This is a genomic window from Candidatus Villigracilis saccharophilus (assembly GCF_016711665.1).
The window spans coordinates 1-188755 of sequence record NZ_JADJSO010000079.1 but is presented as its reverse complement, the minus strand read 5'-3'; the positions used below and the strand labels follow the sequence as shown (position 1 = coordinate 188755).

General features: G+C 49.2%; 179 protein-coding genes, 2 tRNA genes and 2 pseudogenes. 72 read left to right on the top strand and 111 right to left on the bottom strand.

The window, feature by feature from the left end; translation table 11 throughout:
* Window positions 1-164: 164 nt before the first annotated feature.
* The 5 genes from IPL17_RS24880 to IPL17_RS24860 form a co-directional block, all read right to left on the bottom strand.
* Complete coding sequence (locus IPL17_RS24880) at window positions 165-860, bottom strand: ABC transporter substrate-binding protein (protein WP_345309785.1); 696 nt, start codon at window positions 858-860, stop codon at window positions 165-167.
* Window positions 861-947: 87 nt separating this feature from the next.
* Entirely contained in the window at window positions 948-1844 is an 897-nt protein-coding gene (locus IPL17_RS24875; RefSeq protein WP_345309784.1) for an ABC transporter permease, read from the bottom strand.
* The gene (locus IPL17_RS24870; protein ID WP_345309783.1) at window positions 1837-2811 is read right to left on the bottom strand and encodes an ABC transporter permease; all 975 of its coding nucleotides are present in this window, start codon (window positions 2809-2811) and stop codon (window positions 1837-1839) included. The genes IPL17_RS24875 and IPL17_RS24870 overlap by 8 nt, the downstream gene beginning before the upstream one ends.
* 17 nt (window positions 2812-2828) lie before the next feature.
* Complete coding sequence (locus IPL17_RS24865) at window positions 2829-4418, bottom strand: amidohydrolase (RefSeq protein ID WP_345309782.1); 1590 nt, start codon at window positions 4416-4418, stop codon at window positions 2829-2831.
* Between the two features lie 237 nt (window positions 4419-4655).
* Window positions 4656-4904: a DUF2917 domain-containing protein gene (locus IPL17_RS24860; protein WP_345309781.1), complete on the bottom strand. Its 249-nt coding sequence runs from the start codon at window positions 4902-4904 to the stop codon at window positions 4656-4658.
* Window positions 4905-5054: 150 nt separating this feature from the next.
* Here IPL17_RS24860 and IPL17_RS24855 point away from each other — a divergent pair, with 150 nt between their 5' ends.
* From IPL17_RS24855 to IPL17_RS24830, 6 genes are all read left to right on the top strand, one after another.
* On the top strand, window positions 5055-6515 hold the full coding sequence (locus IPL17_RS24855) for a PLP-dependent aminotransferase family protein (protein ID WP_345309780.1): 1461 nt from the start codon (window positions 5055-5057) through the stop codon (window positions 6513-6515).
* A gap of 54 nt (window positions 6516-6569) precedes the next feature.
* A complete protein-coding gene (gene mnmA / locus IPL17_RS24850; RefSeq protein WP_345309779.1) occupies window positions 6570-7634 on the top strand; it encodes a tRNA 2-thiouridine(34) synthase MnmA in 1065 nt (354 codons plus the stop codon).
* Window positions 7635-7715: 81 nt separating this feature from the next.
* Window positions 7716-9626, top strand: coding sequence for a prolyl oligopeptidase family serine peptidase (locus IPL17_RS24845; RefSeq protein WP_345309778.1), 1911 nt, complete (start codon window positions 7716-7718; stop codon window positions 9624-9626).
* Between the two features lie 3 nt (window positions 9627-9629).
* Window positions 9630-9896 carry a hypothetical protein gene (locus tag IPL17_RS24840; protein WP_345309777.1) on the top strand — a complete coding sequence of 89 codons (267 nt, stop codon included), beginning with the start codon at window positions 9630-9632 and terminating at the stop codon, window positions 9894-9896.
* A 103-nt stretch (window positions 9897-9999) separates the two neighbouring features.
* Window positions 10000-10635: a DedA family protein gene (locus IPL17_RS24835; protein ID WP_345309776.1), complete on the top strand. Its 636-nt coding sequence runs from the start codon at window positions 10000-10002 to the stop codon at window positions 10633-10635.
* Window positions 10636-10671: 36 nt separating this feature from the next.
* Window positions 10672-11037 carry a VanZ family protein gene (locus IPL17_RS24830; protein ID WP_345309775.1) on the top strand — a complete coding sequence of 122 codons (366 nt, stop codon included), beginning with the start codon at window positions 10672-10674 and terminating at the stop codon, window positions 11035-11037.
* Window positions 11038-11078: 41 nt separating this feature from the next.
* On the opposite strand, the gene IPL17_RS24825 is transcribed toward IPL17_RS24830, so the two are convergent.
* The 10 genes and pseudogenes from IPL17_RS24825 to IPL17_RS24780 form a co-directional block, all read right to left on the bottom strand.
* Window positions 11079-13658, bottom strand: a complete 2580-nt coding sequence (locus tag IPL17_RS24825; protein ID WP_345309774.1) for a penicillin acylase family protein — start codon at window positions 13656-13658, stop codon at window positions 11079-11081.
* Window positions 13659-13786: 128 nt separating this feature from the next.
* Window positions 13787-16291 (bottom strand): hypothetical protein, encoded by a 2505-nt coding sequence (locus tag IPL17_RS24820; protein ID WP_345309773.1) that lies wholly within the window; start codon window positions 16289-16291, stop codon window positions 13787-13789.
* Window positions 16292-16334: 43 nt separating this feature from the next.
* Window positions 16335-17234 (bottom strand): twin-arginine translocase subunit TatC, encoded by a 900-nt coding sequence (gene tatC, locus IPL17_RS24815; protein ID WP_345309772.1) that lies wholly within the window; start codon window positions 17232-17234, stop codon window positions 16335-16337.
* Window positions 17227-17664 (bottom strand): hypothetical protein, encoded by a 438-nt coding sequence (locus tag IPL17_RS24810; RefSeq protein ID WP_345309771.1) that lies wholly within the window; start codon window positions 17662-17664, stop codon window positions 17227-17229. Before IPL17_RS24810 ends, tatC begins: the two co-directional genes overlap by 8 nt.
* Window positions 17665-17667: 3 nt before the next feature.
* Entirely contained in the window at window positions 17668-18129 is a 462-nt protein-coding gene (nusB, locus tag IPL17_RS24805) for a transcription antitermination factor NusB (protein ID WP_345309770.1), read from the bottom strand.
* 4 nt (window positions 18130-18133) lie between these two features.
* The gene (locus IPL17_RS24800; RefSeq protein ID WP_345309769.1) at window positions 18134-18481 is read right to left on the bottom strand and encodes an Asp23/Gls24 family envelope stress response protein; all 348 of its coding nucleotides are present in this window, start codon (window positions 18479-18481) and stop codon (window positions 18134-18136) included.
* Between the two features lie 12 nt (window positions 18482-18493).
* Window positions 18494-19245 (bottom strand): annotated as a pseudogene (gene fabG / locus IPL17_RS24795) (3-oxoacyl-[acyl-carrier-protein] reductase).
* A 115-nt stretch (window positions 19246-19360) separates the two neighbouring features.
* Entirely contained in the window at window positions 19361-20056 is a 696-nt protein-coding gene (locus tag IPL17_RS24790; protein ID WP_345309768.1) for a TIGR01906 family membrane protein, read from the bottom strand.
* Window positions 20057-20119: 63 nt separating this feature from the next.
* Entirely contained in the window at window positions 20120-21670 is a 1551-nt protein-coding gene (locus IPL17_RS24785; RefSeq protein ID WP_345309767.1) for a fused MFS/spermidine synthase, read from the bottom strand.
* A gap of 117 nt (window positions 21671-21787) precedes the next feature.
* The gene (locus IPL17_RS24780) at window positions 21788-22903 is read right to left on the bottom strand and encodes a hypothetical protein (RefSeq protein WP_345309766.1); all 1116 of its coding nucleotides are present in this window, start codon (window positions 22901-22903) and stop codon (window positions 21788-21790) included.
* A 355-nt stretch (window positions 22904-23258) separates the two neighbouring features.
* Between IPL17_RS24780 and IPL17_RS24775 the strand changes: the two genes are divergently transcribed.
* Together IPL17_RS24775 and IPL17_RS24770 are read left to right on the top strand one after the other, a co-directional pair.
* Window positions 23259-23924, top strand: coding sequence for an FMN-binding negative transcriptional regulator (locus IPL17_RS24775; RefSeq protein WP_345309765.1), 666 nt, complete (start codon window positions 23259-23261; stop codon window positions 23922-23924).
* 193 nt (window positions 23925-24117) lie between these two features.
* Window positions 24118-24786 (top strand): 50S ribosomal protein L25, encoded by a 669-nt coding sequence (locus IPL17_RS24770; protein ID WP_345309764.1) that lies wholly within the window; start codon window positions 24118-24120, stop codon window positions 24784-24786.
* A gap of 46 nt (window positions 24787-24832) precedes the next feature.
* On the opposite strand, the gene IPL17_RS24765 is transcribed toward IPL17_RS24770, so the two are convergent.
* From IPL17_RS24765 to IPL17_RS24735, 7 genes are all read right to left on the bottom strand, one after another.
* Window positions 24833-25435, bottom strand: coding sequence for a CoA pyrophosphatase (locus IPL17_RS24765; RefSeq protein ID WP_345309763.1), 603 nt, complete (start codon window positions 25433-25435; stop codon window positions 24833-24835).
* A gap of 80 nt (window positions 25436-25515) precedes the next feature.
* Window positions 25516-26058, bottom strand: coding sequence for a hypothetical protein (locus IPL17_RS24760; RefSeq protein ID WP_345309762.1), 543 nt, complete (start codon window positions 26056-26058; stop codon window positions 25516-25518).
* 26 nt (window positions 26059-26084) lie between these two features.
* Window positions 26085-26915, bottom strand: a complete 831-nt coding sequence (locus IPL17_RS24755) for a tRNA (adenine-N1)-methyltransferase (protein WP_345309761.1) — start codon at window positions 26913-26915, stop codon at window positions 26085-26087.
* Window positions 26912-28159 (bottom strand): PrsW family glutamic-type intramembrane protease, encoded by a 1248-nt coding sequence (locus IPL17_RS24750; RefSeq protein ID WP_345309760.1) that lies wholly within the window; start codon window positions 28157-28159, stop codon window positions 26912-26914. Before IPL17_RS24750 ends, IPL17_RS24755 begins: the two co-directional genes overlap by 4 nt.
* On the bottom strand, window positions 28159-29403 hold the full coding sequence (locus IPL17_RS24745; RefSeq protein WP_345309759.1) for a peptidylprolyl isomerase: 1245 nt from the start codon (window positions 29401-29403) through the stop codon (window positions 28159-28161). Before IPL17_RS24745 ends, IPL17_RS24750 begins: the two co-directional genes overlap by 1 nt.
* Window positions 29404-30678 (bottom strand): hypothetical protein, encoded by a 1275-nt coding sequence (locus tag IPL17_RS24740; protein WP_345309758.1) that lies wholly within the window; start codon window positions 30676-30678, stop codon window positions 29404-29406.
* Between the two features lie 104 nt (window positions 30679-30782).
* The gene (locus IPL17_RS24735; RefSeq protein ID WP_345309757.1) at window positions 30783-32225 is read right to left on the bottom strand and encodes an NAD(P)-dependent oxidoreductase; all 1443 of its coding nucleotides are present in this window, start codon (window positions 32223-32225) and stop codon (window positions 30783-30785) included.
* A 294-nt stretch (window positions 32226-32519) separates the two neighbouring features.
* On the opposite strand from IPL17_RS24735, the gene IPL17_RS24730 reads away from it, so the two are divergent.
* The 12 genes from IPL17_RS24730 to IPL17_RS24675 all read left to right on the top strand — a co-directional run bounded on the left by IPL17_RS24730 (window position 32520) and on the right by IPL17_RS24675 (window position 44298).
* Window positions 32520-33779 carry an efflux RND transporter periplasmic adaptor subunit gene (locus IPL17_RS24730; RefSeq protein WP_345309756.1) on the top strand — a complete coding sequence of 420 codons (1260 nt, stop codon included), beginning with the start codon at window positions 32520-32522 and terminating at the stop codon, window positions 33777-33779.
* Between the two features lies 1 nt (window position 33780).
* On the top strand, window positions 33781-34485 hold the full coding sequence (locus IPL17_RS24725; RefSeq protein ID WP_345309755.1) for an ABC transporter ATP-binding protein: 705 nt from the start codon (window positions 33781-33783) through the stop codon (window positions 34483-34485).
* Complete coding sequence (locus IPL17_RS24720; RefSeq protein WP_345309754.1) at window positions 34482-35738, top strand: ABC transporter permease; 1257 nt, start codon at window positions 34482-34484, stop codon at window positions 35736-35738. The genes IPL17_RS24725 and IPL17_RS24720 overlap by 4 nt, the downstream gene beginning before the upstream one ends.
* A gap of 8 nt (window positions 35739-35746) precedes the next feature.
* On the top strand, window positions 35747-36454 hold the full coding sequence (locus IPL17_RS24715) for an SH3 domain-containing protein (RefSeq protein ID WP_345309753.1): 708 nt from the start codon (window positions 35747-35749) through the stop codon (window positions 36452-36454).
* A gap of 100 nt (window positions 36455-36554) precedes the next feature.
* Window positions 36555-38051 carry a carboxypeptidase M32 gene (locus IPL17_RS24710; RefSeq protein ID WP_345309752.1) on the top strand — a complete coding sequence of 499 codons (1497 nt, stop codon included), beginning with the start codon at window positions 36555-36557 and terminating at the stop codon, window positions 38049-38051.
* A gap of 72 nt (window positions 38052-38123) precedes the next feature.
* Window positions 38124-39053: a hypothetical protein gene (locus IPL17_RS24705; RefSeq protein WP_345309751.1), complete on the top strand. Its 930-nt coding sequence runs from the start codon at window positions 38124-38126 to the stop codon at window positions 39051-39053.
* Window positions 39054-39096: 43 nt separating this feature from the next.
* Window positions 39097-39170: transfer RNA gene (locus IPL17_RS24700), tRNA-Pro, on the top strand.
* A 188-nt stretch (window positions 39171-39358) separates the two neighbouring features.
* Window positions 39359-39706, top strand: coding sequence for a 50S ribosomal protein L19 (gene rplS / locus IPL17_RS24695; RefSeq protein WP_345309750.1), 348 nt, complete (start codon window positions 39359-39361; stop codon window positions 39704-39706).
* Between the two features lie 63 nt (window positions 39707-39769).
* On the top strand, window positions 39770-40486 hold the full coding sequence (locus IPL17_RS24690) for a gamma-glutamyl-gamma-aminobutyrate hydrolase family protein (protein ID WP_345309749.1): 717 nt from the start codon (window positions 39770-39772) through the stop codon (window positions 40484-40486).
* Window positions 40487-40506: 20 nt separating this feature from the next.
* Window positions 40507-40953 (top strand): DUF4442 domain-containing protein, encoded by a 447-nt coding sequence (locus IPL17_RS24685; protein WP_345309748.1) that lies wholly within the window; start codon window positions 40507-40509, stop codon window positions 40951-40953.
* A gap of 211 nt (window positions 40954-41164) precedes the next feature.
* On the top strand, window positions 41165-42799 hold the full coding sequence (locus tag IPL17_RS24680) for an FGGY-family carbohydrate kinase (RefSeq protein ID WP_345309790.1): 1635 nt from the start codon (window positions 41165-41167) through the stop codon (window positions 42797-42799).
* Window positions 42796-44298, top strand: coding sequence for an aminotransferase class V-fold PLP-dependent enzyme (locus tag IPL17_RS24675; RefSeq protein ID WP_345309747.1), 1503 nt, complete (start codon window positions 42796-42798; stop codon window positions 44296-44298). Before IPL17_RS24680 ends, IPL17_RS24675 begins: the two co-directional genes overlap by 4 nt.
* An 84-nt stretch (window positions 44299-44382) precedes the next feature.
* On the opposite strand, the gene IPL17_RS24670 is transcribed toward IPL17_RS24675, so the two are convergent.
* The 5 genes from IPL17_RS24670 to IPL17_RS24650 form a co-directional block, all read right to left on the bottom strand.
* Window positions 44383-45684, bottom strand: a complete 1302-nt coding sequence (locus tag IPL17_RS24670; RefSeq protein ID WP_345309746.1) for a YeeE/YedE thiosulfate transporter family protein — start codon at window positions 45682-45684, stop codon at window positions 44383-44385.
* A 50-nt stretch (window positions 45685-45734) separates the two neighbouring features.
* Window positions 45735-46280 carry a YeeE/YedE thiosulfate transporter family protein gene (locus tag IPL17_RS24665; RefSeq protein ID WP_345309745.1) on the bottom strand — a complete coding sequence of 182 codons (546 nt, stop codon included), beginning with the start codon at window positions 46278-46280 and terminating at the stop codon, window positions 45735-45737.
* Between the two features lie 115 nt (window positions 46281-46395).
* Window positions 46396-49095 carry a cytochrome b/b6 domain-containing protein gene (locus IPL17_RS24660; RefSeq protein WP_345309744.1) on the bottom strand — a complete coding sequence of 900 codons (2700 nt, stop codon included), beginning with the start codon at window positions 49093-49095 and terminating at the stop codon, window positions 46396-46398.
* A 2-nt stretch (window positions 49096-49097) separates the two neighbouring features.
* Window positions 49098-50534 carry a tetrathionate reductase family octaheme c-type cytochrome gene (locus tag IPL17_RS24655; RefSeq protein ID WP_345309743.1) on the bottom strand — a complete coding sequence of 479 codons (1437 nt, stop codon included), beginning with the start codon at window positions 50532-50534 and terminating at the stop codon, window positions 49098-49100.
* A gap of 11 nt (window positions 50535-50545) precedes the next feature.
* Window positions 50546-50881 carry a metalloregulator ArsR/SmtB family transcription factor gene (locus IPL17_RS24650; RefSeq protein ID WP_345309742.1) on the bottom strand — a complete coding sequence of 112 codons (336 nt, stop codon included), beginning with the start codon at window positions 50879-50881 and terminating at the stop codon, window positions 50546-50548.
* 174 nt (window positions 50882-51055) lie between these two features.
* On the opposite strand from IPL17_RS24650, the gene IPL17_RS24645 reads away from it, so the two are divergent.
* Complete coding sequence (locus IPL17_RS24645; protein WP_345309741.1) at window positions 51056-51667, top strand: helix-turn-helix domain-containing protein; 612 nt, start codon at window positions 51056-51058, stop codon at window positions 51665-51667.
* A 127-nt stretch (window positions 51668-51794) separates the two neighbouring features.
* Here the strand turns inward: IPL17_RS24645 and IPL17_RS24640 are convergent, their stop codons facing one another.
* From IPL17_RS24640 to IPL17_RS24630, 3 genes are all read right to left on the bottom strand, one after another.
* Window positions 51795-52145: an iron-sulfur cluster assembly protein gene (locus IPL17_RS24640; protein ID WP_345309740.1), complete on the bottom strand. Its 351-nt coding sequence runs from the start codon at window positions 52143-52145 to the stop codon at window positions 51795-51797.
* 16 nt (window positions 52146-52161) lie between these two features.
* Entirely contained in the window at window positions 52162-52785 is a 624-nt protein-coding gene (locus tag IPL17_RS24635) for a winged helix-turn-helix transcriptional regulator (RefSeq protein ID WP_345309739.1), read from the bottom strand.
* 123 nt (window positions 52786-52908) lie between these two features.
* Complete coding sequence (locus IPL17_RS24630; RefSeq protein ID WP_345309738.1) at window positions 52909-56028, bottom strand: metallophosphoesterase; 3120 nt, start codon at window positions 56026-56028, stop codon at window positions 52909-52911.
* 198 nt (window positions 56029-56226) lie between these two features.
* On the opposite strand from IPL17_RS24630, the gene sufC reads away from it, so the two are divergent.
* From sufC to IPL17_RS24590, 8 genes are all read left to right on the top strand, one after another.
* A complete protein-coding gene (gene sufC / locus IPL17_RS24625) occupies window positions 56227-57003 on the top strand; it encodes a Fe-S cluster assembly ATPase SufC (protein WP_345309737.1) in 777 nt (258 codons plus the stop codon).
* A gap of 75 nt (window positions 57004-57078) precedes the next feature.
* Window positions 57079-58506, top strand: coding sequence for a Fe-S cluster assembly protein SufB (gene sufB / locus IPL17_RS24620; protein ID WP_345309736.1), 1428 nt, complete (start codon window positions 57079-57081; stop codon window positions 58504-58506).
* Window positions 58507-58508: 2 nt separating this feature from the next.
* Window positions 58509-59915, top strand: a complete 1407-nt coding sequence (gene sufD, locus IPL17_RS24615; protein ID WP_345309735.1) for a Fe-S cluster assembly protein SufD — start codon at window positions 58509-58511, stop codon at window positions 59913-59915.
* A 67-nt stretch (window positions 59916-59982) separates the two neighbouring features.
* Entirely contained in the window at window positions 59983-60594 is a 612-nt protein-coding gene (locus IPL17_RS24610; RefSeq protein ID WP_345309734.1) for a hypothetical protein, read from the top strand.
* A 66-nt stretch (window positions 60595-60660) separates the two neighbouring features.
* Window positions 60661-61887: a cysteine desulfurase gene (locus IPL17_RS24605; RefSeq protein ID WP_345309733.1), complete on the top strand. Its 1227-nt coding sequence runs from the start codon at window positions 60661-60663 to the stop codon at window positions 61885-61887.
* A gap of 2 nt (window positions 61888-61889) precedes the next feature.
* Window positions 61890-62285 carry a Fe-S cluster assembly sulfur transfer protein SufU gene (gene sufU / locus IPL17_RS24600; protein ID WP_345309732.1) on the top strand — a complete coding sequence of 132 codons (396 nt, stop codon included), beginning with the start codon at window positions 61890-61892 and terminating at the stop codon, window positions 62283-62285.
* 4 nt (window positions 62286-62289) lie between these two features.
* Window positions 62290-62637 carry a non-heme iron oxygenase ferredoxin subunit gene (locus tag IPL17_RS24595; RefSeq protein WP_345309731.1) on the top strand — a complete coding sequence of 116 codons (348 nt, stop codon included), beginning with the start codon at window positions 62290-62292 and terminating at the stop codon, window positions 62635-62637.
* Between the two features lie 264 nt (window positions 62638-62901).
* The gene (locus IPL17_RS24590; RefSeq protein ID WP_345309730.1) at window positions 62902-63993 is read left to right on the top strand and encodes a hypothetical protein; all 1092 of its coding nucleotides are present in this window, start codon (window positions 62902-62904) and stop codon (window positions 63991-63993) included.
* 181 nt (window positions 63994-64174) lie between these two features.
* Here the strand turns inward: IPL17_RS24590 and IPL17_RS24585 are convergent, their stop codons facing one another.
* The 6 genes from IPL17_RS24585 to IPL17_RS24560 all read right to left on the bottom strand — a co-directional run bounded on the left by IPL17_RS24585 (window position 64175) and on the right by IPL17_RS24560 (window position 71344).
* On the bottom strand, window positions 64175-67861 hold the full coding sequence (locus tag IPL17_RS24585; RefSeq protein WP_345309729.1) for a WD40 repeat domain-containing protein: 3687 nt from the start codon (window positions 67859-67861) through the stop codon (window positions 64175-64177).
* Window positions 67862-67883: 22 nt separating this feature from the next.
* Window positions 67884-68633, bottom strand: coding sequence for a toll/interleukin-1 receptor domain-containing protein (locus tag IPL17_RS24580; RefSeq protein WP_345309728.1), 750 nt, complete (start codon window positions 68631-68633; stop codon window positions 67884-67886).
* 194 nt (window positions 68634-68827) lie between these two features.
* On the bottom strand, window positions 68828-69337 hold the full coding sequence (locus IPL17_RS24575; RefSeq protein WP_345309727.1) for a DinB family protein: 510 nt from the start codon (window positions 69335-69337) through the stop codon (window positions 68828-68830).
* 13 nt (window positions 69338-69350) lie between these two features.
* Window positions 69351-69983 (bottom strand): PIG-L deacetylase family protein, encoded by a 633-nt coding sequence (locus IPL17_RS24570; RefSeq protein WP_345309726.1) that lies wholly within the window; start codon window positions 69981-69983, stop codon window positions 69351-69353.
* Window positions 69984-70038: 55 nt separating this feature from the next.
* On the bottom strand, window positions 70039-70839 hold the full coding sequence (locus IPL17_RS24565; RefSeq protein WP_345309725.1) for a class I SAM-dependent methyltransferase: 801 nt from the start codon (window positions 70837-70839) through the stop codon (window positions 70039-70041).
* Between the two features lie 124 nt (window positions 70840-70963).
* Entirely contained in the window at window positions 70964-71344 is a 381-nt protein-coding gene (locus tag IPL17_RS24560; protein ID WP_345309724.1) for an HIT family protein, read from the bottom strand.
* A 51-nt stretch (window positions 71345-71395) separates the two neighbouring features.
* Between IPL17_RS24560 and hisS the strand changes: the two genes are divergently transcribed.
* From hisS to IPL17_RS24525, 7 genes are all read left to right on the top strand, one after another.
* On the top strand, window positions 71396-72673 hold the full coding sequence (gene hisS, locus IPL17_RS24555) for a histidine--tRNA ligase (protein ID WP_345309723.1): 1278 nt from the start codon (window positions 71396-71398) through the stop codon (window positions 72671-72673).
* Entirely contained in the window at window positions 72666-73127 is a 462-nt protein-coding gene (locus IPL17_RS24550; RefSeq protein ID WP_345309722.1) for a GNAT family N-acetyltransferase, read from the top strand. The genes hisS and IPL17_RS24550 overlap by 8 nt, the downstream gene beginning before the upstream one ends.
* A gap of 133 nt (window positions 73128-73260) precedes the next feature.
* Window positions 73261-73333, top strand: a tRNA-His gene (locus IPL17_RS24545).
* 109 nt (window positions 73334-73442) lie between these two features.
* A complete protein-coding gene (locus IPL17_RS24540; protein WP_345309721.1) occupies window positions 73443-73961 on the top strand; it encodes a tyrosine-type recombinase/integrase in 519 nt (172 codons plus the stop codon).
* Between the two features lie 285 nt (window positions 73962-74246).
* On the top strand, window positions 74247-75668 hold the full coding sequence (locus IPL17_RS24535) for a glycogen/starch synthase (RefSeq protein ID WP_345309720.1): 1422 nt from the start codon (window positions 74247-74249) through the stop codon (window positions 75666-75668).
* The gene (malQ, locus tag IPL17_RS24530) at window positions 75665-77170 is read left to right on the top strand and encodes a 4-alpha-glucanotransferase (protein ID WP_345309719.1); all 1506 of its coding nucleotides are present in this window, start codon (window positions 75665-75667) and stop codon (window positions 77168-77170) included. Before IPL17_RS24535 ends, malQ begins: the two co-directional genes overlap by 4 nt.
* 143 nt (window positions 77171-77313) lie before the next feature.
* Window positions 77314-78126 carry an LCP family protein gene (locus tag IPL17_RS24525; protein ID WP_345309718.1) on the top strand — a complete coding sequence of 271 codons (813 nt, stop codon included), beginning with the start codon at window positions 77314-77316 and terminating at the stop codon, window positions 78124-78126.
* Window positions 78127-78161: 35 nt separating this feature from the next.
* Here IPL17_RS24525 and IPL17_RS24520 read toward each other — a convergent pair whose 3' ends face one another.
* From IPL17_RS24520 to IPL17_RS24510, 3 genes are read right to left on the bottom strand one after another with little or no spacing between them, the layout of a single operon-like run.
* Window positions 78162-78431, bottom strand: a complete 270-nt coding sequence (locus IPL17_RS24520) for a DUF3601 domain-containing protein (protein ID WP_345309717.1) — start codon at window positions 78429-78431, stop codon at window positions 78162-78164.
* Between the two features lie 15 nt (window positions 78432-78446).
* Window positions 78447-79424, bottom strand: coding sequence for a gluconokinase, GntK/IdnK-type (locus IPL17_RS24515; protein ID WP_345309716.1), 978 nt, complete (start codon window positions 79422-79424; stop codon window positions 78447-78449).
* Between the two features lie 7 nt (window positions 79425-79431).
* On the bottom strand, window positions 79432-80358 hold the full coding sequence (locus IPL17_RS24510; protein WP_345309715.1) for a DMT family transporter: 927 nt from the start codon (window positions 80356-80358) through the stop codon (window positions 79432-79434).
* 103 nt (window positions 80359-80461) lie between these two features.
* Between IPL17_RS24510 and IPL17_RS24505 the strand changes: the two genes are divergently transcribed.
* The 4 genes from IPL17_RS24505 (at window position 80462) to IPL17_RS24490 (ending at window position 82590) form a co-directional block, all read left to right on the top strand.
* The gene (locus IPL17_RS24505) at window positions 80462-80695 is read left to right on the top strand and encodes a DUF2267 domain-containing protein (protein ID WP_345309714.1); all 234 of its coding nucleotides are present in this window, start codon (window positions 80462-80464) and stop codon (window positions 80693-80695) included.
* Window positions 80696-80877: 182 nt separating this feature from the next.
* Complete coding sequence (locus IPL17_RS24500) at window positions 80878-81483, top strand: superoxide dismutase (RefSeq protein WP_345309713.1); 606 nt, start codon at window positions 80878-80880, stop codon at window positions 81481-81483.
* Window positions 81484-81633: 150 nt separating this feature from the next.
* Window positions 81634-82062 (top strand): PAS domain S-box protein, encoded by a 429-nt coding sequence (locus IPL17_RS24495; protein ID WP_345309712.1) that lies wholly within the window; start codon window positions 81634-81636, stop codon window positions 82060-82062.
* Window positions 82063-82176: 114 nt separating this feature from the next.
* A complete protein-coding gene (locus IPL17_RS24490) occupies window positions 82177-82590 on the top strand; it encodes a ferredoxin family protein (protein ID WP_345309711.1) in 414 nt (137 codons plus the stop codon).
* A gap of 68 nt (window positions 82591-82658) precedes the next feature.
* Here the strand turns inward: IPL17_RS24490 and IPL17_RS24485 are convergent, their stop codons facing one another.
* The 5 genes from IPL17_RS24485 to IPL17_RS24465 all read right to left on the bottom strand — a co-directional run bounded on the left by IPL17_RS24485 (window position 82659) and on the right by IPL17_RS24465 (window position 87953).
* Window positions 82659-85079 (bottom strand): FtsW/RodA/SpoVE family cell cycle protein, encoded by a 2421-nt coding sequence (locus tag IPL17_RS24485; RefSeq protein ID WP_345309710.1) that lies wholly within the window; start codon window positions 85077-85079, stop codon window positions 82659-82661.
* A 42-nt stretch (window positions 85080-85121) separates the two neighbouring features.
* On the bottom strand, window positions 85122-85988 hold the full coding sequence (gene mtnP / locus IPL17_RS24480) for an S-methyl-5'-thioadenosine phosphorylase (protein ID WP_345309709.1): 867 nt from the start codon (window positions 85986-85988) through the stop codon (window positions 85122-85124).
* The gene (locus IPL17_RS24475; protein ID WP_345309708.1) at window positions 85981-86454 is read right to left on the bottom strand and encodes an FHA domain-containing protein; all 474 of its coding nucleotides are present in this window, start codon (window positions 86452-86454) and stop codon (window positions 85981-85983) included. The genes mtnP and IPL17_RS24475 overlap by 8 nt, the downstream gene beginning before the upstream one ends.
* Entirely contained in the window at window positions 86451-87269 is an 819-nt protein-coding gene (locus tag IPL17_RS24470; protein WP_345309707.1) for an FHA domain-containing protein, read from the bottom strand. Before IPL17_RS24470 ends, IPL17_RS24475 begins: the two co-directional genes overlap by 4 nt.
* A 99-nt stretch (window positions 87270-87368) precedes the next feature.
* Complete coding sequence (locus IPL17_RS24465; RefSeq protein ID WP_345309706.1) at window positions 87369-87953, bottom strand: zinc ribbon domain-containing protein; 585 nt, start codon at window positions 87951-87953, stop codon at window positions 87369-87371.
* A 50-nt stretch (window positions 87954-88003) separates the two neighbouring features.
* Here IPL17_RS24465 and IPL17_RS24460 point away from each other — a divergent pair, with 50 nt between their 5' ends.
* Window positions 88004-89122, top strand: a complete 1119-nt coding sequence (locus tag IPL17_RS24460) for an SH3 domain-containing protein (RefSeq protein WP_345309705.1) — start codon at window positions 88004-88006, stop codon at window positions 89120-89122.
* 196 nt (window positions 89123-89318) lie between these two features.
* Here IPL17_RS24460 and IPL17_RS24455 read toward each other — a convergent pair whose 3' ends face one another.
* Window positions 89319-89585 carry a hypothetical protein gene (locus IPL17_RS24455; protein WP_345309704.1) on the bottom strand — a complete coding sequence of 89 codons (267 nt, stop codon included), beginning with the start codon at window positions 89583-89585 and terminating at the stop codon, window positions 89319-89321.
* Window positions 89560-89721, bottom strand: a complete 162-nt coding sequence (locus IPL17_RS24450) for a hypothetical protein (protein ID WP_345309703.1) — start codon at window positions 89719-89721, stop codon at window positions 89560-89562. Before IPL17_RS24450 ends, IPL17_RS24455 begins: the two co-directional genes overlap by 26 nt.
* A gap of 180 nt (window positions 89722-89901) precedes the next feature.
* On the opposite strand from IPL17_RS24450, the gene IPL17_RS24445 reads away from it, so the two are divergent.
* The 5 genes from IPL17_RS24445 (at window position 89902) to IPL17_RS24425 (ending at window position 95562) form a co-directional block, all read left to right on the top strand.
* A complete protein-coding gene (locus IPL17_RS24445) occupies window positions 89902-91299 on the top strand; it encodes a sodium/proton-translocating pyrophosphatase (protein ID WP_345309702.1) in 1398 nt (465 codons plus the stop codon).
* A 7-nt stretch (window positions 91300-91306) separates the two neighbouring features.
* Entirely contained in the window at window positions 91307-92353 is a 1047-nt protein-coding gene (locus tag IPL17_RS24440) for a sodium/proton-translocating pyrophosphatase (RefSeq protein ID WP_345309701.1), read from the top strand.
* Between the two features lie 272 nt (window positions 92354-92625).
* Entirely contained in the window at window positions 92626-93126 is a 501-nt protein-coding gene (locus IPL17_RS24435; RefSeq protein WP_345309700.1) for a hypothetical protein, read from the top strand.
* A gap of 1139 nt (window positions 93127-94265) precedes the next feature.
* Window positions 94266-94904 (top strand): transposase, encoded by a 639-nt coding sequence (locus IPL17_RS24430; RefSeq protein WP_345309699.1) that lies wholly within the window; start codon window positions 94266-94268, stop codon window positions 94902-94904.
* Window positions 94897-95562, top strand: coding sequence for a transposase (locus tag IPL17_RS24425; protein ID WP_345309698.1), 666 nt, complete (start codon window positions 94897-94899; stop codon window positions 95560-95562). The genes IPL17_RS24430 and IPL17_RS24425 overlap by 8 nt, the downstream gene beginning before the upstream one ends.
* 184 nt (window positions 95563-95746) lie before the next feature.
* On the opposite strand, the gene IPL17_RS24420 is transcribed toward IPL17_RS24425, so the two are convergent.
* The 6 genes and pseudogenes from IPL17_RS24420 to mutS form a co-directional block, all read right to left on the bottom strand.
* Entirely contained in the window at window positions 95747-96829 is a 1083-nt protein-coding gene (locus tag IPL17_RS24420; RefSeq protein WP_345309697.1) for a glycosyltransferase family 87 protein, read from the bottom strand.
* A 17-nt stretch (window positions 96830-96846) separates the two neighbouring features.
* Window positions 96847-97908, bottom strand: a complete 1062-nt coding sequence (locus IPL17_RS24415) for a glycosyltransferase 87 family protein (protein ID WP_345309696.1) — start codon at window positions 97906-97908, stop codon at window positions 96847-96849.
* A 449-nt stretch (window positions 97909-98357) separates the two neighbouring features.
* Entirely contained in the window at window positions 98358-98678 is a 321-nt protein-coding gene (locus tag IPL17_RS24410) for a hypothetical protein (protein WP_345309695.1), read from the bottom strand.
* Entirely contained in the window at window positions 98669-98977 is a 309-nt protein-coding gene (locus IPL17_RS24405; RefSeq protein ID WP_345309694.1) for a hypothetical protein, read from the bottom strand. The genes IPL17_RS24410 and IPL17_RS24405 overlap by 10 nt, the downstream gene beginning before the upstream one ends.
* A gap of 117 nt (window positions 98978-99094) precedes the next feature.
* Entirely contained in the window at window positions 99095-99910 is an 816-nt protein-coding gene (locus IPL17_RS24400; RefSeq protein ID WP_345309693.1) for a hypothetical protein, read from the bottom strand.
* A 30-nt stretch (window positions 99911-99940) separates the two neighbouring features.
* Window positions 99941-102480, bottom strand: a pseudogene (mutS, locus tag IPL17_RS24395) (DNA mismatch repair protein MutS).
* A gap of 83 nt (window positions 102481-102563) precedes the next feature.
* Here mutS and IPL17_RS24390 point away from each other — a divergent pair.
* The 5 genes from IPL17_RS24390 (at window position 102564) to IPL17_RS24370 (ending at window position 109692) form a co-directional block, all read left to right on the top strand.
* Complete coding sequence (locus IPL17_RS24390; protein WP_345309692.1) at window positions 102564-103199, top strand: hypothetical protein; 636 nt, start codon at window positions 102564-102566, stop codon at window positions 103197-103199.
* Window positions 103196-105025 carry a hypothetical protein gene (locus IPL17_RS24385; RefSeq protein WP_345309691.1) on the top strand — a complete coding sequence of 610 codons (1830 nt, stop codon included), beginning with the start codon at window positions 103196-103198 and terminating at the stop codon, window positions 105023-105025. The genes IPL17_RS24390 and IPL17_RS24385 overlap by 4 nt, the downstream gene beginning before the upstream one ends.
* Window positions 105026-105040: 15 nt before the next feature.
* Window positions 105041-105787: a 2,3-diphosphoglycerate-dependent phosphoglycerate mutase gene (gpmA, locus tag IPL17_RS24380; RefSeq protein WP_345309690.1), complete on the top strand. Its 747-nt coding sequence runs from the start codon at window positions 105041-105043 to the stop codon at window positions 105785-105787.
* A gap of 93 nt (window positions 105788-105880) precedes the next feature.
* Window positions 105881-108823 carry an FAD-linked oxidase C-terminal domain-containing protein gene (locus tag IPL17_RS24375; protein ID WP_345309689.1) on the top strand — a complete coding sequence of 981 codons (2943 nt, stop codon included), beginning with the start codon at window positions 105881-105883 and terminating at the stop codon, window positions 108821-108823.
* The gene (locus IPL17_RS24370) at window positions 108820-109692 is read left to right on the top strand and encodes a GDSL-type esterase/lipase family protein (protein ID WP_345309688.1); all 873 of its coding nucleotides are present in this window, start codon (window positions 108820-108822) and stop codon (window positions 109690-109692) included. The genes IPL17_RS24375 and IPL17_RS24370 overlap by 4 nt, the downstream gene beginning before the upstream one ends.
* Here IPL17_RS24370 and IPL17_RS24365 read toward each other — a convergent pair.
* Complete coding sequence (locus tag IPL17_RS24365) at window positions 109672-110319, bottom strand: TrmH family RNA methyltransferase (RefSeq protein WP_345309687.1); 648 nt, start codon at window positions 110317-110319, stop codon at window positions 109672-109674. The two genes, IPL17_RS24370 and IPL17_RS24365, sit on opposite strands and share 21 nt — an antisense overlap.
* 84 nt (window positions 110320-110403) lie before the next feature.
* On the opposite strand from IPL17_RS24365, the gene IPL17_RS24360 reads away from it, so the two are divergent.
* Entirely contained in the window at window positions 110404-110598 is a 195-nt protein-coding gene (locus tag IPL17_RS24360) for a PspC domain-containing protein (RefSeq protein WP_345309686.1), read from the top strand.
* A gap of 59 nt (window positions 110599-110657) precedes the next feature.
* Here IPL17_RS24360 and IPL17_RS24355 read toward each other — a convergent pair whose 3' ends face one another.
* Both IPL17_RS24355 and IPL17_RS24350 read right to left on the bottom strand, forming a co-directional pair.
* Window positions 110658-110882, bottom strand: coding sequence for a VF530 family protein (locus IPL17_RS24355; RefSeq protein ID WP_345309685.1), 225 nt, complete (start codon window positions 110880-110882; stop codon window positions 110658-110660).
* A gap of 25 nt (window positions 110883-110907) precedes the next feature.
* Window positions 110908-111654: a hypothetical protein gene (locus IPL17_RS24350; protein ID WP_345309684.1), complete on the bottom strand. Its 747-nt coding sequence runs from the start codon at window positions 111652-111654 to the stop codon at window positions 110908-110910.
* 543 nt (window positions 111655-112197) lie between these two features.
* Between IPL17_RS24350 and IPL17_RS24345 the strand changes: the two genes are divergently transcribed.
* The 8 genes from IPL17_RS24345 (at window position 112198) to IPL17_RS24310 (ending at window position 119503) form a co-directional block, all read left to right on the top strand.
* On the top strand, window positions 112198-112866 hold the full coding sequence (locus IPL17_RS24345; RefSeq protein ID WP_345309683.1) for an SH3 domain-containing C40 family peptidase: 669 nt from the start codon (window positions 112198-112200) through the stop codon (window positions 112864-112866).
* Between the two features lie 338 nt (window positions 112867-113204).
* The gene (rpmF, locus tag IPL17_RS24340; RefSeq protein ID WP_345309682.1) at window positions 113205-113405 is read left to right on the top strand and encodes a 50S ribosomal protein L32; all 201 of its coding nucleotides are present in this window, start codon (window positions 113205-113207) and stop codon (window positions 113403-113405) included.
* Between the two features lie 56 nt (window positions 113406-113461).
* Window positions 113462-114409 (top strand): ACP S-malonyltransferase, encoded by a 948-nt coding sequence (fabD, locus tag IPL17_RS24335; protein WP_345309681.1) that lies wholly within the window; start codon window positions 113462-113464, stop codon window positions 114407-114409.
* A gap of 30 nt (window positions 114410-114439) precedes the next feature.
* Window positions 114440-114715, top strand: coding sequence for a hypothetical protein (locus IPL17_RS24330; RefSeq protein WP_345309680.1), 276 nt, complete (start codon window positions 114440-114442; stop codon window positions 114713-114715).
* Window positions 114697-115707 carry a phospholipase D-like domain-containing protein gene (locus IPL17_RS24325; RefSeq protein WP_345309789.1) on the top strand — a complete coding sequence of 337 codons (1011 nt, stop codon included), beginning with the start codon at window positions 114697-114699 and terminating at the stop codon, window positions 115705-115707. Before IPL17_RS24330 ends, IPL17_RS24325 begins: the two co-directional genes overlap by 19 nt.
* Window positions 115708-115991: 284 nt before the next feature.
* Window positions 115992-117209, top strand: coding sequence for a pyridoxal phosphate-dependent aminotransferase (locus IPL17_RS24320; protein ID WP_345309679.1), 1218 nt, complete (start codon window positions 115992-115994; stop codon window positions 117207-117209).
* Window positions 117199-118755: a phosphoenolpyruvate carboxykinase (ATP) gene (gene pckA, locus IPL17_RS24315; protein ID WP_345309788.1), complete on the top strand. Its 1557-nt coding sequence runs from the start codon at window positions 117199-117201 to the stop codon at window positions 118753-118755. Before IPL17_RS24320 ends, pckA begins: the two co-directional genes overlap by 11 nt.
* A gap of 73 nt (window positions 118756-118828) precedes the next feature.
* Window positions 118829-119503 carry an isoprenylcysteine carboxylmethyltransferase family protein gene (locus IPL17_RS24310; RefSeq protein ID WP_345309678.1) on the top strand — a complete coding sequence of 225 codons (675 nt, stop codon included), beginning with the start codon at window positions 118829-118831 and terminating at the stop codon, window positions 119501-119503.
* 48 nt (window positions 119504-119551) lie between these two features.
* Here IPL17_RS24310 and IPL17_RS24305 read toward each other — a convergent pair whose 3' ends face one another.
* The 7 genes from IPL17_RS24305 to trmFO all read right to left on the bottom strand — a co-directional run bounded on the left by IPL17_RS24305 (window position 119552) and on the right by trmFO (window position 127680).
* Window positions 119552-120139, bottom strand: a complete 588-nt coding sequence (locus IPL17_RS24305) for an SET domain-containing protein-lysine N-methyltransferase (protein ID WP_345309677.1) — start codon at window positions 120137-120139, stop codon at window positions 119552-119554.
* 293 nt (window positions 120140-120432) lie between these two features.
* Window positions 120433-122415 carry a protein kinase gene (locus IPL17_RS24300; RefSeq protein WP_345309676.1) on the bottom strand — a complete coding sequence of 661 codons (1983 nt, stop codon included), beginning with the start codon at window positions 122413-122415 and terminating at the stop codon, window positions 120433-120435.
* Between the two features lie 31 nt (window positions 122416-122446).
* Window positions 122447-122650 carry a hypothetical protein gene (locus IPL17_RS24295; RefSeq protein ID WP_345309675.1) on the bottom strand — a complete coding sequence of 68 codons (204 nt, stop codon included), beginning with the start codon at window positions 122648-122650 and terminating at the stop codon, window positions 122447-122449.
* The gene (gene hflX / locus IPL17_RS24290) at window positions 122647-124020 is read right to left on the bottom strand and encodes a GTPase HflX (RefSeq protein WP_345309674.1); all 1374 of its coding nucleotides are present in this window, start codon (window positions 124018-124020) and stop codon (window positions 122647-122649) included. The genes IPL17_RS24295 and hflX overlap by 4 nt, the downstream gene beginning before the upstream one ends.
* Window positions 123980-125260 (bottom strand): HAMP domain-containing sensor histidine kinase, encoded by a 1281-nt coding sequence (locus tag IPL17_RS24285; RefSeq protein ID WP_345309673.1) that lies wholly within the window; start codon window positions 125258-125260, stop codon window positions 123980-123982. The genes hflX and IPL17_RS24285 overlap by 41 nt, the downstream gene beginning before the upstream one ends.
* Window positions 125261-125340: 80 nt before the next feature.
* A complete protein-coding gene (locus IPL17_RS24280; RefSeq protein ID WP_345309672.1) occupies window positions 125341-126252 on the bottom strand; it encodes a M28 family peptidase in 912 nt (303 codons plus the stop codon).
* 51 nt (window positions 126253-126303) lie between these two features.
* Window positions 126304-127680, bottom strand: a complete 1377-nt coding sequence (trmFO, locus tag IPL17_RS24275; RefSeq protein WP_345309671.1) for a methylenetetrahydrofolate--tRNA-(uracil(54)-C(5))-methyltransferase (FADH(2)-oxidizing) TrmFO — start codon at window positions 127678-127680, stop codon at window positions 126304-126306.
* Between the two features lie 144 nt (window positions 127681-127824).
* On the opposite strand from trmFO, the gene IPL17_RS24270 reads away from it, so the two are divergent.
* The 5 genes from IPL17_RS24270 (at window position 127825) to IPL17_RS24250 (ending at window position 133459) form a co-directional block, all read left to right on the top strand.
* On the top strand, window positions 127825-128046 hold the full coding sequence (locus tag IPL17_RS24270; RefSeq protein ID WP_345309670.1) for a PC4/YdbC family ssDNA-binding protein: 222 nt from the start codon (window positions 127825-127827) through the stop codon (window positions 128044-128046).
* Between the two features lie 36 nt (window positions 128047-128082).
* Complete coding sequence (locus tag IPL17_RS24265; RefSeq protein WP_345309669.1) at window positions 128083-128394, top strand: DUF4190 domain-containing protein; 312 nt, start codon at window positions 128083-128085, stop codon at window positions 128392-128394.
* A 67-nt stretch (window positions 128395-128461) separates the two neighbouring features.
* On the top strand, window positions 128462-131062 hold the full coding sequence (locus IPL17_RS24260; protein WP_345309668.1) for a GAF domain-containing protein: 2601 nt from the start codon (window positions 128462-128464) through the stop codon (window positions 131060-131062).
* 88 nt (window positions 131063-131150) lie between these two features.
* A complete protein-coding gene (locus IPL17_RS24255) occupies window positions 131151-132728 on the top strand; it encodes a response regulator (RefSeq protein WP_345309667.1) in 1578 nt (525 codons plus the stop codon).
* The gene (locus IPL17_RS24250; RefSeq protein WP_345309666.1) at window positions 132728-133459 is read left to right on the top strand and encodes a response regulator transcription factor; all 732 of its coding nucleotides are present in this window, start codon (window positions 132728-132730) and stop codon (window positions 133457-133459) included. Before IPL17_RS24255 ends, IPL17_RS24250 begins: the two co-directional genes overlap by 1 nt.
* Window positions 133460-133505: 46 nt before the next feature.
* Here IPL17_RS24250 and IPL17_RS24245 read toward each other — a convergent pair whose 3' ends face one another.
* The 24 genes from IPL17_RS24245 to IPL17_RS24130 all read right to left on the bottom strand — a co-directional run bounded on the left by IPL17_RS24245 (window position 133506) and on the right by IPL17_RS24130 (window position 163022).
* Entirely contained in the window at window positions 133506-134453 is a 948-nt protein-coding gene (locus IPL17_RS24245; protein WP_345309665.1) for a DMT family transporter, read from the bottom strand.
* 37 nt (window positions 134454-134490) lie between these two features.
* Complete coding sequence (locus IPL17_RS24240) at window positions 134491-136143, bottom strand: pyridoxal-phosphate dependent enzyme (RefSeq protein WP_345309664.1); 1653 nt, start codon at window positions 136141-136143, stop codon at window positions 134491-134493.
* A 17-nt stretch (window positions 136144-136160) separates the two neighbouring features.
* Window positions 136161-139091 carry a GAF domain-containing protein gene (locus IPL17_RS24235; protein ID WP_345309663.1) on the bottom strand — a complete coding sequence of 977 codons (2931 nt, stop codon included), beginning with the start codon at window positions 139089-139091 and terminating at the stop codon, window positions 136161-136163.
* Complete coding sequence (locus IPL17_RS24230) at window positions 139057-139842, bottom strand: ParA family protein (RefSeq protein ID WP_345309662.1); 786 nt, start codon at window positions 139840-139842, stop codon at window positions 139057-139059. The genes IPL17_RS24235 and IPL17_RS24230 overlap by 35 nt, the downstream gene beginning before the upstream one ends.
* Before the next feature lie 21 nt (window positions 139843-139863).
* Window positions 139864-141579: a GAF domain-containing protein gene (locus tag IPL17_RS24225; RefSeq protein ID WP_345309661.1), complete on the bottom strand. Its 1716-nt coding sequence runs from the start codon at window positions 141577-141579 to the stop codon at window positions 139864-139866.
* 18 nt (window positions 141580-141597) lie between these two features.
* Window positions 141598-144411 carry a GAF domain-containing protein gene (locus IPL17_RS24220; protein ID WP_345309660.1) on the bottom strand — a complete coding sequence of 938 codons (2814 nt, stop codon included), beginning with the start codon at window positions 144409-144411 and terminating at the stop codon, window positions 141598-141600.
* Window positions 144412-144429: 18 nt separating this feature from the next.
* Window positions 144430-145389 carry an ABC transporter substrate-binding protein gene (locus IPL17_RS24215; protein ID WP_345309659.1) on the bottom strand — a complete coding sequence of 320 codons (960 nt, stop codon included), beginning with the start codon at window positions 145387-145389 and terminating at the stop codon, window positions 144430-144432.
* A gap of 15 nt (window positions 145390-145404) precedes the next feature.
* Window positions 145405-147135, bottom strand: a complete 1731-nt coding sequence (locus IPL17_RS24210; RefSeq protein ID WP_345309658.1) for a GAF domain-containing protein — start codon at window positions 147133-147135, stop codon at window positions 145405-145407.
* A gap of 17 nt (window positions 147136-147152) precedes the next feature.
* On the bottom strand, window positions 147153-148463 hold the full coding sequence (locus IPL17_RS24205; RefSeq protein WP_345309657.1) for a GAF domain-containing protein: 1311 nt from the start codon (window positions 148461-148463) through the stop codon (window positions 147153-147155).
* 22 nt (window positions 148464-148485) lie between these two features.
* Window positions 148486-150708 carry a GAF domain-containing protein gene (locus IPL17_RS24200; protein WP_345309656.1) on the bottom strand — a complete coding sequence of 741 codons (2223 nt, stop codon included), beginning with the start codon at window positions 150706-150708 and terminating at the stop codon, window positions 148486-148488.
* An 88-nt stretch (window positions 150709-150796) separates the two neighbouring features.
* Window positions 150797-152578: a GAF domain-containing protein gene (locus IPL17_RS24195; RefSeq protein WP_345309655.1), complete on the bottom strand. Its 1782-nt coding sequence runs from the start codon at window positions 152576-152578 to the stop codon at window positions 150797-150799.
* A 2-nt stretch (window positions 152579-152580) separates the two neighbouring features.
* The gene (locus IPL17_RS24190; RefSeq protein WP_345309654.1) at window positions 152581-153969 is read right to left on the bottom strand and encodes a GAF domain-containing protein; all 1389 of its coding nucleotides are present in this window, start codon (window positions 153967-153969) and stop codon (window positions 152581-152583) included.
* 42 nt (window positions 153970-154011) lie between these two features.
* On the bottom strand, window positions 154012-155640 hold the full coding sequence (locus IPL17_RS24185; RefSeq protein WP_345309653.1) for a GAF domain-containing protein: 1629 nt from the start codon (window positions 155638-155640) through the stop codon (window positions 154012-154014).
* Between the two features lie 46 nt (window positions 155641-155686).
* Complete coding sequence (locus tag IPL17_RS24180; RefSeq protein ID WP_345309652.1) at window positions 155687-157267, bottom strand: GAF domain-containing protein; 1581 nt, start codon at window positions 157265-157267, stop codon at window positions 155687-155689.
* Entirely contained in the window at window positions 157264-157458 is a 195-nt protein-coding gene (locus IPL17_RS24175; RefSeq protein WP_345309651.1) for a hypothetical protein, read from the bottom strand. Before IPL17_RS24175 ends, IPL17_RS24180 begins: the two co-directional genes overlap by 4 nt.
* Window positions 157416-158510 carry a GAF domain-containing protein gene (locus tag IPL17_RS24170; protein WP_345309650.1) on the bottom strand — a complete coding sequence of 365 codons (1095 nt, stop codon included), beginning with the start codon at window positions 158508-158510 and terminating at the stop codon, window positions 157416-157418. The genes IPL17_RS24175 and IPL17_RS24170 overlap by 43 nt, the downstream gene beginning before the upstream one ends.
* Window positions 158507-159115: a GAF domain-containing protein gene (locus IPL17_RS24165; protein ID WP_345309649.1), complete on the bottom strand. Its 609-nt coding sequence runs from the start codon at window positions 159113-159115 to the stop codon at window positions 158507-158509. The genes IPL17_RS24170 and IPL17_RS24165 overlap by 4 nt, the downstream gene beginning before the upstream one ends.
* A 245-nt stretch (window positions 159116-159360) precedes the next feature.
* Window positions 159361-159729, bottom strand: coding sequence for a GAF domain-containing protein (locus tag IPL17_RS24160; RefSeq protein ID WP_345309648.1), 369 nt, complete (start codon window positions 159727-159729; stop codon window positions 159361-159363).
* A gap of 12 nt (window positions 159730-159741) precedes the next feature.
* Window positions 159742-160092: a HAMP domain-containing protein gene (locus tag IPL17_RS24155; RefSeq protein WP_345309787.1), complete on the bottom strand. Its 351-nt coding sequence runs from the start codon at window positions 160090-160092 to the stop codon at window positions 159742-159744.
* A gap of 34 nt (window positions 160093-160126) precedes the next feature.
* The gene (locus IPL17_RS24150) at window positions 160127-160417 is read right to left on the bottom strand and encodes a hypothetical protein (protein ID WP_345309647.1); all 291 of its coding nucleotides are present in this window, start codon (window positions 160415-160417) and stop codon (window positions 160127-160129) included.
* Window positions 160418-160691: 274 nt separating this feature from the next.
* Entirely contained in the window at window positions 160692-161027 is a 336-nt protein-coding gene (locus IPL17_RS24145) for a hypothetical protein (RefSeq protein WP_345309646.1), read from the bottom strand.
* 113 nt (window positions 161028-161140) lie between these two features.
* A complete protein-coding gene (locus IPL17_RS24140; protein WP_345309645.1) occupies window positions 161141-161449 on the bottom strand; it encodes a response regulator in 309 nt (102 codons plus the stop codon).
* On the bottom strand, window positions 161449-161811 hold the full coding sequence (locus tag IPL17_RS24135; protein WP_345309644.1) for a response regulator: 363 nt from the start codon (window positions 161809-161811) through the stop codon (window positions 161449-161451). Before IPL17_RS24135 ends, IPL17_RS24140 begins: the two co-directional genes overlap by 1 nt.
* Before the next feature lie 377 nt (window positions 161812-162188).
* A complete protein-coding gene (locus IPL17_RS24130) occupies window positions 162189-163022 on the bottom strand; it encodes a tyrosine-type recombinase/integrase (protein WP_345309643.1) in 834 nt (277 codons plus the stop codon).
* A 248-nt stretch (window positions 163023-163270) separates the two neighbouring features.
* Between IPL17_RS24130 and IPL17_RS24125 the strand changes: the two genes are divergently transcribed.
* From IPL17_RS24125 to IPL17_RS24110, 4 genes are read left to right on the top strand one after another with little or no spacing between them, the layout of a single operon-like run.
* A complete protein-coding gene (locus tag IPL17_RS24125; RefSeq protein ID WP_345309642.1) occupies window positions 163271-163987 on the top strand; it encodes a hypothetical protein in 717 nt (238 codons plus the stop codon).
* Between the two features lie 50 nt (window positions 163988-164037).
* On the top strand, window positions 164038-164169 hold the full coding sequence (locus IPL17_RS24120; RefSeq protein ID WP_345309641.1) for a hypothetical protein: 132 nt from the start codon (window positions 164038-164040) through the stop codon (window positions 164167-164169).
* A gap of 46 nt (window positions 164170-164215) precedes the next feature.
* Window positions 164216-164422, top strand: coding sequence for a hypothetical protein (locus tag IPL17_RS24115; protein WP_345309640.1), 207 nt, complete (start codon window positions 164216-164218; stop codon window positions 164420-164422).
* Window positions 164423-164460: 38 nt separating this feature from the next.
* Window positions 164461-164919: a hypothetical protein gene (locus IPL17_RS24110; RefSeq protein ID WP_345309639.1), complete on the top strand. Its 459-nt coding sequence runs from the start codon at window positions 164461-164463 to the stop codon at window positions 164917-164919.
* A 586-nt stretch (window positions 164920-165505) separates the two neighbouring features.
* Here IPL17_RS24110 and IPL17_RS24105 read toward each other — a convergent pair.
* Entirely contained in the window at window positions 165506-165775 is a 270-nt protein-coding gene (locus tag IPL17_RS24105; protein ID WP_345309638.1) for a hypothetical protein, read from the bottom strand.
* Between the two features lie 181 nt (window positions 165776-165956).
* Here IPL17_RS24105 and IPL17_RS24100 point away from each other — a divergent pair, with 181 nt between their 5' ends.
* Window positions 165957-166241, top strand: a complete 285-nt coding sequence (locus IPL17_RS24100; protein WP_345309637.1) for a hypothetical protein — start codon at window positions 165957-165959, stop codon at window positions 166239-166241.
* 71 nt (window positions 166242-166312) lie between these two features.
* Here the strand turns inward: IPL17_RS24100 and IPL17_RS24095 are convergent, their stop codons facing one another.
* The 17 genes from IPL17_RS24095 to IPL17_RS24015 all read right to left on the bottom strand — a co-directional run bounded on the left by IPL17_RS24095 (window position 166313) and on the right by IPL17_RS24015 (window position 180105).
* Window positions 166313-167209, bottom strand: a complete 897-nt coding sequence (locus IPL17_RS24095) for a WD40 repeat domain-containing protein (RefSeq protein ID WP_345309636.1) — start codon at window positions 167207-167209, stop codon at window positions 166313-166315.
* A gap of 183 nt (window positions 167210-167392) precedes the next feature.
* A complete protein-coding gene (locus IPL17_RS24090; RefSeq protein WP_345309635.1) occupies window positions 167393-167899 on the bottom strand; it encodes a hypothetical protein in 507 nt (168 codons plus the stop codon).
* A 92-nt stretch (window positions 167900-167991) separates the two neighbouring features.
* Complete coding sequence (locus IPL17_RS24085) at window positions 167992-168807, bottom strand: DUF559 domain-containing protein (RefSeq protein WP_345309634.1); 816 nt, start codon at window positions 168805-168807, stop codon at window positions 167992-167994.
* A 254-nt stretch (window positions 168808-169061) separates the two neighbouring features.
* Entirely contained in the window at window positions 169062-170825 is a 1764-nt protein-coding gene (locus IPL17_RS24080) for a hypothetical protein (RefSeq protein WP_345309633.1), read from the bottom strand.
* Window positions 170826-170836: 11 nt separating this feature from the next.
* Window positions 170837-171025 (bottom strand): hypothetical protein, encoded by a 189-nt coding sequence (locus IPL17_RS24075; RefSeq protein WP_345309632.1) that lies wholly within the window; start codon window positions 171023-171025, stop codon window positions 170837-170839.
* Between the two features lie 187 nt (window positions 171026-171212).
* Complete coding sequence (locus tag IPL17_RS24070; protein ID WP_345309631.1) at window positions 171213-171608, bottom strand: hypothetical protein; 396 nt, start codon at window positions 171606-171608, stop codon at window positions 171213-171215.
* On the bottom strand, window positions 171605-172669 hold the full coding sequence (locus IPL17_RS24065) for a hypothetical protein (protein WP_345309630.1): 1065 nt from the start codon (window positions 172667-172669) through the stop codon (window positions 171605-171607). Before IPL17_RS24065 ends, IPL17_RS24070 begins: the two co-directional genes overlap by 4 nt.
* Window positions 172670-172884: 215 nt before the next feature.
* Complete coding sequence (locus IPL17_RS24060) at window positions 172885-173481, bottom strand: hypothetical protein (RefSeq protein WP_345309629.1); 597 nt, start codon at window positions 173479-173481, stop codon at window positions 172885-172887.
* A gap of 111 nt (window positions 173482-173592) precedes the next feature.
* Window positions 173593-174099, bottom strand: coding sequence for a hypothetical protein (locus tag IPL17_RS24055; protein ID WP_345309628.1), 507 nt, complete (start codon window positions 174097-174099; stop codon window positions 173593-173595).
* A 289-nt stretch (window positions 174100-174388) separates the two neighbouring features.
* Window positions 174389-175027 (bottom strand): hypothetical protein, encoded by a 639-nt coding sequence (locus IPL17_RS24050; RefSeq protein WP_345309627.1) that lies wholly within the window; start codon window positions 175025-175027, stop codon window positions 174389-174391.
* Between the two features lie 245 nt (window positions 175028-175272).
* A complete protein-coding gene (locus IPL17_RS24045; RefSeq protein ID WP_345309626.1) occupies window positions 175273-175599 on the bottom strand; it encodes a hypothetical protein in 327 nt (108 codons plus the stop codon).
* 383 nt (window positions 175600-175982) lie between these two features.
* Window positions 175983-176837, bottom strand: coding sequence for an HNH endonuclease (locus IPL17_RS24040; RefSeq protein ID WP_345309625.1), 855 nt, complete (start codon window positions 176835-176837; stop codon window positions 175983-175985).
* Between the two features lie 614 nt (window positions 176838-177451).
* Window positions 177452-178132, bottom strand: coding sequence for a hypothetical protein (locus tag IPL17_RS24035; protein ID WP_345309624.1), 681 nt, complete (start codon window positions 178130-178132; stop codon window positions 177452-177454).
* A 186-nt stretch (window positions 178133-178318) separates the two neighbouring features.
* The gene (locus IPL17_RS24030; RefSeq protein WP_345309623.1) at window positions 178319-178672 is read right to left on the bottom strand and encodes an ASCH domain-containing protein; all 354 of its coding nucleotides are present in this window, start codon (window positions 178670-178672) and stop codon (window positions 178319-178321) included.
* Between the two features lie 262 nt (window positions 178673-178934).
* Window positions 178935-179465 (bottom strand): IS3 family transposase, encoded by a 531-nt coding sequence (locus IPL17_RS24025; protein ID WP_345309786.1) that lies wholly within the window; start codon window positions 179463-179465, stop codon window positions 178935-178937.
* Between the two features lie 20 nt (window positions 179466-179485).
* On the bottom strand, window positions 179486-179794 hold the full coding sequence (locus tag IPL17_RS24020; protein ID WP_345309622.1) for an IS3 family transposase: 309 nt from the start codon (window positions 179792-179794) through the stop codon (window positions 179486-179488).
* Window positions 179791-180105 carry a transposase gene (locus IPL17_RS24015; RefSeq protein WP_345309621.1) on the bottom strand — a complete coding sequence of 105 codons (315 nt, stop codon included), beginning with the start codon at window positions 180103-180105 and terminating at the stop codon, window positions 179791-179793. Before IPL17_RS24015 ends, IPL17_RS24020 begins: the two co-directional genes overlap by 4 nt.
* 525 nt (window positions 180106-180630) lie before the next feature.
* On the opposite strand from IPL17_RS24015, the gene IPL17_RS24010 reads away from it, so the two are divergent.
* The gene (locus IPL17_RS24010) at window positions 180631-181932 is read left to right on the top strand and encodes a hypothetical protein (RefSeq protein ID WP_345309620.1); all 1302 of its coding nucleotides are present in this window, start codon (window positions 180631-180633) and stop codon (window positions 181930-181932) included.
* Window positions 181933-182129: 197 nt separating this feature from the next.
* On the opposite strand, the gene IPL17_RS24005 is transcribed toward IPL17_RS24010, so the two are convergent.
* From IPL17_RS24005 to IPL17_RS23975, 7 genes are read right to left on the bottom strand one after another with little or no spacing between them, the layout of a single operon-like run.
* The gene (locus tag IPL17_RS24005) at window positions 182130-183470 is read right to left on the bottom strand and encodes a hypothetical protein (RefSeq protein ID WP_345309619.1); all 1341 of its coding nucleotides are present in this window, start codon (window positions 183468-183470) and stop codon (window positions 182130-182132) included.
* A 52-nt stretch (window positions 183471-183522) separates the two neighbouring features.
* On the bottom strand, window positions 183523-184020 hold the full coding sequence (locus IPL17_RS24000) for a hypothetical protein (protein WP_345309618.1): 498 nt from the start codon (window positions 184018-184020) through the stop codon (window positions 183523-183525).
* Entirely contained in the window at window positions 184020-185513 is a 1494-nt protein-coding gene (locus IPL17_RS23995) for a hypothetical protein (protein ID WP_345309617.1), read from the bottom strand. The genes IPL17_RS24000 and IPL17_RS23995 overlap by 1 nt, the downstream gene beginning before the upstream one ends.
* Window positions 185510-185917, bottom strand: a complete 408-nt coding sequence (locus tag IPL17_RS23990) for a hypothetical protein (protein WP_345309616.1) — start codon at window positions 185915-185917, stop codon at window positions 185510-185512. The genes IPL17_RS23995 and IPL17_RS23990 overlap by 4 nt, the downstream gene beginning before the upstream one ends.
* A complete protein-coding gene (locus IPL17_RS23985; protein ID WP_345309615.1) occupies window positions 185914-186171 on the bottom strand; it encodes a hypothetical protein in 258 nt (85 codons plus the stop codon). The genes IPL17_RS23990 and IPL17_RS23985 overlap by 4 nt, the downstream gene beginning before the upstream one ends.
* Window positions 186168-186941 carry a hypothetical protein gene (locus IPL17_RS23980; RefSeq protein ID WP_345309614.1) on the bottom strand — a complete coding sequence of 258 codons (774 nt, stop codon included), beginning with the start codon at window positions 186939-186941 and terminating at the stop codon, window positions 186168-186170. The genes IPL17_RS23985 and IPL17_RS23980 overlap by 4 nt, the downstream gene beginning before the upstream one ends.
* On the bottom strand, window positions 186938-187237 hold the full coding sequence (locus IPL17_RS23975; RefSeq protein WP_345309613.1) for a hypothetical protein: 300 nt from the start codon (window positions 187235-187237) through the stop codon (window positions 186938-186940). Before IPL17_RS23975 ends, IPL17_RS23980 begins: the two co-directional genes overlap by 4 nt.
* Before the next feature lie 517 nt (window positions 187238-187754).
* Here IPL17_RS23975 and IPL17_RS23970 point away from each other — a divergent pair.
* A complete protein-coding gene (locus tag IPL17_RS23970) occupies window positions 187755-188267 on the top strand; it encodes a hypothetical protein (protein WP_345309612.1) in 513 nt (170 codons plus the stop codon).
* Window positions 188268-188755: the final 488 nt, after the last annotated feature.

Here is a 188755-nt window from a genome sequence, read left to right as displayed (position 1 = left end):
TTTTAGCAGTTCATCGTAATCGGCTTTGAATTCACCGGGCCATAATTGCATTTGCGCCTCGCTATTTAACATCATCGCGATTTGCGCGGCGGGTTCAGGCACGATGGCAAAGACCAGCGAATCCAGGTAGGGCTTTCCTGTTTCGTAATAATTTGGATTGCGGGTCATGGTGATGCTTTCGCCCGATGCCCAATTGCTGACGATGAACGGGCCTGCGCCAACAGGGTTTCGATTCCATTCCCAGTTTGCCATGTCGGCTGGTTCGCCGGTGGCATGGCGCGGAAATAGGCCATAAGCAAATTGATCCAGATACCTGGATATGGTGCCGAGTAGGTAAGAACAGCTGTAAGATCATCAGGTGTTTCGACAGATGTGATCAGATCAAATCCGCTTGTGCCGACCAGCGCACCTGCATCTGGGTTTGATAGTACTTCAACTGTGAATTTGACATCGTCCGAGGTGAGCGCTTCGCCGTCAGACCATTTGAGTCCTTCGCGCAGTTTCCATGTGACGGTTAGATAATCTGCGGATAATCCGCCATTGTCCAGTGTCGGCAATTCCTGTGCGAGTGTGGCGACATACTCGCCTTTTTCGTTGATGGTCGCCAGACCGGTCATCGCAGTTGCTTCGGCAGCTTGACGCACGATGGCCGCATCCGCCAAGAAATAATTAAGCGTGGTCGGCTCTTCTGGAATTATCAGCGTAACGGTTCCGCCTCCACTCGCGCTCGAGGCTGCTTCTGTTGCTGGGGCAGGATCTCCGCTTGTAGGTGGTTCGGTGGCTGGCGTAGTTCCTCCACCTCCGCATGCGCTAAGCACGAGTCCGATGATCATGAACAGGGTCCAAAATTTTAGTTTCATCTCTTCTCCTTTGTCGATTTTTTCTGGAGTACATCGGCTTGCTGATGTACAGCGGACAGCAAGCTGTCCGACTCCAGAGTTGTGAAATTACTTCTCCGCATGAATGACATACGGATCAAACGCATCGCGCAGACCATCGCCGATGTAGTTGATTGCCATGACGGTGATGAAGATCATCAAGCCGGGGTAAAAAGCGATCCACGGGGCGCGGAAGACTTGATTCTGCGCGGTGGCTAAAATGCTTCCCCAGGTCGGAGTGGGGGGCTGAACACCGAAACCCAGATAACTTAATCCCGATTCGGTAATGATGGCTGAAGCCATTTGCAGGGTTCCGCTCACCAGAATGGGGCCGATGCAATTTGGAAGGATGTGCTGGATAATGATGCGTGTGCTGCTTCCGCCCAGCGCGCGGCAGGCCGTGACGAATTCTCGTTCGCGCAGCACAATAAAAAGTCCGCGCACGAGACGGGCGGGCCACATCCACGAAAGCGCGGCGATGATGATGATGACGATCAGAACGCTGTTCTTCAACCACGGTACTTGTTGCTCGCGTAAAAAAGCCCCAAGGATGATCAACACAAAAATGGTGGGGAAGGTCAGGAAGGCATCCGTGACTCGCATGAGGGCAGAGTCGATCCAACCGCCGAAGTATCCGCTCAACGCGCCGACCAGCACACCCAAAGTGATGGAAAGGAATGTTGAGAACAGACCAACTGTCAGGGAGACACGACCGCCATACAAAATTCGCGTGAAGACATCACGTCCCAATTCATCCGTCCCGAACCAGTGATCCGCGCTTATTTTCTGAAAGCTGTTTGTCGGTTCCTGATCGGTGGGGCTGTACGGCGTCACAAAAGCAAAGGCTGAGGCAAGCACAAGCAGCGCCAGAATTGCGATGGCTATGCCCGCGAGTTTGTGTTTGAAGAATCGGCGCAAAATGACTCGCGCCATGCTTTGTTCCTGGATGGTTGTTGCTTCATTCATATTTCACCCGCGGGTCAAGCCACCCATACGCAAGGTCTGCAAGGATATTGCAAAAGATGATCAACACGGCCGTGATCATAACCACACCAAGCAGGACGGGATAATCTCGTCCTTTGGCCGCGTCCCAGAAGAGGCGGCCCATGCCGGGCCATGAAAAGATCGTCTCCACAAAAAGCGCGCCCGCAAAGAGACTCGGCAGGTCGAGCGCAATCAGAGTGACCAGCGGCAGGATCGCATTTTGAAGTGCGTGTTTATAATAAACGGCATTCTCACTCGCACCTTTAGCCTTCGCCGTGCGAACAAAGTCTTCATGTAATACATCCATCATGCTTGAGCGCAGAAAACGTGAATACCATGCGATCCAGCCCAGGCTCAGTGCTGTTACAGGCAGAACCAAATGCCAGAGTGTATCCAGCAGTTCGCCTTCCTTGCCGCGCGTATTCATTCCACCGACGGGAAAGAAAGGGACGCCGCTTGCAGGATTTTTAAGTGTGACATAAAAGACGACGATCAATCCCAGTCCAAGCCAATATACGGGAATGGATTGCCCGATAAATGTGACCGTGGTCATGGCGTAGTCGAACAGCGAGTAAGGTTTGCGAGCTGACAACATACCGATTGGGATTGCCACGATAAGCGTTAGGAGGAATGAGGCTCCAACAAGCGTCAGTGTATTTGGGATTCTCTCTGCGATCATCTCGTTGACGGGGCGGTGGAACTTGATCGATTGGCCTAGATTGCCTTTGAACATATCGCTGATCCATCTGCCGTATTGCACAGGCAGCGGATCATTCAACCCGAGTTTTTCTTCAATAGCTTCGATCTGTTCTTTTGTGACATTTGGGTTGCGCCGCGCTGAAGTTAACGGGCCGCCTGGCGCGGATCGCACCAAAAAGAACAGCAATATGCTGATGATGAAGAGGATTGGAATGGTTTGCAGGATACGTCTTATGGCGTAATTGAGCATGAAAAATCCTTATATGTCTATGCCTCAAAAACAATTTTTCCGTCAACTATGGTCATCACTGCTTTGGCGGTCAAAATATCTTCCTGCGGAATTGCAAATAGATCATGCGAGAATAACACCAGGTCAGCAAGATAGTTTTCCTTGATCTGTCCTTTTTCATTTTCCTTGAACTCGGCGTATGCCGCATCGCGTGTATAGCCGAGGATGCATTCCTCCAATGTCAGGCGTTGATCGGGATCGTCGGGCGACCACAACTCACGATTAAGCGCTACATGTATGTTGATCATCGGGTCGAACGGCGCTACAGTCCAGTCGCTGCCGAGGGTGAGGTGTGCGCCTGCGTTCTTGATGTCACGCCATGCAAAGGATTTTTTCCAGCGCTCTTCACCGACGCGCGCCGGCCAGACATCGCCTTCCGAGATGCTGAATGGCGCATGGCTCGTCTGCATGGATGCGATCACATCGAGTTCCTTGAAGCGCGGCAGATCATCTGGATGAATGACTTCGATATGCTCCACGCGATGGCGGCTGTCACGCTTCCCATTTAACTTTTGGATTGATTCATATCCGTCGAGAGTTCGCCTCACTGCGCCATCGCCGCAGCAATGGACGAAGATCTGCAGTCCCAGTTTATCGGAGGCTGCCGCCATGCGCGTGAAATGTTCGGCGGAGAAAATACCATCTGGTTTCGCTTCGGGATTGTCCGCGTAGGGAGCGATATTCAAAGCGGTATAGGATTCCCAAACGCCATCCATAAAGAACTTCACTGCGCCGCCGCGTGCAAAATCTCCCTGGATCTGTGCCATCTCGACAGCTTCTTGCAGGTTTGCCTCTGAGGTTTCAGGTTTAATGTGATACGGGGTGTACACGCGCAGCGTCATTTCACCGGCATCTTCCAGAGCCGCGAAGACCATCAATTCCTTGATATCGCCGTTCATATTGTGGACGCTGGTCACGCCAGTGGCATTGATCTTCTTGATGGACATCTTAAGCAGCTCACGTTTGCGGACATCGCTGGTTTCAGGGATCAAGTCAGAAACAAGTCCCATGGCGGTTTCGCGCAATTCACCGGTGGCGATCCCGTTTTCATCGCGGACGATCACACCGACGCCCGGGGCTTCCTTGCCCGGTTGGAGGATACCCGCCATTTCAAGGGCTTTCGTATTTGCCCATGAAGTATGACCATCGTACGCATTGATATAAACGGGGCGGTCCGAGACGATCTCATCCAGTTCTTTTCGTGATGGAATAATTCCATATCGAATGCCTCGTCCGTCTACCCAGGCGCTGGTTTTATTTTGTTCTGCAAATGTCCTCAAAACTTCGCGGACATCGTCCATGGTTTTGGCTTCATATAACTGCGCGCTTCCCATCCAGATGGATCCCCACAATAAGTGGAAATGTGAATCGATGAAGCCGGGCGTTACTGTGCAGCCTTTTCCATCAATCACACGTGTGGACTGATCTTGAAATTCTTTAACGCCTTCATTCGTCCCCGCAAAAATAATATGTTTGCCTTGAATGGCTACTGCTTCAGCTTGTGGATTGCTTTTGTCGCTTGTAAAGACGCGTGCGTTATTGATGATGATATCTGCCTTGACTGGCATTTTCTCTCCTCATGTAAGTTTAAACCCTAAAGGTCTTCAAGGTATTGAGACGCTGTCTCAAATAAAAAAGACCTTTAGGGTTTTGTTGTTAATTGGTGTGAATATACATAATAAATCGGCGCAGGTCAAGAGAAAATTATTAAATAAAAAAATGGACGCGCTTGCCCCGCAGCGTCCAGTAGATCGGAGGAGTAAGCTCACGATTTTACTAAGGCCAGTAATTCCTTTAAAGAAATTCTAGTTTGGATAAATGATATGCAGGTTCGCTTCATCCACGGCTTGGAGCAAAACCTTGCCTTTCTTGCGGATGATGACGCTATGGCCTGGCTTGAGTGCGTAATCCTGCAAGTCATTCGATTCTGTCAGCCAGATAACGCCTTCGTCACATACGATGGTCATGCCGGGTTCCACATCCTTTAAATTTTCAACCTGATGCTGGTGAAGTTTAATTGAAATATTTTTATGTTGAGTCCAAGGTAGGTTCATTAGTGCTCCTTTGTTTCAAATACAATTTTATTATCCTCATTATCCCTGAAATCAAAAAGAAGTACAGATGCAATTAACTGGAGTTGTGTTCATAACAGTTTTGGTTATAATCAACTGTACTGGTCAAATTTCAATCAAACTGCATACATTATGAGCAAACAAAAAACTGAAAACAGCCCTGCGGGCGATTACCGCTATGAAACATTGGCTCGTCAGATCATTCAATTGATTCAGCAGGGAACCTTTCGCCCGGGCGAACGTATTCCATCGGTCAGACAAATGAGCAAACAGCAGGCTGTTAGCATCAGTACTGTGATGCAGGCCTATCTCATACTCGAAAACGAGGGATTGATCGAAGCGCGCCCCCAATCCGGCTATTTTGTGCGTGCCTTCACGGACATTAAACTACCTGAATTGGAAATCTCCGCGCCCAGCCTTGATCCCAGCCATGTCAACCTGCATGAGCTGGTGATGATGGTCATGAACGATTCTGCCAACCCGAATCTGGCCCAGCTCGGAGCTGCCATGCCAAACCTTGAGCTGCTCCCAACCGAACGGATAAATCGCATCATGTCGAGGCTCGCGCGAAAAGCTGGTAAAGGGACACATCAATACCATTTTGAATCTGGCTTGGAGGAATTGCGGGTTCAGATCGCCCAGCGTGCTGTGAGCAGTGGCTGTCAGCTTTCCCCGAATGATATTGTGATCACCGCCGGCGCCACTGAAGCGATCAACCTTTGTTTGCATGCTGTCTGCAGGCCTGGCGATATTGTCGCTGTTGAATCCCCAATGTATTTTGGGACTCTCCAGATCATCGAAGTGCATGGTTTGAGAGCGCTGGAAATCCCAACCAATCCACGCGATGGAATCAGTCTGGGCGCATTACAGTTTGCGATCGAGCACAATCCGATCAAGGCAGTTCTGACCATTTCAAACTTCAGTAACCCTACAGGCAGTTTTATCCCTGACGAGAAGAAGAAGGAACTGGTGGAGTTACTTGCCCGACATGACATTCCTTTGATTGATAACGATGTATCAGGTGAGATCTTTTTTACAGAAAAACGCCCAATGGTCACCAAGGCCTTTGATCAAAAAGGGCTGGTCATGCTTTGTTCTTCTTTTTCCAAAGATATCAGCCCGTCCTTAAGGGTTGGCTGGGTCGCCCCTGGAAGATATAAAGCCGAGATCGAGTGGCTAAAATTCACGCTGAGTTCAGCTACAGCCACGCTTCCTCAAATGGCGATCGCGGAGTTCCTGGAAAGCGGCGGGTATGACCATCATCTTAGGCGGTTACGCCGTGAGTATGCCGGCAAGGTTGCGCAGCTTTACGATGCTGTCACTCGTACATTCCCGCCTGGCACACGTGTTACACATCCGTCCGGCGGATATGTGCTTTGGGTCCAATTGCCTGAAAACGTGGATTCGCTTGAACTCTATTCCCTTGCACTTCAGGGTGGTATTACGCTAACCCCAGGCTATCTCTTTTCCCCAACCAATCAGTTTTACAATTTCATTCGCTTGAACGCGGCCGCATGGTCGTATCCCATCATGGGCGCGCTTGAAAGGCTGGGAGATATGATCGTCGAGCTGGCCGGGCGCGGCAGAGCTTAAAATAGCCTCAGCATTTTGGTCTATTTTTGCAACGGGCATTATAATGACCAAGTTATGACCCAGCAAAAAGTAGTTGTCGCCATGTCTGGTGGCGTGGATTCTTCGGTGGCGGCAGCCCTGCTCAAACAGCAGGGCTATGATGTTACCGGCATGATGCTGCGCCTGTGGTCTGAGCCCGGCAAGGAGGAATCCAATCGCTGCTGCACGCCGGATGCGATGGCGCAGGCGCGGCGCGTGGCGGGTATCCTTGATATTCCATTTTATGTGATCGATGCCAAGGAAGTTTTTCGGGAAACCGTGGTTCAATATTTTCTGGACGGGTATGCGCGCGGCGAAACGCCGAATCCGTGCTTGATGTGCAACCGTCAAATTCGCTGGACGTTTTTATTGAATCATGCGCTCGCATTAGGTGCGGAGTTTATGGCAACTGGGCATTATGTAAGGATAAAGGATGAAGGCGGAAAGCAGAAATTACTTCGCGCTGTGGATCATTCCAAAGATCAGTCTTATGTTTTACATGTCTTAAAACAGGATCAGCTTGCTCATGCGCTTTTTCCTGTGGGTGAGTTTCCCAAACCTGAAATAAGACGCATCGCCGCGGACTTTGGTCTGCCGACCGCTTCGAGAGCAGACTCTCAGGATTTGTGTTTTCTTGCCGGTGAAGATTATCGCGGATTCCTACAGCGTAATATGCCTGAGATATTACAGCCCGGCGAAATTGTCACCACGAGGGGCAAGATTATTGGCAAACATGATGGACTTGCCAACTACACTATCGGCCAGCGCAAGGGACTCAATGTCGCTTCGCCTGTTCCGCTTTATGTGATTACCAAGCAGGCGTCCAATAATGCGTTGGTGGTTGGAACGCTCGATGAACTTGGCTTTACCGAATTAACCGCGCGCGATGTCAATTGGTCTTCAGGAGAGATACCATCACAGCCATTCCGTGCCCAGGTCAAGATACGCTACACAGCCAAGGAAGTCGAAGCGCTGATCAGCCCATTGGAAGGGGATCGGGTATCGGTTAAGTTTGATGCGCCTGTTCGGGATGTAACCGCGGGGCAGGCGGCGGTATTCTATCAGGACGAGGTGATGCTTGGCGGCGGAATCATCATTTAATAAGGAGTGCGGACTTCAGTCCGCTTATTTCTACAAATCGCAGGCTGAAGCCTGCGATCCATAACCAAGGAGAATTTTCAAATGAACTATCGTGTTGAATCTCTAATGTCGGCTCGTTTATTTGTTGTGCCTCAGTTCGCAGAAGAACGGATATTTTTCCTGAGCAACCTTTCCGGACATTTAAGTTTATACGCCATGCATTACGGGGGCAGTGTGCCGGAACCGCTTTTGCCCCCGCATATTTCGCTGCAAAATCCGCATCTGATCGGCGGACATTCGTTTTACGCCTTCCCTGAATTGGATCGTATCCTGGTCATGATCGATGACAACGGGGATGAGAATTATCAGCCGATGCTGATCCCGCTCGATGGCGGATTCCCCGAACCGGCCTTCAAGAATTTCTTTAAAGAGTACCGCGTTCATCTCGGTGAATGTGACCGTGAAAACGCCATTGTCTATTTGTCGGCGGAGCGCCGTGACAAGCCTTTGATCGAAACGTATCGCGGTGATCTAAAGACCGGCAAATTGACAAAGATCACAGAAAGCCCGTGGGGAATGGGTGTGTCCGGGCATAATCAGGACCATACCAAATTATTGCTCGGGACCGGTTATGCTGTGGGCGATGGCGTGCTTTACTTGTGGTCCAAAGGGAAAATGAAATTGCTTTATGGCAAGCCTTTGGAAGACCGCCAGATCGGTGAAGATGTCCCATTGAACGGGCTTGGCGGAGGTGTATTCTCGCCGAGTTGGCAGGGCGCGATCGTGTACAGCGCTGTCTTCGATGATAGTTTCAGCCTCGGCTATATGGACCTAAAGAAGCCGGGCGAACTTCTGCCCATCAAACTTAAAGGCATCGAGCATAAAGGTGTTGGTGAGATGGAGAATATCAGCCATCTTAAGGACGATCGCTATCTGGTGCAATACAATATTGACGGCTGTTCCTGGGTATATGAGGGCATCTTTGATGAGCAAAAACTTGTCATGAACCTCAAATATCCATTGGTCGGACCGGAGCCTTTTGATAATGGCACGCTCGAACATATTGATTATGATTCGATCGAAGATGTATTCACTGTGTCCTTCTCCACAGCCACTTCGCCGACCCAGATCTATACCATTGAAGGTGACAGGCGCACTGATTTAGCCATCCACACCAGCGAAAGAATTCTTGGCATCCCGGATGCAAATCTTTCAAAAGGCGAAGATGCTTCCTTTATCTCTCACGACGGTTTGCGTGTCTCGGCGCGCATGTATTTGCCCGCAAAATCATTGGGATTCAAAGGTCCGCGTCCGTTGGTGTACTACATTCACGGCGGTCCGCAGGGACAGGAACGCCCGGACTTCGCGTGGTTCTCGATGCCGTTGATCCAATTCCTCACCCTGCGCGGATTTGCCGTCTTCGTCCCGAATGTGCGCGGTTCAACGGGCTATGGCTTAAAGTATGTCAAGCATGTTGACCGCGATTGGGGCGGACAGGACCGCCTCGACCATGTTCATGCCATGACGAAGATTCTCCCGAAAGATAAGCGCGTCGATGTCAAACGCGCGGCTGTGGTCGGACGTTCCTACGGCGGTTACATGACTTTGATGCAAGCGAGTCTGCATGCCGACCTCTGGAAGGCATCCTGCGATATGTTCGGACCATATGACCTGTTGACTTTCTCTGAGCGCATCCCGGAGACTTGGAAGCCGTATTTCAAGATCGCGATCGGTGACCCCGCTATTCCAGAAGAAAAAGCTGACCTGATCGAACGTTCCCCGAAGACTCATCTCCACAACATGTCAGCGCCGATGCTGGTCATTCAGGGACGCAATGATCCGCGCGTGGTCGCGGCAGAGTCGGAAGATCTTGTCAAACAATTGAAGGCAAAAGGGAAAGAATTGGAATTGTTGGTCTTTGAGGATGAAGGTCATGATGTGTTGAAGTATGAAAACCGTGTGACCTGCTACAACGCCATCACGGATTTCTTTGCGAAATATCTCAAACCATAATCCATGACATTCCCGTCCCTGCTCTTTGCGTTGGTGCTGGCTCTTCTATGCGGAGTTTTGTTCCATGTCCTGCGCGGCGGAGGTGCTTGGAGCCTGTTTTTGTATATCGGTTTGAGCGCGCTCGGGTTTGCGCTTAGCCAATGGATCGGAAACTCGTTTAATTGGAATTTGTTCGTATTTGGAACAGTGGATATTGGGTCGGGAGTGGTTGGCAGTGCTGTCGCTTTACTGCTTGGAGAATGGTTGATCCGTCCAGAGCGTGCACGGTAAATCGGGTTATAATCTGCGCCTGTTGGCAAAAACATTAGACTTCGGAAGTCTGGTTTGGCTTCCGAAGTCTAAGCTTAATATACTAATATAAAAGGAATTGAAAATGGAGTTTGTAAAATCTGTGATTGACCTGTTCTTGCATTTGGATGAATATCTTGCAACCATCATCACACAATATGGCGGCTGGACCTACGGCATTTTGTTCGCTGTGATCTTTGTCGAAACAGGTCTGGTGATCATGCCCTTCCTGCCCGGCGATTCGCTTTTGTTCGCGGCGGGCACGTTCGCAGCGCTTGGCTCATTGAATGTTTGGTATATTGCGGGCTTATTGATGGCTGCCGCGATCCTTGGGGATACCGTCAACTATTCCATCGGCCATTATCTTGGCGAACGCGCCTATAACATCAAATGGATCAAGAAGGAATATTTTGACAAGACCCACGCCTTCTTTGAAAAGCATGGCGGTAAGTCTATTTTTCTCGCTCGCTTTGTTCCCATCGTGCGCACCTTCGTACCGTTCGTGGCGGGCATTGGCAAGATGTCTTATGGGTATTTCATTACCTATAACGTTGTGGGCGGCATCGTCTGGGTGGCGCTTTTCACTTTTGCGGGATATTTCTTCGGCAACATTCCGTTCATGAAGGACAATTTTGAATACGTGATCATCGTCATTATTTTGGTCTCCGTCCTGCCGATGGTGTTCGAATGGTTGAAAGCTCGCAGAGAAGCGAAGAAATGACTTGTAGGTCACGCCGCGGGCGTGGCCTATTTTTTTATGAAATATACCGCTGTTCTCTTTTTTGTTTTTATTGTTGGTCTTGTAATTCTTGCGGATACCGATCAGCTTCCCGTTTTTATTCAATCCGTCTATGATTTTCCAAATGGAGATAAGCTCGGGCACTTTATCCTTTACGGCCTCTTGAACTTTTTCATCACCCGCGCATTTCTCTCTTCGCTTCCTTCCCGAACACGTGGCTGGGTGACTCTTTCAATTGGTATGATTCTCTCCTTTATTATCACGCTCGAAGAGTTCTCGCAAAAGTATTTTGCCTCACGCACGTTTAGTTATTTGGATTTGTTCGCAAGCTTGCTCGGAGTGCTTGTTGGGGGGTGGGCGGCATGTAAAACAAAAAGACCCTAAAGGTTTTCAAAACCTTTAGGGTCTTTTACTTTCAACATTTCTTACGGTATCAACTTCAAATGTCCTTCACTATCTTTGATGACTGACTCCTGTTCCCACCACATCGGGGCATATCCAATCTTTGTCCACATCAGCGCCATATCATCATAATGCGGATGAAAGGCATGTCCAGATTGACCCGTGGTATGCCCAGCCAGCGAATTGTCAAGATTGCTTAGATCCACGATCTCACGCTCGGATGGGAGCCAATTTACTTCAAAAGATTCACCCACTTCCCAGCCGGTTGCGTTGACCACACTCTTGCCGCCGCCCGTTTCGAACGGTCCGCGGTTGAACAAGGCTTCTATTGGACCAATGCCCGATTTTCCAAGCGTGCCATTGCGGAAAGTGGATGTGTGCAGTTTGCCCCAGACCGGCCATTTGGCTGTATCTTTGCCGTATTCCTTCTCGATCTGCTCGATGGTTTCTCCAAAGGCGCGGATGAAAATATCATCGCGGGTTTCAACTTTTTCAGCCGTGGCTTGATCGTCCCACCACGGGCTGTCTGGTTGTTGGACCAGGTCCCGCATCACCACATACCAGCGCGAACCGCCGTCAGGCCAGTAATCTTCCGGCAGGTCATCTTTGAAGGTGTCTGTGAGCGCGTTCCACCAGAACCATTCGAAGACCGATGCTGCTTGTGAGTCGGCGGTTTCCTGGTAGTTCCATGAGCTGAGGAACTGATCTCGGACGGCTGCCAACTGCGGGTCCAGATTGAGCGAGAGCAGAATGGGGGTGAGTGTTTCAGCGTTGAGGTTCTTCGAGTCGCCGTGCATGCTCTTGATGTAGTCTGCGTCAATTTTAGCAGGTGCGTTCTGGATCATGTCCACAATGCGGGCGGCGCGCTGACCATAGTCCCAATCTTTGGTGATGAGGTAGGGATAGTCGCGCGGGCTGGCTTGATTGTTGGCTGTGACGATGAATCCGCTTTGCGGGTTGAACGTGAAGGGGAGTTCATCGAAGGGAATGAATCCGCTCCAATCGTATTCACCGGACCAGCCGGGGACAGGCAGGGTTCCGTCCCCTTTTTTGCGGATTGGGATATCGCCCGGCGTTTGATAACCGATATTGCCGTCCACATCTGCGTAGAGCAGGTTTTGTGCGGGCACATGGAAGTTCTGCCCGGCAGCGCGGAACTCTTCCCAGTTGGTGGCTTTGTTAAATCCCCAAATGGCTTCGAAAGGTGTTGATGGGGTGAGCGCTGTCCATTGCAGGGCGATGGCATAAGCGTCTGGAAGCGCAACGCCGCTTTTGTCTTTGAAGGGTTGCGCAGTGAGGTCTTCAGGATCAACCTGATCTTTTAACGCCCCGTAGGTGTCTGAGATCACCGGGCCGTGACGTGAGATGCGCACGCTGAGTTCGACCGGATCACCGCCGCCGACTTTGATGGTTTCTTTGCGAATTTCAAAGTCCACCCATTGACCATCCACTTCATATTGATCGGGGTTTTCTGGATTTACTTTTTCAATGAAGAGATCCTGTACGTCGGGACCTAGATTGGTGTATGCCCAGGCGAGGCGGTCGTTATGACCCGCGACAACACCCGGCACGCCGACAAAGGAGAACCCAGTCACTTCAAACGGGCAGGCGTCTGATTTGGGTTGACAGTGCAATGCGTTCTGATACCAAATCGACGGCATTTGAATACCGAGGTGCATGTCATTGGCGAGCAGCGGTTTGCCGCTTGTGGTCAGGTCGCCGGAGACTGCCCAACTGTTCGAGCCAATGTCCGGGCCGGTGGGACCAAGAGCGTTTTCCAATAAGGCCAGTTTTTCAGCAACAGGCTGCAGGTTTAAGATTGATAGTTGGAATTCTGAATCTGCCTTGGGCTGTTGATTTGGGATACTAGCTACGTTTTCGCCAATGGTCGGCACGATCACAGGATAGTCTGCCGGGTACTCAGGATAGAGTTCGGCTAATTGTTCAGGGGTCAGAGTTTTTAGCAGAATGGCGCGCGCGATCTCATCGTCCATGTTGCCGCCCAGATCCCAGGCCATGGCTTTGCCCCAGGTCAACGAGTTGACGGGAGTCCACGGCTCGATCGTGTAGGAGCGGTTGAGAACCCCGGTCAGGATCAAATATTCCAGGCTGAGTTCAATCGGTCCGCGTTCTTGAATGTACGCGTTCACGCCTTCTGTGTAGGAATCGAGCAGGGCTTTCGATTCTGCTCCGAGCATTGCATATTCCTGTTCTGCGACCTGACGCCAGCCAAGCGTGCGCAGGAATGAGTCAGTTTCCACCTGGCCCGCGCCGAACATTTCAGACAAACGCCCTGAACCGATATGCCGCCAAAAATCCATTTGCCAGAATCGATCCTGAGCGTGGACGTAGCCTTGCGCAAAGAACAGGTCATGCGTTGTACCTGCGTAGATGTGCGGGATGCCCATCTTGTCGCGATAGATATCCACCGCGCCATCAAGACCGCTCACTTTAATTTCACCGTCAATTTGCGGAAATGATTTTGGGGCAACGCTGTTTGGGATATAGCTCTTGAAATAAAAAGTCCCGCCCGCGCCAACGATCAGTGCAAAAATAAGGATGCCGATCAATATACGGCCGATCACCTTGCCTGCTTTTTTCATAACTCCTCCAGAGTTGTTTGTGTGCTGGTGCTATCCAGACTTGTTGTAAAACACATTCTCATTCAAAAAGAGACGCTTTTGCAAGCATCCCTTTTTGAATTCAGTCATTCTTTATTATGGAAGGATTTTTACTTTACTGCGCCGGTCATGCGTGGATACCAATACCACAATATGTCTGCCGCGGGTTTGCTGTGAATGGATGCGGATTTATCCTGCAGAGCCACCGGGAGATAATATCCGCGGCTGATGAAACCGGAGACCCAGGGACGGGTGTTGACCGCTGTGAGCATGGCTTCGTAAATATCAGCCTGTGTTTGTAAATTTATGTCCACTGAACTCACTTCCGCATTGGGCTGGTTTAGCGCTGTCCAATCCAGGCATCCGCCCTTGCCGTCTGCGCTGCAGGCGTTGGCTGCGCCTGTAGCGGACGGGTAAGCTACAGCCAGAACGAGCGGTTTTTGCAGTAAGGCTGCCAGAGGCGCGACTTCATTATCCAATAAACGTCCGGCCTCATTCGCATAATCTGCTTTTGTGGCGCTGGGATTGGCCGACAGGGAGGCAGACCATAACAGATACAGGCCGTCCACATCCTGCAGAAAGTTCAATGGCGTTTCAAAACTCGATTTTGTGTATGGCAGTGCCCACAGGATTTGACCTTTGAAATGGGCGCGCACATCCGCAATGATCGACTTCCATTGCGCTTCAACATCAGCGGGCGTGTTGGATGCGGTCCCATCTGACAGTTTTCCATTCGGCAGGGCGGGTGCGATCCAGTCACCGCCGAGGATGAGGGTTTGCGCGCCGGTTTGGGTGGCAAGATCCGCGTAGTTGACGGCGAATGCGCGGTAGCGGGTAAACCAGGTTTGCCACCATTGCGCATCTCGCGGCGCGCCCAGCCAAAAGCTTGAGGATGAAGCCGGGAATTTGGGAGTGGGGAATATTGCGACGTTAAGTCCCAGAGCGCGGGCTTGTGAGACCATGATCGCCGAATCGATCCATAATGGATCTTGCCCGGGCGTTGGTGAAAATTGCAAGGGAGAGACAGTAGCGTAAGTCCAGCTTGGGGTGAGGACGGCGATGTTTGCGCCAAGCGCCTGGACATTTGCGAATGCCTGCGGCGCGTAATAAGACCAATTGGGACGATAGGTGGATTGGAATTCGATGCCGGCGTTGAATCCGCTGGCGCGCGGGACAATACTTGTGCCGACCAGGGTAACCGGTTCGGGATTCTCAAACCATTTCCATGTATTGACCGTGTCTTGAATATCCTGACTCAAAATGCTGGTGGATGCCTGCCGTCCGTTGGGTGATGCTCCGACCGTGTCGCCGTCGTCTGCGCTGCCGCATTGACCGTTGCGGCAATACCGATAGGAGAATGAACCAAGGATATTAAGCGGACCGTAAAGCTTATATGCCCAGCGGTTGTTGCCAAGCGGCCACATGGGGATCGGTTCCATCCAGCCGAATGTATTGAACTGCATATAGATGATGTCGCCGGGCGGTGTGACAGATGGGACGGTCACTTCAAACAGGATCGGCGCGGAATCGCCGGCCGCCCAGGTCTGAACGGCATCTTGAATGGCCAGATCCTGCGCAGGCACCACAAATTCACGCAGGTTCCATTGACCGTTGACGGTGTGTTCTGCGTTCCAGAAGCCGTCGCCCAGAGTATATTTGTATTGGATGTGTGCTCCAATCGGCAATCCGATGGTGACTGAATAGCGGCCGTCGGGCTGCAGGCTTAGGATGGGCATGCGGTCTGTATTCGTGCTGACGCCGCCTTGCAGGTCAGCGAATGTATTTCCGAGTTGGAGGATATTTCCGGCGATGCGCACAGGCACGCCCGGCACGGTAACTTCAGGGACGGTCACGGTAAATGTCACGCTTACGATCTGGGCGGGTTTCACGCGCACGTCAACGCTGGTGGTGTTCCCGCCGCCGACGGTCGCGCCCTGTTCAAAGGTCTGATACATTCCATCAATACTGTACACGACCAGGTTTTGTGTCCCCTCCGGCAACCCGATCAATTCAAAACGACCAAGTGAATCTGTAAAACATTGCTGTCCACCGGCGCTGACGAGTATATTGGGTAACGTGGAGCCGGTATCGGAATTAAATACCTGCCCGACGATCGAACCGGTTGGACGTGTATATGATTTATCTCCCCAGTCGGAAACGATATCGCGTACTTCACCGGGACCCGCCACCAAATGCATACGATAGCGGATGGCCGCGCTCGAGTTCGTATCCTCAAACACTTGTACGGCGCCGCGGCGGATATAGCGATATTTCACAAGGGAGTTAAAAGGTAGTGGCAGCACTGCGGTGTATGTGACCGAGTCGCGCGGGCTCATGGGAAACTGTGTTGCATTCAACGAAAGTCCGGTCACTTCATCCATGATGGCGATGGCGAGCGTTTCATTTGCCTGCAGCGGTTCAGGAATGGTCACCACAAAATTGGTCTGCGCCATAACCTGGGGCGTTGGTGATGCGATCTCACCGGCTGGAATGGGTGTGGAGTTGCCGGGACTCACAGGTGTTCCGAACAAGGATATTGTGCATGCCTGCATGGTTAAGCCAAGCATGAGTAACACAGAAAAAATGCGGCGGGTTGATGGGGCTATCTTGTTCATTCTCTCTCCTCGGTACGCAAATTGAAGCGCTTCGCGCGCCGCGCTAACTTGTCTCTGCGTCGGCCATGTTCCGCTTTCGCCCGGCGTAGGCGATATAGCTCAGCCCGATGCTGACAAAATATAATAAGATCATTGGCGCCATGACCAGTCCCTGATTGACCGGGTCGATGGTGGGTGTGACGGCCGCGGCGGCGATGGCAATGACCACGATCGCCAGACGCCACTGCTGTGCGAGCGCCTGCGGTTTAATGATTCCGATCGCGGACAGGACGTAGATCACAAGCGGGAATTCAAATGATATGCCGATCCAAAACATTATTCCGGTCACAAATGAAAAATAAGATTGCGGGCGCAGTTCGGTCTTGATCCCCAGGAAATTATTCAGGAAAGGCAGGGCGGCCGGCAGCATCACAAAAAAAGTAAATGCCGCGCCTCCCAAAAATAAAAAGGTTGCCAGCGGAATTCCAGCCAGTCCCATTTTTCGTTCGCGGGGTGTTAGACCCGGTGCGGCAAATATCCATAACTCGAGCGCGATGTAGGGGATCGCCAGCGCGATGCCGGAGAACAATGCCACCTTCATGAAGACGCTGATGGATTCGGTTACTTCAATGGCTTTTAGTTTGTCCAGCCCGCCGACAGGCTGGGCGAGGAAGTTAATAATATTTTGTGTAAAAAGAAAGGAGATGCTTACGGTCAGCATAAGCGCAAATACCATCCGCAGCAGATGGGCACGCAGCGCTTCAATATGATCCCAGAATTCCTGGCGGGCTCTTGTGTCTGCGATCAGCCCGCTGACCGTATCGGCAATGTCGTTTTCCCGAGTTTCCGCGTTAAGATAGTTTACAAAGCGTTTGATCGCCCGAAATGGAAACGCAAGAATAGCAAAGATGAAGCGGAATGGGGCTGTAAGGATCCGCCAGGCGCCCCAAAAAAATTTACGCATCTTGTTGTTGATCGCTCTCGTTTGATGTTGGGTCTGTTTCGTTTTGCGGGCTTACAACGATTTCCGGCGGAGTTGCAGATATATGCGTGTCGGGAAATGGGCGCGAGTGTGCCGGAGCCTCGGGATTCTTTGTCCGGCTTGAGGTGTTATAGCGATTGCGCGGTTTCTCCCGCCGACCGGTGGTGGCGTTGTTTAGTTCATTCCCGATCATGTTTAAGTCTTCATTCGCTTCACGCATCATGCGGTTGGGCCATGTGCGCGCCTGGTGGGATAGCTTTTGAAATACCTCCCAGCCTTCCGAGGTGACGATCTTGCGCAGGAATTTACCAATGGTCAGCCCGGCTTTTTGCATATCCTTGGGGCCGAGGACGATCAATGCAAGGATGACAATAAAAATGAGTTCAGATGGACCGATGCCGAGGATTTCCATGGGTTACGATTCCAGATTTTCGGTTTCTGCAATGCGATTTTTAATGATTTGATGGATCTCCTGTTCATGTTCCACCAGTGTGCCAAGCACGCCGTTCACGAAGCGCGGAGCGGAATCTGAACCGTAAAGTTTTGCAAGTTCGACCGCTTCGTTGATGGCAACCTTAACCGGAGTTTCGCGTGAGACTGCGAATTCCCAAAACGCGATACGCAGAATGTTGCGATCAATGGCCGCGATCTGATCGAGCGGCCAGTCAGGCGCGTATCTTGCGATCAATTGGTCCAGGTCTTGTTTAAGGGGCAGTACGCCAAAGACGATCTGCCGCGCGAATTCGGCCAGATCATCGCCAAGCGGTACTTCTTCGAGGCGAATCGTTAGCACATCGCCCGGAAGGTGATTGTTCGCAATATCGGTTTCGTAAAGTACTTGCAGAGCAATACCGCGCGCTCTGGATCGGGGTTTCATGCTTTCAAGCCTCGCTGTCTGCGTAATCTATATCTTCGATGTGGATGTTGACGTGACCGACATCCATGCCGACCATTTCATGAATGGCGCGGGTCACATTCTGCTGAACATTGCGGCTGACTTCGCGGATATTCACATCCTGCAGCAGGATGAGATGCAGGTTGATAAATACAGTGTTCTCTTCCGTTTCAATACGGACCCCGTCGCCTGCTCCGCGTTTGAAGAAGCGATTCACACCCCCAGAGACGGGCGCGAGTCTGCTGACGCCGGGCACGCTCAACGCGGAAAGCCGCGCGATGGTAGTGAGTACTTCGGGGGATACGGTTGTTTTGCCTTGCATGTTCTCTATCATGGTTCACTCCTTTTACATCATTGCCATGCCGCCGTCCACGCCGAGGACTTGACCGGTGATATACGCGGATTCGTCCGAGGCGAGAAATGCGGCGGCGTAGGCGATCTCTTCGGGTTTGCCTTTGCGCCCAAGCGGGACCATTTTAAGCGCGGCTTCAAGTACTTCGGGTGTCATTGCATCCAGGATCTCCGTATCCACAAAGCCCGGCGCGATGGCGTTGACGGTGATATTGCGCGCCGCGATCTCGCGTGCGAGCGCCTTGGTGAATGCGATCTGTCCGCCTTTGGATGCGGAATAATTCGTCTGTCCGGGGTTGCCCATTTGACCGGCGACCGATGCGATATTGATGATCCTGCCAACACGTTTGCGCATCATGTGTTTGACCGCGGCTTTCGAGCAGTTGAAGGTGCTCTTCAAGTTGGTGTTAATGACCGCGTCCCAGTCTGCTTCGGGCATCATCATGATCAGCTGGTCGCGGGTGATGCCGGCGTTGTTGACCAGAATGCCCAGGTCGCCGAAGGTTTCGATCGCAAATTTCACCAGCGCTTCGGCTTGTTTGAAATCTGAAACGTCCGCCTGAAATGCTGCGGCTTTGCCGCCTGAGGCTTGATTTGTTTAACTACTTCTTCAGCAGACTCGGGTGACTTATTGTAATTGACCACCACCGCCGCGCCGCGTGCCGCGAGTTCCAGGGCGATGGCGCGTCCAATTCCGCGCGAACCGCCAGTGACGAGTGCTACTTTGTTCTCTAATGATAAGGTCATGATGTCGGTTCCTTTTCTGATGTCATTACAAGGAAGATCGTTTCCCGACGGAGCAATTCTGAATTAAGCAGAAGATTGCTTCGTCGCAAGAACGCTCCTCGCAATGACATTATGATTATTTGGAATTATACACTCTGTTATGTATGACTTGACCTTTTAACCCAAAAGCCAGACCCGCGCCGCCGCCCAATGCAAGGATCGCCGCCCATAGGAAGGCATCCTGCCAGAAGCGGATGGGAAAGAGGCGGATCAAGGTATCTGAATAATAAAAGAGCCACGAGTCGCCTTCGAAAAATATTGAATGGAAGAAGCTGAAGAATTGCCAGAATACATCTGGGCTGATGGCGATGCCGATGCCCGCAATGAGTCCCAGTGAGACAGCCAGCCCGATCATCCACATTCCGCCGCGGCGCAGTCCGTTGATGAATTCGTAAACCCAATCTCCGCGCCAGGCGAGCATGGCAAGCAGCGCCAATATCGCAAGTGAGATATACCAAACATTCAACGCGCCGCGCACAACATTTTTCACGTCGGCCATGTGGGTGAGTTCGCGTTCGTTATACAGCGGACTGCCGTTTTCGAATTTCAGGTCGCCGAGATAGGAAATATCCCCGTTGTTGATGAGATAGTCCACCGCGAAGGGCGCCCAATGCAAACGGTCCTGCTGTGTGAAGCCATATTCGTCGGCGGGGAAATAAGGCATTCTGTATTCGATGTTGAAAAAAAGCGGGCTGAGTAGAATCCGCAGGGCGGTGCCGATCAGCGCCAGCGGGATGAGGAGAGAGGTCAGATAAGAGAGGATGTTTTTCATGGTTTCTTTTTATATGTACGTTACTGCTTTGGCGGAAGTGCACCGCCTCGCAACGACATGGAACTACTGCAAAAATTCCAGGCCGCCTTGAAGCACAAAGCTGACGACCATATCGTTGACGATCCACTCGATGGGGGCGAGGTCGTCGGTGAAGACTGTGGTGGTTGTGTAGCCGTCTTTGAAATTTGCAAACGTGGATGACATGGCCGCGATCAGTAATGGGTCAACATTCGGGTCGGCAGCCAAGGCAACCAGATTGTTAGAAAAATTTTCACGCAGCGTGGGCTGTTTGGTGGCGAAGATCATGGTGTTGAGTGTGCCGGGGATATCCATAATATGAATGGATGGGAAGACCGTGCCTATCGTCGTCGCCAGTCCGTCTATCAGGCGGCGGTCGCCGGGGACGGAACCAACATTGATGGTCAGCACCCCGTCATCGGTCAGGTGCGAAGCGACGATGCTGAAGAATTCCTGCGTGGTCATGTGCGGGGGGATGTATGGGGGGCGATAGGCATCCACGGCGATAATGTCATATTGATATGGACTGCGTTCAAGGTTCAAGCGTCCGTCGCCGATATGCACGGTTAAATTCGGCAGGTCCAACCCAAAATATTTTTCACCGACCTCCACGATCTTTCCGTCGAGTTCAAAACCGTCAATGGCAATCTCCCCATAGACGGCGTTTGCCTGACGCGCAGCCGTGCCTGCCGCGAGCCCGATGATCGCCATGCGTTTGACATCCTGAGGTTTGCGGTCCGCGTAAAAATATGGGCCGACCAAAAATTGTTCCCACGGGCCGCCGTAATTCATTGTGTCGGGATGATAGATCGAGTGAATGCCCTGACCATCATTCAGTTTCAAAAGCGTAAACCCGTTCGCTTCCTGCACCTGAATATAGTTATAGGCGGACTCGGCTTCATAGATCTGCCCGTTGCTGGTCTTGAGCGCCTGCCCGGCGGAAAGCACGGCAACGATCGCAAGCGCGACAGGCATCCAGATCAATTTGAACATTTCACGCGGGCTTGCGAATTTTCCCAGACCAGCCAGCGCGACGAACAATAAAAACAATCCGAAGACCAAAAATGTTTTGGTTGTACCGATGGTCGGGATGGTGACGAGCGTGGGCAGGAAGGTGCCGATGAACGAGCCAAGGGTTGAGATGGCGTAGATCTGCCCCGAGGCCTGACCTGACTTTGAGGTATCGTCCACCAGCAGGCGGATGGCAAAGGGGGAGATCATGCCAAGCAGGGTGATGGGTACGCTGAACAGGATCAATACTGCGACGAACGATCCCGCCATGATGCCGACGCTGAGCGCCTCAAACGCGGTCGCCGCGGACCTGAGGACGGGTCCGGCGATATAGGGGACGAGTCCAATTGTGAACGCGCCCCACGCCAGGATGCGGTACATGGCGGCGGGCGTCGGGTTTTTATCCGCAAATTTACCGCCAAGCGAATATCCCAGCGAGAGATAGATCAGGATCAATCCGATAATGCTGGCCCAGACGAGATTGCTCGTGCCGAAGACATTGCCGATGAGTCTGCCCGCGGCGAGTTCGGCGGCGAGCGTGGTCATGCCAGAGACAAAGACTGTAAAAAGCAGGTAGCGTTTCATTGTTGTTCCAAGAAATAAGATGGGGCGGATTATACACGCTATGAGCGGATGAACTACATCCTCATCACGACGGGATATCAAGGAATATTTTTTTGGATATGATCCGCCTGAAACCGATTATTGAGTTGTGACCTGGATTGACTCGATCAGCCTGTCCAAAATCAGCAAGGAAGGGGTGTAACTATCAGCCGGCGCATCGTTCAATTTTTGGGTTACGGCGCTTAAGTAGGCTGGGAAATCAAGATCGGTTCCGCTGCCGAAGGGTATGCCATCCGCGGGAGTGACGGCGTCCGGGCTGCCGTTGGAGACAAGAAATGCGGCGTTAACGTGAAAGATGGCTGAGACAAAATATTCACCATCCGTGGTGATCCCTTGATAGTAGTAGAACAAGTCTTCGTTGGTGATGGGGGCGAAGTTCGTCAACACCTGGGTCAGTTGGCGGACGCCATGACCGTTCTTGAAGTTGACGGGCTGGGCTTGCGCCGAGAACTCTCCCTGTAATAATCCATCAGGCAAGGGCTGGGAGGTGTCCGCTCCGGAGAGCAGGGCGGTGACAGCTTCCTGCAAAGGCTGTCCATAGGCCGCATACTCTGAAGCATTGAATACCAAAAGTCTGGCAGTTCCCGCTGCCGGAAAGTTCGTGAATTGAAAAGCGATATGTTCCGCCATGGGTCCGTTACTTGGGTTGATGTACGGAAACTCAACATCAGTGGTCTGTGAGGAGGATACGCTTAAGTTCAATTCCAATGGAATTTCAAAGTTGATATTGTCATATGAGACGGGCAATCCGCCGGCAGTTGAAGCGGCGGGATCGGTTACAACGATCTCGTATTCCTTTTCCCCGATCTGACCGCTCACCATGGTCCCGACACACCCTGCAAAAACTGTGAATTTATACGTGCCAGATTCTTCAGGAATACCGCTGATCATGGCGGCGTCTTCACCATCCATCTGAACAAGCTCCAGCCCGGCCGGCAATGCTCCGTTTGAAATGCTGACGCTGTCCAAAGGTGTGACATTTTGCGTGATCTGTATTTTTGCTTCATATAAAACACCAACTTGCGCGGCCGGCAGGGAATCGGGTTCAAAGATGAGCACTTCTGTCACAGGTTCAAAATAATATGGGTCTGGCTGCGGGGTGGCGTCAATCGGACCTGTGAAGAGCGAGCAGGCGATCGAGAAAAATACAGTCAATATGAGCGCTGACAAGACGGGCACGGCTTTATTTTTCATGGTTTCCTCCAGGGCGAATCGCCTGAAAATTTTGAATGAGATGCGCGGATTATACACGGGGGATGAGGAAGCCTCCGTGCCGCGTGATGCCGCAACAGAATAGAAGAGGGAATATTTTAGCGCGGGACGGGACTACGTTTAATTGTTGAGTCTTATAAATATCACTGTTTGAACCGCAAAGCCCGCAAAGAGCGCGAAGAAACCAGCGAACTTCAGGTTAATGTTTTTTCCGCTCCTGGAAAAACCATGAGCTATACTTGGACTTGCTCAACGCAAGAGTGTGCGGCGCAAGTGTCTCCGCCAAAGAATAAGCGCGGCTCGCAGACACAGTAGAAAAATTTTGAGGTTTACCCAAATGTATATTCCCAAACTTTACTGCGAAGAAGACCGGGAAAAAATAGTTGAATTTCTGCGCGCGAACAATTTCCCGGCGCTTGTCACTTACGACGGTCAATTACCGATCGCCACGCACCTGCCTGTGGAAGTCCGCGAAGAGGAAAACGGTGCGCTGACCATTCTGGGTCACATGTCGCGCGCGAACCCGCAGTGGAAGAGCTTTGGCGAAGCGGAAGTCCTGCTGATCTTTCAGGGCGCGCACACGTATATTTCGCCGCGCTGGTATGGACATGTCAACGTGCCGACCTGGAACTACATGATGGTGCATGTATATGGAAAGGTGCGCCTGGTGGAAGGGGATGAACTGTATGCGCTGTTGAGTCGATTGGTAAACAACCACGAAGAGCCTGTTTCGTATAGCCTTGAAGGACTGCCGCAGGACTTTGTGCAGAAAGAGATGAATGGCGTGGCGGGTTTTGCGGTGGATGTGACACGGATGGATGCGGGCTATAAGCTCAGCCAGAATCGAAATGATGCCGACCATGAGAACATCATCCGTGAGCTGGAAGGGCGGGGGGACGAGAATTCAACTGCGGTGGCGAAGGCGATGAAAGGTAAAGGAAAGATGAAGGATAAGAAGATGTTGGGAGGCTGCTTCGGCAGGATTAGGAGCGCCGCAACATAATGGATTTTCCTTGACGAAACATGCCCGCGCGTATACAATCCAAGCCGTTATGTGACCAGCGTCTCCGCGAGGAGGCGCGTTTTCTGCCAGAAGCGTGTTGTTCGAATGTTCAGCGGTGTTTGCCGCTTTTCAAATTCATTTTATATGGCGAAGGTAACCGCGCGATCGCGGTGAGAGGCGCCGAGGAGTAATGATGGAAAAAGTTGTATTGAAAGCCACCAAACGTGATGTATTGGGCAAGCAGGTGAGAGCCTTGCGCCGCGATGGTCAATTGCCGGCTGTGATCTATGGCCGTCATGTCGATCAACCGGTCTCGATCTCGCTGGATGCGCATGTCGCCGAGCAGGTCTTTGCCAAGCTGACATCTTCCACGCTTGTGACGATCGAAGTAGCCGGCGGCGAGGAATTCACCGCCATCGTGCGCGAGAAGCAGCGCAATTATATTAAAGGCAATCTGACACATGTGGATTTCCTGGCGCTCGACCTGACCGAAAAGATCCGCACCAAGGTGCGCCTGACGTTCGTGGGTGTCGCCCCGGCTGTGAAGGATTACAGCGCCGTGCTCGTGCACCGCATGGACGCGCTCGAAGTGGAGTGCTTGCCGACCGACCTGCCCGAACGTATCACGGTCGATATTTCCTCCATTCGTGAGATCGGCAATAACATTCACGTGCGCGAGATCCCGCTGCCGGAGAATGTGCTTGTGCTCGATGACGAAGATGATGTTGTGATCGTAGCCACACTCGTCAAGGAAGACGCCGCTGACGCCGCTGCCGTTCCCGGCGCTGAAGCCGCCGCCCCTGACCTTAGCGTTGAACGCGGCAAGAAGGACGACGAAGCCGCCGCGCCCGCCAAGAAGTAAGTTTTTTGAATTCAAAAAATCCGCCATCATTTCGATGGCGGATTTTTTATTTTAATACTTCAAGCACTTTGAGGAAGTTCACGGTCATGCGCGCGGTGGCGCCCCACAACAATTCGCCGTCGTAGGGATGGTACGCGATCAACGATCTTTCTGATTCGCGCAATGAAAATTCCCAGTAGTTTTTTTTGCTGGCAAGCCATAAGAGCGGGATGGTGAAGATGCGCCCGACCTCGAAGCCTGAAACTTTGAACGCGTATGGATATGGGATGACACCCACGACCGGGGTCACCCGAAAGCTGCTGATGGTTATCAACTGGCTGAGCCGCCCGAGGACGGTGACATCCGCAGGGCTCATGCCGATCTCTTCATCCGCTTCGCGCAAGGCGGTCTGTTCCGGCGTGGTTTCGCCCTCATCGCAAGCCCCGCCCGGGAAGGAAACCTGTCCCTTATGCGATTCGACCCGCTCGGTGCGGCGCGTGAACAGGATGTGCCACTCGTCTTGAACATAGGTCAGCGGAATAAGCACAGCCGCGCATTTTAGGACGGTGTCCGGCTTAACGGGCATCTCTGCATAGCCATCCGAGTCGGGCGCGTTTTGCTCCGCTTCGAAAAGTTTTTGGGCGATGTAGTCTTCGGTCAGGTTTGGCATAAATATTTATAAAAGAGATGGCAAGGGAACCGCGAGAGGCTTTCCTTGATAGATGGTCTTCATATGAATAAAATTACCTGTTACGCATCTTCACGCAGCGGGCTGCCGCAATAGGCACATTCCGCGGTGATATCGTCAAGCCATTCGATCTCATCGGGCCTGACCGCGCCGCCGCAGGATGGGCAGTGCGTGGGCAGGATCGGTTTTTTTGCCGGGGCAGATTCAGCGGGAAGTTTCTGAGGCGAGTTGGCGTTCAGTAAGTCAGAGATCTCATCCGCTTCAACATTCAATCCGCGCGATCTGAGTTCGTCCAGCGCCTGCTGTCCGAAGGCTTGCATGCGCGGGAAGCGGCCCTGGTCTGCGAGCAGGGTTAATCCGCGGCGCAGGTGAGCAACGCCCGCCTGGACCTGCCCGCTTAGAATGGCGGCGCGGCCGGCCTGCATGAATAAAAATGGCGCGCGCTGCGGGAAGCGCGTTTGAGCGCCTTGTGCCAACTGGTTGTAAGCCTCCGCCGCCGCGGAATAATCCGCATCGGCCATCAATTGATTGGCGCGTTGCAGCATGGGCGGGATGTTCGGGTTTCCCATTCCCCTAAACAAGCGTTGTCCTCTACGACGGAACATGGATAAGCCTCTGATACTAGAAAAATTTATGATTCAATGCCAACTTCATTTGCCAGTTCCAATCCGCGCGGATCGGTGGACGGTTCGATCCTTCTGGCGAAGATCAAATAACCGGTGTGCGCCACCATGCGGTCGGTCGGGCGCAGACGGGCCGGGTCAGATTTGTAATGGCGCAGCATCAGCTCGCAGACCTCCACGAACGCGAAGCCATTTTTCTTCAAGGCGTACAGCGTCTTTTCCACTTGATTAAAGGTGGGCAGCAATGTCCCAAAGAATCCGCCGGACTTGAGCGCGGCGCGCACCTGCGGGATGTAATCGAATGAATTTTGCACATCGAGGAAAAATGCGTCCGCATCGGTTTCATCGAAGCCTTGCATGATGTCGCGCAGTTTGAAGTCCACGCGCGCGGCCAGCCCGACGCGCTCCAGATTCTTACGCGCCAGGTTTTGGGTATCCTGTTTTTGTTCATATGAGATCACGCGTCCCTCCGCGCCGACCGCGGTCGCCAGGGCAATGGTCATGGAACCGGAGCCGGTGCCGGCTTCCATCACGCGCTGACCGGGGGCGACTCCCATCGTGATGAGAATGTATCCAATGTCTTTTGGGTAGAGGATCTGTGTGGCGCGCGGCAGGTCGTTGAGGATGTCTGAAATGGAGGGCTGTAATAAAAAGAACGGCGCGCCCATGTGACTGAAGACCTGCGAACCCCACGGCTTGCCGATCAGATCGTCGTGCTTAAGGACGCCGCGATGACTTTGAACGTCGCCGCCGGCTTTGAGGGAAAAGATAAAGTGTTTGTGCGTAAGCCCGACCAGTTGGGCAAGGTCGCCTTCGCTTGCGGTGGATGTGTAGATCATGATGTTTGTTTTACTCCCTCTTCATTATTGGATTCGATCTGCGGAATGATGACGGCATTTCTTAACTTCCGATTGGAGGCGATCAATACCGCGAACATCCCGACCGCCAGCACGCTCATGCCGCAGATCGCGGCTGGAATGATATTGAAAACCCAGCCTGTTTTTCCGATCAATTGGCCGATGGTCGAGATGCCCATGCCGACGGCGCAGGCGTTCCAGATCCCGTGAATGGCCACAGCGCAGAAATACGCGGCGAAAAAACGCGCGGTTCTTTTTTCACGGAAGGCCGAAACGATGCCCCAGCCAACCAGGCCTGACGCGGTGATATGTAAAAGGCTGGTGCCTGCGCGGACGCTGACGATGACCGGCCAGCTGACGCTGCCGTCTCCGCTCGCGTTCAGGCTTTCGACCAGGGCAAATGCCGCGCCGCTTAACATGCCCAGTGCGAAGCCCTGCGCGGGCGACGCCACTTTTCGGGCAAAGATCCAGACTGCGAGCGGCTTGATCAATTCTTCGATCATGGGGACCAGCAGGGCGATGTATCCCAGCGCGGCTGCGATCACAGCGGGTGAGGTGATATAGGGCGCGAGCGTATTGATGATGACCTGCGGGTCGGATTCAATTTGGAGGCTTTGGCTGAGGTTGATGATCTCCCGCAGGAGTTCGGGTTTTTGAACCGCGATCAGGAGCATGCCAATGATCACGACTCCCAATAGCGAGATCATTTCCAGCACGATCATGATCAACGGACCGATCGTCATGCCCAGACCCAGCGCGCTAAAGAACCGCCAGCGCGGGCCAAGCTCGATCCCGTGCGTGCCAAGGCCGAATACGATCCAGATCGGCGGTGCGATCACGAGAACGGTTAATGCGGGGAGTAATATCCAGTTCAGCCAGGCGATCTCTGCGAAGGCGGCCGCGCCCCCGACGCCTGCGGAAACACTGACAACCCCGATCGCGGCAGCGACCTGCCAGACCGCGAATGGGAACTTGAATGAAAGGTCGGCTTGCGCGCGTCCCATTGCCTTTTGCAGGATGAACCACAGGCAGATCACCAGGATGATGAACATGAGACCGAACGCGAAGGAACTGATCATTCCGCCGGCCGGATCAGCGCCATTGGTGAAGAGTCCGTAGATTGAATTGATCCCCAGCCCCAAAGCGATTAAGAACACGAATGCCGCGCTCATTCCAAGGACGGCCAGGATCAAAACCGAAGGCCAATGTATGTTCTTTGTCTGCATTATTTTTCTTCTATGATGACACTGATGATCTTATCGCCGGGCGGCAGGCTCACGCCTTGTGACGGGTTGCGCGGAGTTAAGTTTTCAGCCGCATCCAATCCGCTGATGACCTGCCCAAAAATTGTATAACCGCCATCCAGGTGCGGGGCGGGCGCAAAGGTAATGAAGAACTGACTGCCGTTCGTGTCCGGTCCGAAGTTTGCCATGCTCACCATGCCGGGTTTGTCGAATTTCAGGCCGCTGTTCTCGTTGTTAAAGAAGTAGCCGGGATGGCCTTTGCCTGTTCCGCTCGGGTCGCCGGCTTGAGCCGCGAACCCGGGAATTACGCTGTGAAAGGTGACGCCGTCGAACCAGCCCTGCCGCGCAAGGAACACGAACGAGTTCACCGCGAGGGGGGCTTTATCGGGAAATAATTGCATGACGATCTCGCCCTTTTCTGTTTTGATCGTAGCGATATATTGCCTGGACGGATCGATATTGAAGGCGGGACAGCTTGTAAATTGTTTTTGCCCAAGCGCGATCAGCCCGATCGTGTCGCTCATGTTTTGATAATCGAGAATATACGACGGCTGGAGCGCGCCATTGATCAGCACCAGCGGCACCGCCGGGACACTTAATTTTTTTGCCGCTTCATACATGACCATCATCCTGGTCGTGGTTTGACCGTCCCTGATCGCCGCTTCAAGTGAAGCCCCGTCCATGCCAGCTTTTACAGCTTCGCGGATGACCCAGGCGTCAAAATCAATCGGAGCCAGAGACTGCCATTCATTGTATTTGGCGAATAACAGATCATACATTGTCCAAAATTGACCTTGCTCATCCGCCGCCAGCGCGGCAAGAATGGCTTTGTCAGATTTGTCCATGATACCGATCAGCGGAAAAGGGCGGAAGACAAAGCGCACATCCGTATGGTTGCGCATCAACTCGCCGATCACGCCCGCCATGGTGCTGCACCCCTGCGCTTGAAAATCACAATACTCAACAATGGTCACTGGCGCATCCGCCGGCCCAAAGGAAAAATCAGTTTGAGCGACGGGCGGGAAGAGCGATTCAGCGCTGGGCGCCAGGGTCGGTTCGGCGGAAATGGCGGCACAGCTAACGGCCGGGGTGGGCGTATCCAGAATGAGCGGGTTTTCAATGACGACCGCAGTGGAAACAGGCGTGCCTTCTGTTGCGGGCGCACAGGCGTTAAGAACGAAAGCGGTTGTAACCGACAACAGCAGCAAAAATAAGATCCTTTTCATTTATTGGTTTACCGTTTTCTGTAGTTGTTCAAAACTGGTCATCCATGAAATGGTATTGACAAAGTCAGCCAGCGAGCCGCTTTGTTCGCGCAGGGCGCGCACTGCCGGGCCGACGGGGTCTTCTCCAGCCGCGCCGCCGGGCGAATCTGCGTAGGCTCCGAAAAATGCAAAATACGCCTGGTTGATCTTGCGGAATAAATACCCGTTGCTCAGGAACATCAGGCGGCGTTCCTCCATGTATGCTTCGGCTTCCTCGATCTTTCCTTCTGCAAGCAGGGCATCCACGTTAACGCGGGTTTCGCGCATTTCTCCGCGAAAATCAAATGTTGTTTGTGAAAGGGTCGCGGGCTGGGCACGGTCAAAGGGAACAGAGATCAAGCCCGGGCGCGGATGGGAGGCGCTTTTCAGTTCGGGATAAAAACGTTCGATGACGAGTTCTCCAATTTCATTGCCGGCAATGGATGCGGTCGTCTCATTCATCGTGCGGAGTTCGGGCGTATTGCTGTACAAAATTCCAAGCGGACGAAGGGTAAGGTAATTATGGATCCACTCGTGCGCGACCGTGCTGAGCATCCATCTCATGTCTGTGCTGCGCATGACCATGGTCGGGTAAACACCCACGCCCCCGATATGCACGACCAGCGATGATGAATTAAGTCCCTTGTCCACACGGCTTTCAAGCGCAGCCTGTTCATCAACAGTGATATCCATGTTGATGGAAATATTTGCGGTTTGTTCGATGCGGTCGCGCGGTGAGACGATCAATGCCATGGGCAGTGCCGTCGAGTGATACAAGACATTGGGCAGCGGCTCACCAAGGGCGGTCAGACCCAGCTCTGCGAGAATTTGACTGACCTGATCTTGCAGGACAGCTTCGGCGAAGGGCGCGAGTTCGGATTGGCGTGCTTGTTGCAGCGCCAATTCTTCGCGGACCGAGGCCGAGGCACTTTCTTTATCGAGAATGGCGGCGTCCGCGTAGATCTGTTCGAGTTGATATTCTTTTTCGAGGATGGCGCGGGTGACGCGAAAATATTCTGTGACAGCCTGTTTTTGGGCCGAGTTATTTAATGTGTACGGCACTCCGATGGACGCCGAGCGTAGTTTGAGCATGGCGGCATTCGCCATCCAGGTAACATAATTGAATTCGATCTGGCGTGTGTAAGCGCGCACCTTTTCAATTGGATCTGAAAGGGAGGGGTTGCCATAGTTGACGAGCAGGGCGAGAATGAGCAAGGTAATTCCCATTTCAAGCCCGCGTACGATACGATTAAACATGCATGGGATTATACCCGTACGGGCGCAGCGTATCAAAAGCGAAAGGCGAAGCCATGATAAATGCCTCGCCTTTCTCACATAAAAAACCTTGCCCTCACAGCAGGTTATTTTTTATTTTTCAAATACTCGTCGATCGAAAGCGCGGCTTTTCTTCCGCCTACCATGGCCGTGACCACCAGGTCGGGACCGGTCACGCAGTCGCCGCCGGAGAATACGCCCTCGCGTGATGTGTTGCCTTTGGCTTTATTTTTAACGGTGATCAATCCCCAATCGTGAACTTCCAGGTTTGGAGTGGTCTTGCCAAGGATCGGGTCAGGCCAATAGCCCAGCGCGAGGACCGCAGTGTCGGCCGCCACGCTGAAGTTCGAGGCTTCCACAGGAACGGGTTTGCGGCGTCCTTTTGCATCGGGTTCGCCCAGCTTCATCTCAATACATTCCACGGCTGCCAGTTTTCCATCCGCGCCGGCGATGAATTTTACGGGCTGGGTCAGGAAACGGTATTTTGCGCCTTCTTCGCGCGCCATCTTGCGATCTTTCTTGCCGCCGGGCATTTCCTTTTCGGTACGGCGGTACAGGCAGGTTACATCTTCAGCGCCGAGCCGCAGCGCGGTGCGCAAACAGTCTGAGGCTGTATCACCGCCGCCGATAACCACGACGCGCTTGCCGATCTCTAACGGCTTGCGCATATTCTCAGGAAGTTGATCGGCGTCCACGTTTCCGCGGATGAGGAAATCCGTCGCTTCAAAAACACCTTCGAGGTCTGTGCCCGGGGTGTCTTCCATTTTTGCGTCGATCTCGGAGCCGACACCGATGAAGACAGCTTCGAAGCCTTCTTCGAACAAGCCGTCAATTGTTTTGTCTTTGCCAATATAAGTATTGGGGGAAAATTTCACACCTGCCCGTATATATTCCTCCCACTTCTCCTCCCAGACATCCTTGGCAAGTTTGAAATTTGGAATTCCATAGACGAGCAACCCGCCTGGGGCAGGCTTGGACTCGAAAATTGTGACATCATACCCCTTTTGAATGAGCACTTCCGCGCAGCCCAATCCCGCGGGTCCCGCGCCGATCACGGCAACTTTCTTTCCATTGGGAGCGCCGACGGGAATTACATATCCTTCGGTGCGGCGTTCGTAATCCACCGTGAACGCTTCCAGTTCGCCGCACAGTACGGGTTGATGATGTTTATTCAATACACAAGAACCCTGGCATAAGGCTTCATGCGGGCAGACCCGTCCGCACACTTCCGGCAGGGAGCTTGTATTGTGATAAATTCCCGCGGCTTCAACGAACCGCCCCTGTTCGATCAACCACATGGCAGAGGGGATATCATTGGCTGTTGGGCATGCCACCATGCAGGGAGCCGGGTCCGGGCAGTGGATGCAACGAGCGGCTTCCACCATCGCTCGTTCAGGATCGAACTCGATCACAACGTCATCGAAGTCGCATGTGCGCACTTCCGGTGGTCGCAGATCGAGGTCGAAAAACGGACGATTGGCGCGCTCTTTGCGGTCAATTGCTAAAAATTCACTGGGAACAGCCTGCATCATGCCTCCAAGACCACTGATGGAATCCTACAAATAAAATCATCCTTTGACGGGTATGATGATACCTAATCTATTAAGACATACAAAGGCGTAAATGTCACCAAACCATGAGACAATCGTCACAATTTTCTCGTTAGACATTTATTAACCCGCCGGCATAAATTCGACCCAATCGTTCGACGGTGAATTAGAATATATGCCGTTCGTGAATGTTGTCATTAAATAAATTGATGGGATCCATTTCAACGTGTAAGAACCACCGTTTGCGTGTTGACTGAATCCCGGAGGAATCCCATGAAACAATTTTTTTCGAAATTTTCCCGCACAGCCTGGATCATTATCGGTGTGCTTGTGGTCGCTGGTTTGGCGGCTTTTATTTACAGCAGTACGCGCGGCGAAACCGTCTCGACATTTCAAACTGCAAAAGCGGAACGCGGCAACCTGGTCGCTACTGTTGGAGCGACGGGAAGTGTGCGTGCCAGACAAAGCGCTGTATTGGTCTGGCAGACAACCGGCATTGTGGACGCTGTCAATGTGGATGTAGGCTCGCGTGTCACACGTGATGATGTGCTGGCAAGTCTTAGCAAGGCTTCCCTCAATCAGAGCATTATCCTTGCGGAGGCAGACCTCTCCAGCGCAAAAAAAGCCCTGGATGACCTGCTCAATTCTGATACAGCGCGCGCCCAAGCCTTGATCGCAGTCAGAAATGCAGAGAAGGCTTATGAAAAAGCCTATAACTGGCGCATTCAATTGAATGGCAAGATCGATAACAAAGATTATGTTTGGGTCAATGGCATTCTGAAGGTCAGAGAATATAAGGGCTATGCAAGCGCGGAAACCATCGCAAAAGCGGATGAAGACCTGGCGCTGGCGGAAGCGAAATTAAATGACGCGCGCAGAAATTATGAACGCCTGAACAGCGGGACAGACCCTGCTGAAGTTGCCGCGGCTGAAGCGCGAATTGCCGCCGCGCAATCCACATTGAATATGGCGTATCTGATCACGCCGTTCGATGGTACTGTTACGCAGGCTGAACCTGCCGTCGGAGATCAAGTTACCACTGGAGCGGTCGCGTTCCGCGTGGACGATCTCTCTCATCTGCTGGTTGATGTTCAGGTTTCGGAAGTGGATATCAATACATTGAGCATCGGTCAAGCCGCAACACTGACCTTCGATGCGATCCTGGGCAAGGAATATAAAGGCGAGATCGTGGAAGTTGGACAGGCTGGCGATAATGTTCAGGGCGTTGTCAACTTTACAGTGACGATCGAACTGACCGACGCGGATGAACTGGTCAAACCCGGCATGACTGCCGCTGTCAATATCGTAGTGCAGGAAGTAAAGGATGTCATTCTGGTCCCGAACCGCTCCGTGCGTTTGGTGGATGCGGAACGGGTGGTCTTCGTGCTTGTAAACGGCGTGCCGACTCAGGTCAAAGTACAACTTGGCGCATCCTCTGATACGATGAGCGTGTTGGTGGGCGGAGATTTAAAGGAAGGCGATGAGATCATTTTGAATCCACCTTCCATTAGCGGCAGTCCGTTTGGAGGCTAACATGGACCTCGTGATCGAAGCCCGCAATTTAACCAAAACCTACCGTATGGGTGAGTTTCTGGTTGAAGCGCTGCGTGACGTTTCATTTAACATCAGGCGCGGTGAAATGGTTTCCATTATGGGGCCGTCTGGTTCCGGAAAATCCACCATGATGAATACGCTCGGGTGTCTGGACAGACCAACGTCGGGTGATTATATTTTGGACGGCGAGTCGGTCGCCCAGATGAACGATGATCAGCTTGCCAGTGTCCGCAACCGCAAGGTCGGATTTGTTTTCCAAAGTTTCAATCTGCTCTCCCGGCTAACCGCCCTGGGAAATGTTGAGCTGCCGCTGCGATATTCAGGGATGACTGAAGGACGCCGCGATCTTGCAAAAGCGGCGCTTGAAGCGGTTGGACTGGAAAACCGCATGACCCATCGCCCGTATGAGCTATCAGGCGGCCAGCAGCAGCGTGTAGCCGTAGCCCGCGCCCTGGTTAATAATCCCGCCATTATCATGGCAGATGAACCAACAGGCAATCTTGATTCAAAGGTGGGCAAAGAGATCATGAACCTGCTTCTCAATTTGAATAAAGACCGCGGCACAACTTTGATCATCGTGACGCATGATGCATCCATCGCCGAGCAAACCCAGCGGGTGATCCGTTTGCGGGATGGACAGCTTGAATCTTCCGGTGAAGAAGAAAGTGCAGGAAAGAAAAAATGACCTTTGGACAAGCACTTCTCGAAGCCCTTGAAAGCTTGAACGGCAATAAGATGCGTTCCGGCCTGACCGTGCTCGGCATCGTGATCGGTGTTGCTGCGGTGATCGCCATGCTGGCCGTCGGTAATGGAGCCCAGGCATCCATTACAGGTTCCATTACGAGCATTGGCACGAACCTGTTGTTTGTATTTAGCGGCAGCCAGGATGGACCTCCGGGCGGCCCTGGCAGCGGCAGGAGTGGAAACAATGACCGCCCGTTGACTTTGGCTGACGCGAAAGCGATCGCAGACCCCTTCGCGGCGCCGTCCGTTGAATCTGTCGCCCCCGCCATTCAAGGGAATGGAAAGATATCCTATGGCGGCGAGAATTCCTCGGTGACCATTTCAGGCGTTACGCCGGCTTATTCCACAGTGCGTAACCTGGAGATCGCCGAAGGTGAATTCATTAACGAAGAGCAGATGCTCGGGCGCATGTCCGTTGTCGTGCTGGGACCCGCCACTGCTGACGCGGTTTTTGGACGGCATGACGGGATCGTCGGTGAAACCATCCGAATTGAAGGTTCCCCCTTCCGCGTGATCGGTATTCTGGTCGCAAAGGGCGGCGGCGCATTTGGCAGTGAAGATGACAGCGCGTATATTCCCTTCACCACCGCGCAGGCGCGCCTTATTAAACGAGACTCACGTGATCAAATCGATGTTCTTTTTGTGCAGGCTACCACCGCAGAGGCGGTCACTCAAGCTGCCGATGAGATCAAGAATATCCTGCGTCAGCGCCATCGCACGCCGATCGGCGTGGACGATTTCACTGTTTTCACTCAACAGGATTTTCTTAAGACCTTTGAAACCATCACAGGTGTTCTGACGATTTTCCTCGGCGGTATTGCCGGCATCTCCCTCCTTGTGGGCGGTATCGGTATTATGAATATTATGCTGGTATCCGTCACCGAACGCACCCGCGAGATCGGCCTGCGTAAGGCGTTGGGCGCGCGCAAGAAGGATATTCTGCTTCAATTCTTAACCGAGTCTTCACTGCTTAGCTTGATAGGCGGTATCATTGGAATCATGTTCGGCTGGCTGATCGCTTTTGTGGTCGGGCAGGTTGCCACGGCAACAGGCAATAATTTTGTGCCAATTGTCGGCACCGACGCGATCTTGCTTTCGACAGGTTTTTCGGCGATCATCGGCTTGTTCTTTGGCATTTATCCGGCAAGCCGCGCCGCCAGCCTTGAGCCTGTTGAAGCCCTGCGATACGAGTAATTTTGCCAATGCAACCAAGGCGTATCTTTATTTTTCTGGTCATCCCTTTGCTGTTGGCGGGATGTTTACGCGGAGTCAGGCCGGCTGTGGCGACTGCGCTCCCCGCTCTGACGGCGGCTGTTCCTGTTTCAACAGAAACACAGCCTGCGCCGGCGGCCACTTCAACGATCCCGGCTGCGATTCCCACCGCAACAGTTGCCGTCATTTCGACAGTTCCCAGCGCTTTACCGAGTGTTACCATTAGCGCTGTGAAAGGAAATGTCTTTATTCGCCGCGGCCCCGGCATGGCTTACAATCCGATCGATGTTCTATATAAGGACACGAGCGCTCCCGTTATTGGGCGTGATGTACTTTCCAGGTGGGTGCAGGTGGTCATTCCAGGTTCAGATAAAATGGGCTGGGTCTTCATCAACTCCGGCTTCGCCCAATTGGATGGTGACCTTTCTTCGGTACCGGATTTCACGCCAACCGATTGGCCTGTGCCCGGGTACTTGATTAATTGTACACATCACGATTTGTACATCATGCCCGGCGAGATCATCATCCCGGCCTCTTTTGGAGACCCGGCGAACGAGGCCTGGTTGTATCCGGGTTTCTACACGGTTCAGGATATTTCCATGCCCGGCGAGCCCAAAGTTCAGGATGTTGAAATGCGGGAAGGCGTTGATGTCGAGATCCGTGTGGATGGCACGGGCGAGGGCCGTAAATGCCCATAAGACTGCGGTAGATCATCAGTTCCGGCAGCGTGCGCATCGCGCTTCCTTTTGACCATGTAAAAACTGAATTGTGATAAATCCAAAAACTCAGGAGATAATCATGTCAGAAAAATTGAATCGATTAAAGGAAATCCTTGGTGAAGTTTCAGATCTGAACCATGCGGGTAGTGTGTTAAGTTGGGACCAGCAGGTCAATATGCCGCCCGGCGGTGGAGAGGCGCGCGGACAGCATCTTGCCACTTTGGGCAAGATCTCCCATGAAAAATCAACCTCTGACGAGGTCGGAAAATTACTCGATGACCTCAAGCGAGAATTTGACGGCGTTGATTCAGATGATGCCGCTTTGGTGAGGGTGGCCGCGCGTAATTATGATAAAGCCACGCGCGTCCCTTCTGAATTTGTTTCCGAGCAGGCGGTCGTGACAACCGCCGCGTTCGATGCCTGGGTGGCGGCAAAGGGCAGATCAGATTTTTCCACTTTTCAACCGCATCTTGAAAAGGTGATAGACCTGATGCGGAAGTATGTTGAATTCTTTCCGCCATCCGATCATCCTTATGATGCGCTGTTGGATGATTACGAACCTGGCATGAAGACTGCCGAAGTGCAGGAGATCTTCGGTAAACTGCGCCCCCAGCAGGTGAAATTGATCAAGGCCATTAAATCCGCCAGGCCGATCAAGGATGATTTCCTGCACAAGAAATATGCTGAAAAGAAAGTATGGGATTTCAGCGAGGTGATCATCTCCAAATTCGGTTATGACTTTGGCCGCGGCAGACAGGATAAGGCCGCGCATCCCTTTGAAACATCTTTCAGCGTAAACGATGTGCGTATCACCAATCGGTACGAGCCTTCCAATCCGCTGGCAACCCTGTTCAGCGGAATGCATGAAGCCGGACATGCCATGTACGAACAGGGCATCAACCCTGCTTATGAACGCACACCGCTGGCAAATGGCGTCTCTTCAGCGGTGCACGAGTCGCAATCACGCATGTGGGAAAATCTGGTCGGTCGTTCGCTCCCGTTCTGGGAACATTTCTTCCCTGAATTAAAAAAGACTTTCCCAACCCAACTGGACGGCGTGAGCGCGAAATCATTCTATAAGGCGATCAATAAGGTTGAGCCAAGTTTCATCCGTGTGAATGCCGATGAAGCTACATATAACTTGCATATCATGCTGCGCCTTGAACTTGAGATCGGGATGCTTGAAGGCAGCCTCGCCATAAAGGATCTTCCTGAAATTTGGAACACAAAAATGCAGGATTATCTTGGCATCACGCCGCCCGACGACGCGCATGGCGTTCTGCAGGATATTCACTGGTCGGCCGGGCTGTTCGGTTACTTCCCAACCTACGCCCTTGGCAATCTGATCTCTGCCCAATTATGGGAAAAGATCAACAGCGATATTCGTGACCTTGATGAGCAGATCCACAAAGGGAAATTTGACGCGCTGCTTGCCTGGCTTCGCGCAAAGATCCATGTTCACGGTCATAAATTCGATCCGCAGGACCTGGTGCAAAATGTTGCCGGCTCAAAGATAGACGCGTCGGCTTATGTCCGCTACCTGAACAAGAAATATGGCGATATCTACGGACTGTAATTAAAAATATATCCCGCAGGTTGAGTCTCCATCTTTGACGGCTTGCCTGCGGGATATTGATTCCTTAACTTCATGAAATTAAAAACGATCATCCTCGCTTCCCTTCTTGGACTATTATGCGGCTGCACGCAATTGATAGAGTCGACGCCTGTACCTTTGCCTACCCAGTCGCTCCCAACGGTGGTCGCGCTCACCGGGCAGGCCATCTTTGCCACTTCAGATGCGTTGACCCGCCAGGTCCCGCTTACTGAAACACCCTTGCCAACGGAAACCCCGATTCCATCAACTCCGCTTCCCACAGTAACTCCCACCTTCGCGGCGGGATTCACTGAATTGGCTCAGATCCACTTTCTGTCGCCGGGTCCCATGTCCAGCGTAGTATCCCCCATTAAATTACAGGCCATGCTTGTGTCAGGCGAGAGCGGGAAAGTTTTATTTGACCTGCTGGGCGAGGATGGGCGCTTACTTCAGCGCATATTAAAGCCTGTTGTTTACGCACCGAACGGCGCATATCGGTCAATTGCCCTGTCCTTTGAGATCCGCGCCGTGTCTGAAGCGGGTTACATCCGCATCAGTACGAGGGATAAATCAGGGCGCATTCAGGCACTCAACACCATGCCTGTGCTTTTGTATTCCCTGGGCAATAACCAGATCAACCCGGTGGGCAACATGGAATATGAACGTGTCATGCTCGAGGGACTTAAAGATCGGGATGAAGTTTCGGGCGGCAGTTTAAACCTCAAGGGACGATATTGGCCCTTCAATGAGCAGCCTGTGGTCATTGAGTTGATCCCGGAAAACAGGCTGCCCATTTCTTCGCGCATTCTCAGGTTCTCCGGCATCGATACCCAATCATTTGAAACCACGATCCCCTATAAAGTAACAGAACCGACTTGGGTCCGCCTCACCATTCGTCAGGATAATCCGTGGTTGACCCTTTCAGATCCTGAGCTATTTAATTATATTTATCTTTACACAATGGAACTCTTGTTAAAGCCATAATTTGCTTGCCAAAAAGACTCGCAATGGTATAATGCACTCCGTCCGGGGTGTGGCTCAGACCGGTAGAGCGCACGGTTCGGGTCCGTGAGGTCGGAGGTTCAAATCCTCTCACCCCGACAGTTTTGTTTTGCACCGCCTAACCCGAAGGCGGTGCGCTTTTTAAGAGGCAAGGTTTATTGCGAAGAGGAAGTCTTAATCTTTCACAAACAAATTTCGAAAATAAGTCCTTGTATAAACAGAAAATGCGTGCTATACTCTGCCGTCGCGTTTCACGAAACCAATAAAATTTGTAAGGAAAAGCAAAAATGACAGACTTTATCAAGGCCGTTGAGGCCAAAATTAATGAAAAAATTCCTCAATTGAATTCTGGTGATACCGTTAGCGTCCACGTCAAGATCAAAGAAGGCGACCGCGAACGTATTCAGGAATTTAAAGGAATTGTGATCCGCCTCCGCAAGGGTGGCAACGATTCGTCCGTAACCGTGCGCCGCATGGCTACCAACGGCATCGGCGTGGAGCGCACCTTCCTTCTGCGCTCACCGCGCATTGACAAGATCGTTGTTGAACGCCATGGCAAGGTTCGCCGCGCACAGTTGTACTTCATGCGCGACCGCACCGGCAAGAGCGCGCGTCTCAAACAAAAATTCGACTAGGGCTTTTGGAAAGACCCTAAAGGTCCTCAGGACCTTTAGGGTCTTTTTATTTTGGAGAAGATCATGGCAAAACCTCTCATTGGCATCACCACTCGTAATGGCAAAGACTCGGATGGGCATCCCTTCACCGCGCTGCAACATTCTTATGTAAATGCAATCATACAGGCGGGAGGTTTGCCTGTGCTGATCCCCTCAAATCTCTTTGTGGAAGATTTCCTCGATCTATATTCCCGTGTTTCAGGGATTCTCTTCTCTGGCGGCGGTGATATCTCACTGAATTATTTTCACGGGTCGGACCACCCCAGAATTGGTGAGGTGGACGATAATCGGGATTTTACCGAAATCAGTTTAATGCGCGTTGCAGTCAATGAAGGCAAGCCTGTTCTTGGAATTTGCCGCGGGGCACAGGTGATGAATGTCGCTTTGGGCGGCACGCTTTATACTCATATCTACGATCAACTGCAAGGCGCGCTGGATCATGCCTACCCGGGCGATTTGCGTCGAACTTTGGTCCACCCCGTGAATGTTGATGAGACATCCCGTTCTGCCGAGATATTTGGCGAGACGCTCTTGAATGTCAACAGCCTGCACCATCAAGGCTTGAAGGATATTGCGCCAGGTTTGCGTGTCGCTGGTCATGCTCCAGATGGATTGGTGGAAGTTGTGGAAATCCCCGACCATCCATACGCAGTTGCTGTACAGTGGCACCCCGAATGGCTGACAGATCAACCGGCCATGCAGAGGCTTTTCAAATCCTTTGTAGACGCTTCGGGCAGGTGATTTGGATCTAACAAGAATAGATGGTTTCTTTTTGGGATCGCCTGCGTGAACGGTTGATCAATTTTTATCCGCCGCTTTTAGGCGCCGGGATACGTTCACGCAGGATTGATGATCTGACGATCCATGTTGAAATGAAGTTGACGGCATTCAATCGCAATATTGTGGGTGTTCATTTTGGCGGTTCGCTATACGCGATGTGCGATCCGTGGTTTATGTTGATCATGATGCGCGCATTGGGTTCCGATTATATTGTTTGGGATAAAGCGGCCTCCATCAAATTTATCAGCCCTGGACGCGGTACTGTGAATGCGGCTTTTCAGATCACGCGAGAACGTATAAATGAAATTCGTACCGCGGCCGATCGCGGTGAAAAAATTGAACCTGTATTTTCAGTGGATGTTCTGGACGGCCAGGGACAGATCGTGGCGCAGGTTGAAAAACTGCTTTATGTTCGCAGGAAGAAATAATTCCCCTGGCCCGGATCATGGAAAATTCGAACGAGGGAAATTGCCTGACGGATCGGGAGCAGGGTGCTAAGTTAGGGGAGATTCTTTATAAGGGAAGCAAAAGAGCGCCAAGAGATTTTCTGAAATACGTTATTAATTTTCCCCGATGTTTGCGGTATCATTCCGAAGGTTTTTTAATCTATAGAATCGAGGCAGCCGATGTCAACCGAAAATAAGTTTATCCTCGCAATCGATCCTGGGCACTTCCGGTCCCAAAGTTGCTATTTATTCCACACTGGGTGAGTTGGTAGCGAGTGAATTTGAGGAGACACCTGTCTTGCTTCCGCCCGGCGGCGGAGCGGAACAAATCCCGGATGATTGGTGGAACGCGATCGAAACAGCGGGGAAACGACTGCTTGCCAGAGAATTGATTTCACGCGATGAAATTGTCGCAGTCGCCATCACCGCGCAGTGGTCGGGGACCGTGGCTGTGGATCAGGATGGTATTGCGTTGGGGAATGCGATTATCTGGATGGATTCGCGCGGCGCTCCTTATATCAATCAGATGGTTGACGGTCCGCTGAAAATAGAGGGATATGGAGCTGCCAAACTTTTGAATTGGATTCGGTTGACAGGCGGCATCCCCGGAAAGGCGGGCAAGGATCCAACGGCGCATATTCTTTATCTTAAATACGAACACCCTGATATTTACCAACGCGCGTATAAATTCCTTGAGCCAGTGGACTACATCGGTTTGCGCTTAACTGGGAATTTTGCGGCATCCTTCAACTCGATCACTTTGAACTGGCTGACAGACAATCGCAATATTGAAAATGTCACATACCATGCTGGTCTTATAAAACTTTCCAGGATAGACCGCGCGAAGCTGCCTGACCTGAAACCTGCCAATGCGATTCTGGGAAATTTGCGCCCCGAAGTAGCCCGTGCCTGGGGACTGCGCGAGGATGTCAAGGTGCTGATGGGCTCGCCGGATGTCCACTCCGCAGCTGTCGGGTCCGGCGCGGTGCGTGATTTTGAGCCGCATCTGTACATCGGCACATCTGGCTGGTTGACCTGCCATGTCCCATTCAAAAAGACCGATCTGTTCCATAATCTTGCCGCGCTGCCTTCCGCCATTCCAGGACGCTACCTTCTTACGAATGAGCAGGAATGTGCGGGCGGAGCGCTGCAATATTTAAGAAATAATATTGTGTTTCCCGATGACGAATTATCGTTGGGAGCGAAACCATCCAATGCATATCAGTTGTTCGATCAGATCGCCGAGCGCACACCCGCCGGCAGCGGCAAGTTGATCTTTACACCCTGGCTGTATGGAGAACGCACTCCAGTGGATGACCACCTTGTGCGCGGCGGGTTTAATAACCAGTCGCTGAATACAACCCGCGCGGATATGGTGCGCGCAGTCTTTGAGGGCGTTGCCTATAACTCACGCTGGCTCTTGAAATATGTGGAACAGTTCAACAAGCGGCCCGTTGGATCCATTAACATGGTTGGGGGTGGAGCGAGGTCAAACATCTGGTGTCAGATCCATGCGGATGTGTTGAACCGTCCCATACGGCAGGTCAAAGACCCGATCGAAGTGAATGTGCGCGGCGCGGCATTATTGGCATCGGCGTCCTTGGGCTATTTGAAATATGAAGAGATCGGTACTCATGTAAAGATCGTGAAAACGTACATGCCGAACCCTGACCATCGCAAGATCTACGATGAACTTTTTAGGGAGTTTGTCGCGATCTATGAAAGCAATCGCAAGATCCACGCGCGTTTGAATCGATTGAGTCATTGCGAGAATTCCGGAGCATTCAAGTCCGCGCTCCTCAAGACATCTCTGGAGAATCATTCATGAGTTGGAAAGACAGCATCATCAGGCAATTCGGGAAGTTAAATCCAAAATTTTTGGCATCCATAGAAAAGGGAATGAAAGCCATCCCCGGCGTCAGTCAAAAGATCGATGCTGAATATGCCGAGGTGATGGTTGAGTTGGAAAATTCAGCCAAGCCATACAAAAATAAATTCACTCGATTTACTGAAATTCCCCAGACCGGGCGCAGTCATGCTGAAATCTTGCTCGAAATGGAATCCATGCGCGCGTTGGAAGAATCGCACTGGAAGGATGGATTTATTTCAGGTGCGGTTTATCATGGCGATCAGAAACATATTGATTTTCTAAATCAGGTCTACGCCATCAATTCACAGAGCAATCCTCTTCACGCGGATGTGTGGCCCAGTGCCACCAAATTCGAGGCTGAAATCGTCGCCATGACAGCAGATATGCTCGGCGGGGCGGGGCAGGATGTCTGCGGCACAGTCACTTCAGGCGGCACGGAGAGCATCATGCTGGCGATGAAGACCTATCGGGATTGGGCGCGCGAGAAAAAAGGTATTACCAGACCAGAGATGATCGTCCCGATCACGGCACATGCCGCGTTCGATAAAGCCAGTCAATACTTTAATATCAAGACCATCCACATCCCAGTGGACGAGAATTTTCGCGCGGATGTCGAGGCGGCGCGGAAAGCTGTCACTGCGAACACGATCGTGATCGTCGGCTCCGCACCATCCTTCCCGCATGGCGCGATTGATCCGATCTCTGAATTAGCGGAACTTGCCCTTCAAAATAATATCGGTTTTCATGTGGATGCCTGCCTTGGCGGCTTCGTTCTGCCCTGGGCTGAGAAACTGGGATACCCCGTCCCGCCCTTTGATTTCCGCCTGCCCGGTGTGACCTCCATGTCCGCGGATACGCATAAGTATGGGTATGCCGCGAAGGGAACTTCGGTTGTCCTGTATCGCGGTAACGAATTGAGGCATTTTCAATATTACACAACCACTGAATGGCCCGGTGGATTGTATTTTTCGCCTACCTTTGCAGGCAGTCGGCCGGGAGCATTGAGCGCGGCCTGTTGGGCAGCCATGACATCCGTTGGCGCGCAAGGGTATCTTTCCGCGACCAAAAAAATCCTTGAAACTGCGGATTTCATCAAAAAGGGAATTCGTGAGATCCCTGAATTGCACGTACTGGGTGATCCGCTCTTTGTGGTGGCGTTTGCGTCAGAGTCCATCAATGTTTACAAGGTGCTGGATTACATGTCACACAAAAAGTGGAGCCTGAATGGACTGCATAAACCGACCTGCGTGCATATCTGTGTCACGCTGCGTCACACCGAGCCTGGAGTGGCACAGCGCTTCGTTGCGGACCTGAAAGAGGCGGTCGAACACGTCAAGGCGCATCCCGAAGAAAAAGGGACGATGGCGCCAGTCTATGGCATGGCGGCTACACTGCCTTTGCGAGGTATGGTCAGCGATTTATTGAAACGGTATTTGGATGTGATCTTTAAGGCTTAAGCATGAAGGATAAAGAATGAATAAAAAAGTCGCGCGAATTATCTCGCGCGACTTTTTGCATTGACTGATTTCTAATTACTGCCCCTATCCGCAGCCGCCGCCTGATTTATCACGCTTTAGCTGTAATATGATCCTGGCTTCGAACTCCAATTTTTCATATTCGATCGGGTCGGGGTCGCAGGACTCGTACCGGCTGCCCAATGCCGCAGGGAAGACATAGCCCAATTGGTCGTCACCAGCGTTCAGGGCGGGTTGAAGCGCCTTGTCTGATTCGCCGAAGAATGCGATCCAGTTGTTGACTCCGCCTTCGAGGATGTACGCGTTCTGCACACTCGATCCGACGAGAATTTTCCATGCATCAATGGCGGCGGTTTCATCGTTGCTCATCAGGATGAAGACACTGTTGGCGGGCGGCTCACTGAGCAAAACGGGGATGACCTCAGTGAGACGTTCCAGCGGGATATTGACCGCGCTTTCGATATGGTAAAGATTGTAGTCAGCTTCGGAGCGCACGTCGATATAGACAGGGTTCATGGACTGGTTATATCTTGACTTGAATACTTCGGCAGGGGAGGTGAACACAAGTCGTTTGGCAAGCATATCGTCAGCGGTGTAAATATATGTGTTGACGATCGGGTCAGCATTCACCTGTTCGATCGTTTCAGTGCGCGTGAAGGTGACCTTGTTGTATTTATCTGCGATGGAGGGGGTACCAAGCGCGAGGACTGCGACTGCGCCCGCGAATAAGGCAACTGCGCCGGCGATGCGGAGTTTGGGTTCCTTGCTGAGATCTCTTTTGCCGAAGATGCGTTCAAGCTGTTCGCTGCCCCAGAACATGAAGAGCGCCATCAGGATGACGATCACAACGACCGCGCCGACGGGGATTCCGAAAACCTGGTCGAGAGTCAGGCGTCCGTAATAACCCGCGTTGGTGTACCAGCCGTCAAAATATTTTTCGGTTTCGCCAAAGAGGAACGCGCCGACAAATCCGCCAAGCATGAATAACATGCCATCGATCTTGCCTGTTGATGCGGACGCCAGCGAAGTGGTCGGGCAGAACCCGCCGACGATGAAGCCGACGCCCATGATCAGCCCGCCGACAATGCCAGAGGCGAGATAGGTCGGGTTGACCCAGACCTGGCTGAAATCAAGGATGCCAAGTCCGACCGCGCCAAAGAGCAGGACCATTGCAACGGTGATGGCGGTGAACATGACCTTGAGCACGGTCAATTCTGTGAAATAGAATTGCGCAGCGAGTTTACGCGAGTCTCCAAAACCGGACATTTCAAGTGTGTAGCCGAAGGCAAAGCCGATCACGGCGAAGAGCACGTACGTCCACGGGTTGGCCGCGCTGACTGCTACGAAAGAGGGGAGGGGAAAGTTCATTTTTGATTCTCCTGTTTATCCGTCATTGCGAAGGCGATGACGAGAGTTTTTTACAGCCACAACTTCCTTACAAAATACGCGACCGCATATGCGCCGCCGAAAATGGCGAACATGATCACCCAGGAACCGGCTGCGAGAGTCGCGCCGCCTGAGAGTGCCTGCCCCGAGGTGCATCCGCGTGCCATGCGCGCGCCGTACAGGAAGATCACGCCGCCGAGGAACGCCATCAGCCAGCGCGTGCGGTTGGAGATGTTGGGTCCCTTGGTGGTCGTGATTTTTAGGCGTCCGTTGAATGCGCCAGAGGTAAAGCCGCCGAACAATGCGCCAAAGAATACGGGCACGATCCAATCATCGAGCGGATTCTTATCCCCGCCCGCCATCTTTAAGAGGTAAGGTGTATTGTCCACATGCGCTGGGGCGATCGCGTCCACGAGTGCTGCATCAATACGGCTGGTCGCACCGGATGAGCCAAGCCCATTGCCTGTCAGCAGGAAGGCGAGGAATAAGACGATGCCCAATATCGCTCCGCCAAGATATGGCTGTACATAAGCTTTTTCAGGTCTGTTGAAAATCGATTTTCTAGTTTGAGTGGTCATTGATACTCCTTTTATCCTATGTCGTTGCGACGAAGCAATCTCGCATCTGGTAAATGAGATTACTTCGTCGGGCTAAATACGCCCTTCTCGCAATGACGATAACATTATTTATCCTTCATCCTTGCTTTTCATGCACTTCCACTTCCTCATACCCGGTCACCATGCCGCGCATTGCTTCAAGCGGAGTTGCTCCCGTGGTGGTCATGTACACATGCACGACAATGAAAGTTCCAAACATCCACGCCACAAGTGAATGGAAGGGCGCAAGGAAGGGCAGCCCGCCAAGCGCGTTCGCGAAGAGCGGCCATTTCTGCACGCCCCACATCAACGCGCCTGTGATCATTTGCAGAGGGAGCAGTACATTCAGAATTCCAAAGTATGTGATCTTCTGGATCGGGTTCATGCGGTTGTCCGGGCGCTTCTCAAAGGGATGACCTTCACCCTTGAAAATTCCGCCGATGTAATACTTTGCCTGCGTGATGGCGTCGTCAAAGAAACCATACGGGCGCGGGATATACTCCTGCATGCGGTTGTTTGCAATGTGATAGAAAATGGCAAGCAGTGCATTGATCACCAGAATGGCGGCGAGGACATTGTGCAGGGTCACCACGCCTCGGAATGAGAACGCCCCGAAGATATCTGGTCTGTGGATGATCAAGCCTGTGAACAGGAGGATGACGATGGCTGCGGTTTGTAACCAATGCCAGAAGCGGCGATAGGCATCGTACATATAGATCCGCTCGGTTCGCGCGTGACCGTGAGGCTGCTTCTTCGACGAGAAGAATCTCAGCGTCCCATGACCGATCACACCTAAAAGCGAACCCGCAAACGCGATCGCGCCGAACCAGTCGATCCAACTGATGCGGCTGGACCCGAAGACATACATATTATCTTTGGCTGGCATGGGCTGGTAATATAACGCGCCATCTGTGCCAGTGACGATCTCGCCGCTGCCGTTGACATTATTATCCACATCAAAAACAGGCATGACCGGCGCGTGGTTCGCAAGTTTGATGGATTGCGATACGCGTGACTCGTCATTATGGCAGGCTTTGCAGTCATTCAGCGCGGCATCACCGCGAGTGACATTATGGTTGATGCTGTAAGGTTGAACCATTCCTTCAATGCGTGGATTGTTTAATCCGAGCGCGGAAAGTTTTGTCTTGACAGCTTCTTCTTTTGCGGGCGAATTGATGGTCAGTTCGGCGTTGGCAAGTGTACCGTCACCGTTCTCATCAAAGGCTGTGACAATGTCTGCCGCGTATTTTCCGTTTTCAAGATATACCGATTCGAGATCAGCCAATCGGACAGGCCGCGCATTTCCATTCGCGTCGTCATACACCCAATAGAAGGATGTGATCAAGTTGTACGGAGCAAGTAATTTCTGCCCGTCAATATTTGTGCGGTTGAGCAGGACTGGCTCGTAACCAGTCACGAGTGAAGTCACTGCGTTGGGGGTACCTTCCACGCCGCGGCAGGATTCGACCGCCTTGCCATCAGTAGTAATGACTGTCCAGTCATAAGTTTGAATGGCGGGCGCGTACATCTGAGGGATATGGCAGGTCTCGCAGGCGACTGCGTCAATGTGGGTCTCCACATACGGAAGCCAGTCAGCGTGTCCCTTGTTGTAATCATGGCAATTCTCACAGCGGCGCATTGTGCCTTTGTACTCGGGCGCGGCGTTGAATTGCGCGCTCTGTCCGCGTGCGAAGTTATGGTCAGGGCGCTGCAGGTACTCGCCGATCTCCAATGAGCGCGGATCATAAACAAGATGCTCTGGATTGCTGCTTTGGACTTCGCTTAAGTGCGAGGGATTATTGAGCGCGTAGTGACAATCTGTGCATTGCAATTGGCGTTCCGCATGGACATCCCATGAGCGGTCAAGTTCATTTTTATTTGTCAGGTTCACGCCAGATTCATTGATGCGCTGCGCAGATACGACCTGCCCGGTTGTGGCAGTTTGCGGATAATCCAGATCGCATGCGGTGATGGTGAGCGGTTCCTCTGATTCGGGATGGACTTCACCGTGACAGGTGGCGCAATTTAAGTTGGTTGGATCCTGAATTCCAATTGTGTCACTCTTGAGTTCTCCAGCTTCGTTGAAGGATTCTGTGTTCCAAACCCAACCGTCAGCGGATGCTTCAACAATATTTAATCCCATTAATGTTGCGGTATTGGCTTTGCCAAATTCACCCGCATGGATCGCATCTGCGCGCGCGGAGGTGTTCGGTGTTTCAAGGTGGCAAAGGAAACAATTCATTTCCATTGTGCCTGATTTATCCCAATCCCATGCGGTCGGATTACCGTTCGCATCGAGTACGGATGTCTCAGGGTTGTCCCCGCTGGCTTTTAAGTCTGCAAGTGAATTTCCGTCACGAGCTGTTGTGGCAGGTCCGCCGCCAACGACGCGCTCGCCATTGAGCATGAGCCACTCGGCTGTGGAGAGGTCAAGCCGTTCATCGCCATTCTGCGAGAGGAAGCGGTAGGTGAGTGGATTCCACTGACCGAACGTGCCCGTGCTTGCGTCCCATGATTCTTTGGATGCGGCATAATCTGACAGGCCCAGGTCGGAGTGAAAGGCATGCGAAGAAATGAATTCGGTGTCGTGGCATTGTCCGCAGGTTTGCATGGTAGAGACCGCGCCATTGCTTTCCAAAACATTTACGCCATTTTCGTCAAGCATTGCAAAGTTCGGGTGCAGGGGCGATGCCTGTTGTTCAGGAGCAGGCTTGGGCGAGGCGAGCACCGAGCCAATTCCAAATGCAAGCGCAAGGAAGAGAAGTACAGCTAGTGTGATGAGTGTATAACGTTTCATGGTTATTTCCTTCCGCCCCATTCGATCGGGTCGCCCTGGTAACCAAGGGCTGCCCAGTCCAGCCGACCGTTTTCGCCGTGGCAGGATTCGCATTGCAGGGCATCTTCGGCGGACTGGACCATATGGGTGGTTGCCCAGTACATGTATGTTTCGGTAAATCCATATTCGCCGCTGTATTCCAAGCCTGTGATGGGGGCGGCGAGTTCGAATGCGCTGTTCCAATCAAAGGTGGTCCAGAAGCCGCCCTTGCCGGATGTGACCGGTTGGAGCAGGTAATTATTTTTCACATCATACGGTTGTTTGGCAATGTGTAATTTGAACGGGAATATCTTTGCGCTTTTATCTTCGATATTTCCTGCGGGTTTGTTGATGTAGGTGATTCCATCCTTGCCTAGCGGGTCGCCAAGGATGTAGCGGTATTCGTTATTGCCGTTGAACCAGAGATACGTGGGCGCGAAATTCTTGTCGTAGACGAATTCACCTTTGATCTTTAAGTAGGTGAAGTGGTCGTCTTCGCGTCCTTCCTGCCCGGCCTGCGACCAGTCCCAGGTGACCTTGGTTGGATCTTCAAGAGCGATGGCGGGGATGTGGCAGGTTTGACATGCCACTGCCGAAAGATGCGTGTTGATGCGTTCATCTTCATGTTTTTGATTGACATGGCATTGTTCGCAGGAAACCTGTTCCTTCGGGTCAATCGTGTAGTTGTCTGCCAGCATGCGGCCCAGGATCTGATGATCTTTTGTAACGTGGCAGTCCGTGCATTGCATGTTGAGCTCGCCGCCCATATGAACATCCAGTGATTGGTCCGGGAAATACAGACTCTCGTCGAGGTCGCCGTGTTTGACGCCGTTGCCGCCGCCGCCGTCGAAGTGACATTTACCGCAGTTCTCGCGTGAGGGGGCGCGTACGCTTTGCGCAGCGGCTAATAGGTCAATGCCTTCAGCGGGATTGCCGAATAAGCCTTTCCCGTATGTGGCGTTATCTGCGTGACAAGCCAGGCAGTCTACATTTTCCGGATTGGCTTGTTGAGTTTCGCGGCCTTCCTCCCAGCCATAACCAGCGTGGCAGGACATGCATTTGTTTTCGTTACCCTGCGAGCCGATACAGAAGTTATTGATCTGATTGGCTTTGCCGATGGTTACATCGTCTTCGCGCCAGGGGACATCGAAGGCTTTGGATTCCCATGTCCAATGCGTGGTCTTCATGACATTGGCGGCGGCGTCTTCATGACATTCAAGACAGGCGCGTGTGACTTCCTGTCCCGTTTTGAATTCACCTTTGACGATGTCTTTATGATCCACATGGACTGCCTTGGTGGGGATATAAGCCGCAGGGTCATTGGTGGCCTTGGTGCGCGGAAGAAAATACAGGACAGGAACGAGGATCAGCAGCAAAATGCCGACCAGCCCCAGGGTCCAAAGAGGGAAGCGTTTCTTCATCAACATTCTCCTTATGCGATTTCATTGATCAGGCTTGCGCGCTCGGTCAGACGATCCCGCATAACAGATCGTAAAAGGTCGAGTGCCTGAATTAATCTCAGGTCAGATAGATGGTAGGTGACGGTGGTGCCAGTGCGGACGGTTTGCACCAACCCGCGTTCGCGCATAACTTTGAGATGCCGCGATGTTGTGGGCTGATTCAACCCGAGTTCATTGGTGAGTTCGGTCACATTGAGAGGTTTCTCGCTGAGGGCGTACAGCATCAAGATGCGGTTCGGGTCAGAGAGGGCAAAGCAAAAATCGGCTTCCAGCTCAGAGATTTCTTGTTTGAGTGTTTGATTGATCATGTTGTCCTTGCCTATATTCGTATAAACGTATATTTGCATTCCCATCATAATATTGTGACAGTTTGTACAATAGTGCATTGTGTCATATTAAGTTTCGTTTAATGTCATATAAAGTGGAGGTATAATGGGACAAGTTTAGGTAAATTATGCGAGTACAGCTTTTCGGAGGTGATCATGGAACCGTATGTGCGAGAGGCAACTTCTGTTGATGTCGCTTCAAGTTTAAGAGAATTACGCGAGGCGCGTGGTATATCCATGCGGACCCTCGCCACCAAAAGCGGGCTTTCTGCGAATGCGCTCAGTATGATCGAGCGCGGCAAAACCTCGCCTTCAGTCAGTACGTTGTATAAATTGGCTGATGCGTTGGGGGTCTCGATCACCGCTTTTTTTGGCGCGGAAGCGGAAAGGAAGAAGATCGTTTTCCTGAAAGCCGACGAGCGCACGCACATGTCGTTCACGCATGGCGTGTTTGAGGCTCTTGGCGGGGAGCAATTTTCAGGGCGCGTTGAGCCGTTTATGCTCACGCTCGAAAGCGGCGCGGCGAGCGGTCCGCATCATATTGTCCATACAGGACATGAGTTTGTTTTTTGTCTGAGAGGTGAGTTGGAGTATTTTGTGGAAAAGCAAACCTTTTTGCTGACCGCGGGCGATAGCTTGTTATTCGAGTCGCAAATGCGCCATCGCTGGAAAAACCACTCAAAGACAGTGACGACCGCCCTGGTGATCATCTCTGGATTTGCGGAAGGCGAGCAGCTGCACGCGATGCACTGGAAAAAAGGGGAGTGAGAAAAGAAAGGATGAAGGACACTTGCGCAGCACGCCAGTGCAGGTGTGAATGAAAAGACGAAAGAAAAAGACGCCGATCCTAAATGGATGGCGTCTTTGACATTTAACCTTCGACTCGCAGTTTATTTTACGCGTACATTCCCCAGTCCAGCGCGGAGGGATCTTCCATCATGGAGAAATCCCACATGTCCATACCCATTTCAATATTGACCGGCATGTTGAGTCCTTCGACGGCTTTGGCCTTGGTCATCTCGATCATGGCGGGTCCGTATGGACAGAAGGGCGTGGTCAGGATCATCTTGACGTGACCGATGCCGTCGGCTGTGATCTCGACATCGCGGATCAATCCCAGTTGGATGATGGTCATGCCAATTTCAGGATCGATCACCTCGGAAAGTCGGGCACGGACTTCCTGCACGCGTTCAGGGTGAGTTTGGTGTAAGGTCCATTGGATTTCTTTTACTTCAGAGTCTGCCATTTTAGCTCCTTGATCTTTAGTTTTTTATCTCGGCAGGCGAGATGACGTAGGTGCAATGGGCGGCGCCGCTCAAAATGCACTGAACTTTATTGGCGGGCAATGCCAGCATTTTGGAGATCAACGTTTGATCCACAGTACACACTTCAGGGTGGGCGACCCCGATTTGATAGTAAGGGCAGGTGATCTCATGGATCTCATACTGCCCGTCCTTCTTTTCCCATTCCACTGTAAAGCCTTCGCGCCCCAGCATTTCCTTGACGAAGTTCAGGCGCTCTTCCATACTCAGTCCCTGCATATCCTTGGAATAATGGCTGGCCATATCTTCCGCGATCTGATTGAACAATTTGGCTACCACGGGGCCGGGCATGGTATCTTTCATTTGCGCCAATAAACGTGTGGTAAGCTGCATATACCGGGTCGGGAAATGCTCCATTCCATCGTCCGTAAGGATGTAAACAAGGCGCGGACGTCCGACGCCATGCCGTTCTTCCTGACCTTCAACCAAACCTTCCATTTGGAGATTTGTAAGGTGGTGACGTACAGAAATTGGATTAATTCCAACCGCTTCAGCCAGTGTGTTGATTGTCGAACGGGGTTTCTGTAATAAGGTTTGTAATATCTTGTCGCGCGTTGATTTCATACAATTAGTATAACTAAATCGGCGGGGATTGTCAATATTTATGATATTTATATAATATATTGACAATCTTTGGCTGGTCTTTGCAAAAATTGTTGGGCTATTCTCTGTACTCAGATTTCTTCATTATCGGACAGTAAACGTTTGTGATGGCGACCAATCGCTCCAGTTCCCGGCTTTATCTTTTGTGCGAACCCGCCAGTAGTATAAATCCTTGGCCAGGGAGATTGAGCGGACAGTGGTGCCGGATTTTGCGGACCTGAATTCGGGGCTGGAAAAGTCAGGATTGTTATCAACTTCAATTTGATGGCTGACCGCAGAACCATCTGAAATCCACTTGAAGTTGGGTCTGCGATTGGTCGAAGAGTTGTTTGCGGGCTCAGTGAGTAGCGGCGGCTTGGGTGCTGTTGTATCGATCGTGAAGGATTGAGTTGTGCTGTATCTGCCTGGTTGAAACATGGAATTGTAGGCGCGCACATGCCAGTAATAAGTTCCATCCGTTAGCAGACCGTCAGTGTAGGATGTGCCATCTACAGCCTGGCTGATGACAATGTGGTTGAACTTGGTATCTGTCGCGATGACGAGCTCGTAGCCCAGTGCGTTTCGGACGGATGTCCACGTAAATGGCGGATTAGGTTTGTTTGTAAGCAGGTTTTTTTGCGGATCGCGGTTGTTAGGCTGCGGGAAATTAACAGAAGATTTCGAGATGTTGTAGGTTTCTCCGCTACTAAAAGCCCCGATCAACTTATTGTTCGCTTTATCTGTGATACTGCCGTTATCAATCTGGCTGAGCTGGAGATACCCGCTGCCAATACCAGTGGCTGCTTTAACGATATAGAATGGATCGACTCCCTCTACACCGTTAATTGAAACTTTGCTCAAGCCGATGCTGTTAAGACTGAAATCGGCTCCATCAACACCCGTAACTGATTCTGAAAACGTGACGATAAAATCCACGCTGTTGGCGCTGTTTGGATTTGGGCTGGCGCGTATGATCGAAGTGACAACGGGGGCTGTTTTGTCGATCGTGTATATATCACCGTTGAAGAAGCTGCCGTTTCCCCAGCCTGTTCCGCCGAGGGGAACATTGTTGGTGATGCTGTCATTGTCGAGCAAGTCGAGTTTTAAGGTGCCGTCGCCGAGGCCTGTATCAATGGTCACAACATAAAATGGATCAAAACTTTTTACCTCAACAATTGATGCGCCGCTTATGCCGGTCGTGCTCACACTAAAGTCGCTCGCATCCACGCCTGTGACAGCTTCAGAAAAAGTGACAATGAAATCCACGCGGGTTGAATTGGCGGGATCTGTGTTGCCGCGTATGATTGAAGTGACAGCAGGTGCGGACTTATCCATGCTGTAACTTTCACCCTGATCAAAACCACTGTTTAAGGCATTCCCAACCATGTCTGTAATGCTGTTGTTGTTGATCAGATCCAGGCGAAGCGCCTCGTCATTTAGATCAGTATTCACTGTGACGTTGTATGTATTGCCTGAGCCATTCACGCTGTCAATGGAAGACCTGCTCATTCCATTGATAATTACAGGAGCAAGCGCGAAGTCTGAGGAGTCAAGTCCTGTAACTGCTTCAGAAAAAGTAACGATAAATTCCACACTGGACGCATTGGTTGGACTGGGGTTGGCGCGTGTGATCGAAATTACGCCCGGGGCGGTCTTGTCCACAACATAGCTTTCTGCGTTCCTGAAATCCCCGTTTCCTGTTCCTGCGCCGCCCGTTGGATTCGTTGCTGAATCGATCACGCCGTCATCGTCGATGAATTCAAGGCGGAGTGAGTTATCACCGCTGCCTGTGCTTATCGTGGCAATATATAGATTTCCAGAACCGGATACCGAAGTGATCGATCCGTCAGTATTGTTTGATGATATTAATCTGAAATCTGATGCGTCTAGATTGGATACCGCCTCCGAGAAGGTAATGACAAAATCCAATGTGGCCGCGTTGGTCGGGCTGACGGTTGATCTGGCGATCGAAAAGACAACAGGGGCTGTTTTGTCGACGGTATAGGCTTCGCCATTCATGAAATTCCCATTCCCGAAGCCGGCGCCGCCCAGTTTGATTCCGGAGTTGTTAATGATGCTGTCATCATCCGTCAAGTCGAGACGCAGGACGGTGTCGCTGCTGCCGCTATTCGCTGAAACAATGTATTTGTCGCCCGAGCCGCTTACAGTTAAGAGTGAGGCGTCTGACGGATTTGTGGGACTGAGAATAAAGTCGGAAATGTCCACGCCAGTGACTGCTTCAGAAAAGGTGATGGAAAAATCCACCCTGTTGGAATTTGTCGGGCTGGGAGACGTGCGCAGGATAGACGTGACAATTGGGGGCGCGCTTCCCAGCGTGTACTCATCGATCAGCAGGCCGGTTCGCGTATAGGTTTGAAATTTTAAGAATTGATCGCTGGCTTCAACCCGCATGGCGCCGTAATCGGCGTTGTAGCGGACTTTGCTTTCAGATAATGTGGCCGCAAAATAATATAAAGGTTGACCTCCGCCGATGCCATTTACAAAATACGGCATGCCATCCACGGTCAATCTTTCGTAGGTGTGATCGTGTCCGGCCAGGACAGCGTCAGCTCCCCATAACTTGTATGGCCATTGCATTTCTTTTGAAGAGCCGTGCCTGCCTGATGAATAGGGAGGATGGTGTAGTACAACGATGTCAAATTTGGATGTTGAGACTGCTAAACTACTTTTCAGCCATTTTGCCTGTTTCGATTCGACACTGATGCCGTCAGGTTCGGTTGGATTGCTGTTAAGCACATAAAAGTGAATTGGTCCTTGGATAAAATCATAATATCTTTCATTGCCCGGCAGTGTAAAGTAAAGTTCCTGCTGCCTGCCGTTGTTTTGATCCCAATCATGGTTGCCAAGCGCGGGAAAAAACCTGTTAATTGCCGAGCCGCTGCCAAATTTCCCATTGTATTTAAATATATAGTCGTGATAATACTGACCGATATTCTGGTCTATGGTGCTGACTGCGCCATGCGGATAATTATTGTCCCCGGTTGTCACAATAAAACCTGGATTCCAGCTTTTGACCAGATTTGCCACATCTGTCTCGGGTTGACCCGCTTCTCCAAAATCACCGATCACTGCAAAGATGAGCTTATCGGTTTGCAGGGCTTTTCCACTGTGTGAAGCTTTTGTAGGGGGAATGGCGCTCACACTGAATAGAGAAAGGAGCGCGAGCCAGTGAAAGATTGCGGTTTTGAGAAAGTTAGGTTTCATTGATCGATTATGAGTGTTAGGGTGAACTTTCCTCTTATTTTTTACAAATAGACAAGTATTATATACCTTTTAGTGATTCCACAATTGAATATACTAGAAAAATATCATAAATATTGACATATTTGCCTAAACCTGCTATAATGACCTCTACTTGATAAAAACGCCAGTATTGGCTAAATTCCCAGGAGTAAACTAGGTATGTCGCAGCTTGAAATAAAGAATTTGCACGTTAGTATCGAAGATAAGGAAATTCTCAAAGGTCTTACATTGACCATAAATCAGGGCGAAATTCACGCCATTATGGGTCCAAACGGTACGGGGAAGTCAACTCTCGCTTACACATTGATGGGACATCCCAATTACACTGTAACCGAAGGCGAAATCATTTTCAAAGGACAGAATGTCCTTGAGCTCGAACCGGACGAACGCTCGCGTGCCGGCATCTTTTTGGCTTTTCAGTATCCAGTTGCTATTCCGGGCGTGACCGTGGCGAACTTCCTGCGTTCCGCGCTGAATGCCCGCCGCCGCGCCGTCAATCCCGAAGATAAGGGCATGCCCATCCTTGAATTCCGCAAGATGCTCAAGGAAAAAATGGATACGCTCAAGATGGATCACGCCTTCGCTGGCCGCTATCTTAATGATGGTTTTTCTGGCGGTGAAAAGAAACGCGCCGAGATCCTGCAAATGGCAGCCCTTAAGCCCGAGATCGCCATTCTGGATGAAACTGACTCTGGTTTGGACATTGACGCTCTGCGCATCGTCTCCGAAGGAGTAAACGCGCTTTCCGGACCTGATCTGGGTGTGCTGGTCATTACGCATTACCAGCGCCTGTTGAATTACATCAAGCCGAATTTCGTCCACATCATGCTGGATGGACGGATCGTCGAATCTGGCGGACCTGACCTTGCCTTGCACCTCGAAGAACAGGGATATGACTGGGTGCGCGAGAAGTACGAGGAAACGGCTGAGGCCTAGACTCTCTTTATTGTTAGTAGCAGGTGACGGGTCGGCACGATGCGGCTCTTCATCAGAAAAAAAATGGTGAAACCAATGGCTGAAGATACAAAACTTAATGAAGACACCAAGATCCTCGATGAAATTGGTGATTACAAGTACGGTTTTCATGACCGCGATGATAATTATGTGTTCAAGTCTGAACGGGGCTTGAGCCGCGAGGTCGTGGAAAATATTTCACGCATGAAAGGCGAACCGCAATGGATGCTCGAGTTTCGCTTGAAGGCGCTTGAGCATTACCAGTCACGCCCCATGCCGACCTGGGGACCAGATATCTCGAACCTTGACCTTGATAATATCTTCTATTATGTCAAGCCGACCGAGAAAAGCGAAAAGAATTGGGACAATGTTCCCGATGACATCAAAAACACTTTCAATAAGTTGGGCATCCCCGAAGCCGAGCAGAAATTTTTGGCGGGCGTCGGCGCTCAATATGAATCTGAAATGGTGTATCACTCCATTCTGGAACATCTTGAAAAACAGGGCGTGATCTTCCTTTCGATCGAAGATGGACTGCGCCAGTACCCTGATCTGTTCAAGGAATATTTTGGGACAGTCGTTCCAATTGAAGATAATAAATTCGCCGCGTTGAATAGCGCGGTCTGGTCGGGCGGATCGTTCGTGTACGTCCCCAAAGGTGTCAAAGTGGATCTGCCTTTGCAGGCGTATTTCCGTTTGAACACTGCCAACGTCGGTCAGTTCGAGCGCACGCTTATCATCGTGGATGAAGGCGCTTCGGTGCATTATGTTGAAGGCTGCACCGCTCCGCAATATACAACCAATTCTTTCCACTCTGGTGTGATCGAGATTGTAGTTAAGAAAGGCGCGCGTTCGCGTTATTCGACCATTCAAAACTGGTCAACCAACGTGTTCAATCTTGTGACTCAGCGTGCCATGGTCTTTGCGGATGCCTCCCACGAGTGGGTGGACGCGAACCTCGGCTCGAAACTCACCATGAAATACCCATCCTGCTATTTGATGGAACCAGGCGCTCGCGGCGAAATGCTTTCGATGGCGTTCGCAGGCCCGGGACAGGTTCAAGACGCGGGTTCGAAGATGGTGCATTTTGCTCCAAATACCACCAGCAAGATCACTTCCAAGTCGATCAGCAAGGGCGGTGGGCGCGCTTCTTACCGTGGTTTGGTAAAAGTTTATAAAGGTTCAAAAGGCGTCAAATCCAATGTGGTTTGCGACGCGCTTTTGCTCGACCCCAAATCCCGCTCGGATACGTATCCGTCCATTGAAATTGATGAAGATGATGTTTCCATTGGCCATGAGGCTTCGGTTTCCAAGGTCGGTGAAGAGCAGCTCTTCTATCTCATGTCCCGCGGACTTTCTGAAGAGGAAGCCACAGGCATGGTCGTCTCTGGCTTTATCGAACCCCTGGTCAAGGAATTGCCAATGGAATACGCTGTGGAAATGAATAGATTAATTCAACTACAAATGGAGGGGTCAATCGGATAGAGATGTCAAAAGTCAAAGGTCACAAGTCCGTGATCTTTGACCTTCGACTTTCGACCTTTGACGCTTGTCTTTTAATGCAAGAGAAACCAAAAGTAACTGTTACTCGAACTCGACGTGACTCGGCTGCGAAGGAATTTTCCTTTACAGCCGATGCCATTCCCGCTGGCGGCTTGAAAGGTATCCGAAGCAAGGCGTGGGATGCGTTCACGAAATTTTCCATGCCAATTACAAGTGATGAGCCCTGGCGGCGCACTGACTTAAGATTAATGCCCGCGTCTGATTTCAAACTGCCCAAAGAAGGCGCGTTTGAAGATCTGCCGGTTGTGCCTGAATATCTGCTCAAACCCTTGACGGGCGAGCAGCATGGCGGGCAGATCACACTTTTGCCCGGCGGTTCACGCGTGGACCTTGACCCTGCTCTGGTCGCCAGGGGCGTGATCTTCACTGACATTCGCACCGCAGAGCGCGAGAACCCGGAGCTTCTCAATCGGCTGATCGGCACGGTGGTCAAACCTGAAGACGGCAAGTTTGCGGCGCTGGCATCAGCCCTGGCTGGTAATGGCGTGTTGTTATATGTTCCAAAGAACGTAGTTGTCGAAACTCCGCTTCACTCCATTCTATGGGGTCCGGGCGTTGATCTGGCTCATTTTTCACATTTGATCGTTTACGTGGAAGACGGCGCTTCAGTGACTTATGTTCATGAAGCCGCTTCCCCCAGCGAAATCGGTCATGCCATGCACGCGGGGATCGTTGAAATTCATGTCGGTAAAAATGCAAGTCTGCGCTTTGTAGAACTGCAATCATGGGGCCGCCATGTCTGGAACTTCTCTCATGAGCGTGCTCATGTTGAGCGTGGTGGTAATCTCGATTGGATCTTTGGCGCGGTCGGCTCACGCTTGACGAAGAACTTCTCAGACCTTGACCTGGCGGGTGAAGGCGCGCAGGGACGTATGTCTGGTTTCTATTTTACAGACGGATCCCAGCACCTTGACCATGATACCCAGCAGAATCATCTTGCTCCGCATACCACCAGTGATTTGTTGTTCAAAGGCGCGTTGAAGGGCAGGAGCCGCTCCGTGTGGCAGGGAATGATCTACGTTGCGCCCGGCGCGCAGAAGACGGATGGTTATCAAGCCAATCGCAACCTTGTGCTGGACGACCAGGCCCGCGCGGATTCAATTCCAGGGCTGGAAATTTTGGCTGATGATGTTCGCTGTACGCATGGCGCGACCGTTGGAAAGTTGGAGAAGGAACCGTTGTTCTATCTCAAGAGCCGCGGCATTCCACAAGCGGATGCGGAGCGTTTGGTGGTCGAGGGATTTTTTGACCCCATCATGCAGCGTATCCCCTTTGAAGGCGTGCGTGAGAGATTTCAACAGGCGATACAGGATAAATTGTCCGCTTCATAACAGGATCTAAGAATTAGTTATAAAAGAGACCGAGGGCGTCTCTATAATCAAAGATAGGATGTGAGTCATGGCCGTGAAATCCAAAGCTAAGCCTGGGGTAAAGACCAAATCAAAACCTGTGGTGAGGGTAAAAGTGACAAAGAAGGTGCCGTCAAAGCCGATTGTAAAAGTAGAGCCATCAAGGAAGTCAATGACAAAACAAGCTGAGAAATCGAAAAGCGGGCCTGTGTCGGTCCAGCCGGAAATCAAGGTCGATGCGGTTGTAGAAGCAGCGGCTGCGCCCAAGGTTTCGGCAAAACGGGTTGCCAAACCTGTGGTTGTGATAAAACGCATAGTAAACCCGCTCACTGAACGACGGCGGCCTGTCAAACGCTCGGTGCGAGTAAATCAATTTTCCTTTATGAAAGCGCCAGGAATTGAACATGCCTTTGAAGTGGGGGATACTGTCGAAGTGTTTTGCGATCACGAAAAGAATCGCGAGCGCATCCGCGGCTGGGTCAAGGGCATTGTGGTTCAAGTGGATAATAAACTTGTCGCCGTGCAATTTCGCTCAAATGTTTATCTCACAGACGGCTGGATGGTGCCTGATCGCATTCTCTGGTTCCCTGTCACCTCGGAGCATATTCGCCCTCTTCCGGGCAAAAAAGCTGTCAAAAAAGATTTTATTCCAGATTATTAGGCACAATGAGCGAGCAGACTGGTTGAAAACGAAACCGGTCTGTTCGTTTATTTGTTAACTTGACCCATGAAATTAAATTTAACTGAAGTTCGAAAAGATTTTCCAATTCTTGAGCGTGAGATCAGGCCGGGCGTACGTCTGACATATTTGGATTCAACGGCTACTTCGCAGAAGCCATTATCAGTGCTTCAGGCAATGGATGATTATTACCGTCATTCGAACGCGAACATCCATCGCGGCGTGCATACACTTGCCGAGGAGGCGACCGCTTTGTATGAGGCGGCCCGTGAAAAGATCGCCAGGTTTATCAATGCGGCTTCAGCGCGTCAGATCATTTACACGCGCAATACCACCGAGTCAATTAATCTGGTTGCTTACAGCTGGGCGCGCGCGAATTTAATACAGGGCGACCTTGTGCTCCTGACTGAAATGGAACACCATAGTAATCTTGTTCCCTGGCAAATGCTCCAGGCGGAGCGCGGCATCGAATTGGATTTTATTCCAGTGACGGAAGACGGCCTGCTGGATCTTGAGGCATATAGCACGCTGCTCTCCCGCCGCCCAAAGCTGGTCTCGTTTACGCACATGTCCAATGTGCTTGGGACGATCAACCCCGCCGCTGAGATCATCCATCTCGCGCATGATGCAGGCGCAATAACGTTGGTGGATGGCGCGCAATCCGTTCCGCATTTGACAGTAGACGTGCAGGCCCTGGATGCGGATTTTTACGCATTTTCCGCGCATAAGATGTGCGGACCAACCGGTATCGGCGCGCTGTATGGGAAAGTTGCCTTGCTTGAATCCATGCCCCCATTTTTGGGCGGCGGAGATATGATCAAAGAAGTGAAACTGCGCTCTTTCCGCCCGAACACATTACCGCATAAGTTTGAGGCGGGCACACCTGCGATCGCAGAAGCGGTCGGATTCGGAGCCGCGGTCGATTACCTGACCAGCCTCGGCATGGACAATATCGCCGCGCATGAACATGAGATCACGGAATACGCATTGGAGCGCCTTGAAGAGATTCCCGGCGTGAAATTATTTGGTCCTTCAGCCGATAAAAAAGGCGGGGTGGCAGCCTTCACACTTGAGGGCGTGCATCCGCATGATGTGGCGCAAATTTTGGACCGGGACGGGATCGCGGTGAGGGCGGGGCACCATTGCGCACAACCCTTACATGAAAAATTTGGAATTCCAGCCACAAGCCGCGCCTCCTTCTATTTGTATAATACAAAAGATGAAGTTGACCTGCTGGTGAATGGAATTTATAAGGTCAAGGAAATGTTTGGTTAATCATGGATGATTTGTATCGTGAAGTAATTATCGAGCACTATAAAAATCCATCCCACCGCGGGAAGCTCGACCCGCATGATATTTCATTTGCAGATAATAATCCCCTGTGCGGCGATCATATCCAGATTGATTTGCGCGTAGGCGATGATGGTTTGGTGACTGATGCCCGTTTTGATGGGCACGGCTGTGCCATCTCGCAGGCCTCCGCAGATTTGCTGGTCGAATCCATTATCGGCAAGCCTTTGGACGATGTGAAAAAACTGAACAAGGAGTCCGTGCTCGAATTGCTGGGCATTGATCTCGGACCTGTGCGCTTGAAATGCGCCCTGCTTTCGCTGAAGGTGTTGAAAGCGGGTGTGTATGGATTGGGTGAGGCTGGCGACGAGTTGACGGAATAAGCTCATGTTTAATTATGCAACCATTGACGAATCAAAAATTGAATTTGTAGAGATCGCTCCCGTTTCTGAGCTCCCGAACGGGGAGCGTTTGTTTGTTGATCTGAGCGACAGGCCGATTGTGATCTTTAATATCGCGGGTCAGCTCTTCGCGATCGGAGATGTCTGTTCGCATGATGACGGTCCGCTTGGGGATGGTCTGCTTGAGGATCATAATATCGTCTGCCCGCGTCATGGCGCGGAGTTTGATGTCCGCACAGGGAAGGCCATGGCCATGCCGGCGGTGATCGATATCCCGGCCTACCCGGTGAAACTGGTGGATGGGAATATTTTTGTGGGAATACCAAAGGTATAAAGTCCTTGCCCCTTAGATCCAAATGCCCTTGTAGACTGCATGGGCATTTTTTTGTTTAATTTTTAGAATGCATCTTTTTGAAATAGCGCCGGGATCGACCCGGTAAGTAGATTAGTTTTCCGAACCGAATAGGTTGCGCTGGTGTTTTTTCTTGTGGATGGTTGTTACGGTTCCCTGCCGCTGAGATGTGATCTTTGGCATGTCTTAAAAGTAAATTTATAGTTATTTAACCGTTTATGTGGATTCGAGACAGCAGGAGTAAGAATGAACATCCCCAAATTTTTTTATTTGTATATCGTGTTTGTTCTGATCGTTAATCAGGCTTGCGCATTATCATTTTTTGCTGACACCCCGCAACCTGTCGTAGATAGTGTAGACACAGCCACCGCTGAGCCTGCGGCGGAAGTGGAGGAACCGGGTGGGAATGAAACTCCAACAGCAACGAATTTGCCTGTTGTTGATCATGCGGTCAGGCCAGGCGAGACCACACCCCCGCCGGGAAAACTGATCGCTGATGTGGAGTCTTCGAGTACGGCGGCCGAAGAACGAGCGCCTTATGGTGATTCTTATAAAATCAACCGCTTTGAGCGACCGTTCCAAAAGGATATGGTGTACATTCCAGACATGGATATCCTTAACTTCAACCTGAGTCAGGATGAAGACTGGTATTACGTTTCGATCGAATTGCTGGGGGATAACCCCAACAATTCTTTGGGGATCAATTATGGGGTTGAGATAGATTTGAATCTGGATGGGTTTGGCGATTACATCATTTGGGCGCATCCGCCCTATACGGTTGAGTGGGATGTGAGTATTGTCCAGGTCTTTCAGGATTCGAATGTTGATTCAGGCGGATCGTCTGTGACACAGTCGGAGAATGTCTTTAGCGGCGACGGGTACGACTCTCTTGTGTTCGATGGCGGGGCCGGGCTGGGTTCCGATCCCGACCTGGCCTGGGCGCGCATGGTTGAAGGTCAAAAAGCGCTGGTTCAATTTGCGTTCAAAAGATCCCTGATCGGCTCGTTTTTTACCCTGGGAGTAGTGTCCGATGCGGGTTTGAAAGATGTCTCGAAATTTGACTACAACGATCGCTTCGACGAAGCAGAGGCAGGCTCTCCCATCAGGAGTAAGGAATTCTATCCCCTGGGCGCGCTGTACGCTGTGGACAATACCTGCTGGGAAGCTTATGGTTTTGAAATCGTGGGGAATGAGCCAAAAGCCTGCCAGCCGGATTTGGAGTCGATTGACGCCCCGACCAACGATGATCAGGGCAATCCCCTGAGCTGCGACCCGCCGCCCAATTGTGACGGCAATGGCGGAGGGGCGTATGATCCGAATACCTGCGAATGTCAATGAAGCATTATTGGGTTGATTCTTTCGGGTAGGAACACTGATTGAACTGCAAGGCTCACAAAGAGCGCAAAAGACCTCTATACAGCTTTACGAACTTTGCGGTTGATTTTGTTCCTTTGTCAACATCCACTTTTACTGTGGTGCTGTTTCTTTTCGCAGGCCGCGTCCAGATTATTTGCGATGTTCATTGATCGCAAGGTGATTGGTTTTGCAGATAGGGTTGATTTTCGAAATACTGTTTCCATTCATCTTGCGTGAAGGTACGGCCAACCCGCCGGCATAGATCTGCAACCCAAATCTGGGGATCCAGGTTCCATAATATTACGGTGTTGTCGATGCTGCCGGATGCGAGGATTTTGCTATTTGGTTTGTACGCGAGACTAAAAATCGCGCCTGTATGTCCAGTAAGGGGCTGACCAATGGGCTGCCGGGTGACTACGTCCCATAAAATGATGTTGCTGTCGAAACCTCCGGAGGCAAGGGTCGTTCCATCTGGACTAAACACGATCGTCTTTACCAGACCAGAGTGCCCCAATAAAGGCTGACCGAGAACTTCACGGGTGTTCATATCCCAAAGAATGATCGCGCCGTCACTGTTGCCTGCGGCTAAGATTTTTCCATCAGGGCTGAAGGCGATACAATTTACCGAAACAGATTGTTTCGAGAGAGACTGGCCTTTTGGCGGCTTTACGCTTAGATCCCAAAGAATGATCGCGCCGTCAGAGCTTGCGGATGCGAGCATTTTTCCATCCGCGCTGAAGACAAGATCATTGACCGAGTCTGTGTGTTCCGCCAGGCGCGGACCGATCGGGTCGTGTGTTTCCACATCCCATAAGACGATGACGCCGCCAGAATCCCCCGAAGCGAGGGTTGCCCCGTCCGGGCTGAAGGCGACAATATTAACAGGGTTTGAATGTCCGGTCAGGGGCGTTCCAATTGGGGTTTGTGTTTTCGCGTCCCGCAAGAGGATTGTCTTATCCGCGCTTCCAGAGGCAAGGAGATTTCCATCCGGGCTAAAGGCAACGCTGTTGATCGACGCAGATTGTCCTGTCAGCGGATCTCCGATAGGTTGATACGTGTCTGCATCCCACAGGGTGACTGAATTGTTTAAAGCGCCCAAGGCGATCATTTTTCCATCCGGGCTGAAGGCTGCGCTGTTGATTCTCCTTGCATTTGGTTTTATTATCTGTCCAATAGGTAGACTTTTTGTGGTGTTCCACAGAATAATGGCGGTATCGATCCCTCCAGATACAAGGGTCTTTCCATCTGGATTGTATGCAATGGAATTGATCGAACCGGTATGCCCGCTGAGGGGTTCCCCGACCGCTTGATGCGTTACGGAATCCCAAATGATAATGCTGCTGTCGTAACTCCCTGAGGCGAAAGTCTTTCCGTCTGGGCTGAAGGCAATGCTGTTAACCCGGTTTGAATGAGTGGTTAGCGGTTGACCTATGGAGGTCTGTGTCGGGATGTCCCACAACATGATGGTGGTATCTTCGCTTCCTGATGCGAGAAGTTTTCCATCCGGGCTGATCGCGACGCTCTGAACAGACCCCGTGTGTCCCTGCAAAGGACTCCCGATGGGTTGCTGTGTTTCAACATTCCAAAGGATGATTGACCCGTCTGCGCTTGCGGATGCAAGCATTGTCCCATCCGAACCGAAGGTGATGCTGTTTACCCGATCCGAATGTTCAGCGAGCGACTGCCCGATCTTTTCATGCAGGTCCACATCCCAGAAAATTATGGTTTTGTCATCACTCCCCGATGCAAGAATATTTCCATCGGGGCTGAACGCTACGCTATTGATCTGACCGCTGTGTCCACTCAACGGAGCGCCGATGCTTTGACGAGAGTCTACATCCCACAGGGTAACCGTACCGTCTTCGCTTCCGAAAGCAAGAATCTTTCCATCAGGACTGAAAGCCAGGCTGTTTACCGAAAGATCGTTTGAGCTTTTTATTTTAGGTTCGATCGGTTTGTTCGTTCCCAGATCCCAGAAAATGATCTGTCCGTCAGCGCTGCCCGATGCGAGGATTTTACCGTCCGGGCTGATGGCGACGGCGTTTACTGACCCTGCATGTCCCATGAGATATTGACGTAGTTGTGGGTGACTTTGGACATGGTCGAGCAATAAACCGAGTGTTTGCGGATTATTCCCCAGTTGATTAAATACCTCCAGGCCCAATAACAGCGATGTTTGAAAACGCTGGTCGCGCAGCAATGAAGACTGAGCGGCCAATTCACGCAAATGCGCCTGCTTCGCCAGATCCGCATTTTCACTTGACTGCCGGCTGAATACGATCACTGCGATCACTAGAAAGACAATGATCGTGGATACACCCGCGATTAGCAGCGCCGCATTCTGCCGTTGGCGCGCGTATCCCGCCTTTACAAAATCCTGGGCGAGGCCGCTTAATGCAATTTTCTTCGCATCCAATTGTTCCCGCGCGTTGACCAGCCTGGCGCCGATATACAAATAGCTTTTCTCGCGCTGATGATCATTCCATTCTTTCGCGTCATTGGCAATTTCATTTTGCAAAGTGATCACGTCGCGGTTTTCATTGACCAGCTTTTTTAACCACGGCCAGGCGTCGATCAATTTTTCATGCGAGATCGTAACCGTATCCTGACCCGCCTGTTCATCTGTTGTCACCAGGCGCGCATCGGCGAGTTTTTGGATGATGGATTCCACATCCTGCGCCTTTGCATTCTGCGGAACAAGTTCGTTGAACAATGCCGTGCGGCGGGTATCCTGTACGCCGCGCCCGACCTCGATCAATCGGCTGAAGATGGAGCGGGTTAGCTCCTGTTCGTTCCTGCTTAATTTTGAAAACGAATCATCAGCGTGTCTTTCCAGTGCTTTATGGATGCCGCCGCGCAGCAGATAATCATTGAGAGTCAGTGCGATCAGGCTGTTTTTCGCTTTTTGAGAATCGAATAGATCCTTGAGTGCAAATTGCATCAACGGCAGCGCGCCTGGTTCACCTTTCATTTCATTGATGATCTGCGCGATCAGGTCGGGGTCGATCCGCAGACCCACGCGCAGGGCGGGCTGTGCAATGGCGCTCACCAATTCCTGTGGCTGCATCGCGCCGATCTGAACGAATTGCTGATTCAATATCTCATTGAGTTGTGGATAGGCCGCGCAGTTCGAGACAAAGTCCGAGCGCATGGAGAACAGGATGATCACGCGTCCACTCTCGGCCGTGGCGGCATGGGTCAGCAAATTAAGAAATACCGAGCGTTCCGCTTCATTGCTGATCTGAGTAAAGACTTCCTCAAATTGGTCAATGAAAAGCACAAGACGCTGAGTCTTATTTTCTGTTAACGCTGATTCCGCGCACTCATGCAATACCTTGACTTGATCGACGTGCTGACGAAAATAATTGCCCAGTTCAGGCGACTTCAAACGTGAGAATGCATTTGCCAAAGAGTCGATCGGGTCGCGGCCCGGCTTCAAGGTCGCATACAACCAGCGTTCACTGCTTTTGATTTTTCCCTGCCTCAAGGCGTGGATCAACCCCGCGCGCACCAGCGATGACTTTCCGCTTCCAGACGGACCTGTGACGAATACCGTCCGGGAGTCCTTTACGCGGCTGACGAGATCCTCCACCAACTTCTCGCGCCCGAAGAATAGTTCGGCGTCTTCTTCCTCGAAGACGTCCAAGCCCTTGTAGGGACAGCCTCCATCAAATGGTTTGGGTTGGAACGTGGATTGTAGCCGGTCGATCAGAACAGTGACTTGTTCAACAGAGTATCCGGTATTTATGTTGATATCGCCAATGTTGCCGCCCGCGGAAATACTGCCAACCGCAATGCTATGATTGTCTGCTTGAACTCGCGCCTCTTCTTTTTTGTTCTCGTCACTCATCGTTGGCTATTCCGGGCGGACTTTATTTCTTGTTATCGTTGATCGAGTTATTATTCCCGATCACAATATTTCCAGTCAGGTTCCCGCCGACTTGAATATTTCCAACGGCAGTGCTTCCATTGTTGGCAGTTACATTGTCGCTTGGTTTGGGAGTCGCATTGATTCTCCCCGCTTCTTCTTCCGTTCCGCCTGTGTCGGCCGAAGGATTTTTCTTCATTCTTTTCTCGATGGCGTCATATAAATGACTAAAATTTGCATCCTGATGCATTTCCGGTGTGAGCGTATTCATATCTTTCAAGGTGCTGGTCAAGCCGGATATCTTGTCCCGGATGCGGTCGTACATATCCATGTCATCCCGAATGCCCTGTAAATTTGCGGGATCTAAGGTTTTCATGGCTTCTGCCAATTCCGCCCTCTTGTCCTCCCAATATTTTACGTAGCCGATCCTTTTGACGGGATCGTAAATATCGGCATCTGCCAGAACGATCGGGAAGATGCGGTCATGGAATTGTTTGTTTTCGGCGATCTCGACCAATTCGAACATACAGTTTGGGGACTTTAAATACTTGTCGCTGACGATCACGATCACGCAATTTCCCTGCCCGATGCGCTCCATAAATTCCTTGATGGATCCCTTGTAACCCAGGTCACGTTTGTCTCGAGTGATTTTGATGCCGCGTGATTGCAGGGCTTCATCAACCTTGTTGACAATTTCTTCCCGTTCGCCGCCCCATGCATAGGAAATAAATACCGCCTGCTCATAATTTTGCATAGTGCTCCTCTTCAAATAATTCACGACAATCATTAAGCCAAAAATACGCCTGGTATTCTTCCCCCTGACATTAGTCATTATATGGTTTTTAGGTCTTAATTGTCAATAAAAAAATAGAATATCCAGAGTGTAAAGTCTCATACTTTGCACTCTGGATATTCAAATAAACAAGGCCGTGTGTTTCTGTGATCGGCTTACCAATCTCCCGCATACCCGATGGGAAATGGCTGGGTGATCCTTACGATCTGCAGGCGCTTTAATTCCACCAGTTGACGGATATGCAAATTGTCATGCGCCACCCAACAGGCGAACATTTCTCCGGCGGAGACGGATCCATATTCGGAGGTATAGGTCGTGTCCCAATCTTTATCCGCCTGATCGATCAACCAGTCCAGGGATTTTACGCGCTCTTCGAAAAACTTCTTTTGTACCTCAATAAAATTTTGTTCGTTATATTTTCGGGATATGACCCAGTCTTGTGGATCGATCACATGCCATTCTTCGTTTTGGCGATTGAGGATGAAATCCAGGTGCTCACGGAAATCCTCTCGCTCCTCGTCGTAAAGGTGGCAGGCCACCTCAAGAATGGACCAGTCCGCATCGGAGGGCTTGATCCGCGCCTCCGCCTGTGAAACGTTGGCAAGCAGAGCCTGTAAAATTTCCGTGCCGCTGACCATTTCCTGATAGAGTTCTGTGAATTTCATCCGCGCCTCTTTTTCAAACTTCGAACTTTCCAACGATCCTTAAAATGTCAAATCCTTCAGCAAACGGGACCTCGGCCAGCGCGCCGTGCCTGACCATGATCGAGCGGGTCAATTCGCTGTTGAAGTAATACCTGTCGCGATAGGTTTCATATTGCGAGAGCGCTTCGATCTTGTTTTGAACATCCTCTTCCGAAACTTCCACCAAAAAATGCGGAAAGAATCCATAGGAGGAGCGCACCACGTCAAACCCCAGAACGGTGATTCCCCGAAAGGCGCGCAGGGCTTCGTCGGTCATGGTGAGATGGTCCTGATGGACATCCTGTTTCGAGTGGACGAAGATCAAATCGGGTTGGAATTCCCTGCGCAGTTTTAGAAAATACTCAAGAATTTCCTGCCGCGCATCAGGAAAAACGCGTGTAATAAAAGGCCCAAAGATGATCTTTGTCTCAGGCACACCCAGCACCTGCATGGATTTAAGATGCTCGCTCTTTACATTGACCAGGTCGGGATTTTTTTGATTGTCTGAAAGCGTGACGCACAAAATCTCCGTTTGATCAACAATGTGATGGATCAAAGCTCCGCACCCGATCTCGATATCATCAGGGTGCGCGCCGAGGAATAAGACTCTTTTGCCGAAGAAATTCATGATATGTTTATGTCATTGCGAAGAGCAAAGACGCCCTCGCAATGACATGCTATTTTTATTTTGTCGCCAGAATTCCGCCGACAACTTTGGTCATGACCAGTTTGCCGTCGCGTTCAAACCATTTCTTTGCCACAGCTTCGATCTTGCCGATCAAGGCTTCGTATTCATCTGCGCCGTTGAACATGGATGTCCACAGTTTGCGGTCTTCGCCCAGAGATGCGCGGACATAATCAATGAACGGCGCGACCTCGGGGAAGGTTAAATGATTTTCGAATTTATGTAATTCGGTCTTTGCGAATATTTTGCTGATGGTATTGAAGATGTCGCCCTTGAAGCGTGAGGAACCGGGCATCGGGGGGATGGTTGCGTTGGTGGCTTCCTTAATGATGTCATAGAACATCTGCTTGTTCTCGGGCAATGGACCGGAGACAAAAAGCCGTCCGCCAGAATTCAGCACCCGATGAGCTTCACCAAATGTAAAGTCGAGGTCTGACGCGTAATAGATGGCGAATGCGCTCGTACACAGATCAAAGGTGTTTTCGGGGAAGTTGAACGGCTGATTAAAATCCAAAAACTGGAAATCAATATTCGCGCCGATCTTTTTATTCTTCTCGCGCGCCTTGTCGAGCAGTTCTTCCGAGAAGTCGCCGCCCGTGATCTTTGCGCCGCCTTTGGTGTATTCGTTAAAGAGAAAGGACAATTTTCCCGCGCCGCAGCCGACATCGAGAATGTTCATGCCCGCCTGCGGTTTGAGAAGATCGTTCGTCCACACATCGATGTTGGCTGAGCCGTATTTTTCGTGAATATCAATGCGCATGAGCAGGTCTTTGCTCGGTTCCTGATAATCTATTTTCATTTATCTCTCCTGTTGTAGTGACAACTTCGGTCGTCCTCTGAACAAGCGACTGAGTCGCAAGCAATAAATAACTTTTTAATTATACCAACATCCAATCAAAATTCAGTGGTTGAATTTTGATTGCTCATTTCCGCTTATTTTCATCCTGACTCAGCCAATACCGAATTCCTTTGCCCGCATGAGGTTCGTTTTTATAGCGCGGGATGATATGAAGATGCGCGTGAAATACATGTTGTCCGCCAATCGCGCCGCAATTCCAGCCAAGGTTATACCCATCGGGATGATATGTTTGATCCAGCATGGTTTTTGCCTGGTGGATGATATCGTAGAGGGCGGTCCACTCCGCAGCGGTGAGGTCAAAGACGGTTTCACGATGCGCGCGTGGAATGATCAGACCAGAACCTATCAAAACAGCTTCTTCTTTCTGTAAAAACACGCACAGATCATTTTCGAGAATGGTCTCAGTTCGGTCAGATAAACGATCACAAAAACGGCAACTATTCATTTTTTATTTCTCCTTGAGAACTCATGATAGAATTTGCGCACTGGAGTCATTATGGCGAACAAAATACAACCTGTCAAAGGCACGCGCGAATTTTATCCCGAACAAATGGCGCTGCGCAATTACATATATGAAAAAGTCCGCGCTGCTTCGCGCATGTTCGGATATCAGGAATGGGACGCGCCCTTTATTGAGTCGATCGATCTGTACGCGGCCAAGTCCGGCGAAGAACTTGTCAAGAAACAATCCTTTACCTTCACCGATCGCAGCGGAGATTTTGTTACCCTGCGTCCCGAGCTCACGCCGAGTCTGGCGCGCATGATCGCGGCCAAACAGGGCGAGTTGACCTATCCTGTGCGCTGGTGGTCGTTCGGTCCATTCTGGCGGTATGAACAGCCGCAAAAGGGACGCACGCGCGAATTCTTCCAGTGGAATATCGACATGCTGGGAGTTGCCTCGCCCGAAGCGGACGCTGAACTGATCGCGGTTGGCGCGACTTTCCTGCGTTCGGTCGGGATTACCCCTGATCTGGCTCTGATCTATGTGAATAATCGGCGGCTGATGGATTCAGAATTCGATGCCTTGGAGATTTCTGTAGAGAAGCGAATGGATGTCTCCAATTTAGTGGATCGCCGCACTAAGATGGAACCTGCGAAGTGGGATGCGTACGCAATTGAACTTGGTCTGAACGAATCCCAGCTTGCAGGCTTGAAGGACATTCTCGGTAATTTTGATCTGTGGAAAAAGAGTGACGAGCTTGTGCGTCTGTTCGCCGCGCTTGAAGCATTGGGCGTCAAGGAGTATGTTAAATTCGACCCGAACATTATGCGCGGGTTGTTGTATTACACAGGCACGGTCTTCGAAGCCTTTGACACCAGCGGTTCATTGAAGCGCGCCATCCTGGGCGGCGGCCGCTATGACAATCTGCTCGCAGACGTGGGCGGACAGCCGCTTTCGGGTGTCGGCTTCGCGATGGGGGATGTGGTGGCGGGGATATTTTTGCAGGAGAAGGGTTTGCTTCCTGAATTCATCCCAAGCCCCGCTCCCGTCTTTGTAACGATTTTTGATGAAAACCTGATGCGCGAATCCTTTTCCCTCGCGGCAGAGTTGCGCGGCGCGGGTCTCAATGTGTTGTGCTACCCCGAGCCCGCCAAGCTTCAGAAGCAATTCAAATTCGCGGATAAAATGAAGGCCAGCATCGCGCTGACGATTGGTCCCGATGAGGCGGCCAATGCCCAGGTGGCGGTCAAGAACCTGGTCAACGGTGAACAGGTCACAGTGAAGCGGGATGCGCTTGTTGAGTTTATAAAAGAATTTTTGAAAAATGCCTGAAATACGCCCTGTCACACAAGAAAACTGGCAAACATTGATCAGCCTGAAAGTTCGGGAAGATCAAAGAAGATTTGTGGCTTCGAATTTGTATTCGATCGCGCAGGCACAATTTGGCGATGAATTCGAGGGTCATTGGGATTTGTTTGCTTATGGGATCTATGACGGTGATGTGCCTGTGGGATTTTTGATGTACGGTTTTAATTTTTTGTATCCCAAACATCAGGCTTATATTCAGCGTTTGATGGTGGACGAAAATTTTCAAGGCAAAGGTTTCGGGCGCTTTGGAATGATAAAGATGCTTGAAATTTTCCGCGCAGACGAACGGGTTAATACTGTTGGCATTAGTTACGAGCCTGATAATGACGGCGCACGAAAATTGTACGCCAGTTTGGGTTTTGTGGAAACAGGGGAGGTTGTTGAAGGCGAGGTGGTGGCTGAGTTAAAGTTGAGATAATTTGTGGTAAAATCATGACCGCTTCCATGACTTGTAGCCGTCAAGATAAGCTTCTATGAAGCCTGTAGCTCAACGGCAGAGTGTTATGCACTTAGGTTCAAGCGAGAAAAGAAGCAATACGAAATTAAGCACGGAGGATGTAGCTCAATTGGCAGAGCGTCGCCCTGTGGAGGCGAATGTTGCGGGATCGTTCCCCGTCATCCTCCCACAAAAGTAAGCGTATTTCCAAAATCAAAACCACCTTCGTTTTTGAAGGTGGTTTTGATTTTAAAAATATATGAAAAATGAGAAGAAAAGAAGAAGGGCGTAGTCAATATGAGTTCGAGCGTTTACTGCATTTGGCAGAACGCGCTATTTAACCGCGCCTGCCGCAAAACTAAAGCGGGTCACCCCCTGCGAAAGCGTGTCCTCTCCATGGAAAAAGCCCGGGAACTACTGGCCATGTTCGGCCCTCACACCCCCAAAGACGCCTGTGACCTTGCCCTCTCCGTTCTAGCCCTCGACACCGGCTTGCGTTCCAGCGAACTGGCTCATCTCACCCTCAAAAATCTCGACTTGCAGGAAAGAACCCTCTCCGTCATCGTCAAAGGGGGCAATGGAAAACCGCCGTCTACTCCAAAGCCACCGCCAACTGCATCTACAAATGGCTTGCCGACCGCGACGAAAATTGCTAGACCCTCTTCTACTCTCTGCATTAACGCAACAAACGCAACGAACTCAAACGTGACGGCATGCCCCAGCTTGTCAACGAATGGGGCAGGCGTCTCAACATCAAACTCTCCCCGCACGACCTCCGCCGATCCTTCGCCACCCCCGCCCGCATCGTTCAGGTAGCGGGCAGCTGGGAAAACCCAAAACCGTCGAAGAATACTCCCGCGACATCGAACAGCGCAACATAACTCCGTACCTTCCCGCCAGTCATTTGATTAAAAAATAGCGTATAATCCGCCTCGCTATAACATACTCCCGTACCCTAAAGCTGAGTGCCATTACACCGCACAACACCCTGACACCGCAAAGTAGATGTGTTGAGGGTTCGAAACCCTTCAGGCTCCCAACTCCAAGACCCTAAAGGTGACAAAACTACCTTTAGGGTCTCATGATAAGTGAAGATAAACTATGCCAAAAACCATCAATGTACTATTTCTTGCGGCAGAAGCAGAGCCTTTCATTAAGGTGGGCGGGCTGGGAGACGTGGCGGGCACCCTGCCTCGTGCTTTACGTTCCATTTCCAATGATGATATCAAATTGGATGTCCGTCTGGTCATCCCGCATCATCCAGCCGTGAAAGCGGATCTTAAACCGCTGGGAATGTTCTCGATAAAGCGCGGCGATTCTGAGATCCAGATCGAAGCGTCTGAGGCTATCTTGAACGGCATGCCCGTTTATTTTATCGGCGGGGAACCGATCAGCGCCAATGGCTCGGTCTATTCTTCCAATGCAAAACTGGACGCTGAAAAATATATTTTCTTTTCGCTGGCCGCGCTCGAGCTTCCGAGACAGATCAACTGGCAGCCTGATGTGATCCATGCGAATGATTGGCATACCGCCATAAGCGTTTATGGTTCATTGACCAAACGATGGGAAGGGGGCGAGCGTCACGTTGCTTCTGTGCTCACATTGCATAATCTTCCCTTTATGGGTCCGGACTCAAGTTCGATCATTGAAAGCTACGGTTTGCAGCTGGCTCAAACTGACCTGCCTGATTGGGCGCGCGTCATGCCGCTGCCTTTGGGCTTATGGGCTTCTGATGCGATCGTGGCGGTTTCTCCAACCTATGGAAATGAAATAATGCAGCCTGAATATGGCTGCGGTTTGAATGATTTTTTCCAATCCCGCCGTGAAACCGTGAGCGGTATATTGAACGGATTGGATACTGTTTCTTTTAATCCGGCTGAAGATATGGCTCTTGGTGTTAATTTTGATAGCACCTCTCTTGAGAAACGCGCACCAAATAAAGGCACACTTCAGAGCAGGTTGGGTTTACCTGTAGACCCTGAAATCCCATTGCTGGCCATGGTCACACGTATGGACGTTCAAAAAGGTGTTGACCTTGCTTTGACAGCGCTTAAAAGCATGAAGAATATTAAGTGGCAGGCTGTTATTTTGGGGACCGGGGATCCAAAACTTGAAGAAGCCGCCTTGGATCTGCAAGCAATGTATCCTGAGCGAGTCAAGGTTGAAACGCGCTATGATGCGGGACTCGCGCGCCAGATCTATGCTGGTTCGGACATGCTGCTTATGCCGTCCCGCTATGAGCCATGCGGCCTTTCACAAATGATCGCGATGAGATACGGTTGTGTGCCCATTGTGCGTGCGGCGGGTGGTTTGAACGATACCGTCCAGCATGGCGAAACGGGTTTTGTTTTTCAAAAAGCGCATCACCTGTCCTTGTTGGCGGCTGTCAAATCCGCGTTAAAAGTTTATTCTGATCGCGAAAAATGGGGAATTATGCAGCGAGCTGGCATGGCTCAGGATTTTTCCTGGGAAAATTCTGCGAAAAAATATCTCCAACTCTATCAATCCATTATTAAATCATGACCTTTAAACGCTCCTCTGGAATCCTCCTTCATCCATCCAGCCTGCCCTCGTCGTACGGTATTGGCGATCTTGGTCCGCAGGCGTTTCGTTTTGTCGACTGGCTCGCCTCAACTAATTGCAAACTATGGCAGATGCTTCCGCTTGGCCCTACCGGATACGGTGATTCTCCGTATCAATGTTTTTCAGCATTTGCCGGTAATCCATATTTGATCAGCCCCGATGCCTTGCTTGCTGACGGCCTACTTTCCCAAGCCGATCTGGATGCGATGAAAGACCTTCCCGCATCTTATGTGGATTTTGGTTTGATGATACCCCGCAAGCTTGATCTTCTACAAAAAGCTTTTTCCAACTACCGCGCCCATCCCGAGCACCTGCGCTCAGAATTTGATTATTTCTGTGCCGAGAACGCGTCCTGGCTGGATGACTACACACTTTTTATGGCACTCAAAGAATCATATGGCGGCGGCGCGTGGGGAGGTTGGCCCGAGCCATTGCGCTCCCGCAAGAAGACCGCCTTACGCAAGGCTCAAACTGAACTTTCGGAAAGCGTAATGCGTTATGCTTTCTATCAATTCATATTTTTCCGACAGTGGAACAAGCTTCGCGCATATGCGAATGAGCGCGGTATTCAGGTCGTCGGCGATATTCCAATTTTTGTTGCCTATGATTCTTCAGATGTGTGGGCACATCCCGATCTGTTCTTCCTGGATAAACATGGAAACCCAACAGTCGTGGCGGGCGTCCCGCCGGATGGGTTTTCTGCGACAGGACAACGATGGGGCAACCCGCTTTACAACTGGAAGGAACATAAAAAGGATGGCTACGCCTGGTGGTTGTCTCGTGTGGCGTCCTCTCTGAATATTTTTGATATCCTGCGCTTCGACCATTTCCGTGGATTTGCTGGATATTATGAAATCCCCGCCAGCCATATGACAGCTGAAGCAGGTCGTTGGGTCAAAGGCCCCGGCAAAGACCTTTTCCGCGCGGTTGATAAATTTCTTGGCGATGGGCTGGTCACCACTGGAACTGGTTTGCCAATAATCGCGGAAGACCTGGGGTTGGTCACCCCGGATGTGATCGAGCTGCTTGAAGCGTTCAACCTGCCGGGCATGAAAGTTCTACAGTTTGGTTTTTCGGGACCCGATAACCCCTTCCTGCCTCATAATTACGTTACGAACTGCGTGGCTTATACAGGCACTCATGATAATGATACTGCGCGCGGATGGTTCAATGCTGCCGAGCCGCATGAACGTGAGTTTGCACAGCGTTATTTGCGAATTGACGGCAGTGACTTTGCCTGGGATCTTATTCGTGCTGTTTGGAGTTCTGTTGCTGATATTGCGATCACGCCCATGCAGGACCTGTTGAATTGCGGAGGAGAAGCACGTATGAATTTCCCGTCGCGCCTGGGCGGGAATTGGTCGTGGCGAATTACCGAAAGCGACCTGCACGATGACCTGGCTGGCAGGCTTCGCGAGCTGAACTGGTTGTTCAGCCGCTAATTTGGAAAAACAACGGGACTGTTTTCGGCAGTCCCGTTTTGTTTTATGGTATTTGAAAGAAAATAATGGAAGAGACTCAACCTACAAGGTCGTTAGATAGTTATCAGTCAATGCCTTTGCAGCCAAAGGCGAAGACTTCAATCGTGAAATTTAGCCGCAGCTGGAAGGTGTTTTGGTTTGTCCTGTTAATACTTTCCCTCTATTTTCTTGGTCCATTTCGGACAAATATTCTTTTACTCGGAACTGATGATTCCCCTGAGCGCGGGTCTTTGGGCAGGACAGATACGATCATCCTGACCACCATTGTTCCACTCAAGCCGTATATAGGCATGTTGTCCATTCCGCGCGACTTGTGGGTAACGATCCCGAATGTCGGCGAGCAGCGCATTAACACTGCCTATTTCTTTGCCGAAGCGGATCAATCAGGAACAGGCGGCGATGCTGCCACCGAGACCATACGGGAAAACTTTGGCGTGACCGTTCCCAACTATGCAATTATTCACATGACTGGAATTGTGGCTGCAATAGATATTTTTGGCGGCGTGAATATTCAACTTGATTCCCCGAGCGGAGGATACCCGGCCGGTGAACATTCTTTGAGCGGGATAGAGGCATTGGCCTTTGCCCGTGACCGCGCCGGCAGCAGTGATTTTTCACGCATGCAGCGCACTCAGATCCTTTTGCTTGCCATTCTGAATAAAGGATTTGAGCCATCCTCATGGCCGAAATTCCCGCAATTTGTCCTGTCACTGGCAAAGGTTGTTGATACGAACATCCCGCTCTGGCAATGGCCGCGCCTGCTATTTGTTTTGGCGAGAGCGCCTTTGTTTGGAATAGATAGCCGCACGATTACCCCCGAGATGGTAGTTCCGTTTACAACCTCGGGTGGGGCGCAGGTCCTGGGACCCAATTGGGGTGAGATCAATCAATTGATGGATGAGATGTTTGGGAGATAATTTCAGCAAGTGCAAACGGGTTGGCCAGGGTAAGTTTATGTTTCTTGCACATAATTTGAAAAATTATTAATGATTTTTCCTTGAGTTTCATCCCGCCATTGCAGGCGGATCTGGACCTTTTGCTCATTCATTTCGACAAATAAAGAAAGCCCATCGTCATAGGGCAGGAAATCTTTTTCGATAAAACGCCATTGTTCCCCGATGTGATGAATGGCACCATCATAATCTTCGAATGAAGTCTTAACAATATAGTTTTGTCCCCGTATAAGATCTGCCGCGGTGAATCTTTGTTTTGCTGTAGACATTTTTTTCAGATGGATTTATTGGTTCTCTTTCACAGTTAAATTCACTACGATCGCATTGCTGGCTTTTACCAAATTCTCTGGTGTGATCATGATCTCTTCCCCCCATTGACCTCCGCCCGTACCGAGGATGGGTTCATTGAGAAGACTCGCTTCAAGAAATGACCTGAAGTTTGGCGACTGCCAGCCAAAGGCCGGGATCGACCCGATAATGTAGCCTGTTGTCTCCTTTACCACTTCAGGCGCTGCCATCTGAATATTGCGCGACCCGATCGCCTTCTTCAAATTTCCTGAGACCGCATTTTGATCTCCGCCAAGCATGACCAGCACGCGTTCGCCTGTATCCACTTGAAAAATGAGGGTCTTGACAGCCTGTCGTTCAGAAAAGCCCAGCACATGCGCCACATTAGAGGCGCCTTTTTCGGTATCAGGTGAAAAGCTGCGGGATTCGTAGGGGATATTTAATTTATCGAGATATTCATGGGATGGGAGTTTCATGGGCAGTCCTTTGCAGATGATGGAAATGATCTCTTGCGGTGTGAGTTCTATGTCAATGGTTAGCGCATTCCGTGGTTCTTCGAGTATATCAAATTGACTCGCCAGCATTGCGGCAGACATGAAGTGGCCTGCGCGCTGCTGTAAGCGATGTTTGATCTGGGGGTATGTTCCCCGCAGGTAGACGAACCTTACCTGATCACCCGATTGTCGGTTAAGAAAATTCCGATAGGCTTCCTTCAATGCAGAGCAAGACAATACAATTGAATTTCCCGTTTGAATATTTAGCACGATCAAATTCTGTAATGCGGATAACCATTCCTGACGGTCTTCGTCCGTTAATGGAATATTATGCGCCATCTTTGATCGATTCGCTTCTGAATGAAATTCGTCGGCATCGTAAAAATCCCAACCCAGCTTTTGTGCCAGTAATGAACCGATCGTTGTCTTCCCTGAACCTGCCACGCCCATGATAATTATGACTTGAGATTTGCCGTTCATAAAAGAATTAGCCGCCTGTGCGTTGAGAGGCAAGGTAAATGCCTGCCAGAATAAAGACTCCGCCAAGCAGTGTGGCGGGGGACGGCGATTCGCTCAGAATAAAAAACGCGAGCACCGCTGAGCCGATCGGTTCGCCAAGGGTCATTACTGCAACCAGCGCAGCGGGGAGGTATTTCAACGCCCAATTGTAGGTGGAGTGCCCGACTAACTGCGGTAAAGCCGCAAGAAGAAAGATCCAGCCATAAGTTTTTGACTCATACCCCAACGCTGAATTTCCGGTAATGAACATGAGCGCGATCAACACGAGTGCGGCCATACCATACACCATAAAAATATACGGGATAAGCGATATGCGTGTGCGTAATTTTCTGCCGATGATCAGGTAGCCTGTCACTGTCCACGCCCCCAGAAGCGCAAGGAAGTTACCCCACATTGCGCGTCCCTGCAGCACATCTGCAAACGCGGGGCAGGATATGCCTGCATTCCAAACACACGCATCCGACAGCCCGATAATTGTTCCGCCCGCAAGCGACAATCCCAGCCCGATGATCGCTGTCTGCGCGAGATGTTCCTTCAATAGGAGCGGTGAGAGTAATGCCACCCAGAGCGGTCCTGTGCTCACGAACACCACCGAACTGGCCACGCTGGTGTACTCAAGCGAAGATATCCACGTGGCGAAGTGTACAGCCAGAAAAATGCCCGAGAAAACACCGAGCATGATCTCATTAAGGGTGAAGCGCTTTATTTCCTCGAGATGTTTTGTCAAAGCGATCGGCGCAAGCAGGACCGTTGCAAAGCCCAGTCTTAGGGCGGCAATCACAAGCGACGGCGCGCCGTCACTTTGCGCAAATCGAATAAAAATGCTCGCAGTGGACACAGCCAACACGGCGATAATGATCGCGAATGGGAGCATGAAACGTGTGCGTTGATCCATAATGGCCAGAGTGTACCTCAAATGGCGCGCGCAATGAAACTTGTCATCTGTTATAAGCTGTGCTAGTATAGTTGCAAAATAATCACTTAGAGGAGAACTGAAAATGTCCAACATCAAAACTGAAATTGCAGAATTAGTTGTAAAAAAAGTTGGTATTCCCAAGGATAAAGCAGGGCAGGCTGTGGATGTGGTTTTAAATTTCCTTAAGCAAAAATTACCTCCCACGGTTGCAGGTCAATTGGATGCCATCCTTGCAGGTAATGTTGACCTCAGCGATGGGATTGGTCTTGATGATGCCGCAGGTCTGCTTGGTGGTTTGCTGGGCGGGAAGAAGTAACCTTTGATCGGTTAAAACGACTGCAAAAGTAGAGCGACTGATGATCGCTCTACTTTTTATTCAGGTAGATGTGTTGATTTATAAGATATTTGTATAATAATTATCCAAATTCTTGCGGCTATTCCAGGTACAAGGTAAAATCGGGTTATTCGAAAAACTGTTACCACCAAGGAGAGAATAAAATGGCTTTTGAACTTCCAAAACTTGCTTATGCTTACGACGCTCTGGAGCCGCATATTGATGCGCGCACCATGGAGATCCATCACACCAAGCATCACAACACATATGTAACCAACTTGAACGGCGCAATTGAGAAAACACCCGAGCTTGCCGGTAAATCACTAGAATCTTTACTGGGTGATTTGAACGCAGTCCCTGAAGGTGTCCGCATGGTTGTCCGCAATCATGGCGGCGGCACATTCAATCACAACCTGTTCTGGGAGGTGATGGGACCGAATGCCGGCGGTGCTCCCAAAGGAGAATTGGCGAGTGCGATCGATTCTTCCTTTACTTCTTTTGATTCTTTCAAGGCCGAATTTGAAAAGGCCGCCACTACCCGCTTCGGTTCTGGTTGGGCCTGGCTCGTCAAAAAAGGCAGCGGTTTGGCTGTGGTCTCGACCGCGAATCAAGACAATCCGCTCTCGGAAGGATTTACCCCCATTCTTGGGATTGATGTTTGGGAACATGCTTATTATTTGAAATATCAGAACCGCCGGCCTGAATACATCACAGCATTCTGGAATGTGATCAATTGGGATGCGGTCGCTGCTCGATACGCTGCAAAATAATACAAAAAAAGTCAATCCAATAAAAGTTCATTTATCAAAAGAGTCCATGCCTCATCAGCATGGACTCTTTTGAATTTACCCATGATCCGTTCCCGGGACTTATAATGGATATGGTCGCAATTTCTCGACTCAAATGACAGGAAAAATTTAATGACTTCAGAAGAAAATATCCCGGAAGAGAGCAATATACCCGCTCCTGATGTGCAGGTATTTCACGCCATGTTTGATGAAAATAAGGAGGTCATGCTGCTGATCGATCCTGAGAGCGGGGAAATTGTCGATGCAAATCAAGCCGCAATGGAATTTTATGGATATGCAAAGGTCAAATTATGCAGTATGTCAATTAATGAGATCAACACCATGTCGCCTGAACAAATAACTATGGAGCGCCAAAGGGCGTTGCATGAGGAGCGAAATTATTTTATTTTTCCTCACAGGCTATCCAATGGTGATGAGCGAATTGTAGAAGTTTATTCCTCCCCGATCTTTTTATACGGAAAGCAATTATTGTTCTCAACGATTCATGACATTACCAATCATAAACCGTTGGAAAAAGTGATGTGGGTACGCCCGCAGTGAGATCGCAAAAAAATCCCTTCGTGAAAAAATAAACTTACCCTTGCCACGAACATAAAGGAAGATATAATTAGTTAATTCCAAAATGAATTTCATTCCAACTAGGAGCAAAAAACAATGACTCACATTATCACCAGTTTATGCGTTCGTGACCGCGGTTGCATCGAAGTCTGTCCCGTCGAGTGTATTGTCCCCGGCCAGCCTGTAGCTGAATGGCCGTGGATGTATATTGATCCCGACACCTGCATTGATTGCGGCGCTTGTGTGCCTGAGTGCCCGTTTGCGGCGATTTTCCCCGAAGACGAGGTCCCTGCCGGATACACCGCCAAAGGCGGCGAATACATCAGCAATGTCGGCCTTACCGGTCATTACGAGGCCACCAATCATCACGGCAAAGCGGTTGTGCTTGATTCCACAAAACAACTGGCAGCCGGTGAAGTTGTTGACCTGACTCCGGATATTAAACCCAATTACGCTTTCTTCAAGAGCGGACCCGGGTACGCAGCCAAGGATAGCGATCAAGGTTCGTAACTCGTATTTTATAAAAGTGGCCAGGCGCAAAAGCCTGGCCACTTTTTGATTCATGCTGTGAATGTTACTTATTGATTCAACGCCGCATCAAGCAGTTTATTTTTGATATTCTCTGCCAGAGAAATATTATTCTCTTCCAATGTAACGATCAATACCAATGGTGTTCCGCCCCAATCCGGAATGGTGCCGGCTGTCAGCCATGTGATGGTTGTGCCATCTGCGCTTGCCTTGCTGGCACGACTCCAATAAGGCTTGCCTTCCACGATGAAAGCCAGAGACGTTTCATCTGCCGTCTTGGGTTGGACCACCTCAACCGATTTGTTCTCCGCTGATAACACCACCCAACCCTGCTCGGGCGTGTCAACCGCCATGGCAATACGAGCAAAGGGCATTATCCCATGATTGCTCAATGCGGCCGCCGCAAGACTTGCTTGTATGGGACTGATTCGCAGATTTTCTGTTGAGTTGTTCTCCACATCATACGCCGCCGGCATATTTAATTCCGGGATTTTATAAAAACCAAGTTTTTGGTAATATTTTTTTAATTCAGCCTCGGTTGGCTGGCGCAGTCCAAACTCAGCCCGCACAAGCGGAAGTAACGCCGTGCCCATTGGATACAGGCCTTGCGTGGCGCGATTTACCAATGGGGCGGCAGGATCTTGTGAAAGGGAATCTCCCAAATCATCGAGCTTGTTTGGATCATACGTGGGATGAGAAGCCATGACCAGTATTTCGCCAGTGTCTGCATTCATTAAAATAATCGCGCCGGTGTGGCTGCCAAGCAGCAGATCAGCTTGTGTTTGCAGCGCAAGATCGATGCTCAAGCGGATATCCAATCCGGGCGGCGGTGTGCCATAAAGTAAATGATCACGCCAGATCAGGCTGGACGGATTTCCCTGCAGGCCGCGTAAATAATTGTCTAATGCCGCTTCCAATCCGGCCTGCCCAAAAACAGAATGCGTATAGCCAGTTATTGGTGCCAGGTCTGGATAAAGGTATACGCGCTCGTACGTACCGCTGCTTCCTTCAGTAATATTGATGGGTTGATTGTTACGATCCATTAATTCACCGCGCTGAACATAGCGGTCAGCGATGGAGCGGCGGGCATTATCTGTGCGGCTGAGCAGGTCCGGGCTACGGACGATGGCCCACCATGCGCTGGATAGCGCAACAGCGGCCAATCCGATGGCCAGAATGCTTGCCAGGGTCGTGTATGGTTTTGGGTTTTCCAACGGAGCTGGCTCAGCGTCGACCAAATTGCTGATGACCAGCAAAATGAACAATGCGATATAAGAGGTTAATAGCGAGGAGCCGCCATACGACACAAATGGTAACGTTACGCCTGTGAGCGGCAGCAAGCGTAAGTTGCCGCCAATAATCAACAAGCTTTGAATACCAAAATAGGTCACAATGCCGGCCGCCAGGTAGCGGCGAAATCTGTCTGCGGCGCGCAGGGAAGCTATTAAGCCCCGCGCAAGGATCAGCCATATTGTGACGAGCAAGCCCAACGTTCCGACCAGCCCTGACTCTTCTGCAATCGCGGCAAAAATAAAATCAGAGATCGCAACCGGTACCAGCAACGGGCTCCCAAGCCCCAGGCCGCGCCCGATCGTGCCTCCATTGGCAACCGCGAGAATGGATTGTACGATCTGATACGAAGTGCCTGATGGGTCGCTCCAGGGATTGATCCATCCATCCACGCGGATGCGGATGATGTCAATGAAAAAATACCCAAGCACGAGCGCGAGCGTTAGGAAAAGCATCGTGCTTAATAAAATGCGGCGCTTGCCTGTGGCGAGGAAAATAATAATGGCGAAGATGAAAACAAAAATGGATGCGGTGCCGAGGTCGCGCTGGACAACCAAAAGCAAAAGCGAGATGCCTGTGACCACCAGTGTCGGCACCAGCAGCGGCAGAGAAGATAATCGAATGCTAACACGGTCTGCGAGATACGCAGAAAGATAAATGACCAATAACAGCTTGAGCGGTTCGGAAGGTTGAAAATAAACCCCGCAGCAGCCCAGCCATAAATGCGGACCGATCCCCAGCGGATTTGTGCCAAAAAGCAGTGTGAGCGCGGTAATAAATAATCCGCCGCCCAGCAGAACATATTTGTAGCGTCTCAGGTAGATGAGGTTTTGAGGGAGATATAAAGCGAATATAAATACCAGGATACTGATGGTAAGCCAGATCATCTGGCGTAATCCGAAGACTTCATCCAGCCGCCAGATGGTGAGCACCCCCCAACCGCTCAGGAGCGCAGCCGCCGGCAGGAGATAAGGATCCCGCTCTGGTAATTGTTTGATGGTTGCGCGGTGCGCGAGGGCCATCAGTACGATCCAGACAAAAAATCCCAGCCAATGTGACAATCTATAGTCTACATCCCATGTGCGTTCACGCACAGCGGGGGCCAGGGTTAGGATGGCGGATTGGATGAAGAGGAAAAAGCTCGCCCATTGCAAAAGGCGGCTTTGAGTTGCGTTATTCATGATTCATAGATTACACGGGTATGTTGCGCTATCCAATCGCATTTACTTGAAATATTTACCAATCAACAGGTCAAGTTTTTCAAGAGTCTCCTGGGGGACAACTTTGCGGTCGGTAATGAGTGCTGATGCGAGCGCATGTCCACATTGACAGGCGCTTACGGGTTTTAATCCGCGCACTAAATTATGGATGGCGTCCTGCGCGATCCGGGTGTTTTTATTGAGTGTTTGAATGACCATCTCAACGCTGACGGGCGCTTCGCTTTCGTGCCAGACATCATAGTCTGTAACATGCGCCATGGTCGCATAGCACAACTCCGCTTCACGCGCCAGGAATGCCTCTGGAGAGGCTGTCATTCCAACAATGGACATGCCCCATGCCCGAAAAGTGTTCGATTCCGCCCTGGTGGAAAAACGCGGGCCTTCAATTGTGATGAACGAACCTCCTCGATGAGTGACCGCGCCTGTCTTGCGAACCGCTGATTCCACCTGGTCTGATAAATCTGAACAGAACGGATCCGCAACCCCGACATGAGCCACCAGTCCATCGCCAAAGAACGTGCGAATGCGGTCTTTTGTGAAGTCAAAAATATTTTCAGGAATAACGATATGGCCGGGCGCATATTCCTCGCGCAAGGAGCCGCAGGCGCTGATACTGACAATCCGTTCCACGCCGAGTGATTTCAAAGCGAAAATGTTTGCACGGTAGGGAACTTCAGTCGGGGTGAGATGATGCCCGCTGCCATGCCGGGCAAGAAAGGCTATGCGTGTTCCTTCCAAAGTGCCAACGATGATGGGAGCGCTGGGTCTTCCAAATGGAGTGTCTATATTGTATTCTTTTGCATCTTCCAATCCGGGCATGTGATACAGCCCCGAACCGCCGATGATCGCAATTGAAACTTTTTCATTCATTCTTTTTTTCCAGTCTTTGAGTAGGTTCTATCAATACATTCACTGAAAGGGTCACAACCAAACTTGTGGAGCCGCATGCAATTTCATCCCCGGATGTGATCACCGTGGGCATATTTACTATCGTTCCGTTCAATGCGGTTCCGTTCATCGATGCGAGATCTTCCAGCCACCACTGCCCATGATGATAGGCCAATTTTGCGTGACGGGTTGATACTGTGTCGTCCATCAGGGGGATGTCACAACCTGGATCGCGCCCAAGTGTAATATCAGGCTGCGCAAAATATTTAAGGATCGGAGCATCGCTTCCGTGACGAACCGTGAGGCTGATACCGGGAACCCGACGGATCGCCAGCGCGATACTTTGTTTCTGCACTTCCCGCCATAGAAATACCAGCGCCCATCCCAAAAAACCATAGAGCGCGATGGCAATGATCAGCCGTAAGGCTAAAACAATTGAACCGCTCATTTTCTCTTGATTTTCGCTGTGGCGCGGTCTTTGAACGATACAGTTGCGTGATCGGCAACAACGCTTTGCAGAGGCGCTGTATTTTTCAACTCCGGCTGCGGAGGCGGGTTATCCTGCCCGAAGATGAGCGCAACCCCCGCGAGCGAGATGACGTCCCCGGGGTAGAGCACGCTCTGATTGGCGCGCTGTCCATTTACAAAAGTTCCCCCGGTCGAGTTCAGGTCAAATACCACGAACCGGCCCTTGATCGCCCTGAGCTGGGCATGATTGCGCGAAACGCGCGGGTCATCAATGATCAATTGGTTGTCGAGTCTGCGGCCAATATTAACCACAGGCAGGTTTAGCGGGAAAACTTTCACCCCTTCAACGATCAAAAAAGCGTTTTCAGGCAGAGCATTTTTAAGACCCAGATTATTTGTGTCAAGAGGAATTGCATTTGTTTCTGCCATGGATTCTATCCGGTGCGACGCCACGATCTCTGCGTCATTAATTGAGATTTTTTCATCTGTTGAAATGGTGATGGTGGGAGATATCGTAAACTTAAACCCAGCTTCCTGAGCCACCGTGGTGATGGAGTGCATGAGGATCGAAAGCAATTGCGGGTCCTCCCATTTAGCCGAGGTTTCCGGATGCATGACCAGTGTATACACATTAGGCGCCAGGATGGCGCCGTCTTCCATTGTAATGTTGTTAATGTGAATTGCCGCTGCCAGCTTTTGGACGATCACATCGTCCAGTTTTCTACCGGGCAGCACATTCAAAAGATCTACTTCAACAAGTGATTGCAAGCGGGCTTCAAATTCTTTCAGATTCATTTTGCACCATTAATTGTCATTATAGAAGGAGGCAGGTATTTCTGCAAGACTTCGGTCGTGATATAAAGAACCGGCTGAATATTCAGCCGGTTCTCAAATTTAAGTGGGCTGTTTACAGTTCGGACATGTCTTGTCGCCCGCCCGCACCACGTACCCGCATTGCTTGCAGGTTTTGGGTTGGACTCTGCCGAGCGGGGCACCGCACGCCACGCATGACGCTTCGCCGACAGGGTTGGCAGCGTGGCAGTACTCACAAGTCAGCCGTTTGAGTTTATCCGATAATTCCGTCGAGACACCGGCTGTCTGAACGGCTTTGCCGATCACATTCCAAATGCGGTCGTTGATCTGAAGATTTTCAATATCCTGGGCGATATCGTCCAGCCTGCCTAGCAGGCTAAAAGGATTGCGCAAGGCAGAAAGCGCGCTCATCCCCAAACTCGCCGCAACCCCAAGCCAGGCTTGTTGACCTACTTCAACGATCACGCCATCTTCCATCTTTTGAATGCTGACGGTCATTGCGGTTTGACCGCCCGATTCCGCGCCTGGACGTGTGCCGACCTGCACGACCATCTTGTCACTTCTGCCAAGTGTTTGAGCGCGCAGATTGCCGCGATTGAATTCGCCAAGCAACGCTTCTGCGATATCCACCGGGCTGATCTTTCCGTGGTAAATTTTTCGTTCCATGAGATAGATTATAATCGCCTTTGCGATTCTCCTAAAGAATAACTACGAAAATGAAGCGTATCTGGTTTCACATCCCTTTTGGCATCCTTCCCATCCTTTTTTCCTATTGGATTTTTTTCGCATCAACACCTGTCTTTGTGCTGGCCCAGCAGCCGACAAATGTGCCTTCGGGGATTTTTATCACCGTCACCACAGAGGAACCACAGATCAATGTGCGTATGGGACCGAGTTCCGCCATTTACCCCATCGTAGGCACCTTGTCGAGAGGCGATACTGCCCCGGCTTTAGGCAGATCACAAGGCGGTGACTGGATCAAGATCGAATTTCCCGGCGCGCCGTACAATCAAGGCTGGGTCTACTCGCCGCTCGTACAGGTTTCCGGGGGAGCCCTGCAGGTAGTGGGAGCGCCTCCCACTCCGCCGCAGCCTGCAACAGCCACCATAGACCCGACGCTGGCCGCGCAGTTCAATGTGCTTCCCACCGGTACCCGTCCGCCTACTTTTACACCGCCGCCATCCTTGAACACGCCGTCTTTTACCCAGATACCATCCGCGAATTCCATAAATTCCGTACCCAGGGGAGTTGTTATTCTTGCGCTGGTTATTCTGGGAATGATCGGTTTTTACTTTCCCTGGTTTCACACCGCCGCTAATATGTCTGTGCGCAAGATAAGGCTTTTGGTTTGGGCTTTTTTTATATTTTTGGGCGGTACATTCGCTCTGCATCCCTTCACGCAGCCCCCTGCTTTTGCCCAACAGCCGACCGGCTCCATCCCGACGGTGACCGGCACCCCCTCCGGCGCAATCGTTGCCGTTTTTCTTGACCTGCTCCAGATCAATGTTTATTCCGGTCCAAGTGATTTTCTCTACCCGGCCATTGGGGTACTGCTGGCTGGGCAGGAGATCCCCGCTTATGGTTACTCTGAGGATGAAAATTGGATACAGATCTATTATCCCGGTGTTCCGAATTCGGTAGCCTGGGTTTACGCGCCCTATGTGCGAATTGCAAAAAACGGGAAGCTGCCAAGGATCGTTGCGCCGGCCACACCTACATTCGCTTCGACCCCAACCATTGACCCCACGCTCGCGGCGGCCTTCATCGCGCCTGTCACTTCAACCCGCTTGCCGACCTTTACTCCGCCGGCGCCGTTGGGTGATCGCCACTTTTAGCGATGAACCATTGGACACGGGGCGTGTGCCGATCGGACTTTTGATCTTCGGTCTTGGTTTTATTGGAGGGTTAGGCGCATTAATTTCCTTCCTACGCGGGAGGTAGGTTGTGAAGATCACCCCTGCAGGCGTTGACCGGAAAGCGGCATTAAAACAAAAATGACCGGATGTCCGGTCATTTTTGTTTGGGTCAAATTTAATTATTGCAAGAGCAGGAACCGCCGCCGCATCCGCCGCCATTACTGCCGCAGGCACAGCCGCCTTCGCCGTGGGCGTGTTCTTTTTTGGCATTCGGGCTGTTGACCGCAAAGCCGGCGCCATGCTGGGGATCGTTCACGAAATCGATCGTCGCGCCGAGCAGGTAATCAATGGAAGTTGGATCAACCACCAGTTTGACTCCGTTCGCTTCAAAGGTCTTGTCGGCATCCTGAATATTGTTATCCAATGCCATCCCAAAGTTCACGCCGCAGCATCCGCCGCCCGGCGACGTAAACACGGAGGGCGTAGCCTTCCAGTTTCCGTTCCGTCAGAATGTTCTGGACAGCCTGTGAAGCAGCTGTGGTAAGTGTGATCGTCTGTACGTCTAATTCTTGTAACATGGGTTTCTCCTTTAGGTGTGTCGCAGAATTGGACGAATATTATCAAATTAGAACCAGAATGTCAACGCAAATATTACTTTAGATCGTTTTGCTTGACACATTGTCTGTGCGACTGTAAAATCTGCGTGCATAGGCGCAAGCCTATCCTAATCCTATAATTCCCCGGGAGGAATAACCTACATGTTAGAAATGGGACTTACCCCAATGGAGACCGCCGCGATTTGGGCAATATTTGCCATCGCAATTGTTGGCTTGTTGTACGCGGTATTTTTGCGTTCCCAGATATTGCGGGAGGACAAAGGCACCGAGAAAATGCAGGAAGTCTGGAATGCGATCAAAGATGGAGCGAACGCTTATTTACAAAAGCAGATGCGCTCCATTTTGCCTTTAATTGCGATCTTGACGGTTGTGTTGTTCTTCTCTGTCTATATTGTTCCGCCAACTCCTGAAGCCCTGGAAAGATTCAGCGGTTCCACGCCGGATCAGGTTCGTATGCTGATCGGCTTTGCGCGCGCGATCGCCTTCATTATGGGCGCAGGTTTTTCGCTCGCGGTCGGACGCATCGGCATGCGTATGGCGGTTGAAGCCAATGTGCGTGTTGCCTCCGCCTCCAAGCGTTCCTTTGGCGAAGCCTTGCGCATTGCGTATCGCGCCGGCACAGTGACCGGCATGCTCACCGATGGATTGGGTCTGCTCGGCGGAACGATCATCTTCATGATCCTCGGCATTGCCGCGCCGGATGCTTTGCTCGGCTTTGGCTTTGGCGGTACTCTGCTGGCATTGTTCATGCGTGTGGGCGGCGGTATCTTTACCAAAGCGGCTGACGTCGGCGCTGACCTGGTCGGTAAGGTCGAAGCAGGCATCCCTGAGGATGACCCGAGAAATCCGGCTGTGATCGCCGACCTCGTTGGTGATAACGTCGGTGACTGCGCTGGTATGGCCGCGGATATTTTCGAATCCTATGAAGTCACGATCGTTTCCGGACTTATTCTTGGTCTGGCTCTCTGGCACATTACCGGCCGCCTTGAGTGGGTGATCTTCCCCTTGATGGTGCGCGGTATCGGTGTGCTTTCTTCCATCATCGGCACATATTTCGTGAAGGCTGGTAAGACCGGCAAGAGCGAAGACGCCATGAAAGCCATTTTCAGCGGTTTCCTTACCTCGGCTGTGGTTTCTGCCGCGTTGTTCTTTATCGCGGGTTTCCTGTATTTGAATACTCCCGAAATGAGCGCGTGGGGTGGATGGTGGCGTTTGCCGATGGCCGTTGGTGTTGGTGTTCTGCTGGCGATCGTGATTGACCGCTTGACCGAATATTTCACCGGTACACACGCTTCTCCAGTGAACGATGTCAAGAAAGCCGCGGACACAGGTCCCGCGACTCTGATCCTTAATGGTATCTCGCTTGGTTTTGAATCGTCCGTCTGGTCTGTGCTCGTGATCGCTTTGACCATTATTGCGTCCATCGCCATTTTTGGCACGATCCAAAACCCGGCTTTGGATGCCGTTGGCCGCTCGACATTTATTTTGTACGGTGTCGCGATGACCGGTATCGGTATGTTGACATTGACCCGGCAATAACGTGGCCATGGACTCCTTTGGCCCCATCGCCGATAACGCGAATGGCATCGGTGAAATGTCCTGGTCTGGTAAAACAGATAAAGCCACCAAGGAAGCCCAGCAGATCATGGCTGACCTGGATGCGGTCGGCAACACGACCAAAGCCATTACCAAAGGTGTGGCGATCGGCTCGGCTGTGATCGCGGCGGTTTCGCTCTTTGGTTCATTCCTTGTGGATGTTTCGCGCGCGCAGGCCAGTTTGGGAATGTCAGTTGCCCAGCAGATCCAGTCGATCGGTATCCGCGTGGATGTTCCGCAAGTCTTCGTGGGCATGTTGATCGGCGGCGCTCTGCCGTGGTTGTTCTCTTCATTCGCGATCCAGGCTGTGGCGCGCGCCGCTTCTCTGATTGTGTTGGAAGTGCGCCGTCAGTTCAAACTGGGCGTGCTTGACGGCAAGGTCAAACCCGATTACGCGCAGGCTGTGGAAATTTCAACAACCGCCGCGCAAAAGGAATTGGTCTCACTCGCCCTGCTAGGCATCGTGACCCCGATCGTGGTCGGCTTGTTCCTGCAGGTCGAAGCGCTTGGCGGCTTTTTGGCGGGTATCATCGTCTCTGGTCAGCTATTGGCCGTCTTCCTGAACAACTCCGGCGGTGCATGGGACAATGCCAAGAAGTTGATCGAAGATGAACCCAAAGACCCGGCCAGGAACCTTGGCAAAGGCTCCGAACGTCACAAAGCTGGCGTGGTGGGTGACACGGTCGGTGATCCGTTCAAGGATACAGCCGGCCCCGCCCTTAACCCGATGATCAAGGTTGTGAACCTTGTAGCGGTTATCATTGCCCCGATCGTGGTGAAATATTCCGACGCAAGCGGCGGGACTCAGATCGCGGTGTACGCCGTCGGCCTGGCCTTGCTCGGCCTGCTGGCCTGGGCGGTCATGCGCTCGAAGGCTTCCGCGCCATCGATGGCAGTATTGAAGTGGAAGCGCCGAAGAAGAGTAAGAAGAAGTAATATAAGTTTAAAAGACCCGTCAGAAATGGCGGGTCTTTTTCTTTTGGGGAATTCTCAATAATACCGGCAATTGTGCCTTAACAGTGCGGGCTTGATTTAGTGGTTTCTATTGGCTTAGACGAAAAATCTTTATGGGTTGTATTACACACCTATGCAATGTCAGTAAAATGGATACAAATAAGCTTAATAACTTTAAAAAGTAAATGCGGGTGCTGGGTATTTGCTTTTTCGGAGAATTTGGGATTAAAACAGTAAGATTGCCAGTTTGCAATCGTGACTTATTGTTCAAGCATGTTTGGTTGATATCTATTAATTAAATTCTTGGAGTTTAGTATGAAAGTTCTACAAAGATCTGACTTTCCAGTTATCACAGTTGTGATTGTTGCGGTTGCGTATGCCATTTTTCTCATTGCTCGGTTGTCTGTGCATCAATATGATTTCTCTGTTTTTGTTGTTGCGGGGGATGTCTTTACAAATGCTAATACCGCTCCGTCAGGATTGAAAATCCTACAAAATTCAGAAGGATATGATGGTCAATTTTATTATCGAATGGCATTGACGCCATTTACAGAAAAAGAGATCGATTTTGGGATTAGGCTTGATTACCCTGCTTACCGTCAAGCACGTATCGTCTATCCGCTCCTAGCTCGCCTATTTTCTCTTGGTCAGGCCGTCTATGTTCCTTTCGCTTTGGTGTTTGTAAATTATATTGCTTTATGTTTGATGGCATGGCTTGGAGCACGTTTTGCGAAGATGGTGCATTTGCATGTAGCATGGGGACTTGCTTTTGTCCTTTACCCGGCTTTTTTATTTACGCTCTCGCGATACGACTGAAATAGTGGCAATGGTATTTCTACTGGCTGCAATCCTATATTTGCTTCAACAACGTCAATATTTGGCAGGTGTGTTTTTTGTGCTGGCTTTCCTGACCAGAGAGACGACCCTTGTCGTTTCGGGCATCTTACTGGCAACTATTATTTTTACTCATAAGGGCCAGAACTTTTTGAATTTATGGTTTCTGCGATTCCGCCATTAGTTATGTGCTATGGCGTGTGCTGGTGGAAAATAATTGGAGTGGTCAGATAATTCGGGTTATTCATTTTAAAGATGGTTTTGGATTTCCATTGCTTGGCTTGTTTCGCTTTGTTTATTTGATTATCCCCCCGCAGATTTTATTCAGGCCATTTGGTTAATTGAAGTCCTTTTCCTTGGTATTTTTGCGTTGTTAGTTGTGTTGACGCTTTCGCGTTCCAAAAGCTTGCTGGCTATAAAAATATCCTGGTGTATATATGTAACAATGATGCTTTTTCTAAACCAGGCTGTTTGGGTTGAAGATTGGGGATTTTTTCGTGTTCTTCCAGAAGTTTATGTATTGGGCATTGTCATCCTTTTACAATCTTCTTCTATTGTTAAGCGATGGGTGTTTAATACTGGTGTTTTTTTGTGGGCACTCATCGGGTTTAATCTGGTGACTAGGTAGTAGTCGAAAAATATAAAGTTAGCATTAATTATTTAGAATAAAAAGATTTGTCGAATCAACTGATTGGGTAGCGAAATTTGAAGTATGTGTAATAACAAACTATTAATGAGACATACGCTGGTCTGAAAGATGCAAGTTAATCAAAGAAGAGACCTGATATAGCTCAGTTTGGGTCAGGCAGGAGCTCCGATTCCACCTAGTTTTTTCTGTTGCCTCTTATAAGAAAAATTGGTGCATTTTGCACGATTAAGCTCTACATAATAAATCGATGAGGATTTGCAACATTTGTGGGTGTCTAAGTCGGGGGAGAAAGAAGTTCCCAAGGAACTGCCTTTCTATAAACTGAGTGTTGACTGGTAGGACTGAATGAATTTGGTAGTTCTCTAAGCTACCCAAATTCTTAATAACTGTAGTTTCGCCAAAATAATGGAATGAGCATTGGAAAATCTGGTAGGATAAGTTTGCACACCAATCCAAAGACCAGAGGTTCCCAATGCTCCCCGTGATTGTACAACATTCTGAAGCATTAGCGACATATATTTTTGCTCTCCAACTTGCACTTTACCAACCGCAGATCCGACACTTACTTCAGATCGTAGATGCCTTGATCGTCTGTAACCAGAGAAAGACACTGAGCGACCTATCACGCTTGTTCCATGTTTCACTTGATCCCAAAGCGCTGGCGGATTTCTTTCGAGAAAGTCCGTGGAGGGTGGACCTGATCGGGAAACCACGCAAGAAATTCATGCTGATGAAAGCCCTGGAACTTGCCAGCCAAGCAGGCTTGCCGATCAAGATCATGGCCGGGCTGGATGACAGTCTGGGTAAAAAAGGAAAAGCCACCAAGAGTTTGCAAGCCGTGGATATTCATCATAATCACAACGAGAGCAGCAAGAAGAAGCAATCCTGGAGCAATGGCTACGTGTATGTTGAATTACATGTTCAGATCGGACCGTTCAGCTTTCTATTCGACACGCGGCTATATTTGCGCGAGAAGAAAGTTCGTCAACTCAATCGTGAACGATCCAAAGACCACCGCTTGCAGTATCGTAGTAAGTACAACCTGGCACGCGAGATGTTGATCGAACTGAAAGAACTTGCCCGCAGGGTGCCAAGTCTACGTCTTGTTTGACTCTTGGTACTCCTCTGCAAAGTTGATCAAATTCTGCCTGCGTCAGAAATGGCAGGTAGTGTGTGCACTCAAATCCAATCGAAAAATAGAGAAGCAACGTGTCGATCTCTACAACCAAACGCTCAAGCACAAGCCTTACCAGAAGATCACTCTGGAGGCTGTAGACGAACACCAGCCTGCTCGAACCTATTACGTCCGCACCGTGACCGGACATATTGAAAACGTTCAGCAGGAAGTCTACGTGATCATCTCAAAGAAGCGCCCTGGGGATCACTTCCCCAAGTACTTCCTTTGCACAGACACTTCCCTGTCGGCTCAGGAAGCCTTGAGAATTTACCAAAAGCGTTGGCCGGCCGAAGTCGATAATCTCTATCTCAAAGAAGTCCTCGGTCTCGGTGACTTCCGTCTGCAATCCTTCGAAGCCATTGAAAAGTGGTTTGCGGTCGTGGTGCTGGCGATCAACTATTTACAATACTGTGCCATGCTCACCTACAAACCCAAACTGCCACTGCTCTCCCTGGCTGATTGCAAACGTCAACATCAGCGCTCTCATTTCCAGGCTCTCCTGAGAACGTTGATCCATGAGATCAAAAAGCAACCTCAACAGGTGGAGAACATCCTGCAATCCTTCCTGCCTGTTGAACGTGTTGCTACCTGAGCGGAAAGTACGGCAGCAATTCCACGCTCCAGGTTCCTTGGAGGGCTTCCCCTGGCCTTCCTGCTTTTGCATGCATTAATGCTGTCGGGTTGTGGCGCGATTGCGCAAGTTTTTAAGGTTCTATTCTATAATTTGGCGAAACTACAGTTAATAAACACTTTTTTTGTGAAAATATCATTAGGAACTAAAAATATTGTTTTGGTTTGGTGGTACTTGTATAGGATTTATAAATAGTAAAGCTGAAAACAAGCAGTACGATCCAATAAATGCTCGATGAAAATAATGCAAGTATTGTGAATATACCAACCCCTGCCCAAAGCCACCAATATAATTTGAAGTTCTGTGTCGTTAACCATATCATTGCTGGAATTAACATCGGCAGGTCGTAGGCGTAAGCCCTGGGTGCGCAGAAGAGAGATGCAGAGAGAGCAAGGGAAAGGAATGGAATTGTGGGCAAAGAGCGAAATTTCCACAGAACTAACATAGCCAGAGCGATTAACAATAAAGTAAATGGCAGATTGGCAGTGCCGATCCAATTTTCCTGTGATCCCAATAAGCTGGGAAAAGTTGAGAATGGCAGTCCGTCCACTCTCTGGCCTGATATTTGTAAACTTTGTATCATTTCCAAATACCATCCTGGGCTGAGTATTGTTTCAATGAGTATCATGACGATCGAAAAGACAACGCTGATCAGAAACGCACGTTTCCCAGAACGCAAAAATAAAACAATACTGAAGGGGATAATGAGATGGGGTTTGGTTAATAGGAATGGATAGAGTAGTCCAACAAGGATATCATTATTGCGCTCGGCAGCCCAAATTACTAATACTATTAGTCCAAGCAAGATATAGTCCATTTGTCCCACCATGATTAGCTGCATACTCATGGGAACAAGGAATGCCAGTATCAATATTTTGTCCTGAATCTTGAAGTTTGGCTCGTAATAGCTGGTCAATGAACTAACAACCAAAACCGCGCTAATGACAGATGCCACTTGGTACAGCAACAACCCAACCGCTTTCGGCCAGATTGCAAAAGGAATGTAAAACCAGGCTGTCCATGGCAGATACCAAAAAGGCAGGTGATACTGTCCGACAATGATGTAGATCGATTTTCCCGCCAGTGCTGCAGAAGCAGCACTGTAGAACACATCAAAATCGTGCCAGTCACTTTTTGCATTCTGAGTGAAAAGTAATATTAAGCTGATGGAAAATATGGAAAAAACAAAGGTTGAATGAAAGATATTTTTTATAGATATGAATTTCATATATCTTCCGATATTAATTACGGTTTCGCAGTATTAATTGACTTAATTGTTGACAAGATAAATGTTGCGATAACGATTAGATATGCTTCAGTGGAAAATTTCGTTGCAAAGGATATGACTCCCACGCTGAGCCACATTAATACTGTCGGGATTGTTTTTTTGGATGTTACCCAGATCAAGGCAGGGATTAGGAATGGAAAGTTGTAAGAGTATGCACGTGGAGCACATAACATGGATGCTGATAATGTGAGGACTAAAAAGGGAGCGGTTGGCAGATGTCGATTTTTCCATACAATAATAGTGGTCAAAAACAATAGGACGATTGTGATTGGTAGGTTCGCTGTTCCAGACCAGTTTTCCTCTCTGCCAATTAACTCAGAAAGTGTTGTAAAGCCCCAAAGGTTGTCAGTGCGCAGTCCGCTTGCGTTTAACATTCGTATCATTTCATATGGCCAGTTTGGTATCCGGATGAATGCTATTAAACTTAACACGAACACACTAAGGAATGCTGAAAGTAAAAAAGATTGTCCTCCCCTTAAAATGGCAAAAGGAATGAATATGATCAATAAATGTGGCTTAAAAAGAAAGATTGGAAACAACAACCCCGCTTGAAAATTTTGTTTTTTGTCTATTAGAAAAATTGCTGCAACAATAATTGCCGTAAGGATAAAATCCATTTGTCCAGCTCGAAAAAGCAGCCAGCACATTAACATGGCCATAGCCGCGATGAGCATTTGGCTGGCAAAAGATATTTGAAAATGACGACTTGTGGAATAAATAATAAAAATAATACTTGCAAAGGTAAGGCATGTATAGATTATTTTTGCAGTTCCAAAAGAAAAAAATGCCAGTGGAATAAAAAACCAGGATACCCAAGGAAAATACCAGTATGGGAATTTGTCAACTCCGTAAGTGTGATATATGTTTTCCCCTCGTAAAGCTACTCTCGCTGAAGAATAAAACACATTGAAATCCCAAAATTCACTTTGCTTAATCGTATATAAGATAAACCAAAAAATGATAAGAAGACAGGTTAGCGCAAAGGATGTGTAAAGGATTTTTTTATAGTTTGTTTTCATGGAAAATGCCTGCTTTTTTAGAATGAATTTCTACATAAAACCGCGTCGGTCATTTTAGGCGATGTTTTTTATTTTTCAATAATCTGTTGTGACGGATACACTTTAGACAATGTAATATCATATTGTCGATTATTCATATATGATAATGCCATTCCAAATAATGTGGAGTATGATTTTGAGTTGTAAGAATCTTATCTCTGCAGGAAATGAGTGGAGGCTGGATCCCAGGTATTATGAAAGATACGCGGACTTTGCCGAGGTTCAAACCGCAAAACTACCGCCTGTCTCATAACATGGTCTGCTCACACAGAATTGGGTTATCAGCACATTGCGATTCAATGCTTCGGAGTGGGGTTGGGTCTGGTCAATTTACTTCGATCTGCAGGCGGACACGAAGCTATTTTTTCAACAATAAAGGTGTTGATTTTTTTTCCTTGCGATATTCTTAATCATTGTTTCATATAGATCACAATTTCCGCAGTGTCATACACCGCTTTATATTCCGCGGAGTTGCTTAAGTTTATATCCAGCGCACTATGACTGCTGCCTGGTTTTCGGACGTACACGTAAGAAATATTCCTGCCGATCTCCTGCGCCCATTGATTCAGGCAAGCAACATCCTGCAGCGCGCATCGCTGTAATTTTTGATAGCTATCCACCCGCGCGCCAAATTTTCCGTCATTAATCCATTCATACCCAAAGACTGTGGCAAGGCTTGTGCGTTCGGTCAAGGCCAGGAACCACTCGGAGGAAGAGTCATTTAATGGCAATCCTCGCGTAACAAGCGCGAATTGACTGTTCGGGGAGTGTTTTCTTTACCCAAGTTAAATGCGTCCAGGTCCGCTTCGTTTAAAGTGGATTGTTGTTTGATATTCGCTCCCACTTGTAAAGCAGACAGGCTGGTATACATGAATAGGATCACGAGAAATATTTTTACGGATCTTCCTTTCAGTAGACTGCTAGCCCTATCCTCATTATTCATCCCTTGACCCAGGTTTAAATTGCGCAACCCCGGCAGGATGGTTTGATCCAATCCGATACCTGCGAACATGGCCAGGGGAATCATCATAAAAAGAGCGCGCCGCCGCGCGGTTCCAGGTGCATCAGGAAGAACCAGAGCGGGATAAAAAATTTCTTTTCGCGAGCAGAGTGAATATCCCGATCAACCCCAGAATCGCGATCAAGGTCAGATCGGCTCCTCAGTGAAATCAAAGCGAAACAGAATTAGGAGTCCTGTAAGCGCGTTGTAGCTGTTTTGTTTTGCCGCTAACATGGCTGCAAGAAAAGGGTCCAATCCATGTCTTGTGAGAATTGTCAGCCACCACGGCGTTGTGATAAGTAAAATACCTAGCGCGGCGATTATCGCCCACATAAGGCCTTTCATTGAGCGGTCTTTCCACAGGTAAAAGAAGACGGCGCTGATGACGGTATGGGTCACCGCTTCGGGGTGTGTGTAGACGACCAACGCTCCCAGTCCAATCATTGCGAGGGAAGTATCCTGTGATTGCTGGGAGAAAAAAATATAGGCCTGGCGCATCGCGAGCAATGCGAATAGCAGACCAAATGCCCGCGTCACGCCGCCACCCATGATGAGCCAATCGAATGCGCGTGGTACGAACGTGAATGCCAACAGCGCCAGCGCTGCCTGGGCTTTAGAAACAAGGATCTCTTTTGCCAGAAAATAAAAAGCGGGGATGGTCAGTGCGCTTACAATGGATGGCAGGAATTGCATCAGCTTAAGCACCGAAACCTGCCCTGCGCTGGCGATCAGGCCGTAAAAATAAAACGCGAACGGGGGGTATGCAAATGGAAGAGCAGCGTTGTTGTAAGTGGTGTAATCCGGCAGGATGAAATGATTTCCCTGCAAATCAAGGATCATTTTGTAAAAGAGACCGCCATCGTTTAGCGGGAAGGATGCGGACAGCGGGGCGGAAATTCGGACAGCGAATCCAACCAGGGTTAAGAAAAATACCAGGGCAAAGCTAACGCGGTCTATTTTCAATTGACGCCCTTATTTTTTATGGATTTCTTCTTACTTTGTAAAATTCTTCTGCCACTCAAACAACTTATTCAACGCCTCGATGGGCGAGAGCGAATTCACATCCAATTTTTTCAACTCGTCCAACAACGGACTTGTTTCTGGGAACAACATCGCCTGTTGCGCGGCTTGCGGATTGATCTTTACCGCGCGCCCTGAAGTCTTTTCAAGCTCGGCCATGATCTCGTTTGCGCGTCCAATAACAGGTGCGGGTAATCCCGCCAGTTGTGCCACGTGGATTCCATACGAACGGTCTGCGCCGCCAGCGATGATCTTGTGGAGGAACACCACCTTATTATCCGCTTCACTGACTGCCACGTTATAGTTGCGAATGCCAGGCAGCAAGTCGGCGAGTTGAGTCAGTTCATGATAATGGGTTGCGAACAAAGTCTTCGCGCGCAAATGCGGATGATTGTAGAATGTATTCGATGATTCCCCATGCGATGGAAAGACCATCATACGTTGAAGTGCCGCGCCCGATCTCATCCAATATCAATAATGATCTTGAAGTGGCGTGATGCAAAATATTGGCCGCCTCCACCATCTCCACCATGAATGTGGATTGACCCGCGTGAATTTCATCCTGTGCGCCAATGCGCGTAAAAATTCTGTCCACCAACCCGATCTTCGCAGACCCGGCCGGTACTAACGACCCCATCTGCGCCATCAGGACGATCAACGCTGCCTGACGCAAGTAGGTTGATTTGCCCGCCATGTTCGGTCCCGTGATGATGCGCACCACTTCGCCCTTTTCAAAGATGACATCATTGGGGATGTATCTGTCATTGGATAATAATTGTTCCACAACCGGGGTGACGCCCCTCGTGGATTTCTAATCCACTTCCTTCGTGGACCTCTGGCCTGTTATAGCCTTCGAGGGCGGCCACTTCGCCCAGAGCGGACAGAACATCCAGTTCCGCCAATGCGCGTGCCGTGGATAATATTTTACTGGCGGCCTTCGCCAATTCCGCACAGACTTCGCGAAACAGGCGATTTTCAATTTCTTCAATTCTACCTTCCGCATTCAATACCAATGTTTCATATTCCTTCATCTCCGGTGTGATGAAGCGCTCTGCATTAACCAATGTCTGCTTGCGGATGTAATTCTCTGGCGCCCGGTCTGCCGCTCCGCGTGAGATTTCAATGAAGTAACCAAAGACCTTGTTATAGCCGACCTTGAGAGTTTTGATACCCGTCTTCTCGCGTTCGATGCCTTCCAGATTGGCGATCCAATCCCGTGCATGTTTGGAGGCTTCGATCACACCATCCAATTCTGCAGAGTAGCCGGATTTGATGACGCCAGTGTTTTGCAGGGTCGCCGGTGGATCATCGTCAATGGCATTTTGTAACAATGAATATTGCTCTTCACAAACTGTCCACTGTCCAACTGATAACTGCTCACTGATCACTGCTTTGATCTTCGGCAAAAATCCCAGCGTACTTCTCATCGCCACCATGTCTCGCGGCTGGGCATGACCTGCAATTACGCGATTGATCAATCTTTCCAGGTCGTTCAAAGGTTTTAGGGCTTCGCGTAATTCAGCGCGCACCATGCCATGATCGAAAAAACATTGCACGCCATCCTGACGTTTATTGATCTTTTCCACGTGTAACAATGGCTGACTGACCCATTGATGCATGAGCCGCTTGCCCATCGGGGTGATCGAATAATCAAGTGTTCCCAACAACGAACCTTTGCGCTCGCCTCGCAGGGTTTCATCCAGTTCAAGATTTCTGCGTGTGGATGCGTCCAATGTCATAAATTCATTGAGACTATAAACACGTAATGAGGTCAATAAATTTAACGAGTCAGGCTGGGTCTCTTTGAGATATTGTATAACCGCACCTGCGGCACGTATTGCAAGGCTGTGATCTTTTAGACCAAAGCCGCTCAATGTGGAGGATTTGAATTGCACAAGCAAGGTCTCATTACACTTGCCCGGCTCGAATTTCCATGCGGGCAAAGCTGTTCGATGACCTGTGATTCCGTCAGGCAAGATTTGATTATCAGGATGAATAGTTTCGGCGGGATGTAGGCGAGTAATTTCGGCGCGCAAAGCTTCGAGTGGAAGTTCGGTGACGGCGAATTCTCCCGTGGTCACGTCTGTATAGGAAACGGAAGCAGTCTCACCGTTAATCACGACAGAGGTCAGATAGTTGTTCGCATCGCCGGGCAGCAGTCCCGCTTCTGTCACAGTCCCCGGAGTCACCACTCTGACCACTTTGCGCGGAAAAATCCCCTTGGCAGGCTGGTCACCAACCTGTTCGCAAATGGCAACGTGATATCCCTTTTCGATCAGGCGCGCCAGATAATTTTCAACCGCATGATATGGGATGCCTGCCAGCGGCGTACGCACTCCGTTGCCGATGGGGCGCGATGTAAGTACAATATCGAGTTCGCGCGCGGTGATCTCGGCGTCTTCGTCAAAGGTTTCGTAAAAATCACCGAGCCGAAAGAACACGATCGAGTCGGGATACTCTTTTTTGATATCTAAATATTGCTGGCGGACGGGAGTGACATCATCGTTGGACATGGGGCGATTTTACCCCATTTGAAGATGATGATTAAAATGAGCGATGAGGCGGTAAAATAGGTCATTCCATTTTGAGGTGTGCCATGTTCGGCAAACGTAATGATTTATCCAAATCACAACTTTCTTTTTCCCAACCTGTAAATGAAGCTGCTTCATATGAGGATTTTTTATCGCAATTGGAAGAATTGTTTAACGGCGAAGACGCTGAAGCATTTTTTGAAGCGATCGAGAACGCGCCCGTCCGCTGGCAGCGTAAATCGGAAGTCATGATTTCAAAGGTGGTGGGACTTTTGCGTGCCGGGGAGGAAGATGAAGCTAAAAAAGTTCTTGATGAGATCGAGCGGATTCATCCAAGGTTTGCGCCGTTGTATTATTACAAGGCGAATTTATATATGCAGAATTTGTATCTCGCTCACACATTACGAATGATTCATAAGGTTCGCGCACTGGGAACTTTGGATGATGAAGCCGAAAATAGCATGAGTGAAATGGAAGAAATATCGCGTAAGATGGTGGAAGAAACAGCCGCAGAATTAGGCGTCTCTTATGATCAGATGGAAAAAAGCCAGTTGGTATCACGAGGCCTCGCAGGAAAACTGAGCTCAGGTCAATGGCAGGGCGCTGAACAAAATGCGCGCGCGATGCGATTCGGCTCATCCCAAAGTGGACAGCCCCCCGCAATGACCATTCCTATATTCTTTATTTTATGGGAAGAATGAATGAGGCTTTTACAGAGGCGAACGCGGTTCTTAACCAAGATCCGCGGAATTTATATGCATTGAAAAACCTTGTCGTTTTTCACACAGGACTTGGGGAGGATGAAAAGGCACGTGAGTTTTCGGCGCGAGTTGCCGCGCAAATAACAACGCTTCCTGAAGATGATCCGGATACGGATTTGATCATTAGCGTATTGAGCATGGTGGATGATAGCGAAACTCTTTGGCAATTGGCGCAGAAATATGTAAGACGTGATTATGATGATTTGTTGGATGACTCCTGGTTGGCGCTTGGTGTGGCGGCGATCCGCAGCGGATATTTGAAGGATGCGGTGAAATTGCTCGAAAAAATAGAGGAATATTCCGATCCCGCCCAATCGCTGTTGCCCGAAGTTCGTAAGGCAATAAAGAGCGGAAAACCCATATCTTCGCCGCCCATGTATTCCACGATAGGTTTGTTAATGCCTGCGGCAGTGTTGCAGGAATTAATTGATATACCAAACAGGCATCTTAACGACAAGGAACTTCCCCGGCATATCCAAAAGAAGATGGAGGATTTTGTTCAAAAGAAACCTTTTGTGGTGAATGGTCTATTGCGCTTGATGGTTGAGCCGAACGCGGCTGATATTATCCTTGATTTGCTTTTATCCTTTCATAAGCCCGAAGTGGATGCGCGTTTGCTGGCCTTTGCGCTTGGAGATGTTGGGACAACTCAACAGAGGCTGCATGTCTTGTCTGCAATGGCTCAAGAGGGCAGGGAAGTGCCTCCCAGTCCGCTCCGCTTTTGGGATGAAGAAACTGCTGAATGGACTGAGGTGGATTTTTATGCCCAGATGCTCTCCGATGATATTGAATTGAACATCTCGCCCAGCGCAGCAATTTGGGCGGATAAGGCGCAGAATGTAAAAGATGACGCGGATAAAATAACATTCTTTCGCAAGGCAGTTGAGCTTGATCCAAAAAGCGGATTTGCCGTACACATGCTTGGCATTTTATTAATACGAAACGGGCAAAAAGAGGAAGGGCTAAAATATGCAAAATGCGCCATTGAAGTTGACCCGGAATATATGTTTGCCTATGCAAACTTGGGGCTGATGGAAGTGCAGAATGAAGCTCCAAATAAAGAACTCGCGATTGAATATTTAAATAAGGTTTCGAAGGCTTCGGTTATTACCACCCAAACCGCATTCATAATGCATTTTGCGAGGATGGTCTTGGCGGTTCAAGACAAGGAATTTGAATATGCCCGCAAGGAATTTGAAATTGCAGTTGATCTTCGCCCGGACGATTCCATGCTCGAAGGCTGGGATGTTAGACTAAGGATGGGTGAAATTTTCTTGGGCGGGTGGCTTGCCAAATATCAGGAACAGAGCCGTAAACGGACATACAGCAAACTGTTGAAGAACAAGCTTGATGAAGATTCCAGTGCTCGGGTAACATTAAATGCCCTCACGCGTGATGTTTTAGGGGCTGTGGCGCGTATTTGGAAATTGACAGCTTACGGCAAAAAAGCTGAATTGATAAACAATATTGTTGAAAGAATGCAGGATGTTGAAGCTGTTCAATGTGTATGGGATGATTATTTGAACAGTGCAGAGAGGGGTGCCATGCATTGGATTCTTGAAAATAACGGCGTGCGTCCTTTGAAGGACTTTACTGATAAATATGGTAGCGATGAAGAAGAATCCCCGTATTGGAATTATCATAATCCCGAAACAATTATCGGGCGGCTGGGATTGGCTGGTCTTCTGGCGAAGGGGACTTTGAATGGCGCTGCAGTTGTTTTTATGCCAATCGAAATTAGAAATTCACTAAAAACATTAAACTAAATTGGAGAAAGAAAAATGTATAAACTTGTTCTCGTCCGTCATGGACAAAGTACGTGGAATCTCGAAAACCGCTTCACAGGTTGGACCGATGTTGACCTGACCGATCTTGGCCGCGAAGAAGCACGCGGCGCGGGGAAGCTGCTGCGCGAAGATGGATACGATTTTGATATCGCTTACACCTCTGTGCTGAAGCGCGCCATCAAAACGCTTGGGCTTGTTCAAGAGGAAATGAATCTTGAGTGGCTGCCTGTCATCCGCGCGTGGCAGTTGAATGAGCGTCATTATGGCGCTTTGCAGGGTTTGAACAAATCGGAGACTGCCGAGAAGTTTGGCGAAGCTCAGGTAAAGATTTGGCGGCGCTCTTACGATGTCCCGCCTCCATCTTTGGAATTGACCGATGAACGCCACCCAAAGTTTGACCGCCGTTACGCTTCGTTGACCCCCGAGCAGCTGCCAGCCACAGAGTCGCTTAAGATCACGCTGGATCGTGTTCTGCCTTACTGGCATTCCACGCTTGCGCCTGAGATCAAATCAGGCAGGCGCGTGTTGGTTGTGGCGCATGGCAATTCCATTCGCGCTTTGGTGAAGTATCTCGATAATATTTCCGAGGCCGATATCACCGAGTTGAATATCCCGACAGGCTTACCGCTCGTCTATGAACTTGACAGCGATTTGAAGCCGATAAAGAATTATTATCTTGGTGACGCTGAAGAAGCTGCGAAGAAAGCTGCGGCGGTTGCAAATCAAGGCAAGGCGAAATAGTGTAATTGGTAATTGAGTGAAGACTCTGGTGATCGCAGCATCATCGGAGTCTTTTCTTTTTACGTTTTGCGCATTACAGATTAGAATCTCTTCATGTCTCTTCATCCCGAATTTCTTCATGAACTGAAAAAGCATTTTACAGGTGATTTGCGATTTGATACCGCATCGCGTGTCTTATATTCCACTGACGCGTCCATGTATCAGATCGAGCCGCTGGGCGTTGCCATTCCCAGAACACAGGATGATCTGCAATCTGCAGTGGAGCTTGCCGCGAAATATAAAGTGCCGATCCTTCCTCGCGGCGCGGGCTCGTCCCTTGGCGGACAGGCGATTGGTGAGGCGTTGATCTTGGACTGCTCGCGTTATTTGGATGCCATCATCGAGATCGATTCTGAATCCCATACAGCCATCGTGGAACCGGGCGTCGTTCTTGCGGACCTGAATCGGGCTGCGGCGAAATCGGGCTTGATGTTCGGCCCTGACCCCGCCTCCGCAGAACGCGCCACGATGGGCGGTGTGATCGGCAACAACGCTACTGGCGCACATTCCATTTTGTATGGCATGACTGCCGATCATTTGATTTCAGCGGATGTGATTTTAGGTGATGGTTCGCTTGAAACGTGGAATGAATATGGCGATTCGAAATTATCCAGAGTTGCCGAAAATATTCGTTTGCAATATGCAGAGAAGATCAAAGAGAAATTTCCGAGATCATGGCGCAACTCGGCGGGCTATCGGCTAAATTATTTATTACCCTGGACTCCGTCTGTCCCTTCACAATGGGATGTGAATGATTACGGTCTATCGACCACGGTCTACCGTCAAAATTCAAGAGTTAATCTAGCAAGTCTGCTGGCAGGCAGTGAGGGGACGCTCGCGGTCATGCGCCGCGCGAAAGTAAATCTTGTCTCAAAGCCAAAGCATACAATTCTGGGTGTTCTTTCTTACGCGAGCATTGCGGATGCTTGTGATGATGTTCCGCGTTTGCTGGAATTCAAACCAAGTGCCATTGAATTGATTCCGCAGATGATCATTCAACTGGCGCGCGGAGTCCCAGCCTATGCGCGCCAAATGGGGTGGATGACCGGCGACCCAGCCGCGGTGCTGGTCATTGAATTTAGCGGGGACCAACCGTCGGCGTTGAAAGATGCGGTTCGTCAGCTTGGTGACGTGGTTACGATTGCAGAGTCGCCCGAAGAACAATCGCGTGTGTGGAACATTCGCAAAATGGGTTTGGGGATTCTGGATTCGCGTCCGCAGCCTGCGCGGCCTGCGGCATTTATAGAAGATTGCGCTGTGCCTGTGGAGCGGCTGGGCGATTTTGTCCGCGAAGTTGAAAAGATCATGAAAGAGCACAACACCGAAGGCGGAATTTACGCGCACGCTTCGGCTGGATGCTTGCACATCCGCCCGATATTGAATTTGCAAAAAGGGGAGGGTGCGCGCGCCATGCGCAGTATCGGCGAACAGGTTTTGCGTCTGGTGTTGAGCCTCGGCGGTTCGATGAGCAGTGAGCACGGTGACGGGATCGTTTCCGGGGAGTGGATCGAAAAAACATACGGCGTGGAAGTGACCGAGGCCATGCGCTCCATCAAACGTGCGGCTGACCCGGATTATCTTTTGAACCCGAAGAAGATGTTCGATGCGCCGCCTATGGATTCACATTTGCGTTACGGCGAAGAATATCGCGTGAACGTTTGGACTTCGGCTCTGCATTTTGAACACGAGCGTGGCCTTGCTGGCGCGATTGAACATTGCAATGGACAAGGTGTGTGCAGGAAAACCACAGGCGTGATGTGCCCGTCATTTCAAGCCACGCGGGATGAACAGAACTCGACACGTGGGCGTTCAAATTTACTGCGGGCGTTGATCAGTGGACAGAAGACGGTGAACGATAAACGGTCTACGGTCAATGGTCTATCGTCTGCAGTCTTCGAATCGCTTGATCTCTGTCTTGCCTGTAAAGGCTGCACTTCGGAATGTCCCAGCGGCGTGGATATGCCGAAATTGAAATATGAATTCATGAATGAGTATTACAAGACTCATCGCCGTCATTTGCGTGATTATTTATTTGGATATTTTCACGTGGTGTCAAAATGGTTGACTCCAATAGCTCCGCTGGCGAATGCCTTTATGAAGATGGATTGGTCACGGAAATTAATTGCAGGTGTTATGGGAATTACGGATAGGCGGCCTTTCCCGTTACTTGCTGGAAGTAAACAGGGAAATAAGTATCCACGCGCAGGCGGCCAGGCAGAAAAGAAGAAGGTCATCTTTTTGTCAGATGTATTTTCGCGTTATCTTGAACCACAGGTGGAACAGGCAGTATTTGATATCTTGCAAGCCGCCGGGTATGATGTGATAGCCTTGCCTGTGATCGGCGCGGGAGCTTCGCTGCTTTCCAAGGGATTTATTGATGCGGCGCGTAGCCACGCTGAGAAAGTCCTCGCGGAGATTAACGCCATAGATGGTGGAGCAGGCTTGAGCGTGGTTGGATGCGAACCGCCTGAGGTGTATTGCCTCAAGCATGAATATGTCAGCTTGCTGCCAGAGCGTCGCGCGGAGATCGAATCCATTACGAAAAATGTCTGGCTGGTGGATGAATTTCTCTTGCGCGCAGATAGTATAAAGGATTTGCGTATAGCCACTAAAAAGCAGTTAGATATTTTGGAACCTGATAACCGGAAGATCACTTTTCATCCCCACTGCCACCAACGTGCCGAAGGGCTTGCGGATGACGGCATGCCAACAGGCGCTGCCTCCACTCTGGCATTGTTGCGCGTCCTTGGTTTTGAAGTGGACGTGGTCGATGCGGGCTGCTGCGGTATGGCAGGCACCTTCGGATATGATGCCGAGCATTATGATCTCTCAATGCGGGTGGGAGAGTTGAAATTATTTCCTGCGCTTCGCCAAGCGTCAGCGTCGTTGATTGTCTCAAGCGGTTCAGCCTGTAGGTTGCAGATCAAGCAGGGCGCGCAAAGGGAAGCCCAGCACCCGCTTGTGTTGATATCAAGTTACTTAAAGGATAACTTATGAAAAAGACCATTCTTGTATTATCCCTTTTCCTCTTTGCGTGTTCGCAGGAAATTCCGCTGACGGCAGTGCCGTTTATGCCCCCAATAACTCCTCCGACAGACGCGTCGCTACCCACTCCTTCGGCCATTGCGGAGATTCTGCCGACGACTGAAGTATTTGCGCCTGCTGCCGCGCTTCCAACTGGACCAGTGACCCTGGTCGCGCTTGGCGATAGTTTGACTCAAGGCGACGGAGATGATTCCGGTCGTGGCTATCCAGGGCGCCTGCTCGAAATGATCGGCACCGTGCGAACAGACTCAGAAATGACGAATTTGGGTAGGTCAGGTTGGAGTTCAGATGCACTTATCAATGGCGATCAGGGGCTTTTAGGCCAACTTTCGCGCGCTGTGAGTGAATTGGATGCCGCAAGATCCCAGGGACGCGGTGCGGTTGCCCTCGTCTGGATCGGGAGTAATGATCTGTGGTACCTCTACGAATATGGCGAGGGTTCAGATGAAAATGACGCCCTGGATGCCGAAAGATTTTCCGCGAACATGGATTTGATCATAAGTCAGTTACGTAAAACCGGCGCGCAGGTGGTCATTGCACTGCTCGACGATCAGACGAAGCGCCCTGTCGCCCTCAAGGGCGAAGCCTTTCCATCCATCACCTCCGATGAATTAGCGCGTATGTCCGCCCAGGTGGAGCTATATAACCAAATCATCACCGAGAAAGCCGATCAATATGGCGCTTTGACGGTTGATTTTTATTCGTCAGATTTATTTACCGATCCTGACACCCTCTATGATGATGGTAATCACCCAAACTCCGCCGGCTATGACATCATCGCCCAGAAATGGTTTGAGGTTCTACAGAGTCTGCTCAACTAAAGCGTACGCCGCGATGGAAAACGCGTTGGCAACGTTGAACGATCTTTTTTGTCCGCGCATGGGTATAAAATAGATCTCATCTGCGAGATCCAGCAGTTCAGGATCCACGCCTGTGACTTCATTTCCGATGATCAGCACAATGTTTTCTTGCAGCTGCAGTTTTTGTGCTGCTATGGGGTGTGCGCGTTCATGTTCTTCCAATGCCAACACTTTCCAGCCTGTTTTCTTCAATCCTTTGATGAGCTTGACCGCATCTTTGTGGTGCGACCAGGTGACAAAGTCCTCCGCCCCCAGCGAGGTCTTTTTCACTGCGTCCTGCTCTGGCGTAGGCGTGATCCCGCACAGGTAGGCGTGTGAGAACCCAAATCCATCTGCCGAACGCAGGATCGAACCGACATTCCAGGCCGAGCGAATATTGTCCACCAGCACGGCGATCATTTTTTCTTCCGTTGTGTTTTCATTATTTTTGTCAGGTTCATTTTGTTTTGAGATATTCCGCTTCAAAATAGTGTGAGTCTCTCCAAGACAATGCGGACAACGAATTCCAAAAGAATGTCCTTCCATGATCGGGTAGCGTAATCCGCAGGCGGTATTCAAACACACGCGGATTTCATAAGATCGTGTCATATCGTGATTATACACATAATATTTTGCTACTTTCGGCAACTGACGGCGTATATTGATCTGTAGAAAATTGAAAAGGAGAAACCTATGATTACTCAACGACAAGCTTTAAGGAGATCAAAAAACAACCGCGTGGTGGCTGGCGTGTGCGGTGGATTGGCTGAATTCTTCGGCGTAAGCGCTTTCTGGTTCCGGTTCGCATTCGCGCTGGCTTTGATCCCTGGCGGCGTACCGGGCATCCTCGTCTATCTCGTTATGATGATGATTGTCCCTTCTGAATAAGCGGAGTGTATGGGTTTTTAAAAGCAGTTCCTTTCACAGGAACTGCTTTTTGTTTTGATTTAGCCTGTCTTGTTTATGCTTCTCAAATACATCTCTTCAACCTTTTTTCTAGCCCATGGGGTTCTTCTTAGAAACTTCAGGCTCGATTTGATGCTGGGGTCATTCCGAAAGCATTGAATGGGGATCTGTTTGCCTAGTTCGTCCCAGCCGTGTTGCTTCACGAGCTGGGTGAGGATCGTTTCGAGCGTAATGCCGTGCAAGGGGTTTTGAGGTTGCTCATTCATTTATTTTCTCTTGTGAATTTTATTTTCATGTGATCGCCATGATTTTTATATCATTGATCTCGTAAAACGTGCCAGTGCCGTTTTGCTGGATCATAAAACGTTCAATGACAGGCTCCAGAAGTTGTTCCGCTTCCTGCTGGGAAGGGGAATGGTCGAGCAGGATATTTGTGTCAATCCTCCCGCTCCAACGGATATCCTCATCAACGAGATGGGCAGAGATAAAATACTGCCTCATATTTTCATTTGCCGTTATCAGGGCTGCCAGGTTTTCGCGGACAGTTAACTCGGCTGTAGTTTCATTTTGAAACACGATTTCCAATATTTGGTGGGTTGGGTCGAATTTTTTCATCTGTACGCTTCTAAGTACTGCCTTAGTTTCCCGGAATGCGAATAACGGAGCGACCCAAAATTTGGCGATGGCCCATATGATGACGGCCATGCTCGATCCGATAAAAAAAGCAAGGAATAGATTGGATACATAAAAACCCTGCTGGGTCCCTGACCAATAGTTAAGTAATGCAAAGAAAACAGTAAGGCCGAACATTCCTCCGCCTGCCGTGCCGAGCCGTTCACTCCAGAGTTGGGCGGGACTTTGCGCAGAGGCTTGCTGGAAATGATAATGGCAGAGGGGTACAGGCAATTGCAGGATGATGCTCCTGCGCCCATACGTGAAGACCTGTTCGAAATTGTATTCCTTGTGAACAGTCTTAAGGCAATAAGCACATGCCGATGGGAATTTGATCTGCTGACCGTAAAATTGGATTCTTCTCATTGTTTAATCCATGATTTATTCTGCATTAATTTTCTTTCAAGCCATGTAATAGTGTGCAGTCCAAAGGTGGTGTTTCGCATGTAATTGATACTATCCATGTCATCAACGCTTAAGTATATGCCCATACTTTTTGCCCAGAGCCATTCCTTTTGGAATGCAGTTTATTTCTATGCAAATCCTTGGTTTTCTCTAGAGCAAAGAATTTTTGCAAGAGTCAGTTATTCCCTTCAATCTGAATCATTCAGTTTCCGAACAATGTCAAGTATAACGCTATCAACACCTAAACATCAGTATTCCAAAAATGGACAACTCCATAATTTGGATTCTTATAAATAGCCGGGTTTTGAGCCGCAAAGCTCGTATGGAGCGCGAAGAGACCAGTGCATCAGACACTTTCATGCCTTTTGCTATCAAGCCCGGCGTCAGTGATGTTCGTTATCTGGTCATTTTGAGGGTGATTCAATACCATACTATGAGGATTGTCATTCCAATCTCGCAGGACTATTCTTGTAGCTATAGCACAAGCAAAAAGGAGAAAACCTTATGTCCCCAGAGATCGAACGATATCGTGTAAATACAGTCGCTTTGAATATCCGCGCAGAGCCCTCTACAACATCTGAAATCCTTGGCCACGCGATCAAGGATCAAGTGATTGAGTCGCTTGAAGAAACCCCGGACGGCGCGTGGATCAGGCACAAAGAGAATTCCCTGGAAGGCTGGTCGACAAAGAAGTATTTATCGAGGGTGGCTGGAAACGCCTTAAGCGGGGATTTCCCCTGGATGCCCATTGCCGATAAGGAATACGGTGTCATAGAATTCCCGGGCGATGAGCATAATCCGCGCATTTTGGAATATTTTAGTACGGTCAAGAATATCGGTTCACGCTGGAAAGTGCAGGACGAGACTCCATGGTGCTCGGCGTTTGTCAACTGGTGTGTGGAAGAGGCTGGGTACGTCGGCACGAAATCCGCGCTTTCCGCTTCTTGGCTGAGCTGGGGTAAAGAGATCAATAACCCTGTCAAAGGCTGCATTGCTGTTTTTTCTCGTGAAGGCGGCGGGCATGTGGGGTTTTATATTGATGAAACTGTGGCCGGGAAGGAAACTTTTATCCGTATTTTAGGCGGTAATCAGGATCATGGTGAAACCGATATCGGCGCGGTCAATTTAAAGTTTTACCCGAAGTCAAAGCTGTTGGGATATCGGGTTCCGTAGCGGCATGGAATGTGGATAGGCGCGGACTCTTTGCCCAAAGCAAAATTGCCTGAAAGGTCTTGACTACAAATTGGCTGATTGAAGGCTGGGTGTGTGAAACTTTTCAGGTTTTGATTTTTGAACGAAAGAATTTCTTGAATATTACAAGATTAATTCGCGCCAAACAGCTTTTGGTGTAATTCGTCTTAAGTTTTCCCGCCTTTGATTTTGCCATTTTTATTTAATACGTTTTCCTTGACGCTTCCGCTTCCTCCCGCTATAATCAATCCGCTTCATTCAAAACCAACCAGACGGGCGCAACAAGCCCGTCTGATGTATGTAAAAGGAGAAAGTAAGAAATGACCCCACATCCAAAGCGCAAGCACTCCAAAGGACGCCGTGATCGCCGTCGCGCGCACGACGCGCTGACCGCGGTCAACACCGTGGCATGTTCCAACTGCGGTGCCAAGCGCCTGCCGCACACCGTCTGCTCCAGCTGCGGTTTCTACAATGGCCGTGAAGTTATCCAGGTCAAAAAAGAAAAGAAAGCCAGCGAGTAAACTCAACGGGTCGTGACTATCACGACCCGTTTGTGTTTTAATTGGCACCTGGAGGCATGATGAAAATTAATGGACAGAAGACAGCGTTCGTATTCCCCGGCCAAGGCTCACAGTTTGTGGGTATGGGCAGGGAACTCGCCGCGCAATATTTGATCGTAAAACAAACCTTTGACGAAGCCGATTCGATTCTTGGTTTTTCCATTTCCAAATTAATGATGGAAGGCACGCCAGAAGAATTGAACGATACGCTTAATACCCAGCCGGCTTTATTTATCCATTCACTCGCCGCTTACCGCGCCTTCTCGTATCTTTACCCTGACCTGACACCTGCCGCACTGGCCGGACATTCGCTTGGCGAATTATCCGCCCTGTCTGCGTCGGGGGCATTATCCTTTGGTGATGGCTTGCGTCTGGTGCGCAGGCGCGGTGAATTGATGAAACGCGCTGGTGAACTCGCGCCTGGTTCCATGGCAGCCATTCTCGGCGTGGATATCCCAACGCTTGACAAAGTTTGCGCTGACGCCAGCACTCCCGGCGAGATCGTACAAGTGGCAAATGACAATTGCCCGGGGCAGGTGGTTATCTCTGGTGCGAAAGCCGCTGTGGAACGCGCCATGCTGGGAGCGAAGTCTGCTGGAGCAAAGCGGGCACTGCCGTTGGCGGTGTCCATTGCAGCGCACTCACCTCTGATGGATTCGATCCAAAAGGAGTGGAATGATGCGGTCACGTCCGCAAAATTTTTAACCCCGCAGCTGACCGTGATCGGCAATGTGTACGCGGCACCGCTGGCTGATGAGGAATCCGCCCGCGCTGATATCATTTTGCAAATGCAGTCGCGAGTGCGCTGGACTGAGACAGTGAATTTTATGGTTTCGCAGGGGATCACTGCCTTTGTGGAAATTGGAAGTGGCACAGTGCTGGGCGGTTTGGTCAAACGTATTGCGGATGGTATGATGATTTTTCCTTTGGGTAATCCGCAGGATTTTGCAGCGCTTGAAGCGTAAACTTTATCACTAAAAATTGGAGAAAAAATAATGCTGCGCAGACTTATGCTTATCACGATCATTATTCTGGTAACAGCCTGCGCCCCGTTGGATATTTACGCGACGGATACGCCGAATATCACGCCGATCCCAAATATCGCGTCGGATACGCCTGCTCCATTTATTGTCCCGGTAACAGATACACCGGCGCCGATCATCATCCCGGTGACCGATACGCCCGTTATTAATCCCATTGTGACAGATACTGCACCTGTCATAGAGAACAGCTTACGGCGACCGATACACCCATCGCAATTCCTGCCGTAAAGTGGTGGGATGTTTATTTTACCGACCCTCAAACGATCAATGACCCGGACAATATTACCGGCTCGATTGAAGAGAAACTGATCCAGCTTATCAATAACGCCCAGATCAGTATTCATATTTCATCTTTTGAATTTAACCTCACACCTGTGGCTGAGGCATTGATCGCCGCCAAAAACCGTGGCGTGGATGTGAAATGGGTGACCGATGACAAGAATGGACTGAATTACGATATTCAGCCTGGGCGTGGACAATTTGCGCTTTTGCTGGCAGCCGGCATCGAGGTCAAAGATGATGCGCGCACGGCCTTGATGCATAATAAATTCTGGATCTTTGATAATGAGACTGTGTGGACGGGGTCAACGAATATTACAGTTAATGGAATTTTCAAGCAGAACAATAATGTGCTGGTCATCCGATCGACAGACATTGCATATATTTACGAACGAGAATTCCAGGAAATGTGGAGCAATCAATTCGGACCGCGCGCACCTTCCACGGTGAATACCCAGTGGGCGATCCTGAATGGTACCCCGCTTCAGGTATTGTTTTCGGCGGAGGATCATGTGGTCAGTAACTTGATCGCGCTTGTGAATGACGCGCAGGTCAGTGTCCGCTTTCTTGCTTTCAGTTTTACCGATTACCCGCTTGCCAAGGCGATGATCGATCGTGCTGCTGCTGGCGTGGATGTGAAGGGTGTATACGAAACCTTTGGCAGTACCAGCACGGGCTCTGAAATGAAAACATTCTGGTGCGCGGGGGTGCCTGTACGGCAGGATGGCAATGGCAGTTTTCTGCACGATAAGATCATCATTATCGATAACAGCATTGTCGTGACTGGGTCGCTTAATTATTCATCCAATGCGGACGACTCGAACGAAGAGAATGTTGTGATCCTGGATAATGCCGAGATCGCTGCTTTGTATTTACTGGAATTTGAGAAACTGTGGAATCAAGCGCACGATTTGGAAGCGGGGCTGGTAACCTGCGAGTAATGCGAACTAATTACATTTATTACTAATGAAGTTATTACCGTCAAGCGGCAGTCACGTCAATTCGGTATAGTATAATGACGGTATGAACGCCTTGTCTGACAATACGATTGTCAGCGCCGCTTTCTCTGCGGGTCTGGAAGTGTATCTGGTTAAGCAGTTTTGCTTGACCAGATTTTTGTTTTATAGAATGCTACGTCGTTGCGAGGGCGATCGCCCAAATCAATCCCCAATTATGCAGGGAGCGCCAGAGAAAATCGCTCGCAGTGACGATACTAAGGAGAACCATGAAATTAAGCAAACTTGCAAGTGACATCGCCGAATCTCCAACCCTCGCCTTGAATGAAGAAGCGCGTATTTTGCGCGAACGCGGCGAAGCCGTGATCAATCTGGGGATCGGAGAACCAAAAAACAAGACGCCGATTTCCGCAGTTCTGGCGTCTGGTGCAAAGTTGACCAGTGGTGAAGTTAAGTACACGCCGCCCGATGGTCTGCCGTCCATGAAGAAAGCGGTGATTCGTTACACAGAAGAGAGCTATAACCGCCTCGTCGCGCCTGAAAATGTGATCATCACAAACGGCGCGAAGCAATCACTCTACAATATCTTCTATTCAATCCTCAATCCCCAGGATGAAGTGATTGTTGTTGCGCCATATTGGGTTTCGTACCCGGAAATGATTCGGATGTGTCTCGGCGTCCCTGTCATTGTCACACCGGAAGACGGCACATTCACACCGCGCTTTGAGGATATTGAACGCGCAGTAACATCATCCACCCGCGCGATTATTGTCAACAGCCCGAATAATCCGTCAGGCGCGATCTATCCCGCTGAGTTGATCGGGAAGATCGTGGAATTGTGTGAGCGCAAAGGCATTTTCATGATCTGTGATGACATTTATCACAAACTGACCTTTGATCGGAATGTCGCTCCGCCTGCTTATTCATTTACGAATAAAGATGTTGAGAATTCGCACGTGATCGTGGTCAATGGCGTGGCGAAATTATATGGAATGACCGGCTTCCGTGTGGGCTGGGTGGTCGCTCCGCGTGAGTTGGTCAAGGTAATGACCAATGTTCTCGCGCAAACAACCTCCTGTGTTTCACCGATCGCTCAAGCCGCGGCAGAAGGTGCGCTGAATGGTTTACAGTCTGTGGTTGAGGCGCTGCGCTTGCAGATCCAAAACAATCGCGATGTGGTCTTGCAGGAAATGAAGACCTTTAATGGAGCGCGGCTGATCGAACCGAAGGGAACTTTCTACGCATTGCCTGATCTGCGCGCCTTCAATGGGAACTCAGTAGAATTGTCAAAATTCTTGTTGAAGAAGGCTTTGGTGGTGACGGTCCCTGGCAAGGAATTTGGCATGGAAGGTCATATCCGCATTTCTTTCGCGGGATCGGTCAAAGATATTACCGAGGGCATTGCGCGCATCAAATGGGCGCTTGACCCGACCTCGCCCAATGAAATCTATATCGGCGATAAAAAGATGATACGGGATTGGATGTAAATTCAATATAACCACTGAAGCATTGGTCGAGGAGGCGGTTTTTCGTAATGAAGGATCGCTGGTCGCCGGCGGCGCTTTTGATGCCAATACCGGCAAACATACCGCCCGCAGCGCGAACGATAAATTTGTTGTGCGTCATGTTGATTCTGAGAATAATATCTGGTGGGGGGTGTATAACCGTCCATTTGCGGGGGAGAAGTTCGAGGTCATGGTTGACCGTATGTTGGGATTTTTGCAGGGGCGCGATGTCTTCGTCCAGGATGTGTATGGCGGCGCGGACGCAGCGTATCGCCTGCCGGTCCGCATTGTGACAGAACTCGCCTGGCATAGCCACTTTGCACGCAATATGTTCATTCTTCCGCAATCGCTCGAAGAGTACAAGCGCTTTGTGCCAGAGTTTACGATCCTCGCCATGCCGTCCTTCAAGGGAGCGCCTGCCGTTGATGGCACTGTCAGCGATACGTTCATCTGCCTTTCATTTGAAAAGAAACTTGCGATCATCGGCAACACCGCTTATGCGGGTGAGATCAAAAAATCTGTATTTACAATCTTGAATTACCTGCTTCCTTTGGAAGGCGTGCTTTCGATGCATTGCTCAGCCAATGTCAATCCTGATAACGAGGATGATGTGGCTTTGTTCTTTGGATTAAGCGGAACAGGCAAGACCACGCTTTCGGCCGATCCCACCCGCCGCCTCATTGGTGACGATGAACATGGCTGGAGCGATAATGGCATTTTCAACTTTGAAGGCGGATGCTACGCAAAAGTTATCGGCCTGTCCGAATCTGCCGAGCCTGAAATTTACGCCACCACCAAACGTTTCGGTACGATCCTTGAAAATGTTCCCTTCGATCCCATCACGCGTCAAATTGATCTTGACGATGACTCGTTGACAGAAAACACAAGGGCCTCATATCCGCTTGAATTTATTGCCAATGCCATGCCTGAAAAAAAGGCCGGGCATCCGAAGAATGTTATTCTGTTGACCTGTGACGCGTCCGGCGTTATGCCGCCCATTGCGAAATTGACTCCCAATCAGGCATTGTATCAATTCATTTCAGGCTACACATCCAAGATCGCAGGAACGGAAGTCGGTCTTGGCAAAGAGCCGGAGATCACATTCAGCGCCTGTTTTGGCGGACCGTTCATGGTGCATCATCCATATAAATATGCTGAACTTCTTAAGAATAAGATCGAACGATATGGCGTGACCTGCTGGCTGGTCAACACGGGCTGGGTGGGCGGACCCTACGGGGTCGGCAAACGAATCTCCATTAAATATACACGCGCCCTGTTGAACGCCGCGCTCACAGGCAAACTGAGTCAGGTCAAATTCACGACAGACCCGATCTTTGGTTTCGAAGTCCCAACTGAATGCCCGAATGTCCCGGCTGAAGTTTTGAATCCTTCGACTTCATGGCACGATCAAAAGGAATATGATAGAAGATACAAAGACTTGGCGATGCGCTTTGCGCAAAACTTTGCGAAATTCGAAGATGGCACACCTCAGGACGTCATTGACGCGGGACCGAAGGTGAGTAAATAAATTTTTGAAACAAGGCAGGCTTGAAACAGCCTGTCCTGTTTATTAAGATGAATGGTTGACACAGGAGTTTGTCATGCCGCGCAATCAATTAATAAAGATTGTCCTCAGTCGTCTCCTCATGGCACTTCCCATGTTCATGCTTTTTTTCTTCCTGCCCGCGGGCACATGGAATTATTGGCAGGCGTGGGTTTATTTGGCGATCCTGTTTATCCCCATGTTTTTTGCGATGTTCTATCTGCTCAAGAACAATCCGGAGCTGTTGGAGCGCAGGATGCGAATGAAGGAGAAAAGAAGCGGACAAAAGCAGGTGGTTGGGATTTCTCTTATATTTCTTCTTCTCGCTTTTCTCCTGCCCGGCTTTGATAAACGTTTTGGATGGTCAATTGTGCCGATTGAGGTGGTTGTGGCAGCACAAATATGTGTTCTTGCGGGGTATCTCATTGTCTTCCGTGTGATGCAGATCAACAGCTTTGCCTCACGAGTGATCGAGGTTGCCTCAGAACAAACAGTGATTGATACCGATCTGTATGCCATCGTGCGCCACCCAATGTACATGGGAGCCATGGTGTTATATGTGATGTCTCCGCTTGCGCTGGGATCGTATTGGTCTGTGATTCCCGCGCTGGGTATGATTCCCATCCTCGTTGCGCGCATCAAAGACGAAGAGCTTATGCTTGAAAAAGAACTGCCCGGATATCTGGAATACAAAAAGAAGACAAAGTACCGCCTGATCCCCTATGTTTGGTAAGGGCATAGAAAAAGAACAGCCTTGCGATCTCTCACAAGGCTGTTCTTTTTATAACGAAGTTTTGATTGTGGAAATTGTATACTTCGGTGTTTTTGTAGAACGCCGCGCTTTTTCGAGCGCTTTCTGTTCTGCGCGCTGTGCGTCGATCTTGCGCTGGACATGCGGCGCAAAAAAACCTGCGTAACGTTTTTGAAGTACTGGTTTCTGCCAGTCATTACCGCCGACTTTACCGCGGCAATTCAAGCTCCCACACCCGCAATGAAATTCATCATATGGCATGGTGTCGCTCATGGCATAGTCAAAACAAACTTCCTCGCCGATTTTAATGTCTCGCATTGCAACGAGTCCAATCTGGCCCGAAAGACCTGCATTCGGATTACACGAGTGATTGACATAATCTCCTTCACCAATGGGGCGCGGAACCAGGAAATGACGATCTTCTACCTGGATACATAAACTGCGCTCACGGTCAGGAAGGTGAATAAAGGCGTCCCATTCATAGACGACGCCCCCGAAAACGGCTACGAGCTCACCCTTTTTGATGGGCTCTAACGAATAGATTCCGTTTCCACTGCCATTGGCCTTCGGGCGGCCTTCTAACTTAGAAGACAGATACGAACTTGGTTGCTTGGACATTCATACAAACTCCTTTTTCTTTTGATTAAAGATGAACAGCGCCTCCCGCGGTGGTCGAGCCGCGAAAAACGCCATTGATAAATTCAATCATACATTAAATATCCTGCATGTAAAGGTTTTAATTGTATAGATTTTGTAATTGTTTTTATGATGAAGGTCACGCTTTTTTACCCCGCCGACCATTGATTCTGATCAATTTATAATTTCTTACTCCCGTTAACGCGAGCCGCGTTTCTTGCGAAAAGGCAATTTGCTTCACAGGTGAGGGATTGCTTCGTCGCAAGGACATAATCTCACGGCGCCCATTGTGCCCCCCAATCCGGCTCTGGGTGATTTGTAAGTTGCACTTGATTCTCTCCGTTGGCGCGCATGATATAAAGATCGGCTTGGTCGTCATTGCGCAGAGAGTTGAACACAATATATCTGCCGTCCGCTGAGTAGACTCCGCCGGCGTTGTTCCCGCCGTCTGTTAATTGCGTGAACTCTCCTGTGGTCACGTCGATCCTGAAAATATTCTTATCCCCGAATACGCCTGCGTAGATCAAAAGACTCTTGCCATCTGGTGACCAGTCAATGCTTCCACCGATGCCTCTTAATCCCTGGGAAATTTTGATATGATTTTTCCCATCTCCATCCATTGTATATATCTCGTATTCTTGCGGGATGCCGGCGGACATTGCGTACGCGATCCGCTCTCCGTCCGGCGACCAGGCGACTGTCACGATGGTGTCCTTCCCGGCGTAAACAAGGCGTGGATTTAATCCATCAGAATTCACCATCCAAATGGATGTAGGCTCATTTCCTGCTCGATTTGCGAAAACGATCTTGCGACCGTCTGGTGAATAATCGGGCGAGATGACATTGCCTATGTTTGTTGTTATTTGACGCAATTCTTTTTTGTTGAAGGTTAGCAGATACAAGTCAAATGGCCCGTTGCGGTTGGATGCGAACAATAAAGATGCGCCATCAGGCGTAAATAACGGATAGTAATTGCTGGCATCCATATCTGTAAGCTGGGCTAGGCCCGAACCATCGCGGTTGATCATGCAGAGTTGGTTGTAATCTCCGCGTGTGCAGGTGAAGGCGATCCTGCCTCCATGTTCATCTGTAGGCCTTGGGATCGGTGTGACGGTTGGCAGCGGGGTATATACTGCGGTGAACGGCGTGAATTGAACCGGCGTGGCGATGGGGGCAGGCGCCGGACGTACCAGCCAGAACAAAGAGGCAAAGCCTGCAACTAAAATGAAAATAAATATAGGAATAATGCCAAACTGTATTGGTGATTTTTTGTGTTGCTGTGTGCTGATCGCGGTGAGCCGATCTTCAAGAGGAAGGGTATCCTGTGTGACGAGATTTGGCTTTGGCGGCGGCAGAAAACTCCAGCCTGCAAGGATCTTTGAGGTGACAGGAGCATTTGAAAGGTCGGCGCGAAGCGGAATATCTTCAATCGAAACTCGCGCGGCCAATGCAAGTGATGAAAGCAGTTCGGTGGTGGTCTTGAGGCGCTCCCCTGGATTCTTCCGCAAAGCCCACAATACCATCCGTGAGAAATGGTCGGGAATATTTTTGTTCAGCGAAATAGGCGCGGGCGGAACCAACTCAAGGTGCGTCTTGCGAATTGCCTCGGCAGTTTTGGGCGCGGGCTGTCCGTTGATCCAAACGCCTGTAATAAGCTGATAAAGCAGCACTGCCAGTGCGTAGATGTCTGAAGCTGGTGTGAGCGTTTGTTGATCGAATTGTTCGGGTGCAAAATAAAGGGGCTGATATTTACCCGGATGCGGTATTTCTTTTTTGCCGATCTTCCATGCTGAACCGATTCCGCCTAGAAATATTTCGCCGCGTTTGTTGACATGAATTAACTCTGGCGCAAGATTGAGGTGTAAATAATATTTTTTGTGTAATACTTCAAGCGCTGAGCATATTGCTTTGGCAATGATTAATGTTTCTTGTACGCTTGGCGGATCGTACTTAAATAATTCATTGAGCGTGGGGCCGTCAATCCACTCTTCCAGTAGAAATGCGAGGGTTGGGGTTTGATACAAGCCAAGATAGGGGACAAGGTTGGGGTGAGAGATACTGCGCAGGGTCGCCAATTCTACTTCAAGACTTTTTAAGGCATCTGCATTCTCTGATATCGTTTTTGGTAAAAGCGTCAATGCCAGCGGTTTGTTGCTGCGCGTATCTGTTGCGAGGTAAAGTTCGCCCAGCGGTGTACGCGCGATGAATTCTTCTACATGATATTGGTTAAGAAATGTCAGTCCTGATAACGACGGCATGTGAAATTAACATTCTTGGACTGTTTGCAATTTACAAGGCCCAAGACAACATTAACCCAAAGATAGCGGCGATGAGACCTATGTGCAGGAATAGGTTGCTGTCTGCCAAAAAACTGCCAGGTACAATAAATTGGATCAGCAGATTGCAAACGATGAGGAAAAGCCCGATGATGGGGAGCAATCCTTTGCGGTGTGCCAGATATTCAGATAGATGATCTAATAATTTTGAGATCATACTTCCTCCATATCCTTATCTTCACCATCATCGGATACTTGTTCCACCTGGTTTTGTGTAACGTGCCAGGGTGCAAATTGAGCCAAAAGCCTGCCGGGGATGCGTCCGCGCATGATCATGCCGCCGCGTTCATGTTCGACGCGGTCCACTTGACCGAGTTCATGAAATAGTGAGATCAAAGCGCCTTGCTTGTAAGGAAGCCGCACATGGATAGGTGTGTAGGACTCAAATAATTCTTCCCGCATCAAGTGCAGCAGATCTTTTATACCCGTTCCTTCAACCGCAGAGATGGAAACGGACTTTGGAAAACTCTTCAAGATTTCACGAGCGTTTTCGGGATTGCGCAGGAGATCGGCTTTATTCAGTGCCGTGATCATGGGTATATGCCCCGCGTCTATTTCTTCCAGGGTTTCCTGCACAGCCTGGAATTGGTTAAGCGCGTTGGGATGCGAAATATCCACGACGTGCAAGAGCAGGTCTGCTTCTGCAATCTCTTCCAGAGTAGCATGGAAGGCGGCGATCAGCGAAGTAGGAAGTTTTTGGATGAAGCCAACCGTATCCGTGATCAGAGCCAGGTCGTCGCCGGGTAATTGAACACGGCGTGTGGTCGGGTCGAGCGTGGCGAAGAGTTGATCGGCTACGAGGACTTCAGATTTTGCAAGACGGTTTAGCAGCGTGGATTTGCCTGCATTGGTATAACCGACAATCGCTACCGTCGGGATGCGCGAGCGTTTGCGTTGAGCACGGTATCTTGTGCGGTGCGCTTCCACTTTTTCAAGTTCGCGTTTGATATGTGTGATACGTGTACGGATCTGACGTTTGTCCACTTCCAGCTGGGTTTCACCAGGGCCGCGCAGACCAACGCCGCCCGCGGACCCGGCAGCTCCACCCCCGCCCCCCGCCTGTCTTTCGAGATGTGTCCAGGCGCGGGTAAGACGAGGCAGGTTATATTCGTATTGGGCGAGCTCAACCTGCAACATGCCCTCGCTAGTGTGGGCGTGTTGGGCAAAGATGTCAAGGATGAGCGCGGTGCGGTCAAGCACGCGCATATTGATAAGCGCCTTTTCCAGCTCGCGTTGGTGGCGTGGAGATAATTCATCGTCGAAGATGATCACGTCTGCCAGAGTTTCCTCGGCCAGCGCTTTTAATTCCTCCACTTTACCGGGGCCGATATAGGTGACCACATTTGGACGATCGAGTTTTTGGGTGAGTTCGCCGACCACATCCACACCGGCGGTATCTGCCAGCAAGGCAAGTTCTGCCAGCGAATCTTCAAGACCGAGGAATTGCTTCTTGTCGCGCAGTTCCACGCCGACAAGGAATGCGCGTTCACGCGGATGAGTTGTTGGTTGAGGGGTTTTCTTTGTCACTGAGGTTTGTTTCCGATTCTGTCTTTATGGTTTCCATTTGGCTGAATAATTTGGCAATACGCGGGTCGCTTGCTTCTGTGCGTGTGGGTAGCAAGATGTGAAAAGTTGAGCCGCTCAATTTTACCTCGTCATACCCTTCTGATTCCACCCATATAGTGCCGCCATGGGCTTCAATGATCCCGCGTGTAATGGGCAGTCCAAGCCCGGGGCCGCCGCCTTTGAATTTAGTCTTGCCGCTTGAATGCAAGTCGGCTCTCCCTAATTGACCGAACTTCTCAAAGATGACCGCTTGATGTTCTGTTGAGATGCCAATCCCTGAATCGGCGATGATGATCTCGATAAAACCAGGCAGCAGGCGTCCGTTAATGGTGATCGTGCCGTTATCAGGCGTGTACTTGATCGCGTTGGTCGTAACATTGTATAGCGCTTGATAGATGCGCTCCGAATCGCCGTAGATCATGAGGTCATCTCCGCTGAATTTATTGATGAGCAAAGAGAGTTTGCGATCGGCGATGGTTTTACCCAGTTCATTTTTTAAAAGGTTCAGCAAGTGCGTGATCCATAATGGCTGGAAATTAAGTGTAAGTAAGTTATTGTCTATCAATGAGACATCAATCATGTCGTCGATGATATGACGCAGGCGTTGAATGCCCGTGTCCACCCCTTTAAGCAGGATCTGTATTTGAGATTGCCCGGATGCACCAACAGTATCAGCCATCATCGCGGTATAACCCTCGATGAGGGTGAGTGGAGTTTTTAATTCATGCGCCGCAACGGAAATGAAGCTGGATTTGTTGCGGTCGAGTTGCTGTAATTTCTCCTGTGTTTTGCCAAGTTCACTGGAGATGTGTGCCACGCGCGTTTCCATTTCATAGCGGACCACCACACTTAGACTGTGAGCGTAAATAGGGATGACAGCCGCTAGCAGTTCGAGGGCGTCTTTCTTGCTCAGGTTTTCGCGTGCCACTTCAATGGTGAGCGACACCATACGGTTAATGACAAAGGAAACAAAATAATCACCTTCATCCAGGTTGGTTTCGGTTGGAGCGTGTCCCCAGTCGTACAGGATCGGGTCGAGCCAGCCGATGTCGCCAGTCATGACGGCTTGTTCGAGCAGCTCGTAAAAACGTTCGAGCTGTTCAACAAAACCCAGGCGCACGCCTTCGCCGCTCGCCAGTTCACGCGAGATGCGCTGCACCCACGGGTTGTGAATTTTTTGAAGTGAATTTTGTAACGCCATTAAATATAAGTGTACGCCCTGTCTTGGCTTTTGACCATGCTTTATATGAAGATTTGATCTTTGAATATGCAGTTGTTTCTTTATTTTTCCACGATCCAGGTCCACAAGGTTTTGCCGACGGTTTGCAGGCTCTCTGCGGAAACTTTATCGGGCGTGTCTTGTGTAGTGTGCCAGTAGGGATAGTCGAAGTCAATGATGTCCACGGCAGGGATGCCTGCCTCGAGGAAGGGGGTGTGATCGTCCAGCATACTGAACTTTTCCTGATTTATGAATTTGTCAGCGTAGCCGAGTTTTTCCGCAGTGCCCCAAATTTCTGTGCGGATGGACACATTGGAATTTTGTTCGAGATAGATGTTCAAGTCTGCATCACCGATCATGTCTACGATGACAACTGCTTCCGGATGAATGGAAAGTTCCTCGGCGAAGGCGCGTGAACCCAGTATCCAATCCCAGCCATCGATGCGGCCATTATCTTCGGCGTCGAAGAAGACTAGCCAAACAGGCACAGTATCTTTTGGCAAAGAACGCGCCATCTCGATCAGGACTGCCACCCCGGATGCGCCATCATTTGCCCCAGGGACAGGCAACAGGCGCTTGCCCAATTCCGGGTCCTGGTCCGCAGCCATACGGGTATCATAATGCGCGCCAAGAATGATCTGTGGCGCATCGTCATTTCTTTTTGCGATGACGTTATAAATGGGATGACCCATGCGTTCTGCTTCCTGTATTTCCACTTTCCAACCGGCGGATTCCAATTCTGTACGCATCCATTCACGGATACTGGCATGTCCCTCGGATCCCGGGATGCGCGGACCGAAATCGACTTGAGTTTGCACATCCATGTAGGCGCGCGCACCATCAAAGAAAAGCGAAGCGGGCTCATTGCTATCCGCAGGAGGCTGTGACATAAAGGATGTGATGTACCATCCAGCTGTCAGAGAAAGAAGGATGCCAATCAAAGATAAATAGATGTAGGCAGCGCGTTTGTTCATTTGTTATCCATAAACTATATTGCTGGCATTGTGAGGAGCCTTCTTCGTGAGTCAGCGGTCTCGGATCACAAGTGAAGAGACCTTTTCCTTTGGTGTCTCATTTAAATATTCTTCAAGCACCTTCGCCGCGCGATTTGCGTAAAGCTGACCCCGTTCGCGTTTGCCTATTCTTTTTTCAAGAATAAGCGGAGGCAGGATTCCGAAGTTGGCTTTCATCGGTTGAAAATCTTTTAAGTCTGCATGGGTGATGTAATGACAAAGCGCGCCCAGCATGGTTTCGTGCGGAAGTTTGATGGGCGGCTTGTGGCCAAGCAGGCGCGAGGCGTTAATTCCTGCTAGAAGGCCTGTAGCGATGTTGCCCATGTAGCCTTCGACGCCTGTGATCTGCCCCGCGAAGAAAAGATCGTCGCGCGTGGTGTGCTGTAGTGTGGGACGTAAAAGTTTTGGAGACGCGATAAAAGTGTTGCGGTGCATTTGACCGAAACGCTCGAACTCGGCGTTTTCCAAACCAGGGATCAGGCGCAGGATGCGTTTTTGTTCCGGAAATTTCAAATTGGTTTGAAAGCCCACAAGATTGTATAAACTGCCGGCCAGGTTATCCTGTCGAAGCTGGACGACCGCATAAGAACCTCTGCCAGTTCGTGGGTCACGCAGACCGACAGGGCGCATGGGACCGTAGGCTAGCGAATCGATGCCCCGTTCGGCAATGACTTCGATGGGCAGACAGCCTTCGAAGAACTGCCCCGCTTTTACCCCTGTGCGAATCGCTTCTTCAAATGACCGTAATTCGATACGTTCGGCTTTTTGCAACTCATTCACAAATGAATAATATTCATCCTTTGTGAATGGGCAGTTGATGTAATCGCCTTCGTCTGAATCGCCTTTACCATAGCGTGAGGCGCGGAAGGCAATTTCCATATTGATCGATTCGGCATGCACGATCGGCGCGATCGCATCGAAGAAGAAGAGATGTTCTTCACCACTCAACTTTGCGATGGACCGTGTAAGGCTTTCAGAGGTAAGCGGCCCGCTGGCGATGATAACTGGTGTTTGTGGAATCTCCTTCATTTCTGCGCGGATGATCTTTATATTTGGGTGATTTTCTATTTTTTCAGTGACCATCCGCGCGAAGGCTTCACGGTCAACCGCCAGTGCCGCGCCTGCTGGAAGGGCGGTTGCTTCGGCACATTCCAGCAGCATTGAATTTAATTGTCTGAGTTCGTTTTTTAATACACCCGAAGCGCGGTCGGATAAATTGGATCCGAGCGAGTTTGAGCAGACCAGTTCTGCCAGGTCGCTGCCAAGGTGTGCGCCTGTCGGTATGGACGGACGCATTTCGTATAATTGAACTTTGAATCCGCTGTGGGCGACTTGCAAGGCGGCTTCACTGCCTGCCAACCCGCCGCCTATAATGGTGAGATCAGTCATTTATGTATTTTACCATTTGAGTTTTTGCTTCATGTCTTTGGAATTGCGAAGCATCTAAAACATGCCTGATCGTTTCGCAATGATCTATCTAAATCACTTGTTCAATTGCTGGTTTGGCCTTATCCTATACATAGGAGAAACAAAATGTCAGAAATCAAATACGATATCATCAAAAGGATCGGCATATTGTCAAAGTCCGCTTCGGGGTGGACCAAGGAAATTAATTTGATCAGTTGGAATGACAGGGAGGCAAAATATGACATCCGTGAATGGTCGCCGGACCGCGAACGGAGAGGCAAGGGTGTCACTCTCTCCACAGATGAGTTGTCTGCGCTAAAAGAGTTGTTGAATCATACTGAAATTTAACTGAAGAAGAGGAAGTAATACATAAAGGAGAATCGAATGGATCAATTGCCTCCCAATAACTACGGTACCATATTGCCTACAAGCACAATGGCCACTATAAGTCTTATCGCGGGTATTTTGGGATTCACGCTTTTCCCAATCATAGGCGGTATTGTTGCTTTGGTCACGGGCTATGCGGCGCGTAAGGAAACGCGCGCAATCCCGCCAACCGCATCCGGTGATGGTCTCGCTTCTGCTGGCATCGTTATGGGCTGGGTACAGATCGGGTTGGCACTGATCGGTTTCTGCTGCTTCATCGTCTATTTTGTTTTTATTGCCGGCGCTATTGGTTGGTCGGCGGCGCAATAAAATTCGACGCCCTTGGTTGAAACTCTGCTTGTCAGGCTTGAGGCGGGTATAATTCCCAGAACAAGCCATGCCAACTGAAACCGGGATCGAGACCCACCTCAAAGACGCAACGCAGCTTTCTGAAGCCGTTTGGGCCGTGCTTGCCGAACGTGTCAGCGGCGATTGGTTGGTTCGCGCGGCTTATCGCCTGAATAAGCCTGCGCAGAATGAACTCATGATCGTTATGGCAAAACCAGTCGTGGATACCTGGTTGTGTGGCGCTCTCAGTGGGGGGCATAGCCGTTCAAGTTCTGCCCCGCAGGAAGGTAAACTTAAGGTTGGGCGTTTATTTGCGTATCCGATTCCTGGTACATCTCAACTTGTTTTAGTGGGGGCAGATGATCAGACTACCAACGCCCAGAGGATATGGAAATTAACTGCATCACTCCTGGCTGGAAGATCCACTTCTCCCAATCAGCCATTCCTGCCTGACCTACAGTCTGGGCTTGCCTTCGATCTACCCCTCGCGTTGGAAAAGGTTTTGGGGGTATTCGTGCAGGCTGTTAATTGTCAGGGCGCGTGGCTGGCGATCCGTCGTGGCGAGTCGCTTGATATTCAAGCTGAGTGGGATGTGCCAAAAGCCAAAGGGGTGAGTCTGCTGATAGATTCGAATCCACTTCTCCGTCGTGTGAACCGTTCCCTGTCTGATGTGACGATTACGCGTGGGCAGCCGAATTGGGATAATCTTCCATATGGCACCCTTAAGTCAGGTACTCATATTTGGGTCTGCCTGCCGCTCGTAATTGGTCAGCGATTGATCGGAGTGGTGGCACTTTGGCGTCAAAGGGAATTTACTCTCGCCGAGTGGGGGCAGCTGCGAGAATTGGCGGCGCGAGTCCCGCCTTCGGTGGATGTAGTGGTTACATTTTCAGAAATGGCCGGGCATCTGCGCCGGTTAGCCTTATTAAATGATTTTGTGCTCACAATTTCTTCTGCGCAAAACCTGGACCAGATCTCACGACGCATGTTTGGCCTGTTGGCTCGCGCGTTCAATACCGAGTTGATCGCATTCTTCCTGCGTTCCAGTGATGGGCGTATCTTGCGCGATTACCGCTTGCTGGACGGCAAGATGAATGTTGTTAGCGTTGCGCTTGCGGGACATTCCATCCAGCCCTTTCTTTCAAAAGGCGGGCATGCGCGTCTGGTCGTGGATACCATTGCGGAAGGTTTTATTCCAATCCATAAAGACGCGCGCTCCATGTTGATCGTTCCGCTTAAGTACCGTGGTGAGGCGATTGGTGTCCTGATCATTGAAAGCCTGCGCGCCGAGGCATTCAACCAATATGATGAGCATCTCATGGTGGTCATTACCAGTCATCTGGCGGGGTTGATCGAGTACACACGTCTGCGTGAAGAAGCTGAAGGGCGCGCGCGAAGCCTGAGCCTGATCCATGAAGTTGTGCAACAGGTTATCGGCTTGAACGATAAATCCGAAGTGGCGGCGATCACGGCTGAGCTGGTGGCGCAATACTTCAAATTTGAATTTGCCGCTATTTTTCTTTTTGACCAGGATCGGAAGTTTTCCATTCAAGGCATCGGCGGTTCACATGCCGAAACTGTCAAGCGCGCGTTGGTTGGTGAGGAATTCGTGGTGGACGGCGGAGTCACAGGTCACGTATCTCGCACAGGTGAGAGTATCCTGATCAACGATACCAAGCGCGATAAATTATACAAGCCGCTCAAAGGCTGGGAAGCGCGTTCTGAAATTTGTGTGGCTTTGAAGGATGGAGAATCCATTCTCGGTATTATTGATGTGGAAAGCCGCGAACAAAATGCCTTTACAGGCAATGACCTGATCGCGATGGAATCACTGGCGGGTATCCTTGCCGCAGTGATCTCAAGCGCAAATCAATATCAGATATTACAGGAAACCAACCGCCAGCTGCGCGTGATCGAGATCGAATTGAATGCACGCATGGAGGCCCAGCGTTCAGCGGAAAATCGTTTGATCCAGGCTGCCAAACTTGCCGCGGTCGGAGAAATGGCGGCGGGAATCGCCCACGAGTTAAACAATCCGCTGACAACGGTCACGGGTTTTTCAGAGCTTATTCTCGAAGAATTACCGGAAGGAACGCCTCAGCATACCGATCTGGAAATGGTTTTACGTGAAGCGCGGCGTGCCAGTGATGTAGTCCGCCGCCTCCTGGATTTTTCGCGGCAGGGTGAACAAGTGCGCGCCCAGGCCGATTTGAATGGAGTAGTTGACGATGTCGTGGCGCTGACAAGACATCTTGTTCAAACCAATGGTGTCAAGCTGATCGTTGACCTTGACGAATCGCTTCCCTGGATCTCCATTGACCACAACCAGATGAAGCAGGTCCTCTTAAACCTTATTCATAATGCGCTGCATGCCATGCCTAACGGCGGAGAGTTACGAGTCCGCACAACTTGTGCGAACCGTGACGAACGCAGTTGGGTTGTGATGTCGGTCAGTGATACTGGCGTTGGGATTTCGCCCGCCGATCAAGGCCGCGTCTTCGAGCCATTTTTTACAACCAAGGGTGGTAGTGGCGGCACCGGTTTGGGGCTTTCTGTTACTTATGGAATCGTCACCGATCATGGCGGTATGATCGAATTATCCAGCGAGCCGAATAATGGCTCTACATTCGGGGTCTGGCTGCCGATTTGAATCTCCTTTTTCGCAGTCCAAATTCCCTGAACTGCGATACGAAACCTGGTGATTTTGTACCTAAATCAAAAAGCCCAAAGGTAAATTTATGGAAACGCCCTTTATATTCGTAGTTGATGATGAACCGGGTATTGCATTATTGTGCAAGCGTTTATTAACACGAGCCGGCTATAAAGTTGAAACAGAGACCGATCCGCGCGCGGCAATTGATTTTCTAAAAGAAAGCAAGATCGACTTACTCCTGGTTGACATCCGTATGCCCGAGGTGGATGGTTTTGAAGTTATTCACCATGCCCAGCACCTTCAACCTGACGCGGCGATCTTGATCATGACCGGTTATGGGACCGTGGAAACAGCCATTCGCGCTCTTCGGCAGGGCGTGGACGGCCTTATGCTTAAACCATTCGGTCAAGGCAGTGAATTGATCGACGCCGTCGAACTGGCATTTGCAGATAGCCAACAAAAAAGGGACGCCGCCCGCACACAGGCATTGCGTCCGCTTTTTTCAGTGACAGAATCTTTACTGTCTGAAACACGGCGCGAGCCATTGCTCGATCTTATTATCGATTCCATTTGCGAACATTTGCGCTGCGCTCACGCCGCCTGCTACCAGCGAAACGAACAATCAAATGAGTTTTCATTGCTCACTTCGCGCGGTGCGAATCTATTATCCGGGCATCAGGACTTGATCGCGACCGTGGATGAATCTGCAGCGCCTTTGTTGATCAATGCCAATGGACCCAGTGATCCCAAATTAAAATCGCTTCTTGCTGAACTCGGGCTTGGCACGGCAATCCTGATACCGATCCTGCGTCCATCCATCCGCATGGTGTTTTATGCGGCTCGGACTGTTAACGAGACTGCATTTCGCGAATCCGAATTGGAGATGTTCCAGATACTTGCGCGTCAAGCGGCTGCCGCCCTTGAGAATTCCCGCTTATATGCCGAACAGCTGGATTATGTTCGTAAGGTGGAGGAATCTCAAAAGGCTTTATTACAGTCTGAGAAGATGGCCGCCGCGGGTCGGTTGAGCGCATCCATTGCGCATGAAGTTAATAATCCCTTGCAGGCTGTGCAGAATTGCCTGCATCTGGCCGGCCGTGAAGATTTGCCCGCGGAAAAGCGTAAGGAATATTTTGAACTTGCGTGCACAGAGCTTGAACGCCTGATCGTAACTGTTCGACGCATGCTGGATTTTTATCGCCCGGGTGTTTCTTCTCTTGAGAATGTGGATTTGCGGGAAATGTTGGAATATATTTTTCATTTAATGTCAAAACAACTTTCCGAGGCAAATGTGAATGTCACTTTGGATATTCGTGGACAGCTTCCCCCGGTTATTGCGGTCGGCAGTCAGATACAGCAGGTATTTATTAATTTAATTTTGAATGCTGCCGACGCCATGCCCGAAGGTGGAAACCTGAAGATCATAGCCCGTGCTTTTGAAGACGGTGTTGAGGTTTTGTTCCGCGATCACGGCAAAGGCATCCCGAAGGATAGGCAATCTAATATTTTCGAGCCATTCTTTAGCACAAAGGAAGGCGGAACAGGTCTTGGACTTACTGTGAGTTACAATATTGTCTCTGCGCATGGCGGCATACTGGAATTAATGCCAGAACGGGGCGCCGGTGCCTGCTTCCGAATATTTTTACCTTCAGGAGGAAAATAATGAAATTCAATATTCTTGTTGTGGATGATGAACCCGTAGCGCGCCAGTCACTGACAGATATCTTAAAACTGGAAGGGTACTCCGTGGCGTCTGCTCCCAATGGCCAGGCGGCGATTGGGTATCTGCGCGGACATGCTGTCGACCTGATGATCGTCGACCTGAGAATGCCCGGCATGGATGGATTGGAAGTGGTGCAGGTATTGAATCAGATTTCCCCGGATACAGAGGTGATCCTGTTGACTGCATTTGGTTCCACCGAGACAGCTATTCAGGCTTTACGCTTGCGCATCCACGATTATTTGTTGAAACCGGCTTCAACCACCCAGATCATAACCAGCGTTAAAAAAGCATTGACGCGGCACTCTGAAAAGTCACATACGGGGATTTTTGATGAGGGCAATCCGACTGACGCCATTGAAGTTGTAACTTTGAAAGACGGTACCTGTGTGGATCTTGCCCGCCGTCAGATCAAACATAAAAGTGTTATTGAACACCTGACTCCCGCTGAAGGAAGATTAATGCGTATCTTAATGGAGAACGAAGGCAAGGTTTTCTCGCATCGTGAATTGGTTTTACTGGTTCAGGGTTATGATACATCGCAGCGAGAGGCGCCGGAAATATTGCGCCCGTTGGTAAGCCGCTTAAGGCATAAGCTGGAACAATTTCCAATTCTATCTGAGCGGGTGGTCAGCATACGTGGAACGGGTTATTTATATGAAGCAGACAAATAGGAAAATCTTATAATGGCGCTGGGTGATTAGCGCACCGGCTGATTTTTTATTCGTAAGGACCGAAAATATCTTTTGGCAAGGCGGGTGCGCGTATCCACGAAAGCCAACCCGTTTTGCCGCTATAAGTAGGTGGTTGAGGAGGGTCAAACATCACCAGGAGCAAGCTTAGACCAAGTCCGATCGCTCCGAGCCATTGGAGCGGCGATAAATTCTCTCCAAGCCAAATATTGCTGAATAATATGGCAATCAACAATTCCGCAAGTCCCAGTAAGGCAGTTTGCATTCCGCCGATTTTTTTTACACCAAGGAATAGTGCAATTCGAGAAGAAATAGTTACAAAGGTTAATCCTAAGACCGGCAGCCAGGGAGTGTTTATCTCGGGCCAGGCACGGTCAAATAATAGGTAGGCAGGAATAACCACTGCACTCATAGAGAGTAATGTGTATAACGCCACGGTAGGCGCAGGTACTTCGAAAAGAACGCGTTGATTAATGGGCAGGTGCATGGCATATAAAATCGATGCGCCGATCATCAAAAACACCCCAGTGAGATCTACGGATTGGTCAGGCATGCGCGTCAGAAAAAATACTGCAATAGCCGCCAGTCCGATCCTGAAAAATGTAAGCCGGCTAGGGGGTTGGTGATCTAGAGTGAGCCAGATCGCAACGAAGAATGGGTACAGGGAATATAGTAGCTGACCTACGCTCGCATTCAACCGTTCCAGTGCAAGATAATACAATAAAGAGCCAAGGCCGTTGATCGAGCCGGCAAGGATGCAGCCTGCCAGTCCGACGGGGAAAATATATAAATATTGACGGTAAAAAATGCCGATGACAAGGAGCAATATGCCTGCTGCAAAACCGGTGCGCAACGCTACAACAGCAAAGGGAGAAAATCCTTGCGTGATCGCCAGCTTGCCAAAGACAGGGGCAAACCCGAGAAACAGTGCCGAACTGAAAGCGGCTGTAATTCCAGCCTTGTATTTTTTTTGCAAAAATACCAGCCTTTTGAGGTTGATCTTGCAGGGAAGGTTACGCTATCAACGCTTTCACTTCTTTCAGGAAGTCATCATTTAAAAAATCGCCTTTTTGCATTAATGCTTGAATCTGACCTCCAAGACGGTTCTTTTCATCCTGCGTCAGTTCTTTTGCTGTGGCGACGATCACAGGTATGGATGCGGTTTCGGTTTTGGCGCGCAGCGCGTCAATAACAGTAAAGCCATCCATTTCAGGCATCATTAGATCTATGATGACCAGATCCGGTAATTCGCGCTGGATCAAATCCAGTCCCTCGCGGCCGTTCTCCGCTTCCAAAATGGTAAAGTTGCCTTGTGACTGTAAAATGCGGCGAATAAGGCGGCGCGCTTCAGCGGTATCCTCTACAAGAACGATCTTGGGGAATCTCTCCGGTGCAACCTGTGTGAGTGCGGAAAGCAAACCCTCTTGCGGGGTTTCCTGGGTTGATGGAAATTTTATGTCGCGAGACCAATTTTCACCTAGGATGCTTGGGTCCGCCGAAACTGTGTGACCGGTGCAATTAACAACAACTGTATCCGTGCTTTTGATGATACCGGCTCGGATCAATTTGAATAAGCCTGCAAAAGCCACTCCTGCGGCAGGTTCCGCGGAAATCCCTTCCATCTTCGCCAGTACGTGCATAGCCCGATACGCATCCTGGTCACTGACGCTTTCAAACGCACCGTTCGTTTTATTGACATAATCTCGTAGGAATTCGTATGCGCGGCCGGGGTCGCCAGTCGCGAGTGTTTCAATATGCGTCATGGGCGACATAACAGGCTGTGCCTCTTCCAACCCCTTTTTCCAGCTATTTACCATAGGCGCGCAGCCTTCTGCCTGTATTGGTGCAAATGCTGGAATTTTGTCCACCCAACCCATTTGTTGCATTTCGCGAAAACCTTTATACACTCCAAGCGGCCCCATCCCGCCACTGATCGCCTGCACATACCAGTCTGGGGTGCGCCAGGGGGCATTCGGGGATGCGCCTTCAACCGCGGTGAGTTGTTCCGCAATTTCATAGGCAATGGTCTTCATTCCTTCGATGGATGTGATGGTGCGCGCGCCCATGTCAAGATATAAATTGCGTTGATGGGCAAATTCGGCAGCCACCTGTTTACATTGATCGTAAGAGCCTGTGATCTTGATCACCTGGCTTCCGTATAATGCGATCTCGCGCATTTTTACCGAGGGAACCAAGCTGGTGACGAATGCCCATAATTTCATTCCTGCCCGCGAAGCATAGGCTGAATACGAGATCGCCACGTTGCCAGTTGATGCAGCTACAATTTCTGTGATGCCGGCTTCTTTTAACGCAGCGATCGTAACGGAGGCTTGCCTATCCTTGAACGAAGAGGTTGGACCCTGACGCTCGTCTTTGATGAAAATATTCGGACATCCCAGCATCATGCCCAAATTTACAGCTCGAATCAATGGCGTCCCGCCTTCGCCAAGCGACAGGCTGACATTGGGATTTCGAACAGGCAGCAATTCTCGATACCGCCAAAGATCAAACGGGCGGCTGGTCAATTTTGCGGGTAGATCTTTCCCGATCAACTCATAATCATATTCGGCTTCGCGCCATTGACTGCTGCATTTTGGGCAGGCTATTGATGATGGATGGTAGGGTGTATTATGACCGCAGTCAAGGCATTTTATAATAAAGGCCACTTTATAACTCCTCTTAATTAATCTGTGGCAGATTTTGTAGTATTCGAAATATTAGAACTTAAACGATCGAGGGCTTTGACAAGGTCCTCTTCCAGAATGGGTTTAACCAGATACTCCGAAGCCCCAAGGTTGAAACCTTTCTCCAAGTCTTCGATGATACTGCACAAAATAACCGGAATGTGACGCGTATCAGGGTCATTTTTTAAAATATCCAAAACTTTCCAGCCGTCTATACCGGGCATCATAACATCCAGCGTCACCGCAAAAGGTCTTAATTGTTTTACTCGTTCCAATGCCAGCGCAGGGTTGGTCAGAGGAACTACCTGATAGCCTTGAGGCTGTAGGTAGCGCTCATAGAGTCCAACAACCTGTGTATCATCATCAATCGATAGAATTATTTTTTTTCCGATGGGTCTTGTTATACTCTCCAGGCTGCGGAAGAGCGGGAGGGTAAAGTGGAAGGTGCTTCCCTGACCAACTTCGCTTTCGACCCAAATCTGCCCACCATGCATGTTGATCAATTGCTGACAGATGGAAAGCCCGAGTCCGGTTCCGCCGGTCTTGCGTGTCGGCGAATCATCCACTTGTGAGAACGCCTGGAAGAGTTTTTCCTGATCCAACTTCGAGATTCCAGGCCCGGTATCTGTGACACTGATTTTTACCTGGCTGTGCCCGCCTGGGCCGCGATATCGCCCGACTTCCACAATGATATCGCCTTCATCCGTGAATTTGGATGCATTCGAGAGCAGATTGATAAGTACCTGGCGGATGCGAATCGCGTCCGCCCGCACCATTGGCAGGTTCGGTTCGATGATCCGTTTCATTTCTATTGGTCTGCCTTTGATCAATCCGCTCATTGTCGAGAATACACTGCTGACGACGTCTGATATATTCACTTCATCGAAGGCCAGTTCCATCTTGCCGGCTTCTATCTTTGCCAGATCAAGAATGTCGTTGATCAAACCCAGTAGATGTTGACCAGAGTTGTAAATGGCGGTGAGATCCTGCTGCTGTAGTTCGGTCACCGGACCATCAATCCCTTTGATGATCACGCGTGAAAAACCAATGATCGAATTTAGCGGGGTGCGTAGTTCATGACTCATGTTCGCGAGGAACTGACTCTTAAGGCGGTCGATCTCACGCATTTCCATCACAGCTTGTTGCGAGAGTTCAAAAGAACGGGCATTATCAATAGCGACTGCCACCTGGTCAGCAAGCGTTTGCAAGACCGCGATTTCATCGTCTGTGAAGATGTTTGATTTTTTAGACTGAACATCAAGCGCGCCGATAACTCTGGTGCCGATCTTTAATGGAATGGCAGCTTCCGCTTGTGTGTCGGGTAGCAGCGGATTGTATTTGTGGAGTTTGTCCAGCAAAACATCGTTTACCACAACTGCCTGCCCTTCCAGCGCCACCTTGCCGACAATGGATTTTAAATTTACCGGCAGAGTGTGCTTTCTTTTTTTCATTTCAGCGCCGGCTGACCCGGTTGCTTCGCGCAATACAGCATTAAAGCCGGTTTCTTCAACAATAAAAATTGCAGCATGGTAAAAGTTGAATTTTTCATAGACGAGATTCACCGTTCTGGTGAAAATTGTGTTTAGGTCAAGGGTAGAGGTTACAAGGCGGCCAATTTCTGCTGATGCGGATAGATATGTATTTCGCCTTTGTAGTTCCTCTTCCACCTTTTTCCTGTCGGATATATCATGATGAACAGCGAGAAATCCGAGGATCTCACCGTTCTCGTCGAGGATCGGGCTGTTTGTCCCCGCAACGTGGATCAGCCTGCCGTCTTTGGTCATGTTGATCAATTCGCCAGTAATTGTTTGCTTTGATAATAAAGTTCCCCAAAAATATTTGTATTCTTCCTGTTTTATCAAGCCCGATTTGATGATGCGCGGAGTCAGACCAATTACTTCACTTGGTTTATGCCCATAAACCGTCTCGAATGCTGAATTTGCAAATACGATTTTTCCGCTGGTATCCGTCATAAAAACTGCATCGCCGGATGTTTCAATTCCCAACTTGAATCTTGTCAGGTCTGTTTCTGCGCGCAAGCGTCCGATCGCGGCTGAAATTGGAGCCAGGGAAGACTCTAACAAGTAAAGTTGATTTTGGTCGAGGAAGGCATCTTTTTCCACCATGTCCACTCCCAAAGTTCCAACCACTTCATCGTTAATAAAGATGGGAAATATGGCGGTGTAGTTGATGCCAAGCCGGCGGGCTTCCGTCCGCGCAATGAGTGGATTATTGGTATTGTTCGAAGCGTCTTCCAAAATATACGGCTTGCGGGTTGCTATCAATGTTTGCGTGGCAAGGTTTCCTTCCAGAGGGATCTTGAATCCCACTGCGCTGACGGGGTTGCTCATTTTGGAGTGGTCGGCGACCACAGTGAAACCCTGTTTGTCATCATCCAATAATGTGATCGCTCCGCGGGCAACCGGGAAGGCTTCTACAATTTCACGAACTACGCTTCGCAGCGCCTCAACTAAATTGGTTGAGGCAGTTAACGTGCTGACCACGCGATTGATCAAGGCAAGTTCGTTGGCGCGTTCTTTTGATTCTTGAAAAAGGCGGGCGTTTTCAAGCGCAAGTGAAAGCTGGTCTATTACCTGATTGATAAGCAGTTCTTCTTCAGTGGTCCATTTGCGCACCTTGGTGTCATCCATTACACGCAAGGTTGACCAATCTTGAACCCCGGTTTGAATGTTTACAGAATAGGAAGAAGAATTCGCGGAGTTTAAGCCTTTATTTGTGATGGCTGGCGTCGTGCGAAGCGGTTTGGGCGCGGGAACAGATTCAGAGTTTTGATGAACAGGCTTAGTGGCAGAAAGTGCTGCGTCTTTTTCAACAGTGGAAATGCTTTGTGGCTTGTCAGCATGTCCTTCTGGATGAATATCCTGGAAGAGCTTTTCAAGCCGCTTGTCTATTTTGGGTTTCTTTGGCATATTCCAATAGCTCCTGGGCAAGGACACGGTATTGTATCGAGCTGCGCGCGCCTGGTTTGTAATGCGTGATCGGCATTCCGACAATTGGGCTTTCGCGCAGTTTCGTGTCTATTTCTATGACCGTGTTAAAGACGCCTTCGCCAAATGTTGTGCGAAGCTGCTCATTAATATTGCGGTGCGTACGATTCCGCTTATCCAACATTGTAACGAGAATTCGATATGCCAGTTTGGAGTTGTCTTCTTCTCGAATTCGGCGGACGAGCGTCATCATATTTCGCAGGGCATATGCGGAAAAATATTCCGCCTGCGTAGGGATGAGCAGAAGGTCCGCTGCGGCGATGGCGTTTTGGGTAATGACACCCAGCGCCGGTGGACAATCAAGGATAATGAAGTCATACGGCAGGTTTGCGTTTGCAATGGCGCGCTGCAGGATGGTGGTGTGATGTGTGCGCATCGGAAGGAATTGTTCCGATGTTTCGATGCGCGAACTGGATGGAATGAGATCAAGGTTTTCAACATCCGTTTTTGTGCAGATACTCTGGATGGATGCATTATCAAGCATCAGGTCAGCCGATGTGAGCTTGGCTTCACCCGGCTCAAAACCGAGAGACAAGGTCAGGTTGGATTGCGCGTCCAGATCGATCACCAAAATTTTTTGTCCGAGATCTGCAAGTGATGCGCCGAGGGATAATGTGCTGGTGGTTTTTGCGACACCACCTTTTTCGTTTGAAATAGCGATTGTAATTGTCATGGTTATCCTGTTAAGATTTTTTTATTTATCTGGCGAAAGCGTGTTCTTTTGCGGAATGATCTCAACCCGTGTCGCGCCCAGAACCCGCTGAAGTTCGGTCATGGCGGTTTGAATCATTTCGTTCGGGTCATTGGTGCTGCGGATTTTGTTGGTGATATCTGAAACAATACGCTCGCGTGCAGCGCGAGTATTGGTCTCTTCGAATAGACGCGCGTTTTCAGCTGATAAGGCAACATGCTCAGCTACAGCTCTGATCAAATCGATTTGATCGCGACCCAGGCGTTCGCTTTTTGGAACCTGAACGGATAAAGTGCCGATAGGTTCACCGCGCAAAGTGATTGGGACGGAAAATTCACGTCTTTGCATATTTTGATCTTTGACAACTTTAATTTCATCAGACGGCTCTTTTTTGATCAATTCTACTGTACCGCTTGCAGTATAACGGTATCCCTTTAGTTTTAATTCCTTTGGCAACCGACTCCATGAGTCGCGCAGGTTTTGGCGGTACACCGCCTCAGACTCGGTTAACGCTTTTTGCGTTTGATCAAATAAACGGGCATTTTGGATCGCGAGACTGATCTGGTCTGCTAGTGTGGATAAAACCTCGATATCTTCATTGGTAAATGCGTTTCTTTCCTTACTTTGCACATCCAGCGCGCCGATCACAGTGCCGGCTATCCTTAACGGGAGCGCCATTTCAGAATGGGTATCAGGCAGATCGGGATTATTGAAGTAGGCGCTATCCATACCCACGTCAAGCGCAATGCGCGCTTCGCCGCTGTCTGTCACATAACCGACGATGCCTTGTTCGCCTACTTTGAGTTGATGTCTGCGCGCAAGCATTCTCTTTCCACCCGGACTGTTTGCAGCCACAAGCGCCGCGTATTTGTTGCTGGCATCATTAAGAAAAATGCCAACGTGATAAAAACCGAATTGCTCACTTACCGCTTCCGAAATGCGTGGTAATAATTCAGCCAGGTTTTGAGCAGAGTTGATCGTGCGTGAAATACGGGTGATGGTCTCGAATTGCCTGGCACGCCTTTTACTGAGAATGCTCGTCTTTTCCAGTTCAATTGTACGCTCGTCAATACGCTTTTCCAGAGTTTGGGTCAGTTCCTGCAGTTTCTGGTTGCTATCCGTCAATTTACTTTCGCTTTGGCGCAAGCGGGTTAAGGTTGAATAAATACTGTTTGTCGCAAGGCTGAAAACAATCGCAATCAATAAATAGCCGATGAAAGTTGTAACGCCATCCACAATGGGTGTAGGCGCGGGACTGGGAGTCTGAACCTCAATGATTTGATTGTTAATCAGGAAGAGAACGATGATGTGTTTTAATCCATATAAAATGGCGGTGATAAACGATCCGCGCGGACCAAGTAATAATCCGCCGGCTATGATGACCGCTCCGGAGAGGATGCTGACCGGACGGGTCTCGCCTTTTGAAAATATCTCAACAATGGTGGATAGTACCAGGAAGGAGGCTATCAAAGCCATACTGACCGGGCGAATGTGGCCTCTTTTTGCAAATGCAATCAATATGGTTGCCGTGATGGCAACAAGGAGTGCCAAAGGCAGGAAGAATTGCCCACTCGCCGGGCTCAATATTTGTATAAATAATACAGTAGGCGGCAGAATATATGTGGACGTCAATATTCGAAATAACACACCTGCAATGCGTGTTTTTTCCTCATCCTCGAAAGCCGGTGGGGTGAAAAATTTCCTGATCGCGTTTAACATTGCCGTCCTATCGGTCTGCTACTCATCATCTTTCTCAAATTCAATCATAACCTCTGAGCCGGGCATGGCGCGTCCCAATTCTTCCACTGCTGTTTGCAGAACGTTCTTTAGATTAATGGACGCGCCGATTTTTCCGGTAACTTCACCAATCGTTTGTTCTTTGACTAACTGCCTTTGCGAATCCTGGATCAGGCGCGCGTTCTCAAGAGCCAGAGAAAGACGTTCAGAGATTGCTTCTACAAGGTTAATCTCATCGTTTGTCCACAGGCGGCCCGCTGTGGGTGCCTTGATATTCAATGCGCCGATTACCTGTTCCCTTAATTTGATCGGAACAACGATCAAGGACTCCTGTTTTGATTGTCCAGCCTGATGGATCAGGCTGCTGCCACGGTTCATCGCCTGACGTATCTCATCTGTGTCAATGGGCGATGTTACTTTTCTTCCGCCCGCGAGGCTTTGTTGATATCCAATTGACGATTCGTCGCGGCTGAAGGTCAGCCAGCTTTCCTGTATGTTTTTGCGATAAAGCGCTTGTGATTCCAATAGTGCCTGCTGTGTTTGCTCAAATAAGCGGGCATTTTCAATTGCAATGGCGATCTGGTCCGCAAGGATGCTGAGTGTATTCGCATTATTGTCATCAAACGCGCCAGGTTTTTCGCTTTGTACGTCAAGCACTCCAACAATTTGATCACGGATTTTAAGAGGCAGCGCCATTTCGGAGCGGGTGTTTGGCATGTCAGGATTGTTGAAATAGACAGCATCCTGCCCGACTTCCAATGCGATGCGCGGGATTCCAAATTTAGCGACATGCCCAACAATGCCGGTCTCTCCGACCACGAGCTTGTGTCCGCGCGCGAGCATGTTTTTTCCGCCCTGACTATTGGCGGCTTGCAGCACCGCAAATTGTTTTGTCTCATTGATCAGGAAAATTCCCGTGTGGTAGAAACCGAAACTCTCGCTCACAAGTCTTGTAATGAGCGGGAGGAGTATTTCAAGTTTTTGCTCACTGGTGATTACCCTTGATATTTCACTGATCGCCTGCAGTTCGTTGGCTCGTTTTTCACTTTGTTCACGTGCGACTTCAATGCTGGCTGTGCGTTCTGCAACGCGTAACTCCAGGTTATTGACTGTTTGAGACAACTCGTCTGTCATGCGGTTGAAGGCTGTTGACAGAATGCCGATCTCGTCCTCGGTATTTGTTTTTGCGCGGGCAGTCAGGTCTCCTGCTGAAATTTTCTCAGCCACATTGGCAAGCGAGATCAATGGGGAAGCAAGGAATTTCGAAGCAAAAAAACCAGAGCCGATGCTGAAAAAAACCAATCCTATGGAAATTAAAATATTCGTTCTGTTTTGTTCTGCGATCGGATCTAAATATATCTTTGTGGATTGACGAACAATTGCGACCCATGGCTGTGTCTCGAGAAATTGACCTGTATTTATGGTGTTTGATTGTAGTGAATTCGAATAGGCTTCAAAAAAAGGTTGTTGTTGTAAATTATCCACACCTGCGACGATCAGATCATTTATACCTGCCAAGGCAGCTTCTCTTTGACCGCGGGGCAGGCGGTTTTCCAGTTGCATTACGCTAAATTCCAAATCATTAAAATTGTAAAATGATTTCAATAATTCATCACGGTCGCCAGTGTAGCCTATCCGTAAGTAGGTTCTTGTATCTGCCAGCAAAATGATAGTACCTGTATTTCCGGTATCTATGGATCGAATAATGGATTGTATAACTGTCGCGTAATATTCGATCCGCAAAACGCCGGTGATTGTCCCGCTTTTCCCGGTGATCGGAGAGCTAAAGTAAATAAAGGAATCATCGTCGTGGAAAACAATATTCGATGCGTATGGCAGCCCAGTCTGAAGCGGACGTTTAAAGTAAGACTGATTCCCCTCGTTCTGTCCTATATGATCCTCGAATGTATCAAGAATATTTTTTCCGTTTTCGTCAAGCACAGCGATCGAATGAATGAAGACTGGGTTTTTACGGGTTAGTGATAACAGCGCCAGCCGTGCGTTATTTTCTTCCCCGCTATTTGTACGCGAGTCTGAAGGCAGATCTAAATAGGAGGTCAGTGCCAGTTGTCTCGAATCTGAACGTATACCTTCAATTTGAAAGGAAATAAAGCTGTCAATTGAATTAGCAATGGTTCTTGCAAGCGTGGTTAATTGGGCCTTCCCCTGGCTTTGCAGGTTTTGAGAAGCTGAAATGCTATTAAAGAGTCCCAGTGCCACCAGTGGAATAATGGTTACAAGAAAAAAACCGATAATGATCTTTGTTTGCAGTGTATAGGAGTTAAAACGCCGCAATATAAAGAAAGTATAGAAGAGCGAGGCCGCTGCGGCGATCAAATTTGTTGCGTTGGAATTAGTGGGTAATCCGAAGTCGGGTAAATATTGGTCTGTGACCGTAATAATGACCGCAATGATAAAAGCGCCAATGATCACACGCGAAGCCCATTTAGTATCCAGGGTAGCAGATGAAATTCCCGCCACAACGATCGCGACCATTATTCCAAGCGCAAGACCTTGTCCATGGACTACAAATGGAACGGTAAGCGCCAGCGCAAATATCGTGCCAATTAAGATTGACATTCCCTGGTTTTGACGACCCCGGCGGCTTTGATATGCACTTGCAAATCCCGCAATCGCTACAAGTCCAGTTATCCCAAAACCAAACAGCCCTCCGAAGCCGTTCTCGGAATATCCAACGTATCCGGCGATCAGGGCTACGACCACGAATAAAACCCCTGTGACCAAGCTGATCGTCAAGGCATTTTTTCGACGGCGTTCGTCCGGCGAACTAGATTGGATGGGCGGTTTATTCATAATAATTCTCTTGTGTAGTTAAGGCAGAAAAGCAGGGTCAATTAATTCCAGTGGGTCTAGCTGCTGAGCCAAAACCCCAATTGAAATCAAATATTCTGATGTGCGCCGTGTAACCGCGTAGATCGAATTTTCATCCTGTATATTGAACAGCGCTTTGTTTTCCTCCAAAGAAAATATCTTTAGATTTTCATCCGGCAGGATCTTTAAATTAAGGTATTGGGTCGCGATGGCTTGAGTTTCCTGCGGGTTTCTAAGGCGATATTCCACAGCTTCGAACCAGGCTTTCAGGAAAGCCCGGATGTCTTCGGGCCTGTCATCCACGATCGACGCGCTGAAGACAATCATATATGGGAAGAGCCGTGTTTTTTCATTCGGGTATATTATTTTATTCCCATTTAAAAGAGATTGAGATAAATAGGGTTCCCTTGTATAAACTGCCTGAACCTGGCCATTTTTTAGGGCATTGAATGCGTTTTCTGGCTTGATGTTTGCGAGATTAATATCACCTGGGTTCATTTTTGCACTTTGTAACATGTTTGCGATAGCGATCTCATATTGAGAACCAAGCAGAACCCCAACGGTTTTTCCTTTTAGATCTTCTATACTGTTTATGTCAGGTCTGGTAATGATGGCGTCTGCGCCGCCGTCATCAGATACGCCGACCACTTTCATGTGAGAGTTTCGATTTATGTTGATCGTATCTCCCGCCGCGATGAGAGCGCCATCAATTTGTCCGGACGCAAGATTTGAATATGTTTTGGAAAAAAACTCGTAATAAACCGGTTCAACTTCCACACCATATTTTTCGAACAGACCTTTCTCCTGGGCGACCAGAAGTGTATAGTCACCCCACCATTGTGTATATGCCACACGCAAAGGTGGGCGGGAAGGTTTTTCCGCCTTCAGATTCGCACATGCCCCAAGGCAAGGAATGATTGCTATGATAAGAGCGGTTTTCAAGAAAAGATTTCTATGCATTGTGGAGCCTGTATTTTATCCTGCCATGCCTAATTCTATGGATGCTGGTTCGATTTGGACGAGCACATCAGATCCGCCGAGTGCCCGGCTTAGTTCCTGGGCAGCCGTTTGTAAAATTGTTTCAAATCTTGTGGATGCGTTGATCCTGGAGGAGATATCGGTTGTGACTCTCTCTATATCTGCGCGATGCTGTGCGGTCTGGATTAAGAGGGCTGTTTCGATGGCGATCGAGAGACGTTCCGCTACTGATTCGGCAATATCAGCATCATCACTTGTTAATTCTTGATGTTGTTTGGTGTGTAGATTCATGATGCCGATGGTTCTCCCGCGCAACCGAATTGGAATTGCAAGATTTGAGTTTCCGTTTTCTTTATTTGATATGACCGGCCGCCCAAGTTTTACAGCCTCCTGAATATATTCACCAGTTAAAGGTTGTTCCAGACGGGAGACGGTTGATCCTTTTAATTGAAAACCCAGCCCCAATGATTTAGACTGCATCACCTCCCATGAATTGCGCGTAAAATCGCCGAACGTACTTTGCGATTCCGCCAGCGATTTATGGGCTTCTTCAAGAATAAGTGTGTTGTTGAGGGTAATTGCCACCTGATCAGCCAGGGTTGTTAATACTTCAACATCATCGTGACCAAAGGCGTTTGCCTCAGTACTTTGTACGTCCAAAGCGCCAATGATCTGCCCGGAATATCGAAGAGGCATCGTGATTTCGGAGCGGGTATTGGGAAGATTGGGATTGTCAAAGTACGCGGCATCACTTCCAACATCCAGCGCAATGCGCGTTCGTCCAGTAGCAGAAACCAATCCGACGATGCCGGTCTGCCCGACCTTTAGTTTATGACCTTTTTCCAGCATCTTTTGTCCGCCTTCACTATTTGATGCGCGCAGCACAGCGAATTCACGTTCTTTATCCAACAGGAAAATTCCGGTGTGATAGGTGTTGAATTGTTCACTGATCACCTGGGTGATACGCGGCATAAGCGTATCCAGATCCTGGATGGAAGAGATCGCTTTTACTACCTGTGAAATGGCCTCAAACTGACGCGCACGCCGTAAGTTGAATTGGTTCGCGGTATCTAGATCTGCGGTACGCTGGTTTACGCGTTCTTCAAGCGACTGTCGTAGTTCATTCAGTTCGCGATTTTCCGCCAATTGAATTTTTTCATTTATCTTCAGTCTGTTAATCGTTTCAGTAAGGCGATTGATCAACACCTGAATGACGCCAGCACAGCCAATAAGTACAATCACGATGATGATCGCATCGTCAACCCCAACTTTTGTAACGGCTCTTCCAGTCCGTAGATCCATTATTGCGATACCAAGGGCGGTAATGACTGCGATCGGTGCGACCAACCAGATGCCCAGACGGCCCAACAATAAAGCGGCGATCACAAAAACGAAGGGGAGACCAACGATGGATATGTCGCGCAACCCGTTCGTGCCGCTCGCAATGATCGCAATTGCTGCAATGAGCGCCAGCGGCACGATTAATTTGGCCATGCCTACTTTGCCGCGAACCGCCAAAAATAAAGAGATGATCTCGAGAATCAGGGTAATGCTTAATGTAATCAGAGCCGGTATATTCCGAGATTCGTTCCCGAAGAGACCAATCACCAGCGGCAGGAGAAAAATATTAATAACAATAACAAATATAAGAATGTTCCGTGTCATTTGAATGAATGACGGATTATTATCTTCTTCGTCTCTAAAATAATTCAGTAACCTGGAAAGCATATTCCGTCTCCTGGTATTTAGACCTTGGGTAAATCATCTGATGCGAATTGAACAATCACTTCCGCGCCTGGCAGTGTATTGCCCAATTCCTGAATTGTTGTTTGAACAATATTTTCAAGGTTAACCAAACCGCCAATCTTTGCAGAGATTTGACCGATCGTGCGCTCCTTTGTTGCGCGCTTTTGCGCTTCCTGAAGCAGGCGCGCACTTTCGATGGCAAGGGCTGTGCGTTCAGCTGTAGCTTGTGCGATGGCAATTTCATCCTCAGTCCAAACGCGACTCGAATCGGACGCGCTTATTTTGATAGCGCCAATCAGGGCTCCGCGCAGTATGAGGGGAACTGCCAGACTGTGACTTCGTAGCTTATCGTAGGGGCTTAATGTTCTAGCCTCTATGCCGTCAAAGTAATATCCTTCCACCGGATGCCTGTTCATGAACTGTTGCCATTGCTGTTCACCCATTTGTTTGGAAGAAGCCTCTGCCTGTCCAAGCGCTTCGCGTAATTGCTGGTATGAGCGGGCATTTTGAATGGCGATACTAACCTGGTCTGCCAGTGTGGAGAGGACGCTTATGTCTTCCTGTGAGAAGGCGTTTGTTTTTGTGCTTTGCACGTCCAATGCGCCAAATAGGTCAGTGCCAATGCGCAGGGGGAGGGCGATCTCGGAATGTGTTTCAGGGAGGTCGGGATTATCGAAGAAAACAGCATCCTGTCCAACGTCCAATGCGACGCGCGGCTGCCCGTAATCAGTCACAAACCCAACAATCCCCGTCCCGCCCACTCGCATACGGTGATTTCGTTCAAGCATTCTTTTTCCCCCAGGGCTGTTTGAGGCGACAAGTACAGCAAATTCACTGCTGTTGTCCAATAGAAATATGCCGATGTGATAAAAACCGAATTGTGTTGAAATGGCTTCAGTGACCTGTGAAAGAAGTGTTTCCAGCGTTTGAGTAGAGCTGATGATACGGGCTACGCGCGCAACGGCTTCGAATTGCGCGGTACGACGCAAGTTTCCTTCGTTGGCCCTTTCTAGATCCTGTGTTCGATCTGATACGCGTTTTTCAAGATCGAGATTTAAAGTTTCCAACTGGTTGACCGCGTCGTTTGTCTTTGCCATCTGTTCATAAAGCGGGACGATGGCAAACCGATAGACAATCGGAGAAACGATCAATATCAGTATGGTTGCATCGAACAGGGTTCCTGTAACCGGCGGAAGTGGAGGCACCGTAAAAAACACGATCATGATGGCTAGCTCTACAAAAAAGATCGAGAGAATTAGTATGGCTAGCGCGCGGTTGGGCGAAGTATTCCGTTTATTTTTTTTCAGCATACCTTGCTCCTGATTTGGGAGATCACTCATTTTCGCCGCCTATCTCGACCATGATCTGGGTTCCGCTAATTTGAATGCCCAGCTCTCTAATGGCAGTTTTTAAAATCGTCTCAATTTCAGTCCCTGCACCGATCTTCGCAGAGATTTGACCAATTGCTTGTTCGCGCGCGGCTCGTCTTTGTGAATCTTCCAACAAGCGGGCGTTTTCCAATGTAAGCGCGGCGCGATTGGCGGCTGCCTGGGCGATGGCAATCTCCTCTTCGGTCCAGGCATGATACGGATCCTCCTGTTCCAATCCGATCACGCCGATGACCTGGTTAAGGAGCATTAACGGGATCATCAATGTGTTTTTCGTCCCGACGGCATTCTGACCAGTAATAATTGGTTTCCCATTTTCCAGTTCTTTTAGTAATTCGAACGGAAGATTTTGCGGTATGGATGTTACCTTTAATCCATCATATTGATAGGCGGGATTTTCTCTCAGGCTGATCGCAGATTGCCACGCCTGCTGTGTATGCATCTGGTTTGTCTTGGTGAGTTCGCTCAACGTCCCTGTAACTTGTTGAGCGAGTTGGGCATTTTCAATAGCCGCGGATAATTGATCGGCAAGGATCTGCAGGGTTTGAATGTCGCGTTCCCCAAATGCGTTAGGTATGACCGCCTGAATATCCAAAGCGCCAATCGTAAGGCTGTGACTCCGCAGAGGCAGCGTGATCTCTGAGCGTGTCTCCGGCAGATACGGATTCTCAAAATGGACAGCGTCTTTGCCAACGTCCAGTGCGATATAGGCCTGGCCGGTTCGGGTTACATTTCCAACCAGACCTGTTTGTCCAACTTTTAATTTGTAGTTGTTTTTTAGCATTTTTTCCGCAGCAATACTGCTGGCTGCCTGCAAGACAGCGTATTCATTGAGCTCATCTACAAGGAAGATACCGACATGGTAATATTTCAAACGTTCCTGAATTAAATTCACAGAAACATTGAGAAGCGTATCCATGTCACGGATAATGGCAATTTCACGCGCAACATCGGCAATTGTTTCCAACTGCAAGGTGTTTTTTTGCAAATCGACTGTGCGCTCCTGAATTCGCTGCTCCAATCCCTGTAATAAAGATTGAACTTGAGAGGTCATTGAGTTGAATGTAATAGCCAAGGTTCCAATTTCATCCGAAGTTTTTACCTGGGCACGAGCGCTGAAATCACCCTGGGAAATTAAATTGGCAACCTTTGCGAGCGCGGCAATGGGGTTTGTCAATGCTCTTGCGATCAAAGTGGCGATAACGGCTGCAATAATTGAAGTGGCAACCAATAAAATAATATTGGAATTGATCTGTTTTTGAACATCCGCTAGAAAAAGAGAGGTGGGGCGGCTGTATGCAACGGTCCAGGGTTGAGTTCTCAGGAACGCCACCGCGATGCTGTCATCTCCCGCTGTATTTGGTGAAATTTCGGTTTGGAAAAACGGTTGCTGTGCGGCATTGTCAAGCGCCAGGTCTAGATCAAGATAATTAGTGGCCTGTTCTTCGCGCGGAGTATTTAAAAAGCGTTTGGTGTCCACGGCCAGTAAATAATCGGGAAGTTCAAGCGGAATGATCGATTTCAAAACAAGGTCAGGGTTTTTGGTATCTGCCATGCGGATATTAAGTTGGTCCAGCAGCAAAACGGAAGCATCAGTAGTTTCCCCAACGCTTTCCGTGATTACCGCTTGTAAAACTGCAGAATTGTATTTTGCGCGCAAGACACCGATGAAGTCACCATTTTTATTTAATATCCTGGCTGCAAATTGGATGATGGTGGTTGTTTCATCGGAATAGGTTACGGCAGTGACTACTGGTCTCTCCGAAAACCGTACTTGTGAAAAATACACTTCCCCCGATTCGTCTGTGGAAATGCCGACCCCAGCACTGTCTAATAGGATTTTTCCATCAGAATCTATGAGGGCGTAGGAGATAAGGTTGACGGGATCTTTCCCGCTAATTTTTTCAAGAAGATCACGGGCTTTGGCTTGTTCAATATTTCCAGCCTGTTCAGATCGTGCCAGCGTGAGATATTCTGAAAAGTCGGAAAATTGGGATTCGATCTGGATTGAATTTAACGTTGATTGAATAAAGGTGTCAAGACTGTTGGCGGTTTGCTGCGCGCTTGATCTCAGGGAAACTTCAGCCCCTTTTGTGAGCGCCTGCTGTGTTTGGGTAATGTTGCGTGTTGAAACAATGATTAGCGGAGTCAAAGCGATGAATAGCATTGAAAACACCAGCCGTGTTTGCAGAGAGATATTTCTGATCCGATTGCCCAAAAAAAATTGAGCCTGTTTTGATTCGCTTTGACTCATATCAACCTTTAGTTATGTTTGTCGCAGTTTTTTTACTATCATTTGCGGCATCACCTTGAATCGGTGCGCCGAGCTGAATAAATGAGCGTGTCGCGCCTAGTGCCTGTCCAAGTTCTTGGACAGTGATTTGCATGATGTGCTTGAAATCTGAGGAAGCGCTGATCTGAGTCGTGATATGCGCAATGGTTTCTTCCTGATCTGCACGGCGGACCGTTTCTTCAAAAAGGCGCGCATTTTCCAAGGCCAAGGCTGCCCTGTCTGAGATGGATTGAACAACCATGACTTCATCCTCCGTCCATCTTCTTTTATCATCTGCTGCTTGGATATGAATAACACCGATGACTTGTTCTCGAAACTTAACGGGAACTGCCAAAGCGGCAGGATTGCCTGCTGAAGGATGGGCTTGAACGGAGGTTTCACCAGTGGCGATGGTTTTTTCAAAAATTGTACTATCTGTAATCTGCGAATCCGAAATCGTTCCGTCTGGAAGATATGCGTATCCCCTTTGTTTTTGATTGCGGATTATGCGATTAGAAGATGTGTTTGTTTTTTGATTTGGCAGGGAAAACTCTGAACGCTGACTGGTCAGCATATTATCGATCAAAACTGCGATCTGATTGGCAAGCGTGCTTAAGAGATTTGCATCATCATCTCTGAAAGCCGAGGACAGGGTGCTTTGCATATCGAGCACGCCAATTACGTTTGCGCCGTATTTAAGGGGCAATGCCATTTCAGACTTGGTTTCTGGAAGATTAGGATTGTTGAAGAAAACCGCGTCAGAACCCGTGTCAAGCGCGATACGCGGACGTCCACTTTGCGAAACATATCCAACGATGCCTGTTCCGCCCATTTTGAGTTGATGGCGGCGCTCAAGCATTTTTTGCCCCCCCAAGCTGCTTGTGTTTGCCGCGCGTAGATGCGCGTACTCGCGATTCTCGTCAAGTAGGAAAATACCAACATGGTAAAACCCAAGTTTTTCGCTGATCGAATCTGCTATAAGTGTGAGCAATTCCTTTGGCCGCTTATCAATTCCGACCGAGATATCCCGGGACAACTCTGAAATGGTCTGCAAGCGCAGCGCCCGCGACTCGATCTGCTGGTTTGCATCACTTAGTTCGCGGGTCCGTTCTTCCACATGTTTTTCAAGATTTGTTTTTATTTCTTGCAATTCGGAATTTGTAGTGCGGATCTCAAGTAGGCGCAGATTTTCCAGGTTTGCGCGAAATACGAGAATGCCGTACAGAATTGCGCCGGTAAAGAAAATGATTCCCCCGATCTGAGACATATCGCTTATGGAGGCGGGGGTTTTTGAATACAGAGGGGCAAGTACTGCGGCAATTGTTGAATAGATCGCAAGAAATCCAAAGGTCCTTAAACTGGAAAGCGCACTTGCAACAATCAAGGCAATAGGAACGATTGTGTATATGGTCGTTGAAAACTCAGGCGCAATTCCAAGCAGCAATGCTAAAAAAGGTGTGGTTAGAAAGCCAAAAGAAAAGATAAATGTGCCAGTATTGGGGAATTTGGTTTTGCCTAAAATGTAGGAAGACAATGAAATTACAAGCATGTACTCGAAGATAAAAACTGATTCTGGGCGGGCAAGTAATCCAAGAGTGAATGCTGCTATCAGAACGAGAGTGATCACATTCAGCAATTGAACGCGCCTTATGTAACCCAATTCGTGTATGGATGGATGGGGCGCCATTAATTTCTGCCCCAACCGTTTTACGGAATCGGCAAGAGATCGTTGATTATTATCTAAAGGCTGTTGGGTCGTTGACATCTTTATTCTCTCGCCTTTTTATTATCATTGGAGTTGCTTGACTCTCCCATATTTTCCAATAATTGAAATGAGACAGAAGCATTTCCAATGGTCTGACCAAGCTCCAGAACTGTCTCGCGCATAATGGTTTCCGTGTTTGAGTAGGCACTGATTCGTGCGGAAATATCCGAAACCAGCGATTCGCGTGCGGCCCGCTGCTGGGATTCTTTGTATAGACGCGCGCTTTCCAAGGCTCCACTTAATTGTTCTGATAATGCGATCGCAAGATTGATTTCTTCCTGTGTCCATGCTTCTGAAATTTCATTTTTCTTTAACCGAATGGCGCCAATGATGAGTCCGCGTATTTTGACTGGCACTGTAACCGTTAAATTGTCGCTGCCAATTATGATATCGCCAGTTTCGACTGCCTTGGCAATGTTCGGCTCAAGTTTTTCGGCGTTAATTTGAACTGTGCCCGGTGATGTGGCAAGATAATCAATCCCCGCCTGATTTTGCAAAATTTTGCCCCATGCTTCACGACTGACATCGCCGAAGAGAACCTTCGAAGATTCCAAAGCCTTTTCGGTCTCACTGAATAAGTTCGCATTCTGAATGGCGATCGCAAGTTGTTCGGCCATGATCTGCAAAGTGGAGATATCCTCCTCTGTGAATGCCTGCGATTCGGTGCTTTGGACATCCAATGCGCCGAGAATTTGACCGCTTGCAACAAGCGGGAGTGCCATTTCGGAGCGGGTCAGCGGAAGGTCTGGATTGTCGAAGTAGGTTGCATCTTTTCCAACGTCCAGTGCGATGCGCGCTTTGACGGTTTCTGTCACATACCCAACAATGCCAGTTTCTCCTATTTTAAGTTTGTGGTTTTTTTCCAGCATGCGCTGTCCGCCAGCACTGTTTGCCGCGACTAAAACTGCGTATTCCTTGCGTTCATCCAGTAGAAAGATGCCAATGTGGTAATAACCAAAATTATCACGGATGAGGTGCGTCGTTTGTTGTAAAAGTTCAGAAAGATTGCGGTATGAAGTAATGTTCTTGCCGACATCTGCCGCCGCTCTTAATAAACGACTGCGGTGTTCGATCTCATTGGTCCGTTCTTTGACGCGTTCTTCAAGATTTGTCTGATATATTTTCAAATCGTGTTCGCGATTACTTAGCTCTTTATTGCTAGTTAGGAGCATATCCTGTTTGAAGCCGGCGTATCCGGCAAATAGACCGAGAAATAGAGGGGCGGTATCGATCAACCATAAGAGCGGTTCAGTACGCTGGATAATAATTACGGAAGAAATTTGTAACGGCAATTGAGAAAGCACTAATTTCAAAAAAGTTCCGGCGATGGGAAATAAGAATCCAAACGATGCGCCAATCAAGGCGTATCGCTGTGTCTCGCTGATTTTCATGCGGGTAGGGTTCTTCTCCAAAGCCATAGATCAATAAATTCCTTATTTCAAACGCAAAAAGTTCGCGTTTTTCCGAACAGCCCCGGATTCTGGTTGATGCGGTCCAATGTTAATTTCCGCTTCTTTTAGATCGAAGACCCTTCTTAGTTCGGTTGCAGCTGTGCGGATCACCGATTCTACATCAAGAGTTTCGCGAACCCGGGTTGAAATGTTTGCGATCATCTGGTCGCGCAAGGCACTTTTTTGAGCTTCCTCCACCAATCGGCTGTTTTCCAGAGCGAGCGCCACCTGGTCGGCAATTTTCTCAACTAATAAACGCTCACGATCAGACCATTCGGATATTCCACCTTTTCTCTTTAATTTGATCGTGCCGATTGTTTCGCCATACAAAACCAACGGTACGAGCATCCCCTCGATATTAACCTTGTCTTTGGAGAAAAGAGGTCGTACACCAGCGGGCGTATATTGATATGCTGGTTTTTGGCGGGTTGTGAGTTTTAACCAAGTTTTACGTGTCTGGAATGAGGTGTTAACTTCCAATTGATTTACAAGGTTCTTTGTTTCATTTAGCAATCGGGCATTATCAAAGGAAATCGCCGCCAAATCAGCGAGTGTTTGCAGTATTTCTGCATCCTGCGTGCCAAAAGCCTTTGGCTGATCTGAATGCAAGTCCAACACTCCGATCACGTTGCCCCGTACCGCGAGAGGGAGCATCATTCTTGACCGTGTAATTGGGAAGTTTGGATCGCGAATAAAATTTGGGTCTTCAATATCAGATGTGATCTCAGCCCTGTTCAGCTCGACGACTTTATTGAGGGCGTTCCGCCGGTCTGATTCGACGCGAAACCCCTGGCCAATAAGCTGCTTGCCGATTGTGGAGGAGGCTGCCTGCAAAAATGCAATTTTTTTCTGTTCATCTAAAATGTACAGTCCAACATGATAGTACTCAAATTTTTCAGAAATTTGATCTGTCACCGCCCCCAATAGCATGGAAACATCCTGAATCTCGGCAATGGTTCTGGCAACAGTGGTTGATGTGCGCAATTGATTGGTTTGCGCTTCCAACTCTTCGGTGCGCTCGCGTACCTTGTTTTCCAATTGGCTTCGTTCGGCAATCAGGGTCTGGAACATACTTTGAGTCTGACCTACAATACGCGCAAATTCGTTTTTAAATCGAGCAATTGCAATGACAAGGATCACACTAAGTACGGAAAAATTCACTGTATACGCGATCCAGTCCAATGGCGTGGTGGTTGGCACGCCTGGCGCACTAAAATGATACTTTCCCAGTTGCTGCATGATTCCTATTGTTGCGAACGTAAAAATGCTGATGAACACAGCAAGGATGTCAATACGTTGATCGAATAGCAAGCCGGATAAGATGATCAATGCAACAAAAAATACGTTGCCATCAAGCCACGGCCCCCACGCGAGAATGGCGTTTGTTCCTATTGCGTAGATCATCAATAACAATATAATGGCGCGAGCCGTATATGGGGCTGGGAAAATAGTTACCAGGAACAGAACAGAATACAGGCTGATAAATAAAACAAGATCGTTTGATGTTGCGTTTGGCAGTGAGAATGCCAACAGGCCGAGTCCCAACACACAGGCCAGGCGTAGAATGATTAAGATAAATCCATTGCGCCAGCTTTTGTAATCAAAAGCCATTGACTGATGGTCCTGCCGCTGATCAGCTGCGTAAGATCGCAAATCACTATTCATCTTCTGTCCCCATTGAAACTTCGATTACCACTTCCGAGGCTTCGAGTGAGCGCCCGAGTTCACGAACGGTGGTTTGCAGGATATTGTCCATATTTGTGGATGCCCAAATCTTGGTGATGAGTTCATTTGCCAGTTTCTCACGAGCCGCAATGGATTGACTTTCCTCCACAAGGCGGGCATTTTCCAACGCAAGCGATGCTTGCGTTGTGATGGATTCGATCAAGGTTTTCTGCTCCGGACTCCATTCTGCAGAATTCTCAAGATAGACCTGTCCGATAATTTGATCCCTCAATACAAGCGGAATTTTAATCTCCTTGTTGTCGTCCGAGTCATTATCTCCAAGGGCATAATCCAATCTGCGATGGTCTGTGAGGGATTGCCAGGCTCCCTGAAGATATTGCCGTTGAGTGGCGCGCATTTCAGAAAGGCTTTGTTGTCCGCGCAAAAACAAGCGGGAGTTTTCAAGTGCGATAGCTATTTCATTAGCCATGTTCTGGTATGCTTCAATGTCTTGCGGAGAGAACGCGTTTGCTTTAGTTGCGTGCATTTCCAAAGCGCCCAGGACTGTATCGCCGACGATTAGCGGCATCGCGATTTGGGAGCGGGAATAAGGCAGCAGGGGATTGTCAGGACGGGCGGCTTTTGTCCCGGCTTCCTGGACGATATAAGCCTGCTTTGTACGTATTGCAACGCTGACCGCAGATTTTCCGTCGACATCCAAGCGGTACTTGTTTTCGCGCAATATCCTTCCAGCTTCGCCAGTTGCCTCTTTCAAATCGGCCCAATGTTCGGAGAGATCAAGCAGGAAGAAGGCGGTGTAATAGCAGTCAAATTCGACTTCAATGAGATGGGCAGCTTGTTTGAGAAGTTCATCCGGGTCTAGAATGGCAGTAACTGCGCGTCCGATTTTATTTATTTTTCCAAGTTGAACGGTTCGTTCGAATACTTTATTCTCCAGGTTCGTGCGTTCGTTTTTAAGATCGTTCAAAGTTATATCAATTTGTTTTTGCGATTCGAGAAACTCCTGCTCTAAACGTTGAAAACCAATAATAATGACAAGTCCAAACATGGAGAGGACCACCCCCGCGCTTACCCAATCATCTATTTTGGACGGCAATACAGATTGGTTTAGTGGGGTCACCCGCCCGCTTAACATGAGCCATCCAAATACTGAAAAGGTTAAGATATTTAGAATAAGAGCCGCGATTCCAGCGCGCGGCGAAAGCAGCATGGTTGAAAAAATGATTAAGCCCAGGAAGAAGAATAAACCATCTCCTAAAATGCCGTATAAAATTAATTCACTGATTCCAAGTACATAAATGCTAAGCAGAAATACGCTCATTCGTACCGCATATGAAAAGCGCACGATAGTAACAATTCCCGTTAATACATAGACGGTTATAAAGACTGCGTCAACGACCGTGCTGGCTGAACCCCTTAGCGCGGGAATTAATGCAATGCTTCCCAGTATTAGTACGCCGACCAGTAAGGGGATCGCGAATCGCTCGCGCCAATTTCTGTAAAACAAGCGCGTCGTTTCGGCTGAGTTTTTAGAAAGACGGCTTTCCATCATTGCTTATCTTCCTGTTTGGCGTCGCTCAACGGGTTGATTTGGATCTTTGCGTAGCGCGCGCCGGTGACTCTTGTCAGCTCGCTTGCCGTGGTCATTAAAATCGATTGAATGTCCGTTGATCTCCGAATATTGCTGGTCACTTCGAAGATTACGCGTTCACGCTCCGCCTGTAAACGGATCTGTTCCAGCAAACGGGCGTTTGCAATGATGGCCGCCAGACTTCCTCAAGCGTACCAATCATTTCCTCGTCGTTCTCAGTATAGTCGTCAATTTGCTCGCTTTCCACGTTCAAGACGCCCAGCAGCTCGTTTCGATAGATCAGTGGAACAGCTAGTTCTGAGCGTGTATTTGGGCTGGTTTGAATATAACGCGGATCTTCGATCACGTTTGACAGGCGAAGAGATCGCCTGTGCGCGGCAACCCAACCGGTCACTCCGCTTCCAATGGGGATCTGTAGAGTCATAATATCTTCAGCATATCCCATGGATGCTTTTACTTCAAGCATCTTCTTTTCACGGTCCGTAAGGAGGATCATGACTCGGTCGCCTCCAAGCGTAACTTGCAATCCTTTCACTGCGCTTTCCAGCGCTTCTTCGAGTGTTGTGCCAGATGCGGCGGTTGTGGTGATATGGTGCAGGAGTCTGTGTTGAGATAGATGTTCCTGGGTCTCGGCAAAGAGTTCTGTATTCACCACTGCTATGGCAAGTTGATCTGCAAGGATCTGCAGGCTTCGTAAATTATCTTCAGAAAATGCGTAAGCTTTGATACTTTGAATGTCCAGCACCCCAAGAATACGCTCTCCCACCTTTAGCGGAATGGCGGCTTCGGCACGGGTATCCGGAAGAATCGGATTTGCGTAGTACGTGGCGTCTTTCGTCGTGTCGTTCACGATGAGCTGTTCGCCATTGCTGCTTACAAAGCCGACAATGGATTTTGAGCCGATCGCGATCTTATAGCCAGCGCGTTTCATTTGCGCCCCGGCCTCGCCACTCGCCTCGCGGATCATTGCGAATTCTCCTGACAGGTCGCGTAAAAAGATGGCTGCGTGATAGAACTCAAATCTTTCACGAATGAAGTTGACGGATTTTATCAATAGCTCATCCAGGTTTAGCGAACCGCTAATATCGCGCGCGATTTCTGCCGCAGTTTCCAGTTGCAACGCTTTCCGCTGGCTTTCATCCAGTAACCGAACATTATTGATCACCCCTGCCACTTGACCCGCAAGGGTGGTGAAAAATTTCAAGTTGGATTTATCAAAGGCATGCTCTTTTCATTGTCCTGGATGATCAATGCGCCGATGGGCTTGTTTTGAACGAACATGGGTGCGCCCATCCAGGACTGTGGGAGTTTGCCTGACACTTTGGCTCCTAGGTCAAGCGCTTTGCGTTCCACATCTTCCACGAGCATTAATGGCTGTTTTGTGTTTAGTAAGATCGAGGTCAAACCTTCTCCAAGTGGGAAGGATTCTATCGATGTGGTCTGACCATCTTCATAACTGAACGGGATGCTGATTGTGTTGCTTACTTCATCGTACAAAGCGACGATTAAGCTGAACTTGCCAATGATTTGATGGATCTTGGCAAGCAGTGCTTGAAAAAAACTTTGAAGGTCTGATGTTTCTGAAATTAATTCATTGATGGATGCCAGCGATTCCATTTCGCTAAGGTGCCGTTCTGTTTTTTGGATCGCGTCTGCTTTTTCGAGTGTGATCGAGATTAGGTCCGCCAGGTTTCCATATGGTTGTATGGAAGCGCTGGTGATCACCCGTTTTCTTGACCCAAGCATGATGATAGCCATCAAGGTATCATGTTTTCGGATCGGCAGGAATGCGATATGATCTAATTCCATTTTATTAAGAATGTTGGTGAATGGTCTCGGAATATTGAGCTGTCTTGTTTCAGTTATAACGGTACTGCGTGACAGGTAATCATTAATTTCATCAATATTCGCATTGATATACTTTGGCAATCCGGGAATGGGTGATTGTGCTCTGGTCGAGTCGGCTGACGAGATGATTTCAAGTTGACCATCTTCTGTTGTACGGAAAACAATGACGGGGTAGGGGGCTTGTTCGACGATTTGCCCGCCTATTCTTAATATCTCGGTTTCGCTGACCGCTTTGCTATCAAACGGCTTGAGCGATAGAGCCTTTCAAGTTCTTCAAAATTGATGTGGCTGGTTTCGACGAGGCCGATCGTTTGTATCGACGCAGCGATCTGGCTAGCCAGAGTGCGAAGCATGACAAGGGTTTCAGTCCCTGTGAAAGCGCCTTCCTTTATGCTTTGTACATCCAATGCCCCCAGCACCAAATTCCCGATCGAGATGGGAACGCAGGCTTCGGAGCGGGTCTCTGGAAGCAGTTCGCTCTTCAAGTGAAGCGGATCAACCAAAATATCAGAAGCAACTCGCGGCTGATTATTTGCGCTTACCCAGCCGACGATGGATTCTGATCCAACTTCCAATCTGTATTTTTATCAATCAGTCCTTCGGTAGCGGATCCAAAGCCCGGCTTTGAACTCTATATATCTTCCGCCACGATCCATCAGGAAAATACTCGCTTGATAAAATTCAAATTGTTTAACGAGTAATTCTGCTGTTTTGGCGAGCATTTCGTCAAGGTCGGATATGGTTGTGATGTTTTGGGCCACCTCTGCAGCAGTGCGGATCTGCCGTGTACGCTCATCCACTTTTTCTTCCAAGGAGCGATACGTGCTGCTGAGTTCCTCTGCCATGTTGTTGAAAGAGTCTGCGAGCAAGCCGACTTCGTCTTCGCTCAAAACTTTCGCTCGTTGATCCCAATCTCCTTCGGCAAATTTGCTGGTGATTTCAGATAATGAGCGTAGTGGTCTGATAATTCTATTAACTCCCCAAGCTCAATACGACGCCGGTTGCGGCCAATGTTCCCAAAACAAGGAGAATGGTGAACGGGGCGAGACTTGCTATTTGACCATAAATATCAGCCGCATTTACTTCAAGGACAATGCCTGTCTGCATTGACGGAAACCATTGAAGTTGTGCCAGCACTGCATCACCATTGGGCGCAGTTGTGTCCATTGATTCAGGCTGTGCCTGCTGTGTAAACATTAACTCGGTCAGTTTTGATTTAAGTTCGCTGCTGGGGGACGAGGAGTTGACAAGGGTGAACTCCATGGTGTTTGGGTTGACGTAGATAAATTGGTCGGTTGAAAGAAGAAAATAAGTGCTTGCGAGTGGAGATATACCGTTGAGAGGCTGAATTAGTTCCAGTAGGTTATTTTTTCCGTGATCCCCACTAACGCACCAAGTGTTGAACCTCCACCGGCTGTTTGATAGTTCAATGCGGTAACAAGTAAGAAATGATCTTCGTAAATCGGCGATAGCCCGTATAACGCACTCGAATGATTCTCTTCTACCGGATTGAAAATATTCGAAATTATCGATTTCCTCAGCCAGCTCTCGTTACTTGCCAGTTTGATATTTCCTTTTGTCCATTAAAAGAATTGATCGAATACAGGGTGCCTTCCTGTGTATTCATCCTTTGAAATTCTTTAATGAAGTCGTTTTGGATGACGTCAAACTGGTCGTTCATCGGATTTGCGTGTAATCCAAGTTCGATCAGAGCCCTAAAGTCCTCATTTTCAATCTGATTTGCAAGCAGAGCTTCTCTTTGTTTGATTTCGCGATCTATTAACTTAAGTTGATTAGTTAAAAGGTTTTGTGATTGTGTAATTGCTTGTTCCCGCAGAAGTCCTCGCGCACGAAAATACGCCATTCCAGCCATTAAGGCAAGTGGAATAAAAGTAAATATAAGGAGCGTTCTTACAAGCGTGCCTGTCAGACTGCCCTTAAATCTTTTTTGCTGGCTATGGCTTTTTCATTTGTTCAGGGCTGGCCTCAGCCGTTACTGCAATAATGGGTACTGTTTTGGAATCGCTCAGAAGCGCGGATCTTTTTCAGCGCGCCATAACCATCTTCATAGGGAAGACGAATGTCCATCAGGATCAGATCAAGGCGTGGAAGGGTGTCTGCATACTCGACGACCTCATATCCCGAAGTTTTCCATTCACAATGGATTCCCAGATAACCGAGCATACGTGCGATCAACACGAAATTTGAAACATTATCTTCCACTACCAATACTGCCGTCGTTAGGAATATTTGGCTTACGGATTGGCTGCGTGTCAGAAACAGCAGGTGTTTCATCAGACATTGTTGCTCCTTATCATAAATCGTTCAATCTGCTGGGCAAGGGTGTCAACATCGATCGGCTTTTGTATATAACCATTGCATCCCGCTTGAAGTGATTTTTCGCGATCTCCGCGCATAACATTCGCAGTTACCGCCACAATGGGAATTGTTGAAAATTTTTCAATTGCCTTGATTTTGGAAGTTAATATATAACCATCCATATCAGGCATGTTGATGTCCATCAAGATCAGATCAATCTCTCCGCCCTCAAGTTTTTCCAATGCTTGCTTTGCGTTAATCGCTTCTATTACAGAATAGCCTTCCGGAGTTAAGCACCCTGCGTACCAAGCTTCTGTTGTCTGGATTGTCTTCAACATATAAGATGTTGCCTTTATCTAGATTTGGCATCATGGCGGACTTTCTCCGTATTGAATTCTACTTGTTAGGTAAAAGCACCCGCATAACAGCAACCTTACAAAACCTTTTATAAAAAATCGAGGCTGCCTCGCCTCGATTTAACTTGAGCGGGTGATGAGATTCGAACTCACGATATCTTGCTTGGGAAGCAAGCGTTCTGTGTTTCCGCGGAAGGTTGGCCCAATTATAAATCACATTCTAGGAATGATACGGTTTGGGCAAAAAGTCGCGAAAGTGGCGGTGAGAGGATGCAATAATTAGGGGGTTGGAGGCTCTCCGCCTGGTCAGAATAGCGCTTGCCGCGCTTGTAGACGTTGGTATAGGACGATTAAAAAACCTACTTGAGAATATTTTGTTCTACAGTGGAGATCGGGAGATACTTTCGCATCGATTCCAGTTTGAGGGTGCGGGTGTAGCGTTGGATCATTGCGCTGTTGGACCAGCGTCCGCCTTCCATGATGATGCGCTCTGGCGCCCCGGCTTCGGTGGCGAGGACGGCGAAGGATCGGCGGAGGTCGTGGGGTGAGAGTTTGATGTTAATCTTTTTGCCCCACTCTTTGACGATCGTGTTTAGACCTTCGGGGGTTAGCTTTTGGCCTGTTTGAATGTTGCAAAACAGTTCACCTTTGGGGTTGATGGTTTTCCTAAAATCTTTCCATCGTTCGATATAGGCGGCGGTTTCATCGCTGAAGACGGCTGCCCGCCATTGTCCGCCTTTGACGATCACCTGCAGGGATTTGTGCTCGGTGTCCGTGTCCGCTTGCTGGAGTCTGCATAGTTCGGAACATCTGAGGCCGGTGTCAAGCGCAAGGGCGGCGATCGCCAGATCACGCGCTCCCTTTTTGGTTTGGGTGTTGAACGAAGCGAGAAGGATCTTTACGGTTTCGATGGACAAAGCGCGTTGCGGCTTGCCCGCGATGCGTTTGAGGCGAGCGGCAAGGGCGGGATGGTTTATCCCGTATGCCCAGGCTAAATATTTTTGCGAGGCTGCCAGGGCAACACATGAACGCGCATTTCCCCAATTTTGTGAATTTATAAATTCGAGCAAGGTTGTAGCTGTAAGACTTTGAGGCTCGTGGTTGATCAGCCTGCGAAGTATGTCCGTGTAGGTGCGTTTGGTGGTCTCCGCGTAGGGGTGCGAAGATAGGAAGTTTTCGATCGAGATGTCCATCCGAATTTCTCCTTCAATAAAGTGTAATGATCGGGTGGGGTGTGAAGTACTCTCCCGTTTATTCCTGCCGTTGACGCGGCGGGTTATACAGATCCTCGAAAGGTGGTGATGCTTATTTAGTTTGTAAGGTTTTACCCTGCCATGTGATAGACCACGAATCGACGCACATGGCAGGGCTGGAGCGCCCGTGTTAACGGTCCGCTTTTGTATTCTAACGAATTTTTGAAAAAACAAGGAGAGTACAGAACATGAGTAGTTTAAGTGATTATGACGGAAAGTTTGAAAAGAATCGAGATACCGCGCGTGGTTTTTCGACGGCTGTTTATATCGGCGGAGTGATCGCGGCTTCGATGTTGTTCATTAGTTTCATCCTGCTGGCTTTTCCGGCGGACGCGTATTTTACGCGGACGGTGATGACGGTGGCGGGCGTGATGGTCGGCGGTTCGATGCTGGCGTTTCCGTATGCGCTGCACCATTGGGCGATCACAAAGGATCATCGGAAAGTGACAACGGTTCTGTATTACGTGGAGATGGCGATCATCTGCGTTAATACGGTGGTCTCGTTCGTTTCGATGCTGGCGAAGTACAGCAATTACGACGCGCCTGAATGGGTCGTGCTGTATGAGCCGTTCTCGGTGGCTTCGATCATTTACACGATCTTTGCATGGGGTACGGTCTTTCTGCTTGACCCTGATCATAAATTGCAGGCAGATGAACGGGATGCCGATGCGCGGTTCGCAAAGAAGCTGGCAAGCAAGCGTGAGGCGTTCATCGATTCAGTCGAGGGGGAGGATGTGATCGCCGCCATCGCGACCGAGGATGTGCGGGAGCGGTATTCGCCCGAACGCTATCGCAAGACGCCGAAACATTTTGGGTCCGGGCAGGCTTCCATTCCCGCGCCCGCCCCGTTTGTCACGAAGGAAGCGAAAGTCCCTTTGGGGCAATTGGACGAGGGCGAGAGTTAACGGGTCGTCGTCCAAAGATCAAGAAACAATGCCGCTGCGGTGAGCCGTTTGTGACCACACAGGAAAAGACCAAGTATTGTTGTGATGCTCACAGGCTGTTTTACTGGCGGCTGGATCGCACCCTTGCCCAAAAACAGGGCAGGGCTGTGGAAAATGAAACGACACGTGTCGTTCCAAACTAGAAGATCGGGGCGTGGATGGTATCCACGCCCCGGAAGGAGGTAATCCATGCCTGAGTTGAGCGGTAAGACGAATGGGATCGAATGGTCCATTGATTTGAGGCGCACGCCGAATGGGACTTATCACGCGCTGGTGAAGGTGGGAACGTCGAGCGCGGTGAGTGAAGATCATTTGACGAAGGAAGAAGCCAAGGAAGACGGTTGTTCGATGATGGCGGATATGCTTGATGAAGTGGAGGGACGGATCAATGCTTAAGATGCATATCGCCGCAACTTTTTATAGGTAGGTGCAAAATGGCTAAACGAGTTGTAGTATCCATCAATGAAATGTATCGAAGGCGGGCTGTGAATTGGGAGTGGCATTACCAGAGTAGAGGGATCGCCCAAACTTATTCGCAGGAAGACCGTGAGAAGGTGATCCGCATTATCAGCCATGAGGTGCCAGCGCCTGTGATGCGTTTGGACGGCGCGATCATGGATGGAATCGCGAACCTGCGCGGCACGTCGAAGGCGCTGCATTATTTGCTGTTGAGCAATATGGAGCGGAGCATGATGTGCGTATGGTATTGGTCAGAGGCAGGGTGGATGGAATTGGTGCGTGAATTTCAAGGGCTGCCTGATATTTACGAGGATCACTACTATGCGTATGACGCAGAATTGGACGCGGTGCGGTTTCTGCCTATGTGCGTGTATCCAAGAAGGGGCAGGAAACACGATCATGCGGTTGCTTTGAGTTGCGTATGTAAAAATTAAATAATGGGGGAACAAAGGGGGAACTACAGGGGAACCAGGGCGTTTCCCCTTTTGGCGGTTGATCGGAATGGTCGAGGCTGGAGGCTGCCCTTTTGTGTAGAGAGTTTCCCCCGACTTCCCCTTGACTTCCCCTTTTTCGAAAGGGGAAGTCTCGCACTTATTTTTTTTGACTTTCTTCATTACGCAACATTTTTAGGATTTGGGAGTTGAACTTTGCCCTACTGCTACTACGAAGGATGAAAGGATTAATTATGAATGATGAAGGATTAAGTGTGTGAGTGTCAAGTGTGTGAGAGTGTCAAGTGTTTGAGTGTCAAGTGTTTGAGTGTCAAGTATCAGGTGTGGTGTGTCCCCGCTTCGCGTACCGCTGGCGCGGGTATTTGGGGGAGGGAGGTCTCGATACGCCCCGCGAGAAGATGCGGGGCTACTCGACCACCAAATAAGTAGGTTGGTAAGAGGTTTACCAGTGGTGTTGTGATGCGTAGTGAGGCGAAGGACGCAAAGATATTGGGGAAGGTGCGGGGCGGGCTTTACCGCGCTTATGAGCGATTGGGGACGTGGCGCAAGGTGGCGGCGGAGTTGGGGATCAATCATGCGTATGTTTTGATGGTGATGAAAGTATCGGCGACTCAGGTCGCCGTCGAATCCCGTCGAATGTGGAGGTGCGGGCGGCGTTGGGGTTTCCGCGGGTGATGCCTTCGGAGAGGAAGGTGCGGGTTAAGAGGATCATCCCTGTGATGGGGTCGGAGGGTTGGGAGAGGGTGTTCTTTAAGAGGTTGAGGCCGAGGAGGTGGAAAGTGGAAAGGATGAATGATGATTGATGATTGATGATTGATGATTGATGATTGAGTGTCATGTGTCAGGTGGTTGAGTGTGGAAGTGTCAAGTGTCAAGTGTCGAAGTGTCGAGTGTCAGGTGGGTCTCGGTACGCCGCAAGGTCTCGATACGCTGCAAAGTGCAAGAACGCGGCTACTCGACCACCGTGCAAGAGCGCGGCTACTCGACCACCGATATTTAGGGGAAGGAGGACTCGAGGTGTGAATAGGATTGAGGAGTTGCTGGGGATGCTTGGTTGTGATGATGTGGCGGAGGCGGTGAGGAATTTGGAAGCCGAGCGCCAGGGTATGCGCGAGCTGCATGACGAGAATACCGCATTGAGGATCTACAATCGGCGGTTGAGGCTGGTGGTGGATTATGCGCTGCAGGTGTTTGATGTTTGTGAGCGCGACCTGGCGTTGTTCATTACGCCGAAGGCGCGGGAGATGATCACGAAGAGCAGGGAACAGATACGGGCGGCGGAGAAGGCGAGGCGGTGGGAGTAGGAATGCAGCGGGTCAGAGACCCGCTGCAAACGTGGAATGGGAATTATAGGATTGCCCATTTTGATATTTTATTATTGAACATACCAAAGTTTTATTTCTCCATCAATGGATGCTGTGAAAAAAAAGCTTCCGTTAGCGGAGTATTGTATGATATTAATATCTGTTTGATGCGCATGCAGGCGAAATGGGGGCACATCAGGTTGATTTGTGGATATGTCCATCCAGCCATTCTCGCTTTTTGTTACGACATAATCTCCTGGCCCAAGATTAGAATCTAAACTTTCGTCATCACTAGTTGATTTAAAACTAATTATTCGCCTGACCCCATTTTCCTTGGAAAATTCCATCTCATATTTAAGAAAACCATAATAAACATTCCTCTCGAATGAAGTCCAGTTGTTTAAGTCATAAAGAGAACAATAATAGTTATTATTATTTGTAGATTCGCGAGTAAAGTGTAAATGCCCTCCCGGTAAAACATCAATCCAGTTTATATAAACTGCAGAGTTTTCAAATTTTTCGATTAGCGGGTCACGGTTCTCCAACAGGTCAAACACGATCCATGCGCCCAGATGACAATCTTCAAAGGGGGATAGTGTTAATACGATAAGCCAGCGGTCATCAATAAGATCCATCTTATTTAAGTATGGATGTGATCCAATGTTTTTTGATACCAACCGAATAAGATTATCAGGTTTTATTGATGTAAATGGTACGGGCTGATAACGACTCTGTACAAATTTTTCTGTAGCAGCATCGAATGGCAACCTTCGCGCACTTTCACGTTGATGCCATTCTTCCATGCGTCTACTATGTTCTTTATTGTCAGCCCTTCTTTTATCTTCCAAAGCTTTTGCCATCTTTTGTTTCTGCTCGCTGTCTTTTTTTGTGCGATTCCTATTAATTACGAACGCTAGAATAGTCCAAATAAAAACAATGGAAAATAAAAATACTGCGGTCGAAGTCATTGTGTTTTCTCTCCTTATTAAGGGTGTCAAGTGTTGATGTGTCAAGTATCGGGTATTGGAGTGTCAAGTGTCAGGGGTCAGATGGAGAGCGGGCGCGGGGATGGATTTTGAGATTTCGATCCATGAGCGCATCTGTTCAGCGGTTAGCGTTTGAGCCTTTTGTTTGGATCGTTTTTCTGCCAATTAAAGGGACTTTTGAAACGAGTTAAGAACCAAACGCTTTGGGAATATATAAGTATTGATCTCCCTTTCGACCCAAGCGTTCCAGTTTGCCTCTGGTGTTGGATCTATTTGCATGTCTGTTAATTTACGTTTCTGATCTGCCCCGGTCGGATTGCCAATGACAACTTGAGGCTGCGCAGAAAGTTCAACGACCTGAGCTTTGAGGAGTATTGCAGTATTAATCAAGATATTATTTCCGGTTTTCAGTTTGCCTATCAATGCAATCCGACAGTTTGACATGGGTGGAAGGTCTTTTCCTTTTGGCTTAATGCCTGGTAGAACCAGCCAAAGCATGACAACCAAAACCAGAAATGCAAACACAGATACGATGGCGTGGTACAAGTTTGGTTCCCTGACCAACACCAGACTGGCTATTCCATAAATTATGAGAGCTAAAACGCACACCAAGGCAAGCGGATCTCTGATTACGGTAACGAGTTCTTTCAGTTCTTTTAGCGATTTCATCATATTTTCTCCACTATGGTTTTTGGTTAATCATCTTTTTTGCGGGAGGCGGGCGGAGGAGAAGGGCGGGCGCAGCAATGCAGCGCCCCTACGGTTTATAACGGTTCTTCGCTGTCTGTAATATATTTTCCTTGATCATCGCCGACTTTTCTTTCAAAATTTTCGGGATTTTCCAAGCCGCCTAATTGCGCGATCTTTTGTTCAATCTGACTTAAGTATGGTGTCCAATTATCTTTGACTTGTTTGGTGGTGTAGTGCAAGGCGCGCCAGTCATCCAGTTCCATGTCGTTGCGACGCCAGGTGTCATAATCAATTTTTGCTTTTGAGTCATGGTGATAGGTGTAGCCGTCCGTTTCGATCGCAAGTTTGCCATTGTTGCAAAAGATGGCGAAGTCTAGAAAATATTTCTTTTCCTGAATGACGACCTTCCATTGGCGTTCTGCGAGTATGCCAATATATTTCAGCGCGTTCCATAATCTATTTTCAAGCGGACTGTCATCGAATAGGTCGTTGATTTGCGAGGCAGTTTCAAATTTCTCGAAGGTGGTGGGGATAAAGATGAGGCGGCGCGGGCGGTAACTGACAATCGGCGCAGGTCTTGTTTGCAGTTCTTCCAGTTGTATGCGATAGTATAATTTTTTGGCTTTCGCGGCGTTCTGTTCGTCGCCTGGGAATAATTCTTTGCGCGGAACGATCTCTATTTTCTGCACTTCCCCGAAGTGACGAATTTTGTAGGCTTCTTGATCGCCGAATACTTTGCCCTGATAAAATGCGAGCGCTTTAGGCGGCCAGCGTTTGGGAGCACTTTCGACTGGAATGTGATACCAGCCCTCGGTGCGTAAAATATCGAGAGCTGATTTTTTTGGTAATAAAGCAACAAGAAGTTCTTTGTTTTCTTTTTTACGCGGCATTATTTATCTTCCTAAACTCTTCCATCGCGGTGGATTTGACTTCTTCAGCGACGAGGGGGAACCCTTCGTCGCGGCTCCCCCTGCGGGGACTTCGCAAGGTAGACGCGAACAGGATGTGGGCAAATTCGCTTTCGGTGAGACCGCAGGGGGGCGATCATGCCGTCCAGTTCTTACTCCCTTGAGACCTGATAGTTTTTTTAACCCGACGGGTCTTTGAGCAAAGAGCGTTTCACAAGACTCCTTCCGCTGTGTAATTATTTCCCATCATCCCAGTGGCCAGAGTGGCGATGTTTCCTTGAGACTGCTATCATCACTGCCAACGAAGGGAGGATAAAAGCACTGCCGTTACATAGTTGTTCCAGAAAGCCGATTGCCTGCTGTTCGAACCAGTCTGCCAGTTGTTTTTGAAAATCTTCCCACCATTGATCGAACCAGTCTGCCAGTTTTTTAGTTTGCTCATCCCGCCATTCCTTGATCTGGCGTTGGATGGCTTCGTTTTGTTTGTCCCACCATTTGCCCAGATTTATTATAAAATCATCCCAGGCTTTTTTTGCCGCATTGGTTTCTTCAAAGACGATAAAAACGGGACGTTCCGTCAAGTCAACATTAACGGAATTGGAAACTACTATAAGTTCGTTTCCTGTCGTATCGGAAATATCGGCAGCGTCTGCTTGATAGACGCGGACAGATTCAGTTGGGATGTTTTGTATGGAGACCGTGCGGGGGGCGTCGCCGCCGCGGGCTTTCCATGCAACGATGATGGTTTTTCCATTGTTCTTGAAACGATATTCGTATGCGTCGTCGTCTGCCGCGCCTCCCTTGTCATTTTGACCCTGCACCTGTCCAAGCGCCTCCCCGCCATTCAGCAAAATGGACAGGTTGCGCAGGGCTTGTTTGCCATTGTTGCCTAATCTGAAATCCTCATTCGTAGCAAGCGGATGTTCTATCTGGGTGTACCAAAAGATTTTATCGATTCCGTTTTCCGATAATAGCGGAACGTAGGTGCGTACCAGATAATCTGCTTCAATCACGTCTGTTGAGGTATCGCGTTCCGCAGCACGGCTCGCTAGCCAACTTTCGTTCCAGCCTATTTCTGTGACCCAGATAGGTTTGGAGCCAAATTTGTTTGCCAGATCTCGCGCTTCGCGCATTTCGCCGATTAGGTTGCGGGTCGCCGTCATCCCTTCCATGCATGCGCCAGTATTGGGATCATGGGCTTTGCCGCGTTGTATGAAAGCCTCAGGGTTGGTGTCCCAATATGGATGAAAACCAATCGCGTCAAACGAATTCCACGCGCCGAGATCATGAAGTTGCCCCAGATAAACAAAAGGATTGGTGGCGCAATCGCTGTCGGTAATTGTTACCAGTCCCCCCAATATGATTATGTCGTTGGGATCTTTTTGTTTGATAATTCTGTAAGCGGGTTGCAAAATGCGCTCATAATAAAATGCGGGGTCGGGGTCAACTTTTCCATCCAGCGTTGGGCTGACTACCTTGCCCCAAAACATGCGCGAATTCATTTCGTTATTAATCTCCCAGGCACTAACCTGATCGCCAAACGTGTTAACTGCCCACGTGACGTACTCCTCCCATTGCTGCTGAAATTCATCGGGAGTGGGAATATAGTTTCCCCTGCCACGTGGAGCCATGTAACCCGCGCGGGCACCAAGGATAAAAACAACTTGAATATCACGTTTGGCAGATTCAGTTAATAACATGTTGTAATCGCGCAGTGCGTAAATACCCGAACCATAGTCGAACGGGTAGGTGGTCTGAAAGTTTCCTCGCGTCCCTTCCACTTCCTCCCACGGCAAATCTTCGCGTGACCAGTGAACGCCCATCCATTGCTGTTCGTCGAGCGCGGCAGACAGCCCTGTAGTGCCTACTCGCAGGTGTGTTCCCGAGCCGATTCCAAATCCGTCAATCTTTTTTGAATCAGCCTGTGCCGCTGACGAAAATTGCGCCAGTAGAATCATTGCCAGAATGAGAACAGACAATTTAAATTGAAAGTGTTTCATGGCTCTCTCCTTTATATCTTGTTATATGATCTTTTGTCCGCAGGAGTAATATCAGCCGCCCAACCCTCCCCCATTTTCTTGAATTCCCCCATCGCACGCGCCTTGACATCCTTCGCGACCAGCGGGAAAGCAGACAGTATATGCGGGAACTCTCTTTCGGTGAGTGCGGGCGAGACGAGTTTTTGAGGTTCAAGTGTCAAGTGGGGGAAGGGCTAAGATTCTTTCGACCCATTTGTTCATCACAACTCTCCTATCAAGGCCTGAACAACCTGTCGATAAAACTCAATGGAAGCACATTACCAAGCTACGATGCGCACGCAACAACTTAACAGAAAAAAAACGCCAGACAAGGCAGCCATTCGGCATTAATCTCAAATGTATAAAAAATTAACCCAAGAACTCAGACAAGTAATGTGGTATTTCCCTTTTATATTTTTCGGTAGAAACACGAGTATGGCCCAAATACTCATACTCAAAATCATCATACTCCTCTTCTTTTTCCTCCACATAAATTAATAACTCAGCAAGACTCAATATTTTTTCTTTATTCCTTTGGCTGAAGTTTTTTGATCGAAAAATCATTCTTATAAGCTCTACAAGGTCAAATCGCAGTTTAACTGATTCACGAGGACGCCAATCATAAACGGCAATAAGTTGTGGTAAATATTTAACTATGTAATCAACAACTTGATCTGCCCGTGAGTGACCAGCTATTGCCTTCGCCACAATTAATTTTTGCCCAGCAGCCTCAGATGTATTGCTAAAATAAACGTTCAAATTCAAAAGAGCCCTTTGGCTTCTGTCTGTGTCCGACAGAATAATATCAATAATCGTATCAATACTCGGTTATCAGGCGATAAATAAAACGACTTCCACGCATATTCCATCTCGACTGGATCTCCTTCCTGGTAAATCTTCCATAACATTGGAAATATTTGTTCCAACCTGCAAGGAAATTTTGAAATTGCAACCAGGGCGCTTTGGCGAACAATTGAGCTAGAGTCGACTAATGAAGTATAGATAAACTCCAGTACGCTTGCATCGTTGAGGTTTTCCCGCCGTTCTTCGACCACCCTGATTATTGATGCGCGTTTATATGGATTAGGGCTTTGATATGTTTCTTTGTAAATTTGAAATGCTTTATTTCCCATTAAGTAATATAAAGTTAGAGCCAAATCACCGCCTAATTTAGTGGGTTCTTGATTTCGATAGGTCACGATTAAGCTGTCGATCATTTCCTGAGGGACCGTCACTTCTCTAGATCTCAGAAAGGATGCCGCTTGGGCTGAGACATAACCATCATTATGGTTTAATAAAGATATTAATACTGGATTACCAATAGCTTTATCCATTTGAACAATTGTAATAACCACCTCATAGGGATGCTTATTAATATTTTCCAATAATCTTGGCACGATTTTATCTCCAAAAAATGCAAGGGCAATGGCTGCCGACCTCCGATTGACCTCATCGTTAAGAAAAATTTCAAACAATGGTTCTATCGCCATATCTCCAATTTGATAAAAAAGCGGTCTTGTAAAATAAATTAATTCGCCGTCCGCATTCGAAGTATTTTTTTCTTTAATGAAGGTGAGCAAGAAATTCATGATTTTTGGGTTGTTGCTATTTACTAATTTGGAATATGCCAATTTATCATTCGCCTTAGCCAATCTGAGAAGGTGCTTAACCCCATCGTACGATTCACTTAATTGATCGTAAGAAGTGTTCTTGTAAGAAGAAGAGTTTTCATGAGCATTTTTAGCGACAGCATTTACCGTTTGAAAAAGAAGATAGACACCTAGCAGGACAGAAATCCCAAAACAACATAATATGAATGTATTCATTCTGCTCTCCTTTGAAAAAGTTTTTCAATACTGCCTTATTATGATTAATTTATTTGAAAATACCATTTGTACAGAATGGGGCATTATATTTTAGGCGGGAAAGAAAACTGTGATAGCCGAACACGTATAAAAATAACGATCTCATTTCTGCACATTTGCAATTATGATATCTTGCTGAATTGGCTGAGAGGGGGCAGCAGTGCTGTGCCCCTACATTATTTTGATTTTTTTTTCTGCAAGGAGAAGAAATTTTTGAAGGTATCAATAAAGGAGGAATTATTTTTTTTGGGTTTACCAGGAGCGGGGGTTCGAATTTTTTTAAGTTTATGCCTAAGAGACATACGCTTAAACAATGGATAGGTATTGATCTCCCTTTCGACCCAATCGTTCCATTTTGTCTCGGATGTCGGGGTTATATGTTTTTCTGATAATTTTCGCTGCTGGTCTTTTCTGATCACATCAGCAATTACAACATTGGGATTGGCATTAAGATTGACGACATAGGCCTGCATGAGTTTGGCTGTATTTTCCAGGACCTTTATGTCGGTTTTCAGGTCGCCGAGGAAGGTAATTTTGCAGTTTAGCATGGGTGGAAGATCTTTTTCTTGTGACTTCGTGCCCGGGATGACCAACCAAAGCATAAAAATAAAAGCGCCAAACGCAAGCGCGGAGGTGATGATGTCATAAATGGTTGGATCTTTGGCCAAGACAAGGCTGGTTATTTGATAAATTAGGAAAGCCAAAATTAACACGAGGGCGAGGATGCCCTTCAATTCCTTAAGGATTACTTTTAGGTATTTTAGCCATGTCATCATATTTTCTCCATTATGATTTTTGGTTGTCAATCTTTTTTGGAACGGTATTATTTAGGCGGGCGGGAGCGGGCGCGGGTAGAGGGCGGGCGCGTCACGACGCGCCCCTACCTATGATTCTAATTTGGTTTGTACTTGTGATAATTCTTTTTTTGTTTTTTCAAGATCGCGTCTGACCTGGATCAATTCGGAAATACGGAGGATGTATTTTTGAAGGGCGATGGCTCTATTGGTTTTTTGGTCCAAGCCTTTGAGAAGGTCTTCGGTTTTATTTTGCAGGGTAAGAAAATCCTGCTCTTGAAATTGCTGGGAGACGATTTCTTTGAAGTTGGACTGCTCTGTTGGAGGCCCTTTAAATAAGGTTGCAAAAAAGCCAGAATTTCCGTGGAATTTATTTCTGATGATGTCATTGAATTGGGATTCAATACGAACATAGTCGTCTTGAGTCAAGGGGTATTTATTATCTTCCCAGTACAGGTTATATGTGTAGACTTGAAAGCTGGAAATCATGTGTAGTAATTTTTCCTCGCGCGAAAGCAATGAGGATTGATCTTCTTTGAGGCGGCTCAGTTTCATTTCCAATGCAATGGCGGTTGTGTCGGCATTAATGTTTTGCAAGTTCTCCGTGACGATCTGCAGTGCGCTGATCGATTCGTTCTGGATCAAGGATAATAATGACTTACAGTAGTTGCAGGTCAGTTTTGTGAGGTTTTGCGGTATTGATAATACGGCGCCGCAATTTGGGCAGGATAGTGAGATGAGTTGTGATTTTTCCATGATGGTCCTCTGAGGGGGTCAAGTGTCAGGTGTTGGAGGGTCAAGTGTCAAGTGTCAAGTGATTGAGTGTCAAGTGTCAAGTGTCAAGTGATTGAGTGTCACGTGTCGAGTGTCAGGTGGGCGGGGGAAATTAAAGGGGAATTGACCAGTGGGATTTAGGGGCGTTGGGTCCGTGCAGGTATTGCCAACGGTTAATGTATTCGTGTGCGTCGCCTTCCTCACTTAAATCCAGAAAGAAGGTGTTGTCTATGTAGACTTCGTGGTAAATGGGAAAGGACTTTTCTGGAAACTGCTGTTTGAAATCTGCCTCAAGGATATATCTGTTTCCATAGTAATGTTGGGCAATTTGGGAGGCAAAAATATAGCGGATGCTTTTATATTGCCTGATGTATTTTTCGTGTCTGGTCTCATTTTTGTTACTAAAGATCTTTGTTAAAAGCCAGAACGGAAAAAACAAATAAAAGAAAAAGATCAGCATTGGCAACATTAAGATCGTCAGCAGGGTATCGAGGCGGTAATATCTATTCAATTCTTTTTTGACGCAAACGTCGCAAACAACTATCACATCAAAATCTGTCGCGAAAAACGAAGTGCGGGTCTTTACCTTTTGTGACTTATGGGTACTTCTTTCTGCGCTGATCAGTGAGATTGACCAGTCTCCGATGGCAATATTGGTTGGGGGGTCGTTGGTGAGCCTGTTGCAGATATCGCAATTGTGAGGGCCTTTGGCGCCAAGGGATCGCTTGGCGCTTTTGCGGTGTGGAACCACTTCGGTTGCATTTTGGATAACGCTGGGGAGAAAAAAAGCTGCGGCGACCCATAAAACGCCAGCGAACATCATAGCTAGACATAAAAGGGATATGATCTGTACCCAGGTGTTGGGGCTTATGTGCATTTGTGTATCCTTGAATTGAGTGTCAGGTGTTAGAGGGTCAAGTGGTGGAGTGTCAGGTGTTTGAGTGTTTGAGGGTCAAGTGCCAGGTGTTGTAGTGTCAGGTGTGCGGGTGGCGGGGGTTATGAAATTCGCTTGGTTTTTCTTATCCACCAACGGCCAATGAGGAGGAGAAGTGAGAGAAATAAAAGACCGTCCAACAAGGCGGGAGATATTGGAATGAGGATGCCGATCTTTTGAGGGGTTGTGTTTGTGATGGCCATTGAGATTTGAAATAGAGCGCCAAAGACCAAGCCCAAGATACTGTAGTTTGCAATGTCACCATATTTTTTGAGTGGTGTTTTTGAGAATGCGCCAAGGAATAGGATGAGACTTCCGATCACGCTAAAAATTGCGAGCAGATCGTTTATGGACATTCCGATCAGTGCGAAGAAGCCGATTAGTTGCAAGTTTTCCTCTTTGGTACGGTTTATGAATTTATTATTCTTTGGATGGTGCGGGCACAGAAGAAGAGCGGGCGCAGCAGTGCTGCGCCCCTACGGGGATGAAATTTTATTTCTTTTCGAGTTCGACAAAACAGTAGCCTTCCATAAAGTAACCTTCCAAGATATCTCCGCCGTCAGTTGGGAGAGGGGTTGATTCGATGGTTTCCTCCCGATCATCGAAATAGATAAGAAGAACGGGGTACTCCCTGCTGTTCAATTTCGTTTTGGGTTCCAGGAATGTGTAATCATATGGCGAAGAGTCAAGCCATGCCGATACCTGTTGTCGTGTAAAACAAACATTAACCCAGACATTGCATAGTATTTGATCTGATAACCTTGAAAATATCTCAGATCGTTTTCTGCTGAAAAACTTTATTGCGATGAAACTCTAAATAATCTTTATTTTCGGGGAACACATTTCGCAACTTAAGGTTATCATCTACGTCAAAAACTTTCCGCGCAAACGGGCTCAAATTTTCCGAAATAAGCGTACTTCCATCACTTTTGAAAGTTATGTATCCTCTATCAAATAAAAAATCATAATCGGGAATTAATAAAAGACCGTTGAATGGGTTCAATCTTTCTTGATTATTACTGTCTTTCCAAGGTTTTATGTGCGACGCTCGCAATAAAGTAACACTTTGCAAACCTGTAATAGAACAACTCCCCCATAGTCGAATCACATTTCTTCTGAAATTTCCCTGTCCAAGTCTGCTTACTACTATTTGTTCTTGTTCAGTTTTATCCAAAGTTTTATATTCTCCCGCATGTTCTCGTACTTCTTTAAAAGCATCAATTTCAGATGAAAGCGTCTCTATTCTAAACACAAATTCACTTGGCTCATTTTCTCTCAATTGAAAATCAGTTAATGAGATTCTTCCAAAATAAACGAATGGTGAGTGATGAGTTTCCCTGTAAAAAAGATGGATTTCATCTTGGCTCTTATTTGCTTCGATAACTCTTTTGTCTGAACTATGCTTCTCCTCACCTTCCCAAAAAAGCATGTTTCCGTCAATGTAATCATTGTATTGTGTCAAAGCCTGTTGCTTATCTTTGGTCACAAAAAAAATAATATATTTTGTATTGACAGGTGTGACAACGCCCTTAGATATAGCGTGAAAACTTTGATAGCCCCAAAGTTTTGCTAAAAATGGGCGTTCATAACTTTGGCCAAATTCAAGGGATTTGAAATTTACAGGCATATAAAATTCTCAAAAGGGTGTTAAAGACCTGAAAGGCATTTCTGGTAGAGTTTCCATAAATCTTTTTGATTCATCGTATGTTTTGTGGTCACTTATACATTCAAGTCCGCCTGTCTGAAAGTGACCGTATACGCACCATATTGCAATGTCTGGATTGTCTGCGTTACAACTTTCGTAGTCATTTCCTGAATCGTCTTGACCAAGAAGAACACACGGCATAATTTCATAATTATCAAATTTCTGAAATATTTCATCTGTCGCTTCAAAGTAAGTATATTTAGACATTTTCGAGGAATTTATTATGGGCATAGCAAACATATTTTACATTTACGTAGAGGAATAAAAAATTTTCTCGAACGCAATTGATTTATTTCAAAAAAACCGCCCACGCAATTTGCGCAGGCGGTAGGATGTGATATTATTTCCCTAACGACACGCGCCGAACTCGCGTAGTCCATGTTGAAGCCTTGCGGGATGTCCGTCCTGCGGGGCTTTTTTTTGTCAAGTATACCAGTGGCCCCACCCTGCCCTCCCCCAAATACGATAAAGCTGTATTTGGGGGAGGAAGGAATTGAGGGTTGAGATGGGCTTGGTCAGAGACCATACCCATCCCATCATTTTGTTGTGGGAAAGGTATGGTATGTAACTATTATTTCAGCATCTTTCGGGAATTTTTTTCCACTACTAAAGTCAATGCTGCCATCAATTTCTACTTGTTCAACTTCTCCGTCTGTTGTAAGCAAACCAATAATTAAATCTTCCACTGCTTCAGTTTTGATATTGATAAATCCATTTTCTTGTAATTTTATAACAACATCATTAAAGTTTTTTCCCACCAACTCACTTGAGGAAGTATTGATAGAGATTTTGTCGCTCTTTTCCTCGTTACTGGACATAAATGCAAGAAATCCAAACAAAACGAACAGCACTAATAAATAAACCAACCCATATTTCTTAAAGGATTTATCAGCCTCTTCTCTTGCCTTCCGCTCCTCTTCCTTTTTTGCTTTTTTTGCATCATCAATGCGCTTTTGCTGATCATTCACAAAACTTAACACAGATTGCACTGCGCCTACCTTTTTTTCTTTTTTTGCATCATCCATACGCTTTTGCTGATCATTCACAAAACTTAACACAGATTCCACTGCGCTTAGCTTAGGTTTCTCTATAATAATTTGGCTGCCACAGTATTGGCAAATAGCGTTCGCTCTCTGAGCGTCCACTTGAACTGGCCCGCCACATTGCGTACAAATAGCTGGCATCATTTTTGTATTCTTTCTCTCATTATTGTTCATTTATTTTCTCCGCGCACTCCGTTTTGTCTGAACATTGGTAGTGGTCAAGTCACCGTGATAAATGTGTTTCGTTTAGATTGCCCATCACTTGTTTCCATACCACTCCCATGTTTTTTTTATTGCACAGCTATATTGATCAGCTCGCGGCATTTTGGGCAAATTCCCACGATATAAAAACCGTCCGCGCTAAGAATTGAATGGTATGAAGAAGACTGGCTGGGGGCGGCGCTCGGGTTTAAGGGGTGTTTCGAGACGTTGAGGATTTGCCAAAATCCATTGATATTTACCTTTGAGAAACAGATATTTGCAATCGACAATTTCGACGGTGCCAAGGATCAAGCCTGTGGGCAGGGTGCCTGGCTCGACTTTAAGGGTCTTGTAGCCGGATGGATCCCCTGGGGGCAGACTGGCGTAGATATAGATCCGCTCGCGGATATTGGTGAGCTGTGAGCGTATTTCCGCTTTTTTGATTCCACGCAAGATCAATTCGACGTAGGGCTGGCGGATGCTGAGTGCTCGAGTTGGAATTGTGTCGGTCATAATCCTCCTAAGAAATAAAAAACGTTCGCGCATCAGTTTGCGCAGGCGGTAGGGTTTTGTACTATGCTCCCCGCTGCGCGCGCCAGTACCCAAGCGCGTTGTTCCATTCAATGCTACTTTGTCACAGTATACCAGCGAGGGGGAAGGATGAAAGTTATGTGTTGGAGTGTCAAGTGTCAGGTGTTTGAGTGTGTGAGTGTCAGGTGTTTGTGCCCCCCTCCGTCCTTCGGACACTGATCTTGCCCCGGTTTAATAGACACGATTAATGTCCAGGTTGATGCTCGAACTCGACCGGGCTGAGATAGCCGAGAGTGGAGTGCAAGCGACCACGATTGTACCAAACCTCAATGTACTCAAATATGGTGGTGCGCGCCAGAGCTTGCGTTGCAAACTGACCGGTCACACATTCAGCCTTCAGCGTGCCGAAGAAACTTTCAGCGACTGCATTGTCATAACAATTTCCAACACGACTCATACTCATTTGAATGCTTGCGTTTATCAAACGGCTCTGATAAACAGCACTGGTGTATTGGCTGCCTTGATCGGAATGATGCAGAAGAGCTTCTGTGGGTTGGCGTCCTTGTAAAGCCATATACAAGGCGGCCTCAACCAAAGCTGTATTCATTTGATCAGACATTGCCCACCCCACTACTTTACGTGAGAACAGATCAAGAACGATCGCTAAAAATAACCAACCTTCGGCTGTATCGATGTATGTGAAATCACTGACCCATTTCCTATTCACGGTGTCTGTCGAGAACTCCTGATTCAGACGATTAGGTGCTGGGATCACACCTGGCTGACGCTGGGTAGTCACTGGATGCCATCTGCGCCGTTTCTGAGGCAAAGACCTTCTTTGCGCATTAAGCGTGCCACTCGATTTCGTCCACACTTCACGCCCTGTCGCAATAGGCTTGCCTGAATGCGCGGGCTGCCATAGGTCTTACGGCTCAGTTTGTATTCCGCATGAATTTGTGCCACTAATACCTGGTTTTCCAATTCTCGTGGTCTTGCTTTTTCTAGTTGCCAAGCATAATACCCACTGCGTGTCACCTTCAAAAGCTGGCACATGCGTTTGATACTAAATTCCTGCCGATGCTCCCGAATGAATTTGTATCTCATTCGCTTTTCCGTGAGAATATATTGATCGTTTTTTTTAGGATCTCGCGTTCTTCCTCCACTTCTGCCAACCGCCGTTGCAGTCGTTTGATTTCACGCTTGGCGGCTTCAAAATCACTCGCTTCCAAGTGGGCTTGCTTTTCTCCTTGGGCAATGACCTGATATCGATCTCTCCATTTCACTAGCAGTCCTGGTGTGATGCCAAGATCACGCTCGATCTGCCCTGCACTTTTCCCGCTGCTCTTCAAAAGTTCCAGAGCCTCTAATTTGAATTCTTCAGCATATTTCCGATAACTTGTTTTCTTTTCATCCATGATCCTGCTCCTGTTCTTCCTAGTCTACTGGATCTGGACATCTTTTGTGTCCACTTTATCGGGGCAAGATCAGTATCGAAACGTAATTCATTGTTTCTTGGATTGGGCATGGGAGGCTCCGTGTTTAAGTGTCAGGTGATTGAGTGCCATGTGCAGGTATTTGTGGCTCACTCGGCTTAACGCAAAACGAGGACTGGCTTTTTGGGCCGTCCTCGTTATGAGGGGTATCTTAAAGGACATTTGTTCTAATGTCAAGGAGGGGGAAAGGGCGTTGAAGAAGACGCACCCCGAAGGTAAACAGAGAGGAAAGGTAGAGAGATTGTAAGTTGTTTGAAAATTAAGACTGATAAAATTGGCATATCCTTAAATAAGTGGGGTCGGAATTTGCTCCTCTTTAGAAAGTAAATTACAGGAGAAGTAGAGAGTTAGCCCCTGTCTTATAAACAAAGTTCCTTCATGATCGCGTGGAGAGTTCATTGGTAGAACAGGTCGTGCGTTACAGGCGATTAAAAAGGGAGTTGTCTTATGGTAAAGAAGAGTCTTACAGTTGTTGTGGAAGTAGTCGCAATTCTAGCATTTGTTCTCGGCATATACATTTTCCGTGAAAACACCATAGACACACAAAATGATAATCAGGCGACCCGGATCGCACAACTGCAAACTCAAATTGCGCTTAATAATGAACAAAATCAACTTCAATATACACAGTTAACTTTAATGGCGCAACAATCCAATGTTTTTCCCCCGATTCAAACTGACGATGCTAATTATCCTTTAACCGCCACTGCATTTTATGGTGAGGCAACTCAGATCGAAGCCACAAAGCAGGCAATTGGGACAAAACAAAAAGAGATTGAAGCAATGCAAGCCACTATATCATTGCCTCCTCCCCTGTCAAATACTAGTCTTCCATCGTATCCGACCTATACAGTGTACCCAACAGAAGTCCCACCAACGACCATACCAGTAACAGCGGTACCAGTAACAGCGGTACCAGTAACAGCGGTACCACCAACACCGATACCACCAACAGTAACAGCAATACCAAGTTATACACCTACCAATAATACAAGTTCGTCTGCAGTTAAAATTGCAGTATTGAATGTAAATTCAATACTGCAAGCAGACGGTAGCATTCAAAACACTGCAAGTTTATCGATTTCCCCTATAGGTTTAGGCACGTTACTGTTAACCAGTCCTTCAACAATCAAGCTTGGGGAATCAAGCGTAATTCGTCTTACAATAACCCCCGATTCCGTTTTAGCAAATTTGCCAAGAGTTACCGCTCCAGCAGTATCAACAAATGCCTTGGAATACGTTTTGGTATTCAGCGACCGCTTACAAATTTATCCTGTGATGATAGCCGAATTAAAAGGCGTAAACTTCAATATAGAGTCGGATAATCGCCCAGATAAACCCGTTATTTCGACCATGCCTGTTGAATGGATTTGGAATGTAACGCCATTATCTACGGGGAAACAGACTCTAATCCTTGCAATTTCTGTACCTGTAATCATTGACCAAACTCGTGATACTGTAAGCGCTCAAGCACTAAAAAATATTCCAATTGAAATTCAAGTTGAAGTTACCGCAACTCCCATTCCCTCTAAAACCCCAAAGCCAACTCAGACACCCGTTCCGTCATTTACGCCAACGCTACTTCCGCCAATTGCGAGAATCGGGGAAAAACTTGTTGAAAATGTAACGACAATTATTGTAGCCATAATTGGATTAATCGGCGTTTTATCAGGAGTTTATGTTACATATATTAATGCCAAAAAAGCTGAAGTCACAAAGCCTAAAACAAAGACGGTTAAGAAAAAGTAGGAAGCAAACGAGTCAGATTTTGGGGAGGGCGAAGCGATGGGTCTCGATACGAGCGAGTGTCTCGGTACGCGCGGGAAAACCATCCGCGCTACTCGACAACCGCTCGCTCTACTCGACCAGCGGGATTTGGGATGGACGGAGAGAGGGCGAAGCGATGCTTCGCCCCTACAACGCCCATAGGTGCCCATGCATCGCCCCTACGGCTTCACGTTTACATCACCAGTTTCGGCGCTTACTTTGACATTGCCCTGGCTGGTGTTCGCAGGTGTGGTTTGTGTTGGCTTGATCGGCTTGCGGATGCCTTTGATCTTCTTTTTGCCTTTGGGGATGGTTTCGCCTGAGAAGCGATAAACAAGGCGGATATATTCTTCTTCATCAATGAGTTCACGATCGAACATTTCCCCGATCGCGGCGACGATCTGACCTGTGGCAAGAGCGAGGGCGGCGTTATCGCGCTCGGTTGCGTCCGCGCTGACGATCTTGATCTCTGCAGCTGCATCAATGCTGTCGTCCTTTTCCGCCTTGCGTTGAACCACTGTTCTAAGAATATCGGAAATGATGTCAATAAAAATCTGTTGGTGATTTTCAAAGTTTTTATAGGTGGGTGTGCCTGCCGCGTCCGCGGTGGTGCGTGTTGATCCTTCGCCTTCTGCAAGCATGTGCATTGGTACATGATTTACGGCAATCATTTTTTTGATCGCTTCGCCGTCAACGGACGCATCGAAGGAATCCAGCTGCGCGGACATAATGCCCCATTGTTCGGATGGGTCGGTGACCAGGACCGAGCCCGGCTGTGGAGGATTGCTGTTCAATTCGATTTGGCGTTGTCGTTTCTCTGCCGCGTTTTTATAATTGCCTTGAACAACATACATAAAAGCCGCGCGGTTATGGTTAAGACGAACGCGGTCTTGAAGCCAGGTCGCATAACGTCCGAGCCAAGGCAGGTCCGGCCAGATCTCGCCTTCGCCCCAGGCTGTGCCTGCCAGCTGATTGATGGTGTCGTGGCGCATGACGACTGATTGGTTTCTGACAGACAGGCCGCGCGGGTTCTTGAATAACTTTGCCTGAACATCCATGCTGATCTCTTTGGTGAGGTATGAGAGTTCCTGTTCCAAGTCGTTGGGCGCGGTGATGATCTCGGCGATTTGATCGGTGGGGAAGATGCGGAAATAGGTCATGCCGCTGATGTCTGTGGTATAGAGAGTAAAGAGATTTCCAGTGAGAAAGATCTCGTTGGAAATCTTTTCGAGTTTGCGCTTCATGCGGTTGAGGTCGTGATTCCAGAACTGCGTCAGGAATTTTTGAGTTGGTTTGTGTTCGCAGGTAAAAGAAATTCCGTCCACGTTGTAGATCTTGTAGAGGTTGGCGAGTCGGCGGGCAAGGGGATTGATACGCCATGCGCGGATGGCTTCTTCAATGACGGTGTCGCGGTCGTAGCTGTAGCGGTCGCGGTAGAGGCCGTTCCATTGCTGGCCGATCAAGATCGTGTTTTCTGTTTCACTCTGCGAGTACTTCGCTGTGGTGTCGAGTGCGGTCATAAAACTCCTTAAACACAAAGGGCACAAAGTGACACAAAGGAAAAAGCTGTCATTATTGCGCCTCCAAGGGTGTGGCGTTCTGCGCGTTGCGTGATTGATCCGCAAGATACGCGGCGTATTGTTGTTGGAAGGTGTTGAAATCGGGCTCGTCAAAACCGACTCTGAGACCTTCCATCAATTCAGGGTCGATACATGGGCGCGTGAAAGTTACTTTCTTGATCGAGCTTGCTGCAATGCCGAAGATCACGCCGACTGCGAATACAGGTACGCCGATGGGCGCAAGGAAGCCTGTTGCGGATTGTCCAAGTCCAAGCATGGCGATGCCCTGCCCGATGGTTTCAAGGTCTTGCCGCATCTTTGTTTTACCGAACGCGGTTTGCATTTGCGTACCGCCTCCGCCGCCCGATCCGCCTGCGCCTGTTTGTGTTTGACAGGATGACCAGACAATGCCGCCATTGTTTTGGTTTGATCCGCGTTTGTTTTTAACGAGCGCGAAATCTTGCGTGCCTCTGAATTTAACAAGCCTGCGGGATGGAGTCGGACCTGGCATTAATAGCTCCTGTCCATAGACTTGAAAATATCTTTGGGCGTGGTCATAAGGGTGGGAGAAGAAACCATCCATTGCAGTTTATCGAGTTGAGAGACAAGCGCATCCGCCATGATGTAGTCATCATGGATAAGCAGGCCGTTCTCATCGCGTGTGCCGTCAGGCACGCGCCAGCGCATTGTCTTGGCGGGTCCGATCAGGATCTCGGAGGTGCAGGCGGTGTATTGTTTGTGAACGTCTGCGGAGGGCGCACAGTCACGGAAGCGGCCGGTATTTATGATGGCAAGGAATTGATAGCCGATCTCGCTTTTTACAGCCTGGGAGAATTTGACGGGGAGGACGCGGGTGGGGTTGGCGTGGTCGAGCATGGCCCAAAGACCTTCACCGACTCCTGTTGCGTCAATCACGATGTAAAGCGGTGTCCAGTTATCGGAAAGCGCCTGCAGCTGGCCGAAGATGGAAACATGGTTTTGCCCTGTCCATGCAAAACGCTTTACGACTCTGTATGTGGGGGCTTGTAGTAATTCGAGGGAGGACAAGTCCACGGAAACGATGGAGAGCGTGAGTTGATCGCGTCCTGGATTGGTGGATAGGTTTTCTTCCAAGTTCATGGAAGCCTCGTCCTGCCCGGCAACGTCAATCAGGAAGCAATAGATATGATCTGGCTGCGGGGTTTCGTGCGCGGGTTGATCGCCCTGCATGAGTGCCATTCTGCCCGCGTTGAACATACCCGCCTGGGAGTCAATGCGTTCGCAGAAGTATTGAGTTTTGACGAGGGGATGTTCACGCCCCAGCTTTTGAATTTCGCTGTCCACGAATTTTCCATAGTCGGGCACGATCTGACGGACATCGTCTGCGGTGTAAAAGAAAACCCGCTTGCGTCCGTCGAGCTTTTCAGCTTCACGCGCCGCGTTCTCTTCGCGTGCGAGAAGCGTGTTTGAGGTCCAGACCGTGCCAACGATCAGGCGTGTGGCGTTGGTGGATGCGACCATCGGCGCAAAGTTCTTGTCATAGACGGCGGGGGAAATGTCCTGCGCTTCGTTGACGATCAGCAGGAGGGAAGCGACTGCGCCGACTACGTTGGCCGATCCATCGCCTGAGAGGAAAGAAGCTGTCGCCTTGTGGACTGTGCGCATGTAATCTGAGCGTTTGCCCCAAATCATTTTCGTGATGGTGTTGGCTTTCAATCTGTTTTCAAGGCGCATGATCGAGTTAATGGTTTGCGGCTTGTAGGTGGGATTGGCAATGACGATGCCTTTTTCATGGCTGGAATAGAGAGCCAAGAGATAAGAGATCAGGTTTGCAAGCAGTTCGTCTTTCCCTGCCTGGCGCGAGATGATCAAAACGATGGTGTCGCCGTATTTGTGCTTGATGGAATTTATGATCGCCTGGGCGGGGTCGCTCTGATAGGTACGCAAGTTAATACCGCCCGATCGGGAAGTAAAGTTATCGAATGAGCGCGCATTGGTTCTTGCTGTTTTTAGAAGCGTGGTCATAAACTCATTTCCAATTCTTCGCGTAATTGTTCGAGGGCTAAAAGAATGGTCGTGCGTGTTTCGGTTTCCTTGCCAGTGGTCAGAAAGTCGGTGCGGATAAAACCTGCGATATGGCTTGATATGTTTCCTACGAGTGCCACTTGTGAGAGATAGTGACTGTCTCTGTATTCCGATCCGTTGTTGTCGAGCCGCATTTTCGGTTTGAAATCTATCTGCTCCCAAATGCGGGAGATCGCGACTCGGTTGATCGCAATTTCGGAATCAATGATCTTCTTTTGCGCGTCAAGGCGCTGGCGTTCCTCTTCGGTGAACATTTTTGAGTAGAAGCCGTGCCGCAGGGCGTTCTTGTTGCCTTTCTGTGCTCCGCGCTTGCGCGTGCTTTTTGGTTTTGGTGCGCGGGTCATTTTTCAATTTGACCTTTGAGCGCGGCAACCTCTTTACCGAGGGTGCGGATTTCATCGCTGAAACGTTCGGCCATGTGTTTGATGGCTTGATTGTTGGCCTCGCGCTGTTGGGTCATGTACTCGCGCCAAGCCGCGTCGCGTGTGTCAATGGATTTCAAGAAATAAGAAATTAGCTGCAGCGAGAACCAAACGAATATCCCTACGAGCGGCACTTGAATGAGAAGGGATATCCACATTTCGCTACTTGCTGTCATTGGACCCTCGCAGGGATAACCGAGGGTGTAAGCAGCTTCCATGAGGTAGGGTGAATTAATTCGCCGGGCGTTCGCGCAAGGCGAAGCGGTATCAGCTGATCGCCTGTCCAGCCATAGACTGACGCGCCCTGCAAGACATAGCCCAACATGCCAGAAGGGAGTGGTGGGAATAATTCAACAAAGTCGGAATGTATCCAAAGGTGTGGCTTGCGTTTGATGTTGGGAAAATAACAGTCCTTGCCGTCGCCGGGGTTCATAATGGCATGATCTGATTTTCGGCGTGCGGTCTCTTTGCCGAAGATGGTCGGGTGGGTAAACCAGTTGAATTTTTTTGGATCGAGGGTGGTGGTGTTGATGTCGTAATCGAGAGCGCGTATCTCGAAGAACGTCCCGCCGATGGTGGTCATGGAATTGATGATCTCCAAGAGATTGCCGAAGCCGCATCCAATACACTCTGCCATGGAGTCATCGCGGTTTATCCAAAGGTGATTGGGAGTGAGAACGAGGTCGGCAGCGTCCGCGCTTTGTATCTCGTAGAGATAATCGCGCATGGCCGGCAATACTGGAATGGTGTGACCTTTGAGTTTAGATACGGGGATATTGTCGTCCTGATAGCCGATGGCGTTCACTTCGACATGATAGGTCTGTTCGGTCGGAAGCCAAGAGACAATGCAAAGTCGGTTGGTGATGATCTGCGGTGCAGCTGGTGTATCCGCGTTGAACGATCCCTCCAATGGTTGCTTGCCAGCTATTTCAAGTCTGAAATTCACAGCTTCACCAGATGCCCTACGAACGGTTTGTACCCATCAACGGTCAATATGAAGGGTGTGAGGTTTGGATCGTCAGGAGGGGGAGGCGGCGGGGGCGCGGTGCCGATCTTCACGGAGCGCGCATTGATAAATCCGCCCTGGGCGCGTCCATTGACAGAGACAAGGGAGAGCCATTGTCCGCTGTTGTCTTGGGCTGTGATGGTTGCATCTTTGGGGATTGATCCGATCACTTCATCGCCTGCAGGCGTGGAGCGGATGGGAGTTCGTTCGGTTGTAATGCCAGAAACGAGAGGCATAGGTTTCTCCGTGGGTGCCCTGACGACTCATGTCGTCAGGGTGTCCGACACCTGCACTGCACAAAACGCAGTGCGGTGCAAGTGTGCTCGCTTGTAGCTCGGTTGCACCGCGACCCTTGTCGTCTGGGTGTCCGATACTCGCCCGAGGCTCGTTCGGACAAGACGAGGGCGGCTCCGCGCTGTTTTAACGCGAAACGAGGACTGGCTTTTGTGAGCCGTCCTCGTCTGGATTAAATTTAACATACATTTGTTCTAATTGCAAGTGAGGCGATGGGAGTTATAGGGGTTTGTGAGGGTTGCAGTTTTGAAAGTTGGAGGTTGTAGGGAAAGGAATGGGGGTAAAATTTGGTTTAGCGGTGGAAATGGTATGGTGAGATTTCCAGCGATGATAGGTTGATGTTTGTGTTGTAGATAGTATGTTATACGATTTTCGCTGTATAACACCCCGCACGAGGGTGTTATACAAAAAATCTTGCTGAACACGTAGTTGGGCAGTTCAGTCAAAGGAATCGCTAACATGAAATTCTTTTCGATAGTCGCTTCATTAGTCATTGTCTTTGGCTGCGGGATTATGAATGTCATTTTTGATCTTCCTGAGCGTTATATTGAACGTGACGTAAAAGCAGAAGAAATGATTGGCACATGGAACATAACTCCCGATAGTGAAGTTGATGTCAATAATTTTATAAAAAAATTTCCAGACTGGAGTGGGTTTGCTCCCTGGAAAACCTTTACGCTCAACAGTGATGGCAGTTGCGGCGTAGAACTTGATACTGCTTGGCTTGGCGATTCCTATTCAAAAGATGTAGCCGTAGTCAAAACAACTTCATGTAATTGGAATTTGGCTGAAAAAGAAAATTTGAGTAATAAAATATCTCCTATCCTTGAATTAGGTTTCGACTATCCTGACAGTAATGGATTAATGACGTCGCTTTATATTTATGAAGAAAATAGCAAGTTGATTCTTTGGGGTTTTATTGGAGACCCCGATGATTTTCAACCGCAAGATTTTGTTAAAGTGGAACAATGAAACTTCCAAGAGTCCGCCAATCCACTGCCCACCGATTAACAGCAGTGTGTGCCCCCTCCGCCTTCGGCACCTCCCCCAATTGAAGATCACAATTGGAGGAGGAAGATCCAGTGGCTTCGAGTTTTTTCTGCTCACGAGCAGAGTCCACGGGTGACGCAGCGCCAGTCCGCGCAACACCGTTGGGCGTTCCCTTGCAAAACTATGCTGTCGTTTTTTCAGGTTGTGCGGTTGAGTCAAAATCTAAATTTCTTTTGGTAATTTTTACATCTGTCAACTCAGCACATTTGGGTTTCTAGATTTCATCTTTATTTTGATTACTCATTCTACTGAAAGCAGCAAAGAATAAGGAGATTACCATGGCTAATAAATTATTTGAATATAAATCAATATTTTCAAGTTTAGTTATTTATGATACCTATTTAGAGTCCATTAACCATCTTGGTATGAAGTTTACTATCCCAATAAGCAAAATAGTCAGTCTAACCAAT

Bases quoted from the DNA above. Each gene is read 5' to 3' on its own strand.
- IPL17_RS24295 (WP_345309675.1), bottom strand. From the start codon at position 122,650: ATGATCTCAAAATTATTAGATCATCTATCTGAATATCTGGCACACCGC.
- IPL17_RS24440 (WP_345309701.1), top strand. From the start codon at position 91,307: ATGGACTCCTTTGGCCCCATCGCCGATAACGCGAATGGCATCGGTGAA.
- IPL17_RS24495 (WP_345309712.1), top strand. From the start codon at position 81,634: ATGACTTCAGAAGAAAATATCCCGGAAGAGAGCAATATACCCGCTCCT.
- IPL17_RS24770 (WP_345309764.1), top strand. From the start codon at position 24,118: ATGGAAAAAGTTGTATTGAAAGCCACCAAACGTGATGTATTGGGCAAG.
- IPL17_RS24880 (WP_345309785.1), bottom strand. From the start codon at position 860: ATGAAACTAAAATTTTGGACCCTGTTCATGATCATCGGACTCGTGCTT.
- sufD (WP_345309735.1), top strand. From the start codon at position 58,509: ATGTCAAAAGTCAAAGGTCACAAGTCCGTGATCTTTGACCTTCGACTT.
- IPL17_RS24405 (WP_345309694.1), bottom strand. From the start codon at position 98,977: ATGATGATTCCCCTGGCCATGTTCGCAGGTATCGGATTGGATCAAACC.
- IPL17_RS24725 (WP_345309755.1), top strand. From the start codon at position 33,781: ATGGACCTCGTGATCGAAGCCCGCAATTTAACCAAAACCTACCGTATG.
- IPL17_RS24385 (WP_345309691.1), top strand. From the start codon at position 103,196: ATGAATGAGGCTTTTACAGAGGCGAACGCGGTTCTTAACCAAGATCCG.
- IPL17_RS24125 (WP_345309642.1), top strand. From the start codon at position 163,271: ATGAGTAGTTTAAGTGATTATGACGGAAAGTTTGAAAAGAATCGAGAT.
- IPL17_RS24830 (WP_345309775.1), top strand. From the start codon at position 10,672: ATGAAATATACCGCTGTTCTCTTTTTTGTTTTTATTGTTGGTCTTGTA.
- IPL17_RS24535 (WP_345309720.1), top strand. From the start codon at position 74,247: ATGCCAAAAACCATCAATGTACTATTTCTTGCGGCAGAAGCAGAGCCT.
- IPL17_RS24115 (WP_345309640.1), top strand. From the start codon at position 164,216: ATGCCTGAGTTGAGCGGTAAGACGAATGGGATCGAATGGTCCATTGAT.
- rplS (WP_345309750.1), top strand. From the start codon at position 39,359: ATGACAGACTTTATCAAGGCCGTTGAGGCCAAAATTAATGAAAAAATT.
- IPL17_RS23995 (WP_345309617.1), bottom strand. From the start codon at position 185,513: ATGACCACGCTTCTAAAAACAGCAAGAACCAATGCGCGCTCATTCGAT.
- sufU (WP_345309732.1), top strand. From the start codon at position 61,890: ATGGATGATTTGTATCGTGAAGTAATTATCGAGCACTATAAAAATCCA.
- IPL17_RS24110 (WP_345309639.1), top strand. From the start codon at position 164,461: ATGGCTAAACGAGTTGTAGTATCCATCAATGAAATGTATCGAAGGCGG.
- mtnP (WP_345309709.1), bottom strand. From the start codon at position 85,988: ATGAATGAAAAAGTTTCAATTGCGATCATCGGCGGTTCGGGGCTGTAT.
- IPL17_RS24475 (WP_345309708.1), bottom strand. From the start codon at position 86,454: ATGAGCGGTTCAATTGTTTTAGCCTTACGGCTGATCATTGCCATCGCG.
- IPL17_RS24460 (WP_345309705.1), top strand. From the start codon at position 88,004: ATGAAGCGTATCTGGTTTCACATCCCTTTTGGCATCCTTCCCATCCTT.
- IPL17_RS24800 (WP_345309769.1), bottom strand. From the start codon at position 18,481: ATGATAGAGAACATGCAAGGCAAAACAACCGTATCCCCCGAAGTACTC.
- IPL17_RS24690 (WP_345309749.1), top strand. From the start codon at position 39,770: ATGGCAAAACCTCTCATTGGCATCACCACTCGTAATGGCAAAGACTCG.
- IPL17_RS24250 (WP_345309666.1), top strand. From the start codon at position 132,728: ATGAAATTCAATATTCTTGTTGTGGATGATGAACCCGTAGCGCGCCAG.
- IPL17_RS24210 (WP_345309658.1), bottom strand. From the start codon at position 147,135: ATGCTTTCCAGGTTACTGAATTATTTTAGAGACGAAGAAGATAATAAT.
- IPL17_RS24490 (WP_345309711.1), top strand. From the start codon at position 82,177: ATGACTCACATTATCACCAGTTTATGCGTTCGTGACCGCGGTTGCATC.
- IPL17_RS24255 (WP_345309667.1), top strand. From the start codon at position 131,151: ATGGAAACGCCCTTTATATTCGTAGTTGATGATGAACCGGGTATTGCA.
- IPL17_RS24840 (WP_345309777.1), top strand. From the start codon at position 9,630: ATGACATTCCCGTCCCTGCTCTTTGCGTTGGTGCTGGCTCTTCTATGC.
- IPL17_RS24735 (WP_345309757.1), bottom strand. From the start codon at position 32,225: ATGCAGGCTGTTCCCAGTGAATTTTTAGCAATTGACCGCAAAGAGCGC.
- IPL17_RS24345 (WP_345309683.1), top strand. From the start codon at position 112,198: ATGTCCCCAGAGATCGAACGATATCGTGTAAATACAGTCGCTTTGAAT.
- IPL17_RS24145 (WP_345309646.1), bottom strand. From the start codon at position 161,027: ATGGCTGGAATGGCGTATTTTCGTGCGCGAGGACTTCTGCGGGAACAA.
- IPL17_RS24030 (WP_345309623.1), bottom strand. From the start codon at position 178,672: ATGACCGACACAATTCCAACTCGAGCACTCAGCATCCGCCAGCCCTAC.
- IPL17_RS24765 (WP_345309763.1), bottom strand. From the start codon at position 25,435: ATGCCAAACCTGACCGAAGACTACATCGCCCAAAAACTTTTCGAAGCG.
- IPL17_RS24305 (WP_345309677.1), bottom strand. From the start codon at position 120,139: ATGTCCAAGCAACCAAGTTCGTATCTGTCTTCTAAGTTAGAAGGCCGC.
- IPL17_RS24585 (WP_345309729.1), bottom strand. From the start codon at position 67,861: ATGAGTGACGAGAACAAAAAAGAAGAGGCGCGAGTTCAAGCAGACAAT.
- IPL17_RS24570 (WP_345309726.1), bottom strand. From the start codon at position 69,983: ATGAATTTCTTCGGCAAAAGAGTCTTATTCCTCGGCGCGCACCCTGAT.
- IPL17_RS24220 (WP_345309660.1), bottom strand. From the start codon at position 144,411: ATGAATAAACCGCCCATCCAATCTAGTTCGCCGGACGAACGCCGTCGA.
- IPL17_RS24505 (WP_345309714.1), top strand. From the start codon at position 80,462: ATGTCCAACATCAAAACTGAAATTGCAGAATTAGTTGTAAAAAAAGTT.
- IPL17_RS24430 (WP_345309699.1), top strand. From the start codon at position 94,266: ATGCTCCCCGTGATTGTACAACATTCTGAAGCATTAGCGACATATATT.
- IPL17_RS24645 (WP_345309741.1), top strand. From the start codon at position 51,056: ATGGAACCGTATGTGCGAGAGGCAACTTCTGTTGATGTCGCTTCAAGT.
- IPL17_RS24500 (WP_345309713.1), top strand. From the start codon at position 80,878: ATGGCTTTTGAACTTCCAAAACTTGCTTATGCTTACGACGCTCTGGAG.
- IPL17_RS24540 (WP_345309721.1), top strand. From the start codon at position 73,443: ATGAGTTCGAGCGTTTACTGCATTTGGCAGAACGCGCTATTTAACCGC.
- IPL17_RS24035 (WP_345309624.1), bottom strand. From the start codon at position 178,132: ATGAACAATAATGAGAGAAAGAATACAAAAATGATGCCAGCTATTTGT.
- IPL17_RS24650 (WP_345309742.1), bottom strand. From the start codon at position 50,881: ATGATCAATCAAACACTCAAACAAGAAATCTCTGAGCTGGAAGCCGAT.
- IPL17_RS24655 (WP_345309743.1), bottom strand. From the start codon at position 50,534: ATGAAGAAACGCTTCCCTCTTTGGACCCTGGGGCTGGTCGGCATTTTG.
- IPL17_RS24760 (WP_345309762.1), bottom strand. From the start codon at position 26,058: ATGTTCCGTCGTAGAGGACAACGCTTGTTTAGGGGAATGGGAAACCCG.
- IPL17_RS24685 (WP_345309748.1), top strand. From the start codon at position 40,507: ATGGTTTCTTTTTGGGATCGCCTGCGTGAACGGTTGATCAATTTTTAT.
- IPL17_RS24730 (WP_345309756.1), top strand. From the start codon at position 32,520: ATGAAACAATTTTTTTCGAAATTTTCCCGCACAGCCTGGATCATTATC.
- IPL17_RS24510 (WP_345309715.1), bottom strand. From the start codon at position 80,358: ATGGATCAACGCACACGTTTCATGCTCCCATTCGCGATCATTATCGCC.
- IPL17_RS24635 (WP_345309739.1), bottom strand. From the start codon at position 52,785: ATGAAATCAACGCGCGACAAGATATTACAAACCTTATTACAGAAACCC.
- IPL17_RS24515 (WP_345309716.1), bottom strand. From the start codon at position 79,424: ATGAACGGCAAATCTCAAGTCATAATTATCATGGGCGTGGCAGGTTCA.
- IPL17_RS24745 (WP_345309759.1), bottom strand. From the start codon at position 29,403: ATGAAAAGGATCTTATTTTTGCTGCTGTTGTCGGTTACAACCGCTTTC.
- IPL17_RS24090 (WP_345309635.1), bottom strand. From the start codon at position 167,899: ATGATGAAATCGCTAAAAGAACTGAAAGAACTCGTTACCGTAATCAGA.
- IPL17_RS24630 (WP_345309738.1), bottom strand. From the start codon at position 56,028: ATGAAACCTAACTTTCTCAAAACCGCAATCTTTCACTGGCTCGCGCTC.
- IPL17_RS24825 (WP_345309774.1), bottom strand. From the start codon at position 13,658: ATGAAAAAAGCAGGCAAGGTGATCGGCCGTATATTGATCGGCATCCTT.
- IPL17_RS24265 (WP_345309669.1), top strand. From the start codon at position 128,083: ATGGATCAATTGCCTCCCAATAACTACGGTACCATATTGCCTACAAGC.
- IPL17_RS24185 (WP_345309653.1), bottom strand. From the start codon at position 155,640: ATGGCTTTTGATTACAAAAGCTGGCGCAATGGATTTATCTTAATCATT.
- IPL17_RS24470 (WP_345309707.1), bottom strand. From the start codon at position 87,269: ATGAATCTGAAAGAATTTGAAGCCCGCTTGCAATCACTTGTTGAAGTA.
- IPL17_RS24190 (WP_345309654.1), bottom strand. From the start codon at position 153,969: ATGAAAATCAGCGAGACACAGCGATACGCCTTGATTGGCGCATCGTTT.
- IPL17_RS24660 (WP_345309744.1), bottom strand. From the start codon at position 49,095: ATGAAACGTTATACACTCATCACACTAGCTGTACTTCTCTTCCTTGCG.
- IPL17_RS24670 (WP_345309746.1), bottom strand. From the start codon at position 45,684: ATGAACTTTCCCCTCCCCTCTTTCGTAGCAGTCAGCGCGGCCAACCCG.
- malQ (WP_345309719.1), top strand. From the start codon at position 75,665: ATGACCTTTAAACGCTCCTCTGGAATCCTCCTTCATCCATCCAGCCTG.
- IPL17_RS23970 (WP_345309612.1), top strand. From the start codon at position 187,755: ATGAAATTCTTTTCGATAGTCGCTTCATTAGTCATTGTCTTTGGCTGC.
- IPL17_RS24755 (WP_345309761.1), bottom strand. From the start codon at position 26,915: ATGATCTACACATCCACCGCAAGCGAAGGCGACCTTGCCCAACTGGTC.
- IPL17_RS23990 (WP_345309616.1), bottom strand. From the start codon at position 185,917: ATGACCCGCGCACCAAAACCAAAAAGCACGCGCAAGCGCGGAGCACAG.
- IPL17_RS24135 (WP_345309644.1), bottom strand. From the start codon at position 161,811: ATGTTGAAGACAATCCAGACAACAGAAGCTTGGTACGCAGGGTGCTTA.
- IPL17_RS24390 (WP_345309692.1), top strand. From the start codon at position 102,564: ATGTTCGGCAAACGTAATGATTTATCCAAATCACAACTTTCTTTTTCC.
- IPL17_RS24665 (WP_345309745.1), bottom strand. From the start codon at position 46,280: ATGACCACTCAAACTAGAAAATCGATTTTCAACAGACCTGAAAAAGCT.
- IPL17_RS24580 (WP_345309728.1), bottom strand. From the start codon at position 68,633: ATGCAAAATTATGAGCAGGCGGTATTTATTTCCTATGCATGGGGCGGC.
- IPL17_RS24205 (WP_345309657.1), bottom strand. From the start codon at position 148,463: ATGCTGAAAAAAAATAAACGGAATACTTCGCCCAACCGCGCGCTAGCC.
- IPL17_RS24310 (WP_345309678.1), top strand. From the start codon at position 118,829: ATGCCGCGCAATCAATTAATAAAGATTGTCCTCAGTCGTCTCCTCATG.
- IPL17_RS24560 (WP_345309724.1), bottom strand. From the start codon at position 71,344: ATGAATAGTTGCCGTTTTTGTGATCGTTTATCTGACCGAACTGAGACC.
- rpmF (WP_345309682.1), top strand. From the start codon at position 113,205: ATGACCCCACATCCAAAGCGCAAGCACTCCAAAGGACGCCGTGATCGC.
- IPL17_RS24020 (WP_345309622.1), bottom strand. From the start codon at position 179,794: ATGAGATACAAATTCATTCGGGAGCATCGGCAGGAATTTAGTATCAAA.
- tatC (WP_345309772.1), bottom strand. From the start codon at position 17,234: ATGCGTAAATTTTTTTGGGGCGCCTGGCGGATCCTTACAGCCCCATTC.
- IPL17_RS24780 (WP_345309766.1), bottom strand. From the start codon at position 22,903: ATGAAAAATAAAGCCGTGCCCGTCTTGTCAGCGCTCATATTGACTGTA.
- IPL17_RS24520 (WP_345309717.1), bottom strand. From the start codon at position 78,431: ATGTCTACAGCAAAACAAAGATTCACCGCGGCAGATCTTATACGGGGA.
- IPL17_RS24040 (WP_345309625.1), bottom strand. From the start codon at position 176,837: ATGCCTGTAAATTTCAAATCCCTTGAATTTGGCCAAAGTTATGAACGC.
- IPL17_RS24370 (WP_345309688.1), top strand. From the start codon at position 108,820: ATGAAAAAGACCATTCTTGTATTATCCCTTTTCCTCTTTGCGTGTTCG.
- IPL17_RS24775 (WP_345309765.1), top strand. From the start codon at position 23,259: ATGTATATTCCCAAACTTTACTGCGAAGAAGACCGGGAAAAAATAGTT.
- IPL17_RS24675 (WP_345309747.1), top strand. From the start codon at position 42,796: ATGAGTTGGAAAGACAGCATCATCAGGCAATTCGGGAAGTTAAATCCA.
- IPL17_RS24000 (WP_345309618.1), bottom strand. From the start codon at position 184,020: ATGCCAGGTCCGACTCCATCCCGCAGGCTTGTTAAATTCAGAGGCACG.
- IPL17_RS24015 (WP_345309621.1), bottom strand. From the start codon at position 180,105: ATGGATGAAAAGAAAACAAGTTATCGGAAATATGCTGAAGAATTCAAA.
- IPL17_RS24095 (WP_345309636.1), bottom strand. From the start codon at position 167,209: ATGACTTCGACCGCAGTATTTTTATTTTCCATTGTTTTTATTTGGACT.
- IPL17_RS24320 (WP_345309679.1), top strand. From the start codon at position 115,992: ATGAAATTAAGCAAACTTGCAAGTGACATCGCCGAATCTCCAACCCTC.
- IPL17_RS24450 (WP_345309703.1), bottom strand. From the start codon at position 89,721: ATGTTACAAGAATTAGACGTACAGACGATCACACTTACCACAGCTGCT.
- IPL17_RS24285 (WP_345309673.1), bottom strand. From the start codon at position 125,260: ATGGCGTTACAAAATTCACTTCAAAAAATTCACAACCCGTGGGTGCAG.
- IPL17_RS24350 (WP_345309684.1), bottom strand. From the start codon at position 111,654: ATGAGAAGAATCCAATTTTACGGTCAGCAGATCAAATTCCCATCGGCA.
- IPL17_RS24080 (WP_345309633.1), bottom strand. From the start codon at position 170,825: ATGAAACACTTTCAATTTAAATTGTCTGTTCTCATTCTGGCAATGATT.
- IPL17_RS24605 (WP_345309733.1), top strand. From the start codon at position 60,661: ATGAAATTAAATTTAACTGAAGTTCGAAAAGATTTTCCAATTCTTGAG.
- trmFO (WP_345309671.1), bottom strand. From the start codon at position 127,680: ATGACTGATCTCACCATTATAGGCGGCGGGTTGGCAGGCAGTGAAGCC.
- fabD (WP_345309681.1), top strand. From the start codon at position 113,462: ATGATGAAAATTAATGGACAGAAGACAGCGTTCGTATTCCCCGGCCAA.
- IPL17_RS24860 (WP_345309781.1), bottom strand. From the start codon at position 4,904: ATGAACCTACCTTGGACTCAACATAAAAATATTTCAATTAAACTTCAC.
- IPL17_RS24060 (WP_345309629.1), bottom strand. From the start codon at position 173,481: ATGACATGGCTAAAATACCTAAAAGTAATCCTTAAGGAATTGAAGGGC.
- IPL17_RS24195 (WP_345309655.1), bottom strand. From the start codon at position 152,578: ATGTCAACGACCCAACAGCCTTTAGATAATAATCAACGATCTCTTGCC.
- IPL17_RS24365 (WP_345309687.1), bottom strand. From the start codon at position 110,319: ATGACACGATCTTATGAAATCCGCGTGTGTTTGAATACCGCCTGCGGA.
- IPL17_RS24810 (WP_345309771.1), bottom strand. From the start codon at position 17,664: ATGGAAATCCTCGGCATCGGTCCATCTGAACTCATTTTTATTGTCATC.
- IPL17_RS24855 (WP_345309780.1), top strand. From the start codon at position 5,055: ATGAGCAAACAAAAAACTGAAAACAGCCCTGCGGGCGATTACCGCTAT.
- sufC (WP_345309737.1), top strand. From the start codon at position 56,227: ATGTCGCAGCTTGAAATAAAGAATTTGCACGTTAGTATCGAAGATAAG.
- IPL17_RS24715 (WP_345309753.1), top strand. From the start codon at position 35,747: ATGCAACCAAGGCGTATCTTTATTTTTCTGGTCATCCCTTTGCTGTTG.
- IPL17_RS24005 (WP_345309619.1), bottom strand. From the start codon at position 183,470: ATGACCGCACTCGACACCACAGCGAAGTACTCGCAGAGTGAAACAGAA.
- IPL17_RS24225 (WP_345309661.1), bottom strand. From the start codon at position 141,579: ATGTTAAACGCGATCAGGAAATTTTTCACCCCACCGGCTTTCGAGGAT.
- IPL17_RS24750 (WP_345309760.1), bottom strand. From the start codon at position 28,159: ATGCAGACAAAGAACATACATTGGCCTTCGGTTTTGATCCTGGCCGTC.
- IPL17_RS24280 (WP_345309672.1), bottom strand. From the start codon at position 126,252: ATGAACAAACGCGCTGCCTACATCTATTTATCTTTGATTGGCATCCTT.
- IPL17_RS24300 (WP_345309676.1), bottom strand. From the start codon at position 122,415: ATGCCGTCGTTATCAGGACTGACATTTCTTAACCAATATCATGTAGAA.
- IPL17_RS24140 (WP_345309645.1), bottom strand. From the start codon at position 161,449: ATGAAACACCTGCTGTTTCTGACACGCAGCCAATCCGTAAGCCAAATA.
- IPL17_RS24550 (WP_345309722.1), top strand. From the start codon at position 72,666: ATGCCTGAAATACGCCCTGTCACACAAGAAAACTGGCAAACATTGATC.
- nusB (WP_345309770.1), bottom strand. From the start codon at position 18,129: ATGAAACCCCGATCCAGAGCGCGCGGTATTGCTCTGCAAGTACTTTAC.
- IPL17_RS24260 (WP_345309668.1), top strand. From the start codon at position 128,462: ATGCCAACTGAAACCGGGATCGAGACCCACCTCAAAGACGCAACGCAG.
- mnmA (WP_345309779.1), top strand. From the start codon at position 6,570: ATGACCCAGCAAAAAGTAGTTGTCGCCATGTCTGGTGGCGTGGATTCT.
- IPL17_RS24720 (WP_345309754.1), top strand. From the start codon at position 34,482: ATGACCTTTGGACAAGCACTTCTCGAAGCCCTTGAAAGCTTGAACGGC.
- IPL17_RS24085 (WP_345309634.1), bottom strand. From the start codon at position 168,807: ATGCCGCGTAAAAAAGAAAACAAAGAACTTCTTGTTGCTTTATTACCA.
- IPL17_RS24270 (WP_345309670.1), top strand. From the start codon at position 127,825: ATGTCAGAAATCAAATACGATATCATCAAAAGGATCGGCATATTGTCA.
- IPL17_RS24215 (WP_345309659.1), bottom strand. From the start codon at position 145,389: ATGCATAGAAATCTTTTCTTGAAAACCGCTCTTATCATAGCAATCATT.
- IPL17_RS24865 (WP_345309782.1), bottom strand. From the start codon at position 4,418: ATGCCAGTCAAGGCAGATATCATCATCAATAACGCACGCGTCTTTACA.
- IPL17_RS24445 (WP_345309702.1), top strand. From the start codon at position 89,902: ATGTTAGAAATGGGACTTACCCCAATGGAGACCGCCGCGATTTGGGCA.
- IPL17_RS24610 (WP_345309734.1), top strand. From the start codon at position 59,983: ATGGCCGTGAAATCCAAAGCTAAGCCTGGGGTAAAGACCAAATCAAAA.
- IPL17_RS24420 (WP_345309697.1), bottom strand. From the start codon at position 96,829: ATGAAATTCATATCTATAAAAAATATCTTTCATTCAACCTTTGTTTTT.
- IPL17_RS24820 (WP_345309773.1), bottom strand. From the start codon at position 16,291: ATGAACAAGATAGCCCCATCAACCCGCCGCATTTTTTCTGTGTTACTC.
- IPL17_RS24790 (WP_345309768.1), bottom strand. From the start codon at position 20,056: ATGAAAAACATCCTCTCTTATCTGACCTCTCTCCTCATCCCGCTGGCG.
- gpmA (WP_345309690.1), top strand. From the start codon at position 105,041: ATGTATAAACTTGTTCTCGTCCGTCATGGACAAAGTACGTGGAATCTC.
- IPL17_RS24740 (WP_345309758.1), bottom strand. From the start codon at position 30,678: ATGTTTAATCGTATCGTACGCGGGCTTGAAATGGGAATTACCTTGCTC.
- IPL17_RS24010 (WP_345309620.1), top strand. From the start codon at position 180,631: ATGGTAAAGAAGAGTCTTACAGTTGTTGTGGAAGTAGTCGCAATTCTA.
- IPL17_RS24595 (WP_345309731.1), top strand. From the start codon at position 62,290: ATGTTTAATTATGCAACCATTGACGAATCAAAAATTGAATTTGTAGAG.
- IPL17_RS23975 (WP_345309613.1), bottom strand. From the start codon at position 187,237: ATGCCTCTCGTTTCTGGCATTACAACCGAACGAACTCCCATCCGCTCC.
- IPL17_RS24465 (WP_345309706.1), bottom strand. From the start codon at position 87,953: ATGGAACGAAAAATTTACCACGGAAAGATCAGCCCGGTGGATATCGCA.
- IPL17_RS24875 (WP_345309784.1), bottom strand. From the start codon at position 1,844: ATGAATGAAGCAACAACCATCCAGGAACAAAGCATGGCGCGAGTCATT.
- IPL17_RS24835 (WP_345309776.1), top strand. From the start codon at position 10,000: ATGGAGTTTGTAAAATCTGTGATTGACCTGTTCTTGCATTTGGATGAA.
- IPL17_RS24640 (WP_345309740.1), bottom strand. From the start codon at position 52,145: ATGGCAGACTCTGAAGTAAAAGAAATCCAATGGACCTTACACCAAACT.
- IPL17_RS24705 (WP_345309751.1), top strand. From the start codon at position 38,124: ATGAAATTAAAAACGATCATCCTCGCTTCCCTTCTTGGACTATTATGC.
- IPL17_RS24415 (WP_345309696.1), bottom strand. From the start codon at position 97,908: ATGAAAACAAACTATAAAAAAATCCTTTACACATCCTTTGCGCTAACC.
- IPL17_RS24065 (WP_345309630.1), bottom strand. From the start codon at position 172,669: ATGAATACATTCATATTATGTTGTTTTGGGATTTCTGTCCTGCTAGGT.
- IPL17_RS24130 (WP_345309643.1), bottom strand. From the start codon at position 163,022: ATGGACATCTCGATCGAAAACTTCCTATCTTCGCACCCCTACGCGGAG.
- IPL17_RS24375 (WP_345309689.1), top strand. From the start codon at position 105,881: ATGTCTCTTCATCCCGAATTTCTTCATGAACTGAAAAAGCATTTTACA.
- IPL17_RS24180 (WP_345309652.1), bottom strand. From the start codon at position 157,267: ATGATGGAAAGCCGTCTTTCTAAAAACTCAGCCGAAACGACGCGCTTG.
- IPL17_RS24590 (WP_345309730.1), top strand. From the start codon at position 62,902: ATGAACATCCCCAAATTTTTTTATTTGTATATCGTGTTTGTTCTGATC.
- IPL17_RS24845 (WP_345309778.1), top strand. From the start codon at position 7,716: ATGAACTATCGTGTTGAATCTCTAATGTCGGCTCGTTTATTTGTTGTG.
- IPL17_RS24710 (WP_345309752.1), top strand. From the start codon at position 36,555: ATGTCAGAAAAATTGAATCGATTAAAGGAAATCCTTGGTGAAGTTTCA.
- IPL17_RS23985 (WP_345309615.1), bottom strand. From the start codon at position 186,171: ATGACAGCAAGTAGCGAAATGTGGATATCCCTTCTCATTCAAGTGCCG.
- sufB (WP_345309736.1), top strand. From the start codon at position 57,079: ATGGCTGAAGATACAAAACTTAATGAAGACACCAAGATCCTCGATGAA.
- IPL17_RS24150 (WP_345309647.1), bottom strand. From the start codon at position 160,417: ATGGAGTTCACCCTTGTCAACTCCTCGTCCCCCAGCAGCGAACTTAAA.
- IPL17_RS24565 (WP_345309725.1), bottom strand. From the start codon at position 70,839: ATGAAAATAGATTATCAGGAACCGAGCAAAGACCTGCTCATGCGCATT.
- IPL17_RS24785 (WP_345309767.1), bottom strand. From the start codon at position 21,670: ATGAAACGCTACCTGCTTTTTACAGTCTTTGTCTCTGGCATGACCACG.
- IPL17_RS24105 (WP_345309638.1), bottom strand. From the start codon at position 165,775: ATGACACTCAATCATCAATCATCAATCATCAATCATCAATCATCATTC.
- IPL17_RS24870 (WP_345309783.1), bottom strand. From the start codon at position 2,811: ATGCTCAATTACGCCATAAGACGTATCCTGCAAACCATTCCAATCCTC.
- hisS (WP_345309723.1), top strand. From the start codon at position 71,396: ATGGCGAACAAAATACAACCTGTCAAAGGCACGCGCGAATTTTATCCC.
- IPL17_RS24165 (WP_345309649.1), bottom strand. From the start codon at position 159,115: ATGGAATTAGATCATATCGCATTCCTGCCGATCCGAAAACATGATACC.
- IPL17_RS24235 (WP_345309663.1), bottom strand. From the start codon at position 139,091: ATGCCAAAGAAACCCAAAATAGACAAGCGGCTTGAAAAGCTCTTCCAG.
- IPL17_RS24360 (WP_345309686.1), top strand. From the start codon at position 110,404: ATGATTACTCAACGACAAGCTTTAAGGAGATCAAAAAACAACCGCGTG.
- IPL17_RS24330 (WP_345309680.1), top strand. From the start codon at position 114,440: ATGCTGCGCAGACTTATGCTTATCACGATCATTATTCTGGTAACAGCC.
- IPL17_RS24230 (WP_345309662.1), bottom strand. From the start codon at position 139,842: ATGACAATTACAATCGCTATTTCAAACGAAAAAGGTGGTGTCGCAAAA.
- IPL17_RS24575 (WP_345309727.1), bottom strand. From the start codon at position 69,337: ATGAAATTCACAGAACTCTATCAGGAAATGGTCAGCGGCACGGAAATT.
- IPL17_RS24200 (WP_345309656.1), bottom strand. From the start codon at position 150,708: ATGCTATTCATCGCTTTGACTCCGCTAATCATTGTTTCAACACGCAAC.
- IPL17_RS24485 (WP_345309710.1), bottom strand. From the start codon at position 85,079: ATGAATAACGCAACTCAAAGCCGCCTTTTGCAATGGGCGAGCTTTTTC.
- IPL17_RS24435 (WP_345309700.1), top strand. From the start codon at position 92,626: ATGAAAGTTCTACAAAGATCTGACTTTCCAGTTATCACAGTTGTGATT.
- IPL17_RS24355 (WP_345309685.1), bottom strand. From the start codon at position 110,882: ATGAATGAGCAACCTCAAAACCCCTTGCACGGCATTACGCTCGAAACG.